Origin of the sequence: Thalassospira sp. MCCC 1A01428, from assembly GCF_002115825.1 — a bacterium.
GTDB lineage: Bacteria > Pseudomonadota > Alphaproteobacteria > Rhodospirillales > Thalassospiraceae > Thalassospira.
Genome location: NZ_JFJZ01000005.1, coordinates 1 through 230,630 on the forward strand (window position 1 = coordinate 1; position 230,630 = coordinate 230,630).

Annotated in this window: 199 protein-coding genes, 2 tRNA genes, 1 pseudogene and 1 riboswitch; of the genes and pseudogenes, 96 read left to right on the plus strand and 106 right to left on the minus strand. The window is 52.5% G+C overall.

The features are described 5' to 3' along the window. Positions 1-77 precede the first annotated feature (77 nt). Positions 78-854, minus strand: coding sequence for a hypothetical protein (locus THS27_RS05770; RefSeq protein WP_085588795.1), 777 nt, complete (start codon positions 852-854; stop codon positions 78-80). Between the two features lie 324 nt (positions 855-1,178). Between THS27_RS05770 and aat the strand changes: the two genes are divergently transcribed. Beyond that, positions 1,179-1,835 carry a leucyl/phenylalanyl-tRNA--protein transferase gene (gene aat / locus THS27_RS05775; protein WP_085588797.1) on the plus strand — a complete coding sequence of 219 codons (657 nt, stop codon included), beginning with the start codon at positions 1,179-1,181 and terminating at the stop codon, positions 1,833-1,835. Between the two features lie 76 nt (positions 1,836-1,911). On the opposite strand, the gene THS27_RS05780 is transcribed toward aat, so the two are convergent. Next, positions 1,912-2,973, minus strand: a complete 1,062-nt coding sequence (locus THS27_RS05780; RefSeq protein WP_085588799.1) for an ElyC/SanA/YdcF family protein — start codon at positions 2,971-2,973, stop codon at positions 1,912-1,914. 227 nt (positions 2,974-3,200) lie between these two features. Then, complete coding sequence (gene serA, locus THS27_RS05785; RefSeq protein WP_371455214.1) at positions 3,201-4,439, minus strand: phosphoglycerate dehydrogenase; 1,239 nt, start codon at positions 4,437-4,439, stop codon at positions 3,201-3,203. Positions 4,440-4,634: 195 nt separating this feature from the next. On the opposite strand from serA, the gene THS27_RS05790 reads away from it, so the two are divergent. After that, on the plus strand, positions 4,635-5,786 hold the full coding sequence (locus THS27_RS05790; RefSeq protein WP_246832856.1) for a GNAT family N-acetyltransferase: 1,152 nt from the start codon (positions 4,635-4,637) through the stop codon (positions 5,784-5,786). A 135-nt stretch (positions 5,787-5,921) separates the two neighbouring features. Here the strand turns inward: THS27_RS05790 and THS27_RS05795 are convergent, their stop codons facing one another. The 6 genes from THS27_RS05795 to THS27_RS05820 all read right to left on the minus strand — a co-directional run bounded on the left by THS27_RS05795 (position 5,922) and on the right by THS27_RS05820 (position 13,328). Then, entirely contained in the window at positions 5,922-7,604 is a 1,683-nt protein-coding gene (locus THS27_RS05795; protein ID WP_085588805.1) for a methyl-accepting chemotaxis protein, read from the minus strand. A gap of 13 nt (positions 7,605-7,617) precedes the next feature. Further along, positions 7,618-8,235, minus strand: a complete 618-nt coding sequence (locus THS27_RS05800; RefSeq protein ID WP_085588807.1) for a hypothetical protein — start codon at positions 8,233-8,235, stop codon at positions 7,618-7,620. Positions 8,236-8,927: 692 nt separating this feature from the next. Then, positions 8,928-9,398, minus strand: coding sequence for a hypothetical protein (locus tag THS27_RS05805; RefSeq protein ID WP_246832857.1), 471 nt, complete (start codon positions 9,396-9,398; stop codon positions 8,928-8,930). 211 nt (positions 9,399-9,609) lie between these two features. Next, positions 9,610-11,928 carry an ATP-dependent Clp protease ATP-binding subunit ClpA gene (gene clpA / locus THS27_RS05810; protein WP_085588811.1) on the minus strand — a complete coding sequence of 773 codons (2,319 nt, stop codon included), beginning with the start codon at positions 11,926-11,928 and terminating at the stop codon, positions 9,610-9,612. Positions 11,929-11,934: 6 nt separating this feature from the next. Next, on the minus strand, positions 11,935-12,261 hold the full coding sequence (clpS, locus tag THS27_RS05815) for an ATP-dependent Clp protease adapter ClpS (protein ID WP_085588813.1): 327 nt from the start codon (positions 12,259-12,261) through the stop codon (positions 11,935-11,937). A gap of 314 nt (positions 12,262-12,575) precedes the next feature. Further along, positions 12,576-13,328, minus strand: coding sequence for a phasin family protein (locus THS27_RS05820; RefSeq protein WP_085588815.1), 753 nt, complete (start codon positions 13,326-13,328; stop codon positions 12,576-12,578). Between the two features lie 190 nt (positions 13,329-13,518). Here THS27_RS05820 and THS27_RS26870 point away from each other — a divergent pair, with 190 nt between their 5' ends. Beyond that, positions 13,519-13,908: a hypothetical protein gene (locus THS27_RS26870; RefSeq protein WP_168184833.1), complete on the plus strand. Its 390-nt coding sequence runs from the start codon at positions 13,519-13,521 to the stop codon at positions 13,906-13,908. Here THS27_RS26870 and THS27_RS05830 read toward each other — a convergent pair. Then, entirely contained in the window at positions 13,902-14,573 is a 672-nt protein-coding gene (locus THS27_RS05830) for a hypothetical protein (RefSeq protein ID WP_246832858.1), read from the minus strand. The two genes, THS27_RS26870 and THS27_RS05830, sit on opposite strands and share 7 nt — an antisense overlap. A gap of 248 nt (positions 14,574-14,821) precedes the next feature. On the opposite strand from THS27_RS05830, the gene THS27_RS05835 reads away from it, so the two are divergent. Next, positions 14,822-16,135 (plus strand): D-alanyl-D-alanine carboxypeptidase, encoded by a 1,314-nt coding sequence (locus THS27_RS05835; RefSeq protein WP_246832859.1) that lies wholly within the window; start codon positions 14,822-14,824, stop codon positions 16,133-16,135. A gap of 417 nt (positions 16,136-16,552) precedes the next feature. Here THS27_RS05835 and pgmG read toward each other — a convergent pair whose 3' ends face one another. The 6 genes from pgmG to THS27_RS05865 form a co-directional block, all read right to left on the minus strand. Further along, the gene (gene pgmG, locus THS27_RS05840) at positions 16,553-17,968 is read right to left on the minus strand and encodes a phosphoglucomutase/phosphomannomutase PgmG (RefSeq protein WP_085588820.1); all 1,416 of its coding nucleotides are present in this window, start codon (positions 17,966-17,968) and stop codon (positions 16,553-16,555) included. 3 nt (positions 17,969-17,971) lie between these two features. After that, on the minus strand, positions 17,972-19,291 hold the full coding sequence (locus tag THS27_RS05845) for a UDP-glucose/GDP-mannose dehydrogenase family protein (protein ID WP_085588822.1): 1,320 nt from the start codon (positions 19,289-19,291) through the stop codon (positions 17,972-17,974). A gap of 64 nt (positions 19,292-19,355) precedes the next feature. Then, positions 19,356-20,243, minus strand: a complete 888-nt coding sequence (galU, locus tag THS27_RS05850; protein WP_085588824.1) for a UTP--glucose-1-phosphate uridylyltransferase GalU — start codon at positions 20,241-20,243, stop codon at positions 19,356-19,358. A gap of 120 nt (positions 20,244-20,363) precedes the next feature. Continuing rightward, positions 20,364-21,176, minus strand: coding sequence for a molecular chaperone DnaJ (locus THS27_RS05855; RefSeq protein ID WP_168184834.1), 813 nt, complete (start codon positions 21,174-21,176; stop codon positions 20,364-20,366). Continuing rightward, complete coding sequence (locus THS27_RS05860; RefSeq protein WP_085588826.1) at positions 21,176-21,910, minus strand: hypothetical protein; 735 nt, start codon at positions 21,908-21,910, stop codon at positions 21,176-21,178. The genes THS27_RS05855 and THS27_RS05860 overlap by 1 nt, the downstream gene beginning before the upstream one ends. Before the next feature lie 44 nt (positions 21,911-21,954). Further along, entirely contained in the window at positions 21,955-22,830 is an 876-nt protein-coding gene (locus tag THS27_RS05865) for a division plane positioning ATPase MipZ (protein WP_210402845.1), read from the minus strand. Positions 22,831-23,086: 256 nt separating this feature from the next. Between THS27_RS05865 and THS27_RS05870 the strand changes: the two genes are divergently transcribed. From THS27_RS05870 to THS27_RS05885, 4 genes are all read left to right on the plus strand, one after another. Continuing rightward, complete coding sequence (locus THS27_RS05870; protein WP_085588830.1) at positions 23,087-24,196, plus strand: hypothetical protein; 1,110 nt, start codon at positions 23,087-23,089, stop codon at positions 24,194-24,196. Positions 24,197-24,201: 5 nt separating this feature from the next. Further along, positions 24,202-25,338 (plus strand): NAD(P)/FAD-dependent oxidoreductase, encoded by a 1,137-nt coding sequence (locus tag THS27_RS05875; RefSeq protein WP_085588832.1) that lies wholly within the window; start codon positions 24,202-24,204, stop codon positions 25,336-25,338. A gap of 2 nt (positions 25,339-25,340) precedes the next feature. Continuing rightward, positions 25,341-26,510, plus strand: a complete 1,170-nt coding sequence (locus THS27_RS05880; protein ID WP_085588834.1) for an endo alpha-1,4 polygalactosaminidase — start codon at positions 25,341-25,343, stop codon at positions 26,508-26,510. Positions 26,511-26,577: 67 nt separating this feature from the next. Next, the gene (locus THS27_RS05885; protein ID WP_085588836.1) at positions 26,578-27,177 is read left to right on the plus strand and encodes a 2-hydroxychromene-2-carboxylate isomerase; all 600 of its coding nucleotides are present in this window, start codon (positions 26,578-26,580) and stop codon (positions 27,175-27,177) included. Between the two features lie 156 nt (positions 27,178-27,333). Here the strand turns inward: THS27_RS05885 and THS27_RS05890 are convergent, their stop codons facing one another. Further along, positions 27,334-27,567: a hypothetical protein gene (locus tag THS27_RS05890; RefSeq protein ID WP_085588838.1), complete on the minus strand. Its 234-nt coding sequence runs from the start codon at positions 27,565-27,567 to the stop codon at positions 27,334-27,336. A 398-nt stretch (positions 27,568-27,965) separates the two neighbouring features. Here THS27_RS05890 and THS27_RS05895 point away from each other — a divergent pair, with 398 nt between their 5' ends. Further along, on the plus strand, positions 27,966-29,015 hold the full coding sequence (locus tag THS27_RS05895; protein ID WP_085588839.1) for a Glu/Leu/Phe/Val dehydrogenase dimerization domain-containing protein: 1,050 nt from the start codon (positions 27,966-27,968) through the stop codon (positions 29,013-29,015). Positions 29,016-29,153: 138 nt separating this feature from the next. Here the strand turns inward: THS27_RS05895 and THS27_RS05900 are convergent, their stop codons facing one another. Then, positions 29,154-29,387, minus strand: coding sequence for a bacterioferritin-associated ferredoxin (locus THS27_RS05900; RefSeq protein ID WP_085588841.1), 234 nt, complete (start codon positions 29,385-29,387; stop codon positions 29,154-29,156). Between the two features lie 162 nt (positions 29,388-29,549). Further along, positions 29,550-30,185, minus strand: a complete 636-nt coding sequence (locus THS27_RS05905; protein ID WP_085588843.1) for a BON domain-containing protein — start codon at positions 30,183-30,185, stop codon at positions 29,550-29,552. A 317-nt stretch (positions 30,186-30,502) separates the two neighbouring features. Between THS27_RS05905 and THS27_RS05910 the strand changes: the two genes are divergently transcribed. Both THS27_RS05910 and THS27_RS05915 read left to right on the plus strand, forming a co-directional pair. Further along, positions 30,503-31,054: a DUF2975 domain-containing protein gene (locus THS27_RS05910; protein WP_085588845.1), complete on the plus strand. Its 552-nt coding sequence runs from the start codon at positions 30,503-30,505 to the stop codon at positions 31,052-31,054. Further along, positions 31,054-31,275, plus strand: coding sequence for a helix-turn-helix transcriptional regulator (locus THS27_RS05915; RefSeq protein WP_085588847.1), 222 nt, complete (start codon positions 31,054-31,056; stop codon positions 31,273-31,275). Before THS27_RS05910 ends, THS27_RS05915 begins: the two co-directional genes overlap by 1 nt. A gap of 73 nt (positions 31,276-31,348) precedes the next feature. Here the strand turns inward: THS27_RS05915 and putA are convergent, their stop codons facing one another. Further along, positions 31,349-35,158, minus strand: coding sequence for a bifunctional proline dehydrogenase/L-glutamate gamma-semialdehyde dehydrogenase PutA (gene putA / locus THS27_RS05920; RefSeq protein WP_085588849.1), 3,810 nt, complete (start codon positions 35,156-35,158; stop codon positions 31,349-31,351). 230 nt (positions 35,159-35,388) lie between these two features. Here putA and THS27_RS05925 point away from each other — a divergent pair, with 230 nt between their 5' ends. The 6 genes from THS27_RS05925 to THS27_RS05950 all read left to right on the plus strand — a co-directional run bounded on the left by THS27_RS05925 (position 35,389) and on the right by THS27_RS05950 (position 42,385). Further along, a complete protein-coding gene (locus THS27_RS05925; RefSeq protein ID WP_085588851.1) occupies positions 35,389-35,862 on the plus strand; it encodes an Lrp/AsnC ligand binding domain-containing protein in 474 nt (157 codons plus the stop codon). 130 nt (positions 35,863-35,992) lie between these two features. Then, positions 35,993-36,589 (plus strand): 2-hydroxychromene-2-carboxylate isomerase, encoded by a 597-nt coding sequence (locus tag THS27_RS05930; protein ID WP_085588853.1) that lies wholly within the window; start codon positions 35,993-35,995, stop codon positions 36,587-36,589. A 435-nt stretch (positions 36,590-37,024) separates the two neighbouring features. After that, the gene (locus THS27_RS05935) at positions 37,025-38,632 is read left to right on the plus strand and encodes a carboxyl transferase domain-containing protein (protein WP_085589169.1); all 1,608 of its coding nucleotides are present in this window, start codon (positions 37,025-37,027) and stop codon (positions 38,630-38,632) included. A gap of 15 nt (positions 38,633-38,647) precedes the next feature. Beyond that, the gene (locus tag THS27_RS05940) at positions 38,648-39,454 is read left to right on the plus strand and encodes an enoyl-CoA hydratase/isomerase family protein (protein WP_085588855.1); all 807 of its coding nucleotides are present in this window, start codon (positions 38,648-38,650) and stop codon (positions 39,452-39,454) included. Positions 39,455-39,458: 4 nt separating this feature from the next. Beyond that, the gene (locus THS27_RS05945; RefSeq protein ID WP_085588856.1) at positions 39,459-41,459 is read left to right on the plus strand and encodes an acetyl/propionyl/methylcrotonyl-CoA carboxylase subunit alpha; all 2,001 of its coding nucleotides are present in this window, start codon (positions 39,459-39,461) and stop codon (positions 41,457-41,459) included. 2 nt (positions 41,460-41,461) lie between these two features. After that, positions 41,462-42,385, plus strand: a complete 924-nt coding sequence (locus tag THS27_RS05950; protein ID WP_085588858.1) for a hydroxymethylglutaryl-CoA lyase — start codon at positions 41,462-41,464, stop codon at positions 42,383-42,385. A 114-nt stretch (positions 42,386-42,499) separates the two neighbouring features. Here THS27_RS05950 and THS27_RS05955 read toward each other — a convergent pair whose 3' ends face one another. Continuing rightward, entirely contained in the window at positions 42,500-44,167 is a 1,668-nt protein-coding gene (locus THS27_RS05955; protein ID WP_246832860.1) for a methyl-accepting chemotaxis protein, read from the minus strand. 586 nt (positions 44,168-44,753) lie between these two features. Here THS27_RS05955 and THS27_RS05960 point away from each other — a divergent pair. Beyond that, entirely contained in the window at positions 44,754-45,188 is a 435-nt protein-coding gene (locus THS27_RS05960; protein WP_085588859.1) for a helix-turn-helix domain-containing protein, read from the plus strand. A 249-nt stretch (positions 45,189-45,437) separates the two neighbouring features. On the opposite strand, the gene THS27_RS05965 is transcribed toward THS27_RS05960, so the two are convergent. Beyond that, positions 45,438-47,114, minus strand: coding sequence for a methyl-accepting chemotaxis protein (locus THS27_RS05965; protein ID WP_085588861.1), 1,677 nt, complete (start codon positions 47,112-47,114; stop codon positions 45,438-45,440). A 234-nt stretch (positions 47,115-47,348) separates the two neighbouring features. After that, positions 47,349-47,571: riboswitch (cobalamin riboswitch) on the plus strand. A 52-nt stretch (positions 47,572-47,623) separates the two neighbouring features. Here THS27_RS05965 and THS27_RS05970 point away from each other — a divergent pair. Next, a complete protein-coding gene (locus tag THS27_RS05970) occupies positions 47,624-47,797 on the plus strand; it encodes a CbtB domain-containing protein (protein ID WP_085584033.1) in 174 nt (57 codons plus the stop codon). Positions 47,798-47,824: 27 nt separating this feature from the next. Next, the gene (locus tag THS27_RS05975) at positions 47,825-48,616 is read left to right on the plus strand and encodes a CbtA family protein (protein WP_085588903.1); all 792 of its coding nucleotides are present in this window, start codon (positions 47,825-47,827) and stop codon (positions 48,614-48,616) included. A 146-nt stretch (positions 48,617-48,762) separates the two neighbouring features. Here THS27_RS05975 and THS27_RS05980 read toward each other — a convergent pair whose 3' ends face one another. The 3 genes from THS27_RS05980 to THS27_RS05990 are packed head-to-tail and all read right to left on the minus strand — an operon-like array spanning position 48,763 to position 51,238. Beyond that, the gene (locus THS27_RS05980) at positions 48,763-49,290 is read right to left on the minus strand and encodes a DUF934 domain-containing protein (protein WP_085588905.1); all 528 of its coding nucleotides are present in this window, start codon (positions 49,288-49,290) and stop codon (positions 48,763-48,765) included. Then, positions 49,277-50,932, minus strand: a complete 1,656-nt coding sequence (locus THS27_RS05985; RefSeq protein ID WP_085588907.1) for a nitrite/sulfite reductase — start codon at positions 50,930-50,932, stop codon at positions 49,277-49,279. Before THS27_RS05985 ends, THS27_RS05980 begins: the two co-directional genes overlap by 14 nt. Before the next feature lie 12 nt (positions 50,933-50,944). Next, entirely contained in the window at positions 50,945-51,238 is a 294-nt protein-coding gene (locus THS27_RS05990; RefSeq protein ID WP_085588909.1) for a DUF2849 domain-containing protein, read from the minus strand. Between the two features lie 206 nt (positions 51,239-51,444). Between THS27_RS05990 and THS27_RS05995 the strand changes: the two genes are divergently transcribed. After that, positions 51,445-51,861: a DUF1489 family protein gene (locus THS27_RS05995; RefSeq protein WP_085588910.1), complete on the plus strand. Its 417-nt coding sequence runs from the start codon at positions 51,445-51,447 to the stop codon at positions 51,859-51,861. 36 nt (positions 51,862-51,897) lie between these two features. On the opposite strand, the gene THS27_RS06000 is transcribed toward THS27_RS05995, so the two are convergent. Beyond that, positions 51,898-52,875, minus strand: a complete 978-nt coding sequence (locus tag THS27_RS06000) for a transcriptional regulator GcvA (protein WP_085588912.1) — start codon at positions 52,873-52,875, stop codon at positions 51,898-51,900. 132 nt (positions 52,876-53,007) lie between these two features. On the opposite strand from THS27_RS06000, the gene THS27_RS06005 reads away from it, so the two are divergent. From THS27_RS06005 to THS27_RS06015, 3 genes are all read left to right on the plus strand, one after another. Then, a complete protein-coding gene (locus THS27_RS06005) occupies positions 53,008-53,361 on the plus strand; it encodes a DUF1127 domain-containing protein (protein WP_139835491.1) in 354 nt (117 codons plus the stop codon). 116 nt (positions 53,362-53,477) lie between these two features. Then, a complete protein-coding gene (gene ppk2, locus THS27_RS06010; RefSeq protein ID WP_246832861.1) occupies positions 53,478-54,644 on the plus strand; it encodes a polyphosphate kinase 2 in 1,167 nt (388 codons plus the stop codon). A 224-nt stretch (positions 54,645-54,868) separates the two neighbouring features. Further along, positions 54,869-55,738, plus strand: a complete 870-nt coding sequence (locus THS27_RS06015) for an NAD(P)-dependent oxidoreductase (protein WP_085588916.1) — start codon at positions 54,869-54,871, stop codon at positions 55,736-55,738. Positions 55,739-55,855: 117 nt separating this feature from the next. Here the strand turns inward: THS27_RS06015 and THS27_RS06020 are convergent, their stop codons facing one another. Then, on the minus strand, positions 55,856-57,412 hold the full coding sequence (locus THS27_RS06020; protein WP_246832862.1) for a S41 family peptidase: 1,557 nt from the start codon (positions 57,410-57,412) through the stop codon (positions 55,856-55,858). 322 nt (positions 57,413-57,734) lie between these two features. On the opposite strand from THS27_RS06020, the gene THS27_RS06025 reads away from it, so the two are divergent. From THS27_RS06025 to rsmA, 7 genes are all read left to right on the plus strand, one after another. Beyond that, a complete protein-coding gene (locus THS27_RS06025; protein WP_085588920.1) occupies positions 57,735-59,549 on the plus strand; it encodes an acyl-CoA dehydrogenase in 1,815 nt (604 codons plus the stop codon). 239 nt (positions 59,550-59,788) lie between these two features. Beyond that, on the plus strand, positions 59,789-60,907 hold the full coding sequence (lptF, locus tag THS27_RS06030; RefSeq protein WP_085589174.1) for an LPS export ABC transporter permease LptF: 1,119 nt from the start codon (positions 59,789-59,791) through the stop codon (positions 60,905-60,907). Further along, positions 60,904-62,007: an LPS export ABC transporter permease LptG gene (lptG, locus tag THS27_RS06035; RefSeq protein WP_085588922.1), complete on the plus strand. Its 1,104-nt coding sequence runs from the start codon at positions 60,904-60,906 to the stop codon at positions 62,005-62,007. Before lptF ends, lptG begins: the two co-directional genes overlap by 4 nt. 4 nt (positions 62,008-62,011) lie before the next feature. Next, complete coding sequence (locus THS27_RS06040; protein ID WP_246832864.1) at positions 62,012-64,246, plus strand: LPS-assembly protein LptD; 2,235 nt, start codon at positions 62,012-62,014, stop codon at positions 64,244-64,246. 45 nt (positions 64,247-64,291) lie between these two features. After that, positions 64,292-65,533, plus strand: coding sequence for a peptidylprolyl isomerase (locus THS27_RS06045; RefSeq protein ID WP_085588924.1), 1,242 nt, complete (start codon positions 64,292-64,294; stop codon positions 65,531-65,533). A 32-nt stretch (positions 65,534-65,565) separates the two neighbouring features. Further along, the gene (gene pdxA / locus THS27_RS06050) at positions 65,566-66,630 is read left to right on the plus strand and encodes a 4-hydroxythreonine-4-phosphate dehydrogenase PdxA (protein ID WP_085588926.1); all 1,065 of its coding nucleotides are present in this window, start codon (positions 65,566-65,568) and stop codon (positions 66,628-66,630) included. Further along, positions 66,623-67,495 (plus strand): 16S rRNA (adenine(1518)-N(6)/adenine(1519)-N(6))-dimethyltransferase RsmA, encoded by an 873-nt coding sequence (gene rsmA, locus THS27_RS06055; protein WP_139835493.1) that lies wholly within the window; start codon positions 66,623-66,625, stop codon positions 67,493-67,495. Before pdxA ends, rsmA begins: the two co-directional genes overlap by 8 nt. A gap of 172 nt (positions 67,496-67,667) precedes the next feature. On the opposite strand, the gene gmk is transcribed toward rsmA, so the two are convergent. Beyond that, positions 67,668-68,300 carry a guanylate kinase gene (gmk, locus tag THS27_RS06060; protein ID WP_085588928.1) on the minus strand — a complete coding sequence of 211 codons (633 nt, stop codon included), beginning with the start codon at positions 68,298-68,300 and terminating at the stop codon, positions 67,668-67,670. A gap of 24 nt (positions 68,301-68,324) precedes the next feature. Beyond that, complete coding sequence (locus tag THS27_RS06065) at positions 68,325-69,206, minus strand: YicC/YloC family endoribonuclease (RefSeq protein ID WP_085588930.1); 882 nt, start codon at positions 69,204-69,206, stop codon at positions 68,325-68,327. A gap of 193 nt (positions 69,207-69,399) precedes the next feature. Between THS27_RS06065 and THS27_RS06070 the strand changes: the two genes are divergently transcribed. After that, positions 69,400-70,191 (plus strand): SDR family oxidoreductase, encoded by a 792-nt coding sequence (locus THS27_RS06070; RefSeq protein WP_085588932.1) that lies wholly within the window; start codon positions 69,400-69,402, stop codon positions 70,189-70,191. Between the two features lie 269 nt (positions 70,192-70,460). Here THS27_RS06070 and mltG read toward each other — a convergent pair whose 3' ends face one another. From mltG to THS27_RS06100, 6 genes are all read right to left on the minus strand, one after another. Continuing rightward, a complete protein-coding gene (gene mltG / locus THS27_RS06075; RefSeq protein ID WP_246832865.1) occupies positions 70,461-71,375 on the minus strand; it encodes an endolytic transglycosylase MltG in 915 nt (304 codons plus the stop codon). A gap of 89 nt (positions 71,376-71,464) precedes the next feature. Further along, positions 71,465-72,724 carry a beta-ketoacyl-ACP synthase II gene (gene fabF / locus THS27_RS06080; protein ID WP_085588936.1) on the minus strand — a complete coding sequence of 420 codons (1,260 nt, stop codon included), beginning with the start codon at positions 72,722-72,724 and terminating at the stop codon, positions 71,465-71,467. Positions 72,725-72,810: 86 nt separating this feature from the next. Beyond that, positions 72,811-73,047: an acyl carrier protein gene (locus THS27_RS06085; protein ID WP_073956513.1), complete on the minus strand. Its 237-nt coding sequence runs from the start codon at positions 73,045-73,047 to the stop codon at positions 72,811-72,813. Between the two features lie 166 nt (positions 73,048-73,213). After that, the gene (fabG, locus tag THS27_RS06090) at positions 73,214-73,954 is read right to left on the minus strand and encodes a 3-oxoacyl-[acyl-carrier-protein] reductase (RefSeq protein ID WP_085588938.1); all 741 of its coding nucleotides are present in this window, start codon (positions 73,952-73,954) and stop codon (positions 73,214-73,216) included. A 39-nt stretch (positions 73,955-73,993) separates the two neighbouring features. Beyond that, the gene (gene fabD, locus THS27_RS06095; protein ID WP_085588939.1) at positions 73,994-74,935 is read right to left on the minus strand and encodes an ACP S-malonyltransferase; all 942 of its coding nucleotides are present in this window, start codon (positions 74,933-74,935) and stop codon (positions 73,994-73,996) included. Positions 74,936-75,209: 274 nt separating this feature from the next. Then, positions 75,210-77,003 carry a chloride channel protein gene (locus THS27_RS06100; RefSeq protein WP_085588941.1) on the minus strand — a complete coding sequence of 598 codons (1,794 nt, stop codon included), beginning with the start codon at positions 77,001-77,003 and terminating at the stop codon, positions 75,210-75,212. Between the two features lie 447 nt (positions 77,004-77,450). Here THS27_RS06100 and rpsF point away from each other — a divergent pair, with 447 nt between their 5' ends. The 12 genes from rpsF to THS27_RS06160 all read left to right on the plus strand — a co-directional run bounded on the left by rpsF (position 77,451) and on the right by THS27_RS06160 (position 88,891). Next, positions 77,451-77,819, plus strand: a complete 369-nt coding sequence (gene rpsF / locus THS27_RS06105; protein WP_085588942.1) for a 30S ribosomal protein S6 — start codon at positions 77,451-77,453, stop codon at positions 77,817-77,819. Positions 77,820-77,842: 23 nt separating this feature from the next. Beyond that, complete coding sequence (gene rpsR, locus THS27_RS06110; RefSeq protein WP_085583988.1) at positions 77,843-78,076, plus strand: 30S ribosomal protein S18; 234 nt, start codon at positions 77,843-77,845, stop codon at positions 78,074-78,076. Positions 78,077-78,126: 50 nt separating this feature from the next. Next, positions 78,127-79,068 (plus strand): DUF2232 domain-containing protein, encoded by a 942-nt coding sequence (locus THS27_RS06115; RefSeq protein WP_085588944.1) that lies wholly within the window; start codon positions 78,127-78,129, stop codon positions 79,066-79,068. Continuing rightward, the gene (gene rplI, locus THS27_RS06120) at positions 79,068-79,658 is read left to right on the plus strand and encodes a 50S ribosomal protein L9 (protein ID WP_085588946.1); all 591 of its coding nucleotides are present in this window, start codon (positions 79,068-79,070) and stop codon (positions 79,656-79,658) included. Before THS27_RS06115 ends, rplI begins: the two co-directional genes overlap by 1 nt. A gap of 209 nt (positions 79,659-79,867) precedes the next feature. After that, positions 79,868-81,409, plus strand: coding sequence for a replicative DNA helicase (locus THS27_RS06125; RefSeq protein WP_085588948.1), 1,542 nt, complete (start codon positions 79,868-79,870; stop codon positions 81,407-81,409). A gap of 29 nt (positions 81,410-81,438) precedes the next feature. Beyond that, entirely contained in the window at positions 81,439-82,560 is a 1,122-nt protein-coding gene (gene alr, locus THS27_RS06130; RefSeq protein ID WP_085588950.1) for an alanine racemase, read from the plus strand. 60 nt (positions 82,561-82,620) lie between these two features. Then, positions 82,621-83,394 (plus strand): ABC transporter permease, encoded by a 774-nt coding sequence (locus THS27_RS06135; RefSeq protein ID WP_085588952.1) that lies wholly within the window; start codon positions 82,621-82,623, stop codon positions 83,392-83,394. Positions 83,395-83,411: 17 nt separating this feature from the next. Further along, the gene (locus THS27_RS06140; protein ID WP_085588953.1) at positions 83,412-84,188 is read left to right on the plus strand and encodes an ABC transporter ATP-binding protein; all 777 of its coding nucleotides are present in this window, start codon (positions 83,412-83,414) and stop codon (positions 84,186-84,188) included. A 92-nt stretch (positions 84,189-84,280) separates the two neighbouring features. Then, positions 84,281-85,693 (plus strand): DNA repair protein RadA, encoded by a 1,413-nt coding sequence (gene radA, locus THS27_RS06145; RefSeq protein ID WP_085588955.1) that lies wholly within the window; start codon positions 84,281-84,283, stop codon positions 85,691-85,693. Positions 85,694-85,805: 112 nt separating this feature from the next. Further along, on the plus strand, positions 85,806-86,492 hold the full coding sequence (locus tag THS27_RS06150) for a CvpA family protein (RefSeq protein WP_085588957.1): 687 nt from the start codon (positions 85,806-85,808) through the stop codon (positions 86,490-86,492). A gap of 228 nt (positions 86,493-86,720) precedes the next feature. Beyond that, complete coding sequence (purF, locus tag THS27_RS06155; protein WP_085588959.1) at positions 86,721-88,181, plus strand: amidophosphoribosyltransferase; 1,461 nt, start codon at positions 86,721-86,723, stop codon at positions 88,179-88,181. Further along, complete coding sequence (locus THS27_RS06160) at positions 88,178-88,891, plus strand: SDR family NAD(P)-dependent oxidoreductase (RefSeq protein WP_085588961.1); 714 nt, start codon at positions 88,178-88,180, stop codon at positions 88,889-88,891. The genes purF and THS27_RS06160 overlap by 4 nt, the downstream gene beginning before the upstream one ends. 55 nt (positions 88,892-88,946) lie before the next feature. On the opposite strand, the gene THS27_RS06165 is transcribed toward THS27_RS06160, so the two are convergent. Further along, positions 88,947-89,861: a LysR family transcriptional regulator gene (locus tag THS27_RS06165; protein WP_085588963.1), complete on the minus strand. Its 915-nt coding sequence runs from the start codon at positions 89,859-89,861 to the stop codon at positions 88,947-88,949. A 101-nt stretch (positions 89,862-89,962) separates the two neighbouring features. Here THS27_RS06165 and THS27_RS06170 point away from each other — a divergent pair, with 101 nt between their 5' ends. Next, positions 89,963-91,000 carry an aldo/keto reductase gene (locus tag THS27_RS06170; protein ID WP_085588965.1) on the plus strand — a complete coding sequence of 346 codons (1,038 nt, stop codon included), beginning with the start codon at positions 89,963-89,965 and terminating at the stop codon, positions 90,998-91,000. 289 nt (positions 91,001-91,289) lie between these two features. Here THS27_RS06170 and der read toward each other — a convergent pair whose 3' ends face one another. The 3 genes from der to THS27_RS06185 form a co-directional block, all read right to left on the minus strand. Then, a complete protein-coding gene (der, locus tag THS27_RS06175) occupies positions 91,290-92,873 on the minus strand; it encodes a ribosome biogenesis GTPase Der (protein WP_085588967.1) in 1,584 nt (527 codons plus the stop codon). 114 nt (positions 92,874-92,987) lie between these two features. After that, positions 92,988-94,337, minus strand: coding sequence for a PQQ-binding-like beta-propeller repeat protein (locus THS27_RS06180; RefSeq protein ID WP_085588968.1), 1,350 nt, complete (start codon positions 94,335-94,337; stop codon positions 92,988-92,990). A 52-nt stretch (positions 94,338-94,389) separates the two neighbouring features. Further along, entirely contained in the window at positions 94,390-95,040 is a 651-nt protein-coding gene (locus tag THS27_RS06185) for a tetratricopeptide repeat protein (RefSeq protein WP_085589180.1), read from the minus strand. A 487-nt stretch (positions 95,041-95,527) separates the two neighbouring features. Between THS27_RS06185 and THS27_RS06190 the strand changes: the two genes are divergently transcribed. The 3 genes from THS27_RS06190 to THS27_RS06200 all read left to right on the plus strand — a co-directional run bounded on the left by THS27_RS06190 (position 95,528) and on the right by THS27_RS06200 (position 97,330). Then, the gene (locus THS27_RS06190) at positions 95,528-95,986 is read left to right on the plus strand and encodes a hypothetical protein (RefSeq protein WP_085588970.1); all 459 of its coding nucleotides are present in this window, start codon (positions 95,528-95,530) and stop codon (positions 95,984-95,986) included. Positions 95,987-96,184: 198 nt separating this feature from the next. Continuing rightward, entirely contained in the window at positions 96,185-96,538 is a 354-nt protein-coding gene (locus THS27_RS06195) for a DUF2794 domain-containing protein (protein ID WP_085588972.1), read from the plus strand. 18 nt (positions 96,539-96,556) lie between these two features. Beyond that, positions 96,557-97,330: a tetratricopeptide repeat protein gene (locus THS27_RS06200; protein WP_085588974.1), complete on the plus strand. Its 774-nt coding sequence runs from the start codon at positions 96,557-96,559 to the stop codon at positions 97,328-97,330. Between the two features lie 157 nt (positions 97,331-97,487). Here THS27_RS06200 and THS27_RS06205 read toward each other — a convergent pair whose 3' ends face one another. From THS27_RS06205 to fliN, 4 genes are all read right to left on the minus strand, one after another. Then, positions 97,488-98,516, minus strand: a complete 1,029-nt coding sequence (locus tag THS27_RS06205) for a ribonucleotide-diphosphate reductase subunit beta (RefSeq protein WP_085588976.1) — start codon at positions 98,514-98,516, stop codon at positions 97,488-97,490. Between the two features lie 24 nt (positions 98,517-98,540). Further along, positions 98,541-100,409, minus strand: coding sequence for a ribonucleoside-diphosphate reductase subunit alpha (locus THS27_RS06210; RefSeq protein ID WP_168184835.1), 1,869 nt, complete (start codon positions 100,407-100,409; stop codon positions 98,541-98,543). Positions 100,410-101,242: 833 nt separating this feature from the next. Beyond that, complete coding sequence (locus THS27_RS06220) at positions 101,243-103,603, minus strand: glucose/quinate/shikimate family membrane-bound PQQ-dependent dehydrogenase (RefSeq protein ID WP_085588982.1); 2,361 nt, start codon at positions 103,601-103,603, stop codon at positions 101,243-101,245. A gap of 566 nt (positions 103,604-104,169) precedes the next feature. Then, positions 104,170-104,472, minus strand: coding sequence for a flagellar motor switch protein FliN (fliN, locus tag THS27_RS06225; protein WP_085589182.1), 303 nt, complete (start codon positions 104,470-104,472; stop codon positions 104,170-104,172). A gap of 189 nt (positions 104,473-104,661) precedes the next feature. On the opposite strand from fliN, the gene THS27_RS06230 reads away from it, so the two are divergent. Next, positions 104,662-105,762 (plus strand): PLP-dependent cysteine synthase family protein, encoded by a 1,101-nt coding sequence (locus THS27_RS06230; protein WP_085588984.1) that lies wholly within the window; start codon positions 104,662-104,664, stop codon positions 105,760-105,762. A 104-nt stretch (positions 105,763-105,866) separates the two neighbouring features. Here THS27_RS06230 and THS27_RS06235 read toward each other — a convergent pair whose 3' ends face one another. Beyond that, complete coding sequence (locus THS27_RS06235; RefSeq protein ID WP_085588986.1) at positions 105,867-106,382, minus strand: Hsp20/alpha crystallin family protein; 516 nt, start codon at positions 106,380-106,382, stop codon at positions 105,867-105,869. 273 nt (positions 106,383-106,655) lie between these two features. Here THS27_RS06235 and THS27_RS06240 point away from each other — a divergent pair, with 273 nt between their 5' ends. After that, positions 106,656-107,750 carry an NADH:flavin oxidoreductase/NADH oxidase gene (locus THS27_RS06240; RefSeq protein WP_085588988.1) on the plus strand — a complete coding sequence of 365 codons (1,095 nt, stop codon included), beginning with the start codon at positions 106,656-106,658 and terminating at the stop codon, positions 107,748-107,750. Between the two features lie 107 nt (positions 107,751-107,857). Here the strand turns inward: THS27_RS06240 and THS27_RS06245 are convergent, their stop codons facing one another. From THS27_RS06245 to THS27_RS06285, 9 genes are all read right to left on the minus strand, one after another. Then, positions 107,858-108,253 carry a CopD family protein gene (locus THS27_RS06245; RefSeq protein WP_085588990.1) on the minus strand — a complete coding sequence of 132 codons (396 nt, stop codon included), beginning with the start codon at positions 108,251-108,253 and terminating at the stop codon, positions 107,858-107,860. Beyond that, the gene (locus tag THS27_RS06250; protein ID WP_085588992.1) at positions 108,253-108,552 is read right to left on the minus strand and encodes a DUF3817 domain-containing protein; all 300 of its coding nucleotides are present in this window, start codon (positions 108,550-108,552) and stop codon (positions 108,253-108,255) included. The genes THS27_RS06245 and THS27_RS06250 overlap by 1 nt, the downstream gene beginning before the upstream one ends. After that, a complete protein-coding gene (locus tag THS27_RS06255; RefSeq protein ID WP_085588994.1) occupies positions 108,552-108,770 on the minus strand; it encodes a hypothetical protein in 219 nt (72 codons plus the stop codon). The genes THS27_RS06250 and THS27_RS06255 overlap by 1 nt, the downstream gene beginning before the upstream one ends. Beyond that, positions 108,763-109,092: a winged helix-turn-helix domain-containing protein gene (locus THS27_RS06260; RefSeq protein ID WP_085588996.1), complete on the minus strand. Its 330-nt coding sequence runs from the start codon at positions 109,090-109,092 to the stop codon at positions 108,763-108,765. The genes THS27_RS06255 and THS27_RS06260 overlap by 8 nt, the downstream gene beginning before the upstream one ends. A 162-nt stretch (positions 109,093-109,254) precedes the next feature. Continuing rightward, positions 109,255-110,910: a chaperonin GroEL gene (gene groL / locus THS27_RS06265; RefSeq protein WP_085588998.1), complete on the minus strand. Its 1,656-nt coding sequence runs from the start codon at positions 110,908-110,910 to the stop codon at positions 109,255-109,257. Between the two features lie 62 nt (positions 110,911-110,972). Next, entirely contained in the window at positions 110,973-111,260 is a 288-nt protein-coding gene (groES, locus tag THS27_RS06270) for a co-chaperone GroES (protein ID WP_085589000.1), read from the minus strand. A gap of 224 nt (positions 111,261-111,484) precedes the next feature. Further along, on the minus strand, positions 111,485-111,886 hold the full coding sequence (locus THS27_RS06275) for a DUF805 domain-containing protein (protein WP_085589002.1): 402 nt from the start codon (positions 111,884-111,886) through the stop codon (positions 111,485-111,487). Between the two features lie 192 nt (positions 111,887-112,078). Further along, positions 112,079-115,159 (minus strand): hypothetical protein, encoded by a 3,081-nt coding sequence (locus THS27_RS06280; protein WP_085589004.1) that lies wholly within the window; start codon positions 115,157-115,159, stop codon positions 112,079-112,081. Positions 115,160-115,377: 218 nt separating this feature from the next. Beyond that, on the minus strand, positions 115,378-116,376 hold the full coding sequence (locus tag THS27_RS06285) for an AraC family transcriptional regulator (protein ID WP_085589006.1): 999 nt from the start codon (positions 116,374-116,376) through the stop codon (positions 115,378-115,380). Between the two features lie 126 nt (positions 116,377-116,502). Here THS27_RS06285 and THS27_RS06290 point away from each other — a divergent pair, with 126 nt between their 5' ends. After that, complete coding sequence (locus tag THS27_RS06290) at positions 116,503-117,039, plus strand: carboxymuconolactone decarboxylase family protein (protein WP_085589008.1); 537 nt, start codon at positions 116,503-116,505, stop codon at positions 117,037-117,039. A gap of 139 nt (positions 117,040-117,178) precedes the next feature. Here THS27_RS06290 and glmS read toward each other — a convergent pair whose 3' ends face one another. Both glmS and glmU read right to left on the minus strand, forming a co-directional pair. Beyond that, positions 117,179-119,002, minus strand: a complete 1,824-nt coding sequence (gene glmS / locus THS27_RS06295) for a glutamine--fructose-6-phosphate transaminase (isomerizing) (RefSeq protein WP_085589010.1) — start codon at positions 119,000-119,002, stop codon at positions 117,179-117,181. Between the two features lie 116 nt (positions 119,003-119,118). Next, positions 119,119-120,465, minus strand: coding sequence for a bifunctional UDP-N-acetylglucosamine diphosphorylase/glucosamine-1-phosphate N-acetyltransferase GlmU (gene glmU / locus THS27_RS06300; protein ID WP_085589012.1), 1,347 nt, complete (start codon positions 120,463-120,465; stop codon positions 119,119-119,121). Between the two features lie 238 nt (positions 120,466-120,703). Here glmU and THS27_RS06305 point away from each other — a divergent pair, with 238 nt between their 5' ends. From THS27_RS06305 to THS27_RS06315, 3 genes are all read left to right on the plus strand, one after another. Next, positions 120,704-121,375 carry an HAD-IA family hydrolase gene (locus tag THS27_RS06305; RefSeq protein WP_085589014.1) on the plus strand — a complete coding sequence of 224 codons (672 nt, stop codon included), beginning with the start codon at positions 120,704-120,706 and terminating at the stop codon, positions 121,373-121,375. Positions 121,376-121,466: 91 nt separating this feature from the next. After that, a tRNA-Val gene (locus tag THS27_RS06310) sits at positions 121,467-121,543 on the plus strand. A gap of 119 nt (positions 121,544-121,662) precedes the next feature. Continuing rightward, positions 121,663-122,922, plus strand: a complete 1,260-nt coding sequence (locus THS27_RS06315; protein WP_085589016.1) for a helix-turn-helix domain-containing protein — start codon at positions 121,663-121,665, stop codon at positions 122,920-122,922. 63 nt (positions 122,923-122,985) lie between these two features. Here THS27_RS06315 and araD read toward each other — a convergent pair whose 3' ends face one another. The 4 genes from araD to chvE all read right to left on the minus strand — a co-directional run bounded on the left by araD (position 122,986) and on the right by chvE (position 128,886). Then, the gene (araD, locus tag THS27_RS06320) at positions 122,986-124,731 is read right to left on the minus strand and encodes an L-arabinonate dehydratase (RefSeq protein WP_085589018.1); all 1,746 of its coding nucleotides are present in this window, start codon (positions 124,729-124,731) and stop codon (positions 122,986-122,988) included. 177 nt (positions 124,732-124,908) lie between these two features. Beyond that, positions 124,909-126,093, minus strand: a complete 1,185-nt coding sequence (gene mmsB / locus THS27_RS06325) for a multiple monosaccharide ABC transporter permease (protein WP_085589020.1) — start codon at positions 126,091-126,093, stop codon at positions 124,909-124,911. 10 nt (positions 126,094-126,103) lie between these two features. After that, positions 126,104-127,624, minus strand: coding sequence for a multiple monosaccharide ABC transporter ATP-binding protein (gene mmsA / locus THS27_RS06330; RefSeq protein ID WP_085589022.1), 1,521 nt, complete (start codon positions 127,622-127,624; stop codon positions 126,104-126,106). Between the two features lie 170 nt (positions 127,625-127,794). Next, positions 127,795-128,886, minus strand: a complete 1,092-nt coding sequence (gene chvE / locus THS27_RS06335; RefSeq protein ID WP_085589024.1) for a multiple monosaccharide ABC transporter substrate-binding protein — start codon at positions 128,884-128,886, stop codon at positions 127,795-127,797. Between the two features lie 243 nt (positions 128,887-129,129). On the opposite strand from chvE, the gene THS27_RS06340 reads away from it, so the two are divergent. Further along, positions 129,130-130,116, plus strand: coding sequence for a LysR family transcriptional regulator (locus THS27_RS06340; protein ID WP_085589026.1), 987 nt, complete (start codon positions 129,130-129,132; stop codon positions 130,114-130,116). A 38-nt stretch (positions 130,117-130,154) separates the two neighbouring features. On the opposite strand, the gene THS27_RS06345 is transcribed toward THS27_RS06340, so the two are convergent. Next, entirely contained in the window at positions 130,155-130,592 is a 438-nt protein-coding gene (locus THS27_RS06345; protein WP_085589028.1) for a GNAT family N-acetyltransferase, read from the minus strand. 147 nt (positions 130,593-130,739) lie between these two features. Here THS27_RS06345 and THS27_RS06350 point away from each other — a divergent pair, with 147 nt between their 5' ends. Together THS27_RS06350 and THS27_RS06355 are read left to right on the plus strand one after the other, a co-directional pair. Next, complete coding sequence (locus THS27_RS06350; RefSeq protein WP_085589030.1) at positions 130,740-131,294, plus strand: AAA family ATPase; 555 nt, start codon at positions 130,740-130,742, stop codon at positions 131,292-131,294. A gap of 33 nt (positions 131,295-131,327) precedes the next feature. After that, positions 131,328-131,780, plus strand: coding sequence for a thermonuclease family protein (locus tag THS27_RS06355; protein ID WP_085589032.1), 453 nt, complete (start codon positions 131,328-131,330; stop codon positions 131,778-131,780). Positions 131,781-131,846: 66 nt separating this feature from the next. Here THS27_RS06355 and THS27_RS06360 read toward each other — a convergent pair whose 3' ends face one another. The 6 genes from THS27_RS06360 to THS27_RS06385 are packed head-to-tail and all read right to left on the minus strand — an operon-like array spanning position 131,847 to position 137,848. Continuing rightward, on the minus strand, positions 131,847-132,341 hold the full coding sequence (locus THS27_RS06360) for a polynucleotide kinase (RefSeq protein ID WP_085589034.1): 495 nt from the start codon (positions 132,339-132,341) through the stop codon (positions 131,847-131,849). Then, a complete protein-coding gene (locus THS27_RS06365; protein ID WP_085589036.1) occupies positions 132,338-132,940 on the minus strand; it encodes a histidine phosphatase family protein in 603 nt (200 codons plus the stop codon). Before THS27_RS06365 ends, THS27_RS06360 begins: the two co-directional genes overlap by 4 nt. 9 nt (positions 132,941-132,949) lie before the next feature. Further along, positions 132,950-134,038: an MBL fold metallo-hydrolase gene (locus THS27_RS06370; protein ID WP_210402841.1), complete on the minus strand. Its 1,089-nt coding sequence runs from the start codon at positions 134,036-134,038 to the stop codon at positions 132,950-132,952. Then, positions 134,038-135,153 (minus strand): ABC transporter ATP-binding protein, encoded by a 1,116-nt coding sequence (locus tag THS27_RS06375; RefSeq protein ID WP_085589038.1) that lies wholly within the window; start codon positions 135,151-135,153, stop codon positions 134,038-134,040. Before THS27_RS06375 ends, THS27_RS06370 begins: the two co-directional genes overlap by 1 nt. Beyond that, positions 135,141-136,868 carry an iron ABC transporter permease gene (locus THS27_RS06380; protein WP_085589040.1) on the minus strand — a complete coding sequence of 576 codons (1,728 nt, stop codon included), beginning with the start codon at positions 136,866-136,868 and terminating at the stop codon, positions 135,141-135,143. Before THS27_RS06380 ends, THS27_RS06375 begins: the two co-directional genes overlap by 13 nt. Then, entirely contained in the window at positions 136,868-137,848 is a 981-nt protein-coding gene (locus THS27_RS06385; protein ID WP_085589185.1) for an ABC transporter substrate-binding protein, read from the minus strand. Before THS27_RS06385 ends, THS27_RS06380 begins: the two co-directional genes overlap by 1 nt. A gap of 215 nt (positions 137,849-138,063) precedes the next feature. Here THS27_RS06385 and THS27_RS06390 point away from each other — a divergent pair, with 215 nt between their 5' ends. Further along, positions 138,064-138,837: a DeoR/GlpR family DNA-binding transcription regulator gene (locus tag THS27_RS06390; protein WP_085589042.1), complete on the plus strand. Its 774-nt coding sequence runs from the start codon at positions 138,064-138,066 to the stop codon at positions 138,835-138,837. A 41-nt stretch (positions 138,838-138,878) separates the two neighbouring features. Here the strand turns inward: THS27_RS06390 and THS27_RS06395 are convergent, their stop codons facing one another. After that, on the minus strand, positions 138,879-139,658 hold the full coding sequence (locus THS27_RS06395; RefSeq protein ID WP_085589044.1) for a class II glutamine amidotransferase: 780 nt from the start codon (positions 139,656-139,658) through the stop codon (positions 138,879-138,881). 188 nt (positions 139,659-139,846) lie between these two features. Next, a complete protein-coding gene (locus THS27_RS06400) occupies positions 139,847-142,036 on the minus strand; it encodes an O-antigen ligase family protein (RefSeq protein WP_139835495.1) in 2,190 nt (729 codons plus the stop codon). 840 nt (positions 142,037-142,876) lie between these two features. Here THS27_RS06400 and THS27_RS06405 point away from each other — a divergent pair. Together THS27_RS06405 and THS27_RS06410 are read left to right on the plus strand one after the other, a co-directional pair. Next, positions 142,877-142,952, plus strand: a tRNA-Thr gene (locus tag THS27_RS06405). Positions 142,953-143,577: 625 nt separating this feature from the next. Then, entirely contained in the window at positions 143,578-144,852 is a 1,275-nt protein-coding gene (locus THS27_RS06410) for an RNA polymerase sigma factor (RefSeq protein WP_139835496.1), read from the plus strand. A 153-nt stretch (positions 144,853-145,005) separates the two neighbouring features. On the opposite strand, the gene THS27_RS06415 is transcribed toward THS27_RS06410, so the two are convergent. The 3 genes and pseudogenes from THS27_RS06415 to THS27_RS06425 all read right to left on the minus strand — a co-directional run bounded on the left by THS27_RS06415 (position 145,006) and on the right by THS27_RS06425 (position 148,859). Next, positions 145,006-146,310: an adenylate/guanylate cyclase domain-containing protein gene (locus tag THS27_RS06415; RefSeq protein ID WP_085589050.1), complete on the minus strand. Its 1,305-nt coding sequence runs from the start codon at positions 146,308-146,310 to the stop codon at positions 145,006-145,008. Between the two features lie 147 nt (positions 146,311-146,457). Continuing rightward, positions 146,458-147,387: pseudogene (locus tag THS27_RS27710) on the minus strand (ATP-binding protein); the annotation flags it as partial. A 746-nt stretch (positions 147,388-148,133) separates the two neighbouring features. After that, positions 148,134-148,859 carry a response regulator gene (locus THS27_RS06425; protein WP_085589052.1) on the minus strand — a complete coding sequence of 242 codons (726 nt, stop codon included), beginning with the start codon at positions 148,857-148,859 and terminating at the stop codon, positions 148,134-148,136. 206 nt (positions 148,860-149,065) lie between these two features. Here THS27_RS06425 and THS27_RS06430 point away from each other — a divergent pair, with 206 nt between their 5' ends. After that, positions 149,066-149,782 carry a hypothetical protein gene (locus THS27_RS06430; RefSeq protein ID WP_085589054.1) on the plus strand — a complete coding sequence of 239 codons (717 nt, stop codon included), beginning with the start codon at positions 149,066-149,068 and terminating at the stop codon, positions 149,780-149,782. A gap of 254 nt (positions 149,783-150,036) precedes the next feature. After that, positions 150,037-150,522 (plus strand): GNAT family acetyltransferase, encoded by a 486-nt coding sequence (locus THS27_RS06435; RefSeq protein WP_085589056.1) that lies wholly within the window; start codon positions 150,037-150,039, stop codon positions 150,520-150,522. Between the two features lie 290 nt (positions 150,523-150,812). Here the strand turns inward: THS27_RS06435 and THS27_RS27570 are convergent, their stop codons facing one another. The 4 genes from THS27_RS27570 to asnB form a co-directional block, all read right to left on the minus strand. Beyond that, positions 150,813-150,941 carry a hypothetical protein gene (locus THS27_RS27570; RefSeq protein ID WP_256376755.1) on the minus strand — a complete coding sequence of 43 codons (129 nt, stop codon included), beginning with the start codon at positions 150,939-150,941 and terminating at the stop codon, positions 150,813-150,815. Continuing rightward, positions 150,938-152,698: a Na/Pi cotransporter family protein gene (locus tag THS27_RS06440; RefSeq protein WP_085589058.1), complete on the minus strand. Its 1,761-nt coding sequence runs from the start codon at positions 152,696-152,698 to the stop codon at positions 150,938-150,940. Before THS27_RS06440 ends, THS27_RS27570 begins: the two co-directional genes overlap by 4 nt. A 147-nt stretch (positions 152,699-152,845) precedes the next feature. Beyond that, complete coding sequence (gene glpD, locus THS27_RS06445) at positions 152,846-154,420, minus strand: glycerol-3-phosphate dehydrogenase (RefSeq protein WP_085589060.1); 1,575 nt, start codon at positions 154,418-154,420, stop codon at positions 152,846-152,848. Between the two features lie 356 nt (positions 154,421-154,776). Continuing rightward, the gene (gene asnB / locus THS27_RS06450; protein WP_085589063.1) at positions 154,777-156,717 is read right to left on the minus strand and encodes an asparagine synthase (glutamine-hydrolyzing); all 1,941 of its coding nucleotides are present in this window, start codon (positions 156,715-156,717) and stop codon (positions 154,777-154,779) included. A 141-nt stretch (positions 156,718-156,858) separates the two neighbouring features. Here asnB and THS27_RS06455 point away from each other — a divergent pair, with 141 nt between their 5' ends. Beyond that, a complete protein-coding gene (locus THS27_RS06455) occupies positions 156,859-157,365 on the plus strand; it encodes an Lrp/AsnC family transcriptional regulator (RefSeq protein ID WP_085589064.1) in 507 nt (168 codons plus the stop codon). 57 nt (positions 157,366-157,422) lie between these two features. On the opposite strand, the gene THS27_RS06460 is transcribed toward THS27_RS06455, so the two are convergent. Both THS27_RS06460 and THS27_RS06465 read right to left on the minus strand, forming a co-directional pair. Next, positions 157,423-157,884 carry a hypothetical protein gene (locus tag THS27_RS06460; protein ID WP_085589065.1) on the minus strand — a complete coding sequence of 154 codons (462 nt, stop codon included), beginning with the start codon at positions 157,882-157,884 and terminating at the stop codon, positions 157,423-157,425. Between the two features lie 53 nt (positions 157,885-157,937). Beyond that, positions 157,938-159,881, minus strand: a complete 1,944-nt coding sequence (locus THS27_RS06465; protein WP_085589189.1) for a sigma-54-dependent Fis family transcriptional regulator — start codon at positions 159,879-159,881, stop codon at positions 157,938-157,940. A gap of 367 nt (positions 159,882-160,248) precedes the next feature. Between THS27_RS06465 and adh the strand changes: the two genes are divergently transcribed. Together adh and THS27_RS06475 are read left to right on the plus strand one after the other, a co-directional pair. Further along, complete coding sequence (adh, locus tag THS27_RS06470; RefSeq protein ID WP_085589066.1) at positions 160,249-161,769, plus strand: aldehyde dehydrogenase; 1,521 nt, start codon at positions 160,249-160,251, stop codon at positions 161,767-161,769. Between the two features lie 72 nt (positions 161,770-161,841). Further along, positions 161,842-162,276, plus strand: coding sequence for a DUF779 domain-containing protein (locus tag THS27_RS06475; RefSeq protein ID WP_085589067.1), 435 nt, complete (start codon positions 161,842-161,844; stop codon positions 162,274-162,276). 365 nt (positions 162,277-162,641) lie between these two features. Here THS27_RS06475 and THS27_RS06480 read toward each other — a convergent pair whose 3' ends face one another. Next, on the minus strand, positions 162,642-163,799 hold the full coding sequence (locus THS27_RS06480) for a YeiH family protein (RefSeq protein WP_085589068.1): 1,158 nt from the start codon (positions 163,797-163,799) through the stop codon (positions 162,642-162,644). Positions 163,800-163,917: 118 nt separating this feature from the next. On the opposite strand from THS27_RS06480, the gene THS27_RS06485 reads away from it, so the two are divergent. Beyond that, positions 163,918-164,805: a LysR family transcriptional regulator gene (locus THS27_RS06485; protein ID WP_085589069.1), complete on the plus strand. Its 888-nt coding sequence runs from the start codon at positions 163,918-163,920 to the stop codon at positions 164,803-164,805. Positions 164,806-164,972: 167 nt separating this feature from the next. Here THS27_RS06485 and THS27_RS06490 read toward each other — a convergent pair whose 3' ends face one another. Next, positions 164,973-165,860: a hypothetical protein gene (locus THS27_RS06490; protein ID WP_085589070.1), complete on the minus strand. Its 888-nt coding sequence runs from the start codon at positions 165,858-165,860 to the stop codon at positions 164,973-164,975. 571 nt (positions 165,861-166,431) lie between these two features. On the opposite strand from THS27_RS06490, the gene THS27_RS06495 reads away from it, so the two are divergent. The 3 genes from THS27_RS06495 to THS27_RS06505 are packed head-to-tail and all read left to right on the plus strand — an operon-like array spanning position 166,432 to position 168,952. Next, the gene (locus THS27_RS06495; RefSeq protein ID WP_085589072.1) at positions 166,432-167,817 is read left to right on the plus strand and encodes a cytochrome ubiquinol oxidase subunit I; all 1,386 of its coding nucleotides are present in this window, start codon (positions 166,432-166,434) and stop codon (positions 167,815-167,817) included. A gap of 17 nt (positions 167,818-167,834) precedes the next feature. Beyond that, positions 167,835-168,827 carry a cytochrome d ubiquinol oxidase subunit II gene (gene cydB / locus THS27_RS06500; RefSeq protein WP_085589073.1) on the plus strand — a complete coding sequence of 331 codons (993 nt, stop codon included), beginning with the start codon at positions 167,835-167,837 and terminating at the stop codon, positions 168,825-168,827. 2 nt (positions 168,828-168,829) lie between these two features. Continuing rightward, entirely contained in the window at positions 168,830-168,952 is a 123-nt protein-coding gene (locus tag THS27_RS06505) for a DUF2474 family protein (protein WP_085589074.1), read from the plus strand. A 230-nt stretch (positions 168,953-169,182) separates the two neighbouring features. Here THS27_RS06505 and THS27_RS06510 read toward each other — a convergent pair whose 3' ends face one another. After that, entirely contained in the window at positions 169,183-170,376 is a 1,194-nt protein-coding gene (locus THS27_RS06510) for an MFS transporter (protein WP_085589075.1), read from the minus strand. Between the two features lie 346 nt (positions 170,377-170,722). Then, the gene (locus THS27_RS06515) at positions 170,723-171,943 is read right to left on the minus strand and encodes a PLP-dependent aminotransferase family protein (RefSeq protein ID WP_085589076.1); all 1,221 of its coding nucleotides are present in this window, start codon (positions 171,941-171,943) and stop codon (positions 170,723-170,725) included. Positions 171,944-172,178: 235 nt separating this feature from the next. Here THS27_RS06515 and THS27_RS27325 point away from each other — a divergent pair, with 235 nt between their 5' ends. The 8 genes from THS27_RS27325 (at position 172,179) to THS27_RS06560 (ending at position 183,567) form a co-directional block, all read left to right on the plus strand. Then, on the plus strand, positions 172,179-174,443 hold the full coding sequence (locus THS27_RS27325) for a hydrolase (protein ID WP_246832867.1): 2,265 nt from the start codon (positions 172,179-172,181) through the stop codon (positions 174,441-174,443). A 54-nt stretch (positions 174,444-174,497) separates the two neighbouring features. After that, positions 174,498-175,976 (plus strand): succinylglutamate-semialdehyde dehydrogenase, encoded by a 1,479-nt coding sequence (gene astD, locus THS27_RS06530; RefSeq protein WP_210402843.1) that lies wholly within the window; start codon positions 174,498-174,500, stop codon positions 175,974-175,976. Then, complete coding sequence (gene astB / locus THS27_RS06535) at positions 175,973-177,346, plus strand: N-succinylarginine dihydrolase (RefSeq protein WP_085589078.1); 1,374 nt, start codon at positions 175,973-175,975, stop codon at positions 177,344-177,346. The genes astD and astB overlap by 4 nt, the downstream gene beginning before the upstream one ends. 115 nt (positions 177,347-177,461) lie before the next feature. Further along, complete coding sequence (locus tag THS27_RS06540; RefSeq protein ID WP_085589079.1) at positions 177,462-178,871, plus strand: aminotransferase; 1,410 nt, start codon at positions 177,462-177,464, stop codon at positions 178,869-178,871. Positions 178,872-178,993: 122 nt separating this feature from the next. Further along, positions 178,994-179,455 (plus strand): Lrp/AsnC family transcriptional regulator, encoded by a 462-nt coding sequence (locus THS27_RS06545; RefSeq protein WP_085589195.1) that lies wholly within the window; start codon positions 178,994-178,996, stop codon positions 179,453-179,455. A gap of 200 nt (positions 179,456-179,655) precedes the next feature. Beyond that, on the plus strand, positions 179,656-180,561 hold the full coding sequence (cysD, locus tag THS27_RS06550; protein WP_085589080.1) for a sulfate adenylyltransferase subunit CysD: 906 nt from the start codon (positions 179,656-179,658) through the stop codon (positions 180,559-180,561). Next, positions 180,561-182,480, plus strand: a complete 1,920-nt coding sequence (gene cysN, locus THS27_RS06555; protein WP_085589082.1) for a sulfate adenylyltransferase subunit CysN — start codon at positions 180,561-180,563, stop codon at positions 182,478-182,480. Before cysD ends, cysN begins: the two co-directional genes overlap by 1 nt. Positions 182,481-182,628: 148 nt before the next feature. Further along, positions 182,629-183,567, plus strand: coding sequence for a GIY-YIG nuclease family protein (locus tag THS27_RS06560; protein WP_139835497.1), 939 nt, complete (start codon positions 182,629-182,631; stop codon positions 183,565-183,567). A 68-nt stretch (positions 183,568-183,635) separates the two neighbouring features. Here THS27_RS06560 and THS27_RS06565 read toward each other — a convergent pair whose 3' ends face one another. Continuing rightward, entirely contained in the window at positions 183,636-184,538 is a 903-nt protein-coding gene (locus THS27_RS06565) for a hypothetical protein (RefSeq protein WP_139835498.1), read from the minus strand. Between the two features lie 516 nt (positions 184,539-185,054). Here THS27_RS06565 and THS27_RS06570 point away from each other — a divergent pair. After that, the gene (locus THS27_RS06570) at positions 185,055-186,233 is read left to right on the plus strand and encodes an acyl-CoA desaturase (RefSeq protein WP_085589086.1); all 1,179 of its coding nucleotides are present in this window, start codon (positions 185,055-185,057) and stop codon (positions 186,231-186,233) included. Positions 186,234-186,382: 149 nt separating this feature from the next. On the opposite strand, the gene THS27_RS06575 is transcribed toward THS27_RS06570, so the two are convergent. Then, complete coding sequence (locus THS27_RS06575) at positions 186,383-187,588, minus strand: pyridoxal phosphate-dependent aminotransferase (RefSeq protein ID WP_085589199.1); 1,206 nt, start codon at positions 187,586-187,588, stop codon at positions 186,383-186,385. 261 nt (positions 187,589-187,849) lie between these two features. Between THS27_RS06575 and THS27_RS06580 the strand changes: the two genes are divergently transcribed. The 11 genes from THS27_RS06580 (at position 187,850) to THS27_RS06630 (ending at position 202,028) form a co-directional block, all read left to right on the plus strand. Next, positions 187,850-189,595, plus strand: coding sequence for a SulP family inorganic anion transporter (locus THS27_RS06580; RefSeq protein WP_085589088.1), 1,746 nt, complete (start codon positions 187,850-187,852; stop codon positions 189,593-189,595). Positions 189,596-189,946: 351 nt separating this feature from the next. Next, positions 189,947-191,038 carry an ABC transporter ATP-binding protein gene (locus tag THS27_RS06585; RefSeq protein ID WP_085589090.1) on the plus strand — a complete coding sequence of 364 codons (1,092 nt, stop codon included), beginning with the start codon at positions 189,947-189,949 and terminating at the stop codon, positions 191,036-191,038. A gap of 3 nt (positions 191,039-191,041) precedes the next feature. Then, entirely contained in the window at positions 191,042-191,932 is an 891-nt protein-coding gene (locus tag THS27_RS06590; RefSeq protein ID WP_085589093.1) for an ABC transporter permease, read from the plus strand. After that, positions 191,929-192,723, plus strand: a complete 795-nt coding sequence (locus THS27_RS06595) for an ABC transporter permease (protein ID WP_085589095.1) — start codon at positions 191,929-191,931, stop codon at positions 192,721-192,723. The genes THS27_RS06590 and THS27_RS06595 overlap by 4 nt, the downstream gene beginning before the upstream one ends. Before the next feature lie 100 nt (positions 192,724-192,823). Further along, on the plus strand, positions 192,824-193,870 hold the full coding sequence (locus THS27_RS06600) for an extracellular solute-binding protein (protein ID WP_085589097.1): 1,047 nt from the start codon (positions 192,824-192,826) through the stop codon (positions 193,868-193,870). A 104-nt stretch (positions 193,871-193,974) separates the two neighbouring features. After that, on the plus strand, positions 193,975-194,895 hold the full coding sequence (locus THS27_RS06605) for a nitrilase-related carbon-nitrogen hydrolase (RefSeq protein ID WP_085589098.1): 921 nt from the start codon (positions 193,975-193,977) through the stop codon (positions 194,893-194,895). Between the two features lie 107 nt (positions 194,896-195,002). Further along, complete coding sequence (locus THS27_RS06610) at positions 195,003-195,725, plus strand: GNAT family N-acetyltransferase (protein ID WP_085589100.1); 723 nt, start codon at positions 195,003-195,005, stop codon at positions 195,723-195,725. A gap of 148 nt (positions 195,726-195,873) precedes the next feature. Continuing rightward, the gene (locus THS27_RS06615; protein ID WP_085589102.1) at positions 195,874-196,509 is read left to right on the plus strand and encodes a CDP-alcohol phosphatidyltransferase family protein; all 636 of its coding nucleotides are present in this window, start codon (positions 195,874-195,876) and stop codon (positions 196,507-196,509) included. A gap of 178 nt (positions 196,510-196,687) precedes the next feature. Continuing rightward, entirely contained in the window at positions 196,688-198,973 is a 2,286-nt protein-coding gene (locus tag THS27_RS06620) for an EAL domain-containing protein (protein WP_085589104.1), read from the plus strand. Further along, positions 198,970-200,079 (plus strand): ABC transporter substrate-binding protein, encoded by a 1,110-nt coding sequence (locus THS27_RS06625; RefSeq protein ID WP_085589105.1) that lies wholly within the window; start codon positions 198,970-198,972, stop codon positions 200,077-200,079. The genes THS27_RS06620 and THS27_RS06625 overlap by 4 nt, the downstream gene beginning before the upstream one ends. Beyond that, a complete protein-coding gene (locus tag THS27_RS06630; RefSeq protein ID WP_085589107.1) occupies positions 200,076-202,028 on the plus strand; it encodes a sensor histidine kinase in 1,953 nt (650 codons plus the stop codon). The genes THS27_RS06625 and THS27_RS06630 overlap by 4 nt, the downstream gene beginning before the upstream one ends. A 140-nt stretch (positions 202,029-202,168) precedes the next feature. Here the strand turns inward: THS27_RS06630 and THS27_RS06635 are convergent, their stop codons facing one another. From THS27_RS06635 to cyoA, 13 genes are all read right to left on the minus strand, one after another. After that, entirely contained in the window at positions 202,169-202,516 is a 348-nt protein-coding gene (locus tag THS27_RS06635) for a hypothetical protein (protein ID WP_085589109.1), read from the minus strand. An 89-nt stretch (positions 202,517-202,605) separates the two neighbouring features. Beyond that, entirely contained in the window at positions 202,606-202,857 is a 252-nt protein-coding gene (locus THS27_RS06640; protein WP_085589112.1) for a GIY-YIG nuclease family protein, read from the minus strand. Positions 202,858-202,864: 7 nt separating this feature from the next. Then, positions 202,865-203,647, minus strand: a complete 783-nt coding sequence (locus THS27_RS06645; RefSeq protein WP_085589114.1) for an SDR family NAD(P)-dependent oxidoreductase — start codon at positions 203,645-203,647, stop codon at positions 202,865-202,867. 73 nt (positions 203,648-203,720) lie between these two features. Further along, positions 203,721-204,332, minus strand: a complete 612-nt coding sequence (locus THS27_RS06650; protein WP_085589116.1) for a 2-dehydro-3-deoxy-6-phosphogalactonate aldolase — start codon at positions 204,330-204,332, stop codon at positions 203,721-203,723. Between the two features lie 48 nt (positions 204,333-204,380). Next, on the minus strand, positions 204,381-205,325 hold the full coding sequence (locus THS27_RS06655) for a 2-dehydro-3-deoxygalactonokinase (protein ID WP_246832868.1): 945 nt from the start codon (positions 205,323-205,325) through the stop codon (positions 204,381-204,383). Positions 205,326-205,440: 115 nt separating this feature from the next. Next, positions 205,441-206,433: an Ldh family oxidoreductase gene (locus THS27_RS06660; protein WP_085589118.1), complete on the minus strand. Its 993-nt coding sequence runs from the start codon at positions 206,431-206,433 to the stop codon at positions 205,441-205,443. A gap of 162 nt (positions 206,434-206,595) precedes the next feature. Next, positions 206,596-207,174: a TetR/AcrR family transcriptional regulator gene (locus tag THS27_RS06665; protein ID WP_085589120.1), complete on the minus strand. Its 579-nt coding sequence runs from the start codon at positions 207,172-207,174 to the stop codon at positions 206,596-206,598. Positions 207,175-207,176: 2 nt separating this feature from the next. Continuing rightward, positions 207,177-207,650, minus strand: a complete 474-nt coding sequence (locus tag THS27_RS06670; RefSeq protein ID WP_246832869.1) for a MaoC family dehydratase — start codon at positions 207,648-207,650, stop codon at positions 207,177-207,179. A 171-nt stretch (positions 207,651-207,821) separates the two neighbouring features. Then, complete coding sequence (locus tag THS27_RS06675) at positions 207,822-208,598, minus strand: SURF1 family protein (RefSeq protein WP_085589124.1); 777 nt, start codon at positions 208,596-208,598, stop codon at positions 207,822-207,824. Positions 208,599-208,688: 90 nt separating this feature from the next. Beyond that, a complete protein-coding gene (gene cyoD / locus THS27_RS06680) occupies positions 208,689-209,090 on the minus strand; it encodes a cytochrome o ubiquinol oxidase subunit IV (protein WP_085589127.1) in 402 nt (133 codons plus the stop codon). Further along, complete coding sequence (cyoC, locus tag THS27_RS06685) at positions 209,087-209,710, minus strand: cytochrome o ubiquinol oxidase subunit III (RefSeq protein WP_085589129.1); 624 nt, start codon at positions 209,708-209,710, stop codon at positions 209,087-209,089. The genes cyoD and cyoC overlap by 4 nt, the downstream gene beginning before the upstream one ends. Before the next feature lie 10 nt (positions 209,711-209,720). Further along, the gene (cyoB, locus tag THS27_RS06690) at positions 209,721-211,724 is read right to left on the minus strand and encodes a cytochrome o ubiquinol oxidase subunit I (protein WP_085589131.1); all 2,004 of its coding nucleotides are present in this window, start codon (positions 211,722-211,724) and stop codon (positions 209,721-209,723) included. A gap of 75 nt (positions 211,725-211,799) precedes the next feature. After that, positions 211,800-212,900, minus strand: coding sequence for a ubiquinol oxidase subunit II (cyoA, locus tag THS27_RS06695; RefSeq protein WP_085589133.1), 1,101 nt, complete (start codon positions 212,898-212,900; stop codon positions 211,800-211,802). Between the two features lie 394 nt (positions 212,901-213,294). Between cyoA and THS27_RS06700 the strand changes: the two genes are divergently transcribed. Then, on the plus strand, positions 213,295-214,635 hold the full coding sequence (locus THS27_RS06700) for an MFS transporter (RefSeq protein WP_085589134.1): 1,341 nt from the start codon (positions 213,295-213,297) through the stop codon (positions 214,633-214,635). 112 nt (positions 214,636-214,747) lie between these two features. On the opposite strand, the gene THS27_RS06705 is transcribed toward THS27_RS06700, so the two are convergent. The 3 genes from THS27_RS06705 to THS27_RS06715 all read right to left on the minus strand — a co-directional run bounded on the left by THS27_RS06705 (position 214,748) and on the right by THS27_RS06715 (position 217,871). Continuing rightward, positions 214,748-216,073 (minus strand): methyl-accepting chemotaxis protein, encoded by a 1,326-nt coding sequence (locus THS27_RS06705; RefSeq protein ID WP_085589136.1) that lies wholly within the window; start codon positions 216,071-216,073, stop codon positions 214,748-214,750. Between the two features lie 201 nt (positions 216,074-216,274). Continuing rightward, on the minus strand, positions 216,275-216,736 hold the full coding sequence (locus tag THS27_RS06710; RefSeq protein ID WP_085589138.1) for an Rrf2 family transcriptional regulator: 462 nt from the start codon (positions 216,734-216,736) through the stop codon (positions 216,275-216,277). Positions 216,737-216,959: 223 nt separating this feature from the next. Further along, on the minus strand, positions 216,960-217,871 hold the full coding sequence (locus THS27_RS06715) for a LysR family transcriptional regulator (RefSeq protein WP_085589140.1): 912 nt from the start codon (positions 217,869-217,871) through the stop codon (positions 216,960-216,962). 141 nt (positions 217,872-218,012) lie between these two features. Here THS27_RS06715 and THS27_RS06720 point away from each other — a divergent pair, with 141 nt between their 5' ends. Further along, positions 218,013-218,867 (plus strand): oxidoreductase, encoded by an 855-nt coding sequence (locus THS27_RS06720; RefSeq protein ID WP_085589142.1) that lies wholly within the window; start codon positions 218,013-218,015, stop codon positions 218,865-218,867. A 181-nt stretch (positions 218,868-219,048) separates the two neighbouring features. Here THS27_RS06720 and THS27_RS06725 read toward each other — a convergent pair whose 3' ends face one another. Beyond that, the gene (locus tag THS27_RS06725) at positions 219,049-219,267 is read right to left on the minus strand and encodes a DUF3126 family protein (protein WP_085589144.1); all 219 of its coding nucleotides are present in this window, start codon (positions 219,265-219,267) and stop codon (positions 219,049-219,051) included. Positions 219,268-219,586: 319 nt separating this feature from the next. Between THS27_RS06725 and THS27_RS06735 the strand changes: the two genes are divergently transcribed. Together THS27_RS06735 and hpt are read left to right on the plus strand one after the other, a co-directional pair. Then, positions 219,587-220,306, plus strand: coding sequence for a glutathione S-transferase (locus tag THS27_RS06735; protein WP_085589148.1), 720 nt, complete (start codon positions 219,587-219,589; stop codon positions 220,304-220,306). 90 nt (positions 220,307-220,396) lie between these two features. Then, positions 220,397-220,933, plus strand: coding sequence for a hypoxanthine phosphoribosyltransferase (gene hpt, locus THS27_RS06740; RefSeq protein ID WP_085589150.1), 537 nt, complete (start codon positions 220,397-220,399; stop codon positions 220,931-220,933). Between the two features lie 133 nt (positions 220,934-221,066). On the opposite strand, the gene THS27_RS06745 is transcribed toward hpt, so the two are convergent. The 4 genes from THS27_RS06745 to THS27_RS06760 form a co-directional block, all read right to left on the minus strand. Next, the gene (locus THS27_RS06745) at positions 221,067-221,663 is read right to left on the minus strand and encodes a phage holin family protein (protein ID WP_085589152.1); all 597 of its coding nucleotides are present in this window, start codon (positions 221,661-221,663) and stop codon (positions 221,067-221,069) included. After that, positions 221,660-221,959, minus strand: coding sequence for a YqjD family protein (locus THS27_RS06750; protein ID WP_085589153.1), 300 nt, complete (start codon positions 221,957-221,959; stop codon positions 221,660-221,662). Before THS27_RS06750 ends, THS27_RS06745 begins: the two co-directional genes overlap by 4 nt. A 214-nt stretch (positions 221,960-222,173) precedes the next feature. Next, entirely contained in the window at positions 222,174-222,398 is a 225-nt protein-coding gene (locus THS27_RS06755; RefSeq protein WP_256376756.1) for an FAD-dependent monooxygenase, read from the minus strand. Positions 222,399-222,565: 167 nt separating this feature from the next. Continuing rightward, positions 222,566-224,194 carry a glucan biosynthesis protein gene (locus THS27_RS06760; RefSeq protein ID WP_085589157.1) on the minus strand — a complete coding sequence of 543 codons (1,629 nt, stop codon included), beginning with the start codon at positions 224,192-224,194 and terminating at the stop codon, positions 222,566-222,568. A 331-nt stretch (positions 224,195-224,525) separates the two neighbouring features. Here THS27_RS06760 and THS27_RS06765 point away from each other — a divergent pair, with 331 nt between their 5' ends. Both THS27_RS06765 and THS27_RS06770 read left to right on the plus strand, forming a co-directional pair. Then, a complete protein-coding gene (locus tag THS27_RS06765; protein WP_139835499.1) occupies positions 224,526-225,353 on the plus strand; it encodes a mannosyl-3-phosphoglycerate phosphatase in 828 nt (275 codons plus the stop codon). A 2-nt stretch (positions 225,354-225,355) separates the two neighbouring features. Further along, positions 225,356-226,594, plus strand: coding sequence for a glycosyl transferase (locus THS27_RS06770; protein WP_085589203.1), 1,239 nt, complete (start codon positions 225,356-225,358; stop codon positions 226,592-226,594). An 85-nt stretch (positions 226,595-226,679) separates the two neighbouring features. Here THS27_RS06770 and THS27_RS06775 read toward each other — a convergent pair whose 3' ends face one another. Continuing rightward, complete coding sequence (locus tag THS27_RS06775; RefSeq protein ID WP_085589159.1) at positions 226,680-227,522, minus strand: SDR family oxidoreductase; 843 nt, start codon at positions 227,520-227,522, stop codon at positions 226,680-226,682. 106 nt (positions 227,523-227,628) lie between these two features. On the opposite strand from THS27_RS06775, the gene THS27_RS06780 reads away from it, so the two are divergent. Next, a complete protein-coding gene (locus THS27_RS06780) occupies positions 227,629-228,573 on the plus strand; it encodes a LysR family transcriptional regulator (protein ID WP_085589161.1) in 945 nt (314 codons plus the stop codon). Here the strand turns inward: THS27_RS06780 and THS27_RS06785 are convergent. Beyond that, positions 228,549-230,363: an alpha-amylase family glycosyl hydrolase gene (locus THS27_RS06785; protein ID WP_085589163.1), complete on the minus strand. Its 1,815-nt coding sequence runs from the start codon at positions 230,361-230,363 to the stop codon at positions 228,549-228,551. The two genes, THS27_RS06780 and THS27_RS06785, sit on opposite strands and share 25 nt — an antisense overlap. Positions 230,364-230,630 lie beyond the last annotated feature (267 nt).

Sequence of the window (230,630 nt, forward strand, 5' to 3'; positions counted from 1 at the left end):
CGGGGACCCATTGGTCCCCGTTTTTTTTACATCAAGCTAAATTAAACCGCCGACTTTCAACAATATGAAACCCATGTTCAAGTCGGCGAGGCATTATTTTGTGCTTCAGACTCGGGTTCAGGCGCTTGACTGTCAGTCGTTCCCTGAAATGGCCCCACAAGATTGCTCCCCAAACCGTTCGTGTTCACTGACAATGTATCATTACGAGCAGCTTCATCTGCCGATAACTGCATCAATTCCGGTGAACTCAACATAATCTCGGTGTTGTTAAACAAATCCTGAACGGACTGACGGACTTCACCCACCTGCGTGGCATTTGTAGATGGCAGCGCCTTTGCCACATCAAGCGACGACTTAACAATTGCGACGCCTGCCGTGCGTGAGGTTGCAAAAACGGAAGGAATGGAAACAATACGCACCATTACCATTGTTGCCGTCGCAACCCCTGACGGGCTGGCGAACTGAACAGCAGGATTAGCCACAATGCGCGAAGACACGGATGCAATGTTCATTGCTTGTTGTGGTGCCGCCGCTTGAACATCGGCACGAGAGGCAACCGACAGGGCAGCTTGCGTTGTCGCAAGTGCAGCCTGGGGGTTGGTTGCAACCATGCTTTCGGCAAAGCTGGCCGTTTGCGCGGCCAGGTTTGCCGCCAAAGTGGGATTACCCGCACTTAAAGTATTTATTGCAGCAACAATGGCATCGCTATTGCCTGACAAAATAGCTGCACGCAACGCAGGCGGAAACTGTGCGTTTACCGGCGCAATCTGTGCCTGCGCCAAGGTTGGTCGATAAACACCAACAAACGCCGAAGCAACCAGAACGGCAACACCGAACGACTGCAAAAGTTTCATATCAACCCCTCAATATATAAATACAATTTAACATTATTGTACGCTTAAATCAGAAAACCAACAATCTGAAATAAAAAAATGGATGCTTACTTTCTACCAAAACTGACAATGGTGGGCAGATGAGGGTTTCAGCTTACCAGCCACGATACCCTGTCACCAACAATCCGTGTTTAAAGTTTGTTTCATCCCGGGTCAGACAATCGACCTATATAGATAGAGATCGGCCTTGCGCTTGTTACGGTAAGCTCGATACACATATGAAAATATGCGACTGGCAGGATCCGCCTGCCCGCGAAATCAGGATATGCGATCATTTCGGCGATCATGTCTAATCATCTGACACCAGAACTTTTGATCCGCGCCTATTCTGTGGGGTTGTTTCCCATGGCTGAAAGCCACGATGACCCAACCCTGTACTGGATTGATCCGGAATGGCGCGGGGTAATTCCGCTAGATGGTTTTCACGTCCCCCGCAGCCTGCGAAAGGTTGTTAGGCGGGGTGATTTTACCATACGTGTTGATGCCAATTTTTCAGGAACCATTGCCGCCTGTGCCGCAACGACAAATACACGCGAAGAAACATGGATCAATGCCAGTATCCGCGAGGCCTATTGCCACCTGCACGAAATGGGATGCGCCCATTCGATTGAAGCCTGGAAAGACGGTGAACTGGTCGGCGGATTATACGGGGTTAGTCTCGGCCAGGCCTTTTTTGGCGAAAGCATGTTTTCGCGCGCAACCAATGCATCCAAGGTGGCACTGGTACATCTGGTCGCCTTGATGCGCCAGGGCGGTTATCAATTGCTTGATACCCAATTTGTGAATGATCACTTAAAACAGTTTGGCGTTGTTGAAATTTCACGGGAAAAATACCGCACCAAACTTGCCAATGCACTGACCGGGCGGTCCAGCCTGCCCTTCCAGGCCGATCAGGAAGCGCTTGAAGCCGTATTGTGCGAAAAACCTTACCCGACGACATAACCCCGGCCATGTCCACAGACATGGCCGGAAAGTTAAAATCCGTTACCGTCACTAATTTATCGGCTGTCACGCAAAATTACTGCTGCAAACCCGGAAATGCCCAAATGCCTGCAACACGCAGCAAATCCCGATAAACAACCAGCTTTTCACTATCGCTAACTTTTGCTGCCTCTTCCATACTATCGAAATCAAGAGCGATAAGCGGATGTACCGGTGCATCGATGTCATATTGCGCCAGGGCATCTTCCAGTACAGTTTGTGCGCGCCGCATATGGCTGGCACTGGTCACCAAAATCACATCATCGGCCGTATGACGATGTAACAGGTTGGCAATATTCAACATATTGCCAACGGTATCCTTGGATTTGTCTTCCAGAATAATCCGGCCACGGGCAACACCCTGGTCCACCAGCCAGCGCATCATCATGTCACCTTCGGTAACTCCGGCCTGCGGTTGACCACCGGTAACCATCACATAAGCATCAGGGTTCCTTTTGGCCGCGGCCAGCCCCATTTCAAGCCGTTGCATCAAAGGCGGACGCATGCTGCCATCCTCGGCCAGTGCATATCCCAAAATCACGATGGTCGTATGATGCGCCAATGCTGGCACATCCTGATTGGGGGCCATAGACATTATGGTATCGGCGCGATCAAAACGTTTGCGAAAAGCATTTGCCTTTTCCCGGTTAATACCCGCCAACGCATCCATGTAATTATGATAGGCAGCATCATCATTGCGAATATGCGCAAGGGCGGCAAGCCACGCATAGGCATTAAAGGCGTTCGGATCGACGCGGGTAATACCGGTATAGGTTTCAATCGCGCCATCGATATTCTTTTGAAGAATACGCGCCGAAGCAACAGCATAGCGAAAGTCAAGCCGCTCGGGTGACAAGGCTGAGGCCTCGGCAAAGGCCTGTTCAACCACATCATAACGGCCATGAAGGGTAATTCCCTTAAACACCTCGGCCTCGGCTTTTTTAACGTCACCGCCTGACCAGTAATAATGCATGCCGGTATCAACCAGCTCGCGAATGCGCGCAGCATCGGTTTGCCCGGCGGCCAGTACCGACGAAAACGGAATGCCCGCCAACATCATCGCGGCAAGCCCAACCCTGATTGCTTTTTTTAGGTTCATTTTTGTACCCTGTTGTTTGACATGTCCAATTCACACATCAAAACAGAAGCACAAAAGAAATACCTTTTGAATACCAAATATTAGATTTTTCTGACCGAACTCCGAATGTGGTATCAACTGGTATTATTCTGAAGCCATTTAACAAGTCCACTGACTTTGCCTGGTTAAAAAGAAAGGGGCGAAACCAAATGGCCCCGCCCCTTATTATCAATTTAATTTCCGGAGTCCTAGATCAGGAAGCGGACACGCAAGGTGCCATTGATGGCTTCAAGTTCCTTGCGAATCCCAAGGCCCGGTTTAATTTCGTCGTCAACTTCGACGACAACATAACCAACCCCGCCTTCAGAGCGCAAATACTGCCCGGAAATGTTCATGCCACGGGTGGCAAACACATCGTTGATTTTCGACAAAACGCCCGGAACGTTACGATGGATATGCATGAAACGGGTATGATTACGGTTTTTAACCGGCAAGGCCACTTCGGGGAAGTTAACCGCACCAAGGGTGGAACCGTTATCGGAATAGGTAATCAGCTTGTCGGCCACTTCGATACCGATATTTTCCTGCGCTTCCTGGGTTGAACCACCGATATGCGGGGTCAGGATCACGTTGGTCATCCCGCGAAGCGGGCTTTCAAACTGTTCATCCTTGCCTGCCGGCTCCACCGGGAAGACATCAATCGCGGCACCGGCCAGATGACCACTTTCAAGGGCAGCGGCCAGATCTTCAATGACAACAACATTCCCGCGTGCAGCATTAATGAAATGGGCCCCAGGCTTCATTTTGCCCAGTTCAACCGACGTAATCATGTTTTTGGTCTGATCGTTTGCCGGAACATGCAGCGAAACAACATCCGAACGTGCCAAAAGATCGTCCATGCTGACACATGAGGTTGCATTGCCCATCGCCAGCTTGTTGATCACGTCATAATAAACAACATTCATCCCCAGCGATTCGGCCAGCACTGAAAGCTGCGATCCAATATGACCATATCCGATGATGCCCAACGTTTTGCCGCGCGCCTCGAACGAGCCTTTGGCATTTTTAAGCCAGCCACCGGCATGAGCCGATGCATTGCGCTGCGGAATACCGCGCATCAGCATAATAATCTGGCCCAGCACCAGTTCCGCGACCGAACGGGTATTGGAATAGGGTGCGTTAAATACCGGAATGCCACGCATGGCGGCGGCCGTCAGATTAACCTGATTGGTACCGATACAAAAACAACCGATCGATGTCAGTTTCGGCGCGGCATCAATAATTTCTTCCGTCAGTTTGGTGCGGGATCGTATACCAAGAAAATGCGCCTCGGAGACGACAGATTTCAGTTCGTCAGCGTCAAGAGCCGCGGGATACAGGTCGACATTTGAATAGCCGGCCTCCCGAAACATTTTAACAGCATTTTCATGGATACCTTCGAGCAGAACAATTTTAATTTTGTCCTTCTCCAACGAAAGCTTGCTGATCACGGCGTACCATCCTTTTCTTCGAAGAATATGCTGGGGTTTTTCCCAAGCCGTTCATGAAATAGGACCAACTTGCCGCGAGGTCAAAGGCTTTCCCTTGCACATATACGCATTGCGCCTATCTTTTGAACGCATATACCGGGTTCTGCGTAGGTTCCATACGGGTCAGCCTGCCGTCTGCCAATGGGGAAAAAATTGCCAATAGAGTTAAAAACCGCCACCGATATCCATCAGATCGGGGCCGAGGCATGGGATGCCTGTGCAGGGTCGGCCAATCCGTTTGTCAGCTTTGCGTTTTTATCTGCCATGGAAGACAGCCAATCGGCCCATGCCGATACCGGGTGGCAGCCGTTTCATATTATCTGCACCGACGATGATGGCACGATTGTCGGGGTCGCCCCCCTTTATGTCAAAGGTCATTCATACGGTGAATATGTGTTTGACTGGGCCTGGGCCGATGCCTTTCAGCGGGCCGGCGGCAAATATTACCCCAAACTGCAATCGGCAGTGCCTTTTTCTCCGGTGCCGGGCCCTCGCCTGCTGGTACGGGCAGACCACCCTGCCCCCAACGACATTCGCAAGGCCCTTGCGCAAGGTCTTGCCGCCCTGCCCGCGCAACTGGGGCTTTCGGGTGTTCATGTTACCTTTTGCAGTGAAGATGAAAGCCGGATCATGGCTGAGAACGGGTTTTTGCCGCGTGTCGGCATTCAATATCACTGGAAAAACCGTGGATATGAAAGTTTTGACGACTTTCTAGGTGCCCTAAACTCGCGCAAGCGCAAAAACATTCGCAAAGAACGCCGCCAGGTTGTCGAAGCGGGATACAGCTTTGCGGCCCTGTCCGGTGACGATTTGAAAACCGTTCACTGGGACCGTTTTTTTGAATTTTACCGTGACACAACAGATCGAAAATGGGGTGAAGCCTATCTAACCCGCGACTTTTTCGACCTGCTACACGACCGGCTACGCGACAATGTCGTACTTGTCACCGCTTCACACGATGGCAACATTGTTGCCGGGGCGTTAAACCTGATCGGCGAGAAAACACTCTATGGACGCAATTGGGGCAGCATTGACCGCACACCCATGCTGCATTTTGAAACCTGTTATTATCAGGCCATCGACCTTGCAATTGAGCGCAAACTTGAAACCGTTGAAGCTGGCGCCCAGGGCGAACATAAAATTCAGCGTGGCTATGAACCGGTACTAACCCATTCTGCCCATTTTTTGCGTCATGAAGGGCTACGCGCAGCCATTGCGCAATTTCTGGATCAGGAACGTGCCGGGATCGAACAGGACAGCCTGTTTATCAAGGACGAACACAGCCCCTACCGGCAAGACAATTAACACAAACGACGGGTACCACACGTAAAAAGGACCAGGGCACTTCACCCCGGTCCTTTATCGTCATGACATCTGTTTCCAAGACCGGATTGACCGGTTTCAATCAAAGAGTCCCGGCATCCTCAACGAACAGCCACACTAGACTTTGCGCACTTCATCAAGAAAGCCCTGAACATGCTCCAGCAACTGATCGTTCGCAGCTGACAAACGCCCCACACAGCCAAGCTGCCCGTTTGAAAGTTCACCGCTTTGGGTAGCAGACCGTGCCACACTGCTTACCGCACTGTTGATTTGCTGGTTACCATTAGCAACGCCATCGACGCTGCGTGAAATTTCGTGAGTTGCAGCACCCTGTTCCTCAACCGCGCTGGCAACCACGGCCATCAACCCCTCGATATTGCGAATGGTCTCGGCAAAGGTACGAACTGCCGCTGCTGCCGCACCGGTTTCAGACTGCATTTCCGTAATCTTGATCGTAATCTGTTCGGTCGCACGTGCAGTTTGTGCCGCCAGATTTTTAACCTCGCCTGCAACCACGGCAAATCCCTTTCCGGCTTCTCCGGCGCGGGCTGACTCAATGGTTGCGTTCAAAGCCAAAAGGTTGGTTTGATTGGCAATATCGCTAATCAGGTTCACCACTTCGCCAACACTTTGCGCAGCTTCGTTAAGCTGTAATACGCGCTGGTTGGTTTGCTCGGTATCACGTACGGCTTTCTGGGCAATACCGGTAACCTGTGAAATCTGATGCGAAATTTCGTTAATCGAGGACGAAAGCTGTGTCGTTGCTGTTGCCACAGTTTCGATATTTGCAGTTGATTCCTCGGCCTGCTCGGCAACACTTTGGGCATGGTCGTTGGCGCGTGCAGAATGATCTGACAACTGCTCGGATGCACCACGTACTTCACCAAGGGCCATTGTTACAGTGTTAAGGACTTCGCTGATCTGGCGATCAAACTGGTCGGAAAGTTCACCCATCTTGCGGCTCCGCTCCAGCTGACGTTGCGCTTCGATACGTTCCTGTTCAGAAAGACGCAGTCGCTCGGCAGCATTTTCACGAAACACCTGCAATGCCCGCGACATATCACCTACCTCATCGGTACGTTTCATTTTTGCAATTTGAACATTAACGTCGCCAGCGGCAAGTTTACCCATGGCAGCTGTCATATCGCGGATCGGCGTTGCAATCATGCGCGACAATATCGTTGCAAACAAAACCGCAATCGTCACCAGGGCAATCACACCAACAACGAGGGTGATCACAAATGCTCTCATGGCGTCGTTCTGGTTTTGCTCCAGCCCATCACGTGACTGGTCGATATAATCTTCCAGTTGATGGGCGGCCTCGGTGGCTTTAAGGGCCAACGCACGGGGTTCACCTGATGCTTCAATTGCGCGGGCATGGTTTACTGTAAGATACTGACGCATCAGTTGCGCCTGACGATTGGCAATTTCTTCCCAGCCATCAATCGCAGCTTCCATTTCGCTGGCCAGCCGGCGAATTTCGGTATCACTGGTGGCGGTTTCCATCAACTGCGCCACACTTTTGTCGGTCAAATCAACTGCTTCGCGATAGGCCGTCAATCCGCTTCTGTCACCTGTGGTCAGAAAATAGGTCATTTCCTGCCGGGCAGTTCGATAATAACGATCAATATCGGTGAAATTTTCTTCGATACTTGTCAGTTGCGCCGTGCCTTTGCTTGCATTCTGCACCAGGCGCATCGCATTTAATCCTGCCCCGCCGACACATAAAATAACGGCAATAATTACCGCAAAACATGCCGCAAGTTTGGTTGGAATAAGCATATTCTTTATGTACATCATAACACTTGATCCCTTAAAGGCCCTTGCGGCGCGCAAGTTCGGTAAGATTGATTTCGATTGTCACAGCCCCCATCGGCACACCGGCACTATCTGCCAGCGTCATATTAAGCTGCGAGCGCCAGTTATCGGCGGCCTCGTTATATTCGGCTTCGTCGATAAAAACCGCCGTCGCCCCCTGCGGATAGGTTTTTTGAAATTTCGCTTCATCACCTTGCCAGAAATCCGACGTGATAGCGCTTTGCCCGACATTAAGACCGTGTGCATCCATAACGAATATTTCGCTATAAAGTCCGCCAGAGCGCGCCTGAATCTGGGTCAGGTATCCCGATAAAGGATTAGTCAAGACCGCCGCAATAATCGGCTGGTCTTCGGCTTCGCGCTCGGTGCGCCATTCCTTGTCGGCGGCATCAATATCGACCTGTGACAGGTTTTGGTTGCGCTTGTTCTGGCCCTTCACCGATATTTCGACCACCGGATTGGTAAGCCACTCGCGTACGGCTGAAATAACAGTTGCATCAATTAGTTGCTCCGGCGCGCCCGGCGAGGCCTGCTTGGCCAAAGCACCATTCGCTATAAGCAACGCTGTCGCGCCTGCCGCCAGCGCCCAATGGGACTTACTAAATCGCTTCATCGCACTTCCTTTGCCATTCTTTGACGCGCCATCTCTTTATAACTTGGGTTCAAGCGCAAAATTAACAGGGCAACTCGCATAAAAATTGCCATTTGGTATAGCAGCAACCTATACGAAAAGAATAATGCCGTAACATCCTAATTTGGGGAGTGCTCTATTATGATGGGGAAAATATCGTGCCGTTGTGTCTGCCCGCCCTAATTTCGGGCAAGAAAAAAGCGGCGATACGAAATCGCCGCTAAGTTTTGGTTGGGACACGAGCAAACTGCAGAAGATTACGTTGTTCCAGGCGCACCGTAGCGCGCCCCTGCACAGAACAACTGTCCGCTATAACCTATGCAGGTGCCGTGCCAGTTTTGGAAAATTAAAATTTCGCTGATTTTAGCGGTATAGAGTAGTAATACCTTCGGAGGATATGGTCCAGATTCGCAATTTGAAAAAAAATCTTTGCAATTTGCGAAATTCACTTCCCCATTTTGCGAAAATTCTCAACGACACTCTTCTAACGCGATGAAAATCCCCACCAAAGCACGCGAAAACAGCAACTCGCTACTGTCTTTGATCTTTCAAATTAAATTCGCATTCTGCGGATATTGCGTTATCACCTAAAAAAACCGCCTATATCTGGTATAGGCTAAGCCATACCCCACCCCACACGATCGGATTGGAATACTTACAAGATAGCGTACAAATTAACGAAACTTCTTCTTTTTAGCCGTCGATGATTTTTTGCCAAAATTCAAAAGTGTCGGCGCGTGCTGGATGATTTCCTCAAGGATATCCTTGGCCATATCCAGATCATCCTGGGCACTTTCATCAAGGTCACTTTTGTAACGCGGATCAGAGAGCATTTTTTCAGCTTCATACAATGTCCGAAGCTCGCTCTGGAACAGCTCACGTGACCCCAAAGGCAAAAACGCCTTGGCGCTCATCACAAAAAAGAACTTAAGGCTGGTTTTAATCACCAGTCGCAACATCAGAACCTGCAATTTATGAAACTGCGATTCCAGTTCATCCTTTCGGGGATGCGCATCAAGGGCCGCCAGCCGTTCAGAAAGAATCAATGACAATGCCTTAAAATTATCGACCTGTTCGCGAAACGGGCGATAACGGGTAACGTCTGTTGCATCGGCCATTACCTCGAGCTCAGCTGCAATCGACACTAAAATGCGCCCGCGCTTTTCCAACTGCGACAGAAAATGCTCGACCTCTTTAGTTTTTTGTTTTTGTGTCGATGAATTCATAAACTGCCGGAACAATCCTTAATTGAAAATGCATCCGGCCCAAACGAAAGACCGGATGCATCCCAAGATACTATGCTATGGCCCGATAGCAAGCCTGAACAGTTAAACCCTTTGAAATCAGGCTCAAATCCTATTCAACCATTTCCGGGTCACGGGTTTCACTTTTACCTGACTGATAATCGGGGAACCGAAAAACAACACCGTCATTCTCGATATCGACCAGAACAGAACCACCCTTTTCAAGTTTGCCAAACAGCAACTCTTCGGCCAGCGGCTTTTTAACATGCTCCTGGATAACCCGACCAAGGGGACGGGCACCAAACGCCGGATCATAGCCACGATCAGCAAGCCAAGTGCGCGCAGCCTCTGTCAGCTCGATAGAGACATTGCGATCCGCCAGCTGAACTTCAAGCTGCAAAATGAACTTATCCACGACCATCTTGACAACGTCTGCTTGCAGATGGGTGAACGGAATAACCGCATCCAGACGGTTGCGGAATTCAGGGCTAAAGGTACGCTTGATCGCCTCTTCATCCTCGCCAATACGCTGGTCCCGCATAAATCCGATGGCGGGTTTCGCCATATCCGATGCACCGGCATTGGTGGTCATCACCAGCACAATATTACGGAAATCAACAGTCTTACCGTTATTATCCGTCAGCTTGCCGTGATCCATTACCTGCAGCAGGATATTGAACAGGTCGGGATGGGCTTTTTCAATTTCATCAAGCAGCACCACCGCATGGGGATGCTGATCGACGGCATCAGTTAAAAGACCACCCTGATCAAAGCCGACATACCCAGGAGGCGCGCCAATCAGACGCGAGACACTATGGCGTTCCATATATTCGGACATGTCGAACCGCACAAACTCGATCCCCATAACATGGGCCAGCTGTTTGGTAACTTCGGTTTTACCAACCCCGGTCGGGCCGGAAAACAGATAAGACCCAATCGGCTTTTCAGGCTCGCGCAAACCGGCACGGGCCAGCTTGATCGCGCTTGAAAGGGCCTCGATGGCTTTATCCTGACCAAACACCACCGTTTTCAGGTCACGTTCAATATTTTGCAATGCCTTGCGGTCATCACTTGATACCGACTTGGCCGGAATACGGGCGATTTTGGCAACAATTTCCTCGACATCACGCTTGCTGATCGTGCGTTTGCGCTTGCTGGGGGCCACCAGCATCCGCGATGCACCAACCTCGTCAATTACATCAATCGCACTATCAGGGCGCTTGCGGTCGTTAATATAGCGTGACGCCAGCTCAACCGCCGACCGAATAGCTTCGTTGGTGTATTTTACGTGATGATGTTCTTCGTAATAAGGCTTCAGACCCTTGAGAATCTTGATGGTATCTTCCAGCGATGGTTCATCAACATCTATTTTCTGAAAACGACGCACAAGGGCGCGGTCTTTTTCAAAATGACCCCGGAATTCCTTGTAAGTCGTCGACCCGATGCACCGCAATGCGCCACTGGCAAGGGCAGGTTTCAAAAGGTTGGACGCATCCATCGCCCCGCCTGATGTGGCACCGGCCCCAATCACAGTATGAATTTCGTCAATGAACAGCACGGCATTATCATGCTCGTCCAGCTCCTTGACGACAGCCTTCAGCCGTTCTTCAAAATCCCCGCGATAGCGCGTACCTGCCAAAAGCGAACCCATATCAAGGGCAAAGATCGTCGCACCCAACAAAACTTCCGGCACATCACCATCAACAATACGTTTGGCAAGCCCTTCAGCAATGGCGGTTTTACCAACCCCCGGGTCACCAACATAAAGCGGATTATTTTTGGTTCTGCGGCACAAAACCTGAATGGTGCGGTCAATTTCGCTCTGCCGGCCAATCAGCGGATCAATTTTGCCTTTTTGCGCCTTAACATTCAAATTAACGCAATAAGCCTTTAGCGCTTCGCCTTCCTTGGCCGCACCTGGCTCGTCGGCATCCTGTGCGCCAGTGGCACCCAGGTCTTCTTCGGCGCCGCGCGGAATACGACGTTCATTAAGCTCAGGCGTTTTGGCAATGCCATGCGAAATATAGTTCACCGCATCCAGCCGCGTCATATCCTGCAATTGCAGGTAATACACCGCATGGGATTCACGTTCGGAAAACAGGGCAACCAGAACATTGGCACCCGTTACCTCTTCGCGGCCCGAAGACTGAACGTGAATGGCAGCACGCTGAATAACACGTTGAAAACCGGCTGTCGGCTTGGGGTCAACCAGACGGGCGCTGATCAGGCCCGAAAGTTCGCTGTCGGCGAAATCACGCAATTCATTGCGCAACCGGTCAACATCAACCCGGCATGCCTTGAACACAGCGATCGCATCCTGATCTTCGGTCAGCGATAGCAGCAAATGTTCCAGCGTTGCATATTCGTGTCGCCGTTCGGATGCATATGCAAGCGCACGGTGCAGGCTTTCTTCCAGATTACGCGAGAGCATGTATGACTACTCCTTCTCTATCGTGCACTGCAACGGGTGCTGGTTCTGGCGTGCCAGGTCCATCACCTGATTGACCTTGGTTTCAGCGATTTCATAGGTAAACACGCCACAAATCCCTACGCCCTTGCGATGAACCTGCAACATGATTGCCGTCGCTTCTTCCCGTCCCTTTCCAAAGAATTGTTCCAGGACGAGAACGACAAATTCCATCGGCGTGTAGTCATCATTGAGCAACAACACCTTGTACATTGCCGGTTTTTTGGTTTTCGGCCGTGTCTTAGTTACCACTCCCGTGGTCGGGAGGCCGTCACCCTGATTGCCCTGATCACTCATAACCTGCTAACCGGAATCCTTTTTGTTGCGCTTTGTAAAACATGATAGGTCAACATGCCTCTGTTTCAAAGCCCCGTAAACTCAGTCCACGAAAACATTACTCATTTACATGTCATGTAAGGTGCGAATGCGGCGACGCAAGATGCAGAAGTGAAACTTGGCCGCCCGAAGCAACACCAAATTGTGAACGCTGCGTTCTGGCCCAAATGCATAAAACGGGCGCGATCATCGACCGCACCCGCCCTGTTAGACATCTTTTCCGCACAGCATGAAACCAGCTGTGCGCGGTATATTATTTCGTGGCAAATGCCGTGTCAGCCGGCAGCTTTGTTTTCCCAGCTTTTCCCGATCAATGACACACCATCATTCCACATACCCAGCCAGATTTCCTGAATACGGGAATGTTCTTCAAGGGCACCATCGACCATCCGCTTGACGATACGGGAATTGACTTCCTGCACATCTTCAATTTTTTCTACTTTGGAAAGAGCCTCGACATCCGACTGCGCGGCATCAAGCTCGCGCTGCATCCAGGCCATCCACTCCTTACTCAGAAGTCCACCGGTTTCCACCATTTTTGACGATGCCTGCATCATGCCGTCCCAGTTGGCGAAATGTGACTGGAACAAGTCTTCATACTGGCTGGTAAAATGTGAACCGGCATCAGAATAAAGGTCGGTCTGGTCTGATACGGCATCAACCAAACTGGCAAATGCTTCGTTTGCGGCTTCTTGTGCCGATGTGATCATTTTAACAACATCATCAGACTGCCAGGCTTCAAAAAGCTGCGACACCGGAACCAAAGGCACAGGAATTTCAGCTTCGACCTTTTGAGTAACCTTTACCGTGTCGTTCGCGGCAGAATCATCAAGACTTACTTCTACCTTGCTCACCGGCGTCACCATTTCGGCGGTTACCGGCGCAATAATTTCAGGGGCCTTGGGCGCCTGTTCGGCAGCCTTGTTTACCGCCGCTGTTGCGGCCTGCGTTGCGCTGGTTGCGGTTGCCTTTGCAACCTCGGCCTGCTTCGCAGTTGCCGACTTCACGGTTTCAGCGGATTTTGCCACGCTATCGGATGCCGCCCCAGTCTCTTTGGCGGCAGTAACATTTGCCGATTTTTCAGCAGGCTTGCTTGCCCCGGCAGCAGCGGCACGTTGCGGTCGCGATGCTGCCTTTGCTGGTGTCTTTGCAGACGAAGCCGGAGTTTTCCTCGCCGCGGAAGCAGCAGGTTTGCTTGCGGTTGCCGCTGGCGCAGTCTTGCTGCCCGAAGCGCTACCGGAAGGCGTTTTTGACGCGGCCTGCACAGAAGCGCCAGACGAGTTCTTCGCAGATGCAGCACCGGCTGTCACTGTTTTCGCAGATGAGTCAGGAGCCGCAGCCGACGCAGTTGCTTTTGCGCTGGATGCTGACGGTTTATCGGATTTAGCAGGCACCTTTTTCGGGGTCGTCACCATTGTGCCGTCCTCCATTTACGAGTTTCAGGATAGCCATATCGATGTTGCAATGCAGCAAAACCTTAGATGGAAACGCGTAAAACGTCAAGGATACTTTCGTGACATTGAATTCACAAAACAACCCGCCCGGGAAATACCGTTGAAAAACAAACGGGCTGGCAAATGCCAACCCGTTTATATTCTGTTTTATTGAAGAGTATTTCCCCGAACAGTCCGATAAAAATTACGATCCTGCTCGTCACGGTCATGTCCGATGGTTGGATCCGGGCTTAATGCCACGTCCGGGTCCGGTGCCGGTGGTAACGGGTCCACCTGTCCCGCAACCTTTTGCAGAACAATCGGGAAATGCAGGTCTCTTAAATCATCATCACCATTGGCCCAGGCTGCCAGGGTTATTTGTTTTTGCGAACAGCCCAACGCTACCCAATAATAGTTTTCCGAATGCAAACGAAGACCGTCCCGATTCTGGGTGCCAAAACCATCTTCCTGCATCGCGTCAGTCAATGTCAGATATTGCTGGCGCGTCAATGTCTGGCGCACAGGTTCACCGCTGAAAGCGCCAAGTGGTGATCGTACAGACACATTCATTTCACTTACATCAAGGGGACCAAACATATGCGAAACCATTGTGAAGTTATCGGTTCCCGTTTGCGGCGTAACATCAAATGTCCGCACATCCTTATAATAATCGGCATTATAAACAATGCGAATCCGCCCTTCGGCCTCGCCCGCTGAACAGGCAGTTCGCAGATCATCGCCATTCAAATATGAAAACCAGCTTGCCTTGCGCACAACCGGATTCGCAATGTCACTGGTCGCGGTATAGCTGCAACCGGCCAAAATTGCGGCTGCAGACACCGCGGAAACAAACTTCAGGAATCCAGCCCGCTTTGACGCTATATCATTGTGCGGTCTATGTATTTCTGTGGGCATTTTTACCTCTGTTTTGACAGACTCGATCACAAGTCATAAACTTACGTGCAATTGGGGCATCGGCAAGGCACATTGACCTGTCAGTATTCTTCATTCCGTTAAGCATTTTTTTAGTCGGAACTGGCATGCTGGCCTCAACCGTCTTGGGGATACTCGTTAACCGGACATTGTTTATGATTTCTCTGTTCCGCGTCGGCCCTGCCATGCCGACCAGACAACCAGACTCCGCTGACTTTTCGCCATCACGCATGACGGGCCGAAGGCTTTTATGCGTGATGGGCATGGTTTTGTTCGCCTTGCTTGCGCTCCCGATGATAAGTGCGCCTGCCGTCGCGAGGACCTATACCGCATTAATCATTGATGCCGAAAGCGGCCAGGTGCTGCATGAATATCGTGCGGATCAAAAGGTTTATCCTGCGTCACTGACCAAAATCATGACGCTTTATATGCTGTTTGACGCACTTGATAGCGGCAAGGTCACGCTGGCAACCCGCATGCCGGTTTCCAAACGGGCGTGGGGCCAGGCACCGTCAAAACTTGGCGTTCAACCCGGTGACACCATCGCGGTCAAGGATGCCATTCTGGCGCTGGTCACCAAATCGGCCAATGATGTTGCCGTTGTGATTGGCGAATATCTGGGGGGCACGGAAACCAAGTTTGCCCAGATGATGACGTCGACCGCGCGCAGAATCGGCATGAAAAGCACAACTTTTCGCAATGCATCGGGCCTGCCCAACCGGGGGCAGATGACCACGGCGCGCGATATGGTTCGTCTCGCCTTGCGCCTGCGCAATGATTTTGGTGACTATTATCACTTCTTTTCAACGCAGAAATTTACTTATGGCAACCGCACTTATGGCAACCATAATAATCTTCTGGCGTCGTACTATGGCACAGATGGCATCAAAACCGGTTTCATCAACGCATCGGGTTTTAACCTGGTCGCATCGGTCAAACGCGATGGCAAACGCCTGATCGGGGCCGTATTTGGTGGCCGCACCGCCCGTTCGCGCGATGACCAAATGAAAAAACTGCTTGATAAAGCCTATGTCGAACTAAAAAAAGATGGTGAAATTATTCCGCCGCGGCCGCGCATCAGCCCGGAAGACAAAATTCTTCCTGCAGACACGCAATTGCTGATCGCCAAGCTGAATAACGCCAACGAGGGGCAAATTCCCGGTCATATCGATACTGACACCATCGTCACCCGCATAAAGCCAACACAAGGCGGCTGGGGCATTCAGGTTGGTGCCTTTAGCGACCAGCGCCGCGCCCAGGAAGCCGTCTTGACCGCTGCGCGCAGTGCCCCTGAAATTTTACGCCTAACCCGTGCTGCCGTTGAGCAACAGGAATCAGACAGTGGCGTTGTCTATCGGGCACGGCTGATTGGGTTTGGTGCCGAGGAAGACGCACGCAGTGCCTGTGCGGCCTTGCAACGCCAGAACATGGCCTGCATTCCTGTCGTCACACCTGACGACGCCGGATAAGCACGACCCGAATATCACAAGCATTTTTGATCAGGGCTGCCAAATTGGCAGCCCTTAATCTTTGGCGTAACCCGCGGAACAAAGAACGGAACTAAAACCTTCCGCCCTCCTTACCACCGTAAGATGGCTGTTACGTCCCAAGCCAAGTTAATAAGCCCGCATCAAACAACGCCCCATTACGGGTTATATCGACCGTACATTATGCAGGCGTAAGTTTGAGGCATCCGGCACGACGTATCTCGTGAGATGCTCGGACTGACAGAAATCATTTCCTTTATCGCAAACCATGACCTACCGGCGACACCATCCTGAACTGGTTATCCTTCTATAAATAACGTTCGGAAAAAAATTGAGCCCGAAGGTAAAATACCTTCGGGCTCAACCGGATCCAGCCAAATTTCAGATCAAAAACTCGCCTTAATGGCCGCCACCCGGGGCAAAGAAATCGGCACTTTCAAGTCCGCTTTTCTGTAATTGAGCAGTTACCTGCCCTTTAAGGCGTTCAAGCCCGGCATCATCAGCAGCCTCGCACCGCGCAACGATCGCAGGTTGGGTATTGGATGCCCGAAGCAGCCACCAACCATCTTCGGTACGCACGCGCACACCATCAATGCCGTTTACTTCGGCATCCGTCCCGGCCAAGCGATCACGAACTTCCTCGATCAATGCGAACTTGCGATCATCAGGGCATTCAATACGGGTTTCCGGCGTGTTAACGGCAACCGGCATTGCATCACGCCAGACATCAAGGCTTTTGCCACTTTGCACCAGAATACGATACAGACGAACGGCAGCATAAGTCGCATCGTCATAGCCGTAATACCGTTCAGCAAAGAAAATATGGCCACTCATTTCACCCGCAATCGGGGCCTTTTCCTCGATCATTTTGGTTTTGATCAGGGAATGACCGGTTTTCCACATAATGGCATTGCCACCAAGTCGGGTCACTTCGTCAAACAGTGTCTGACTGGCTTTGACGTCGGCGATAATTGCACCACCCGGAACGCGCTCCAGAACATCGGCTGCATAAATTTGCAACAGCTGGTCGCCCCACAAAACACGACCCTGACCGTCGACCACGCCGATGCGGTCACCGTCGCCATCAAAAGCAACGCCCCAGTCCGCATTATGTTTGGCAACGGCGGCTTTTAAATCGACCAGGTTGGCTTCAACAGTCGGGTCCGGATGATGATTGGGGAAGGTGCCATCAATGTCATCAAATAATAAATGATGGGTGCCGGGCAATTTTGCCGTCAGCTTACGCACGACATCCCCCGAAGCACCGTTGCCACAGTCCCACACAATGGTCATTGGCTTGGCAACGTCAATGTCGAGTTCATCGACAAGGCGATCAACATAACGATCCTCGATATCGATATCATCAAGGCCGCCGGCACCAACTTCAAAATCACCCTGTTCGGCAATCCGGCCCAATTCCTGAATGGCAGCCCCAAACACCGATTTTCCGGCATTCAGCATTTTAAAGCCATTATAATCCGGCGGATTGTGCGAACCGGTCACCATAATGCCGGCATCAGTTTTCTGATTATATACCGTAAAATACAGCATCGGCGTCGGGCCACGGCCAATACGCAGCACATCGCAACCGGTGGTACGAATACCCTTGATCAGGGCATCAGCCAGATCTGGCGAGCTTAACCGGCCATCGCGGCCAACGGCGACACGGGTGCCGCCGCTGCGGCGAACCATTGTCCCAAACGCACGACCCAACGCATGGGCGTCTTCCTCATGAAGGGTTTTGCCTACAACGCCGCGCACATCATATTCGCGCAGCATCGAGGGATCAAATTTATGGCCATCCGAAGCGGTCATAGGTCAATTGCCTCCAATTGTGCCGCGACCAACACAGCTATATTCAAAGCCATGTTCTTTCATCTCGCGCGGCTCATACACATTTCGCAGATCCACCACCACAGGTGATTTCAAAGCAGCTTTTACGCGTTTCAAATTCAATCCGCGGAATTCATTCCATTCCGTCAGGACCACCATGGCGTCCGCACCTTCGATGGTTTCAAAGGCCGTTTCGCAATAGGTCAGCCCCTCAAGAAGTTTTGCAGCTTCTTCCATTGCCTCGGGGTCATATGCCCGCACATTGGCCCCTGCCGCAATCAGCGCCGGGACAACATCCAGACTGGGAGAATCGCGCATATCGTCGGTATTGGGTTTAAATGCCAAGCCCAGAATACCAATGGTTTTTCCCGCAACAGAACCACCACAAGCCGCAATAACCCGGTCCGCCATTGCTTTTTTGCGGTCGTTATTAACAGCAACCACCGTTTCAATAATGCGCAGCGGCGAATTATGTTCCTGTGCTGTCCGCACAAGCGCCAAAGTATCCTTGGGGAAGCATGACCCGCCATAACCAGGCCCCGGGTGCAAAAACTTTTTGCCAATGCGGCCATCAAGGCCAATGCCGCGGGCAACATCATGCACGTCAGCACCCACTTTTTCGCACAAATCGGCGATTTCGTTGATGAAGGTAATTTTAGCTGCCAAAAATGTATTGGCCGCATATTTGATCATTTCCGACGTTTCACGCGTGGTAAAAACAATTGGCGTTTCGATCAGATAAAGCGGGCGATACAGATCAGACATAACCGTGCGCGCACGTTCATTGCTGGTGCCAATAACCACCCGGTCCGGGCGCATGAAGTCGCCAATTGCCGATCCTTCACGCAGGAATTCGGGGTTGGAAACAACGGCAAATTCCGCATCAGGCCGTTTTTCCCGAATAATCCGTTCCACTTCGCGCCCCGTTCCCACCGGAACGGTCGATTTGGTCACGATTACGGTAAAACCTTCCATTGCTTCGGCAATTTCTTCCGCCGCAGCATAGACATAGCTTAGATCGGCATGGCCATCGCCACGGCGCGTCGGCGTGCCAACCGCAATGAAAACAACATCGGCATCCTTAACACCTTTTTTCAGGTCGGTGGTAAAATGCAACCGGCCCGACTTGACGTTATTCTCAACCAGAACATCAAGGCCCGGCTCGTAAATTGGCATGATGCCTTGCTCAAGGCGTTCGATTTTGCTGACGTCTTTGTCTACACAAATAACGTCCGTACCGAATTCCGAAAAGCAGGCCCCGGAAACCAAACCGACATAGCCGGTGCCAATCATTGCAACATGCATGGATGTTTTACCCCATTAAAACACTGACCGGGGGTCTGTGCCCCCGGACATTCAATAAAATCTGTTATTTCGCGGCTTCAAGTTCGGCGAATTCCTTGATCAGGGTGCGCATATCATCACGCAGATCCGGTCGCTCAAGCGCGAAGGCCAGTGTTGCTTTCAAAAAGCCAACCTTGTTACCGCAATCAAACCGTTGCCCTTCAAACCGATAACCATAGAACGGCACCTTGCCGATCATGGCAGCCAGCGCATCGGTCAGCTGAATTTCATTTCCTGCCCCGCGCGGAATCGATTCCAGCACATCAAAAATACCCGGATCGAGAATATAACGACCAATCGCCGACAGCGTGGACGGCGCGTCTTTCGGGTCCGGTTTTTCGACCATGCCACACGCACTGACAAGGCGGCCATTCGTACCCTCGACTTCCAGAACGCCATAGCGTTTGGTTTCTTCACGCGGCACATCCATAACCGCAACCATATTCCCGCCCGTGCGGCCATAGCTTTCAACCATCTGCTTCATACATGGCGTTTTGGACTGAATAAGGTCATCAGCCAGAAGCACAACAAATGGTTCGTCCCCGACCAGGGATTTCGCACATAAAACAGCATGTCCCAGACCAAGCGGGTTACCCTGCCGGGTATAAGTCACCCGGCCATTTTCGGGGATCATCGCCAATGCCGTTTCAAGGGCATCATGTTTGCCGCGCTCCATCAGGATCGCTTCAAGTTCGGCTGAACGGTCAAAATGGTCTTCGATCGCGGTTTTCCCACGACCGGTAACAAAAATGAATTCTTCAATACCGGCAGCAATTGCTTCTTCCACCGCATACTGGATCAGGGGTTTGTCAACAACAGGCAGCATTTCCTTCGGCATAGCCTTGGTTGCTGGCAAAAACCGCGTCCCCATGCCCGCCACCGGGAAAACCGCCTTTTTAATACGTTTGGTCATCTTTTATTCCTTTGTTTTTGGCGGCGACGGATGCGCTAAATCTCTCAATTTGCAGCAAGTATCTATCGCTTTTGCCACAATTTCAGATCATTGATCAAGCTGCCCTTCCGGGGGATTACATCAATCGCCACAATTTTGTAATAACACGTGCCGTGCTGCATTGACCCGGGATGCCAGATAGTCCGATCCGCCATGATCAGGGTGTACCGCCTTAATTAACGTTTGATAGGCACGATTGATCTCGGCGCGGTCCGGATTTTTTCCCAAACCCAGAATTTTACAGGCTTCCGTGACATCCATCCCTTCTGAGCGAAATCCGCGAGTGCCTCCATTTTGTTCCTGCTGCGACGAACGGTCTTCCGTTCGCTCTGCATCGTCCCACTGTCGCCAGCCCTGACAATCACTGCGACGATCCAGATATGTCTCAAACACTGTCCGGCTTTGATCTTGTGCATCGCAACATTCAACATATAAAAGTTGCAGTTCGTCAAGTCTCAGGCGGTCAAGGTCGCATCCGGCAAATTTCCCGGCAATGACCTGTCCCCCCAGCCGACCCGAGCCATGCTCAAGCTGCATCACCAGAAGCTGTGTCCTGATTTCAGAAAAGCGGCCCGTGCCGGTACCGTCATCATCAGCACCTTGCGGGTTCGCTCCCCGGCCCCAACCATGGGCACCAGCGAACATCTTCTTGAAAAATGGCCACAATAAGCCAATTTTGAGGACACGAAAAAGAAATGGTATGGCGGCAACAAGGGCCGCAACCATGGCTGCCAGTTTGCCAGTCAGCAGCAGCCAAAGCCCCACGAGCACCAGAACAGTTGCAATCAACCCAAAGCCCAATTGCCGGATATCGGCCGGTTTTGCGTTTGCCAACCAGCGCAAAACAAACCCTGTGGCGACAAAAAGACCAATACCAAGCAAAAGCCACTGCATCAGCGTTTCCGTCGCAATTGATCGGTCAGGAAATGAATATCAGACGATGATTTCGTTTTATTATAATCGTTTAGCGCATCAAACCCACCCAGAATAAAGGACGCAACCCCGCCAAGGAAATCGCGCAAAACAGATGCTGCACTGCCGTCAAGACGGGCAAAGGCACCATTCCCCAGACGGGCCATATCACGAAAAACTTTTGTTGCATCGTTGTCACGGCCATCCTGAAAAACAAAGACCCGTGTGCCGGAAATGCCAAGTTGACCAGCCAGATGCGCCAGATCATCCGCCGCTTCCTCAACACAGTCACCAACATAAACCAGGGCATTAACCGGGTGGTCGGGCTGTTTTTTGTTCTGATTAAGAACATGGTGCAAAACCCGGCCGATCTGGGTTTGACCCGCACGACATTGCACCGCATTCATTTTAGCCCGCAACTGGCCCGCGTCCCGGCACCAGCCGCTGGCCTTGCATTCGCCAAAACCGCGAAAAAACACCAATTGAATATCAAGCGCGCCCATCTGCGCCACCGCATCAAACATCTCGGATTGAAGGTGCGCAGCCATATCCCAATGGGGCTGGCGGCTGGCAGTTGCATCCATTGCGAATACAATTCGCCCTTGCGCCGGCCCCGACGCCGGCGCACTACCGGCAACAGACTGCACCTGCCTGACAAAGCTGGCAATATCCTGATCCGTTGACACGGTTGAAACGGCCTTGTCCTTGTCCGCCATTATCCTGCCGATCCGTAATTTCAGAACCTGGATTGCACCCGTTATCAGATTGGCAGTTCTTCGCCATCGCTCGGGGTAAAGCCGATAACTTCAAGTAACTGCCGCACTTCCTGGCGGGCGGCCATATGCGACATACTTAAAGTAATACCAATGCCTTTTTCGCGCAAATCAAGAAGCGTCAATCCGTTAAGGAACAATTCGCGATAGATCACGCGTTCGCCAAAACCCGGCGCCACACGGAAATGAACCCGGGTTGCCAGTTTGTCGAGGATTTCGGCAATATCGCGTTTGTTACGTGCGTCAAGATGCGACAACCGATTCCGCATCACGATCCAGTCGATGGTTCCACCATCGACCGCCGCCCGGCGCTTACGCGCATCCCAAACCATTTCGGCATAAAGGCTGGGGCCTTTCACATCGAGGGTTTCGGGGTCAATACGGGCCAGCATATCAAGGTCGATATAGCTGTCATTAATCGGCGTAATCAGCGTATCGGCACAGGCATGGGCCAAACGCGAAAGATAATTGTCACTGCCCGGGCAATCCATGACGACAAAATCGTGATTAACAACCAATTCGCCAAGAGCACGGGTAAAACGTTCGCGTTCATCGTGCTTGGCGGCCATCGCATCGCCATCTTCGCTGCGATAGATTGGATAATGAACCGGCATTTTTAACGAAAGACTGCGGGCGGTATTAAACGCCTCGCGGTTCTCGACATAGCGGGTCAGAGTTCCCTGCCGTGCGTCGATATCAAGCGAGCCAACAGAAAAATCCATTTTCAACAAGGCAACGATCAAATGCATGGCCGTCGTTGATTTACCCGACCCACCCTTTTCATTGCCAATTACAATAACATGCGCACGTTTGCTGCGGCCGCCTGTTGTACTGGCATCGCCCTGGCCCTTGATTTCGGTCATGGTGGCGGTTGCGTCCCCCGTCATTACGCGCTGCTCCGTCATTTCGTTCTGAAAACCAAAAGTCCCCATCGCTCGTGAATGAACGCCTTTGCCATCAAAAATCAAGCATAAAGACGCAGATGTCACGGGGCAAATCAGCTCTCCCTTACGGTCAATAGCTATTAATAAGCCCTGACCCTAGCCAATTTCCTGTCTTGACGCTAAACATAGAATAATTGATGCAGCAAAGACAGCAGGCTCAACGGGGGAAAAGTTTGTGACCTTTCAGCGAAATTTGATAACGGGCCTTCTGGGCGCAAGTATTGCTGCTATGGCAGGCAGCGGCAGTGCCCATGCCCAAAGTGACGGCGGGTTTCTGAAAGTCTCAGCCGCGGAAAGCCCGGTTCATTATCATCCGCCCTTTAACGCCCAGGCGGTATATCTACGTCAAGTCCGCACCAGCAGCACTGTATCGGTTGCGCGCTGGCTGGATCAAAGCGACGAAGGGCATACGTCCAACCAGATTTATATCGAATCGGTTTTTTCCGAAACCAGCCCCGGCTTTGCCTTTCGCACAGATACCCCACCGGCAAAATTGCTGGGAATGTTTGAAACACTTCAAAACCAAAGCCGTCAAAACGGTGAAAGTTTTAGCTATCAAACCCCCAGTGGCCCCATCATGGTTTTGCCCTTTGCGCGCGACAATGCCCAATGCATCAGTTTTTCAGGCCGTTGGGAACCAACCCGCGCCGATCAGCGCGGCAGCCAGCTTCTGGGATATTTCTGCGAACCGATAGCCGTGCAAACCGCCCCCAAACATCAAGCCCCGGCACAACAAATGGACCCGGCCGCGGCGCGTGATTTTGCCGCCAGCTTCTTTTTACGATTTGAAATTAATTTGCCCGGTGATATCGGCGCACCGGTTACAGATGGCCAGGTGCCTGTTGGCGTTCCCGCCGTCCCGACCAACCCGAATGCAACTGCCCCAACGGCAGCCATCACTGACGACATATCATCACCCGAAACCGCACCGCAAACCACAATCATCACGGGTGATCCAACCAACACAACCATTTCCCCTGACGAGGGAATTGGCATTATGACACGCTGGAACAATATCGAAGGCCGCGGGGCACTGAAATTTGACAAACCGGCAGGTGAAGGCACAATGATCATTGATGATGCCAATCGCCATTGCGAAGGTTACTGGCAGCACAAGGATGGTCGTTACAACTCCGCAACACTTCCCTTTGGCAACTGGGCTATTTTTTGTACTGACGGCACATCAGCGCGGGGAACCTACACCAGCAGCAGCCCGTCGCAGGTCAAAGGGGACGGGCAAGACAACACCGGACAGCCAGTCCTTTTTCGTCAGGCAGGACAATAAACTTTATGACCCATGATATTGAAACAATTGTTGTCGGGGCAGGTGTGGTTGGCCTTGCCTGCGCACGTGCCCTGGCGCTGTCCGGGCGCGAGGTCATGATCATTGAACGTCATGATGCCATCGGAACAGAAACCAGTTCGCGCAACAGCGAAGTGATTCATGCCGGGTTATATTACCCGAAAGGTAGTCTGAAAGCCCGGCTATGCCTTGCCGGAAAAAAAGCCCTGTATGAATATTGTGCGCTTCGCGGGGTTAATCACCGTCGCACCGGAAAACTGATTGTCGCCACAGACGACAGCCAGATTGACGCATTGCGCCAGATCGAACAACACGCCGTGAGCAATGGTGTCACCGATCTGATATGGCGCAATAGCGACGACATCAAAATGCGCGAACCTGCCCTTCGGGGTGTTGCGGCCCTTGAAAGCCCGTCAACGGGTATCATCGATTCCCATGAATTGATGTTGTCATTGCTAGGGGATGCTGAAATTGCCGGAGCGACACTGGCTTTACACACCAATGTTCGATCCGGCAGCCACCGCGATGGCATATATATTCTTGATACCGTTGATACCAGCGGTGAAGAATTGCAAATTTCATGCAAGGAGCTGGTTATTGCCGGGGGCCTGCATACGCAAACACTGGCCCATGCGCTTTCGGGCTTAGAACCTGCGACAATTCCACCACAAAATTACGCAAGGGGCATTTATTTTACCCTAAGCGGCAAAAGCCCGTTTTCCACCCTGATCTACCCGGCGCCGGAACAGGCCGGACTGGGTATTCATCTGACGCTGGATCTGGGTGGGCAAGCCCGTTTCGGGCCGGATGTGACATGGGTCGACCACCCCGACTATAGTGTGGATGAAAACCGGCGTACTGTTTTTGCCAACGCCATTCGCCGATATTACCCGGACCTTGATGAAACAGCCCTGCAGCCCGGCTATGCCGGTATTCGTCCGAAAATCCAGGCACAGGGCGAAGCCGCCCGCGACTTCATGATTGCCGGGCCGGACATCCACGGCCTTAACGGGTTGATCGCCCTTTACGGAATCGAATCGCCGGGCTTAACGGCATCAATGGCTATTGGCGACTATGTTTGTGCGCAATTAACCTCATCTTTGGCAAAAAAAGTAGCATCCTGATTATGGTTCATGCCCGCCCATTCCGGTTTCGCCATCTGACCAATTTTCCGGTTCGCCCGGGACTTGGGATACGTGCATCGGCTTTTGCATTCCTTGCCATGGTTATGACTGCGGGAATAGCCACAATTAGCCTGCCGCAAACCGCAATGGGGCAAAACCTGGAACCGTTTATCCCGCCCGCCAACAGCCTGTCTAACGGGCCGAAACTGGACCAGGAGAGCGAAGACGACGGCAAACCCAAGCGCGATTTCGCCGACGAAATGCGTAAAATGGTTATCTCGCTTAGCCGTTGGGCAAAAAACCAGCGCAGTGATTTTTCCGTCATTGCCATGAACGGGCTGGACCTGACGACATTTATTGAGCCGGGCCTGTTTGTGACCAAATCCGATGCCAAACCGGCGCGTAATTTCATCCGGGCGCTTGATGGAATGCTGATAGAGGCCCCCAATTATGGCCGCGACGGATATAACAAGGAAACAGGCGAAGGCGAGGTAAAATACGACCAGCAATATCTGGAACGCCTGTCAGATACCGGTATGCGGTTTTTCATGCTTGATTACACCGACAAGCTGGAAAACATCCGCAAATCGCGCGCAAAAACCAGTAAAATGGACCCACTTTATTACGCAGCCCCACCACCGGACATGCAATTGGCGGCGTTAGCGAAGGTTCCTTCAACGCCGTTTAACGAAAACCCGTTTGTGATCGATACACTCCAGAAAGCCCGCAATTATGCGATGGTGGTTGATAGTGCGCCATACGGCAACAAGGATGCCTATGTAGATGCCCTTGCCAACACCAATTACGACATTCTGGTCCTGGATGCCTTTCATCGCGGCACAACCCCGCTTTCCTTCGATGACATGCGCAAACTGCGTTACAAAAAAATCGGAACACCGCGTTTGCTGCTCGCTTATATCGATGTCGGCACCGCACAAACCTATCGTTATTACTGGCGCAGTGACTGGCGTGCCGGATCACCCGATTTTATCAGCAGCGCAAGCAATACGGGCCGCTGGGGACAGGAAAACCATGTCTATTACTGGGAACCACAATGGCAGAACATCATTTTTGGCAATGCCAACAGTTATGTTGCCGGGCTGATGCAAATGGGGTTTGACGGCATTGTCATGGATGGCATCGATGACTATCGCTGGTGGGTTGACCAATAGGCGTAAATAGGGCGCTATAACGTCATTAAAAAATGGCGTTTTATCGCCCAGCCTACAGGAGAGGGCCGTGCCCAAGATTATTACCCACTATTTTTTCGTCCAGTCGCCCTGGGCGTTCCTTGGCATTGAACGCGCTATGGAAATTGCCGCCCGCCACAATGCCGAAATTGACCACCGGCCTGTCAAATCCGGCGAAATATTCAAACATGGTGGCGGCGTTCCTCTTAAACAGCGCCCCCTGCCCCGCCAGGAATATCGCATGGTGGAATTAAAGCGCTGGCGCGCCTATCTCGACATTCCGCTTAATGAAAATCCTGATTTTTTCCCGGTAAACGAATCGCTTGCAGCAGGTACCATCATCGCTGCCAAACTTGATGGCCAGGACGTTTCAGGGCTGATCACCACCATTATGCGCGATATCTGGGTCAACCAGCGTGATGCGTCGTCACCCGATGTATTGGCCGAAGCCCTGACCACGAATGGTTTGTCGTCGCAATATCTGGAACTGGCACAGGACGATGCCGTGCTTGATACCTATGACGCCTATACCGAGGATGCCAAAACTGCCAATATTTTTGGCGTGCCAACCTATTTTATCGGCACGGAAATGTTCTGGGGACAAGACAGGCTGGATTTTGTCGACCGCGCGCTGGCATTACAAGACTGACCGCCGGTTACATTACCATAACCAACGACACCCTGTTTCAGCAGGCAGCATCTAAAGAAAAGGGCGGAGGTGGTTTCCGCCCTTTTCCCATGAACTATCTGCGACAGAACTGCGATCAGGTGCCACCCATTTACAGCACACAATCACAGCCAAATATCAATCGTGGCGTTTGACGTGATCGACAACAAACCCGTCACAAGACGGATAATTCTTTTCGATCAGGGCAAGTGCCTTTGTTTTGGTCTGTGCTGCAACTTCGTGGGTCTGAACATCAGCCCAACGATCGTCATACAAGGCGTGAGAACGGTTTTCTTTTACGCATTCACGCACGATTTGATTGTGTAACCCAACTTGATAAACGCGCTTCCGGTGGTCTGTAAAAGCTGACATCCCCCGAAACTCCTTTTGCTGTCAGCGTCCGACCAGACGCTTTGATATGTCCTGATGATATTTCTCATAAAAATGAAATATCAACCACAAGTCTGCGACCAGTAGTTTAACGAGCCGTAAATCATTCAGCCTGATTCGTAATTTAATTGAAACATGTAAAACCACAGCGCGCCGGTTTTGCATGGTCGCCTTGCAATAATTGCACGAAATAAAATTACAAAACCGCTCTGTGCCAGACATTAAATTCCGCACAACCGTGGGCTTTTCTTCGAAACGGTCTTTTTTAATTCACGCGCGATTTTCCATTTGCTCAAAGGCCGATCACAACAAACATTCAAAGGGAGGAAACAATTTTCTTTGCCCCATCATAACAAAACAGCCCGGGAGGCTGCACCAGGATGACTATTTTTTCCGATTCTGCCTTTGACAACCACGAACAGGTTGTTTTCGCCAGCGACCCTGAAACCGGCCTTAAAGCCATCATCGCGGTTCATAATACCAATCTGGGTCCCTCGCTTGGCGGGTGCCGCATGTGGCCCTATGCCAGCGAACAGGAAGCCATTCACGATGTATTGCGCCTGTCGCGTGGCATGACCTATAAATCCGCCCTGGTCAATTTGCCGCTGGGTGGGGGCAAATCGGTTATCATTGGCAACCCGCGCAGCGATAAAAGCCCTGCCCTGTTTCAAGCCGTTGGCCGTGCGGTTGAACGCCTGAACGGCCGTTACATTGTGGCCGAGGATGTCGGCACGACGCCAGCTGATATGCAGGAAATTGCCCGTCAGACCCGCCATGTAGGCGGCATCAATGATGGCAAGGATGCCGAACGCACTGGCGATCCCTCGCCCTTTACTGCCTATGGTGTATTTATCGGTTTGAAAGAAGCCGTCAAATTCAGGCAGGGCAACGACGATTTAACCGGTATGCGCGTTGCCGTACAGGGATTGGGCAATGTCGGCTTTCATTTATGTGCAATGCTGCACAATGCCGGTGCAGAATTAATTGTTGCCGATATCAACCCCGCAGCGGTCGAACGCGCAACCACCGAACTGGGCGCAACGGCTGTGTCGATCGATGAAATCCTGTCAGTTAATGCCGATATTCTTGCGCCGTGTGCGCTGGGCGGGGTCATCAACGATATCTCGATTGGCAAACTGAAAGCGGGGATCATTGCCGGTGCGGCCAACAACCAGCTTGAAGCCGACCGTCACGGCGAAATGTTGCGCGATATGGGGGTACTTTACGCCCCTGATTACGTGATCAATGCAGGCGGCGTGGTCGAAGTCCACTATTGCCGTCAGGGACGCCCGGTGGCCGAAACCAAACGCCATATCGAAAGCATTGGTGAAACCGTGCGTGAAATTTTTACCCGCGCAGCACGTGAAAACAAATCAACCGGTTTTGTCGCCGACCGATTGGCCGAAGAACGGTTTGGCAAGGCCGCTTAACATATTGCAGATCGTGCCTGCACCTGAAAACAACAAAGGCGAGGCCCCGATGGCTTCGCCTTTTTAATTTCTGATATCTGCCAGCATCGAAGGAGTATTCAGTACTCCTCTTATCTTTGTTTGCTTTGCCAAAGCTGCCTATTCTGCCGCAATCGCCTGATCAGCGGCGACATTGGCAACAATACGGTCATTCCCATTGTCACCCGAACAGCAATGCTGGCTCAGCTCTGCCCGCATGTGGCAGGCACATTTGCCACATTGCGGCTGGCAGCCATGAAAACGGAAAACCTCCGCCGGGCGCGTGGCATTGCCCTGCGTTGCTGCACGTTTTACATCGCCCTGATTAAGGGCATTACAAACACAAACAAACATAAATGCAAATGCAATCAGTTATTAGTTACACACGATTTCAATAGTGCAAATGCGAATAGGTTTCAAACGTTTTCGTACGAATTTCATGTTTCATGACAAAAAAAATCCGCAGCCCAAACCAGGCTGCGGATCACTTTCTGGAATTATCGTTTATTTATAAGGTCATCCAATAACCGACACATGGCTGACCACTTTGGTCACGCCTTTAATGCGACGCACGATACTGAGCACCTTGTCATATTCTGTTTTATTGGCAGATTCGCCCATGATGTAGACAATATTGCCGACCGACTGCCACCGGTAATTAACCGAGCGCACGCCCTTTTCGGCCAACAACAAGGCTTTGATCTGGCTTTCGATCCAGGCATCCGAAACCGATTGTTTTGCCGAATCGGCAGGTACGGCATTCTCTTCACCATACTTCGATTCAGCATCACGATATTCAGCCACCGTCTGTGCATCGGCAATCTGAAGATGATCATAAATCTTCTTGATGCGCTTATCCTGGCGAATGATTGACATCACGTCATAATATTTGCCCTTGGAATCAACCATGCCGGTCACCATGACCTGCTGTTTCCAGATATCGACGTTTACATCAATCAGATAACTGTGATCCGTTTCAGCGAATTCACTCAAAATTCCGGTTTTAATTTTGGTATCAAGCCATTGATCATCACCCGCCCGGTTCTCAACCGGCATTTGCAATGGTCCGCAAGCGGCCAGTGGGGCACTAAAGACAATTCCCAGCGCAACGACCTGCAATGTCCGTTTCAAACCGCGAGACATATGTATCATTCGGCTACTCCTAAATCGATTTCGTTATTTCGACCCAAAGGCCTGCGGCACAAAAAGGCACACACTCCCCGGAAACAACAGCACATTTACCTCAAATCCTTACAGGCGGATTGTGACAAAATCGGCACCATAATTATGGCAAAGATAAAAAATCGTTCAAAACACCCACCAAATTAACGCATCACGTGCCCACAAGGCTCGACCTGCATGAAATTTTCTCGCCGCACATGCGCCCATCAAAATTGGCATTGACTCATTTCATTAATTTATTCATGTTTTACGATAATTAATGACCTTAAAACAACAGGAGCGTGGAAATGAGCCCGACTGTCACCAGAATACGCATTGTCAGCCTGATCCTAAGCTGGTTGTGCCTGATCGCGATTATCTGTGAGCTCTGCTTTGTCCCGCTGATCTGGCTCACCCCTGATTTCGCCCGCGATGCCGTTTCCTATTCCGACAGCCTCATTCCCATCCCGCTTAATGATCTTCAATCCCTTGCCGGTGTGCAGCTTGCCGTGGTGTTCATCACGCTGATGGTGCCTTCTCTGGTGCTTGTGTTTGGCCTGTGGCACTTGCGCAAAATGTTTTTATGCTTTGCCCGCAACGCCATTTTTGAACATGGCACAATCCGTCATCTCAAAATCTTCAGCATCGCCCTGTTGTCGCAAACGCTGCTTTCGCCGCTTGCGGGTACGTTAACGTCCTTGTTTGTCACCATCACCCGCCCCGAAGGTGAACGCGCCATATCGATAGGATTAAGCAATATCGAAGCCACCAGCCTTTTCCTCGGCGGGCTGTTCCTGATTATTTCCTGGGTACTGGGTGAAGCCGTCAGTCTGCATGACGAAAACCGGAGCTTCGTCTGATGCCGATTACCGTTCGCCTTGATGTGATGCTGGCCAAACGCAAAATGAAATCCAAGGAGCTTGCAACCCGGATTGGCATTAGCGAACAAAATCTGTCGCTGTTAAAATCGGGCAAGGTCCGGGGCGTAAGGTTTGAAACCCTTGCCGCCATTTGCAAGGCACTGGAATGCCAACCTGGTGACCTTCTGGAATACACAGCCAGCGACGATAGCGAAGACTGATCACAAGACACAAAAAACGGCCAGTCCTGGTGGGGGCTGGCCGTTTTTCGTTAGGTGTTTAAGCTGACGGGGTTTACGCCTCTTCCATCGACATCAGCGAGGCATTGCCGCCCGCTGCCGTGGTATTGATGGTCACGGTTTTTTCGGTCGCAAAACGGTGCATGAACAATTCACCCGGCAACGCACCGTCATCCTCGATCCCGCTATCGGAAATCAGCGACAGGATGGCACCATCACGGCGGGCCAGGACCTGTTTAAACACGGTTACCCGCTGCAACGGGGCGACACAGGAAACACCGGCAACAGCACCGCCATTCATGGTCGCAAGCCCGGCTTCATCATTCACCGCCTTGACCATCGCCTTGGGGAAATCAAGGCTTGCAACCAGTTTTTCCACCCGGGCCAGCCATTTATCATTGCCAGCTAGCAGCACGCTATTGCCCGCCGCCAGGGCCGCGGCAACATGGCGCAAAACCCGGCCGGGTTCCGCCCCGCGGTCCGCCTGTACCAGATAAACACCGCGCCCCAGAAGCTCCAAGTCATTGGTTTCACCCGTCGGCCCCGGCAAACGCACCGGCGCCAAAAAGCCATTTTGCGAAATCGCCGCAAAATCAGCAAAATGCTGCGCACCCTGCGCCAGTTCCTCGCTACCCTCGCTCGCAAGTTCAGCGGCAAGCTTTTCAAGCTGCTTCATGCGCATCTCACCTGGCATATTCTGCCACTCGATCTGCCCTTTGCTTAGCGTGGAGATTTCAGTTGCCGGGACCGGCGTATTTACAAAAATCGTTTCGCGATCATCCGCCAACGAGGCATCGCCAACAGCCACTTTGCCCTGATCGACAACCGGTTTGGCAAAACGGGCAACATAGTGCGGCCCGCCCGCCTTGGGCCCGGTACCGGATTTACCCTGCCCGCCAAAGGGTTGCACACCGACAACCGCGCCAATCATATTACGATTGATATAGCAGTTACCCACCCGCAATTTGCGGGCAATATGCCGTGCAGTCCCATCAATGCGCGAATGCACACCCAACGTTAGGCCATAACCGGCATCGTTGATCTGGTCCAACACCTTGTCCAACTCGCGCGCCTTAAATCGTACGACATGCACAATCGGCCCGAACACTTCGCGTTCCAGCACATCCAGGCTGGAAATTTCCACACAATGCGGGGCAAAGAAAGTACCCTTGTCGGTTTCTGGCAACACCTCGCAGGCATATAACAATTTTGCCTCGCGTTTCATGCGATCGGCATGTTTTTGCAACATTGCCTGCGCCTTGTCGTCAATCACCGGCCCGACATCAATATCAAGATAGGCCGGGTCGCCGACGCGCAATTCCTTCATCGCACCAACCAGCATGTGGCATAATTTGTCGGCAATATCTTCCTGCACAAACAACACCCGCAAGGCCGAACAACGCTGCCCGGCAGACTGGAAACCCGACATCACCACATCCTGAACCACCTGTTCGGGAAGGGCGGTTGAATCGACAATCATGGCGTTCTGACCACCGGTTTCCGCAATCAGCGGAATCGGTACACCGGGGCGTTTGGCAAGGTTACGGTTGATCACCTGGGCGGTTTCGGTTGACCCGGTAAAGGCGACACCGGCCACCCGACGATCATTAATCAGAATATCGCCAAGTTTACGGCCCGACCCCGGCAGCAACTGAAACGCACTGCCCGGCACACCGGCAGCCAAAATCAATTCTGCGGCCTTTGCCGCAATCAGCGATGTTTGTTCGGCGGGTTTGGCAATAACCGCATTTCCGGCGGCAAGGGCCGCAGTAACCTGACCAAGGAAAATAGCCAGCGGGAAGTTCCACGGGCTGATGCAAACAAACACCCCGCGCCCTTCCATCATGCTGCCTTCGCGATACAATTCTTCGCACCGATTGGCGTAATACCGGCAAAAATCCACCGCCTCGCGTACTTCGGCAACCCCGTCGGAATACAATTTTCCGGCTTCGCGCTGGCACAGCAAAATAAACGCATCCAGGTTGTCTTCCAGCAAATCGCCAAGGCGACGCAGGCAGGCTGCCCGTTCGCCAGCTGGTGTGGCATTCCAGGCGGGATACCCGGCACTGGCCGCAACAAGGGCGGCTTCAACCTGTTCCGCCCCGGCCATAATCACAGTACCAACCTTTTCACTGCGATCCACCGGGCTCATCACGTCGTGGCTTTCGCCATCCTGCCAATCACCATCAATCAGCGGGGCAGCGCGCCAGTCGTTTTTCGCCAAATCTTTCATATGATCGGCAAGCGGCACCAGTTTGGTCGGATCGGTTAAATCCATCCCGCGTGAATTGATGCGCCCCGCCCCGTACAAATCAATCGGAGCCGGAATTTTCGGATGTGCCTTGCGCGGCAAGGCGGCCATTTTTTCAACCGGATCGGTAATCATTTCCTCGATCGGCAGTTGATCGTCCTGAATACGGTTTACAAAGCTGGTATTGGCGCCGTTTTCAAGCAGGCGGCGCACCAGATAAGCCAGCAGATCTTCATGGGTGCCGACCGGGGCATAAACACGACAGGGAATGTTTTCGCCGTTTTTACCCACAATCTGCTCATACAGGGCCTCGCCCATGCCATGCAGGCGCTGAAATTCAAAACTGCGGTCATTGCCCGCCATCGCCAGAATGGCGGCAACGGTGTGGGCATTATGGCTGGCAAACTGGCAATAAAACGCATCACGGCGCGATAACATCAAGCGCGCACACGCCATATAGGAAACATCGGTCGCCGCCTTGCGGGTAAAGACCGGGTACCCTTCAAAGCCGTTTTCCTGGCTGTTTTTAATTTCGGTATCCCAATACGCGCCCTTCACCAGCCGCACCATCATCTTGCGACCCACCCGGGTTGACAATTCGGCCAGCCATTCCAGCACATGATAGGCGCGTTTCTGATAGGCCTGCACCGCCAGGCCAAAGCCTTCCCAACCATCAAGATCGGGATCGGCAAAAACGGCTTCGATCACATCAAGCGACAGGTCCAACCGGTTGGCTTCCTCGGCATCGACGGTAAAGCCGATATCGTGTTTTTTCGCCATCATCACCAGCGCCTTCAGGCGCGGGACAAGTTCATCCATCACCCGGTCGCGATTGGCAAAATCATAGCGCGGGTGAATGGCCGACAGTTTTACCGAAATACCCGGGCTATCAATGGGGCCGCGCCCTTTGGCAACCTTGCCAATTTCAGCAATGGCATCTTCATAGGATTTAAAATAACGATCCGCATCTTCCATGGTGCGGGCGGCTTCGCCCAGCATGTCATAGGAATAACGATAGCCTTTTTCTTCGTTGGCGCGGGCGCGTTCGGCGGCCTCGGCAATGGTACGCCCCATCACAAACTGCCGCCCCATCACGCGCATCGCCTGATTAAAGGCCCGCCTGATAACCGGTTCGCCCGAACGGGCAATCATGCGTTTGATCAAGGCACCGGGATTAGCACGTTCTTCGCGGCCAAAACGGATCACCCGCCCGGTCAGCATCAGGCCCCAGGTCGATGCATTGACAAAAAAGCTGCCGCTATGGCCCAGATGGCTGTTCCAGTCGGCATCAAACAATTTGTCCTGGATAAGCTTGTCGGCGGTAACCGCGTCTGGCACGCGAAGCAAAGCTTCGGCCAGGCACATCAGAATAACGCCTTCCTTGCTGGTCAGTTCGTATTCATGCAGCAACGCGTCAATGCCGGTTTTGCCCGTATCGGCGGCGCGCACATTGGCAACCAGCTGATAGGCCTTTTCCTGCACCCTTGCCTTGTCATCCGACGATAATGTCGCCTGCGCGATCAGATTATTAACAACGGCTTCTTCATCACACCGGTATGTGGCGCGGATCTGGTCGCGCAATTTGTCAGTTGCTGGCAAGGGGGAACGAAACATCACGCAAAAAACTCCCTGTTTACTGTGGTGCAGCCCGCAATCAGGCGCATCAATCAAACGGGGCGGTTATCATCCGCATTTTCCCGACAAGGTTGAAACGCACGGGCCTCTATAATGGCTCCAGAATAATGTTGGTTTAGAAAAATGTGCTGCCAATTTTACTCAAATTGCGATATATCATCCACATTAACTTCTAAATTGCAGTTTTAAACACTGGCTGGACGCAATAAATGCAGAAGAATGTCAAGAACCTGGATAAGATCGACAAGCAAATCCTGCGCGAACTGCAACATGATGGCAGAATGTCTAATGTCGAACTGTCACGGCGCGTCAATCTAAGCCCTACCCCCTGCCTTGAACGTGTCCGCCGGCTTGAACAACAGGGCTTTATCATCGGCTATATGGCGCGACTGGACCCGCGAAAGCTCGACCAGTCACTGGTGGTTTTTGTCGAAATCACGCTGGACCGCACCACCCCCGATGTATTCGATAAATTTTCCTCTGCAGTGCGCAAACTCTCTGAAGTCGAAGAATGTCATATGGTGGCCGGTGGTTTCGATTATTTAATGAAATCGCGGGTATCTGACATGTATGCCTATCGCGAATTTCTTGAACGCCTTTCATCCATCGAAGGGGTCAGCCAGACCCACACATATGTGGTGATGGAAGAAGTAAAGGTCCGTCCGGGAATTACAATTCTATAACCGGCATTCCCGACGATGCCAGCCAGACTGACACCGGTCAAATTATTTGCTTGTGATTTTAAGCTAGCATATTTGCCCGCAAATCCGTAACGATCAGGGAAAACAAACGGATCAACAGGGACGGTAACCAATGTCAGAATTGGATTTTTACTTTGATTTTTCATCTCCCTATGGCTATCTCGCCAGCGAACGCATCGACGATTTTGCAGCGCGTTGTGGCGTTACAGTGCACTGGCGACCGTTTCTGATCGGCGCGGCATTCAAACAAACCGGGCAAAGCCCCCTTATCAGCCAGCCGATTCGCGGCGATTATTTCCGTCATGACATGGAACGCTGCGCACGGCTGCAAGGGACCCCCTTTAAACTACCGGCCAAATTCCCCTACGCCGCAGTGGCTCCAAGCCGGGCCTTCTATTGGATCGACAGTTTTGATACCAAATTGGCACAAAAATTTGCCCACGACATTTACCGTGGCTATTTCGCCGACGGCCTGGATATGAGCAACCCCGAAACCGTGATTGCCACCGCCACCCGCCACGAAATTGACGCCGGCGCACTTCGCAATGCCATCTCCGATCAAAAATGGAAACAGCACTTGCGCGAGGTAATCGATCAAGCCATCGCCCGTGGCGCCTTTGGCTCGCCGTTCTTTTTTTACAGGGACGAACCTTTTTTCGGCAATGACCGCATGGATCAGCTTGAACAGTGGATCAAAAGCCAGGCCTGACGACACCAAACGGGCAGCACACAACGCTGCCCGTTCTTTTGCCCGTGCAAAGAACCGCATAAACCCCATAGCAAAATAACGACCATAACAACGGTAAAGCCCCGTGGTTATATGACCACAGAATTACCTTCCACACCCGCCTGCGCCACATAAGAACAGCCCGACCAAGCCCTTGATGCGAGGTGACCCTGCCAAAATTTATGATCAAAAACAGTCCACTACAGAATAACACCCGCCAACGGTGAATAAAAACGTCCCTCCGCCAAGGCATATACGTATATTCGGTACTGAAATACCAATTTATGCTTGCCGTTTACGTAAACTTCCGCCATAACAGGCACAGGGCCAGTCGGCCAAAACAACATTTACGTGGGCCGCGCCGCCTGCCGCTTGGCTGGCCCGGAACGGTTTGGTTTCGACCCAGCAGGACGGGACATGCAGATAAAATCCACCATCAATATCCGCGCCGAAGACTTTCGCAGCAATGCCGACCAGATGGAAAAACTGGTTGCCGATTTGCGCGATCAGATCAGCAAAATCAAACTGGGTGGCGGCGAACGTGCACGTGACCGTCATACTGGCCGGGGCAAATTGTTACCCCGCGAACGCATTCGCCAATTGTTAGATGTAGGATCTCCCTTTTTAGAGCTATCGCAACTGGCCGCGTGGGGTATGTATGATGACGAAGACGTGCCAGCGGCGGGCATCATTACCGGTATTGGTCGCATTTCGGGCGTTGAATGCGTCATTGTCGCCAACGATGCCACGGTCAAGGGTGGGTCCTATTATCCGATGACGGTTAAAAAGCATTTGCGCGCCCAGGAAATTGCCCTCGAAAACCACCTGCCCTGTGTTTATCTGGTTGATAGCGGCGGGGCCAACCTGCCCCGACAGGACGATGTTTTTCCCGACCGCGATCATTTTGGCCGCATCTTTTTTAACCAGGCCAATTTATCGGCCAAGGGCATTCCGCAAATTGCCGTGGTTATGGGGTCTTGCACCGCTGGCGGGGCCTATGTGCCCGCCATGTCGGATGAAAGCATTATTGTCCGCAATCAGGGCACGATCTTTTTAGGCGGGCCGCCTTTGGTGAAGGCCGCAACCGGCGAAGTTGTCTCCGCCGAGGATTTGGGCGGGGCGGATGTGCATTGCAAAACATCTGGCGTGACCGACCATTATGCCCAGGACGATGCCCATGCCCTGTCGATTGCGCGTACCATTGTTAAAAACCTGAACTGGACCAAAAACCCCGGCATCACGCTGCATGAACCCGCAGCACCAGCCTATGACCCGCGCGAGATTTACGGCGTCATCCCGGCAGATGCCAAAAAACCCTATGACGTGCGCGAAATCATCGCCCGCATTGTAGATGGTTCCGACTTTGACGAATTTAAAGCCCTGTATGGCACCACATTGGTCACCGGCTTTGCGCGAATTTTTGGCTATCCGGTGGGCATTATTGCCAATAACGGCATTTTGTTTTCTGAAAGTGCACTTAAAGGCGCGCATTTTATTGAACTATGTGCCCAACGCGGCATTCCGTTGGTGTTTTTGCAAAACATTACCGGTTTTATGATTGGCCAAAAATACGAAAGCGGCGGCATAGCCAAGGACGGTGCGAAACTTGTCACCGCTGTTGCCACCGCCAAGGTACCCAAATTTACCGTCCTTATTGGCGGATCATTTGGGGCGGGCAATTATGGCATGTGTGGCCGCGCCTATAGCCCGCGCTTTTTATGGATGTGGCCGAATGCCCGCATTTCGGTGATGGGCGGGGAACAGGCCGCCAATGTGCTAACCCAGATTAAGGCCGACGCGCTTGAAAAACGCGGCGAAACCTGGCCGCAAACCGAACAGGATGCCTTTAAGGCCCCCATTCGCGATCAATACGAAGAACAGGGCCACCCCTATTATGCCTCTGCCCGGTTGTGGGATGATGGCGTGATTGATCCGGCCGATACCCGCATGGTGCTGGGCCTTGGCCTGTCGGCGGCATTAAACAAACCGGCGGAAGATACCCGGTTTGGCGTTTTCCGCATGTGATGCAGGGGAAATAACATGTCAAAAGTTAACGACGATAACAATGCCCTGATCTGCACCATTGATCAAAACGGTATTGCCCGGGTCACGCTGAACCGCCCCGATATTCACAATGCCTTTGACGATGCCCTGATCCGCGATTTAACCGCCACGCTGACCACCCTGAATGCCGATACCGCCGTGCGTGTGGTGCAGCTTACCGGGGCGGGAAAAAGTTTTTCAGCCGGGGCCGACCTTAACTGGATGAAACGCATGGCAGACTATAGCCATGCCGAAAACCTGGCAGATTCACGCCATTTGGCAACGCTGATGAAAACCCTTAATTTCATGGGCAAGCCCACCATTGCCATGGTTAACGGGACCGCATTTGGCGGCGGTGTTGGCCTGGCGGCCTGCTGCGACATTGTGATTGCATCGGACCGGGCAAAATTTTGCCTGTCAGAAACCCGTTTGGGGCTGATCCCCGCCGTCATTTCGCCCTACGTGATCGAGGCCATCGGTACCGCACAGGCCCGGCGATATTTTATCAGCGCCGAACGGTTTGACGCCGCAACCGCACAAAAGATTGGCCTGGTCCATGAAATCACCGATGCCGATGGTCTAATCGCCAAAGGTGACGAAATGGCACAGTTGTTATTGCAAAACAGCCCTGGCGCCATGGCTGCCGCCAAGGACCTGATTTACGCCATCGCCGACCATCCGATTGATGACGCCATCATAGAAGAAACGGCCGTCCGCATCGCCGATCAACGCGCCAGTCGTGAAGGCCGCGAAGGGGTTAGCGCCTTTCTTGAAAAACGATCCGCCTTCTGGATTAAGGAATAAACACATGCTGCGTAAACTCCTGATCGCCAATCGCGGTGAAATTGCCTGCCGGGTCATTGCCACCGCCAAACGCATAGGCATAACCACCATTGCCGTTTATTCCGACGCCGATGCCAATGCCCTGCATGTGCAACAGGCCGACGAGGCTTGGCACATTGGCGGCCCCGCCCCGGCAGACAGCTATTTGCGCAGCGACCGCTTGCTTGACGTTGTAGTAAAATCCGGTGCCGATGCCGTGCATCCCGGATATGGATTTTTATCCGAAAATGCTGAATTTGCAGATGCCGTTGCCGCCTCCGGTGCGGTTTTTGTTGGCCCACCTGCCAATGCCATCCGGGCGATGGGATCAAAATCCGAAGCAAAAAAGATCATGGCAAAGGCGGGTGTACCGCTGGTGCCGGGCTATCATGGTGCCGATCAGGATGTTGCACTGCTGGCCACCGAGGCCGACAAAATCGGTTATCCGGTGCTGATCAAGGCCTCTGCCGGGGGTGGCGGCAAAGGGATGCGCGCTGTTGAAAGCGCCGCCGATTTTGCCGATGCGTTGATCAGTTGCAAACGCGAAGCCCGGTCCAGCTTTGGCGACGATCATTGCCTGATTGAAAAGCTCATCTTGCATCCCCGCCATGTGGAAATTCAGGTTTTCGCCGATGCCCATGGCAATGCCGTTTACCTTTTTGAACGCGATTGTTCGTTGCAACGTCGCCACCAAAAAGTGATCGAAGAAGCCCCCGCCCCGAATATGCCCGAGGACCTTCGTACCCGCATGGGCAAGGCCGCCGTCGATGCCGCACGTGCCATTGGCTATCAGGGGGCGGGCACGGTGGAATTTTTGCTTGATGCGTCGGGCGACTTTTATTTCATGGAAATGAACACCCGCCTGCAAGTCGAACATCCGGTGACCGAAATGATCACGGGTGAAGATTTGGTGGAATGGCAATTGCGCGTGGCAGATGGCGAAACCCTGCCTAAAACGCAGGACCAGTTAAAAATCAACGGTCATGCCTTTGAAGTCCGTCTGTATGCCGAAGACCCGCACAATGATTTCCTGCCCGCCACCGGCAAACTGGTTCATATGCACATGCCTGCTGCCAGCCCGCATGTCCGCATTGACACCGGGGTTTATCAGGGCGGTGTGGTTTCAATCCATTACGACCCCATGATCGCCAAACTGATTGTCTGGGATCAGGACCGGACATCGGCCTTGCGGCGTTTGTCGCGCGCACTGGATGATGTACAAATTGTGGGCGTCACCACCAATACCGGCTTTCTGGCAAATATCGCCCGCCACCCTGCCTTTGAACGTGCCGAGGTTGAAACCGGGTTTATTCCGACATATCTGACCGACCTGATCCCGACCGCAACCCAACCCGATAATGAAGCATTGTGCTTTGCCGCGCTTGAAATTTTGTACCAACGTGATTGCGAATCACGCCTCTATGCCAACACCAGCACCGACCCGTGGTCGCCGTGGCACAGCACCAATGGCTGGCGCATGAATGATGACAACCACCACAATATTATTCTGCGTCACAATGAGGATGATCTGACCGTCAAGGTTCACTATCGCGATTTTGGCTATATTTGCGACCTGCCAGACGGCGGCACCGTGCGCATTGAACAAGCCGTGCATGAAGATGGTAAAATCAGCGCAACACTGGATGGCATTCGCAAACGCGCCGATGTGCGCCGGGTTGCCAACAGTCTGACAATTTTTCGCACCGGCAAGATGGACCGGCTGGAAATTTTTGATCCGGCCGAAAATGCCGGTGCCAATGCCGGCGGTGGCGGCAACCTTAATGCCCCGATGCCCGGCAAGATCATTGCAGTGATGGCAAAAACCGGCGATGCTGTCACAGCTGGTGACAAACTGGTGATTATGGAGGCCATGAAGATGGAACATACCATTTCGGCCCCCGTTTCAGGAACCGTCCGGGAGGTGTATTTTGCCGTCGGCGACCAGGTGGGCGACGGTGATGAATTGATCGCAATCGAGGAGGCCTGACCATGCCACGACGCACGCTGGGACATTTGCCCAAGCAGGTAAAGATTGTCGAAGTCGGCCCGCGTGACGGTCTGCAGAACGAAAAGGCGATGGTTTCCACCGCCACCAAAATCGAGTTGATCCATCAATTGGGCGAAGCCGGACTTTCCGTTATCGAGGCTACCGCCTTTGTCAGCCCCAAATGGGTGCCACAAATGGGCGATGCTCATGATGTGATGACCCAGATTAACCGCAAAGACGGCGTGATCTATCCGGTTTTGGTCCCCAATCTGAAAGGGTTGGAAGCCGCCCTTGCAGCAGGTGTGACCGAAATCGCCATTTTCGGATCAGCATCGGAAAGTTTTTCACAAAAAAACATCAATTGTTCGATCAAAGACAGCCTGAAACGATTTCGTCCGGTGATTGACAAGGCCCGCAAAAACAATATTGCCGTACGGGGATATGTTTCGTGCGTGCTGGGTTGCCCCTATGAAGGCGATGTTGCCCCGGAAAAAGTCGCCGAAGTGGCACAGGAACTTTACACTATGGGCTGCTACGAAGTCAGCCTCGGTGACACTATTGGCACGGGCACCCCCGCAAAGGTGCAAGATATGATTGCCGCCGTATCACAAAATATCCCGATTGAAAAACTGGCCGCCCATTTCCACGATACCTATGGGCAGGCGCTGGCTAATTTGCTGGCAGCCCTGCAAATGGGCATAGCCACCATCGACAGTTCGGTGGCCGGACTGGGCGGATGCCCCTATGCCCAGGGGGCCAGCGGCAATGTTGCCACCGAAGATGTTGTTTATATGCTTAACGGACTTGGCATTAAAAACGGTGTTGATCTGGAAAAACTGGTCGCCACCGGCCACTGGATTTGCAGCCGCGCGGGCCGCCCGTCGGCCTCAAAGGCACAACTGGCGATATCTGCCCACTGGATGTAACGTTCATGACGTTCGTCAATGGGTTCTTATGTGCAAGCATCACATAAAACAACGCCGCAGCATAGTCCCATGCTGCGGCGTTTTCTCTGTCGTCATACCTGCGCAATGTAATGATCAGGCAGACCTTACTGCGCGCAGGAATTCCTCAACCCGGCCCCGCAAGACTTCGGATTCCTTTGAAAGTTCGCCAGACGCCGCCAATACCTGCTCGGCAGCAGCACCTGTTGTTGCGGCTGCCTCTGTTACCCCAAAAATATTGTGGGAAACATCGCTGGTACCGTCTGATGCCTGCTGGATATTGCGCGTAATTTCGCCTGTTGCCGCCCCTTGCTGTTCAACAGCACTGGCAATGTTCGCCGCAATTTCGTTGATTTCGTCAATCGTTGCCCCAATCCCCTGAATGGCAGAAACCGCACCGCGGGTTTCATTCTGGATTGCACTGATCTGGTTGGTAATTTCGTCCGTTGCACGCGCGGTAGCAGATGCCAGATTTTTAACCTCTGCCGCCACAACGGCGAAACCCTTGCCTGCTTCTCCGGCGCGTGCCGCTTCGATCGTTGCATTAAGTGCCAGAAGATTGGTCTGATTGGCGACATCATTAATCATGTTAACGACGTCTCCGATTTTCTGCGCTGCATCGGCCAGTCCCTGTACCTGTTTATTGGTAAGGAGGGCATCCTCCGCTGCCTTGGACGCAATTTTGGCCGAATGACTAACCTGATTGCTAATTTCACCAATTGACGAACTAAGCTCTTCGGTGGCACTGGCAACTGTCTGCACATTTGCCGAGGCTTCATCCGCTGCCGCGGCAACCGCCGTTGACTGCCGACTGGTTTGTTCGGCCGTTGCTGTCATTGACTGCGCTGTCACTTGCATTTCAGTTGCAGCCGAGGCAAGACCATCCAAAACATCCGCCACATCCTGGTCAAACCCCCTGGTCAAACGCTCGATCAAATCGGTACGGTGTTGTCGTAACCGGGCTTGCTCTTTTTCATGTTCGGCCATTTCATCTGCCTTGATCATATTTTCCTTAAAAACAAGTACAGCCTGCGCCATATCGCCGATTTCATCACGATAATCCTGCCCGGGGATATCAACCGATTTATCCCCGCCAGCAAGAACCCTCATTGCATCTGTAATAAATAAAATAGGCCTGGAAATCCCGATACCTATAATCGATGCAGCCGAAATACCGGCCACCAGCGCGGCAACCGCAATAATCGAAACCCAGATAACTGCATTGCCTATCGCCTTCTCGGCATGCGGACCGAGCGCATCCTGCTCGGATTTGATATCAAGCTTCAGTTGCTCCATATCCGCAGCAATCTTTGATCCGGTGGCACTCATTTTTTCCGCAAAAAGCCGATCCCGATCAATAGCATCTGATGTTCCGATCAGCTTGGCAAAATTCTCGGTATACATCCTGATTGCATCACTGCTCTCCTTTGCAACAGCTTGCCTCGCAGGCTTGATCAAAAGCCCTGCTAACTCGACACTATATTCGTGTGTCGATTTTAACCGCTCGCGCACATGCTCCGCAGCTTCAGGCGAACCATTTTTCACATATTCAAACACGGCGAGACGCGCCTCAAGCAAATTAGCCTGCACCCGACCAGCCTGAAGTGACTGCAATGCAATTTGACGATATCTGGTGAAATTTTCATCTGCCGATCGCAGCGAAAACACACCCACAAAGGCAACCATCAACAACAAAACCAGCACAATTCCAAAGCCGCCGAACACTTTTTGCCGGACCGTAATTTTTTTTAGAAAATTCATCATTTGATACTCCCCCTGATTAACGCACGTGATGACGCATGTTCCTTTTCCCCAGGCACAAAACTCCATACATCGCCATCGCTCGCTATGCGTAACTGGCAAAAAAACGAGACAAACCAAAAGGATAATGATCAGGCACGAAGAAACTCTTCCAGCTAAACCACTGGAAAAGACGCGTTCTCGAACGTGACTCAAGATCAATCAGGAGGTATCATTAAGTTTGGAATGTGTATCTTCGGTGAAGTAGGTACAAATACCGAGCACCCTGGAACAAAGTGCTACCTGCAACCTTGAATCAAATGAACGACCCCTCACTTAAATGACATGGCGTGAATTGATCGTTCGCACCATGAAGAGCACATACATTTTCGTGAAGACCAGTTAACCGAGATTTTGTAACCCCTGAATATTTCTGCCGATTGCAAATCCTAGCTCTTTTACGAACCCCCATAGCCGGAAAGACATCCAAATTTTGGACACCCCAAACAATGGAACATAAAGTACCCTTTTTCAAGCGGAAAAAGAAACTCATTGGTCAAAAATGGTATAAAAATATACCATATTTTGATGAAGGCCGGGTGAATTCCCTATGAACAGTCGCCTTAGCGACCGCATCCGGGCCGCGAGAAAATACTTGGGATTAAGCGCATCACAGGCAGCAGACCTTACAGGGCTGACGCGAAAATCCTGGGAACGCTATGAACTGGACAAAAATGAACCACGCGCAATATCTTTGGCCATGTTGGTAGAACATGGAATTGATGGCAATTGGCTGCTGACGGGAAAAGGCGACATGACAACACCAACCCCCCAAAATACGCAGCCTGTCCTAGACCATGACTTACTAAAACTTACCGTCAATGAATTGGAAAAATTTCGCGCACAAAACTGCCCAGCCTGGAGCAACGAGCAAATCGCCCGCATCATCGCGCTAGGTTATCAAATGCTGGCAACCGAAAAGCAAAAAGGAAACACGCCCGAAACCGCCAATCTTTTGTTCCTTATGCAAGCCGCACTTTTATAAAGCTGGTATAAAGTCATGGAGACCACAACAGCCCCTAAAACCTTTTGGTACAACGCGAAGAATGCCAGGCAGAAAAGCCATGCGTTATCTGCTTTCCCGGGAAGGGCGGTTTCTCCACCAGTAACCCAATGTCAAAGCAACATGTACCTGGCAAACAAGGTACGTCGTCACCGCCCAAACACAGAAAGCCCCGCAGCAAGCTCCATCTGCGGGGCATAAATTTTCAACAGTTGATTTAGCCGCCTGTCATCAGGCCGCTTTTACCGCAAGCAGGAACTGTTCAACCCGACTGCGCAAGACCTCCGATTGTTCTGAAAGCTCGCCAGACGCCGCCAGTACCTGTTCCGCAGCAGCACCGGTCGAGGATGCGGCCTCGGTGACACCGGAAATATTCTGTGAAACTTCGCTGGTCCCCGACGATGCCTGCTGAACATTTCGGGTGATTTCCTGTGTCGCTGCCCCTTGTTGCTCAACCGCGCTGGCAATATTTGACGCTATTTCATTGATTTGGGCAATTGTGCCCCCAATCGATTGAATAGCCGTCACAGCATCACGGGTTTCATTTTGAATACCGGTAATCTGGCTGGTGATTTCATCTGTGGCGCGCGCCGTTGCCGAAGCCAGGTTTTTCACCTCGGCGGCAACAACGGCAAACCCTTTGCCTGCTTCGCCAGCACGGGCGGCCTCAATCGTGGCATTTAACGCCAAAAGGTTGGTTTGATTGGCAATATCGTTAATCAGATTAACGACTTCGCCAATTTTGTGTGCGGCCTGCGCAAGGCCCTGTACCTGGGCATTTGTATGTTCAGCATCGTTAACCGCCTTGGTTGAAATCCGGGCTGATTGGCTAACCTGATGGCTGATTTCATTAATCGACGCGCTTAATTCCTCGGCTGCACTGGCGACGGTTTGCACATTATTGGACGCCTGATCCGATGCCGCCGCCACGGCAGTCGACTGACGGCTGGTTTCCTCGGCTGTCGCGGTCATCGATTGCGCGGTTGCCTGCATTTCCGTCGCGGCCGACGCAACTGTTTTCAATACAGCGCTAACATCGGCATCAAAATCGGTTGTCAGCTTATCAATCATCTCGGTACGTCGTTGCCGGCGTTTCTGGGCTTGCTGTTCATTTTCGGCAAGCTCCGCCGCCTTGATCATGTTTTCCTTAAAAATCAGTACCGCATCAGCCATATTGCCGATCTCGTCCTTATGATCCTGACCGGGAATTTCCACCGATTTATCGCCTTCGGCCAATGTTCGCATGGCGTCGGTAATTGCCAGAATCGGAGAGGAAATTCCCCGTCCAACGACAATCGCCGCCCCTATGCCCAAAATCAGCGCAACCACCGAAACCACAACCGACGTTATAACAGCCATTTCGGTCGCATTGCTTGCGCGCGGGCCAAGTTCGTCCTGTTCGGCTTTCAACTTGAGTTTCAATTGTTCCATTGCCGCAGCAACCTTCGGCCCAATGACATCAAGTGTATTACGCACCAAATCATCCCGACGTGTTAGTGACACCGGGTCATCCTCTCGGCTCAGCACAATAACTTCGTCAAATGTACTAATGTAGGTTTTAAGTTCCTCATCAACCGTCAAAAGCATAGCGCGGACGTCTTCATTCTTATTTGAAGCCGCAAGTTGCTGATTTAATTCCAGCGTCTTTGAAGCACGCGTTTTTGCTGTATTTCCGGAATTTTCCGATTTGGTCAGAAGAAAATCCTTCACCCCCAAACGTGCTTCCAAAAGATTGGCCTGCACCCGCCCTGCAAGGTTGGTCTGCAATGCCAGGTGGCGATAACTTTTAAAATTATCATCCGCTGCCCGCAACGAAACCCCCGAAACAACGGCAATCACCAGCAGAAGTGCTATGATAATGCCGAACCCGCCAAATATTTTTGTTGGAATATTGATATTTTTAAGCATATCGCCCCCGGCAAAACACAGGCCGCAAATGTCACCTGAATCTATATCATTGTATAGAACTGTCCCTGATTTTGCCTTGAACAACAGTGATTTAGGTCACACCATAGAATTTTCATCATCCATAAGTATGGGTTATTTTTTATTTGCCAAATAAATCCACACTTTGGGAACTGTTCTTTTGAGCAAGCACCATCAGCCCCGGTTTTAACTTTCCCCTGAAGCGATAGTTTGGCATAGTCGACTCCTGTGTCGGGTTTGGCCGGTTTGGCCAAGGGAACACGGGAGAAGACGCAATTCACAACTTTTAATTGCGTTCTTTGCGCCCGGGCTGCCCCCGCAACTGTGAGTGACGAGTTGGAAACGGGAATGGTCACTGATCCGGACAAACAGGATCGGGAAGGCTGTTTTCAGCGACGACGTACGAGCCAGGAAACCTGCCCGCACGGACGATGGCGTGAAATTGTTTAGCCATTCGGGACATACAAAAACTCGGAGGGAGTTTTCTGAAAATGACGACAGCAACCAAAACAGTATCTTTGGGAATAAGCCAGCGTATTGCCGCTGCCGCCGTGGCAATGGTACTGGGCGGGGTTTTGTTGTATGGGGCCGGTTTTGCCAGTGCCAATACCTTGCATAATGCCGCCCACGACGGGCGCCATGCTTTTGCGTTTCCCTGCCACTAAGGCACACCTTCCCAAAAGGTCTTTGACATGATCCAACGTATCCTGTTCGCTGCGATTTTCGCGGGCGTGCTTGGTGGTGTGTTTATTTCCGCTGCCCAGCATTTAAAAGTCACCCCTCTTATCCTTGAGGCTGAAACCTACGAGGAAATGGACGCCGGCGCAGCAACACCGGAACCGGCATCTGCCCCCCATGATATATCCATCGCAGGTCATGACCATACTCATGACCATGCTGGCACCACAGACAATACCGACCATGATCACGCCGCAACAACAGCGAGCGAGCATCATCACGATGAAAATGCCTGGGCACCACAAGACGGGTTTGAACGGGTTTCCTATACTTTGCTCGCCAATATCGTAATTGGTGTCGGTTATGCCCTGTTGTTATGTGCCGGTATTGTATTGCGCGGTAAAGACATCACCATTCGCCAGGGCATGATATGGGGAATGGGCGGTTTTATGGCTTTTTCACTTTTTCCAGCTCTGGGTCTTCCGCCCGAATTGCCCGGTTCGGTGGCGGCCCCGCTTGAAGCACGTCAGATATGGTGGTTAAGTGCTGCCATTGGCGGTGCAGCAGGATTGGCCCTGATCGCGTTTGGCAAAGGCTGGGTTTATAAGCTGATTGGCCTGGTCGCCATTATCACCCCCCATATATATGGGGCACCACATGTCGAGGAAGCCCTTGGCGGTGCCCTGCCCGCTGAACTCGCCGCCGAATTTGCCATAGCGTCAATTATAACCAGCGCGGCTTTCTGGCTGGTTCTGGGCGGTTTGTCCTGCGCGTTTCTGGCCCGCAGGCCTTTATCGCAGACATAATATCGGGCAGACGACCACGCATTTCTCATCCCAAATCCACGAAAAAATGCATCCTTGAAGGGTGCATTTTTATTTGGGGGTATATAAAAAAATGGACACCAAAAGGTGCCCATTCAAGGTTCAGTCGGCAGTTTATATCGAATATCTTACGACGTCGCATCGTCAAGAACAGCCCGACGACGATCACGCAAAGACCCTGCCGTCGCGCGACCATCACCGGTCGGCTGGTAATAAACCGTCATATCCCGCAGGGCTGCACGCACTTTTTCAAGGGCAGTTTCATCGTCGTCAGACAGTTCATAGGCATCAAAACCACAACGATGCATATACAAAATCTGATCGCGCAGCACATCACCAACGGCCCGCATTTCCCCGGCATAGCCATAACGCTCACGCAAAACGCGGCCATAGGAATATCCGCGCCCATCGGTATAGGCCGGGAATTTAACTGCAATCAGCGAAAAACGATCAATATCCTCGGCCAGATCTTCCGGTGCGTCACCGGGTACCAGCAACACACCCAGTCCGCCATTGCGCGCAATCAGGCTGTCACGTTCGGCCTTAAAGCGGCCCAGACTAACCAGAACATTGGTGCCACTTTCGGGAATGGAACTTTCATCATCCAGCGTGACCCATTCATTTTCGATCACGCTGTCATTTTTAACGATCGCCATAAAGCACCTCCTTGAACGGGTCCATGCCAACACGGCGATAGGTATCGATGAAACGTTCGCCAACCGTGCGAATGTCAATGTAACGGGTAATTAGCGCTTCAATCGCGTCAACAACTTCGGCCTCGGAAAAACCGGCACCGGCAATCTTGCCAATAGAGGCATCCTGGCTGGCATCACCGCCCAGTGTGATCTGGTAAAATTCCTTGCCGCGTTTATCGAGACCCAAAATACCGATATGCCCAACGTGATGATGCCCACAGGCATTAATGCAGCCCGAAATTTTGATTTTCAACTCGCCAATATCATATTGACGTTCCAGGTCGCCAAACCGTTCGGAAATACGCTGCGACAACGGAATCGACCGTGCGGTTGCCAGGGCGCAATAATCGAGCCCCGGGCAGGCAATAATATCGGTGACAAAACCCAGATTGGCCGTTGCCAATAAGGCACTATTCAATTCAGCCCACAGGGCAAATAGATCGGCCTTTTTAACGTGCGGCAAAACAAGGTTTTGTTCATGGGTCACACGCACGTCGCCAAAGCTGTATTGATCGGCAAGATCGCCCACCAGTTCCATCTGGTCGGCCGTGGCATCACCGGGAATACCGCCAATCGGTTTAAGCGAAATATTGGCAATCGCGTAACCGGGCTGTTTGTGCGCAATCACATTGGACCGCACCCAGGCAGCAAAATCGGGGTGGGCTTGTTTGCGGCGTTCAAATTCGGGATCGTTGGCTTGCAATTCCTCAAACGCGGGCGGTGCGAACTGGGCAATATATTGCGCAATTTCGTCGTCGCTTACACGCAAGGAACCGTCCCTGATTTTTGACCATTCTTCTTCAACAAGACGGCGAATTTCATCAACGCCAACTTCATGAACCAAAATTTTGATACGTGCCTTGTATTTGTTATCGCGGCGGCCAAAACGGTTATAAACCCGCAAAATGGCTTCCAGATACGAAAACAAATCGTTCTTGCCGATAAAATCGCGAACGGTTTTACCAACAAATGGTGTCCGGCCCAATCCGCCGCCCACGATTACTTCAAACCCGGTTTCACCAGCATCGTTTTTGTGCATCCGCAGGCCAATGTCATGCACGCGCACCGCGGCACGATCATTTGGCGAGCCGGTAACCGCAATTTTAAACTTGCGCGGCAAATAGGTAAATTCCGGGTGGAAGGTCGACCATTGACGGATCAGTTCGCAATAAGGGCGCGGATCTTCAATCTCGTCGGCGGCGGCACCGGCATATTGATCGGTCGTTGTGTTGCGAATGCAGTTGCCCGACGTTTGAATGGCATGCATTTCAACCGTTGCCAGATCGGCCAGCGCATCGGGAATTTCGTTTAGTTTTGGCCAGTTATACTGGATATTCTGCCGGGTGGTGAAATGGCCATAACCCTTGTCATATGTGCGCGCAATATAGCCCAGCTTGCGCATCTGTTCGCCGTTCATGGTGCCATAAGGCACGGCAACACGCAGCATATAGGCATGCAACTGCAAATAAACACCATTCATCAGGCGCAAGGGTTTGAACTGATCTTCGGTCAGTTCGCCTGAAATACGCCGGGCAACCTGGTCGCGAAACTGCGCAGTGCGTTCCGCAAGAAGCTGGCGGTCAAAATCGTCATAACGATACATAATGTACCCTCCTTATCCCGCCTGATAACCAAGATCGGTCCGAACACTTGGCCCTAATGTGCGCAACACTTCACGATATTTGGTGGGCACCAACACACCATCTTCCTGCGCAACATCAATTAGATACGGGCCAACAACCGTTACTTGCTGCTTTTCGGTATCGGCGCGCGCCATCAAGGCTTCCGCTTGCGGGGCATCTTCTGCGCAAACAGCATCACGGAGGTCGGTGCTCCATCCGTCATCAGCGGTCATAAAGACCGCCAGGCCATCATCAAGCCGGTTTGCCGTAACAACTTGCAAGGACATTGGGTTCTCTCAGACAGTAAATCTCTCATGGGTGCCCGCATTGAACCGGGCTTTTGTTATGTGGAATTTGGCTGATCGGGCGTTATTGGTCAAGTTTTTTTGTTAAATACCTTAAATAACATTTATTATTTGTTATTTTTCGAGAAACTTGACGATCACCCCGCCCTCCGCTAGGTCAACAGCTGCAAATAACAGCAGATCGAACCATGCCCCAGAACCTTATCAAGCTAAGTGTTGGCACTGAAAGCCCGGAAACCCTGCGCCAATGGCAGGAATATATGCGCCAAACCTATGGGCGCATTTATCATACCACCCGCATGACGCCCAAGCGCCGCGACGATGTTCTAGACGGAGGGTCCATTTATTGGGTTATCAAAGGGGCCATCCGGTGCCGTCAACGCGTCATTGATCTCGAAGAATTTACCGATGAAGCCGGCATTAAACATTGCCGCATTGTTCTGGACGACAACCTGATCGAAACCGCGGCCTATCCGCATCGGGCTTTTCAGGGCTGGCGTTATCTGGCCGAAGATAAAACCCCGCCCGATGCCAAAGCCGGTGGCAATACAGACGCCCTGCCCGAAGATATGGCAATGGAATTGCGCGATCTGGGCCTGATTTGACACGGAAACGCTATGGTGCAACGGGCCTGATAAAAGCTAATCCTGCGAAATCACTCCGGGGACCAGCTTTTGTCCGGCCGACAAGCCCGGCTGGTTTTCCTCAATATCTTTCAGGGTGGCTTCAACTTCCTTTTTAAGCCAACGAATAAACGCCATCACACGAGGACGGTTCAGGTTTTCTTCCGGGCAGGTCACATAATAGGCATAACTTGATACCACTTTTTGTGGAAATGGCCGCACCAGCAACCCCGCCTTCAAATCCTGTGCGGCCAAAGATGTGCGCGCAACCCCAACCCCCTGCCCCATCAAGGCAGCCTGAATCACCATATCGCCGCTGTTAAACCGCAACCCGCGACGTAAATCAATGCCGGTCACCCCAACCCCATCCAGCCAAAACTGCCAGTCGGCAGCACGCGGCAGGCTCGGATCCGAGGTTGCATCATGCAGCAACTGGTGCCCTGCAATATCTTGCGGTACATGCAATATCGGGCTATTGGCCAGATAATCGGGACTGCAAACGGGGAAAACCTCGTCGCGCATTAAACGTTCTGTATGCAGATTGGGATAATGCCCCCGGCCAAAGCGCACGGCCAAATCAATCCCTTCAGTGCGAAAATCAACCAACCGGTCATCGGCGTGAATACGCACATCAATATCGGGATGTTCCGCGCGAAAATGCCCCAGACGCGGGATCAGCCATTTCACAGCAAAGGATTGCAGCACACTTACCGTCACCACCCCGGCTTCTTCCACTGCCAGAAGGCTTTCAATTTCGCCAGCAATGCGGGTAAAACCTTCGCTGGTGGCACGTGCCAGCCGCTCCCCTTCATCGGTTAACTGCAAGCGGCGCGGCAAGCGAAAAAACAGCCGAAATCCCAAATATTCTTCCAACTGGCGAATTTGCTGGCTGACCGCACCCTGGGTCACAAAAAGCTCCTCGGCGGCGCGGGTAAAGTTTAAATGCCGGGCGGCGGCATCAAACGCACGCAGGGCCTGCAACGGGGGCAATCTCATGGTCGGGCTCTCACTTTAACAAAACAGGCATGAACATGTCCAAACACCGCCACGTTCACTAGACATCTAAAATTCATCATTAGCCAAACTAATACTTAGGCTGAGAATGTATGATTTGTCACCTGCTGTTTTTTGGTCGAAAAATTAAATCACACCAATTTCAACGCCAACAATTGGCGACCAAAGGAACAGGAGGTTTTCGCCATGATGCGAAGATCACTCATTAGCCATGCTACCGCCCACAACGCCAAACCCAACGACAAAACAACCCTGGGAAATCATAATAACGCTGATTTTCTTGACAGTGTGAACCGCTTTTTCCACCGCCTGTCACTGTATCTTGCACAAAAGTGGCCCGATAAACGACAACCGCTGCAGCCCGAATATATGACCGATTATCAGTTGGCCGATATCGGTTTGCATCAATCGGATATCAACAATGAATATGAAAAATCATATCATTGGCACATTCATTTGAAGAATTGATCTGTCTCCTTGCGGTTACGTGGAAACAATACGTATCCTGTAACAAGACATTCACATCAGGCGGGCAACACCACCTTCTTGCCCGCCTGTCCTGTGCCCCGGGAAAAGGATTGAACATGGCGAAAAAGCAAAAGCCGACGCCGGAAAAAACGCCAAAGGCCAAAGACCATGGCGCCCCCCAGCTGGAACGCGCGCTTCACAAAACACAGCATAGCCGTAGCCATGCGAACCTGAACCCGGATTTACGCGACCTTGATAGCGAAACCCGCGATCACATGTTGCTGGATGCCGAAAGCCTGACCATGGAACAGCTTGATGATGGCAAACCCGATCACCATCATGCCCAAAAACCAAAGACCAAATCCGCCCGGGATGCCGAAAACCAAAGAAAGAATGACGTAGAAATGGCCCGTAAAGACACCAAGAAACATGAAAAAGAAGTCTCTACGGTGGAAAAGCGTGCGGTACATATTGTTCATAAAAACGTGAGTGTGCCCCCTGACCTGCCAGCTTCTCCGGATGAACCTTTGGAAAAAATCAAAACCAAACAATATCTGGAACTGATCGCGCCGCTACATATAGAGCTTCTGAAATTTCAAAACTGGGTCAAAAGTGAAAAGGTCAAGGCACTGATCATTTTTGAAGGCCGCGACGCCGCCGGAAAAGGTGGCACCATCAAACGCTTTACCGAACATCTGAACCCGCGTGGTGCCCGTGTTGTTGCGCTGGACAAACCCAATGATCGCGAAGTGACGCAATGGTATTTTCAGCGATATATGCAACATTTACCTTCAGGCGGTGAAATCGTGCTGTTTGATCGGTCGTGGTATAACCGGGCAATGGTCGAACGGGTAATGGGCTTTTGCACCCGCTTTGAAGTTAGCGAATTTTTGCAGTCCGTTCCCGAACTGGAGCGCATGTTGCTGCGCTCGCACACCTCGATGACCAAATTCTATTTTTCGGTTAGCAAGGATGAACAGGCACGCCGTTTTGCCCAGCGCCAGGAAGACCCGCTAAAACAATGGAAACTCAGCCCGGTTGATCTGGCTTCGCAAAACCTGTGGGATGAATATACCCAGGCCAAGGAGGAAATGTTTTACGCCACATCAACCCAGGCCTGCCCATGGGTAATCATTAAATCGGACGATAAAAAGCGCGCCCGCATTAATGCCATTCGCTATTTCCTGTCCCAATTCGATTATCAGGGAAAACTGCCCGACATTTTGCACTATGATCCGCGCATTGTTCGCAATGTTGACCAGGAACTGGGCATCGACGACTGAACAATATAATTTTTTGACGGTCAGGGGTTGTGTCAAACTGCCCCTGACCCGGCGAACCATTTCTACACATGATATCCTGACCCCTGTTGAGTTGACGCTTTGCTGCCGGAAACTTGCTTATCTCTGTCAACCAAACAGCGGGTACAAACAGCCACCGATTGACAAGGCCCCGCCCCCCGGCCTTTATAAGGCACAGGAAAAACCTTAAAACGGGAGGCTGTATCATGGCCAAATGTGCATTTATCGGCTTGGGTGTTATGGGATACCCAATGGCCGGGCATCTTCAGAAATCGGGCCACAGCGTAACGGTCTATAACCGCACCACCGCCAAGGCCGAAAAATGGGCTGCAGAATTTGGCGGCACGCTTGCCGCAACCCCGGCCAAAGCTGCGAAAGATGCAGAATTTGTATTTTGCTGCGTTGGCAATGACGACGATTTGCGCAGCGTTATTACCGGTCCCGATGGCGCACTGGCAGGTATGTCTGCCGGAACGATATTGGTGGATCACACCACGGCATCGGCCAATGTTGCGCGCGAACTTTACCAACTGGCTGCCCGGCAGGATGTTTCAATGATCGACGCGCCTGTTTCCGGTGGACAGGCCGGTGCCGAAAACGGTGTTTTGACCGTAATGTGCGGCGGCGACCAGACTGCGTTTGACAAGGCCGCCCCCGTCATTGATGCCTTTGCCCGGTCCTGTAAACTGATGGGCGAAACCGGCAGCGGACAATTGACTAAAATGGTCAATCAGATCTGTATTGCCGGCCTGGTGCAGGGCTTGTCCGAAGCCATGAATTTTGGCAACAAGGCCGGCCTTGATATGACCAGGGTAATTGATGTGATTTCCAAAGGGGCCGCCGGAAGCTGGCAAATGGAAAATCGCGGCCAGACGATGGTAGATGGCAAATTTGATTTTGGTTTCGCTGTAGACTGGATGCGCAAGGATCTGGGAATTTGCCTGGATGAAGCCGGTCGCAATGGTGCCCGTTTGCCCGTCACGGCCCTTGTCGACCAGTTTTACGCCCAGGTCCAGGGGCGTGGCGGCAACCGCTGGGATACCTCCAGCCTGATCGACCTTCTGGCAAAACCCTGATCACGGCCGGTCTCCCCGGCGGCCTCACCCGTTAAATGCAATCTGACCACAAAAATGGCGGCATCCGAAAATGCCGCCATTTTTCATGACATTACCGATTTCTTTCCGGCAAATCTTTTACAGGCCAGCGCGTAACAGGGGTTCCACCTGGGCACGATACTGGGCCAACATACCATTATTGAAATAGCCAACGGCACATTCAAGAACCTCGTCATGCGGCGTTTCAGCCTTGTCTGCTTCGGCGTTATCTGTCGTTTTATCGCCATCTTGTGGTTCGATTTCGTCGGTTTGCGGGTTCGGGGCCTGGTCTTCCGGGTGGAAACCGGCATTACCCAACCGTTCGATTTCGATATTGGCAGCACATTTATCGGCCTGCACCGTGGTAATTGTTTTACGCGGGTCCCGACGACGCGGCGGCAGGGCATGGGCAAGGTCAATTTCGCGGTCAAATTCTTCAGCGTCTTTTAACTGCACTTCAATATCTGGCACCACGCCATTGCCTTGCACAATGTGATCTTCCGGGGTGGTATAGTATCCGGTGGTGATTTTAACACCACCGCCCCCCGAAAGCGGCATAATCCGCTGCATCGACCCTTTCCCAAACGACCGTTCGCCAATAATTATACCGCGCCCGTTTTCACGCAGGGCAGCCGCCATCAGTTCCGCACCGGATGCCGAACCGCGGTCGAGCAAAATCACCATCGGCGTACCGTCAAAATAACTGCTGCGGTCCGCTTCGTAGGTGCGCATTTTGCGCTCACCACGGCCTTCTGTCGCAACAATCAGGCCCTTGGTCAAAAACTGGTCGGCCAGGTCGGCAGCAGAATCCAGCAAGCCACCAGGATTACGGCGCAAATCAACAATGATGCCGCGCGGATTACGGACTTTATCTTTTAATTCCTGCAAATAATCCTGGGTTTGCTCGAGCGTATTGGCATCAAACCGCGACACCCGCACATAGGGAATGTCATTATCGATAATAGATGCAGTGACAGAGGGCACCTCGATTTTGGCACGCCTGATCGTGACATCAAACGTCTTTTCCTTGCGCAAAATGCCCAGTTTTACCGGCTCGCCAACCCGGCCCCGCATAAGCCGAACGGCCTCGGCAATCGGTTGGCCTTTCATGTCATGGTCGTCAATCCGGGTAATGCGATCATTTGGCTGCAATCCTGCACGTGCGGCAGGCGTATCATCAATTGGCGAAACAATGCGGATCTGTTTGTCTTCATCCTGGGCAATAACAATGCCGACACCGGCAAAGCTGCCTTCCGTGCTTTCCTGCAAACGCTTGAACATATCTTCCGACATATAGGCGCTATGCGGGTCAAGGTCATGCAGGCTTTGATCAAGGGCTTCACCCACAATATTATCTGGCGAGTGGTCCTTGGTTTCCAGTTTGGGCAGAGATGCTATCGCGTCATCAACAAATTTGGCCGTATCGACATCAAAAACATATGTTTCACGCAACACCTGTACCGTTTCGATAAACAGGCTATCTGCCCGATCCAGCTGATCTTCTGTTGCGTTCTCGTCAACATAGTCACGATAGGCATCAAGGAAGCGTTGCTCATCCTGATTGGCCCAAACCGGACCGGCACAGGCCACCAATCGCGTTCCGGCAAATGCAATGATAATCCCGAAAACGATTGGTAAAATTCCCTTTCGCAGCACCGCCTGCTCCTTGTACTTAAATTCAAACTTAATCAGACATTATATCCTTCATCGCATAAACGCGACCCGGAACCTGATATTTTAAAGACAAATATATCCTAATTGCGGCATGGCAATATATCGATGGCCTTATATGGGCACTTAATTGCACGGACACAGTATCAGGCTGGTACTTTTCATCGTGCAGGCGTACCAAACTACAATATGGACTCGAAATCCTGTTCGGGCTTTATTATGCTGTAAATAACAATTGATGCTGGGGCACAAAAGACCACAGCACATCCGAGCGGGCGGCTCACATTTTCAGGAGACGTCATTTTTCATGACTGACTATTCGCCGCCAATAGACGATATCCGTTTCATTCTTCATCATGTTATCGGTCTTGAAGAAATTTCGGCCTTGCCCGCCTTTGCCGAGGCCACAGCCGATACAATTGATGCCATTCTTGACGAGGCAGGCAAACTTGCCGCCAGTCACCTGGCCCCGCTTAATCGTGTTGGCGATTTGCAGGGCGCCCAAATTTTGGCCGATGGCACGGTAAAAACGGCCGATGGCTGGAAAGATGCCTATCGCCTGTTTCAGGAAGGCGGCTGGCAAGGTATTGCAGCAAACCCGAAGCATGGTGGCATGGGGCTGCCCTTGGTGGTGGGGGCCAGCGTTGCCGAATTCTGGCATTCCGCGAATATGGCGTTCGCCCTGTGCCCGATGTTAACCGCTGGTGCGATCGAACTGCTCACCACCCATGGGTCCGGGGGCCAAAAGGACTTATATCTTACCCGCCTTATATCAGGGGAATGGACTGGCACCATGAACCTGACCGAACCCCAGGCAGGGTCCGACCTTGCCCAGGTGCGAACCCGTGCTGTTCCTGATGATGACGGTAACTGGCGCATTCATGGACAAAAAATATTCATCACATATGGCGACCACGACCTGACGGAAAATATCGTTCATCTGGTTCTGGCGCGCACCCCCGACGCACCCGAAGGTGTGCGCGGCATTTCCCTGTTCATTGTGCCCAAATTTCTAACCGACGATCAGGGGGCTATTGGCGCGCGTAACGATATCCATACTGTCTCGCTTGAACACAAGCTGGGGATTCATGCCAGCCCGACAGCGGTATTGTCTTTTGGTGACACCGACGGCGCGATTGGCCAGATGGTAGGCGCAGAAGGCAAGGGCCTTGCTGCCATGTTCACCATGATGAACAATGCGCGCCTTGCCGTCGGGCAACAGGGCATTGCCATTGGCGAGCGCGCCTATCAGCAAGCACTTGATTACGCACGAACCCGAATTCAGGGACGTGATACCAACACCGGAACCCCTTGCCCTATCCTTCATCATCCTGATGTTTCAAGGATGCTTCTACGGATGCGTGCCAGTACCGAAGCCGCACGAATACTGGCCCTGTATACAGCAAGCCAGATGGACATCGCCCATCATCACCCGGACCCTGAACACCAGAAAAATGCCCAGAATCGTGCCGATCTGCTAATTCCGATGGTTAAGGCATGGTCCACCGACCTCGGTGTTGAAAACGCCTCGCTTGGTATTCAGGTCCACGGCGGCATGGGTTTTATTGAGGAAACCGGCGCGGCCCAACATTTACGCGACGCCCGGATCGCGCCAATTTATGAAGGTACCAACGGCATTCAGGCCCTCGACCTGATTGGCAGGAAACTCCTGCGTGACCAGGGCCAAACCGCCACGCAACTGATTAACGACATAAAAAATGACTGCGAAAATATTGCTGCCGCAACACCGGATATGGCATTTGCCCTTTCAGGGTTTCAACAGGCGATTAAACAACTTGAAGCCTGCACCAGAAACATTCTGAACCAATGTGCAAATGCACCCGACATGGCTCAAGCCGTCGCCAGTCCCTATTTGCGACTTTTTGCCACTATTTGTGGTGGCTGGTTAATGTGCAAATCGCACGCAACGGCCCTGAGCCAACCACAAGGTTTCTCATCTGCCTTTCTGACACAAAAAACGGCATCAACCGGTTTTTACCTGACCCAGATCATGCCCGAATGCGCGATGCTGGCCGCCCAGGTTGAGAACTGCCTTGATCCCGCATTTACCTCAGTCTTTCGCGCCAGCATGGTCGATCCTGAAGTCAGCTTTGCCAACTAGCACCCAAACAATCCCCCGCCACGAAATTGCCCGATCCCCGGATCATGGCATCTTCGTGGCGGAGAACAATAACCTTGCCCTCAAAATCACATTGTAACGCCCGGCAAAACAGCCCGAAACCGGCAAGCAAGCCTTCAATTGCGTAAAACCAAAAAAATACGGAAATTTTCGGCCAATTTCCTGTTTCTGTTTTTATCGGCTTCTCTATAATCCGCCCGATGAATCGCTTAACCCGATATATGCTCAAACAGCAGCTTATCATGATGGTTTTTGTGACACTGGGTTTGCTCTGTGTCATCTGGCTGTCGCAAAGCCTGCGTTTTGTTGAAATGATTGTAAACCGGGGTCTGTCGATTTCGGTCTTTTTGCATTTAACCTCGCTTTTGCTGCCCAGCTTCCTGACGATCATTTTACCGATCGCCCTGTTTTTTGTTGTGGTTTTTACCTACAACAAACTTATTCAGGATCGTGAGCTGATCGTCATGCGTTCGGCCGGGCTTAGCCAGTGGGCGCTGGCAAAACCTGCTATTTTTCTGGCGATTGGCGTGGCAGCAGTAGGTTATTTTTTAACGCTCTATTATCTTCCCTACAGTTATCGTCAATTCAAGGAACTGCAATATACCATCCGAAATGACTATTCCTCGGTGCTGTTGCAGGAAGGTAGCTTTACCGATATTGACGGGTTAACGATTTATGTGCGCGAAGTCGGGCAGGATAACGAATTGATGGGCATTCTTGTTCATGATGCCCGTAATCCCAACGCGCAAAGCACCATGATGGCCAAAAATGGTGCGCTGGTTCGCACCGATAAAGGCCCGCGCATTGTGCTGCTGGATGGCAACCGTCAGGAAGTCAACACCACGGACGGCACGATGTCCATCCTGTATTTTGACCGTTATGCCGTTGATATTGCCGAAAATATTGATGATCCGTCTCTGCGATATCTTGAGGCACGCGAGCGCAGTGTTGGCAACTTGCTGACCGCCGACCCGCCCGATATCCAGCCCCAGGACATCAGAAAATACCGCGCAGAAGGGCATGAACGGCTTATTTCGCCGCTTTACGCCCTGGGCTTTGCATCACTGGCACTTGCTGTTCTGGTATCGGGGAGTTTTTCCCGCCGCACGCAACATTCGCGCTTGCTCATTGCCATTGCCATGATGGTTGGCTGCGAAGCCATGTCGATTGCGCTTAAGAACATTGCCGCTAAGAACCCGGCCTTCATTGTGTTGATGTATATAAACGTGCTGCTACCTATTGTCGGCGGCCTGTACTGGACCTTCAGGGGGCCTAAAATTACATTGGCACGCAAAGATAACAAAGGACCGGAAGACCACGAAGAAGGATCCCGCGCATGAGGGTCTCTCCCATTCTAACGTGGTATTTCGGTCGCCATGTGCTATTTTCCATTCTTGCCATTCTGGTTTTGCTGGTCGGTTTGATTTTTATTGGCGATGTGATCGAACTTTTGCGCCGTGCCAGCAGTCGTCCCGATGCCACCATGACCATCATTTTGCAAATGGCCACGGCCCGCATTCCATTCATGACCGAAAAGGTTTTGCCGTTTGGCGTGCTCTTCGGGTCGATGTATTCATTCTGGAAACTGACCGGCAATCAGGAACTGGTTGTAACCCGGGCCGCCGGGGTTTCGGCATGGCAGTTTTTGCTCCCGCCCCTTATGTGTGCTTTCTTGCTCGGCACCATCCAGATGACCGCACTGAACCCGCTTTCATCCATTCTGCTCCAAAAATACGAAAAACTCGATGCCCGCTATCTCAAAGGTGTGACGAGTGTGATGAACCTGTCATCTAGCGGGTTGTGGCTACGCCAGGGCACACAAAAAGGCCAGGCTGTTATTTTTGCCCGGACGGTTCAGTCCCAGGAAGAAGAGCGCATCGATTTACGCGAAGTAACTGTCTTCCGGTTTGAAAATCTGGATGATTTCACATCACGCATTGATGCAGCCCGGGCCGTTCTGGAACCCGGCTTGTGGCATTTCTATGATGCCTGGAGCTTTGTGCCGGGACAAAAAAGCACTTTTACCAAAGACATGGAACTGCCGACCAATCTGACCGCGCGTAAAATCCAGGACAGTTTTGCCTCGCCCGATACCATGTCGTTCTGGGACCTAAAGCCGTTCATCAATTTGCTTGAACGCGCCGGTTTCAATGCCAAACGGCATCGCATCCACTTCAACAGCCTGCTATCCCGACCGCTTTTATTATGCGCCATGGTTTTGATCGCGGCAGCATTTTGTCTTAAATTTTCTCGACGGCGCAGGGTCTCTCTTGTTATCGGTGGTGGTGTTACCACGGGATTTCTGTTGTATTTCTTTACCGACGTTGCTTCTGCACTGGGTGTTTCGGGTGGCTTGCCTCCGGCCCTGGCAGCTTGGGCACCAGCTGGTATTTCTGCATTGCTGGGAATATCAACATTGTTACATCTGGAGGATGGCTAACTAGATGGCGGACTTGTCAGGGGGAAGTCTGAAAGCACTGGCTGTATGGGGCATGATCGGGGGCATTATTACAATGACCACGCCTGTTATCACATACGCTCAGGGCACAGACGCAGCGAAGCCAACCGTAAAAACCAGCACCCGGGATAGTAGCACGGGTGACAAAACAGATGCGGCGGCAGAAAAAGAAAACCAGTTGCTTTTTTCGGCCGACGAGGTTGATTACAGCGACGATTTAAAAACGGTTACGGCGCGCGGCAATGTTGAAATCTCGCGCGACAACCGGGTTTTAATGGCCGACACGGTCAGCTATGACATGACCAATGACGTGGTTTCAGCCAGTGGGAATGTCAAACTGCTTGAACCAACCGGCGAGGTTATGTTTGCCAATTATGTTGAACTGACCGGCGATTTCAAGGAAGGCATCATCAAGGATATTTATATCCTGATCGATGACCATACCCGTTTGGCTGGTGTAGGTGCGCGCCGTAGTGAAGGCAATTTCACCGAACTGGCAAAAGCCGTTTATTCGCCGTGCAATGTCTGTGCTGATGATCCCGAAAAGCCGCCTTTATGGCGCATTCGCGCTGCCCGTGTCATTCATGACCAACAGGGGCAAAATATCGAATATCAGGATGCCCGTCTCGAATTTGAAGGCATACCTATTTTATACAGCCCCTATTTCAGCCATCCTGACCCGACCGTTAAACGCCGGTCCGGTATATTGGCCCCCACATTTGGCAGCACCAGTTATGTCGGCAGCCGTTTTGAACTGCCCTATTACTGGGCGATTGATAAATCCAGCGATCTGACATTGCGTCCCATTATCACAACAGATAAGGGCCCCGTGCTTGCATCCCAGTATCGCCGCAAGTTCGATACCGGCAATCTGGACATTCTCGACAGTATCACCGAAGGTGGTGACGATGGCTGGCAAGGGCATATTGATGCCAGGGGTCGTTTTGATATCGACAATAACTGGCGCTGGGGTTTTGATGCTGAACAGGCATCAAGCAAAACATATATGTCACGCTACGGCTTTGGCTCACCGTCGGTTCTAACCTCGAATTTGTTTGGCGAACGTTTTTCAGGTCAGAACTATGGACGTATCGACGGATATTATTTCCAGGGCTTAAAAGAAGAAGACAATCGTGCCACCAGCCCGCTTGTCTTGCCTCATGCCCAGTATCATGGTCGTGGTGATACCAACCCCAATGGTTCCTATACCACTTTTGATCTGGATGCCCTGTCCCTATCACGGCGAACCGGGGCCGATTCCAATCGTCTGTCGGGCAAAGTTGGCTGGGAACTTCCACATATTGGCACGTATGGCGATGTTACCAAACTAACCCTGTCCATGCGGGGTGACAGCTACATGGTAAACAACGTCACCCGCGACGGCCAATCCGATTACACCGGCTATGTCGGGCGGACCGTTCCCCTCGCCGCGATTGACTGGAATATGCCCTTTGTCCGCGACGAAGGTGGCTACCATCAGGTCATCAAACCGATTGCAATGGTTGCATGGTCACCCAATGGTGGCAACCCGGACGAAATTCCCAACGAAGATTCCCAGTCGTTTGAATTTGACGACATTAATCTGTTTTCCCATGACCGTTATGGTGGACTGGATAAAACCGAAGACGGGCTACGTGCAAGTTATGGGCTGGAATGGGGGGTGTATGGCGCAAATGGTGGCTATACCAATGCCCTGTTCGGTCAAAGCTATCGTCTGGCTGATAATGGTACCTTTGCGGAAGGTTCCGGCCTTGATAAACATCTTTCAGACTATGTCGGTCGCATCACGGTCGCGCCGAACCAGTATGTAGACCTGACCTATCGCTTTCGGCTCGACAATAATGACTTTTCACCGCGCCGCAATCAGTTGGCTGCCGGGGTGGGTGAAGAACGCATTCTTCGCCTTGACCTTAGTTATTTGCAGTTATCTGAAAATGCCGGATCCGACGAATTTAACGACCGTGAAGAGCTGTATTTCAACGCACAGCATCGCTTTGACGACCATTGGTCAGGCAATGCTTATGGGCGTTTCGACATGGATCAGGATGCCGACCCCCTTGAATACGGCATCGGCTTTGAGTACGAAGACGAGTGCTTTCTCTTTGACGGACGTGTCCGCCGGACATTTTACCAGGATCAGGATCTTGGACAATCCGACGAAATCATCTTCCGTCTCGTCTTTAAGACATTGGGCGAATTTGCCTCGCAAGCAGGACTTTAACAGAATATGAGACCTTACATTTCCAGACCGTTTCGGCTTTGCGTCATGCTTGTTGGCATTGTTCTGTTGACCTTGTCGAGCGGCACCGCCCGCGCCCAATCAACAACCATTGGTCTTGCTGCGGTCGTTAACGACCAGCCAATTTCTGTGGTTGACGTGATTGACCGCCTTAATCTTGTGGCTGCCACATCCAACATCCAGTTAACGGATGACCGGCGCCGTGAAATGATCCCGCAAATTCTGCGGCAGCTCATTGACGAAACCCTGCAAATGCAGGAAGCCAAACGTCGTGGCTTTACCGTGTCTGATAATGACATGGCGCGGGCCACCGCCGCCGTTGAGCAAAATTCCGGTATGCCACCAGGTGGCCTTGAACGGTATTTGCAACAAAGCCACATTCCGATTGAAACCCTTCAGGACCAGCTTCGTCCGCAAATTGCATGGCAAAAAATCCTTGGTTCCATGCGTCGTGATATCGAAATTTCCGAAAGCGAAATTGACGATGTTCTCGAACGCATCAAGCGCAACCAGGACAAGCCCCGCACGAAGGCCCAGGAAATTTTTCTTCCCATCGATAATCCCCAGGAAGAAAACAAGGTTCTTGACGATGCCCGCAAAATTGTTGGGGCCCTGCGTAATGGTGCAAGTTTCGAAGGGCTCGCTCGCCAGTTTTCCGCCAATGCCAGTGCTGCCAATGGCGGCGACCTTGGCTGGATGTCGTCAGGCGAAATGGATAAACCCCTGGAAGATGCCCTTAGCAACATGTCTCCGGGGCAAATCAGCTCCCCCATCCGAACCATCCGCGGGTTCTATATTTTGAAATTGCTGGATCGTGCGCAGGGTGACGCCAATGCCGAACGCGATATAAAGCTGGACCTGTACCAGCTTTATATTCCGATTGCCGAAAACGCCAGTCAGGACGAAATCAAAACCAAAGTCGGCATTTTGCAAAATGCGCGGGCAACGGCAAAAAGCTGTCAGGATATGGCCAACATCGCGGTTGACCTGGGATCGGACCTGAGCGGACGCACCAAAGGTGTGTCACCGCAAGAACTGTCGCCCACCGTTGCGAACGCAGTTAGCCAGATACAGGAAGGCCAGACCACCAATGTCATCAAGGTTGATGGCGGCGCACTGGTCGTCATGTTGTGCGGTCAAACCGTACAAAGCACCCTTCCTGACCGTGAAACCATTCGGAACCGCCTGACAATGGACCGGTTGGAAATTACCGCCCGTCGCAAATTGCGCGAACTGCGCCGCGAAGCCTTTATCGATATTCGTATCTGATCAATCGCTGCCAACAACATGTGAGATTGCCGATGGCAAACCAACAGCCACACCCACTGGCAATGACCATCGGCGACCCCGGCGGCATTGGCCCGGAACTGGCCCTGAAAGCCTGGCTGGCACAAACAGCATCCGCAACCGGCACCAGAAAACAGGGCAGCAACATGCTGCCCTTTTGCCTGATCGGACCTTCGCGTATTATGGCACAATATGCCACGCAACTGGGCCTGCCAGTCCCCATTGTCCAGGTTGAGAACGCGGCAATGGCCAGTTCTGTTTTTGCCCGTGCTTTGCCTGTTTTCGAAATTGCCGATAATGACGCACCAGTCATTCCTGGCGTCGCCGCCGCAGCAACCGCGCCCATGGTTATCAACAGTATCGAAACTGCCGTTCAATTAACACGACAGGGCATTACCTCGGCTGTTGTTACCAACCCGATCCAGAAAAGTGCGCTTTATCAGGCTGGTTTCCCTCATCCGGGCCATACCGAATTTCTGGCAGAACTTGCAGGTCCGGGAACAACCCCCGTCATGATGCTGGCAAACAGCAAATTACGCGTGGTGCCGTTGACCATCCATATTGCGCTGTCACGCGTCGAAAGCGAACTGACACCGGATCTAATTGTTACCCTTTGCAAAATCACAGCCGCAGCCCTGACCCGCGATTTTGGCCTGCTTCGCCCCCGCCTTGCCATTGCCGGCCTAAACCCCCACGCGGGCGAAGATGGCACCATGGGAAGCGAGGAACAGACCATTATTGCCCCCGCCATTGCCCGGTTAAAGGCCGAAGGCTACGACGTTACAGGCCCGTTGCCCGCTGACACCATGTTTCACGAAGAAGCCCGCGCAGCTTATGATGTTGCCTTATGCCCCTATCATGACCAGGCTTTGATTCCGGTCAAAACACTGGATTTTCACGGTGGCGTTAATGTAACGCTGGGCTTGCCCTTCATTCGCACATCACCGGACCATGGCACTGCCTTAAACATTGCCGGCCAAGGTGTTGCACGCGTGGATAGCTTGCTTGCCGCCCTGAAAATGGCGGGTCAAATGGCCTATAACCGACTTTCACCGGAAGAAACTCCATCACATGAGTGAAGCATCCCCCTCCGCCGAAAATGAAACTGGCAAAATGGCCAATGATGGCCTGCCGCCCCTTCGCGAGGTCATTGCGCAGCACGACCTTTCGGCAAAAAAGAAATTTGGTCAGAACTTTCTGTTTGACCTGAACCTGACGGGCCGTATTGCCCGGGCGGCGGCCCCGCTTGATAATGCAACCGTGATCGAAATCGGCCCCGGTCCCGGCGGCCTGACCCGTGCATTGCTGTTTAATGGTGCAAAAAATCTGACGGTGATTGAACGCGACCCGCGATGCCAACCTGTCCTTGCCCAAATAAGCGCACATTATCCCGGCTGCCTTCACGTCATAGACGGTGATGCCCTTGAGGTCGATGTAACAACTTTGGGTGCAGCCCCGCGCAAAATCGTTGCCAATCTTCCTTATAATATCGGAACGTTATTATTGATCGGCTGGCTGGAGAAAATCGACGATTTCGCCAGTTTGACATTGATGTTTCAAAAAGAGGTTGCTGAACGGGTCGTGGCAAAACCAAAAACCAAGGCCTATGGCCGGTTATCTGTGCTGTGCCAGTATCTATGTGATTGCGATATTCTGTTTGATGTCCATCGCAGCGCATTTACCCCGCCGCCAAAGGTAACATCGGCTGTCGTTCAGCTTGTTCCCAAAGCTGACCGTGGTACCGAAATCAGCCTGCAAAGCCTGGCAAAGGTGACACAGGCAGCCTTTGGTCAACGCCGCAAAATGTTGCGTGCCAGTTTAAAAAGCCTGAATGTCAATGTACTGGAATTGCTGGAAAAAGCAGGCATTGCCGAAACATCACGGGCTGAAGAGCTTGATGTTAACGCATTTGTACGCCTGACACAGCTTTACGACGCAAGATAAACCCTGCCAGTCCCGGCCCACCCCTGAATTTCCTGGTTGGCGAGGTTCTTCAACATTGGCTCCGCTGCTACGAAAATTACATAACCCGTTGTGCGAACCAGTTCTCCATATAAACCTTATAGAGAACTGGTTTGATCCCCACAAATCCCCTTTGATCGTCGGGGATTTCCAATCAATCGGTCAGCAGTTTTTTTACAAACGCATTTAATTCCATCTGGCGCTCACGCTTCACGCGCTCCGCCCCGATAATATGCTGCACAGAGGCCAAACACTGTTCCAGGTCATCATTGACCAAAACATAGTCGAACTCCTCCCAGTGGCTAATTTCAGCCCCTGCCTTGGCCATGCGTTTCATAATCACATCATCGGCATCCTGCCCGCGATCACGCAAACGGCGTTCAAGTTCAGCTGAAGATGGCGGCAACACAAAAATTGAAACCACATCATCGCCGCCTTTTTCGCGTAGCTGGCGTGCGCCCTGCCAATCAATATCAAACAACACATCGCGCCCTTCGGACAATGCCTGTTCAACAGGCTGGCGCGGGGTGCCGTAATAATTGCCAAAAACCTCGGCCCATTCGAGCAGTTCGTCATCGGCGATCATGTGTTTAAAACCGTCCACCGATTTGAAAAAATAGTGAATGGCTTCTTCTTCACCCGGCCGGGCGTCGCGTGTCGTGGCCGAAACAGACAGCGAAATCTGGTTATCCGTTGCCAGCAATTGCCGCGTGATAGTTGTTTTTCCCGCCCCGGAAGGCGCACAAAACACCAGCATTACACCACGACGTTTATGAGAATCAATCATGGGTCCGTCCTTTATAACACGCAGTTATTCAACATTTTGAACCTGTTCGCGCAGCTGATCGATGATCACTTTCAAGTCCATGCCGCAACTGGTCAGGTCTATGTCATTCGCTTTAGAACACAATGTATTGGCCTCGCGGTTGAATTCCTGACACAGGAAATCCAGCTTACGGCCAATCGCGCCACCCTTGGCAATCATGCTGCGTGCTGCTGCGATATGAGCTTTCAAACGGTCGATTTCTTCACGCACGTCAACTTTGGTCGCCAGCAAGGCTGCTTCCTGATGCAAACGGTCGGCATCAAATTGACCGGCATCCATCAAATCACCAATCTGGCGCTGTAACCTGGCCCGAATAGCTTCCGCACGGGCACCGGCACAGTTTTCTGCCTGCGCAACCGTCTGTTCGATCCGGTCAATATGGCCAACCATCATTTCATGCAGCTTGACACCTTCCGCATCACGATTTTCTGCCAATTGGGCAATCGCGTTACTCAAGGTCGCCATCATACTGTTTTCGCGGGCCTCACGTGCCGCATCATCTTCAGTATGTTCAACAGTTTCCAAAACCCCGCGCACATTCAACAAATCGGCAATACTGCCAACATCAAGCTGACTGATCCCGTGAAATTCTTCTGCCAACCCGATCAGATCAGCCAGCAATTCACGATTGATACGATAACTGGATTCTTCACCCGGCCGCGTCACGGTTAAGGTAATGCCGATATTGCCGCGCTTGAAGGTTTTGGAAACAGCGTCGCGTACCGGGGCTTCAAGGCGTTCTGCCCCGTTAAGGCGCGCCCGCACGTCAAGCCCCTTACCATTCACACTGCGAAGTTCCCAGACCCAGCCAAATCCATTACCCGCCCCTTCGGCGCGGCCAAACCCGGTCATGCTTGAAACGGTCATGTTGCTGTCCATCCTGTTATAATATGTGAGGTTTTATAACGTCGCCCGGCGATCCCGCCAAGGAATACTCGCGGTATTTTCAAAATTGCGAATATAAAGGTCATCCATATTGATGCCCCAATCATCCGTCATGGTCGCGGCAAGGTAAAAAAGCCTGATAAAGCCATCCAAACAAAATGGAATACGTCCACGTATGTCTTTGCAATATAACGCAATTCTAATCACTGGTGCCAGTTCGGGTATTGGTGCAGCTTTGGCACGATATTATGCCTGCGCCGGTGTTACGCTGTTCATTAGCGGACGCAACCAGGCGCGCCTGAAGCTGGTTGAAAATGACTGCCGGGACGCCGGCGCCAATGTTTTTGCCGATATTCTGGATGTCACCGACAAGAACATGATGGCCGATTATGTTAGCAAATGCCACAGCATCATGCCCTTAAGCCTGGTCATCGCAAATGCCGGTATTTCCGCGGGAAGCGGCGATGACGGCGAAACGCCAGATCAGGTCCGCCATATCATGGCGACAAATGTTGACGGTGTATTAAATACCATTGATCCGGCTGTCGCCGTTATGAAACAACAACAACGTGGTCAAATTGCCATCATGTCGTCGCAGGCATCATGGCGCGGCCTGCCCACAGCGCCGGCTTACTGCGCCAGCAAGGCTGCTGTTCGCATTTACGGCGAGGCCCTGCGAGGCAGCCTTGTACGCGACAGAATACGGGTAAATGTTATCTGCCCCGGCTTTGTAAAAAGCCGGATCACCGATGCCAATAATTTTCGCATGCCATTTTTGATGAAAGCATCAAAAGCCGCCAGGATCATTGATCGTGGCCTCACCCGTAACAAAGCGACGATTGCCTTTCCCTGGCAAATGAACATGCTAACCAGCATGTTAAAACATTTGCCATCCGCCATATTTGACCGCGTCGTTGCCCGGCTACCCAATAAACCTGCCCGTCGGCAAAATTCGCAAGCCAAATAAACATATTACCCCCCAAACGCCTGATAAGCAGATGCGTTTGGGGTGAGACCTGGTCGCCCAAACTGGCATGGAAAGCGGACCACAGAGCCGCGCTGCCGCCCACCCGGCACCGTCTCGCGTTAGTTTAACAAAGAAAGACCGTAAGCACCGGCACCGGAATTTGGCACGGCCCAGGCGGGCATCCGCCACTGGGCAAAAAACCGGATAATCCCAAACCGGTAAATTACCCTTGCGACACATAACTGGTCGCTTGTAACCGCGCATAACGCCTAATTATCGTTATTATCGGCGCGCAATTTACGCCAGCGCGCAACATTGCGGTTATGTTCATCCAGCGTCCTGGCAAAAGCATGCCCGCCGGTGCCATCGGCAACAAAATAAACTTCGTCGGTTGCCGCAGGATGCAGCACAGCATAAATGGCTTCGCGACCGGGATTCGTAATCGGTGCAGGCGGAAGCCCGGTTACAACGTATGTGTTATACGGGCTTTCAAACTTAAGGTCAGCACGGCTTAAGGCCCGGTCAAGTGGCAAGTCAGGGCTTACCGCGTAGGCCACTGTCGGGTCCGACTGCAATCGCATATTTTGACGCAGGCGGTTAACAAAAACCCCAGCAACGCGGGCGCGCTCCGCAGCAACACCGGTTTCACGCTCTACAATGGACGCCAGGGTTAATGCCTGCAACCGGGTATCAAACGGTAAATCGGCGGCACGTTTGGGCCAAAGTTTTTCAACAAGGTCAGTTTGTGCCTGGGTCATCCGGTCAAGAATACCCTGTTTACTGTCCCCATAGGAAAACTGATAGGTTTCGGGCAAAAGGGTGCCGTCATCAGGCACGGTGTCAATGGTGCCAACCAGGCCGTCAACACGTGCCAGCCGCTTTACAATCTCGACGCTGCGTAAACCTTCGGGAATGGTCACAAACCGTTTAACGGTTTCCCCGGATGCCAGAATTTCGGCAGCCTGCCGCGGACTAACCCGGGCGGGGAAATGATATTCGCCAGCCTGCAAGGAATGATCCAGCTGCGACGCCCGCACACCCGCCAGAAAAATAAGCGGATCAGCCACAATTTTTTGCCGGGTCAGAATAGTCCCGATCTGGCGCACGCCGGTCCCTTGCGGAATAACAAGGTCAATCCCCTGTGCAAGGCGGCTGGGTGATGTATAGGCAACATACACATACACCGCCGCGCCCCCAAAAACGAACGCAGCGGTGATGCATAAAGTACCAAGTAAGAGCAGAAAACGCCGCAATGCGTTCCCCTACTGACTTGTTAGACCGATTTGAACACCAGCGATGCGTTGGTGCCCCCGAAGCCGAACGAATTCGACAATGCGTAATTGACCTTGCGCTGTTTGGCTTCCAGCGGCACCAGATCAATACCAAGGCAAGCCTCGGACGGATTGTGCAAGTTCAGGGTCGGCGGCACCACACTTTCGTGGATCGCCAGAACCGAGAACACAGCTTCAATCGCGCCGGCAGCCCCTAACAGGTGCCCGGTTGCCGATTTGGTCGACGACATCGACACATTGTTGATGGCGTCCCCAAACAGGCGTTTAACCGCGCCCAGTTCAATTTCGTCACCCAGCGGCGTCGATGTCCCGTGCGCGTTGACATAATCAACCTGCTCGGGCGTGACACCGGCATTGCGCAAGGCATTGCGCATCGAGCGGAAACCACCATTACCATCCGAAGCCGGAGCCGTAATGTGATAGGCATCACCCGACATGCCATAACCGACAACTTCCGCATAAATGCGTGCGCCGCGTGCCTTGGCATGTTCATATTCTTCCAGCACGACACAGCCGGCACCTTCACCCATAACAAAGCCGTCACGGCCCTGATCCCACGGGCGGGATGCTTCGGTCGGTGTATCGTTATAACCGGTCGACAGCGCACGGGCAGCGGCAAAACCGGCCATGCCCAAACGGCAAACAGCAGCTTCGGCACCGCCAGCGACCATAACATCGGCATCACCCAGCATGATCATGCGCGATGCATCACCAATGGCGTGCGCGCCGGTCGAACATGCGGTAACAACAGCATGGTTCGGGCCTTTAAGCCCGTGCTTGATTGAAACCTGGCCAGAAACCAGGTTGATCAGGCAGGAAGGAATAAAGAAAGGACTGACACGGCGAATTTTGCCATCGGCAATCAGCTGTGCAGATTCGGCAATACGCGGCAACCCGCCAATCCCCGAACCAATCATCACCCCGGTCGCTTCCTGGTCTTCTTCCGTTTCCGGAACCCAGCCGGAATCAGCCAGCGCCTGATCAGCAGCAGCGATACCAAAGATGATAAACTCGTCCATCTTTTTCATGTCTTTGACAGAAACATGGTCTTCGGCATTAAACAGGCCAGCGCCCGTTCCACGCGGAACCATACCCGCAATCTTTGCGGGGATATCAGTAACATCAAAATTATCGATGGTTCTGATACCTGATTTTCCGTCCAGCAGCCCCTGCCATGTGGCCTGGGCACCGTTTGCGACAGGCGTGACTGCGCCAATACCGGTTACAACTACGCGTCTCATCCCGCTTTACGCCTTTATTTTATGAAAATTGCAAAGACGAAAAGGGCGCCCGAGGATGCCTCTGGCGCCCGCGTCAAACAGCAAAATTAGCCGTTTGCCTTTTCGATGAAGTCAATCGCGTCTTTGACGGTCAGAATTTTTTCAGCGGCATCGTCAGGAATTTCAACGCCGAATTCTTCTTCAAACGCCATAACCAGCTCGACGGTGTCCAGGCTGTCGGCGCCCAGATCGTCGATGAAGCTGGCGTTTTCCGTGACCTTGTCTTCTTCAACACCGAGGTGTTCGACAACGATCTTCTTCACGCGATCTGCGACATCACTCATAGCTTAAATCCTTCAATAGGTTCTTTGTCAGTTAGTTTATCTTGTCCCGAAATCCGCCCTTTCAAGGTACGAACGGGGACCGTGAAACCGGCGACCGCAATTGCCGGTTCCGGTGATTTGGTATAGCGGCCTCTTTTAAACAGAAAAGCAAGCAACCCGCAACGGGTTAAATCATCGCCATTCCGCCATTTACATGCAAGGTCTGACCTGTGACATATCCAGCCTCGCTACTGGCAAGGTACAAAACCGCTGCTGCGATTTCTGCACTTTCCCCCATACGACCGGCAGGAATAGCGCCTAACAGCTTTTCTTTCTGCGTATCGCCAAGCTCGTCGGTCATTGCCGTGGTGATAAAACCAGGGGCAACACAGTTTACAGTAATACCTCGCACAGCAACTTCCTGCGCCAGTGATTTGGACCAGCCAATCATACCTGCTTTGGCTGCCGCATAGTTGGTTTGCCCCGGATTCCCCGTTACACCAACGATCGAGGTAATATTAATAATACGGCCAAAACGACGCTTCATCATGCCACGCAAGGAATTACGTGCCAGTTTGAATGCTGCTGTCAGGTTCACATCAAGCACGGCCTGCCAGTCTTCATCCTTCAGGCGCATTGCAAGCTGGTCACGCGTGATACCGGCATTATTAACCAGAATATCAAGCTGCCCGCCAAGGGCTTCTTCCGCCTGCTTGATCAAACCGTCAACCGATGCTGCATCCGAAAGATTACCCGGAACAACCACAGCATTTTCGCCAATTTCGGCAGCAACAGCTTCAAGCCGTTCAGCACGGGTGCCCGAAAGTGCAACCTTTGCCCCGGCCTGCGCCAGAACCCTGGCAATTTCACCGCCAATGCCGCCGGTTGCACCCGTAACCAGTGCTGTTTTACCTGTCAGATCAAACATATATGTTTCTTCCCTGTCGCAATTTAAACCGGTGCAGCGTTACAACGCGCCCAGAAAGGCTTCAATATCGGCCGGACCATTAATTGCGGTCCCTGTCATATCGCGGTCAATACGGCGCACCATTCCGCTCAGAACTTTTCCCGCACCAATTTCAACCAGCGTGTCGATACCCTGTTCTTTCATATAAAGAACTGATTCGCGCCAGCGCACTGTGCCGCAAACCTGTTTGACAAGCAAATCACGGATCGCATCGGCATCCTGAACCTTTTGCGCCGTTACATTGGCAACCAGCGGCACACGCGGCACATTCATTGTAACATCGCCCAGGGCTTCGGCCATGCGGTCCGCCGCAGGTTGCATCAGGGCACAATGGAACGGGGCAGATACCGGCAACAACAACGCGCGCTTGGCACCTTTTTCCTTGGCAATTTCAATGGCGCGTTCCACTGCGGCCTTATGGCCCGATACAACGACCTGACCATTGGCATTGTCATTGGCAGCGGTGCAAACATCACCCTGTGCTGCCAATTCGGCAACGGCGGCTGCATCGGCGTAATCCAGGCCCAAAAGGGCCGCCATGGCACCAACACCCACCGGCACAGCGGCCTGCATGGCCTGCCCGCGAATTTTAAGCAAACGTGCCGCATCGGAAATACTAAATGTGCCTGCCGCCGCCAGGGCCGAATATTCGCCCAGTGAATGACCGGCAACCAGGTCACACTTATCCGTCAGGGTAAAACCGCCCTGATTTTCCAGAACACGGGTAACAGCCAGGCTTACGGCCATCAGGGCAGGCTGCGCATTTTCCGTCAGCGTCAAATCGCCTTCCGGGCCTTCAAACATCAATGTGCTGAGCTTTTGTGAAAGCGCATCATCGACTTCCTGAAACACTTCACGAGCCAACGGAAAGGCCTCGGCCAGTTCCTTGCCCATACCAACGGCCTGCGATCCCTGACCGGGAAATACAAATGCGCGTGTCATTATTGATATAGCACCCTTGTCTGCGTTTATGCCGTTCGGGCAGCCCGACCCGGCTTTTATAAAGGCCCCCTTGATAACGCGCCCGCCCGTCCTGTCAAGACCGGACACCACCGCGCTGGTCAGGAAAAAACCTGCTTTGCCCTCAAAGGTGGCGTAGAATTACACGATTGCAAGAAAAAAGGCAGCAGGTATCATGATTTACCCACTGCCTTCTTATCTTTCCAGGGTTTCAGCCAATCAAGTACCAAAACGGTCCTGCGGCCCCAACCCGTGCCTATTCAAGATAGTTCTGCATGCTTGAAACAACACTGTCCGAAATATGCGATTTGGTAATGACGCCGCGCACATCGGACTGACGCGGCAAACCGCGACAAGGCTGCACAACCACGGCGGCCCGTGCATTACGGCGATGCATACGCTTGATCACATCAAACAATGTGGTTTTATCAACAACAACCACAAAATCCTCGTCAACCAGGTCACTTAATGTTGCATTCGCCTTTTCATTGGCAACGGCATAGAGGTGGTCCACATCGGGAACAACCCCGACAATCCGGTCACCGGCAACCACCACAATCGATGCAACTTTCGGCTTTGCACCAATTTTTTCAACCGCTTCGCTAACCCGCATTGCGGCATCAAGGAAAATCGGGACACGGTCCATTACCTCGTGGGCCGGATGAACCATGAACATATTGCTGTGGCGTTCCTTGGGAATGTGCAACCCGCGCAACACCAGTTTCGATGTATAGATGGTTTCGCTGATCAACATGCGACGTACACCCAGCGCAATTGCCACGGCCACCACCAGTGGCACGACAATGTTATAATCGCGGGTCATTTCAAAAATCATGATGATCGCGGTCATCGCCGCGCCGGTACCGGCCGCAACCACGCCGCCCATACCAACAAGCGCAAATTCAGCCGGATTAATGCCTGCATTGGGGAAAATCATGGTGCCAATAACACCAACAGCGCCGCCCATGGTCGCCCCGACAAACAGTGACGGCGAAAATACGCCCCCCGATGCGCCGGAACCGATACTGACCGACGTTGCATACATTTTGGCAAAAAACAGGATCACCAGCAACGGCAACGATGTCATCCCGCCACGCAGGATGGCCTGAATGGTGCCGTAACCAACGCCATCAACATAATAATTGCCTGCCGTCAGGAACAGGACATACATCAAAATGCCGACCGACAGCATACCGACCGCATGGCGGGTATAATCATTACCGGGCATCTTTTTGAAAAACTTGTCCGTGATCAGCATCGAACGGATCAGCATCCAGGCTGCAACGCCGCTCAGAACACCCAGCACGACATAAATGATAAGGGCTTCAATATCGATTGCTGAAACCTGTGGGATGGCGGCCAGCGGCACTTCAAATGCCGGTGCCAGACCAAAGGAAATACGCCCGATATAGGTTGCAGCACCCGTCGCAATGACCACCGGCAAAAACGTGCGCGTCGACACTTCAGGCATCATCAGTTCAATCGCGAACAACACAGCCCCCAGCGGGGTGTTAAACGTTGCCGCAATACCAGCCCCGGCCCCGGCCGCCAGCAACGTAATACGCTGTCCGGTCGGAAGGTTGCGAAGCTGCGCAATACTGGAACCCAGCGACGAGCCGATCTGAATGATTGGTCCTTCACGGCCAACTGCGGCCCCGGTACCAATTGACAGGGCCGATGCAACGGACTTGATCACTGCCACCAGCGGCCGAATACGACCCTGATTAAAATAGATGGCATTCATCACTTCCGGCACACCGTGACCTTTGGCTTCGGGTGCGAAATTATTAACCAGAAAAACAACCAGCATCCCGCCAAGAACGGGAACAAGAATAATAAGAGGCCCCCATGACGACGGCTCGGTCAGCATATTGGCATCATATTCCAGCGTAAAAGTGCCATAAAACGCCAGATTATGAATAATCGCGACCAAGGCGCGAAACGCGACTGCGCCATAACCGGTAATGATACCGACGACTAGGGAAAAGAAACATAAAGTAAGCAGTGTCGCGCGCCGGGGAGACGCGCCTTCAACCTGGGATTCAACCATCACCAAACCATGTACATTCTGAGTATAGCCCGGTCTAGCGCCCGATAACATAAATCCCCAGCCCCGCTATTTTTGTTGTCAGTGGGGGGTGGCCGGGAAAATGTGCAATGAAGAGAGGTCGACCGGTTCGACGAATGGCATTAAGAACTACCTGCACACCCTTTGCAAATCAAGGGAATATCGGGCTTTGCATAGCGGCTCTTAGAAAAGTGCAACGCTTTTATGACAAAATTTCCCGCCTGGCGTACCGTTGAAGAATTGTGCAAACCAGCATTGCAAAAACGGGCAGGTCGAATCGTTTGAACAAGCCGGTATTTGCCGTTGCACCTGATGGCGAAAAGTGTATATTGCCCGGCTCACGGCTCCTTGCCGGGAATGCCCGGCTATGCCTGCTCGACATGAGGTCGTTCAGGAAGAGACAAGCCACAAGGGGTGATTAGGAGAATTATGAGCAAGTACGAAAGCGTGTATATTGCACGTCAGGACTTCTCGACTGCACAGGTCGAAGCCCTGAACGAAAAACTGAACGAAACCCTCGTAGGCCTCGGCGCAACTGTTGCCAAGACCGAATACTGGGGCCTGCGTTCCCTGACCTACCGGGTCAAGAAAAACCGCAAGGGTCATTATACCCTCTTTCAGATCGAAGCCGACAAGGACGCGATTGCGGAATATGAACGTCAGATGCGCTTCAATGAAGACGTGCTGCGTCAGATGACCGTAAAAGTTGACGAGTTCGAAGAAGAACAGTCAGCCATTCTGCGTAACCGCGAAGAACGTGGCAGCCGTGGCCCGCGCCGCAGCGGCCCGCGCCAGTAATCGATTAACGAGGAGGATATACCATGGCTGGACGTCGTCTGTTTTTCCGTCGCCGCAAAACCTGCCCGTTCTCGGGTGCGGATGCGCCGAAGATCGACTATAAAGATGTCAAACTGTTGCAGCGTTTCGTTTCCGAACGCGGCAAGATCGTTCCGAGCCGTATCACGGCCGTTTCGGCCAAGAAACAGCGTGAGCTTTCAAAAGCCATCAAACGCGCTCGTTTCCTGGCGCTGCTGCCCTACTCAGACCAGGTCTGAGGCAGTCGGCAAGAGACTTTGTTTTGCGGTCTCGGCCAACGGAGTAGCTGATGTCTTCGCGTGATACCCTATCGTCAATCGGTGCAGGACTGGGCAGTGCGCTCTTGTTTTTGCTGGTATTGACCGGAAATCCGCTAGCGCTGCTGCTTTCCTATTTCGGGCACCTGCCACTTTTCGTTATCGGATTGTGGCGCGGACCCAAAAGCCTGCTGGTTGCGGCAATTGCGGCATGTGCGGCCCTGCTTCTTTTGGGTGGCCCATTGCCGTTCACGGTCTTTCTGGTCGTGATCGCCGGACCAGCGACGATGTTGACCCGCGTGGCGCTGATAATGCGGGCTGACGACTCCGGGAAACCGGCGTTTATTCAGCCCGGTATCATTTTAGCCGCCATGGCCCTGGCCGTTGCCGTGATGATGATTGTCATCCTTGCAACTGTCGCGGCGGATGGTCTGGATATTCAGGGAGTGATCGCTCACTTCCTCTCGACAATGTATTCTGAAATGGGTGTTCCGCTAACGCCGGATGTTCAACAGATCATTGTGATGTTCCAGACATATTTCCCGGCGATTGCGGCATTGTCCTGGTACCTGATGGTGCTGGTCAATGTCATGATTGCACAGGCAATTCTGGTGCGCGCAGGCAAAAACCTGCGCCCGACGCCATCGCTGGCGTCGCTGGCTTTGCCCGGTTGGTCACTTTTTGCGTTTGCCCTGGCCGGGGCATCCATCGCGTTTAGCGATGGCAACCTGGCCTATATAGCGCGCAACGTCGCGGTTGTACTGGCAGTGCCGTTCCTGTTTCAGGGATTGGCGCTGGTACACGGGCAGGCAGCCCGATGGCCGCAAAAGCGTATGATATTGACGGTGTTTTATATCGTCACGGTTCTGTCCAGCTGGTCGTTCATCGCGATCTGCGGACTTGGAATTGTTGAGCATTTAATCAGGCTGCGGGGGAACCAACCGATGACCCGTAGCAATGAGGAGGATCGGTGATGGAAGTTATTCTGCTCCAGCGGGTAGAAAAACTCGGCCAGATGGGTGACGTTGTCACCGTAAAGCCGGGCCACGCCCGCAACCGCCTGCTGCCCCAGGGTATGGCCCTGCGTGCAAACAAGGCAAATCTTGCTGTTTTCGAAGCACAGAAAGCACAGCTCGAAGCTGACAATCTGGAACGCCGTTCGGAAGCCCAGAAAGTCGCTGAAAGCCTTGGCGATCTGGCAGTGACCCTGGTTCGCCAGGCATCTGACGTCGGGCATCTGTATGGCTCGGTTACCGCACGCGACATCGCCGCTGCTGTTACCGATGCAGGTTGCACCATTTCGCGTGGTCAGGTTCGCCTGGAAGCCCCGATCAAGTCCCTGGGTCTGCATGACGTTGTCGTCGCGCTGCACCCGGAAGTCCTGATCACGGTTACCGCCAACGTCGCCCGTACCGAAGAAGATGCCGCCGAGCAGCTTCGTAAAGGTGCGGCTGTTCTTGGCACCATCGACGAGATGGAAGAAGAAGAAGCACTTGCCGAAGAAGCATCCGAAGAAGAACTGGAAGCTGAAGGCGAAGAAGAAGCAGCAGAAGCCAACGCCTGATCTGGTGTTGCCTGACGTTTTTTCAAAAAACGGCGTATCCTTCGCGGGTACGCCGTTTTCTTTTTACCCAAACACCTGTTTGAACGGAAAATATTCCGCCCTGTGAAAAAACACCATGTATCCTGACCATTGCGGTTACGGTATACCCGCTATGACCACGTTGGTTTTCCACTTTCAGCTCAACAGGATGACTGGTAGGCTCCGCCATCATGAATGATCCCCAGCTTGATGCCCTGTTTGCGCCCATGGATGCAGACGACGGTGCTAACCACCATCTTCCGCTTGAGCGTATGCCGCCTCACAACTTTGAGGCGGAGGCCGCGCTTTTGGGTGCGATCCTGAACAACAACGCTGCCTATGAGCGCGTTTCGGATATTTTACGCCCCGAACATTTTGCCGATGCCCGCCACGGCCGCATTTACGAAGCCTGCGGCAAACTGATCGAACGCGGCCAGTTGGCCAACCCGGTTACCCTTTCAGCCTTTTTTCGCCAGGATGAACATCTGGCCGAAATTGGTGGCGCGCAATATCTGGCCGAATTATCCAATAACATGGTTTCGGTCATTAATGCGGGTGACTATGGAAAGCTGGTTTACGACCTGTATTTGCGCCGCGAATTAATCGAAATTGGCGAATCTGTTGTCAACGAAGCCTATCAATACGAACTGGACGCCGACGCGGCCAACCAGATTGAAAATGCCGAACAACGCCTGTTTTCCCTGGCGACTGCCGGGGCAGCGGAATCGGGTTTTGTCGCCTTTGGCCCGGCCCTGACGCGTGCGGTTGAAAACGTTGAACATGCCTATAAAAATGCGGGCAAGGTTGTTGGTGTTACCACCGGCCTTCGCGATATCGACCGCAAACTGGGCGGCCTGCACCCTTCCGACCTTTTGATTTTGGCCGGGCGCCCGTCAATGGGTAAAACAGCCCTGGCCATGAACGTGGCGTTTAACGCCGCCATTTCTTCGCACAAAACCCGTGCCAGCGGCGAAGACCAGTTTGACGAATTGCGCACCGGTGCCATTGCCGTTTTCTCGCTTGAAATGGCGGCCGAACAGCTTGCCGGGCGTCTTTTGTCGCAGGCTGCCGAGGTTTCGGGCGATAACATGCGCCGTGGTGATTTGAACGAGGACGATTTTGAACGTCTGGTCATTGCGTCGCGCGAATTAAATACGGTTCCGCTGTATATCGACGATACACCGGCCCTGCCGGTGTCAACCTTGCGCACCCGTTGCCGCAGGCTAAAACGCCAGCACGGCCTTGCCATGATTGTCGTCGATTACCTTCAGCTTCTGGCCCCGCCAACCAACTTTCGCGGCGACGGACGTGTGCAGGAAGTCTCGGAAATTACCCGCTCGCTCAAAGCAATTGCCAAGGAACTGGGCTGCCCGGTTCTGGCCCTGTCCCAGCTTTCACGTGCGGTTGAACAGCGCGACGACAAACGCCCGCAATTGTCGGATTTGCGTGAATCCGGCTCGATCGAGCAGGACGCCGACGTGGTGATGTTTATTTACCGCGAACAATATTATCTGGAACGGGCTGAACCTGCACAAAAGCCCGAAGAATCAACAGATAAATTCGGCGAGCGTTATTCCCAATGGCAGGAACGCCTAAACCAGGTTTACAACACCGCCGAAGTCATTGTGGCCAAGCAGCGACATGGCCCGGTTGGCAACGTCCGGCTGTTTTTCGACGGCAACTTTACCAAATTTGGCGATCTTGATCATGTCGCCGAAGAATTCGACGAATAACCCACTATGCATATAACGGGGTTTAGCCAATGAGCGTCCTACCCGCCCCTGGCCGTGCAGCCGATTGCGCACAGCTGGAAATTAACCTGAGAGCAATTGCTGAAAACTATCAGCGTCTGCAAAAAACCTATACCGGCCGTACCATGGGTGCCGTTGTAAAGGCAGACGCGTACGGGCTGGGTGCCAAGGCGATTGTACCGGTTTTGAAAAAACAGGGCTGCCGCCTGTTTTTCGTCGCCCATGCCAATGAAGCCGCCGATCTTTTTCCGCTTTTGCGGGGCGGCGGGCGCATTGCCGTTTTTAACGGACTGATGCCCGGCGATGAAGAATTTTTCATCGAAAACGACGTTATCCCGGTTCTTAATGACCTGGGCCAGATTGAACGCTGGTCCAATTTGTGCCGCGAATATGAACGCCCGGCACCGGCTTTCATTCACCTTGACACCGGCATGAACCGCACCGGCCTGTCGCCGCGTGATATGCAGGAATTAATCGAACGGCATTCGCAATTGCTGTATGGCTTTGAAAAGGCTGGCTATATGACCCACCCGGTCGCCGCCGACGAAGCCGAAAACCCGATCACCCGCGAACAATATAATCTGTTCATGAAATGGTATCGGCGTTTACCGCCCGCACCGCGCGGATTTTGCAATTCATCGGCCATTTTCCGCCATAAGGACTACCACCTGGAATTTTGCCGCCCGGGTTATGCCCTGTGGGGTGGCAACCCGACGCCGGAAAAAGCCAACCCGATGCGATCTGTGGTCACGTTAACAGCCAAGGTCTTGCAATTGCGTCAGATTGACACCGGAGAGTCGGTCGGATACGGTGCGTCCTGGCGGGCTGAACGGCCCTCCAGAATTGCAACCATTGCCGCAGGTTATGCCGATGGCTGGTTGCGCCACCTTTCCAACGCCGGGAAACTGAAAATCGGCGGCATTCAGACGCCAATGGTTGGTCGTGTTTCAATGGATGCCTTTGGCATTGATGTTACGGACCTGCCTGAAGGAAAGCTGAAAGCTGGCGACGATGTAACCCTGCTTGGCAAAGACTGCACAGTTGATGATATCGGCACGATGTCCGGTACTATTGGCTATGAAATCCTGACCTCGCTTGGTCATCGTTATCAGCGGGTTTACACCGAAGGCTGATCTGTTTGTGGCGATTTTGCCCAAGACAGACATTGCCAAAACAAGGGAATAACGCCCCAGATGCCGATCTTAGCGCCGGTAGGCCGGATATTTCTTGCATTTCTGGCTGTTGTCGGCCGGGTTACGGTTTTTGCCGCCAAAACACTTTTGCATTGTGTGACGCCGCGTTTCTATTTCCGGCTGATCTTTAAGCAAATGTGCGAAATCGGCTATTTTTCGCTGCCGGTTGTCGCCATGACCACGCTGTTTGCCGGCATGGTTCTGGCCCTGCAAAGTTATTCGGGGTTTTCGCGGTTTTCAGCCGAAAGTGCGGTTGCCACGGTGGTTGTCATTTCCATGACCCGCGAACTGGGCCCGGTTCTGGCCGGGTTGATGGTGGCGGGACGTGTAGGTGCCGCCATTGCCGCCGAAATTGGTACCATGCGTGTCACCGAACAAATCGACGCACTGGTAACCCTTTCAACCAATCCGTTCAAATATCTGGTGGTTCCGCGGGTTATCGCGGGCCTGGTCACCTTGCCAATACTGGTTTTTGTTGGCGACATCATCGGGGTGATGGGCGGTTATATGGTCGGCGTGAACAAACTGTCGTTCAATTCCGGTTCCTATATCCAGAACACCTTTCAGTATCTTGAAACACTTGATGTGGTTTCAGGGCTGGTCAAGGCAGCAGCGTTTGGTTTCATCATCACATTGATGGGCTGCTATCAGGGTTATTATTCGCGCGGCGGTGCCCAAGGCGTTGGCCAGGCAACGACCAATGCCGTGGTTTCCAGTTCCATCCTGATCCTGATTGCCAATTACATCGTGACCGAACTGTTTTTTGTTCGCTAATTCAGGGCCGCAAATTTATGTCAAACAGCCCGAAAATCAGTCTGACCGACCTTCACAAAGGGTTTGGTGCCAAAAAAGTCCTGCAAGGTATTAATCTTGATGTGGCAGCCGGGGAATCGGTTGCCATCATTGGCGGATCGGGCACCGGTAAATCGGTAACCCTGAAATGTGTATTGGGGTTGCTTACCCCCGATAGCGGGTCGATCAAAATTGACGGCGTTGAAATGGTTGGCGCGGACCGGAAAGCCCAGGACGCCATGCTGGCAAAAACCGGCATGCTGTTTCAGGGGGCAGCCCTGTTTGACTCATTGCCGGTATGGGAAAATGTTGCCTTTGGCCTGATCGAAGGCCAGGGCATTGACCGCAAAAAAGCCTATGACATTGCCATCGCCCGCCTTGCCGATGTTGGTTTGGGGGCCGAAATGGCAGATTTGTCGCCTGCATCACTTTCTGGCGGCATGCAAAAGCGCGTTGGTCTTGCACGTGCCATCGCCACCCGACCCGAAATTCTGTTTTTTGATGAACCCACCACCGGCATTGACCCGATCATGGGCGATGTGATTAACGACCTGATCGTCAAATGTACGCGTGAACTTGGTGCCTGTGCCCTGACCATCACCCATGATATGGCCAGTGCGCGCAAAATTGCCGACCGCATTGCTTTTCTCTATCAGGGAAAAATCATCTGGGATGGCCCGGTTGCCGATGTTGAACACAGCGACAACCCCTATCTGGCGCAATTCATATCGGGCAACACCGAAGGTCCGCTTGATCTGGATTTAAAGCATCTTTAATCCGGCCAACCCTTTGATTTATGATCAGGCTTATGGTCCTGATACCGGGCTCGAAACCAGCCCGCCCCGGTCCTTTTCCAACGGAGCTTTTTGTGGCAAAAACCCAAAGCCGATTTATCTGCCAGAATTGCGGAGCCGAATACCGGAAATGGACCGGGCATTGTGATGCCTGTGATTCCTGGAACACCATCGAGGAAGAACGCATTGAAGCCGGCCCCAAAGCCACCGGCGGCATCACCACCGGCCCCCGCGGCAAACCGCTGGATTTTGTGGCCCTTGAAGGCCAAAGTGCGCGCCCGCCCCGCATTATAACCGGCATAGCCGAACTTGACCGTGCCTGTGGCGGCGGCCTGGTTCCCGGGTCCGCCCTGCTGGTTGGCGGCGACCCCGGCATTGGCAAATCCACTATTTTGTTACAGGCGGTTGGCGTTCTCGCCGCCCGGCATAAATGCGCCTATATCTCGGGCGAGGAAGCGGTTGATCAGGTACGGATGCGTGCGGCACGGCTGGGGCTGGAAAAATCAAAGGTCGATTTCGCCGCCGCCACCAGCCTGCGCGATATCATCGCCACCCTGGATCAAAGCAACCACGAAGTTGTGGTCATCGATTCTATTCAGACGATGTATGCCGACACCCTTGATAGTGCGCCAGGAACGGTTTCCCAGGTGCGCGCCTGTGCGCTGGAGCTGATCCGCCTTGCCAAACGCAAGGGATTTGCCGTCATCCTGGTGGGGCACGTTACCAAAGAAGGCCAGATCGCCGGTCCCCGCGTGCTGGAACATATGGTCGATACCGTCCTTTATTTTGAAGGCGAACGTGGCCACCAGTTCCGCATTCTGCGTGCGGTAAAAAACCGCTTTGGCGCGACCGACGAAATTGGCGTGTTTGAAATGGGCGATGCCGGGCTGGTCGAAGTCCCCAATCCGTCTGCCCTGTTTCTGGCTGACCGTGATGCCCCGGTTAGCGGCACCGCCGTTTTCGCCGGGCTGGAGGGAACCCGCCCGATGCTGGTGGAAATTCAGGCTCTCGTCGCACAATCGGCCCTGGCAACCCCGCGCCGCGCCGTGGTCGGCTGGGATTCTGCCCGCATGAACATGATTTTAGCCGTGCTTGATGCCCGTTGTGGCCTGCCCCTTAGCCAGTTTGACGTTTACCTGAACGTCGCAGGTGGCCTGCGTGTGGGCGAGCCGGCCGCCGACCTTGCGGTTGCCGCGGCCCTTATTTCCGCAGTTGCAGACAGTCCTGTACCTGCTGAAACCGTTATTGTTGGTGAAATTGGCCTGTCGGGCGAAGTTCGCCCGGTCGGCCAGACCGAGGCCCGCCTGAAAGAAGCGGCCAAACTCGGCTTCGTTAATGGTTATGTCCCCAAACAGGGACAAACAGCCAAAAAGAAGCTGACCATCAAGGGTTTGAAACAGATCGAAATTAGCCATCTTCAGGATTTGGTAAATTTATTCGGTCAGGATGTGCGGGAAAAAGTACGTCCCCGCGAAGGCATGTATTAATTCCCGCTTCCGCATACACCCATATCAGGCTTGCCTTACACGACAACAAGCCCTATTCCGATTCTTCGGCGCTGGTATATTCCGCGCAAAGCCATAACAGGACCGACACAGAATGGATTTTTCCTTCCTTTCCGAATTGGGGGCCAGAGACATTTTTGATCTGGTGGTGGTTGCCATTGTGCTGCTGTCCGGCCTGTTCGCATTTTTTCGCGGCTTTGTTCATGAAAGCCTGTCAATGCTGGGCTGGGTGGGTGCTGGTGTTACAGCCCTTTATGGCTATCCCGTTGCGCGCCCCTATGTCCGCGAATTGATCCCTTCGCAACTGATCGCCGATCTTGCAACGGGTATAGGCCTGTTTCTGATCGCGTTTCTGATTTTTTCGTTCATTAGCGGACGCATTGCCAAAGCGGTGCAAAATTCCGGCCTCGACAGCCTGGATAGCACACTGGGGTTTGTTTTTGGTCTGGTTCGGGGCGGGCTGGTCGTTTGCATCGCCTATATCGCCCTGTCGTGGTTAATGCCGCCAAGCCAGCAACCGATGTGGGTGCAAACCGCCCGCACCCGCCCCGTTCTGCAAGAGGGTGCCTATTTGCTCAAGGCTGCCATGCCCGATGCGCTGTTTGACAACACCGCCGAAGAAATTGCCCGCACCCAGCGCGAAGCCGATGCGCGTGACCAAACCTATCGCAAATTGTTAGGCCCTACGCCAAAACGTAAGGAATCCACGCAGATAGAAGGTTATACCCAGGAAGAAATCGACGCGAAAAACCGTCTGATTGATGCTGTTACCCAGCAATGATGGAAGACCACACCCGGTCTGTGCTACATATAAAATTATTTTAAACGTCATCGTGATGCCGCAGAACCACAAAAGGTTCTGGACCAAAACCTCAAAAGCGTTATAAAACGCCCACGCGCGAAGATATGGATTGCCCCTGGTGGCGATCCCCAACGAGTGAGGCGTCGGGATTTCGTTAACGCGTGCGGCATCCAACAGGCGCCACCGGCGAGAGAGCGGAACCCACTCATGCTGACCACCAATCCATTCGATGACGACAAGCTACGCGAAGAGTGTGGCGTTTTTGGCGTTTTTGGTTCGCCCGATGCGGCAGCCTTAACCGCCCTTGGCTTGCATGCTCTTCAGCATCGCGGGCAGGAAGCAGCGGGTATCGTTGCTTACGACGGGTCTGATTTTCCCGCCCACCGGGCTTCAGGCCAGGTTGGTGACATTTTCGGATCACAGGATGTTATCCAGAGCCTGCCGGGCCACCGGGCCGTCGGCCATGTGCGCTATTCCACTGCAGGGGGCAAAGGCCTTCGCAATGTTCAGCCGCTATTTGCCGATTTTGAATTTGGCGGCCTGGCCATTGCCCATAACGGCAACCTGACCAACGCCCTTGCCGTGCGTGACCGTCTGGTCCGTCGTGGCTCTATTTTTCAGTCCACCGCCGATACCGAGGTGTTTATTCACCTGATCGCTACCAGCCTGTATGAAAAGATCGTCGATCGCCTGGTTGATGCCCTGCGTCAGGTTGAAGGCGCATATAGCCTGGTCGTCATGACCCAGAAAAAACTGATCGGCGTGCGTGACCCGCTAGGCGTACGTCCACTGGTGCTGGGAAAACTCAACGACTCGTACATCTTTTCGTCTGAAACAGTTGGTCTTGATATTGTCGGGGCCGAGTTCATTCGTGATGTTGAACCGGGCGAAATTGTTGAAATCACCGATTCCGGTATTCGCTCGACCAAACCGTTCAAGCCGGTCAAATCGCGCTTTTGTATTTTTGAACATGTCTATTTCGCCCGCCCCGACAGCATTGTCGAAGGTTCCAGCGTGTATGACGTACGTAAAAATATTGGCCGCGAACTGGCACGCGAAAGTTCGGTCGAGGCCGATGTGGTTGTGCCCATTCCCGACTCGGGCGTGCCACCGGCACTGGGCTATGCCGAAGAATCCGGTATTCCGTTTGAACTGGGCATTATCCGCAACCATTATGTGGGCCGGACCTTTATTGAGCCGACCGATCAGATCCGCCACCTTGGCGTAAAGCTGAAACATAACGCCAACCCCGGCAAGCTAAAGGGCAAACGCGTTATTCTGGTTGATGATTCAATTGTACGTGGCACCACATCGACCAAAATCGTCGAACTGGTTCGCCAGGCAGGTGCTGCCGAAGTGCATATGCGCATCACCAGCCCGCCCACGGCAAACCCGTGTTTTTACGGTGTTGATACCCCGTCAAAAGAAAAGCTGATGGCTGCCAATTACGACATTGAAACAATGGCGAAAATGATTGGCGTCGACAGTCTGGCCTTTGTCAGCATCGATGGTTTGTATCGTGCCACCGGCCTGCCCGGCCGCGATGCCGAAAGCCCGGCATTTTGTGATGCCTGCTTTACCGGCGACTATCCCATCCGTCTGGTTGACCACCAGGCTGAAAACAAGGATCGGAAATTATCGCAGTTGGTCGAAAGGCAGTCCGCATGAGTGTGCAAAAACGCCTTGAGGGCAAAGTTGCACTGGTAACCGGGGCATCGCACGGCATTGGCCGTGCGATTGCCAAACGGTTTGCCGCCGAAGGGGCCGAAGTCATCGCCCTTGGTCGCAATGTTGGTGCCCTTGAAGAACTTGACGATGAAATCCGGGCCGAAGGCGGCAAGGCCGTTTTGTTGCCGCTGGATTTAACCATGTATGAAAAAATCGATGCCATGGGCGCGTCGATTTATGAACGGTTCGGCAAACTTGATATCGTCGTTGGTAATGCCGCCGTTTTGGGTGAACTGGCCCCGGTCGGCCATATTGACACGCAAATGTTTGAAAATACCCTTGCGGTTAATGTTACGGCCAATTTCCGCCTGATCCGCAGTGTCGATAAATTACTGCGCCTGGCTGATGCCGGACGCGCCATTTTCGTCACATCGGGTGTATCGGCCAAGGGCCGCGCCTATTGGGGCCTTTATGCTGCCACCAAGGCCGCCCTTGAAGCAATGGTTCTGTCCTATGCCCAGGAAATGGATGACAGCACCGTAAAGGTCAACCTGGTTAACCCCGGCCCCATCCGCACCACTATGCGCGCTGCGGCTTTTCCCGGTGAAGACCCGGAAACACTGCGCACCCCCGAAAGCATCATGGATGTTTTCGTGGATCTGGCTGCAGAAGACTGTGCCAAACACGGTGAAATCGTCACCGCAAGCTGACAACGCCGCACCTTAAAACATCAAGGCCGGACCCCGATTGTGAGGTCCGGCTTTTTCATTTCAGATGCAGGTTTTCGCCACAGAAATCCAGAAAGGCCCGCACACGCGCGGGTAAATGTCCCCCACCACCAATATATACGGCATTGATTTCCACGCCGCCCCTACCATTTCCGGGGTAATAAGCGTCCAGAATTTCGATCAACCGGCCCGCTTTGACATCCTGTTCAATATGAAACTTGCCAAGGCGAACAATACCGCCCCCCGCAATTGCCAAATGACGGGCACTTTCGGCATCACCAACATCAATCGTCCCGCCTGGCAGAACCGTTACAATTTCACCATCTACCTTGAACGGCCATTCAGCTTTCGCCCGAACAAAATTGTATCCGATCAGGACATGATCCCGCAGGTCTGCCACCGTTTGTGGCGTTCCATATCGGGCCAGATAATCCGGCGAGGCCGCAATCGCCATTCGGCATACACCCAGCTTACGGGCAATAAGGCCCGAGGATTGTAGTGGACCGCTGCGAATGGCAATGTCAGCCCGCTCTTCATACAAATCTACCATCTTCTCGCTAACCGTAACATCCAGGGTAATTTGCGGATAAGCCCGACGAAATGCCGGCACCAGCGGCAACAATCGATGCAGTCCAACCGGCATATTAATGCTAATTCGCAAATGCCCACGCGGACATAAGGCAACGGCGGCCTCCTGTTCGGCATCATCAAGATCGGCAATGACGGATACAGCACGTTGATAAAACCGCTGCCCTTCCGGCGTAAGCTGCAATTTCCGGGTTGAACGGTTAAACAGCCGCACCCTTAACCTGTCTTCCAGCCGGCCAACCAGTTTACTGATCGCCGATGGCGTCATATTAAAATCCCGGGCGGCTGCGGAAAAACCATCCCTTTCCACCACCCGGATGAAAACTTCCATTTCACCGGATCGGTTGGTATCAAGTCGCGACATGTGAATTCAACTCACAAATAATTTTCCTATTTTCCCAATAGTTGAAAATTCAGTTGCTGTCCATATTCCCGTCAATCACATTTTTATGACAGGAGACTTCAATGGAATACAGGCAACTGGGCCAATCCGGCCTGCGTATCCCCGCTCTCAGCTTTGGTACCGGCACCTTTGGCGGGCAAGGACCGCTTTTTTCCGCCTGGGGCTCCTCGGATGTTCGCGAAGCGACCCGTTTGATCGATATCTGCCTGGATGCCGGTCTGAACATGTTTGATAGTGCCGATGTTTATTCAAACGGGGCCGCCGAACAAATACTGGGCGAGGCGATCAAAGGACGCCGGGATAAAACAATTATATCAACCAAGCTGGCGCTGCCTATGGGCGACGGCCCCAATGACTATGGCACGTCACGCCATCGCCTGATTGGTGCGACCGAGGCCGCGTTAAAGCGGCTGAACACAGACTATATCGATCTTTTGCAACTTCATGCATTTGATGCCTACACACCGGTAGATGAAGTCATGGAAACACTTGATACCCTTAGGCAGGCAGGGAAAATCCGCTATAGCGGCGTTTCAAACTTCGCCAGTTGGCAAATAATGAAATCACAGGCAGTTGCGCAGGCGCAGGGCTATGGCCGGCATGTCGCCCTTCAGGTTTATTATTCGCTGGTAGGCCGGGATTACGAATGGGATTTAATGCCAATGGCACAGGATCAAGGGATTGGCGCCATCGTCTGGAGCCCGCTTGGCTGGGGGCGACTAACCGGTAAAATCCGGCGTAGCACGCCCGTTCCAGCCGGCAGCCGTTTGCATGAAACCGCACAATATGGCCCGCCGGTTGACGAGAATGTCCTTTATGACATTGTCGACGTACTGGACCAAATCGCGGCAGAAACCGGAAAATCTGTGCCGCAAATTGCCCTTAACTGGTTATTGCAACGTCCAACCGTATCATCGGTCATCATCGGCGCACGCAATGAACAACAGTTGCGTGACAACCTTGGCGCGGTAGGATGGGCATTAAGCGCAAATCACATCGAACAACTAGATGCTGTCAGTAAATGCCAACCACCCTATCCGCATTATCCCTATCATATTCAGGAAGGTTTCGCGCGACTGAACCCGCCATTATTTCCATAAACAGAAACGGCAACGATAATCTCCTGCACCCTGCCACCAGCAAACATAACAGCTGATGGTTGCGCCGCCATTTTGATTGCTGCTTTCTTTAAATAACGTATGGCGCCTATATCTGGCGAACGGGTGTGGTTAAATGCCGTTTACAATCAAGGCGGTGGTGGGGGTTGCTTCAGTCCTCTGTATCGATGCGTGTCATGCGTCCACCCTCCGGATGACAACATATTTCAGGACAAGACACACAAATAAAAAAGGGTCGTTCATGAAACGACCCTTTTTTCACATGTAACGATTACCGCTTTTTCTTTTTGGCAAACGGGTTGTCGCTGCTCCGCAAATAAATGCGGATCGGAACGCCCGGCATGTCAAAATCATCGCGCAAGCCGTTAATCAGGTAACGGGTATAGCTTTCCGGTAATTCTGCGGCCTTGGAACAGTTAATAAAGAAACTTGGCGGACGCGATTTCGCCTGGGTCATATAACGCAGACGAATACGACGGCCGCTGATCACCGGCGGCAAATGACGCTCGGTTGTTTCTTCAAGCCAGCGGTTCAGTTGGGATGTCGGAATACGGCGGCTCCAGATATCATAAATATCAAGAACAGTTGGCATGATCCGTTCGGAACCACGCCCAGTAAGGGCTGAAAGCGTTACGACAGGAATACCGCGTGCCTGTGCAAACGAGCTTTCAAGCGTATCACTGAGATGCTTCATATAGGCCGATTTATCATCGACCAGATCCCATTTATTCACCCCGATGATCAACGCACGGCCTTCTTCAAGCACCATACGTGCAATCGTCAGGTCCTGTTTATCGATGGTGTTGGTCGCATCAATCATTAAAACCGCGACTTGTGCATAGCGAATAACGCGCAACGTGTCGCTGACCGACAGTTTCTCGACCCGATCATCGATTTTCTTTTTACGGCGCATCCCGGCGGTATCAACCAGCCTGATCTCGCGACCGTTAAAGTTCCAGTCAACCGCAATCGCATCGCGGGTCAGGCCTGCCTGCGGCCCGGTCATGACACGGTTTTCATTCAAAAGCTGGTTCATCAGGGTTGATTTACCAACATTGGGACGACCAATAATCGCCAACTGAATTTTGCCTTTGTCCCGCGGCAAATCATCAGCATCTTCTTCGTCGTCTTCTTCGTCAAATTCGCCGTTTTCTTCAACCGACTTCAGGGTTCCCCCCAAACCGTTCGGAAAATCGTCGCTATCCAGGTCGATATCAATGTCGTCATCGCCGTCAAAATCAGGGCCGAAATCGGCGTCCGCATCGTTTTCGATATCGTCGTTGCTATCGTCGTCGGTCGGGGTGCTGCGCACCAGATCAGCGCGGGCAGCCTTGCGGGCGTCGCGTTCTTTCTGGCGGTCATCTTCCCAATACGGCAAAAGAATATCGATCAGCAATTCCATGCCCTGGCCGTGTTCCGACGAAATCGGTGCCACATCGCCCAGACCAAGGCCATAGGCTTCGTACAAGCCCGGGTCCTGCGCCCTGCCTTCATGCTTGTTGGCAATAACGTGAACCGGCTTTTTGCGTTTACGCAACCAGTCGGCAAAATGGTTATCGAGCGGTGACAGACCGGCGCGCGCATCAATTAAAAACAGGGCAACATCGCAATCTTCAAATGCGATCTCGCTTTGCTGGCGCATCTTGCCTTCGATCGAGCCGTCAAAGGCTTCTTCAAGACCGGCAGTGTCGATAACGGTAAAGGTCAAATGGCCAAGCCGTGCCTTGCCATATCGACGATCACGCGTAACGCCGGGCTGGTCATCGACAAGCGCTAGCTTCTTGCCCACCAGGCGATTAAACAGGGTCGATTTCCCGACATTCGGGCGACCGATAATGGCAACTTTCAAGGTCATCTGACTTCAGACTCTTTATAAAAACGGCGATGTGCGCCACGATACATATATCGGTGGCGCACTCGCAAAAAACAGGGAAAGGCAAAGCCCTTCAAAACTTATTCTGATCGACGTTTAACGATAGGCGACCAGCGACGCATTTGCCGTAAGGAAATACAATGTATCTCCGGCAACGATTGGCGGCAATGTTAACGGCCCTGGCAACGTATCGGTCCCGATGACTGTTCCATCATAAGGCGAAATCGTTTCAACGTCACCTTGCTCGTTCCCGACGATCAAACGGTCACCCGCCAAAACCGGCCCGGTCCATACCATGGCTTCGCTTTGATCTTCCGGATCAACATAACGCGGTAATGCTGACACCCATTTAACCCGTCCCGAGCGCCGCTGCAAGGCAATCAGGTCGTTAGTATTCGATAGCAGGAATACATAATTGCCGGCCACCCACGGAGACTGGATACCACCTTCTTCCACTTCCCACAAACGAACACCGGTCCGAAGGTCAATCGCGACCGTCAAACCGGAATTACTGGTCGCAATGACAAGGTCATTATCAATCACCGGCAAGCCCCGAATATCGGCAATAGCCGAAACAGCATCTGTCCGACCGGCCGACGCCAGGGTATCGGACCAGATAACCTGGCCGTTTTCAACACGAAGGGCGTAAAGTTCGCCGGTGCTATAGGCTGAAATCACCACACCCTGGTCAACTGCCGGGCTGGCACCACCAATAAAGGTGGCACCTTCGCTAGCACCACGATGGCTCCACAAAACTTCGCCACTATAGGCATTCAGGGCAACAGTCTGGTTATCGACCGTTATCACAAACACCCGGCCACCACGAACGGTAGGGGCGGCACGCATTGGAGCGGTCAAGGTGGTGCGCCACTTTACTTCCGCACTTGCGGCATCAATGGCAACCACTTCAGCAAAACCGGTGGTGGCATAAACCATGCCATCGGCATATGCCAGACCAGACCCCAGAAGGGTACTGTCATCTTCCTGATCCGGGGCAATATCCACATCCCAAATCTGCTTGCCGGTTTTTGCACTAAAGGCACGCACTTCGGCATCGGCATCAATGGTAAACACAACACCCTTGGCAATGACAGGCTGGTTTAGCAACAAGTCTTCGTCCAGTGACCCGGTGCCAATGCTGCTGGACCACTGTTTTGTCATCGTTTCGTTGTCAAACGCCAGGTGCTGCAATGAATGGCTGGGGACACCGCCATTCTGGGTCCAGTCTTCCTGTACCTGCGGCTGTGGCAAAACAACTTTCTGATCGGTCAGGCCGGGATCAGGTACCAGCGTGCTTTGCAGCGACAAAACCGCCAGCCGTTCGCCAGGCAAGGGCGGATCTTCAGATTCCCCCATCCAGCTTGAGCAACCCGAAACCAGAACGGCGAAGCCCAATACGCATAAAACGGATTTTAAACGGTCCAGACGGTGTAATTGCAAAACCATATCCTTTAATCCTGTCCCGACGGCATCCTGAAAGGACACCCCTTATCGACAATCAGGCCTTGATCGCCTTCAAAAGCTCGCTCGCACGGCCGCGCATGTCAGACGGTGCTGTTTTGTCATCGGCCAGTTCAGTCAAAAGCGATTTGGCTTCATCGGTTTTACCAGCAGCAATGTTTAAAACAGCCATCATTTCACGTGCCGAGTGATACCACGGGTTTTCCGGCACCGCGATCGGCTTCAGGCGGGCGATCAAGGCATCGGCATTGTCGGCACTGCCGGTATTCATGGCAATCTGCACAACGGCCAAATCACGATAAACCTTGTCAACATCACTATCTGCCGCAATGGCTTCCAGTTCCTTGACGGCGTTTTCAGTGTCATTCTGGCTTAGGTAAATCCGGGCTTTCTGGAAATGGCCCAGCGCAACAAAACCGTCATTGCCCTTGGCAATAATCGTGTCAAACGCATCAAGGGCGGCCTGGCTTTTATCCGGGCCGGCATTCACCAGTTCCAGCGCGTTGGCAAAACGCGTACCGTTTTCAAGACGGGTGGAATGTTCATAACTTTTCCAGCCTTCACGGCCTGCCACGCCAAGAACAACAACGGCAGCCACTGCGATGACGACCTTACCATATTTGCGCCACAGGCGCTCAGTGCGCTCGCGCTTAAGGTCTTCTTCGACTTCCTGGAAAATATCGACCACGAAACCCGCTCCAATTCGATCAAAATAAAGCGGGCCACATGCCCGCCCGTCAGAATAAAATAACGGCAAGGATTTAACGCGCCACGACCCAAGGGGTCAAGGGTGCTGCGTGATTCGGGTGCATTTTAAACGCACCACACGCCAATTTCGGCTTATTCATCCGATTTGGCCGGTAAAACACACCCATCCCGGCAAAATTTTCACCCTGCATCCGCAATATCGCGCCTGCCCCCCATCAAAGCAAAGCACCCCGTCGCAAGCAGGACTCCTGACACCGATATAAGATACATAATATATCGCCCGTCCTTCGAAACCACAGGTACAAAGCAGTCACAAGACGGGCAAGCGGCTGCCACAATAAAGGCCTTGCTGGATATAACGGTTTAACCGGCATAAAACTTGCTTTATCGAAATAGAAGATCTTGGGGATCAGACCATAACAACCGTAACCCGGCAAATTTGGCCGGTTTGCAAAGGGATAAACCGCATGACCGGCATATATACCCCCTCTGCCCGGCCACAAACCCGGCAAAAAAGTGCGTTAAGCTCGGTGACGCGTTATTGTCGCCCCATCGTCGCTGCATGCGGGTTAGTTACCCTTTTTGCCGGGCTTGGCGGTTGCTCGAGCCTGGATAATACGGTTGCAAGCGCCACCGGCACAGAACTTTTGACAGCAACCCAGTGGTATATCGCCCTTGATGTCGTCTCGATCATTAATACCGATAAAACCATCGTTGATCACATTGTATCAATGTCGACCGGTCGCGATTGTTCAACCGTACGATCAAGCATGGGTGAACCCTATTGCAAGACAGACCCGATCCCCGAACCCCCACTTTATTGTTACCGCACACTTGCCGCTGTAACCTGCTATGCGACCCCCGACCCCTATAGCACAGGCAAACGCACCATCGACTGGCCGCCAACCCGTGGCCGAAGCCTGTAGCCCATAGCCCCTGCACAATTTTGCAGTGCGCCTTTCTGGAATGATCCCAAAGTCACATCTGACTCTATCAGGTGGCTGGCAGAAATTTGCCTGAAAACCTGCCATTGCGACTTGAGAGGCTGCCAGATCCGCGCTACCGTATTGGTCGATTGTAAATGTTAGATGACAATCAGCCATTTCCACAGCCCGGAGCCCGGCATGGGAACACTTCTTAATCTGGTGCAATATCGTAAAAGCAAAACATTTGTTCACTTCAATCGGGCTGAACTACAAAAATTGATGAATATCTATTCCAGACAAGTCGCCGGTGGGGCTTGGCGCGACTACGCGATAGACCAGCTTGACGGCATGGCAATGTTTTCCATGTTTCGCGCCACCCATGAAAATCCATTATTTGCTGTCATCAAACTTCCGCCAGACCAGAAAAATGCCGGTCAATATCTTGCCCTTCATAGCGGCGTGAAAATCAAACAAAGTTCGCAACTTGAAACCGTCCTTGAGGCCATCGAAAAACGTGCCCGCAAGGTTGTTCCGCTGTTTAAAAACCGCTAACTCCAACCGGTCTGATCAATGTTGCAAAATTGCCTGTTTCCCCTTACCCGCCCGTCCCGCCTTTCGGGTAAAACCCGCAGCACCATAGTGTTGGCAGCGCCGTTGCTCGTGGTGTTATGCCTTGGCTTTTCCCAAAATGCCCATGCCGATTACAAGGCAGGATATCTCGCCTACAAAGCCGGGAATTTCCGTAATGCCCAACAGGAATGGCAGGATGCCGCATCAACCGACCCACGGGCGGCCTATGCGCTTGGCCTGCTTTATTACCGCGGCAAACTGGGTGGCGAGGATTACGAGAATGCGGCAAAATGGTTTTCGGTTGCGGCACGTGCCAACCACCCCAATGCCCTTTATTACATGGGTCTGCTATATTTAAACGGTTGGGGGGTAAACTATGACCAGTTCAAAGCCACCGATTTTTTAAAACGGGCCTTTATTGCCAATGGCAAAAACGCCGATGCCGCCTTTTTACTGGGTGAACAATATATGCATGGCCGGGGCGCCATGCAAAACTATGTCGATGCTGCACACTATTACCTAAAGGCGGCGCAAGCAGGCCTGCCCGCCGGGCAATATATGATCGGGGCCATGTATGAACGTGGCTGGGGCGTGGACCCGGACCTGGCAGAGGCCTATTACTGGCTGCGCCTGTCAGCCCTAAAGCCGATCAATACCCCGCCTGGCACCGAGCTGGAGGCCGACCCTGGCAAAGCCATTGCCCAGCTTGAACAAAAATTGCGCCCCGAAGAAATACGCCATGTCGAGGACCGGCTGGGTACGGCAATTCGCTAGTCACGTTCAAAACATTTTAGCCTGCGATATCTTCAAGGCCCTATGCCATACGTAGCGATACGACATTCAACCCCGAATAATACTACATAAAATAAAAGGCCGCCCCAAACCGGGCGGCCTTCATCATATTACGGCGAACAGGTGGACATCGACCAAATCAGTCAAATGCCTCGCCCCAGGTGCCACGGGTTGCAGCCTTTGAATATTCGGTGGCCCGGTTTTCAAAGAAATTGGTATGCTCGACCGCGTTTAACATCGCATCCATCCACGGCAGCGGATTGTTTTCAATGTGATAAATCGGGTCCAGCCCCAACTGGGTCAAACGGCGATCAGCAATATAGCGGATATACAGCTTGATATCCTTCGGCGTTAAGCCCTCGACCGCGCCTGCCTCGAACGCAAGATCGATAAAGGCATCTTCATGCACCACAATGGTTTCGCAGGCTTCCAGCAAATCGGCCCGCATTGCATCGTCCCAGATTTGCGGGTTTTCGCGGGTAAAGGTTTTAAACAGGCGAATAACGCTTTCGCAATGCAGGCTTTCATCGCGCACCGACCATGTCACGATCTGCCCCATGCCCTTCATTTTGTTAAAGCGCGGGAAGTTCATTAACATCGCGAAAGACGCAAACAGCTGCAAACCTTCGGTGAAAGCACCAAATACCGCCAGGGTTTTTGCCATTTTGCGCATCCCGTCTTCGGTCAGGCGCAAATCCCCGCGTTCATCGATATATTCATCTTCGGCGTCAATACCCCAAATCTGCATATAATCGTATTTGTCCTTCATTTCCTTATACTGAAAGAAGGCCTCATATTCGGTTTCGGGCATGCCGATGGTATCAAGCAAATGCGAATAGGCCGCGACATGGATGGTTTCCATGTTGGAAAAGGCCGCCAGCATCATCTGCACTTCGGTGGGTTTAAACACCCGGGTGTAGTGACGCATATAGCAGTTATTCACCTCGATATCGGACTGGGTGAAAAAACGGAAAATCTGGGTTAACAGGTTCCGTTCTGCATCGGTAATCGTATGATTCCAGTCTTTCACATCGTCGGCCAACGGCACTTCTTCAGGCAACCAGTGAATTTGCTGCTGGGTTAACCATGCTTCATAAGCCCAGGGGTAGCGAAACGGCTTGTAAACCGGGTTTTCGGTTAAAAGGTCCATGGTTTTTTCGTCGGTCATATCAATCTCTTTCCCGCCCGGGCCTTATTGGCACGCCAGGCATTCTTCATATTCGGTCTGGGTGCTGTCCTGTGAGGCGACAGCGTTGCCTGCGGCACGGGCAGCGGCCAGTACGGCTTCGATATCAAGATCGGCTACTTTTTCCTTGCGCGGCACATTCGCGACGACTTCAGCCCGCTGGATCGATTTCGACCGGCAGTAATAAAGGCTTTTGACACCTTTCTTCCATGCCTGAAAATGGATCTGGTGCAAATCGCGCTTATGCACGTTCGAGGGCAGGAAGATGTTAAGCGACTGGGCCTGATCAATTTTCGGCGCACGGTCACCTGCCAGTTCGATCAACCAGCGCTGATCAATTTCAAAAGCAGTTTTAAACACATCCTTTTCCAGATCAGACAGGAAGTCCAGATGCTGAACCGAGCCTTCATTCACCGTGATCGAGGTCCAGACCTGTTCGTTATTCTGGCCTTTTTCCTCGAGCAACTGCGCAAGGTATTTGTTGCGCACGTTAAAAGACCCCGACAGGGTTTTATGGGTATAGGAATTGGCTGCTGTCGGCTCGATCCCTGGCGAAGCGCCGCCGCAAATGATGGAAATTGATGCTGTCGGTGCAATGGCGGTTTTATTGGAAAAACGCGCCTTCATGCCATATTCGGCCGCATCCGGGCACGAACCACGTTCATCGGCCAGCTTTTCCGATGCCGCATCAGCATGCTTTTGCACATGATCAAAAATCTGGTTGTTCCAAACCTTGCTCATCACACCTTCAAGCGGAATGCCCATTGATTGCAGGAAGGAATGGAACCCCATAACCCCCAGGCCAACAGAACGTTCGCGCATGGCCGAATATTTGGCGCGCGCCATGCTGTCCGGGGCGTTTTTAATAAAGTCTTCCAGAACGTTATCAAGGAAGCGCAAAATGTCTTCGATAAATTGCGGTTCTTCCTTCCAGGTCTGGTAATGCTCCAGATTAAGCGAGGACAGGCAGCAAACTGCAGTGCGGTCGCCGCCGTGCTGGTCACGCCCGGTCGGCAGGGTAATTTCCGCACACAGATTGGATGTCTTGACACTCAGGCCCGCCATTTTGTGATGCTGCGGCACCGCCCGGTTTACCGTATCGATAAACAGCATATAGGGTTCGCCGGTTTCGACCCGCGACGTCAGAAGACGGATCCACAGGGACCGCGCACTAACCTTGCGTACCACATGACCGTCCTTGGGCGACGTTAATGCCCATTCTTCGTCATTTTCCACCGCGCGCATAAAGGCATCCGATACCGACACCCCCTGATGCAGGTTGGGCGTTTTACGGTTGGGGTCGCCACCGGTCGGGCGGCGCATTTCGGAAAATTCTTCAATTTCCGGGTGGCTGACGGGCAAATAAACCGCAGCAGACCCGCGCCGCAGCGACCCCTGGCTAATTGCCAGCGTCAGGCTGTCCATCACGCGGATAAACGGCACGACCCCGGATGTTTTGCCGTTTTTACCGACTTTTTCACCAATCGAGCGCAAATTACCCCAATAAGACCCAATGCCACCGCCGCGCGCTGCCAGCCAGACATTTTCGGTCCACAAATCAACAATGCCAGACAGGTTATCGTCAGCTTCGTTCAAAAAGCACGAAATAGGCAAACCACGCGTGGTGCCCCCGTTTGACAGGATCGGCGTTGCCGGCATAAACCAGTGTTTGGACATATAGTCGTAAATGCGCTGGGCGTGATCGGCATTGTCGCCATAATAGCTGGCAACCCGGGCAAACAGGTCCTGATAGCTTTCACCGGGCATCAAGTAACGGTCGGTAAGAACCGCTTTGCCAAAATCAGTCAGCAAGTCATCACGGGTACGGTCAACAATAACCCGCGCGCCTTTTTCATGCTGCACGACATCTAGCATTTTCATGCTGCTATCCTTCAAACTGGACGTTCACCGGCCCATCGCCGATACGTCGCTAAAACCAATCGCGACGGGCCACACCGCACTGCCTTGAACTGCGCACAAAACAAGCCTGTATCCGCCAGCCAATGCCGCAGATGCCATGTTCCGATATCAGATCTGGTTGTGTCTTACGGGTGTGTTCCCGTGTCCCATTTTCTTTATGAGGGAAGTTTATGCCTGTTCTAGACAGGTTTGAAAACACTATATCTGGTGTTTGGCGATAAAATTTTATCCATTGATTGTATCAGAACCGTTACAAGCCCGGATAACCAGTGATTCGCAGATGATTGGTTCCCTGCCGTTTGAACGGTCAAGAAAAACATCAAAAAATCGACGGCCCTGTTTCGTACACGTAGCTCAACGAAAAAGGCCAAAGCTCGCAACCAAAGGGATAAAGCCGGACCAAACCTGTCAATCGTTGTTGCAAAAAACATCTTCGATTCGACAATCAAAAATACGGCCCATTTTAAAAGCCAGCGGCAAACCAGGATCATAACACTGCTTTTCGCTCGCATTTACAGTTTGGCGTAACACATCAATCAATGCGGCCAACTCGGCCCGCGACCGCCCCCGTCGGCGTCGGCGTCGCAGTTCTGCCAACGTGCAAAAATTTAACCCGATATTATTTTTTTGCAGTCAGATCCATCACCATAACGTAAAGAAAACTTTACACCCACCTTCCAAAAAAAGCCCCCGTAAAGGGAGCTTTTTAAAAAATCTGCCAACAGGCAACGCCATATAATAGACCCTTTAAAACAGGTCATCATATGGCGCCTTACCCTTTTGCCGGTTTACCGGCTTTGATCTGGCAGTTTATAGGCCATTACATAATCGCCCGGTTTGGTGCCAACGGAACCATGACCACCGGCAACAATCACAACATATTGCGTGCCATCATCGGTAGTATAGGTCATCGGGGTGGACTGGCCACCTGCAGGCAACCGTGCCTCCCAAATCTGCTTGCCCGTTGTCAGGTCATAGGCGCGGAAATAGTCATCCACGGCGGCCCCAAGGAAAGCAACGCCACCAGCGGTGATAATCGGCCCGCCAATACCGGGAACCCCCAGTTTAATTGGCAACGGCAGCGGTGTCATATCGTAGACCGTACCATTTTTATGCTTATAGGCGATATCACCGGTGCGTAAATCGGCCCCGGCGACATAGCCCCAGGGCGGCGCCTGACACGGCACCTTAATCGGCGACAGGAACGGCCCCATGCTTACGGCATAAGGAGCGCCGGTATTCTGATTAATGCCCATTTCACTGGCTTTTTTGGAACCCTGCGGCGGCACTTCGTCGCGCGGGATCAGTTTGGATGTAAATGCCAGATAAGTCGGCATCCCAAACATCACCTGGCGTTTCGGATCAACCGCAACACTACCCCAGTTAAAAGTGCCAAAATTACCAGGGTAAATCAGCGATCCCTGCAAGGATGGCGGGGTATAGCGACCTTCATATTTCAACTGATGAAATTCAATGCGGCAGGCCAGCTGATCAAACAGCGTTATGCCCCACATATCCTTGCCCGTCAGCTTTTCGGGCATAAAGGTTAAATCCGATACCGGCTGGGTCGGCGCACTATGATCTTCGGGAATGGTGCCGCCCGGTGCGGCAACTTCGCGGACATTGATCAGGGGTTCGCCGGTGCGACGATCGAGCACATAGATATCACCCTGTTTGGTTGCACCGACCAAGGCCGGCGTTTCATTGCCCATTTCATCGGAAATATTGGTCAAAACAGGCTGCGCAGGAACATCCATATCCCACAAATCATGGTGAACCGTCTGACGGACCCATTGAACCTTGCCGGTCTCGATATTTAGCGCAACGATGGAAGACGAATATTTCTCGACATTCTCGCTGCGGTTCATTCCCAACTGATCAGGCACCTGGTTTCCCAGCGGGATATAAACCATGCCCAGCTTTTCATCGACCGAAAAAACCGACCAGCTATTAGGGGAATTGGTGGTGTAGGTTTCACCTTCCGCCAACGGCTCGGTTTCGGTCGGATTGCCGGAATCCCAATTCCACAACAATTCACCACTATGAATGTCAAAGGCACGAATAACGCCCGACTGTTCCTGTGTTGAATAGTTATCGTTTACCGCCCCCCCAATAATAATTTTGCCGTCAACGGCAACCGGGGGCGATGTCGAATAATAATAACCCGACGGATTATGCGGCATTTTCTGTTCAAGGTGCAGCGTACCATTTTCGGCAAAGCTGTCGCACACACTGCCGTCTTTGGCATCAAGTGCAATCAGGCGAGCGTCAGATGTCGGCAGGTAAACCCGCTCGGCACAATGGTCACCTGTTTTGGCTTGCGGGTCAGCATAATAGGTTACACCCCGGCAGGTTTGATGCTGACGGTCGGTATTTGCCCCCACCTTGGGGTCAAACTTCCATTTTTCCTTACCGGTTTTCGCATCAATGGCAATGGCCCAACTGTGCGGCGTGCATAAATACAGGGAATCGCCAACTTTTAACGGGGTTACCTGATAGGTGGTTTCCGGCACATCGCTGGACTGACGAACATCACCGGTTTCGTAACGCCATGCTTCCGTCAGTTGATCAACATTTTTTGCCGTAATCTGGCTTAATGGCGAATAACGTTGCCCATACTGGGTTCGGCCATATTGGTGCCAGTCCCCATCAGGGATGGAATTGCCCATATCCGGGTTCTGCGTCACGACCTTGTCGTTTAAACGGCCGGTAACGGCATTGGGATCATTGACCATGGAACCAACGGCAACAACAACGGTAATCACCACTGCCATGCTTAAACCAATACCGCCGGGATACTGTGTTTTTCCGTCACGACCGGTGCTGTGACTGCCATGACCAAGGCCACGCCGCACCCATGGCGTTAATAACCACAAGCCCAACAACACGGGAATACCCCCGCGCGGTGCAAGCTGCCACCAGTCGAAGCCAACTTCCCACAAAGCCCAGGCAAGACTTGCAATCAGAAAGGCTGCGTAAAACCATAGGACAACCGGTTTACGACGGTGCAACAGCCATGCGGCGATCAAAAAGACAGCGCCAGCAATGGCATAATACCAGCTGCCGCCCAACGCCATTAGCCACACACCGCCAGCAGCAAGTGCAAGACCAATCAGCGCAAAGACGACAACGCTCAGCAGATTAACCATCTATCTGTTCCATTTCGTTTTGCGAACACACGGCATATTGTTTATCCGTCCATGAAGACAGACCGTCAGACAGCACCTTTAAGATCAAACAAGATCAGAAAAAACGCATCCGAAGGCCAATATACCGCGCAAATCGAGGTTTCCGGCCATGATCAGCCACTGCAAAATCATATCCGGCCACACCGTCTGTTACGCTTTCATGCCCTGACCGGAACGTTTCGGGCCTGTTATCCCTTCGGCCGAAAGCCAGCACAATCACGCCAGCACCCAACCCAAAAGGCCGAACACCACCCGTAACAGATGAAATGTGGAATTCATTTAATGTAAAACGCGAACCCGGGCATCAGGTTCCACAAAGAACACATCATTTTCACATCCGCCCCTTAATGCCACCACAGACACGACACAGTGCCGCAAAGCGGATCAGTAAACGCAATATAGGCGCCACCTCAAAGCAACAACCCGCGACACAGAGACATTAACCCTGACCAAACGGGATGAAACATAAGGGAGGGTGAAAAACCGCAGGCAAAACATCCCGCCAGAAGCAGGCCAGATCAGGGCGTTTAATGGTGAGTTTCAATAACCATGCCCGATTTGATCACTTCGGTAATGGTTACACCAAGCCGGTCGTCAACAACCACAAGCTCGCCACGGGCGACCAGCCGGTTATTAACATAAATATCCACCGGCTCGCCAACCTTGCGGTCAAGTTCCAATACAGCACCGCGTGTCAGCCGCATCAATTGCGCAACCTGAATCTGGCTTTTCCCGATCACGGTCGAAACCCGCACCGGAATATCATATGCCGCGCCAATTTCGCTTTCGCCGTGGCGTTTTTCGTAATGGTCTTTGTCGTTATCGGCCATGTCTGAAAACCATTCCTGAAAATCTGGGCGCGTAAAGAATACCGATTGCATTAATATTATACCCTAGCGCTGAAGATTTGGTTAGCAAACAGTTTTCAAAACTACGGTGGATTTTTGTATAATTTTGCACTAAACGGAACCCCATACAGTTGCCAGCACACAGCCCTTTATAAAAGATACAGGATAACCATGCCGCAGGATCGCCAATGGGTGGCCGATGCCATCGCCCGGATCGAAGCCGACTTCACCCGCTCCGCCGACACGCACCTGATCCAGCTGGATCTGCCGCAACTGGGCGATATTGGGCTGTATCTGAAAGATGAAAGCACCCATCCCAGCGGCAGCCTGAAGCACCGCCTCGCCCGTTCGTTGTTTCTATATGGCCTGTGTAATGGCTGGATCACAAAAAACACCCCGATTATCGAGGCATCCAGCGGCTCTACCGCCGTTTCCGAGGCTTATTTTGCCCGCCTGCTCGGCCTGCGCTTTATCGCTGTCATGCCTAAAACCACGTCGCCGCAAAAAATTGCAAAAATCACCTTTTATGGTGGTGAATGCCATCTCGTTGATAATGGCAGCATGATTTACGACGAATCCCACCGTCTGGCGCGCGAACTAAACGGCCATTACATGGACCAGTTCACCTATGCCGAACGCGCGACCGACTGGCGCGGCAACAACAATATTGCCGAAAGCATTTTTGAACAGTTGGGCCGCGAACCCCACCCCACCCCACGCTGGATCGTTGTCGGGGCAGGTACGGGTGGAACATCGTCAACCATTGGCCGCTTTATTCGTTATGGCAAGGTTCTGGCTAACGGTTGCGAACTATGCGTGGCCGACCCTGAAAATTCGGTATTTTACGATGCCTATGCCACAGGCGATTACAGCATTACCGGCACATGTGGTTCCCGGGTCGAGGGCATTGGTCGCCCCCGTGTTGAACCCAGCTTTAACCCTACCGTTGTTGATCACATGATGCGCATTCCCGATGCAGGCAGCTTTGCAGCACTGCATTATCTGGAAAAACATCTCGGGCGTCGCTGCGGGGGGTCAACCGGCACCAATCTGATCGCAACACTGGCTTTGATCAGTGAAATGAAACAGGCTGGCGAAAGTGGATCGGTTGTAACATTGCTGTGCGACAGCGGTGATCGCTATAGCGACACCTATTATAATCCGCAATGGATTGCCGATCAGGGCATTGATCTTGCCCCTTGGCACGCGGCCCTGGAAAAGTTCGACCAGACTGGCATTTTTGATGTGAAACTGGACCGGCACAGCGCATAAAACCGGCCACCTGCATTTCCAAAGCGATCAGCCGACAATACCACACAAACAAAAACGGGCGGGGAAAACCCCGCCCGTTTCGTTATGATGCCATCATCAATTTTCTATTGTGCGCCCGCGACCGAAATCTTGCGTGGCTCCGGCTTTTGCTCCACAACTTTTGGCAGTGAAAGCGTCAGAACGCCATTCTTGAATGTGGCCGAAATATTATCGGCATCAACATTTTCAGGCAGGCGGAACGACCGGGTAAAGCTGCCATAGCTGCGCTCGACAACACGGGCACCTTCATTACTTTCGCGGGTCGACTTCTTTTCGCCCTTGACGGTTAAAACACCTTCAAGAACGGAAACATCCACATCATCCTGTTCAACACCGGGAAGCTCGGCGCTTAATTCAATTGCGTCGTCACTTTCATGAACATCGATGCGGGGATTAAGGGTTTTGGTAGTATCGGTTGCTTCTGCATCCCCTTGCGCCTGTGTCGGGCGTAACGCACCGCGGCCAAGGAACGACCCTAAAACACGGTCAATATCGCGCGAAAACACACCAAAGGGATCACCAAATGCCGGAACATTGGCAATACGACGGGAAGCACCGTTTACATGTGAAAAACCGGTCATAATAACTCTCCATACAAGACGAGCATTCTTGCGCTTTTTGGTCCAGCGAGGCTGCAACCTTTGCGCGATCAAGGCCACCATGGCCCTTTCAAACCAGAAGATAATACGCCTTTAGACAGCCGCAAGGGCGTGACACATTTTTTTTGAATTTTTTGGCATCTGTTCCGCGTTGCACAATTCACATTGGCAATTGGCGCGCCCCAACGCTAGGATCATACCATATGCAGGCACGCCACATGTCGTGCCCCCACCTTTGAACTGGACCAAAATCCCATGAGTCAACTTTTCACCCCGCTTGCCCTGGGCAAGCTGGCGCTTAATAACCGTATCATCATCGCGCCAATGTGCCAGTATTCTGCCGACAATGGCAAAGCGACCGATTGGCATACCATCCATCTGGGCAACCTTTCCCTGTCGGGAGCAAGCCTGCTGATCCTTGAGGCAACAGCCGTTGAACCCGAAGGCCGCATCACCTATGCCGACCTTGGCCTGTGGAACGACGAAACGGAACAGGCCCTGGCGCGCACCTTAAAAGCCGTCCGTGCCAATTCTGACATGCCAATTGGCATTCAACTAGGCCATGCCGGGCGCAAGGCCAGCACGGCCAAACCCTGGGATGGCGGCCATGCCATTGCCCCGAATGATGAAAATGGCTGGCAGGTTTCAGCCCCCTCTGCCATTCCGTTTCTTGATGGCAACCCCGTGCCCGAAGCCCTGAGCAAGGAGCGTATTGCCGAAATCATTACACGCTTTGCCGATGGGGCAAAACGGGCGGATCGGCTGGGTATTGACGCAATCGAACTGCACGGCGCACATGGCTATCTGATCCACCAGTTCCTGTCGCCGTTGTCAAATCAGCGTACCGACGAATATGGTGGCAGCCTCGAAAATCGCATGCGCTTTGCGCTGGAAATTTACGATGCCGTCCGTGCCGAATTTAGCGCCGATAAACCGGTTGGCATTCGCATTTCCGCCAGCGACTGGGTAGAAGGCGGCTGGGACCTTGAACAAAGTCTGGTTCTGGCACAGGCTTTTAAGGAACGTGGTTGCGACTTTATCCATGTTTCATCTGGCGGGCTTCATGCTGCACAGCAAATTCCGGTTGGCCCGAATTATCAGGTTCCCTTTGCCGACCGCATCAAGGCCCAAACCGGACTTACCACCATCGCCGTTGGCCTGATAACCGAAGCAGAACAAGCCGAAGCCATCATTGGCACCGGCCAGGCTGACGCCATCGCCCTCGCCCGCGGCATTCTTTATGACCCGCGCTGGCCGTGGCATGCGGCAGCCACCCTTGGTGCCTCGGTCAAGGCACCAAACCAGTATTTGCGCTGCCAGCCGCGCGCATATAAAAAACTGTTTGTCTAAATTAAAGCCCGGGGGAAACGGATTCCACCGGGCTTTATTCTTTGTTGAGCGATCAACGATCGGTAAAATTCAAAAAGGCATGGAATTTTGCCGGCAGAAACAATCCGTTAGAACGGTTTGGCCATTACCAGAAAAATGACCCCGGCAAGCGCACAAAACATCAGCCCCAGCCAGCGATATGACTCATGGCGGGGCAAAGCCCGCGTCGCACTTACCCGCCGCAAGCGGCCCGCCAGCGCACCATGCATCCCCGAAAGAACAACCACCAGCACCAGTTTGGCCCACAGCCACGCATCCCCAAACCAGCCCCCCATATAGGCAAGCGTTAGCCCCAAAACCCACGCCACCAGCATTGCTGGCGCGGTTACGTATTGGTCCCATTGTCGAAAGGCACTTATGGCAGCCGGGCTTGGCCGGATCAAAAACAGCGCCACCGCGACCATTCCGGAAATCCACGTCATTACCGCCAACAAATGGGCAGATTTTATCACCAGATAAAGCATCAAGATGCCCTTCGTCCAATCAGGCGGGACCGCAACCAGCGTTCATTCACAAAACCACCGAAAGGTACCACCGCCCCAAGCATCAATCGCGCAATATTGCGCTGGTCAATCAGCCCCTCGAAATAAGCTCGTATCACCAACCAGGTAAAAAACAAAAAGGCGACGCCATGTACGGGACCCATGATGCGGGTGGCATTATCCAGCCCCAAACCATATTTTAACGGCACGGCAATCAACACAAGCACCAGCAATGTGGTGGCCTCGGCCATAGCCCCAAATCGCAACATCCGCCCCGGCATTATTCCACCTCGCGCAACAGGGATTCAATCCGGGTTAAACGCCCGTCCATCGCCTTTAACTCATCGCGTATCGCAATCAGCTCTGCACTGGCTTGCGCTGCCTGCGCGGCATCACTGCGCGCACGCATGGCCTGTGCTGCGTATTTCATCGCAAAAATCAGCAAAACAGTCACAAGCATTAAAATGGTTAGCATCACAAAGGGTGGCGCTTCAGACATTACTGTCTCCCCTGACGGACAAGGTTTCGGGCAGCGGCCCGACCTGTGCAATTGTTTCCGGCGACAATGCCAAATTAAAGGACGTTACCCGGTAAAAATTCGCCATCTTGCCGTTGTCCGCCTGCCCGGTTGCACTGGCAACCAGGCCCGCATTTTCCAGCTTGCGCAAATGCATTTTCATCAAGGGGCGGCTGATCCCGGCCTCCCGCGCAAGATGGCTTACATATAAGGCCCTCTCACGCGTCAAGGCTGCCACAATCCACAACCGCACCGGATGGGAAAGTGCTTGTAGTTGCAGCAGCATTTTTTCGGCATCATTCATTCGGTATCGTCCTTTTACGTAACCAAAAATTTACATGTAATTTTTTTCTTACGCAATATCGAATTTTCAATCCGACGCTCGTTTTGCCTCACACAACGAAAAAGGGCCCCGCATTGCTGCGAGGCCCCCTTCCTAACTGTAAGGTCGCTTGGTTGGTTTGGCTTAGAAGCCCATACCGCCCATGCCACCCATACCGCCCATGCCACCCATGTCGGGTGCGCCGCCGCCTGAAGACTTGTCTTCCGGCTTTTCAGCGATCATGCATTCGGTGGTGATCAGCAGACCAGCAACCGATGCGGCATCCTGAAGGGCGGTACGAACAACCTTGGCCGGATCGATGATGCCAGCTTTAACGAGGTTGGTGTATTCGCCTTTCTGGGCGTCGAAACCAAATTCGACGTCATCCTGTTCGAGCAGCTTGCCAGCAACAACAGCACCGTCAACACCGGCATTCTGCGCGATCTGACGAACCGGAGCCTGAAGCGCACGACGAACGATGTCGACACCGATGGTCTGGTCGTGGTTTGCACCTTCAAGACCTTCAAGCGCGCGGGTTGCGTACAGCAGAGCCGTACCACCACCAGCAACAATGCCTTCTTCAACAGCTGCACGGGTTGCATGCAGGGCATCGTCAACGCGGTCTTTACGTTCTTTAACTTCGATTTCCGAAGCCCCACCGATCTTGATCACAGCAACACCGCCAGCGAGTTTCGCCAGACGTTCCTGCAGTTTTTCGCGATCGTAATCAGAGGTGGTTTCTTCGATCTGCGCACGGATCTGGCCAACGCGGGCTTCGATCTGTGCTTTCTCACCGGCACCATCAACGATGGTGGTTTCTTCTTTGGTGATGGTGATCGATTTCGCGGTGCCAAGCATGTCAAGCGTAACGCTTTCAAGCTTGATACCGAGATCTTCGGAAACAACCTGGCCACCGGTCAGGATGGCGATGTCTTCAAGCATGGCTTTACGACGATCACCAAAGCCCGGAGCTTTAACAGCAGCAATTTTCAGGCCGCCACGCAGCTTGTTGACAACCAGGGTTGCCAGGGCTTCGCCTTCAACGTCTTCTGCAATGATCAGAAGCGGCTTGCCGGACTGAACAACAGCTTCGAGAAGCGGCAGCATCGGCTGGAGCGAGGAAACCTTTTTGTCGAACAGCAGGACGTAAGGTGCGTCCAGTTCAGCAACCATCTTTTCAGGGTTGGTTACGAAATAGGGCGACAGGTAACCACGGTCAAACTGCATGCCTTCGACAACGTCGAGTTCAGTGTGCAGGCCTTTGGCTTCTTCGACGGTGATAACACCTTCGTTGCCAACTTTTTCCATGGCTTCAGCGATCATATCGCCAACTTCACGGTCACCGTTAGCCGAAATGTTACCAACCTGTGCGATTTCGTCTTTACCCGAAACCTTGCGTGCACGGGCCTGGATGGCTTCGATCACTTTGGCCGACGCCAGATCGATACCGCGCTTAAGGTCCATCGGGTTCATGCCGGCAGCAACAGATTTGTTGCCTTCACGAACGATGGCCTGTGCCAGAACGGTTGCAGTCGTGGTGCCATCGCCTGCCATGTCGGCAGTTTTCGAGGCAACTTCACGCAGCATCTGTGCGCCCATGTTTTCGAACTTGTCTGAAAGTTCGATTTCCTTGGCAACAGAAACGCCGTCCTTGGTGACGCGCGGTGCGCCAAAGGATTTTTCGATAACAACGTTACGGCCTTTCGGGCCGAGGGTCACTTTGACAGCATCAGCAAGGATGTCTACGCCGCGCAGCATTTTTGCACGTGCTTCTGTCGAAAATTTTACTTCTTTAGCCATTCTATTCTTTCCTCTCTATGAGACGGATGAACATCAAACCAAAATCACCCAAATGGGCTGATTTAGGCCAGAATACCCATAATGTCGGATTCTTTCATGATCAGCAGCTCTTCGCCATCAACCTTGACTTCGGTGCCCGACCATTTGCCGAACAGAACCTTGTCGCCAGCTTTAACGTCAAGCGCGACGAGCGAGCCGTCGTCTTTGCGGATACCGGTGCCAACAGCGATAACTTCGCCTTCCTGCGGCTTTTCTTTTGCGGTATCGGGAATAATGATGCCACCAGCAGTCTTCTGGTCGGATTCGACACGACGTACCAGTACACGATCATGTAACGGACGGAACTTCATTTTCGACAACTCCGTGTAAAAATCTAGGGCTCGATTGTTTAAAACACTAACCGGGATGAGCCCACGTTAGCACTCACCCCAAGTGAGTGCTAACAGCAAGTAAGGTAACGGTCGAAAATTGTCAATAGCCCAATGGAGCAAGTCGCAAAAAAGTCATATTTTCCGCCGGTTTCCAAAAGCACCGTAACGGCCCCTGAAACCTCTCCGCCCCCGGCGCGCTGCCCTTAAAAAACAACATCCCCGTCATTGTCCTGACGAAAATAATCATAGGGCATTGGCCCAAACCGGTTTGGGCCCAACTGGGTTGGCTTGCACCACCAAACAATCAGGATAATAAGTCCAATCAATGGCACAAGACTGATCAGCACCCACCAGCCGGAACGATCAGTATCATGCAGGCGGCGCACAGATACCGCCAAACCGGGGAAAAACGTGATCAGGTTAAAAATACCCTCGAGAAAACCGATATCGCGGTGATTGCCAAAAAATTGCCCATCGATAATCGACAACACAATAGAAACCGACAGAACAAATAGTTGCCACCACCAAAAAGCAGACCGCGAGGCACGATCTCGAAAATTGAAGTAATTGTGAAATCCTGAGCGGATTGCTTCGCCAAATTTCATTTCACCTGCCCTGTCCAGCTTCCAAACCTAACCATCCAGCCCCTGTTTTAGGCCACCACCCACAGATTGAAAACCGCTTTCGCGGCCTATATGCATGATTTAAATAATTTTTATCTTGCACCTTTCATAAACAGCAGGGAACCGATGCTGTAAATGCAGCACCGGTTCCCTGTCATGCTTTTCACATCCGGTTTACTGGCGGGCAATCTCCACCTTGCCGGTATCCACCAGTTTCAAGGCCCAGTTTTCTGCAGCCGTATCATCAAGGTTCAGATACTGCGCCAGATAGGCCAGCCGATCAGTATCGTCACCCTTGGCCGTACAAAAACGGTCTTGCAGGTAAAATGGCGGCGTTGCCTGATAATAAAGCCGGGCCTGCACCTTGGCCGGTTTGCCGTGAATATCGGCCAGCTTCACTTCATAACGCAAGCTATCGCCCCCGCTTTGGGTTGGTCCCAAATAATCCGGGTCGGTCCCAACCGCAGTAAAGCCAGCATCCTCGGCAAGTTCGCTTCCAGCACCCAGCACCTTTGAAATCGCTTCGCGCTGTTCCAGCGCCAGATAACCCGGTGGTGGCAGGCGGTTATCTTTTACCTCAGCACAGATTGACAGAAAACTGGTGGTCAATTCCCCTTGCGGGCGCACATTATGACCACAGGAAAACTGCGAGCCATCCAAAGGAGGCGTGCTGACCAGTTCCTGATAAATCTGGGTTTGGTCCTGCGACGTGATCACCTCGAAATGGGGCTGATGCAGGCGTTTTTCCGGCTCGATCCGGTGGGTACATTTATCATCCCACCACAGCTCGCCTTTTAGCGGTTTGTCATGTTGATCGACCAGAACACCGGCTTTGTTCACCCGGCCTGATGCCCACAATACCTTGTCTTTGGCATCCAGCACTTCAAACTGAACAAACGCACGCCGAAACCCGACCCCGGATGGAAATTTATGCCCGGTATGGCTGGCGATTTTAACCGATGCGCTAAGTTTGCCATCGGCAATCACCGGGTCATCAGCAAGGCTGATGGTAACGGTGTCATTTTCCGCCTGTTCGGTAATGGCACGTGCCGTAAATTCCAGCGGATCAATCGCCTTTTTTGAATTCATCATCGGATCGGCGGTTGGAACCCCCATAATATCTGGGAACTGCTGGAACATTTTGACCAAAAACAGGTTCAACCCCACCAGCGTATGGCGGGCAAAACCTTCGCGGGGTTCAAGGTCGATGTCTTTGGGGTCAAAGGTATTGGCCGCCGCCGGAAAGTTTGAATATTCCTGAATGCTGGCGATTTTGCTTTTGAACTCGCCGCCGGCATCGCGTGATGGCATGTGGCAATCCTGGCAGGTTTGCGGCATATCCCCTGCCCCGCCGGGCAATGGCCCGTCAATTGTGGTGCCAGTACGATACGAACTGAATGCCCATTCGGCATAGGTCGTTTGTTCATAAACATGGGCAATGGTTTTGCCTTCATGCAATACCGGCAAATGTACGGTGTGGCAGGTGCCACACATTTCCGATGTGGAAATGACATCACCTTTTTCAGGTTTTATCCCCAATGTATAATCCATCGGGTGGGTTTTGGGTTTGTCAAATGGCCCAAACAACTTGCCCGCAGGCCCCACCAGAAAACTGCCGGTAAAGGTTTTGCCAAAACCGGTATTTTGCGCGTTTAGCTGTTTCTGACGTTTCAACACACAGGCATTTTGCGGGTCATCGGCATATTTTTCGGTGGCGTCCTTGCCCAGTACCATCTGGTGGCAGGACATGCACGAAATACCGTCACGCGCCAGCGCCCCATAGGATGCATGGGAAGCCGTCGGATTGCCCGGCGGATAAGGCACCGCATTAACAATATCGCGCTCAAATACACCGCAATCGCCGTCATTCACGGCCGCATGATCAATCTGGAACTGCCGCTGGCCCAAAATACCATGGCAACCAAGACAGGTGGTTTGCACCAGATCAGCCTGATCATGATGAAAGGTCTGGGTTTCACTGGCCATCTGGGCAAAGAAAATCGGGTCCCGCCCGGCAAGGCCCATTGGCGAGGACCGCCATGTTGCATAAGGCGACAGGTTTAGCAGCTTGTCGCTTTGCGGGTCGGGCATTGTCATATCAAACTGCAACCCGGTACTGCCCGCATCGTGGCAGCCTGTGCATTGATCGCTGGTTAAATACTGGCTTTCGGGCGACGGCCCGGCCGCAGGCATCCACACATTGTCATAGGTTTGCGATGGCATGATAAAGCCATGCTCGGGCACGGCGCCAAACCGGTCGGCCCTGGCGACAAAGGCCAGCAAATCTTCCAGCGGCTTGATACGTGGCTGCCCATGGGGCACCGGCTTTTTTTCCATATGTGCGCGCAACGCATGAATATCATCGCCCAAATCGTCGGGGGCGGTTGCCGCCATCTGGGTGGTGCCGGTCGCCATTGTTGTCCGGGCCGTGGTTGCGGTTAGCGATGCCGCCCCACCAAGATACTGATTGGCAAAAAAGTCCTGCGATAAAAATACTTCGGGCTGGCCAGGATGGCCTTGTAAATTGCGTTCTTCAGCGAAAGTCAGATCATGGGCGGACCCATGGCAATTTACGCAATATTGCCCAAACCCCATATTGGGAGGACCATTGCTGGCACTTGCGGGCCAATCAGGTACCCAGCCTTCACCGGGCCAGCCATACCAGCCCCAAAACCAGCCATCTTTGGACCCTTGGGCATCACGCACCATAATTGCGGCACCGCTGGTTGGAAACAGATGGTCCGGGTCATATTTCGCACAGGCCGATGCTGGTTCAGGATACATTTCCTTCACCATAATCGCACCATCGGGAATGGCTTGTTGCGGATCAGGGTGGGGTTTGCCAGTGGGCCGGTTTTTCTCCAGCCACGACACCATATCGGGCGAATACCAGATCACGACCGGCGAATGCGTACCGTGATAGGTGCCGTCCCACGGGGCACCTTTTTGCCCGGCGACACGCGCCGCCGTATAAGGGCCGGTATCGCGCACATATTTGTCACGCACCCAGCCCGATTGGGTATCACGATGACACCAGTTATTAAAAAATTGCGATAATGCCGCTTCATATTCGTTTAACGGCAACGCACCGGGATGGCGCACCGTATCACTTAATGACTGGCACAGTGCCAGATCCGTTGGCACCATTGGTGTATCGCGCAATGCTGTTTCACATGTTTGTGCGATGGCAACTGTGGCAACACAACTTGCCATCCCCGCAAGCACAATGGCCCGCAGCCTTCCCCAATATGACATGGCCCTCTCTCTCCCTGTCCCCGGCGGCACCCCTGCCAGCCAGCTCCATTAAAAAGTGTAAGGGCCGGTAAAATTACCATCAACCTATAATTGATAAATTTGAAATAAATTTAATCTTTCGCTAAAATTGGTTCACAAACATTGCCGTTCTGCGTCATGCAGCCTGATTTGTATGACGGTGACACCCCGCCTTATGCAGCCATCGTGCCGTTGAATAATCAGGTCAGGGAAACCCTGTCTTTACGGCGCCATTGCGCTGGCGTCATTCCCATATGTTTTTTAAAGGCACGTTGAAATGCGGCCTCGGACTGATAGCCAACAAGATCGGCAACCGCCCCTGTCGACATATCATTATGGGCAAGGTTATTCGCCGCCAGCATCATTCTGATTTCCAGCAACAGATCCGTTGCCGAATATCCCAGTAATTCCTGAAAATGGCGCACCAGCGTTGCCCGTGACATATTGCAAAGCCGGGCCAGCCGCGGCAATGTCCAGTCATCTCCGGGATTATCCAGCATGGCATTTAATGCCGGTGCCAAACGCGGATGCCCCGCCAGCGCCAAAATCCCGACAGGCGCATCTGCAGTTTCACTGGCCAACCGCAATGCCAGGGTAAACAATGCAGCAGAATAGGCATTTAACATCGCCCGGCCGCCCAGGGCATCGTTATCCGCTTCGGCCCGCATCAAATTAATCAGGGTGGTCATACGGTTTTCTGTTCCGGTTCCGCACGGCATATCAAATGCACCGCCACCCGCCACACCCGCCCGGGATGAATGTGCCGACGCGATAGGCATATTTGCCGTTCGCACAATAAGCCTGTCAGGCAGATACCGTGCTAAAACCCTTGCATGAAATGATGCCATCTTAAATCGCCCGCACAGCATATCCAAACGATCGCCAGCGCCGCTGTTTTCATTGAGCACAAGATTCATGCCATGACGAACCGTCATTATCGACGGTGGCTTGCCGCTGCCGTCATGAAGGAAATGCGCCGCCCCACCGGGCAGTAACAAAATATCTCCCGCCGATAATCGAACAACTTCACGCCCCGCCGGGTCATCGAGCGTCGCCTTGCCCTGCACGATGATATGATAGGGAATTTCGCCTTTGGCCGCCTGCCCTTCAACCACATTCCACGGGGCGCCAAATGAACAGCGAATATCAAGGCTGCCGCGCACCGGCATCAAATCAAACAGCTGACTAAGCCAATCCATCACCATAAACCCCGAAATTGAGATTAATTAGCATGTTTTAGAAACTTAATGACATTAACAAACTCAATCCTGGCCCGTAAAGTGCAGACATAGACACCACACACCCTTCATCAAGGAGACGACATTATGTCACGCATTTCCGTACCTGCCGTTGAATCTGCCACCGGTGCCACCGCCGATCTTTTTGCCGGGATCAAAAAATCTGTTGGCACTGTTCCCAACGCTTACGCGGCAATCGGCTCGCTGAATCCACAGGCGTTACAATCCGTTTTGGCCGCCGATGCCGTTTTGGCAAAAAGCACGCTAAGCAAACAGGACCAGGAAATTATCAAATTGCAAATCAGCACAGTTGCCGGTTGCGATTATTGTGTTGCCGCACACAGCCTGGTTGGAAAGTTAAGCGGCATCGACCAGGGAACCCTGAAAAGCATCCGCCAGGGTGAAGCAACAAACGACCCGAAACGGGATGCGCTGATCCGTTTTGTTCGCACCCTGCAAGACACCCCCGGCACCATCATCCAGGCCGAATTCGATGCAATCAAGGCAGCAGGGTACAGCGATGTGCAATTGGTTGATATCAGCCTGACCATCGCCATCATTACTTTCACCAATGTGTTTAACCGCATCAACGACACTGTGGTTGACTTCCCCGCTGTTAACTAAAACATCGGTGTCGTGGCATTTCATCTTGCCCGAATAAAACGCCCTGTCACAAGCGCAGCGCCCCGCAACCAAACCGGCTGCGGGGCGCTATAACGCGATCAAACTTTTAGAATTAATAAAACAGGTTGGGGCGAAACACCTATTCCACTGTCACCGATTTTGCCAGGTTACGGGGCTGGTCCACATCCGTGCCCTTATGTACCGCCACGTGATAGGCCAACATTTGCACCGGAATGGTATAGAGGATGGGTGCGACAAAATCGGCGACCTTGGGCAGTTCCACCGTGGCCGATGCCATATCGCCTACCATTGCCAACCCTTGCGCGTCAGACAGGAAAATCACCCGGCCACCGCGTGCGGCAGCTTCCTGCATATTCGATGCGGTTTTTTCAAACAACTCGTCCGACGGCGCAATCACGATAATCGGCACCGACTGGTCAATCAGGGCAATCGGCCCGTGTTTCATTTCACCCGCGGCATAGCCTTCGGCATGGATATAGGAAATTTCCTTAAGCTTTAACGCCCCTTCCATCGCAATCGGATAACCAAGGCCGCGCCCCAGATACAAAACATCCCGGGCATCCGCGATGTTAAGCGCGAGTTGGCGAATTTCTTCGTCATGATGCAGCACTTCGGCCGCCTGCTTGGGCAGTTCAGTCAGGGCATTGACGATGGCGGCTTCAGCATCCTTGCCGAGCGTGCCGTTTTCACGACCGATGGTCACCGCAAGGCAGGCCAGAACGGTAAGCTGGGTTGTGAAAGCCTTGGTTGATGCCACGCCAATTTCCGGCCCGGCATAAGTTTGCAACACAACGTCGCTTTCGCGCGCAATCGTGCTTTCGGCGACGTTAACAATGGATAAAATCTTTTGCCCTTTCGACTTCGCATACCGAAGGGCTGCCAACGTATCCAGCGTTTCACCGGATTGTGAAATAAACAACGCTATGCCGCCCTTGGGAAGCGGCGGGCAGCGATAGCGAAATTCCGATGCAACATCTACATCCACGCCAAGGCCCGCATAGCGTTCGATCCAGTGTTTTGCCACCAAGCCCGCATAAAACGAGGTCCCACAGGCAACAATCGTTAAGCGGGTGGCCTCGCCAATGTTAAACGGCATATCGGGCAGCTTGATGGTGCGGGTTGCCGGGTTGATAAAGGAATGCAGCGTATCGCCGATCACGGCAGGCTGTTCAAAAATTTCCTTTTGCATGAAATGGTTATAGTTGCCCTTGCCCATCATGGCACCGGAAACCGCCGAAAGCTTGATCTCGCGGGTGACATCATTGTCATGCTCATCACGAACCTGAACATGATCGCGGGTCATTTCCACCCAGTCGCCTTCTTCCAGGTAGATCAATCGATTGGTCAGGTGCGACAGGGCCATCGCGTCGGACCCCAGATACATCTCGCCCTCGCCAAGGCCCACCGCCAGCGGTGTGCCGCGCCGCGCGCCAAAAATCACATCGTGATGACCGGCAACAACGATCACAAGGGCAAAGGCCCCTTCAATCCGGTGCAAGGTTGCCTGTACCGCGTCACGCGGGGATTTACCCTGATCGAGAAAGTCCGACACCAAATGTACAATCACCTCGGTATCGGTATCGGATTCAAAAACACGGCCTCTGGCGGTCAGCTCGGCTTTAAGGTCGCGGAAATTTTCGATAATGCCATTGTGAACAACGGCAACCTTGCCGTCGGTGTGCGGATGCGCGTTATTTTCGGTGGGTACGCCATGCGTTGCCCAGCGGGTGTGACCAATGCCAACATCCCCGCCCAATGGCTGTTCCTTAAGACGTTGGCTTAAATTCACCAGTTTGCCTTCGGCGCGGCGTCGTTCGATATTGCCATTAATCAGGGTCGCAATACCGGCGGAATCATACCCGCGATATTCCAGGCGTTTTAACCCTTCCAGAATGCGTTCACTTACACTGTCTTTGCCGATAATGCCGATAATGCCGCACATATGCTGTGTCTTTCCCCAAATTTACCCTTGCCGCCGGCCATCATCGGGCCAGACTGCACAAAATATCAAACGCCAAAACCGGCATTGTAATGGAACCTGCAAACAGGCCGTCTGCCTTAATCCTTGCCCGTCAAAGCACGCATTTTTTCACGAAACCGCGCAGCCCAGCCCGCCCTTTCGGTTCGTTCCGCACGCACCAGCACCAGCGTGTCGGCGGCAACATCGCCGCTTAACGTGCTGCCCGCGCCAACAAATGCGCCATCGCCCACGGTTACCGGCGCAACCAATGCCGTGTTGGAGCCGATAAATGCCCCAACACCAATGTCGGTTTTATATTTCTGGAAACCGTCGTAATTGCACGTAATGGTGCCGGCCCCGATATTGGCCTTTGCCCCAATGCGCGCATCACCGATATAGGACAAATGATTAACCTTCGCGCCGGTTTCCAGGGTGGCTTTTTTTATTTCAACAAAATTGCCAACCCGTGCGCCCGCGCCAATGTCGGCACCGGGCCGCAACCGGGCATAGGGGCCAATATCGGCGTTATTGGCAATAATGCAGCCTTCAAGGTGGCTAAATGCCTTAACCGTTACGTTGTCACCAATTTTAACCCCCGGCCCAAACACCACATTGGGTTCAATCACCACATCCCTGCCAATTTCAGTATCGGCACATAAAAACACCGATGCCGGGTCCACCAGCGTTGCGCCATTATCCATGGCGGCATTGCGCAGGCGGCTTTGCATCAGTTGTTCGGCAATCGCCAACTGGGCACGCGAATTAACGCCAAGGGTTTCTTCTTCCGCTACTTCCACGGCAACACAGGTCCGGCCCTGATCACGGGCCACAGCGACCGCATCGGTCAGGTAATATTCGCCTTTGGCATTGTTGTTGTTAATTGCATCAAGCAAATCAACCATACCCTCGGCAGCAAAGCACATCACACCGGAATTGCAAAACCCGATCCGGCGTTCGGCATCGGTGCATTCCTTATCTTCAATAATTGCCTGCAATTCGCCGGTGAACGGGTCTGTCGCCAGTCGACCATACCCGGCCGGGTCATCGGGGGTAAAGCCCAGCACCGCCACCGCATGCGGGCCTTCCTTGCGCGCCGCAATCAGGCGTTCCAGCGTGGCGGAGGTAAAAAGCGGGCTATCGCCATATAACACCAGCACATCACCCCTGGCGTTTTCCAGGGCGTTACGCGCCGCCAAAACGGCATGGGCCGTGCCAAGCCGATCTGTTTGCTCGAATGTCGGATGCGGGGCCACGGCCTGCTCAAGGGCTGCCATATCCGGGCCAACCACAATCAGGGTTTGCTCTGCGTGCAGGAACCGGGCGGCGTCGATCACGTGGTTGACCATTGGTTTGCCTGCGACCTTGTGCAAAACCTTGGGCTGCGCGCTTTTCATTCGCGTTCCCATACCGGCCGCCAGAACAACAACACTTAATGATCTAGACATTTAAAATCCTTTATTCCCGAACGCATCGTGACATCAAAGCGCGGCCCGCCAAACCGAAACCACATTAACATCCGCACTCCTACCGTAAATCGGTACGATGCAAAAGCCCTGCTGAATCACGTTTTGTAACCTGATGTTAGCAGATGTTACAGATTGTGAATGCGCTTGTTATTGGCATCCATACTGATAAGTTCAACTGATACATTTCTGTGTTCTTATCATGACAAAAGGCAGCCCCATGACCAACTTCATCCTGTTTGATCTTGACGGTACATTGATTGACGGGGTTGAGGACCTTGTGGTGGCGATGAATCACCTGCTGGCCGAACATACCCTTCCCCCGCTGACCCGGCACGAACTTGAACCCATGCTGGGCGATGGCGCGCGCATGTTAACCAAACGTGCCTTTGCCGCCCGAAATTCCGGTTTGGACGAAAATGCCCTGTCTGCGGCCTATGACAAATTTGTATCGCTGTACGAGGCAACAGGCTATCGCGATACATATTTGTATCAGGATGCCGAAACCACATTGCGCTGCCTGCATGAAAAGGGCTGGAAAATTGGTCTGGCTTCAAACAAACCCACCCGGCCCTGCCGCGAAATCCTGTCATTGCTGGGGATCGACGATTTGTTTACGACCATTGCCGGCGGTGACGCAACCGATGTACGTAAACCCGATGGCGGGCATTTGGCCTTTGCCCTGGAAGGCATGGGGTATAAGCGCGATGCGGACGATACCGCCGTTATGGTTGGTGATCACGCCAATGACATAAACGCGGCACGCGCCATTGGCATTGCTGCCATCGCCGTTGCCTTTGAAGTGGATGATGCCAAGACCCGGACACTGGGTGCGGATGCCGTTTTAACCCGCTTTGCCCAACTGCCTGACGCATTGGAAAAAATTGCCTGAAAACGCGGCTTGACACCCCCGGCGCAGGCCCTTATAACCCGCGCCACCGACGGAATACGAAACAGTTATCTAAGCACTGTTTCCCCGTTTCGGGCGTATAGCTCAGTTGGTTAGAGCGTTCCCTTCACACGGGAGAGGTCACAAGTTCGAATCTTGTTACGCCCACCATTTTCCAAATCAAAATCAACTAAGGCAAGTCCAAAGAAGTACGTCACGTACTTACCAGTACACTTGCTGAAATTAGTTCTGAAGCTATAATTTCATCCCACCTTCAGGGAGTTGAAAGCATGGCAAAAAGAAACACCTTAACTGATTTTGAAGTTGGAATAATTAAAAGTCTACTGATAAACCACGACTTCTCCAATCAGAAAATATCTGGACTAATAAACCGAAGCCGAGGGGACGCATCAAAAGACATAAGCACTGGCCGGATATCAAATATCAAAAACAACCAAATTGCAAAATATGTTCCGATACCTGCCGCATCGCTTCAAACAACTGAAGAATTTCTGAGAAACACAATTCATTTAAACAACGAGCCCGACCCTTTGAGTGAATTGAAACTTGCCACCTTGATACCGACAAAAAAAGAAAATCCTGAGCAACTCGATATCAAAGAAACAAACATCATTGAATGCAAAGAGGGATTCAATCTTCCAATGAAGACTATTGCCGCCTTTGCAAACAACAAAGGGGGCTACATTTTACTTGGAGTCAAAGACAAAACATGGGAAATCAAAGGAATTTCGGACAGGAAACTATCTGACTTTGATTACAACAAATGGAATCAACGTGTAATATCCACACTGGGAATCGAAATTGAGTTTTCCCACAAAGTCCTTCAATATGCCGACAAAAAAATTGCAATTTTTCATATTTCTGAAGCGCATACAAAACCTGTTATTTTTAGCAAAAACATTGATGACGCGCATGAAGGCCATATTTATTATCGATATGCGGGCGAAGACAGGCTTATTACTCCGCTTGATCTGCAAAATATCATTGATGAAAGAGTTCGAAAAAGCTCTCAAACAACTCTCTCAAAACACTTAGCAAATATACTTCGAATTGGTATAGAAAACTCAGCAATTATGGACCTTAAAACAGGAACAGTTGAAGGAAAGTCCGGCAATTTTTATCTTGATGAAAAACTGCTTCCGCAAATATCATTTATAAAAGAAGGTGAATTCAAGGAGACCTCGGGTAAACCTACACTAAAATTGATTGGAGAAGTAAAAAACATGGAAACAATCGAAAAAAAGATCACCGAAGACACACTAAAAATGTACCCATTTTCATGGACTGACCTATCAAATGAAGTTCACAAAAAATTTCCTGAAATCAAAAACAAAGATTTAAATAAAAAAATATCCGAAACAAGAATAAAACACGACAAGAGATATTCAACTTATATTTTTATAAATAAAAAATCAGAACAAAAATACAAAGAAACTGGAATACTACCAAAATCAATCACTTCCGTATACAACAACGACGCACTGGAACTCCTCATTAAAGAATTTGAACTCGAAAAAAAAGACCCCTGAGCAAAAAGATCAGAGGTCTAATATCAATTTAAAATGCTGCAAAATAGCATTTGGACACAGGCTTTAATGACTATCCTTGGGAATTTCCTTACCACGACCACCTAACAGGAAGTCGAAATCGGCCCCTTTATCCGCGCCAATGACATGGCTGTAATAAAGCGACGCATAACCACTGGCAGGAACCGGAACAATGGTTTCCCAGGCGGCAAGGCGGCTGGCGATTTCATCGTCGGGTACGTCAAGATGCAAGCGACGGTTGGGCACATCAAGTTCGATCATATCGCCATTTTGCACAATCGCCAGCGGGCCACCGGCGGCGGCTTCGGGGGATGTGTGCAAAACAACGGTGCCATATGCCGTGCCGCTCATGCGGGCGTCGGAAATACGCACCATGTCGGTAATACCTTTGCGCAAAACCTTGGGCGGCAGGCCCATATTGCCAACCTCGGCCATGCCGGGATAGCCCTTGGGACCGCAGTTTTTCAAAACCATGATGCAGTTTTCGTCAATATCAAGGCTTTCGTCGTTAATCTTGGCCTTGTAATCGTCGATATCTTCAAACACCACGGCGCGGCCACGGTGGGTCATCAAATGTTCTGACGCCGCAGATGGCTTCAGCACCGCGCCATTGGGGGCAAGGTTGCCCTTGACCACGGCGATGCCGCCATGCTGGGTCAGGGCTTTTTCGAATGGCAAAATAACATCGTCGTTCCAGTTGCGCACCTCGGCAACCTGGTCCCACATGGTTTCGCCCGAAACCGTGATGGCGTCTTTATGGATCTGCCCGCTTTCAGCCAGCGCCTTAATCACCACCGGCAAGCCACCGGCATAGAAGAATTCCTCCATCAGGTATTTGCCCGATGGCTGCAAATTAACGATGGTCGGAATATCGCGTCCCAGACGGTCCCAGTCATCCAGCGTCAGATCAACGCCCAAGCGCCCGGCAATCGCCAGAAGGTGAATAACCGCATTGGTCGAGCCGCCAATCGCGCCATTAACACGAATGGCGTTTTCAAAGGCATCCTTGGTCATCACATCAGACGGTTTAAGGTCGTCCTTAACCATCTGCACAATGCGACGCCCGGTCAAATGGGCCATCACCCGGCGGCGACTATCAACAGCGGGAATGGCGGCATTGCCCGACAGCGCCATACCCAGCGCCTCGGCCATGCTGGCCATACTTGATGCCGTGCCCATGGTGTTGCATGACCCCGGCGAACGCGACATCGCCATTTCGGCATCCAGGAAATCCTCGGTGCTGATTTTGCCTGCCTTGCGGTCTTCGGACAATTGCCACAGCGAAGTGCCCGAACCAATATCCTGCCCGCGCCATTTGCCATTCAGCATCGGCCCGCCGGTTACAACAATGGCAGGAATATCAACACTGGATGCCCCCATCAGCAACGCCGGGGTGGTTTTATCGCAGCCCACCATCAGCACCACACCATCCAGCGGGGTTCCACGCAGGGCTTCTTCCACATCCATCGCGCACAGGTTACGGAACATCATGGCTGTGGGGCGCAACGTGCTTTCGCCAGGTGAAAACACCGGAAATTCCAGCGGCAGGCCGCCAGCTTCGTAAATGCCGTGTTTGACCCGCTCGGCAAGGTCGCGCAAATGCGCGTTGCACGGGGTTAATTGCGACCAGGTATTACAAATACCAATCACCGGGCGGCCGTCGAACAGGTCGGCAGGCAGGCCCTGGTTTTTCATCCAGCTGCGGTGATAGATATTATCCTTGCTCGTACCACCAAACCATCCTTGCGAGCGCAACGTGCGCGGCCAGGCTGCGGGTTTAAAGCTGCTCATGCCCGGTCTCCTGAGTTTATGTTAAACGCGCTGTTTTCATCGCGCGCGCCCCGGGCGCAAAACGCGCCCGGATAGATATTCAAACGGTGCAAAGACACAGGGCTGCAAAAACGAAATGTGCTTTCACATATCGACATCGCCCCGGTTTCCGGTCCGTTTTGTTGTTTGGTCAATTCTTTAGGCCTTGTTTTTGTTATAGACATCGAAAATCACGGCGGCGAGCAACACCAGGCCTTTAATCACCTGTTGCCAGTCAATCCCGACACCAACAATCGACATCCCGTTATTCATAACGCCCATGATCAGGGCGCCAACGACAGCGCCGATAATTTTACCAACGCCACCAGACATGGACGCGCCACCGATAAAGACGGCTGCGATCACGTCAAGTTCAAAGGCAATCCCGGCTTTCGGGGTTGCGGTATTCAAACGGGCGGCAAAAACCAGCCCGGCCAATGCGGCCAGCATACCCATATTGGCAAAGGTCAAAAATGCCAGTTTGCGGGTATTGATGCCCGAAAGCAGGGCGGCCTTTTCATTGCCCCCCATCGCATAAATGCGACGACCAATTGTTGTGCTATTGGTAACAAAGGTAAAAATCGCAATCAGCAAGGCCATGACGATTAGCACATTAGGCAGGCCACGATAGGTCGAAAGCAGATAGGCGATATACAAAATCGCAAAACCGGCAAGCGCATGTTTGGCGGCAAAAAAGGCCATTGGCTCTTCTACAACGGCAAACCGCGCCTGTTTTGCCCGCGACCGCAAACCAAGGGCCGGCAGCAAAAGCGCAACGAGAACACCCAGCGTCATGGAAAAAACGTTAAACCGGCCGTCGATCAACCCGCCCATAAGGTCGGGAATGAAACCCGATGACATTAACTGAAAGTTTGACGGAAATGGCCCCACAGATGCGCCGCCCAGCAGGGCCAGCGTCAAACCGCGAAAAACCAGCATCCCGGCCAGGGTCACGATAAAGGATGGAATGCGCCAATAGGCCACCCAATAGCCCTGGGCACAGCCAATCAAACCGCCAACAACCAGACAAACCGGAATGACCACAAATGTCGGCAAATCCCACTGAACGGCCATAACTGCCGCCAATGCGCCAATAAAGCCAACAACAGAGCCCACCGAAAGATCGATATTACCGCCCACAATAACAAGCAACATGCCGACAGCCATGATGATGACATAGCTGTTTTGCAGGAAAAGGTTGGTCAGATTGACCGGCTTCATCAACACGCCATCGGTCAAATACTGAAAAAACGCCATGATCGCAATCAGGGCCAGAACCATGCCATATTCACGCATATGGGTGCGCAGGTAGTAGCTGATATTTTTGCTTGAAGTATCACTCATTGGTCTGTCCTCACCCCTTCAGGATCATGTGCATGATCTTTTCCTGGCTGGCATCGCTTGCGGCCAGCTGCCCTTTGATTTCGCCCTCATTCATCACATAAATGCGGTCGCACATTCCCAGAAGTTCCGGCATCTCCGACGAGATCATAATGACCCCTTTGCCATCGGCTGCCAGCTGATTGATAATTGAATAAATCTCGTATTTGGCACCCACATCAATGCCGCGGGTTGGCTCGTCCAGGATCAATACTTCCGGCCCGGCAAACAGCCATTTGGACAACACAACCTTTTGCTGGTTACCACCCGAAAGGTTAACCACCTTCTGGCCGACATTGGGTGTGCGAATATTGATCTTCTGGCGGTATTCCTCGGCGACACCCCGTTCGGCCCCGTCGTTTAAGACCCCGCGTTCCGAAACACCGGGCAGGTTGGCCAGCGTAATGTTGGTGGTAATACTTTCGTCAAGGATCAGCCCCATTTCCTTGCGATCCTCGGTCACATAGGCAAGTCCCGAGGCAATGGCACGCTGCACGGTGGAAACATCCACCGGTTTGCCATGCATCAAAACCTCGCCGCTGATATTATGGCCATATGACTTGCCAAAAATGCTCATGGCAAGTTCGGTGCGTCCGGCTCCCATCAAACCGGCAATACCAACCACCTCGCCGGCGGCCACATCAATATTAACATCCTTGATCAGCTTTTGGGTGGGATGCAGCGGGTGATAACAGGTCCAGTTGCGCACTTCCATCATGGTTGCGCCAATATTGGGGATCCGTTCAGGATAGCGATGCGCCATATCACGCCCGACCATATCCTTGACAATATCATCCTCGCTGATCTGCCCATCAAGACAATCCAGCGTCGAAACGGCCCTGCCATCCCGAATAACCGTAATCCGGTCGGCAACACGGCTGATTTCATTTAACTTGTGCGAAATCAGGATCGAGGTAATGCCCTGATTGCGAAACTCGATCAGCAGATCCAGCAATTTCTGGCTATCATTTTCCTGCAAACTTGACGTTGGTTCGTCCAGAATAAGAAGTTTGACTTCCTTGGACAGAGCCTTGGCTATTTCCACCAGTTGCTGTTTGCCGACCCCAATATTGGTCACCAGCGTATTGGGGGCCTCGCGCAGGCCAACCTTGCCCAAAAGCTCGGTTGTGCGGGCAAAGGTCTTGGGCCAGTTAATCACCCCGTTTTCAGAAAGCTCGTTGCCCAGAAAAATATTTTCGGCAATCGATAGTAACGGCACCAGGGCCAGCTCCTGATGGATGATGATAATGCCGCGCGCTTCGCTATCGCGAATATCCCTGAATGACTGAATGTTGTCATCAAACAGAATGTCGCCTTCATAGGTTCCATGCGGATAAACCCCGCTAAGAACCTTCATCAATGTTGATTTTCCAGCGCCATTTTCGCCGCACAGGGCATGAATTTCGCCCCGTCGTACTTTAAGGTTAACATCATCAAGCGCCTTCACACCGGGGAAAGTCTTGGTGATATTGCGCATCTCCAGGATGGTATCCATCCGGTCCTCCCGAATTCCGGCAGTTCTGCCGGCTCCCTTTTGCAAAACGGCCCGTCTGCCTTTCAACACCGGACCGACCGCCACCTGGTTTGATCCGGCGGCTTTCGGCTTGGCACAAAAACGGGCGGCGATGGTTCACCGCCCGTTTCGATTTTCATGCAAAACCGTGCTTATTTAACCTGATCAGCGGTATAATAACCCGACCCAATGATAATGCCTTCCCAGTTGGATTTATCGACCAGAACCGGTTCCAGCAAATAGGACGGAACAACCTTGACGCCATTGTCATAGGTTTTGGTGTCGTTCACTGTCGGTTCCTTACCGGCCAGCACATCGTTCACCATGCTAACCGTCACACGGGCCAGTTCGCGGGTGTCTTTGAAAACGGTTGAATACTGTTCACCGGCAAGGATCGATTTGATCGACGGCAATTCGGCGTCCTGCCCGGTAACGATCGGCATTTTCATGTCGCCCGAACCATAACCAACGCCCTTAAGCGAGGACAGAATACCAATTGACAACCCGTCATAGGGCGACAGCACACCATCGACCTTTTCGTCGGTGTAATAAGCCGACAACAGGTTATCCATACGGGCCTGGGCAACCGCACCATCCCAACGCAGGGTACCAACCTTGTCCATGCCCATCTGGCCGGATTTAATAACAACAGTGCCATTATCAATCAGCGGCTGCAAAACCGACATCGCGCCATTATAGAAGAAATAGGCATTGTTATCGTCCGGCGAACCACCAAACAATTCAACATTGTACGGGCCATCGCCGCGTGACGCGAGGCCATCCATCAATGAAGATGCCTGAAGAACGCCAACCTTGAAATTATCAAACGTCGAATAATAATCGACATCGCCGCTATCGCGGATCAGGCGGTCATAGGCGAAAACCTTGATCCCGGCGGCCTTGGCATTTGCCAGGGCATTGGAAAGGGTTGATCCGTCAATGGCGGCAATCACCAGCACATCAACGCCCTTCACAATCATGTTTTCAATCTGGGAAAGCTGATTGGGAATATCGTCTTCGGCATATTGAAGGTCGGTTTTATAACCGGCTTCTTCAAACTGCTTGACCATCGAATCGCCATCCGAAATCCAGCGTGCAGAAGATTTGGTCGGCATGGCGATCCCGACATAGCCCTTGTCAGCAGCGTGGGCGGCACTCATCCCGAAGCCACCCGGCATGGAGGGGGCAAAGGTCGCGGCCGCGCCAAAGGCAATGCCGGCCAATACAGCACTCAGACGTTTCATTATATTTTCTCCCTAATGACACAACAATTTCCGGCATTTGCCTGTTTGGTTAAGGCACCGGGTGCCCGTCCTTGCTGTGTGGCGTTATTTTACGTAGCGACTGCCATTTTTTAATGACGCCGACGGCGCAATATTCCGTTGCTTCGCCATAACATTCAAATAATGAAAACTGAACATTGCATATCAAAAACGATATGCTATTAAAATCAATATCCGAAACGCGTTAACAGTAGCAGCTGCTTTATGGTTCAGACTTCCCCGCCCAGCATTATGACACCGGCACAAACCCTGTTAACAGGGTCGGGAAACCTGTTTAAGCGCGGGTTAAAAATCAGCCATTTACGCATGATTGTTGCCATGGAAGAAACCGGCCAGATCAGCCTGGCCGCCACCATGTTAAAAACATCGCAACCTGCCGCGTCGCGGTTATTATCGGAAATGGAAGATATGCTGGGAACCCGCCTGTGCGAACGTGGCGCACGCGGAGTAGAAATGAGCAATGCTGGCCGGGCACTGGCCCAGCGCGCACGCACCATGCTTATTGAAATGCGCGAAGCCGAACGCGAAATTGAAGATATTAAAAACGGTGGCGGCACGGTATTTATCGGCGCGGTTACCGCCGCCGCCGTTGACCTGGTGGTGCCTGTAGTTCGCGATATTCAGTCGCACAATGCAAGGTTCGAGGCGCAGGTTGCAATTGGCCCGTCCCACGTCCTGATCAAAAGCCTGCTGGCGGGGGAATATGACTTTATCATTGGCCGGGTGCCACAGGATGTGGACCCGCGCCTGTTTCATATTCGCCAGATCCGCAGCGAAAAAATCCGCCTTCTGGTGCGTAACGGGCATCCGCTATTGGCGCATAACCCGGTTACAATGGCCCAACTGGCGCAATATGAATGGATATTGCCACCACCGGGAAACCTGATGCGGCGTACAATCGAGGATGTTTTTATCGCCCAAAACCTGCCGTTACCGCGCTCAGGGTTAAACACTGCATCTTTGCTGGTAACCCTTGCATCCATCAGCGACAGCGACGCCGTTGCCCCGATGGCCGAAGAAGTAACCACATTGCTCACACGGGGGGGCGCAATTGCCGAATTACCCCTGACCGAAGCAATCGAAATCAAACCCTATAGCCTGCTAACCGCAGCCGGGCATCGCCTGTCGCCATCAGCACAGTTGATATCGGATCATATTCTGGCGCGAATTGACGGTCCCGACGGCGTGTAAACCACCCGCCCGTGCAACACGCCCTGTCAAAAGGGTCATTAGCGCCCCAGTCGCATATGTAAAATCGGAAACGGGTTACCTTCACCGTCATTTTCGGAACGGGCAAAGTCAACGAACCCCAGGTGACGATAAAAACCGGCGGCATCGGGGTTTTGTTCGTTCACATCGACATCGGTAATATTATGCCGTGATATGGCATATTCGACCAAAGCCCGGCCAATGCCCTGCCCCATCCATTGCGGGTCCACAAAAAGCATTTCAATGCGCCCTTCCGCAATGCCGATAAATCCGGTAATATTACCATTCTCATCCTCCGCACAATACAGGTCAACCGCGTCAAAATACTGATCGTGGATCATCACGCGCAGGCGGACGATATCGTCTTCGTCCAAAAATCCGTGCGTGGCCCGCACCGAACTTTCCCATAACCTGATCAGGCGGCTTGGGTCCGCCAAACCGGGTTTTGCAATCAGCATATTGACAGCCTTTGTCCTTGCGATTAATGCCCGGCCTCTCTTTACATGCCGGGTTTCGCCTTCTCAATAAAATCCTTTGTTTACGCCATCAGCTTGCCGCAAAGCGCCGCCATATGGTGCCGCCTTGAGCAGGGAATACGAATATCAATGCAGTTGCCTTATCCATCGAACCTTATTGTCATCACAGGTGGCCCCGGTGCGGGCAAAACCACACTGATCAATCACTTAAATGACCTTGGCTATGAAACCAGCCGGGAGGTAGCCCGAAACGTTATCGAAAACCAGCAGGAACGCGGCGGCAATGCCCTGCCGTGGGAAGACAATGAAGCCTATAGCGGCCTTATGATGCGCGGATCTATCCGCGCATGGCAGGACGGCATGGAGCAAGACCCGCTAAGCGTGTTTTTTGACCGTGGCCTGCCCGATACATTGGCCCATCGCCGTTTATCCAAACTGCCCGATGACCCGACCCTGATGCGGGCGATTGAAACCTATCGCTACCGGCGCACGGTTTTCATCCTGCCGCCCTGGGCTGAAATTTATCAAACCGACACTGCACGCACACAAAACTTCAGCGAAGCCGTCAGAACCTATGTGGTTCTGTATCGCACCTATCTTGAATGCGGCTACGACCCCATCGAAATACGCAAAGGCCCGGTCGAACAACGGGCCGCGCAAATACTATCGCGGTTAAAACTGTGATTAAAAAACAACAAAACAGAATACGAGCAAACAATGCCTGCATCTTTCTATCGTCCTGCCGTTACGGCGGCCCTTGTGGCGGGCTGCCTGATACCCGCGACGACACATGCCACCTGTTACGATTGGCCCTTGCGTGAACGCGGCGGCGAATATGCCTATGACGGCGATACAATTTATGTGCTAATCCCCGGTTTACCGCACGAAATTGCCAAAATGTCGGTGCGCGTACGCGGGGTGGATACCCCCGAAATTCGCGGTAAATGCCCAATGGAAAAAGAACTGGCCAACAAGGCACGCGATTATGCACGGCACAGCCTGAAACAGGCGCAAAAGGTCGAATTTTGCGAACCTGAATGGGGCCGCTATGGCGGGCGTGTCGTGGCATCGGTGCGCATTGATGGCCGCGCGCTGGATCAGGAATTAATCAATAATGGCCTTGCACGCGCCTATGATGGCAAAACAAAACGTGCACCATGGTGTGGTTAATTGCCCCCATAACAAAACCGGCGGCATTCCCTGCCGCCGGTTTTGCATCATGCTTAAAATATCAAGTCAGAAATTACCCGGCGCGCATTGCAAACAGGTCAGCCCGAGATCGCGCCATTTATCGACTACGGATTGCCGGTCATCCACCACCAGCCACGGGGCAAAGCCATCGGCACGGATTTGCTGCAACAAATCTTCCTTAACATCCTCGTCACTGCGATGATCAGCGTCGACCGGACGCAAATAAACCCCGTCAAACGGAATTTCATGCGCCTTTAGCCACGCTTCGGTTCGATCCCGCCAGCCTTCGGGGCGGCCAGTACAAATGACAATCGCCTGTCCGGTGCCATGCAAAATGCGCAACAGCCGTTCAATATCGGCCACCGGCGCGGTCACATCCATCGCGTCAAAAAATGCGTCCCAATATTTAACCGGGCCATGCACCAGATGGCCAAGGGCATCGGCATCGAATTCGGCCAGTGTGCCGTCTACATCAAAAACCACCGCCGGGCGTGGCTGACTGGCAGTTCCTGGCATCAGCGCATCGTTTTCAAAGGTCATTCCATATCCTGTCTGGCGGCATTTGCCTGTTCTGATAAAATCTTATAGGTCCAGCGACCATCTTGCGGCGTGAACAAAACCGGCGTCGCATTCATGATACGCGGGCCATCGGCATCAAACCCGGTTAAATGTAAAATACAGCGCATCACCCCGGAATGACCGACAATTACGGTTAAGCCTTGCGCATCATCATGCCCGGCAAGGGCAATTTTCAACGCCTCACACACCCGTTTACACATATCGTTAAACGGCTCGCCATTTGGAGGGGTTTCAAAACGCGGGCATATTTCAGTAACCGGCCGTCCCTCCAGGTCGCCCCAATGGCGTTCACGCAAGCCACTCAGGATTTCCGCCTGATGGCCGGGCACGGCAAGGGCGGCAGTACGCTGCGCCCGTGACTGGGTGCTGGCATATACGGCCCGCCATTTATGCTGCGCCATCACGGGGGCCACGGAACGTGCCTGTTCCTCGCCTGTAGCATTTAACGGCACGTCGGTCGATCCGGCAATAATGCCGGTGCGATTGGCTTCGGTTTCGCCGTGGCGCATAAAAACAAACGGCACTGTGGGCATGTCATAGTGCCAATAAGGAAAAATCATGTGAAAACCTTACAGATAAAACCGGTCCGATAGCTGTAACCGGCCTTCAAATCCTTCGACAAGGCCGAATTCCTCGGGACGGGTGCAAAATAATGGAACGATCTGTAAGGCATGGCAGTTTTGGGCCAGTTCAACCACATCACGCAAACGCGGATGAACATTCCAGCGGTGAAACTCGCCCTTGCCTTCTGCGACAATCCTGCGGGCCGTTTCTGACATGTGGCCAGTATAAATCACCTTGGCATCCTGCCCCAAACGCCCCTGTTCCTGCCATTTGCGGGTAATGTCGCCCGATGCCCCCCTGGTGCCACACGGCGAATGGCACAATAACAGTTTGGCCTGGGGGTTAAATTCGCGGGCCTTAAGGCTAAGGCGGCGTAAATCGGCAATAGCTTCGGAACTTACAAAATCCTGCCCGCCCGGCGTTAAAACCTGCTGAACCCGGCCATAACAGCGCATGTCCATCGTCCAGTCCGCCAGCCCGTGACGTTCAAACAACAGGGCCATTTCAGCAGCCCGGCCACTGGGTGGAACCGGAAACAGAATTTGCCCGTCAAACCCGGCAACGGCACCTAACAAACCATCAATACGATCACGCTGCGATACATTATCCATGCCATAAGATGCATCACACAAAATCGTCGCTGCATCGGGGGCCTGATCATACAAAAAATAGTCGGATTCCGTGCAAATATCGCCCGTATAAAGCACGCCGCCGCCCACATCAAAATGCAGCCACACCCCGCCAAATGCATGGCCGGTACGCCCGGTGGTAACGGTAACGCCATCGACCTGAATTTCACCAAAAGCAGGCAAAATGTTCACATCGGCCCCCACAGGCAAGGCTTTGGCGGTCACAGCAGTACAATAAATTGGTAAACCGGCCTCGATGGCATAATGCGCAGCGCCGATATGGTCCACATGATCATGTGAAATGAAAACGGCGTTAACTTTGGTCAGCCATGCCGGATCAAACCCCGGTTCATTTTCCAGCCCGTCGCCACAATCAAGCAGCCAGCGCCGGTTTAAAAAATCCAGCCTGATACAGGCCGGAGCTTTTTCGCCCAAGCCCGATAACACACGAATACCCGCCGCCATTATGCAGCCTCCTGGCGTGAAAAGACCCAACCATCGCGGATCGACAATGAAATTTGTTCGCCAATGCGCGCCCGTTGATCGGCATAAACCGGCACGGAATGCTGCCCGTCCAGCCGGACCATCAGGCGAAACCGCCCGCCCAGGTAAACGCAGTCATCCACCATGCCGGCAAGCGTACCCTGTGTATCAACACTGACATCTTCCGGGCGCAAACACAGGCCTAAAACCGGCTCCAAACCATCATTCGACGGCCTGTCGATATTGCCTTGGCCCAAACAGTGATGACTTGCCGCATGACTGATCCGAGCCATTACATCGGCATTCCCGATACGCACGGCACATCGGCCCTCGCCCTGCATCTTTAACTCACCCACCGGCAAAACTGCCCCGGCCCCAACAAAACCGGCAACCATATGATCATTCGGTTCACGGTACAGGGTTTCAGGGGCGGCCATCTGGCGGATATGCCCGCGATCCATCACGGCAATCCGGTCTGCCATCGCCATGGCTTCGGCCTGATCATGGGTTACGTAAATCATGGTGGCGCCAGTCCGGCGATGAAAATCCAGAAAGGCCTGCTGCATGGTTTCGCGCAAATGCACATCCAGGTTCGCCAGCGGTTCATCTAACAACACCGCACGCGGTTCCATCACCAGGCAACGAGCCAGGGCCACACGCTGGCGTTGCCCGCCGCTCAGTTCGGTGGGGGAACGATCCGCATAATCGCCCAGCGACACAATCGCCAACGCCTCGCGAATGCGCTTTTCACGATCCGCGCGCGATAATTTACGCACCTCAAGCGGATACCCCACATTACGTGCCACCGACATATGCGGCCAAAGCGCATAGGACTGAAACACAATGCCCAGGTTACGATCTTCAGGCGCGACCATAATATTTGCTGCGGGGTTGGCGACCGCCTGCCCGGCCAGCGAAATGACACCACCATCGGGTTCTTCGAACCCGGCCAACAGGCGCAACAATGTGGTTTTGCCACAGCCCGATGGCCCCAACAGGGCCACAAATTCACCGTCGGCAATGTTTAGCGACACATTATTAACGGCATGATAGTCACCAAATGTTTTGGTCACATTGCTTAAATTTATGTCTGCCACGGTATAACTCCCTTGGGCAGATGACGCGATGCCAGTTGAAACCCGGTCATCAGGGCAACAACAACGCTCACGACCAGCACAGCCACGGCCGATGCCATGACGCTGTCGCCACTATCATCAAGATTGAAAATCAGAACACCCAGCGTTTCATTGCCTGCCGACCATAAAAGGGCCGAAACAGTCAGTTCGTTAAACGCGGTTAAAAATACCAACAATGCACCTGCGGCAGCCGCAGGTGCGGCAAGGGGCAACAAAATATCGCGTAACCGCCGCCCCACCCCGGCCCCACAAGCCTGGGCGGCTTCTTCCAGTGCGGGGTCCAACTGTAAAAAGCTGTTCATAACCGGGCGCAAGGCAATTACCAAAAACCGCGCCAAATAGGCGACAAAGATAATTGCCAGCGTGCCATACAAACTGACATTCAAAACCGGAATGCGGATAAACAGCAAAATGCACGCGATGGCCAGCACCACGCCAGGCAAGGCATAGGGGATTTCGACCAGCAAATTAATCACGCGGGTTAACGGTGTCGGGCGGCGGACAATAATATAGGCCAGTGGCAAACACACCCCAACCAGCACAATCGCCGCCCCCACCGATAACATCAGACTGTTTTGAAAGGCGCGCATGGTAGCGGGTTGCACAAACAGCACCTGATAAAAGGCATCGAAACTGAAATTATCCAGACCAAGGCGCACGCCAAAAGCAGGCACCAGCGATGTTGCCACCAGCGCCATCAGTGGCACCACCAAAATGGCAACCAGAACGCTCCACAATACAATTTCAATCACAATGCGGCGGCGACCCAGCTTGATGTCTAATGGCCTGCCGACCACGCCCATCAAACGATAATCGCGTTTGCTCAGCAAGCGATGGTGCAAAATCACACCGGCGACCGCAATCACACCAATCAGCATGGCCAGCACCGATACCTCGCCCAGCGCCGAGGGGCCAAAACTGGAAAGTTTACGATAAATAAGGGTGGGCAAGGTAATGTAATTGCCCGGAATGCCCAGCATGGCCTGAATGCCGAAATTACCCAGTGCCGTCACAAAGGCCATGGCCGTGCCCGCAATCAGGCCGGGGCTGGTCAGCGGCAAAATCACCTGCCACCACAGCCGCCCGCCCCGCGCCCCGGCCAGCCGTGCGGCTTCGACCTGTTCGCGCGGTAACAGGCGCAAATTGGCCCGCAGGGTTAAAAATACAATTGAAGCATGCTGAATGCCCAACAACAGGGCAATCCCCTCGGCCGAATAAAGCGGCTGGGCCGACCCCATTGCAGGGGCCATACCAATGGCATTTAAAAGTGCACTGCTTGGCCCGGTTAATTGCACCCAGGCCAGGGCGGTAATTTGCGGCGGGATCATCATCGGGATCATGAAACAAAAAACCAGAGCCGCCTTGGCGCGGATATCTGTCAAGGCCACCAAAAAGGCAAACGCCCCGCCAATCAGCAAGGATATAAGAGTTCCCAATGCCGCCGTGTAAAGACTATGCGCCGTTGCCTGCCATGTCTGGCTGCTTTGCGCCACATCGCGCAAATAATCCAGGCTGGGCGTTCCTTGCACAAACAGGCCTTCGGTCGCCAGGCGAACCATGGGTAAAACCGAAATAATAATTACCGGCACAAACAACAAAGGCAGCAACCGGCCCGAAAACCGGTTGCTTCCCATTTGCAGGCCGGATGCTGCTTTCGCGCGTCCGACAGCCGACATTATTCTGCCCCGAACATCTCTGCGAATTTCTTCTTGTTCGCATCGGCATTTTTAAGGGCCACAGCCGGATCAAATGCCATCAGTTTGATATCCTTGCGCGCCGGGAAACCGGCAGGCAAATCCATGTCGTTACGCGCCGGGATATACCCCATATCCTGCACCAGTTTCTGGCCTTTGCCCGACAGAACAAAGTCGACAAACTTGTGTGCGGTTTCAACATTTTTGGCGGTTTTCAAAATCGCCACCGGTTCGGTCACATAGGTAACGCCTTCGCTGGGGAACACAAAATCAACCGGCGAGCCAGCGGCCTTGCCGCGCAGGGCAAGGAAGTCCACCACAACACCATAAGGCTTTTCACCCGATGCCACAGCCTTGAACGTGCCGCCATTGCCACCTTGCGCCCGGGCATTGTTATCGGCCAGGGCCTGATAATAATCCCAACCCAGATCGGGGTTCTCGGTCAGTGTGGAAAGATGGATCAGGGCCGCACCTGAATAAAGCGGGCTGGGCATGGCAATCTGGTTTTTAAGGGCCGGATCCGCTAGGTCTTTCCACGAAGTCGGCTTTTTGGACACACCGGTATTATAGACAATCCCGGTCGTGATCAGCTTGGTCGAATAATAATAGCCGTCGGCATCATACAGGGCCGGGTCATAGGCATCCGCTTGCGGCGATTTATACGCCTGAAGCTGACCTTGCTGTTTCATGCCTTCGAGCGTGACGGTATCGGCAATCAGCAAAACGTCGGGGCGTGGGTCACCCGCGGCAATTTCGGCCCCCAGTTTTGCCATCAATTTTGTGGTGCCATCGCGCACCCAGTCTACTTCAATATCAGGATACGCCGCCTTAAAGGCATCGACAGTGGTTTGGGCATCCTGGTTGGGCTGGCTGGTATAAAGAACCAGCTTTTCAGCAGCCTGCCCCACGATTGGCAACATCATTGTGGCCGACGCCACGGCAGCAAGAAGAACTTTACGCATGATCAACATCCCCTGGACCAGTTGAAACTTTTGAAGGTTTCGTACGAAAACAACGTGAGGGGGACGCTACCGATATTTTCATAACAGTTGTGTGACAAAGCAAAGAATTAAATGTTTCAACGGCAATTACGGGGTTCTCAGCCGAATTTTTGCGCCGCTATAATCGGGAGCAAACGAAATGGAAACTTTCGTGTGAAAATAGAAAAGGTTTTTAAATGCCCCGTCCCGTGCCGATAGAAAACCGCCGCGATCGCATCGTGTCGCTGGTTAAATCCTGTGGCTTCATGGCAGTCGAGGAACTGGCACGCCGGTTTGACGTTTCTGTTCAAACCATCCGCACCGACCTTCGCGACTTGCAGGAACAGGGCCGCATTTTTCGCCGCCACGGCAAGGCCGGGCCCGCCCCGGTGCCCGATAATACCAGCTATGAAAAACGCGAGGTCTGGAACCGCGATGGCAAACGCGCCCTTGCCGCCAAACTGACCAGCATGATCCCCGAAGGCTGCACCATTGCGATTGGAACAGGCACCACCGCGGAACTGGCGGCATCAAGCCTTGCCCGGCACCGCAACTTAACGGTGTTAACCAACAATCTGCATGTCGTGCTGACCCTGCAAAATGCGCCCGGCGTCACCTTGCGGTTATCGGGGGGGACCATCCGTACGCGCGACCTTGATGTGATCGGTGCTGACAGTGCCGAGTTTTTTGGCTGCTATCGCGCCGATTTTGGCATTGTCAGTGTCGGCGGCATGAGCCCGGATGGCGATTTAATGGATTTCAACATGGACGAAGTACGCGCCAGGCGGGCACTGGTACAGTGTTGCGACCATGCGATTTTGCTGGTTGATGACCGCAAAATGGGCCGCAAGGCCCTGTGCCGCGATGGCCATGCCAGCGATTTTGACACGGTTATTTTAAATGCCGCCCCGTCAGATATATTACAAACAAGGCTGGTGCAAAACCGCACCAGCCTGATTGTTGCGTCCTGATGGGAAATATCGATTACACCGGACCTAAAACCGGGCCTGGATCAGGCACACGCTCCCAACATCATATCCTTGGAAATGGTCAGATCACGTGTAACATGCAGACTTTGGTTACGATCCAGGGCAATCCAGCTGGCGCTTTCGGCATCTAGCGGCTCGGATACCACAATCACCTGATTACCCCGTTTACGGTAATAAAGCGATGGAGGTTTATCATCGCTGGCATAGCGAACTGCACACAGGCTTTCGCCATCACTTAAACAGGCGGTAAAGCGAAACGGGGCTTCGATATCATGCCGGCGCATTGCGCTTTCCACCATTTCAATTGCCTTGCGAACAGCGCGGTGGGCATCAAGCTCCAACCCGAAACTCAGCATCAAATAAAAAATCAGTTCGCTATCGGTCGTGCCCTGGCGCGAACAATAATATTTATCGTCAATCAGGGCTTCGAGCTCGCGACGAACCAGTTTGTAATCGCCAATCTGCCCATTATGCATGAACAGGTATTTGTCATAGGCAAACGGATGACAATTGGACCGGCTGGTGCCTGTCCCCGTCGACGCGCGCACATGCGCAAAGAACAGGCCCGATTCAATATTATGCGCCAGTGATTGCAAATTCGCGTCGTTCCAGGCGGGTAAAATTTCACGATACAAGCCAGGTGTTTGACGGTCTCCGTACCAGCCAATACCAAAACCATCACCGTTGGTTGGCGTCTTGGCTTCCTCCGCATGCAGGCTTTGCGCCACAAGGGAATGTTTGGGTTCAAAAACCAGACTGTCGAGGTAAACAGGTTCCCCGATATAGCTCAGCCAGCGGCACATATAGTTATTCTCCCCGATTTTTACCCGGTATTATCAGGATAAGGTGCCTATCTATGCCGTCAAACTACAGCGCGGTCAATGTTCTATAACCCTTCAAAACAATGGTGCTATGCATGGCAGCCATGTGAAGACAGAAAGAAGTTGCCGGCGAGATACAAACCAGTTCCCACCGCCTGTGCGATCCATAATTAGGAATGCGATAATTGATTAACTTTTTTACGCATCACAAACGGACGCGCGAGAAAAATTCCCAACATCAACCAAAATACCCGTTGATACATTAGCTCATGCGCCATCCCCATAATGGACGCATTTGCCAACACCAACAAAAATCCGCAAAGGTATGGATCAGTACGCCATTTCATCGCTATGAATGTGCGCGTACCCCACATAATCGGTGGAACAAATATAATGATAAACCCAAATAGTCCTGCTTCTGCTAAAATCCATAGAAAGGAATTATGAATTATAAGCGCCCGCTCCGCCAGCGGCAGTGCCAAATCAGACTGACTTTTATAAAACGCACCCAACCCCGCGCCGAAAAACGGATGAGCAAGAAACATCTTCCAGCCCTCAACCACGCTTAAAATGCGGTCACTTTGCACGACGACAAAGTCATTTGAACGCGCGATAGACATAAGGCTTCCATCGCCGATCAAAGATAAAAACTGAGTAATGCCATACAAGAAAAAGACGCAGAAAACGCCAAACAGAAGGGAGCGAACAGTTTTATTTCTATCTATGACCAAAAAAGCTAAAATGAAAACCATAGCCGCGCCAAAAGCTGCTCGGGAAGACGTCAAATAAATGACAGCAAAAATCACACCGGAAGGTATCGCATCTTTCCAGGCTTTATAACCGTCAGACCCCTTATTTCCAAGAAACAAAAACGGCAATGGCAGCACAGAAAGCAAGAAAAATGCATAACTATTAGGATTAGCTAGAAACCCGGACCAACGAGGTCCACTCCAATTCAAAGCTTCCAAAACAGAGCCATCAAAGTATAGTCTTAAAAAATATTCAAGAACAAAAAGAAAGCTAACCGCCGACACTAAAGACTTAGCCGCTGTTCTGATCCCAAATTCACCCCATAATGCAGTCATAAAAGCGCCGACCACAATATAGGAGAATAAAATACCTATCCCGAGAAGACGATTATACAGCGCCCATGCCAAATATCCGAAATGAAAATACCCGATGAAATAGCTTATAACTATCGCAAGGGCCGACGCCAGAAGCCACCAGTTTACTCTTGGATCAAACCAGATATCACGCCATGCTCCACGTTGTATAATAACAAAAACAAACGTCATACCTGCAACAATTGCCAATGGGTCTGCAAGATTAACAGTAAGTTTCCCTGCAGATATTGGAACAGGCAACTGAACCATCATCAAAACAAGAACAACCGGCGTGACGACCCATCCAAGAAATAAAATCAATCTCCGGCTATAACCACTAGCGGAGCGCCCCTTAGATAATCCTTCATTTTTTTCGGGAATTATAAGTTTTAAAATCCAAACAATGAAAAAATTCAATGCCAGAGAAACAATAGTCAGCAAGCCCACGCCTATACCGGCACCGACCCCAAGTGCAGAAGAAATGTTGGCCGCACGAAATGCAAACCCGGCCGAAACTTCCCTGACTCCCCATCCCCCAAAACTGATCGGAAAAGAAGCCCCAAGCATCGTCAAAAGAGCCGCAAAAACGACCTTGGCCGTTAAAATATCCAAGCCTGCCATACCAATTATTAATGCAAGGTATGCCCCCAACATAAAACTATGCATCAGCATAATAATTAATATTATCTTAAGAAATCCACGGCCAAATCCACTCGAAAAGACCAACCTTAGTTCATTTTTCTGACGTTTTGTCAGAAAAAAAACATATACTCCACCGAGGCTGACAACAACGAACAAAAGCATCGATAAAAGCATGACACCAGGAGCATAATCAAAACTGATGCTACCCAAAACAAAGAACGCCGCTGATATTGATGCAATAACCAATACGGCCAGCGAAAAAACCCGCTCCAGTGCAGTTACAAGAACAGATGACTCTGCATCAGCAATGCCTTTTACAAGAACAGTTCTCGACACACTCTGACCAAAAAAATTAAAAAACGCCATTCCAGCCAATATAGAATAGACATTCACTGCATGTGCATGTCGTAAATCTATATTTTGGCCAAACATACCTAAAAATACTTTAAATCTTACACTACTCAAAAATTGATTCAAGAAGACAAAAATTAAAGAAATAAAAAGCCATAAAAGATTAATTTTAGCCATATATGTCAGAGATTTTTCAACGTCTACAAACATAAATATTATTGCAGCAGCGAAAAATACAACTGAAATCTTTAAAAACTTACCCAAAATTCCACCAGAAAATATTTAAAATGAAATTAAATTCAAAACAATTAGCGTCAAAAAATTTTCTTGCTGAAAACGTTTTCCTCATACAATAGAATCTCATTTTCAACAACTTCAATCTTCCCCCGAATCTCGCCTCCCGGCCCCTAAACGAAACCAATATACAATTTGTGCATCGTCAATCCACGACAGATCAAACAGGTCTACTATTTCAAGGGAATTACCAATGTCATTTAATGGCGGGAATTCTCTCTGGAACCAGATCATCATCACGATAACGCTGATAATTCAATTAACATGACATGTTATCATATCGCGACGTGGATATCACTGAGACGCGAATTCATAAAACATCACCGAAACGTAAACGGTTACACTGGTTTTCCAGATCGCAACAACACTTACACCGCAACCAAACCTTTCAGACTACTCCGTCATTGCATCAATACCACCGACAACTAAGCGGAACCGGGAACGTCAACGCGCCAATTTGACTGTCAATATCTAGCAGGTTTTTCTCTGAAAAAACAACAGAATGCGCCAACACTCCCATCATCAGTTTTGCACGTTAAGCACCCCCGAAATATTTGAGAACTCGTTGTTATTCTTACAAATTCTATTGCAATGATTATAGCGATGCTCAATTTCAAATTTTTGGCAAAATCGGAATTTTCGCCTGAATATGACTGCTCCGCACAAGGTTATTGACGTAGCGTCTAACAATGTGCGGGAAGCCCAATTGTGTATCGCACCAACAATTGCGCCTTTGACGAAGAAAACACAAATAAAGCACTTGCCATGTACCCATATTATCCGTATTTTCCGCGCCACAAAGTGAGTCGTGCTGGTGTAGCTCAGCTGGTAGAGCGGCGCATTCGTAATGCGTAGGTCGTAGGTTCAAATCCTATCACCAGCACCACTTTGAACAAAAGACCCGCCCTTACGCAGTAGTCCTGCGTTTTGGCGGGTTTCTTTTTGTCTGATTGGCAAAAATGGTGCGCAATCGACATTCTTTATCCGGCAAGCGAATGAAGCACGAACACCCTGGCCCGCGAAAATGCAGCAACCTCATTAAATAAAAATAATGCTCAGGGACATAGCTGCCCCCCCAATGTAAAGGGCGTTTAACGCATAATGGCCCCCTGTACGGCCATGTCACAAATTGGCGCGATCAGCGTCAATAATGGAAACTTTTTCGCAGCTCTTTCTGGGTCGACTGGCACGACATAAATAGCAGCATCCAACGAACACGGACACAGCCGTAGCTGCGGCGTTGTACCATTCCCTATGTAGCCACTTTGATCCGTGTGGGGCTGATCACCTCAAAATAGATTCGCCCTCAAAAACATCTGACAGGAAACACTTAGCAACCTAAGCCACAATTTGTTGGTCAAACGCCGAAAAGACACCGGAAAACCAGCCAAAAAACAACCTATACGAGTAAAATATAAAAAATATCACAATTAAGATTGTAGCCCGTCATACTTGAGAACAAATACAGCGAGCAACTTTTAGTTGTATTTCAGATCAGGGGAGATTTCGTGGTGGGTGACCTTAACCGTAACAAGTTTCTTGTACCCTTAACCGAGAACGAAACCGCCTTTGCCGAGGCGCTGCAAGATGCACTGGCAAAAGCACTGGGGCACGGCGAACACAAAATAACATCAATCTGGGCCCATCTTGCGCCACCGGTTCGCAAACGATTAGCATGCGATTTTGTCGCAGGTGTCAGCACACATGCCAACAATCATTTCAAAAAAGCACCCGGCACAGCACATTCGACGCAAGGCATAGTGACGCAACCGGTTACAATTGAAGCAATCCCCCCTTGCGCGCCGGTAACAGCCGTTGACGACCTTGATCGGCCTCCTTTTTTCCCCCGTATGCAACCGGACACAACACCGCTCATTCCGCCTCAAAATGGGACTGAAGGCCCATATGTTCGTGGCAATCGTTACGCCGAGCATTTAGCAGAGCGGGCATATGGTCTTGCAACGCCGGTTGAGGTGATACCGGTTGATTTCACGTCTCACCCCGGTTCCGATATTGCGGCAGTGCCAGACCGCCCACATGCCACACGCCCGACATCAATTGAGCCCCGAAAATCAGCTGGTTACGGCAAGGACCAGGCCGCGCAAATTAATGTCACCCGCACCGAAACAGCAATTACAATTGCAGTTAAACCAACAATATCGAAATTAGTGGAAACACCGGCCACACCCGGAATATCAGACGATATTCAGCCATCCGCACCATCCACGCAATCTTTGCACACGGCACATCCCGGCCTGCCGCCAACGGCACCTAATTTCTGGCCCCTGTGGATTGACCAAAAGGACGGCCTGTTGCGCCAATGCCTGAAGCTGATGTCGGGGAATATGGACGATGCCCAGGACGCCCTGTCGGAAGCCATGGTCAAGGCATCGGTTAAATTTGAAGAATCGATGGATGAAATTCGCAATCATCGGGCGTGGCTGTCGCGCATTGTTCATAATGCCTGCATCGATTTGCACCGCCAAAACAAACGCAAGGCCGAATATCATGAAGACGCGCATAGCACCGCTAACGATGCCATGCCGGTCATTTCCCATCGCAATATGACCACACCGGAACAAAACGCCCTGACCGGCGAAATGTTTGCCAATCTGGACAAGGCATTATCCGAACTACCGGAAAAATTGCGTCGTCCGCTTTTGATGCGATGTGTGCAGGATCAAAGTTATGATGAAATCGCTAATCATTTGGGCCTAAGCAACTGCGCCGTTCGCAAACGGGTACAACTTGCCCGGGATCAGTTGCGGGAATGTGAAATTCGCTAAAGCACTTTTCTGATATTAATATTATCGCGCCTCTGCCGGCACATGCGCGAGCAAACGACATCTCCTAAAACAGGCCTAAAACGCCATATGGCGATGGAGCAATCCATCGCCATATCTTTTTGTCATTTATCCGAAGACATAAAGCACGTGGAATTATCCAGCGCGCAACAGTTCCAAACGCTGACAGGCTTCTTTAAAATCAGGAGCAAACAACGTTAATTTCGTTCCCGTTCCCTGCAATTCATATTCGCCAATATTTTCGGTCGGGCAGGAAATGTATTTGGCAACAGGTGCACTTACCAATACCCGCTTACCAAGCTGTTTCGTCAGTTTTTCAATCCGGGATGCTTCATTCGCCGCACGCCCGACAACGGTAAAATCAACCCGTTCCTTAACCCCGACATTGCCATATACGACATCCCCGACATGCATACCCAAACCATAATCAAATTCCGGCAGGCCCTGATCTTCACGGCCAACATTGAGGTTGTCGATATTCATCTGGGCTTCAGCCGCAGCATAAAGGGCGGCATGACAAGCCTGTTCAAGGTCGCCTTCATCATCACGGATCGGGAAAATCGCCAATGTCGCATCGCCGATATAACGTAAAACCTGTCCGCCATGCGCTAAAACTGCACCCGCCGTTGCGGCAAAAAAGCTGTTCATTTGCTCTAAAAACGCGTCATCGCCAACATGGGCGGCCATCGCTGTTGAATTGCGCATATCGGAAAACCAGATCACAGCGCGGGTTTTGGTGCTGTCACCCAGTTTGATTTGCCCGTCCCGAACACGATGACCGGCATCAGACCCCAAATAGGTTTCAAGAATGGTTTTGGTTTCATCATGCATGATACGCATTTTGCAGGTCACAGCGAACCGGCGCTGTATGGCCGACAGGATCGCCAGATCTTCGTCCGTAAACCCGCTTGGGCGGCTAGTAAGGTAGGTCATAAAGATGCGGTTTTCGCCCAGTTCGCTGTCGCGATCGGTGGTAAAAGGCGTTACCAGCGCCAGATAGTCGGTACCGCTAAGTTCACGAAAAGATTTTAAAACCGGAAAATCCAGAATGGCACCAGGACCGATCAAATGACGGCGTAAAAACGTAACACCATTATCGATCATCCATTTCATAGGGCTTTCAACCCAGTCCGGGTTATTTTCACGAACACCAAGATGAAACGAGCGCTCAACCTGACCTGTGGGTTTTGACCAGATATAACTGACCCCTTCATATAGGGGGTGCAAGGTTTTAAAGCCCACCATAACCCGGTCTATCGGCAACCCGGCAGCAACAAGACGCGACACCATACCGGAAATCACTTCGTCGATATCGGTATCCTGTAATGCACTTTCCATCAGCCAATCATTGACAGACCGCACAAACCCGCCGCCCGAAAGAGCCGAATTTGTTCCCGGCAACGATGTCACATTGCCAAAATGCTTGCTCTGCTGCGCCATCGGCACGCTCCGTCCTACATGTTTTCATTTTTGTTACACCGCTTAAATGGTCGAAACACCAAAAAGCGCAATCACAAATCCACAAAAGAATGGCAGCCATGCATAACCGGAACGGCCTGATCACATCAAACTGATGCAACAACCCGATCAGGCCTGCGCCCCTACCGGAGCAGGCAAATAAATACGGGCGCGCAAACCACCCTGACTGGAATCTTCAAGATATATCTCACCACCATGCGCCCGAACGGCCGTTCTTGCAATTGCCAATCCCAGGCCAATCCCGCCGGTTTCCTGATTGCGCGATTCCTCCAACCGAAAAAACGGCTCGAAGACACGTTCACGTTGATCCGCCGGAATACCGGGGCCATCATCACATACATTAATCCACAGGCCGCCGTCTTGCGCACCAACTACAGAGACAAAAACATTGGTCCCATAAGCCAACCCGTTTGCCAGCAAATTACCCAGGGCCCGCTTGATCGACAATGGACGGCAGGCATAGGAAAAATGCTCAATCCCGGTTTCAAATGTCACCGCATGGCCGGTTTCTTCAAGATCAGCACAACATGCCTCGACCAACGCCACCAGATCGATCTTACGGGTTTTTTCATCGGCAGTTTCTTCACGGGCAAATGTCATGGCAGCAGCAACCATTTGCTCCATCTCGTTTAGGGTTTCAATAATTTTGCGCCGGTTTTCCAGGTCTTCGACAAATTCGGCACGTAAACGCAAACTGGTAATCGGCGTACGCAAATCATGCGAAATCGCGGCCAACATCCGGGTGCGATCTTCGACAAAACGCTTAAGGCGTGCCGTCATCTGGTTAAAGGCACGCGCAGCATGACGAATTTCCAGTGGTCCCTTTTCGGCAACCGGTTCGGGGAAATCACCGCGCCCCACCCGATCGGCTGCAACGGCAAGCGCCTTCCAGGGCCGGGTGATGCGCCGGGCAACAAAAAACGCAATAATCCCAATTAAAACAGCCGATAAAGCAACCCGCACAATACTTTGAAACACAACCCACGGCGGGGCCGAAAAATTATTGATCCGGGCGTCAAGCCAAATGGTCGGGCTGACAATGGTGGTTTGAGAAACAATATCATCATCATCGGTATGAACATTGACATCGGGTTTATTACCAGGAAAACCACCTTGTACTGCGGAGCGTCCGGTACTGGCCGGTGCCAGATCCAATGCCGCATCCTCCCCGCCGTCAGAACCGGAATTGTCATTTCCCATGCCTGTCGCATCGCCGTCAAGCAGGCCAAAAATCGGGACGGCAACCCCCATCACCGGTGGGCCATCGCAGGAAATATTACTAAAAAAGCGCCGAAATTTCAGTTTTTTGTGTTCGTGTTTGTCTTTTTCGCTTTTGTCGGACTTTTCATAACGTTCTTCATCTTCACGCAGGCGTTGATGTTCGCGATGACGTTCCTGGCGACAATCGCTTTCCGACAAAAAACTGACATGGGCAGCAATGGGCGGGTTACCAAGGGCCGCATTCACCCGCTCGGACAACAGCCGGGTCACATCTGTTTTTTCGCTATAGATTACCGGCTTGCTTAGCAAACGCAGCTGGAATTGCGGGCTTTGCGCCACGCGCAACACATCGCGCCAGTTTTCGCGCGGGGTGGTTGCCAGGATACGCGAAATCGCGGCCACCCGCGACAATGCCCCGCCGCGCCGTTCCGACAACAGGGCATCATGGCGTTCTTCAGCCAGTAACACTGCCAGAACAACATGGGTCAAAATAACCGCGCCTAACAACAGGGCAATTAACTGTGCCGCCAATGTGCGCGGCCACAACCGAAACAAAACCCGTTTCATTGTGATACGGCATCCACTGTCAGCATATATCCCCCACCCCATACAGTTTTAATAATCACCGGGTTTTTGGGGTCCGGTTCAATCTTTTTGCGCAAACGACTTACCTGATTGTCAATACTGCGATCAAAGGGCGCAGCTTCGCGGCCCTTGGTAATATCCAGCAACTGATCACGGGTTAACACCATGCGTGGATGTTCAACAAAGGCATTAAGCAGGGCGAATTCTCCGGCACTAAGGGGCATTACCATGTCATCGTCATTGCGCAATTCATGGCGGTTGCGGTCCAGCACCCAGCGATCAAAGCACACCTCGCCCCCAGCCAGCGGGCGTTTGCGCCCCGTCGGCAGGCTTTGCGCCCGGCGCAACACCGCCTTGATCCGGGCCAACAATTCACGCGGATTAAACGGCTTGGCCAAATAATCATCCGCGCCCATTTCAAGGCCGATGATACGGTCGGTTTCCTCGCCAAGGGCGGTTAACATAACAACTGGCATGTCGTGGCTTTCGCGCAGCCATCGGCACAGGCTCAACCCGTCTTCGCCCGGCATCATCAAATCAAGCACCACCAGATCGGGCATAATTTCATCGGCCAGTAATTTGCGCATTTCCTTGCCATCGGCAGCCAACGTCACCCGATAACCATGCTGGCGCAAATAACGACCAATCAGATCACGAATATCGCGGTGATCATCAACGACCAGAATATGTGCTGTCTCCGACATCCGCTTTGTCCTGCTGTGAAGTATCATTACATGCAAACTTAACGCAGTAATCCCGCCGGGGATAACGATCAATTTGTATCAGACTGTCGCAAAACCGGGCATTGCGACAGTCTGCGACCATTTTACCCGTTTACCGGGATCATTTCGCGACATTTGTCAGGTTAGATGGCTTCGTCAAACGGTTCCCCCAACGTGACGAGGATAAAATGAACACAACCCGTAAACTGATGATGACTGCCACCGTTCTTGCTTTCACCCTGGGTGTAATCCCAACGGCATCGGCGCTGGCGCAAAACCGCCCCGATGATATGCGCAGCGAAATGCACGAAGGCATGCGCGGTGATTGTCAGGGCGGTAAATTTCATCATGGCGATTTTGACCAGAAAAAAGGCGGGTTCCCTGGCCATCACGGCATGATGAAAGCCATGAAGCGCGACACCCCGCTTTCAGTGGACGAAGCCCGTTTGTTAATCGACGCCATGTTATTGCGCCACGCCAATACCGACCTTAAAACCGGCAAGGTAGACGCCAGCAAAGACGGCAAGCAAATTACGCTGGGACTGGTGAATGCCAAAGGCGACATTGTGAAAAACATTACGCTGGATGCCTTTACCGGCCGTCCGGAACGGGGCGAGTTTCGGGAATTGCGTCACATGATGGGCAAACCTGACCGCAAGGACCGCTTTAACACCCAATATAGCACCGAGCAGATGGAAACCCTGACCAAAGCCATGATCCTGATGCGCGGCAAGAGCGACCTTGTGCTGGGCAAATTGACCGAAACTGACCGTGGCACCTATATCGCAACCATTACCAACAAAGGCGGCGACATTGTGCGCGAAGTTGAGCTTAGCCGCGTTACTGCTCGCCCGATCGACGGTCACCCGGCATTTGGCTCTGAGGGCGCTCTGAAAAAGATGTAATCCTGCAGTTTGATTTTCATAAAAAAGAACCGCGACAACACCTTGCCAATCTTCACCCGGACCTCCCCCTCCGCTTTGCCCGTAAGGTGTGCATGGCTCTTTTTCGTCCGGTGTATCAACCCCAACCGATATGTCAAACCGGACAAACTGATGGCCCTGCTTTATGCAGGGCCATTCTTTTTACCCCTCATGCACAAGAATAATTGACGCCTTCGGTATTTCGGATAATTCTTTCTTTTTAGAAGGATCGCCCCATGACTGTTTCCGAAATTTCTGCCCACCCCAGAACCGCCCTGCTAGACGACATTCCCGCAATTACAACGCTTTGGCAGGAAACAAACCTGTATCGCCCCTATAATCCGCCCGCGTGGGATATTTCCTTTGCAATTAGTTCCGATAACGCAACCCTGCTGGTATGGGAAAATGTAAATGGCGTTATCATTGGCACCGTCATGATGGGCCATGATGGCCATCGCGGCTGGATTTATTACCTTTCGGTGGCCCCCGATTATCAAAAAACCGGGCTGGGGCGCCGTTTGATGCGTCAGGGCGAAAACTGGCTACGTGAACATGGCGTATGGCGGATGCAACTTATGGTGCGGTCCGAAAACGGCAAAGTTCAGGATTTTTACCGCCATCTTGGCTATCGGGCGCTGGATGTTACCGTAATGCAAAAAGACATCGACACGGCCCCGGCCGATCGCGGTGCACCGTTTGAACCGCCCATCAACGAAAACTGATTTATAATCACTGGCCTGGCGCAATTATCACGTTACCTTACGGATTATGCCCTAACGCATAATCCGGCCAGGCAACAAAGCCGCATCACCTGTCACCACGACGCTTCCATACGGCTATTTTATGTTGCCAGGCTCAGGCAACATGCAAAACCCTCCTGAAGGCAGGTTTCGGCATTGCGCCACACATAGCCTGTACCCTCGAACTGGCGCACCACAATTACCAGGTGCCCACCACGGCACTCGGTCAGCCTTTGCCTTACATCTTTTGCGACACTTTTTGTCAGCCTGTTTTATTTGGCGGCCTCGGCACTGCTGGTGGATGCAGGTTCCGATAGGTTGTTTTTATTTTCGGCCAAATGCAGGGTGTTGCGCGCAATGCGTCGGGTACGGGTAAACAGCCGATGAATGCGTTCAATCACCGAAATTTCAACCGGTACAGCTTCACATCTTCCTCGCTATTGCCGACCTTTTGCGCAATTAATAACTGCATATGGTCCAGCCGGGCGCTAAAAGCGGCCTTGCTGGCAATCAGGGCTTCGGCACGGGGGCCATCTTCATCGGCCAGCGCATGAAGGGCTGATTGCAATGCGGTTTCAGCATCGCGAAACAAAGTTATAAGGCCATCGGCGGTTTCACCATCAGGTTCGCGCCCCAGCCGGCTTAACCGGGTTAAAAGGTCTGCCAGTTCCTCGCTAACGATATCGCCGATGGCTTCAAGGTTGTTGGCAACCGCAACCAGTTCTTCCAGTCGGGCGCGGTCGGCCGGGGCGGCATCTTCGTGACGCAGGCGCACGGCATAGGCCACGATTGCCTCCTGCAAGGCATCAACGCCGTCGTCCTGCTCGGCAATGCCTTGCAAATGGCGGGGATCGCGATGCAACAGGCAATGCCGGCCCTGTTGTGCCATGTCGCGCACAATATCGCCCATATGCAAAACTTCCTGCTTCATCACCGCCAACGCCGCCGCCGGGGTGTGGATCATATCATTATTCAGGTATTTTGGTTTTGCATCCAGGCTACGGCCAGATGCCGCATTATCTGGAACAATTTGCTTGATTAATCGCGCCATCATGGGCACGGCACCAATCATAAGCACAACATTCAAAATATTGAAAATGCTATGTGCATTGGCAATTTGCCGGGCGATGTCTTCGTGCCCGGCCCCACTGGCAATGGCCCCGCCATGGCTTGGTGTAATATCGCGCACAATATCGGCCAGCAGCGGAGTAAGCGGCAACCAGATTAAAACACCAACCACGTTAAAAGCAACATGGGCGATGGCCGTGCGCAATGCCTCGCGGTTTTTGCCAATAGTACCTAATAAGGCCGTCACGCAGGTGCCAATGTTTGCGCCAAATATCAATGCGATGCCAGTATCAAGCGATAACAACCCTTGCCCGGCCAGCACAATCACAATACCGGTAGTTGCGGCACTGGACTGCACCAGGGCGGTAAACAGGGCGGCAATGGCAATGCCCAATACCGGGTTGGTCATTTGCGCCATAACGGTAATAAAGGGCTGATAATGGCGCAATGGCTCCATTGCTTCGCCCATCATGCCCATCCCGAAAAACAACAGGCCAAGGCCCAAAATGGCGCGCCCCAGCTGCGCCCATCGTTCAATGCGAATAAAAAACATCGCCGCAAAACCAACTGCAATCAGAACCGGTGCAATTTCATTAATTTGAAAGGCAATAATTTGCGCCGTCAGGGTACTGCCAACATTGGCCCCCATAATAACCGCGATGGATTGTTGCAGGGTCATTAACCCGGCAGATACAAATCCCACCACCAGCACCGTCGTTACCGATGATGATTGCAAAAGTGCCGTGATGACCGCCCCCGACACCACGGCAACAAACCTGTTGCGGGTCATTTTACCCAAAAACAATCGCAGCTTAGAACCCGCCAGGACACGCAACGCCCCGGCCAAATGGTCCATGCCATATAAAAACAGGGCCAGCCCCCCCAAAAGCTGAACCACCATCCAGCCCTTGCGTAAGGTTTCGCCCCCCGTATTGGCGGTGCCCCCGGCGTTTTCCGCCACACCTGCACCTGGCCCCATTTGCGCCCATGCGCCAGCAACAAACGATGGCACCAGGATAAAGGCGCACAGCAAAAATAACGCCGCACAAGTCAAATGGCGGGCAGACGACGTGGCTGGCTTGAAACGCATTTGGAACACCCGCAAAACAAAATCTGATCCTCAATCTATAGATCAGGTTTGCCGTTCCGTTTGGAATAGATCAAATGCAACAGGAAATATATTTACCACCCCGCATTCTTGCGGGGTGGCGTTAGCTTGCGGGTCATAGATTACCGGTTATTGGGCGGCCCGAACAAACTTACCATCCTGCGCCAGTCGTGCGCGCAGCCGGGAAATTTCGTTTTCGCTTAACCGCAAACCAAGTTTGGACCGCCGCCAGATCACATCTTCCACATCATGCGCCCATTCCTGACCGATCAGGTACTGTAATTCGGCTTCGTATAAACCCTGCCCATAATGCTGGCCCAAATCATCCAGGCTTCCGGCATCCGCCAAGATAACTGTTATTTTACTGCCATAAGCCCGCAACAAACGATGCAACATGGTTTTTGGCAACCAGGGATAACGCTGGCCGTAATGATCAAGGGCAACATCAAAACCACCGGGTAAATCACCACCCGGCAACACGGCATTTTCCGTCCACGAAACATCATCGCGGTTAAGTTTTTTGCAAATGATCTGCAAGGCGTGCTCGGCCAGCTTTCGATAGGTGGTAATTTTGCCGCCAAAAATGTTCAAAAGCGGCGCATGGCCCGGCCCGTCATCCAGCTTCAGGGTATAATCACGCGATACCTTCGATGCGTTTTCGCTTTCACCACCATACAGCGGCCGCACCCCGGAATAGGCCCAGACAACCGTGTCCGGTGTAACCGGTTTTTTAAAATAGCTGGTTGCCAGTTCGCACAAATAGGCTGTTTCATCTTCGGTGATTTTCACCCTGGATGGATCGCCTTTATAGTCAATATCGGTGGTGCCGATCAGGGTAAAATCGCCCTGATAGGGGATGGCAAAAACAATGCGACCATCGGGGTTTTGAAAAATATAGCATTTGTCATGATCAAACAGTTTGGGCACCACAATGTGGCTGCCTTTAACCAAACGAATTGATGCTGTTTTTTGCGCATCCACCACACCATTTTGCGGATCAATCAGCGACGCACACCACGGCCCCGCAGCATTCACCAGCATTTTACCGCGCACAACACGGGCATCGCCGCCATCCTTGCCGCGCAAGGTAACGTCCCAGCCATCTGCATGGCGCACCGCGCCAACACATTCTGTCCGGGTTAAAATTTCGGCCCCGCGATCACGCGCATCCATGGCATTCAGCACGACCAGACGCGCATCATCAACCCAACAATCAGAATAAACAAACCCCTTGCGCAATTCCCCCTTTAAAGGTTGCCCGGCAGCATGGGTTGCCAGATTAATGCCTTCGCTGCCCGGCAGTTTTTTACGCCCGCCCAAATGATCATATAAAAACAGCCCCAACCGGATCATCCATGTGGGGCGCAATCCCGGCACATGGGGCAACACAAAGCGCAAAGGCCAAATAATATGTGGCGCATTGCCCCACAAAACTTCGCGTTCCTTCAATGCTTCGCGCACCAGGCGAAATTCATAATGCTCCAGGTACCGCAACCCGCCATGGATAAGTTTGGTACTGGCCGAAGATGTCGCACTGGCAAGGTCGTTCATTTCGCACAGTAAAACACGTAAACCACGCCCGGCGGCATCACGCGCAATGCCGGTGCCGTTAATACCACCACCAATAACCACAAGGTCATAATCCCCGCCAGGGACGGGCCGGGTTTTAAGTGCTGAACCGGATTGCTGCGACGCGCTTGACATTGCCTTGACCTTGATAATTTTTCTGAATGAACGTTATTTATTTCATTTACGAACATTTTTCAAGATGGAGATTATGACATTTTGAAAGTCAGCACCGAATATCGCCCTGTGGGATCGTCGCCATACAGCTTCGCAACACAACATTTTGGACGCATAAAACACTGAAATCAGGAAATTATCTTCTTGCACGCAGGGCAAACTGCAAGCCACCGATTACCAAAACGCAACCAAAATGTAATATTTCGAAAATATTTTCGAGAGATGCAAACCATCACACGCAAAGGACATCTGCGCGCATATACGGCATCAAACAGGCAGGAAAATATCAATCCGGCAGGGTAGAACCACCCTGCCCGCTATTGCCAGCGTTGCTGCCAGGCCGACAACATCAGGATCGACCATAAACGATGGGCATTATTGGTGGCCCCGCTTTGATGATCTTTCATTGCCCGGTCGATTATTTTGCGATCAAGACCAAAATCGTCATACAGGGCGGGCCGGGCCAGTAAATCATTGGCCCAATCGCGCAATGGCCCGCGCAACCACGCGGCTAATGGCACACCAAAACCGGTTTTGGGCCGGTTAATCAGCTCGTCGGGTACGTATTTGTGCAATATTCGGCGCAGGGCGATTTTCCCTACCCCGTCATCAATCTTTAAATGTACTGGCAAACGCCAGCCAAATTCAATCACGCGATGATCAATCAGGGGCACGCGCACCTCAAGCGAGGCCGCCATTGATGCCCGGTCAACCTTGGTCAGCACATCGTCGACCATATACATCATCGTATCCATAACCTGCATCGACGACACATAATCAAGGTTACGATTGCGCGAAAATTTCTCGCCCGGCACATGAAAAGGTGCCGGCTTTTCTCCATCATGGCCACCCGGACGCAAGGTCGCCGGGTCCCACAATTCCAGCAGGGCAACATAACGGTCAATATCGTTGCCAATCGCCAGAAGCGGCGCGACCTTATGAATTTTATCACCAATCGTGCCCGCTTTACCGCCAATCGGCAAAACCGAACACACACGGTCCCACTGGCGCGGCGATAGCAGGGTCAAGGCACTGGCGATCTGCCGTGCGCCAAACGGAATGGACTTTGCCGTTTTTGCCAGGTTTTTGGCCCATAAATAGCGATTATATCCGCCAAATGTTTCATCCCCGCCATCGCCCGACAGGGCCACGGTGACTTCCTTGCGCGTCAAAGTCGACATTAATGCCGTGGGGATGCCCGAACTGTCAAAAAACGGTTCATCATACATATCGGCCAGTTTGGGCACGATATTCAGGGCGTCATCGGCGGTTACATAAAGCTCGGTATGGTCCGTGCCCAAGTGTTTTGCCACCGCACCGGCAAAGGCGGCTTCGTTAAAGGCCTCGTCTTCGAACCCGATGGAATAGGTTTTGACAGGGCGGTCCGATACCGACTGCATCAGGGCAACGATGGTCGATGAATCAATTCCGCCCGACAAAAACGCACCAAGGGGCACATCGGCCACCATTCGGCGTTGCACGGCATCACGCAGCAAATCTTCCAGGGCTTCAATCGCGCTATCGTCATCCCCGGCCCAGCGGTTGTTGCGGCCATTTAAAACCACATCTTCCATTGACCAGTAAACGGAATCACGAATTTGCCCGTCGCTATCAATTTCAATCATATGACCGGGGCGCAATTGCCGTGTTTTGCGATATATCGATTGGCCCGACGGCACATAACCAAAGCGCAAATAAGCGTCAAGCGCCCCGCTATCCACATCACGCGGGCATATGCCACCCGCAACCAGTGCCTTTAATTCCGATGCAAAGCCAAATTTGCCGTCATGATGCGTCCAATATAACGGCTTGATACCCAGCCGGTCGCGGATCATGGTCAATTTACGATTTTGCCGGTCCCACAACACAATGGCGAACATGCCAATCAGCAATTTCAGGGTTTCGGCAATGCCCCAATGGGCAAAACCTTCCAATATCACTTCGCTGTCGGAATGGCCGCGCCAGGCAATATTGTTGCGGGCCAGTTTGGCGCGCAAATCCTCGGCATTATAAACTTCGCCATTATAGACCATTACATAACGGCCATCGGCGGAATGCATGGGCTGTTTGCCGGCATCGCTCAAATCAATAATTGCCAAACGCCGTTGCCCCAGGGCAATTGCAGCGGCATCATCTATCCATACATCACCGCTATCGGGGCCGCGATGCAGCAAGGCAGTGTTCATGGCAGCAACCGTGTCGCCAAGGCTGCCGTGTTCTGATTGCTTTGGTATCCACAGGCCGGTAATACCGCACATAAAATGCCCCTGCTGCCCTGATCAATTCGCCCGCGATAAATGCCGCTTTCCGGATCTGCTCCGGTAATAGCGAACGCCGGCGCGCGCGACAATGGAAATCAGTAACTTTTCTTTCATGCCGGGTTAAGGCATAAGCATGGAATGCTGAAACTTGACCGTATTTTCATTCGCATCTTGCAAATCTTGCAAACCAATGGCCGGATATCGAACCTCGATTTATCCGAGGCGGTAAACCTGTCACCATCACCATGCCTGGAACGGGTGCGCAAACTCGAAGAAAACGGCATGATTTCGCAATATATTGCCGATATCGACCTCGATAAGATCGGTGCAAATTTGCATGTAATGGCCGAAGTCACCCTGGGCAGCCACCTGGTGGAGGATTTCAAACAGTTTGAAGCCGCCATTGCCGAAGTCGACGAAGTTATTTCATGTTACAAAATCGCCGGGCCATTCGATTACAGCCTTGATATGATCTGCCGCGATATTCCGCATTTTAACAGCATCAAGGAAAAGCTGATCAAAGACAGCATCGGCATCGAAACCTTTCGCGGCCATATCGTTATGGAACGCACCAAAAGTTTCGCGGGCTACCCGCTCGACAGCCTGACTGCCCCCACCCCGTTGCGCGGTGTGCTGTCCGATTAAACCAGCCGCAACAAACAGCCCAAAAGCCATTTGTTCAGGTTTCGGATTCATCCGAATTTAGAAATCCACCTTCCCACTAAGTACCTCATTAAACGCCTCAAAGATCGGATTAGACAGGTTGTTCGATCCGTTCGGTGTGTCAGAAGCCTTATCCAAAATGGCCTTAAGGTCGCTGAACGATAACTGGCTGCACAGCATCGACAATATAAACCAAAAGTAGATAGGCCGTGGCGTATCCCGGCCAATCATAGCTGCTATTGTTATCCCCCGGTCATTTGCCAACGGTACGAATGCCGTCCCCACACGGAACCTGTTGGCACCAGAAACGGCATTTTCAAAATCACAGGTCACATAAAGCACCCCGATAGGGCGCACTATGTTTGGCAGTCGTTTGCCTTGATAATCCGGGGTTTTCATAACGCGGCTATCGATAAACCCATAGCTGACCATCACATCCAGATACGCGCTCGGCACCTGGTCAGGACAACCTTTAACCCGCGCACGCACACCCAGTTGCATTATCGGCCCCGGTGCTGGAACCGGCCCTGCTTATAGCCCCTCGTTTTCATGTTCTAAAACCAGGCGATACCGTTGCGGCCGGTACGCTCGATGCCGTATTTTTCCATTTTGCGATAAAGGGTATTCCGGCTGATCCCCAGCATTTTTGCGGTTTTGCTCACATGCCAGCACTGATCGTTCAGGGCTTGGCCAAGGGCATCGCGCTCGGCCTGCCACAGGGGGTTATGGCCGTTGGTCTGCTTCGGCGCCGGTGCATCGGCGGTTTTGATCAATCCCTGCAAATCATCGGGCAGGTGCGACACCTTGATGACGCCGTTTTCGGCAAAAACACAGGCATATTGCAACACATTAACCAGTTCGCGCACATTGCCAGGCCAGTTATGGCGCTGCAACAGATCCATCACACTATCGTCGCAGCGCACCGGGCCATTTCTGGCAAACCCCGCCAACAACCGCGCCACCAGATCGGCCATATCTGCCCGTTCGCGCAGCGGCGGCAAAGCCAGGCGCGCGCCCTTGATGCGATATAACAGGTCTTCGCGGAACTTGCCGTTGGCAACCGCATGGGCCAAATCAACATTGGATGCACAAATCAGCCGAAAATTTACCGGCACCGACTTGGTACTGCCCAACGGCTCGACACAACGTTGTTCCAGCACCCGCAATAACCGCCCCTGAATACCCACCGGCATATCGCCAATTTCATCCAGAAACAGTGTACCTCCGTCGGCCTGTTTAATGCGCCCGCCAAACCCGTCGCGCGCGGCCCCGGTAAAGGCTCCGCTGGCATGACCAAACAATTCACTTTCAATCAGGCTTTCGGGCAAGGCCGCACAGTTAATGGCAACAAACGGTTTACCCGCCCCCATGGCACTATTGTGAATGGCGCGCGCCAAATGTTCCTTGCCGCTGCCGGTTTCACCCGACATCAGCAGGTGAATATCATTGGCCAGCAATTTGCTGCCCATCTGAAACAAGCGACGAAGGACGCCGTCCTGATCGGGAATATCATGGCTGTCATTGGCCGGATGCTTTGCCGGCTGTGGTTTTGCGGTATAAAAACGGCGACGCTGTTTTTCGGGCAGGGTTAACTGGCCAAACATCACCCCGCCACCGCCAATTGGCACGGCCTGCGTGCCGGTATTGCTCGTGGCAACCGGGTTTACAGGCATCATCCGCGCCATTAAGCTGTCCAGGTCCGCGCCCAGCAGGGACTGAATATTTTGCGCTCCGCCCAACGCCGAAAGCAACCTGCGTGCAAGGGCCGTGCTGCCGGTAATCGCCCCGTCCGGGCGCACCGCGATCAGGGCGTCGCGCGCGGTGCCAACATGTTCGGCATCGGGGTGCAAATGCACGATAATATCGTTAGCGCATTCATCAAAAAACAAAATGCGTTCCAGCGCGTCGGCATAATCGGCCACCAGGCTGCGTACCCGCAGGCAATCTTCACGGCGAATGTCATTGCGCACGGCGGAAACATCAAGCACCGAACACACTTTGCCATCCGGATCAAACACCGGTGCCGCAGTGCAGGTCAGCCCGGCATGCTGGGTTAAAAAATGTTCGTCCTTGTGAATGGTGATAGGCCGCCCTTCAACCAGACAGGTACCAATACCATTGGTCCCTTCGCGTTCCTCGCTCCAGATCGCCCCTGGCAAAAGGCCGTTGGTACGAAAAGAAGGCAGCATGGAATGGGCGGCGACGCTATCAAGAATAACCCCGTCGCGGTCGGTTAGAAAAACCGCATACCCCGCCGTATCGATCTTGCGATACAGGGTGCGCACCATTTCATGGGCATGGTGAAACAACCGGCCACTACGATCCCGGCGCTGGCGGGTCTGGCTTTCAGATATAATTTCGGGGCGTCGGGCTGTTTCGTGAACAAGACCGAACTGGTCGTGGCATCGCTGCCACGAATCAAGGACAGCACGGTTCTGGGCAACACCGCTCAGTTGCAAGGCAGCCTCGATCCGTCCACCGGCATGGCTTCCAGACATCAGACGTTCCTTTTTCCTGTGCCGGTTGTTTTCATGGCCTGTTTTCTGGCCTGCACTGCGTAGGAACAGCAACCCGGTCACCGCCAAATCCTAACAAAGCCCGCGACAAGCACCAACCTGTTTCGTCACCCTGCGACCAAAGCATAAAAGATGTGTCAAAAACGAAACATTTTGTCCCAACTGTCACGGTCCTCCCGCCAGAACGGGACACAACATCCTCAGCATAAAAATCCTGCAACCCTTTGAAAGTTATAAAATTTTACCTGTCTCGTATCATTCGCCACAACTTGGCACAGCCTTTGCCAGACTGAAGATGGAGAAATTAAAAAAGTGGCAAAACGCCATTCATCACGGAGGTTAAGTTCAAATGATCTACAAAAACCCTGGCGATTCCGACAGCCTTGTTTCTTTCAAATCACGTTATGAAAACTTTATCGGTGGCGAATGGGTCGCCCCGGCAAAGGGCCGCTATTTTGAAAATGTGTCGCCGGTAAATGGCAAGGTTTTCTGTGAAATTGCCCGTTCCAGCGAAGAAGACGTTAACAAGGCGATTGATGCTGCCCAGGCTGTTGCCGAAAAATGGGGCAAAACATCGGTTACGGACCGCGCCAATATCCTCAATAAAATCGCCGACCGCATGGAACAGAACCTGGAAATGCTGGCGGTAGCCGAAACCTGGGACAATGGCAAGGCCGTGCGCGAAACACTGGCAGCCGACATTCCGCTGGCGATTGACCATTTCCGTTATTTTGCCGGTGCCATCCGCGCACAGGAAGGCTCCCTTGGCGAAATTGATGACAACACCGTTGCCTATCATTTCCATGAACCGCTGGGCGTTGTTGGCCAGATCATTCCCTGGAACTTCCCGATCCTGATGGCGGTTTGGAAGCTGGCTCCGGCACTGGCCGCTGGCAACTGCGTTGTTTTAAAACCGGCCGAACAAACCCCGGCATCCATCTGTGTGTTACTGGACCTGATTGGTGACTTGCTACCTGCCGGTGTATTGAACGTTGTACAGGGCTTTGGCGTCGAAGCTGGCAAGCCGCTGGCACAAAGCAACCGCATCGCCAAAATCGCCTTTACCGGCGAAACCACCACTGGCCGTCTGATCATGCAATATGCCAGTGAAAACATCATTCCGGTCACCCTGGAACTCGGCGGCAAATCACCCAACATTTTCTTTGCCGACGTCATGGCACAGGACGATGACTTCCGCCAGAAAGCCGCCGAAGGACTAACCATGTTTGCCTTGAATCAGGGCGAAGTTTGCACCTGCCCGTCGCGTGCGCTGGTCCAGGAAAGCATCTATGACAAATTCATGGATAACGTTCTCTCGCGCGTTGCCAAAATCAAACAGGGCAACCCGCTTGATACCGACACCATGATCGGCGCACAGGCATCCACCGAACAGATGGAAAAGATCCTGTCCTATCTTGATATTGGCAAACAGGAAAAAGCCGAAGTTTTGTGTGGTGGCAACAGGGCCGAACTTGAAGGCGACCTGGCGGGCGGATTTTATATCCAGCCGACCATTTTCAAGGGCCACAACAAGATGCGCATCTTCCAGGAAGAAATCTTTGGCCCGGTGGTCTCTGTCACCACCTTCAAGGACGAAGCCGAAGCCATGCACCTTGCCAATGACACCCTTTATGGTCTGGGTGCCGGTGTCTGGACCCGCGATGCCAACCGTGCTTACCGCTTTGGGCGCGGCATCAAGGCTGGCCGTGTCTGGACCAACTGTTACCACCTCTATCCGGCCCATGCTGCCTTTGGCGGTTACAAGCAGTCGGGTATCGGTCGTGAAAACCACAAGATGATGCTGAACCATTATCAGCAAACTAAAAATCTGCTGGTCAGCTACGATCCGAAACCGATGGGCTTCTTCTGATTTCTTCCTGAGCGTTGCCGGGCCGTCTCCCTCCCGGGTGGCCCGGCAACATTCCCGGAACAGGAGCCAGAAATGACCAATGATAAAGCGCCTTCTTCCAGCGAAACAACAAACGACAAAACTGCAAACGATATTCCGCCCCGCGTCACCGCAACCGATGCCGCAATCGCCCTGATACGGACCTTGAAAGACATTCACGGTCCGGTGATGTTTCATCAATCAGGTGGATGTTGTGACGGCAGCGCGCCAATGTGCTTCGCCCTGGGCGATTTCAAAACCGGCGCGCAGGATGTATTGCTGGGCGAAATTGAAGAAAGCCCTTTTTATATCGGGGCTGCACAATTTGAATATTGGCGACATACCCAGCTGATCATTGATGTGGTTGATGGCCGTGGCGGCATGTTCTCGCTTGAAGGCCCCGAAGGAAAACGCTTTTTAACCCGATCACGCGTATTTAGCGACGATGAATGGGCAAAACTAAAGGACACAGAGCAAACAAAAACCTGAAAACCCGGCTGACTAGCGACCAGCCCAAAACCACATTGTACACAGCGAGATAAAACGGAGCCGGTCTTTACCCCGATCTGGTTTATGTGGCGCAAACACCTTGCCTCCCGTCCCATGCGAGTTGTCCACCCCGCCCCGGACGGTCCCGGTTGCGCCAACGCTTTATCTTGCAAACTTGTCCGCCACCCGCAACGGGATGGCGGACTTTTTTTGCCGTGTAGCAGTAACGACGAGGACGAAGCAGTTCACTCCTCCTTCCTCACCTGAAACCAACATATGGCGTATATATTCAATTAAATTTTGTCAATATTATCGGCATCATGTCTCGAGCAGTGCATAAATTCCGATACGAACTTCGTGATCAATCAGGCGATCTGCAATACTGCCAGCAACCCAAACGCAGCCAACGACAAGCAGATAAGAGATAATTTGGCAGCAAACACAACCCGCCCGCCGGCATTCATGACACTGCGCACATCAACACTTAGCCCCAATGCGGCCATGGCCATCACCGTTAAGATCGACGAGACATGCTGCATCGGAATAACCGCTGCGTCAGGAAGCAGCCCCATTGATCGCAATGTCATCATGGCAAGAAAACCAACAATAAACCATGGCAACAATTTGCTGATCGGCAGACCCACACCGCGTCCCGCCTTTACGGCCTGCATACCATCATTCTGCCGATCATCTGCCGTCGCGCTATCGCCGTCATTTACCATCGTCATCGCGCTTGCACCTGCGCCGGCGGGCAAAACAGAAACGGTTTCAGCCCGCGCCACATTATTGCGCGCCATCTGGCGGCGCGCCCCCAGCCCTAACGCACAAATCACAGGCCCAAGCATTAAAACCCGCACCAGTTTAACCAAAGTGCCAATTTGCGTTGCCACCAGCCCTGCCGGGGCCGTTGCCGCAAGCACCTGGGGCACGGCATAAACCGTTAACCCGGCGAAAACCCCGTATTGCGTTGCCGACATTCCCAATGCATGCTGCAAAAAAGGCAAAACCAGCACAAAAACCACCCCTAAAACGGCGGTAAAGGCAATTGACGCCGCCACATCTTCGGCGTCAGCTTCGATCACCGGGGCGGTAGCGGCAATTGCCGAATTGCCACAAATCGAATTACCACAGGCTACCAGTATCGCCAGCCGCACTGGCAACCCCAATGCCCGGCCAATGATATAGCTAACGGCCAGGCTCAGGCACACCACCAGCACAATACCACCCACCAGGTAAAATCCGGCTCCTGCCAAGGCTTCAATGCTGATCGACGCCCCCAACAGCACAATCGCCACTTCCAGGATGGTTTTGGCACTAAAGTTAACACCGGCATCAAATTTATCCGGTAAGCCAAAAATACTGCGCCATGCCGTACCCAGCAAAATCGCCAGTACCAGCCCCTCAATCCACGGATGCCCAAACAAACTTAATTCAACCTTCTCGCCAATCTGCGCCACCAGTGAAATTACTGCTGTCAATGCAAGGCCGGGCAAAAGCAATTTGATACGATCAAAAATTAACATCGCGACACCTGTAGAATTGATACAGGCGGAATTTCACATTTTACACAGTTCGTTTCCATCGAATAAAATGATATAAATCATTCGATTTTACTGCACGATTAAACAAGGCCATCGCACCATGACATTCGAACAATTGCGCATTTTTGTTGCCGTGGCCCAGCGCGAACATCTGACACGGGCAGCCGAAATCATCAATCTCACACCATCTGCCGTTAGTGCCGCAATCAAAAACCTGGAAACTTTTTATGGGGTGGAGCTGTTTCACCGCGTCGGACGGCGGATCGAACTGACCGATACCGGGCGGATTTTTCTGGTCGAGGCCCGCGCCACCCTTGCCCGCGCCCGTGCCGCCGAATTAACCCTTACCGAACTGGGCGGATTACAGCGCGGCACGTTAAATGTATCGGCCAGCCAGACCATCGCCAGTTACTGGCTACCGCCAGTGTTAATGTGCTTTCACGACCAATACCCGCGTATCGAAATTAACCTTGTGATTGGCAATACCAAAAATGTCAGCGACGCTATTGTCGAAGGCGCTGCCGATTTAGGCTTTATCGAAGGCAAAATAAACGAACCCGCCCTGATGATGCGCGAAATTGCCAAAGACGCATTGATGGTGGTAGTTGGCCCCGATCATATCTGGGCCAAATCAGCAGCACCTTTAACCTTCGATGATTTGGTCACACACACCAGCTGGGTTTTGCGTGAAACCGGGTCAGGTACGCGATCCGAATTTGAAAATGCCCTGAAACGTGCCGGGCAAAACGCCGATGACCTTAATGTCGTGCTGACATTACCTTCAAATGAATCGGTAATTTCGGCCGCAGCCGCCGGCAACGCTGCCACCGTCGTTTCCAGCAGCGTCGCCCTGCCTTTCATCGAACAGGGCCGATTATTTGCCGCAAACATCACCCTGCCCGAACGGTCTTTCATGATGCTGCATCACAAGGAACGTCATCATAGCCGCGCGGCCAGCGTGCTCGCCGATATTGCGCTGAACAATTAAACTCTAAGTCCACCCCGATCAAACATTCATAGACCAAGTATCAAAAACAGTCCCTTTACCGATCCATTTTTCTTTAAAGTTGTCCTATTGCCGGGGCAAAGACTTAACGCACCCAAAACTGAATATCACATTTTAACGGGTTCCCGTACTGCATCGGCAGCATAAAACTATTCGTACGTTTCTACAGCGGGCAATCGTGCTTCGCCTATGAGCAAAGCACGAGAAATAATTACGGTCTGCGCGACTATCCAAAAAATAAACACCACACCGCCGAATAGACTAAAAAGGAAGCTCCCCCACAAACGAACTCCCAAAGTAAGTTCAACAGGCACCCCGCCATTTCCAACCTTGGAAATTAAAATTGGCAGCACGACAGCAAACAAAATACCTGCCATCACCAAAAAAACCGGCAAAATAAAAAAATGGCGACTTACGAGATACCAAAAGCTCTTTCTTCCACGAAGAAGAGCACGGTTCCAAGTTTTATCCTCACACCAAACAGCCGAAGCTGGCCAGGTCACCGACAACGCAACGACAACACATACAACCAGAGAACATATCGCCCCCAAAGTAATCATGAGTTTAATGGCCGGCGGCTTTGAACCCAAAGCAAAAATCATGAGAAGAACGACAATTTGAATGAGCATCGTTAAGCCAAAGACGGCAAGAAACATTAGCAGAAATCGCTTTGAGAATTTTTTTACGTTTTTCTTCTTCTCCGATAAAAGTGCATCCCAGGACGACTTTCCACCCAGAATAGTAGAGTGCACAACATACATCAAAATCGAAATCATAAAAACACTCAGAACTGCCAAAGGGATGTCATACAAATATGATATTAAAGTGGTCGACCAAGAAAGATCCATTCCTCTGCCTGAGATAAGAGACGAATCAAAATACGTACTCAAAACTGTAACAATAATAAGCCCCACATAAACAACACTTATTATCGGCAGATTCGCCAAAAATGCAGACCAACTATCGGCAAGAACCCAACGATCGAATTTTGGACACAATGATTTTTGCTCAAATTCCTTATGTTCAATTTCAGTCATTTCCCCCGCCCTGATTAAAAAGAAACCCCAATTACCTATCTAATCCACTAGAAAAATATCTCGCCTGACAACGAGGATGCTAATATCAAAATATATAGTATATTAAACATCGCAGAGATCTAGGAATTTCAAGCATTTGACAACAAGTAAACGGATGCAAATTTAGGAAACTTGAGTTTCTTCGTACTACTCCTTGAACATGCAGAATGGCTCTTCATGCAACTTCAAAACAAAAAATTGCTCCAGTTTTACACGCGATGATTATCACGGATCGCCCCAGTCCCCCCATACGAAAGCTCCTGTAGTTTTTGGCACATGTAGTTTTTTGTAATTATTTCAATGAAAATTGCGCGTTCGCAATGCAGCATTCAAGCAAGTGCTTTACCAAAAGATCGGTGCCGGTAAAGATGACCTTCAGATCCCGAGGTTGCGTAGGCTGGCGCCCAAGAACACCCCATCGAGATGGGTGTCGCCTTTACCTGATCACTAGCCCAATGGCTGCAAAACAGTCTTTGCGCAGGCAGAGGCATCAAATACAGGGAGCTTCGCTTAACATAAGGACAACCAGGCAATGCTTGATCCTGACATACTGGCGCGTGTGCAATTTGCCTTTACCATGGCATTTCACATTATCTTCCCGTCCCTGACCATCGGGCTGGCCAGTTTTCTTCTGGTGCTTGAAGCGATGTGGCTGCGCACCGGCAATGATACATATCTGTCGCTTTATAAATTCTGGATAAAAATCTTTGCCCTGGCCTTTGGCATGGGGGTGGTTTCGGGCATTGTTATGTCCTACCAGTTTGGCACCAACTGGGGGCCGTTTTCCAAACTTTCCGGCCCGGTTATTGGCCCGCTTATGGCCTATGAAGTGCTAACCGCATTTTTCCTTGAGGCCGGTTTTCTCGGCGTCATGCTGTTTGGACTTAACAAGGTTGGCCCAAAACTGCACATTACCGCTACCGCCATGGTCGCCATCGGCACGCTGTTTTCGGCATTCTGGATTTTATCTGCCAACAGCTGGATGCAAACCCCGGCTGGCTACGCCATTGAAACCGGGCGCATTGTTGTTGAAAACTGGTTTGATGTTATTTTTAATCCCAGTTTTCCCTATCGTCTGGTCCATATGGTGCTGGCGGCCTATCTGACCACCGCCTTTGTTGTGGCGGGCGTGGGCGCGTGGCACTTGCTGCGCAACCGCGAAAACAATGCGGCACGCATCATGTTTTCCATGGCCCTGTGGCTGATCACGATTTTTGCCCCCTTGCAAATCATTGCGGGCGACATGCATGGCCTTAATACACTTGAACACCAGCCCGCCAAAGTCGCCGCCATGGAAGGCCATTTTGAAACCACCAAGGGTGGCACCCCGCTAATCCTGTTTGGCTGGCCCGATATGGCGGCGGGTGAAACCAAATATGCCGTTGAAATTCCCTATCTTGGCTCCATCATTTTAACCCATACGCTGGATGGTGAAATTCGCGGATTAAACGAATTTGCCCCCGAAGATCGGCCCAACGCCCCCATTCTGTTCTGGTCCTTCCGCATCATGGTCGGCCTTGGCACCCTGATGTTGCTGGTCGCGGCTGGCAGCCTGTGGGCGCGCTATCGCAAAACATTGTTTGACTGCAAATGGCTGCATCGTTTTGCCCTGATCATGGGGCCAAGCGGCTTTATTGCCATTCTGGCGGGATGGATCACCACCGAAGTGGGCCGACAGCCCTGGGTGATATACGGCATCATGCGCACCGCCGATGCCGGATCGCCCATATCGCCGGTGGCCATTGCCGGGTCGCTTGCCGCGTTCTTTGTTGCCTATACCATCGTCTTTGGTGTTGGTACCGCCTATATCCTGCGCGCCATGCGCCAGGACCCGCGCCACGCCCATATTGATCCGCACGAAATCTATCGCGCCGATCATGCCAATGTTGTCGATCATATCGACACATCGAAACATTAACCGGCAGGAGAAAGATTATGGATTATCAACTTATCTGGGTCCTGCTGATTGCTTTTTCCGTCTTTGCCTATGTCACGCTTGATGGCTTTGATCTGGGTATCGGCATTCTGTTTCCGTTTGAAAGGAAATCGGAAAACCGGGGCAAAATGATGAATTCCATCGCCCCGATCTGGGATGGCAATGAAACATGGCTGGTACTGGGCGGCGGTGGTCTTTATGCAACCTTTCCGGCAGCCTATTCCTTGCTAATGACGGCTTTTTACATTCCCGTCATTATTATGTTGCTGGCATTGGTGTTTCGCGGGGTGGCGTTTGAATTTCGCTTTAAAAGCCGCAACCATACCAACCACTGGGATGTTGCCTTTGCCACGGGCTCCATTCTTGCCGCAGCTATGCAAGGGGCGATGCTCGGCGCCTTTATCGAAGGCATTAACATCAAGGACGGACATTTTATTGGCGGCGCGTTTGACTGGATCAGCCCGTTTTCAGTGTTCTGTGCCACGGCCGTTGTTGTCGGCTATGCCCTGCTTGGCGCAGGTTGGCTGATTATGAAATGCGACGGCCCCTTGCAAGGCAAATTACGCGCCATTGCCAAACCCGCGGTGATCTGGATGGCGGCCAATCTTGGCGTTGTTTCGCTAATGACGACCTATTTAAACCCGGCCTATGGCGAACGCTGGTTTTCAACACCGAACATTTATTACCTCGCCCCGATCCCGATTGTGACGGTAGGGTTGATGTTCTGGCTATGGCATGCGGTGAAACGGCGGGAAAAGACCGTTTTTGGCATTACACTTTCGGTGTTTTTCCTAAGCTATCTGGGCTTTGGCATCACGCTGTTTCCCCATATCGTGCCGCCGGTTATCAGCTTTCGCGATGCGGCATCGCCAGACAACAGCCTGTCTTTCATGCTGGTGGGGGCGGCCATCTTGCTGCCAATCATTCTGGGTTATACCGCCTATGCCTATTACGTGTTTCGCGGCAAAATTGACGATGCAGGGTATCATTAATCATGGCGCAGGTTCAAAACAGCAAAACACAACGTCTTTTATGGTTTGTCGGGCTTTATCTGGCCGGGCTTGGCACACTGACCATCGTTGCCTATGGCCTGCGTGCCCTGATGGGGCTTAACTAATACAAGTTTTCTATAAGTGAAACTCATTGAGAACTTGTTAGGCGCGACAGCGCCGCGCGGCCCAAGAGCGATTGGCAAGGGCTTCAGAGAAGCCCGCCCGCCGATTGACGGCTGCACTGATCGGTTTCGATCAGCGCAAACTTGGTATAAGTCAAACAACAAACGGGCCACCCAACATTCAGGGTGGCCCGTTTTCATTTCGGCTAAAGTAAAACAGCAAACCCTGCCCGTCAGGCGGTCGCAACAGGTTTGCGTGCCCAAATACCAACTGTCACGGCCAAACCGGCAACAATCATTAACGCGCTTAACCCTAAAATTACCCAGCCGGTTTGTGCCGGGCTTGCCGCCAAACCCACAATTAACCCGGAAAGCGGCAGGCTAAGATTATTAAACAAAATCACCACCCCGGTGGTTTTACCAAGGTCGCGGGCAGGAATAATGCGCTGGCGGGCCGTACGAATGTAAACCGCATACATGCCGTCAAACCCCAAAATAAAGACAAAACCCAACGCATAAACCCAGTAATTGGGGCTGAACGCGGTAATGATACCTCCTACAATAACCATGACATAACCAATGGCACCAATACGCCCGATACCCATATTCGTTGCCGCAATAATCAACAGCACAGCAACCGTTGCCAGGGCTCCCAGCGTTTGCAAAAGCGCATAATAATTGCCGGGCAAGTCAAACAGGCCGGTTACCATTGCCGCCGAGGTTGCCAGTGTCGCCCCGAAAACAAGGTTGATCGCAGCGGTTAAAATCACCAGCCGCTTTAGGCCCGGTAAATACATCACATGATGAAACGCGACCCGCAACGGGGCCATAAACGGCGTTGTGGTGACTTCGGGTTCAATCAGCTCTACGGTATTGATCCGCCGCCAAACCATCATTGCGGCTTCGCCCAGCAAAAACAAAACCACAGCCCCGCCCACAACCACCTGCCAGTTGGTCACCCCAAACAGGGTAGCCGCCGCCAGCGGGCCAATAATGATGCAGCATTGATCCACTGTTTGCGCCAGAGACTGCACCCGGTCAAACCGGGCAGTGGCAAAAATTTGCGGCAGCATCACTTCGCGCGCCATAAAACCCTGGCTTGCCAGCACCCCGCACAAGGCCGAAATCATCACCACCCAGACCGGATTGGGGTAAAAGGCAAAACAAACCAGCCCCGCTGTGGCAATAACGGCCCGGCCCAGCTGGGTCATCCGAATTAGGCGAATGGGGGAAACGCGATCCGACAAAATACCGCAAAAGGGAAAACACAGCGTACGCGGCAGGGTTTCCACCGCATAGGCCAGCCCGGAAAGGGCAACACTTTGGGTCGTCTGGTAAACGACCAAAGGCACAATAAACAGCAAAAACTGATCGCCCAAACGGGCAGAAAACATCGAGGCAAAAAACAGCCTGGCGTTAAGGGTCATCGGGTGGGGCTTTCGGCAAAACGGCGTGGTGGCGCCAAAAATGATCTTTTGACGATATACCCGCTCTGCGCGCAGTCAATTAAATCAGCAGCGCGAAAAAAGCCGCCCTGCCATGCATTTAGCGCAGATATTCAAACGGATATACTCCCCCTCCTAACGCACCTGCACCCTGTTAAAGCACAAAACTGGCTCTTGAATATTGCCCCTGCTCCACAAGCTCACACGTTAAGGCATCCTGACTATTGCGCAGGGATAGAAAGAATTTAACCATCATCCGAATGTTCCCGCCGGTCAAGCCACCCGCGACACCGATACCGCAAACACATCAACCACCGTACGAAACAGGTTAATACTGATTATGCACACGCCGGATCAACGCAGCCAACCGTTCGATCCCGGCACGAATGCGCTGCGGTTTTTCGGTCGCGAAACTAAGCCTTGCGGTATTACACCCGCCGTGATCACAGAAAAAAGCCTGACCAGGAACGAAGGCAACCTTTGCTTCCTCCAATGCCAGCTCCAGCAACTGGCGACTATCGATATTTTCTGGCAAGGTCAGCCAGATAAACATGCCCCCTTCCGGGCGGGTATAGGTCACACCTTCGGGCATAAAGTCATCAAGCGCGGCCAGCATGGTGTCGCGTTTATGGCGATAGGCATCGCGCAGGGTGTCAATATGGGCCGGGAACAATTTGTGCGCTGCCCGCAAGGCGACTTCCTGATTGATGGTTGAAACATGCAAATCCCCGGCCTGTTTCATCAATACCAGCCGTTCAATCGCCGGGCGCGGCGCACAAACCCAACCAATGCGAAGGGCCGGTGCCAGCGTTTTTGAAAATGTACCCAACTGAATGACCGTGCCGGCATTCTGATCGCCATGCGTTTCATCAAGCGCCAACAACGACGGGGCGACATCGCCGTCATAAGACAGCTTGGAATATGCTGCGTCCTCCAGAATAACCGCGCCGTATTTGCGCGCAACCTCTAGCACCGCCAAACGGCGTTCCAGACTATAGGATCGCCCGGTCGGATTTTGAAAATCCGGTGCTAAATAGGCAATCCGCGCGCCCGCCGCAAAGGCAGCGTCAAGGTCGGCAACCACCGGGCCATCTGCATCCATAGCCACACCGACATAGGTCGGACGGCGCATGGAAAACGCCTGCATCGCCCCCAGATAGGTCGGCTTTTCAACAACAATTTCCCGTCCCGGCTCCAGCAGCAGCCGGGCCAGCATATCCAGCCCCTGCTGTGCGCCACAGGTGATCAGGATGTTATCAATACCGCGCACAGCCCCGCTTGATGCCAGATCATCGACAATCCACTGGCGCAAAGCTGGCAATCCTTCGCTGATCGAATATTGCAAGCTGCGGCGGCCCGCCACATCATCGTCCATCAAATCGCGGTAAACACCGTTAAAATCACCCAACGGAAAAAGTGACGGGTCCGGCACGCCCCCGGCAAAGGATGTAATTTCCGGGCGCTCTGCCACCTTCAGCAAATCGCGAATTTCAGATGCGGTCAGGGCGCGGGCATCACGAACGATCAGGTCATTCCATTGGATGGTCATGGGCGACTCTCTATATTTAGGTCAGCTTTACTGACGTTATCAAGCGAGCAACCCGGCATTAAATCAAGTTTATTTTTCAACAGATCCAATTTTTGAAATAAAATTACGCAAGTGGCTTGTCGCGACCCGCAGGTAATACTGTTTCCAACCTCGCATCCCGCACCACCTGCCGGGCAGATTTTGGCACTCTATTGTCAACAAACCCCATAAACGCCAAACCGTCCCACAGGATATCATGACCGAACATGCAAAATTTCAGCCGTGGCTGGACTGGCTTGATCCGCGTTACGTCCAAACGCTGGATCGCCTGAAAACCTGGTCTGCCATTAATTCCGGCACCGGCAATATCGACGGCCTGGCACAAATGGTCGATGCCATCCTGCCCGCCTTTGCCGAGCTGGACGCGGAAACCAACATCATCGACCTCCCCGATGGCGAAGCTGTGTCGCCCGGTGGCGATATTTTGCCGGTGCGCTATGGCAAGGTTTTGCATTTTTCCAAACGCCCGCAGGCCCCGGTGCGTGCGCTTTTGTGCATTCATTATGACACGGTATTTGGCACCGATAGCCCCTTTCAATCCCCGCGATTGATAAATGACACCACGCTGAACGGCCCCGGTGTGGCCGATGCCAAAGGCGGCATTCTAACCATCCTTAATGCGCTGGCAGCGTTGGAACGCAGCCCCTTTGCCAACGGCATAGGCTGGGATGTGGTCCTCAACCCCGATGAAGAAACCGGTTCGGCAGGGTCATCGCCGATATTGGCGGAGCGCGCGCGTGCTGCCGATTTTGGCATGATATTCGAACCCGCTCTGGCCGATGGCACCCTTGCCGGGGCGCGCAAGGGATCGGGCAATTTTTCGATCCGCATCAAAGGCAAAGCCGCGCATGCCGGGCGCGAATTTTACGCCGGGCGCAGTGCCATGGTGGCCGCCGCACACTGTGTTACCGCCCTTGATGCCCTGAACGGCAAAACCGGCGATGCCACCTTTAACATCGGCAAAATTGATGGCGGCGGGCCAGTTAATATTGTGCCCGATACCGCCATTGTGCGCTTTAATGTTCGTGTCGCCACCCATGATGAACGCCACAGTGCCGAAACCGGCATGAGCGCCATTATCGACCAGCTAAATGCCATGGACGGCATAACCGCCGACCTGCATGGCCGCTTTGGCCGTGCGCCCAAGGAAATGGCAGGCAAAACCAAAGCCCTGTTTGAATGGGTCCGCGATCTTGGAAACAATCTTGATCTCGACATTAGCTGGAAAGCCACTGGCGGCTGTTGTGATGGCAATAATCTGGCCGAAGCCGGATTGCCCAATATCGATACCCTTGGTGTGCGCGGCGGCCTTATCCATTCCGATCAGGAATTTGTGAAACTCGACAGCCTGATCGAACGCGCCAAATTATCCGCCCTGATTTTAATGAAGGCCGGCGCCGGCGAATTGCCTGCCAGTTTTGTAAAACGGAGATTTAAGCACATGATGCGCGTGCGCCCCGCAATAATGGCCGATCTGGACCGGCTGGTTGATTTGGCATCTGGTGCGTCAAAGGGGCTAACCACCCTGCCCGCCAATCGTGGCATCCTTGAAACCCGCATTGCCGATTCCATTATCGCCTTTGAAAGCGATGTCGATGGCCCGGGTGGCGAAAGCTATTTCATGGTGCTGGAAGATACCGAAAATGGCAAGGTCGCGGGTACCTGTGCCATCTATGCCGGGGTCGGGTTATCCAAGGCGTTTTATAACTATAAAATCCTGAAAATCACCCAATATTCGCACGAACTTAACGTTACCTCGACATCGCACCTTTTGAACCTTGCCAACGATTATCAGGGTGCGACCGAGGTTGGCACGCTGTATCTGGACCCGGAATACCGCAAGGATGGCAATGGGCAGCTTCTGGCACGCTCACGCTATTTGCTGATGGGATGTTTTGCATCGCGCTTTTCCGAAATTGTCATGGCCGAAATGCGCGGCTGGCAGGACAAGGACGGTAAATCCCCGTTATGGGAGGCCCTGGGCTCGCACTTCTTCCAGTTGCCCTTCCCCGATGCCGATTATATTTCGGGCGTAGGCAACAACCAGTTCATCGCCGATCTGATGCCGAAATTCCCGATCTATATCGAACTGCTGCCCAAGGCGGCACAGGACGTGATTGGCAAAACCCATGACGAAACCCGCCCGGCCCTGAATCTGCTCAAGAAGGAAGGCTTTCGCTTTTCCAACGCCGTTGATGTGTTTGACGGCGGGCCGTGTGTTGATGTGCGCCTGGAAGATATTCGCACCATTCGCCATTCACGCCTGGCAACGGTGCGCAACCTTGTAGATCGCAACACATCCACGCGCCGCCATCTCGCCTGCACCATCGCGCTAAAAGGTTTTCAGTCAAGCTGGCTGCACATGCAACCGATTAATCGGGACACCGTCGATCTTGACCACAGCGAAGCCGCAAAACTGGGCATCTCGGCAGGCGATCAAATTCGCTACGTCACCGATTAAAACATACCAAAACGGCCCTGTCTTGTCGGGCACCAGCATAAGGGAGGGCGCATTATGTCCACCATGTCTTCCGGTCTTTACATTAACGGCACATGGGCCAATGCCGCCGGGGCGGAGTTTGCATCGCTTAACCCGGCAACCGGCGAAACTGTCTGGCGCGGCAATGCCGCCAATGCAAGTGACATTGACAACGCAATTAGTGCCGCCCGTGCCGCCCTTGGCGACTGGTCTGCCCGTCCGTTATCCGAACGCATTGACATACTGGAACGCTTCGCCCAATTGCTGGACGATCATAAAGATACACTTGCGCGCACCATCAGCACGGAAACCGGCAAACCGCATTGGGAAGCCTTGACCGAGGCGGGCGCGATGACGGGTAAAATTGCCATTTCGATCCGCGCCTATCATGAACGCACCGGCACTAAAAACACCGATGTTCCCGGCGGCGGGCGCGCCGTTTTGCGCCATAAACCGCACGGGGTTGTGGCCGTATTTGGCCCCTATAATTTCCCCGGCCATTTGCCCAATGGCCACATCGTTCCGGCCCTTTTGGCGGGCAATTGCGTGGTGTTTAAACCCTCCGAACTGACCCCGCTCGTGGCCGAGGAAACGGTGAAGCTCTGGCACAGTGCCGGGTTGCCCAAAGGCGTTTTAAACCTGACCCAGGGCGAACGCGATACCGGCATCACCCTTGCCAATCATGCGCAAATTGACGGGCTGTTTTTTACCGGCAGTGCAGCAACCGGGCGCCATCTTGCCCGCACCTTTGTCGACCAACCGCAAAAAATCCTTGCTCTTGAACTGGGTGGCAACAACCCGCTGGTGATTTGGGATGCCAGCGATTTGAATGCCGTTGCCCACCATACGGTCATGTCCGCCTTTATCACCGCCGGGCAACGGTGCACCTGTGCAAGACGACTGATTGTGCCAAAGGGGGCTGCGGGTGATGCCATCCTTGAGGCCATTCTGGCCCTGACAGACCGATTAATCGTCGCCGCCCCCGGCCATAATCCCGAACCGTTCATGGGGCCGGTTATTTCAAATACTGCGGCTGATGGCTTAATGGCGGCACAGGATAACCTGATCGAAAATGGCGGCATTGCCCTGCGCACCATGACCCGCCCCGATCCGGCCTTACCCTTTGTTACCCCGGCCATCATCGATGTTACCAATGTTAACAACCGCGGCGATGACGAATTTTTCGGCCCGCTTTTACAGGTCATCCGGGTCGATGATTTTGATGCTGCAATGGTTGAGGCCAACAACACCCGCTTTGGCCTCGCGGCTGGTTTACTATCCGATGATGCCAAGCTGTGGCAGCGCTTTTTGCACGAAAGCCGGGCGGGCATTGTCAATTGGAACAAACAGCTTACCGGGGCGTCCAGTGCCGCCCCCTTTGGTGGCATTGGCGACAGCGGCAATCATCGCCCCTCGGCCTATTACGCGGCAGATTATTGTGCCTGGCCGGTGGCCTCGCTTGAAAGCGAAACTCTTATTGCCCCGGCCAACTTGCCCAACGGAGTTCGCCCATGACCCGCGATTTTGCCTTTTCCACCAGTGTCGAGGCCAATTTTGACGGGCTGGTCGGCCCGACCCATAATTATGCCGGGCTAAGTTTTGGCAATGTCGCCTCGACGCGCAACGCCACCGCCATCTCCAACCCAAAAGCAGCCGCGTTGCAGGGGCTGACCAAAATGAAGGCCCTGCACGATATGGGCTTTGTGCAAGGGGTTCTTCCGCCCCACGAACGCCCGCATATCAAGACGCTTCGCGATGTTTTTGGCTTTACCGGCACCGATGGCGACATTCTTGCCAAGGCATGGCAGACCAACCCCAATTATGTGCTTGCCAGTGCATCGGCCTCACCGATGTGGACGGCCAATGCCGCCACCATATCGCCCAGTGGCGACACTGCCGATGGCAAGGTGCATTTCACCCCGGCCAATCTCTGCGCCATGTTTCATCGATCGATCGAACATAACGTTACCGGTCGCGCCCTTGCCGCAACCTTCCCCGATCCTGACCATTTCACCCACCACCCGGCCCTGCCCGCCGTCAGCCATTTTGGCGACGAAGGGGCCGCCAACCACACCCGTTTTTGTGATGATTACGGCACAGCAGGCATCGAATTTTTCGTTTTTGGCCGCTATGCCTTTCAGGGTAGCCATACTCAGCCCGGCAGGTATCCGGCCCGGCAAACATTTGAAGCAGGCAGCGCCATCGCCCGCCATCATGGCCTGTCGGATGCCCGCACTGTCCATGCCCAGCAAAACCCGCACCTGATTGATGCCGGGGTTTTTCATAACGATGTGATTGCGGTCGGCAATGCCAATACCCTGTTTCATTATCAGGATGCCTTTGTCGATACCCCGGCGGTGCTAGATGAAATCCGCCGCAAGCTAACCGGCATCGCCGATTTCACCAGCATCGAAGTCCTACGGGATCGTGTTCCGCTGGAGGATGTGATCAAAAGCTACCTGTTTAATTCACAGCTTTTGCGCCTGCCCGAAAATGGCGACATGATGCTGGTTCTGCCCACCGAAGCAGAAGACACCATTTCCGTCCGCGATTATGTTTACGACCTGATCGGCAAGGGCAACACGCCCATCAAGCAGGTCAAATTCTTTGACCTGCGCCAAAGCATGCAAAATGGCGGCGGCCCGGCCTGCCTGCGCCTGCGCGTCGCGCTGACCGAAGCCGAACTGGCCGCCACCAACCCTAAAACGCTTCTGGACGATAACGGTTTCACCCAACTTACCAACTGGGTCAACCGCCATTACCGCGACCACCTCACCGCCGATGATTTCCGCGATCCACAATTGCTGACCGAGGTTCGCACGGCACTGGATGAGTTGACCCAATTGTTAAGTCTGGGGCCGATTTACGATTTTCAGCGGGACTAAACCCTAAAGCCGCATTCCCTGCGGTGCCGGGATATGGCTTCAAAATTTAATGCCGCACCGGGCGTGGCACTATGGCGTTGAAGAATAAAACGCCACCCCATCCGGGAGACCCGCCATGCCCACCTCTTACGATAGCGACCGCCTGAAAAAGGCGGATTCCGCCAATATTTTGCATCCTGCCAGCGTTGTTGCCGATGTTGCGGCCAAAGGGCCGCGCATCATTGCCGAAGGCAAGGGATGCGTCATTACCGATACCGATGGCAAAAGCCAGCTTGATGCCGTTGGCGGGCTTTGGTGCATGAATATCGGTTATGGCCGCCCCGAAATTGGCGATGCCATGAAAAAGGCATCCGATCAGCTGGGCTATTTCCACACTTTTGCCGGGCATTCCAACCCCGCCCAAATCGATCTGGCCGAACGGCTGGTAGCGAAAATGCCCGACCATATCAACAAGGTGTTTTTTGGCAGTTCCGGGTCGGATGCCAATGACAGCCTGATGAAAATCGTATGGTATTATAACGGCCTGCGCGGCAAACCGGAAAAACGCAAAATCATTTCGCGCAAGCAGGCCTATCACGGTACCACCATTGCCTCGGCCAGCTTAACCGGCCTTGCATCCTTTCATCGCAATTTCGGCCTACCACTGGCGGAAGTCAAACACACCTCTCTGCCCCATTATTACCGCGAGGCCAAAACGAGCGAAAGCGAACTGGAATTTTCCAACCGCCTTGCGTGCGAGCTTGAAGAAATGATCATCGCCGAAGGGCCGGAAACTGTCGGCGCCTTCATCGCCGAACCGGTTATGGGTGCTGGCGGCGTGATTACCCCGCCCGAGGGTTATTTTGCTGCAGTTCAAAAGGTCCTTAAGAAACACGACATCCTGTTTATTTGCGACGAGGTGGTTTGTGGGTTTGGCCGCCTTGGTGACTGGTTTGGTCACCGGGTATACGACATTCGCCCAGACATGATCGCCACCGCCAAAGGCATTACCAGCGGCTATTTTCCGCTATCAGCAGCGTTCATCAGCGATGATATCTGGAATGTTTTGCGCGACGGGTCGGCGACACTGGGCGCATTTGCCCATGGCTTTACCTATTCCGGCCATCCGGTTGGATGTGCGGCCGCCCTGGCAAACCTTGATATTCTTGAAAACGAAAACCTGATTGGCAATGCCGCCGAGGTGGGCGCCTATTTGCATAGATCACTGGCACAGGCCCTGGGCGATCACGCCCATATTGGCGAAATTCGCGGGCGCGGCCTGATCGGCGCAATCCAGCTTATGGCAGACCGCGACACAAAAATCGGGTTTGATCTGAAACACAAAATCGCTGCGCGTTGCGTTGCTGCGATTGGTGAACTGGGTGTGATTTACCGCCCGCTTCCCACCGCCGACAGCCTGGCGTTCTCGCCGCCCCTGTGCCTGACCCGGAACGAGGCCGACCAGATGGTTGATGCCCTGCGCAAGGGGCTTGATCAGGTGATTGGGGGGCTTAGCAGCGACGAACGCAAGGGCCTTGCCGCCTAGGCCGACAAAATACAAGTGCTATTCACAGCCACACATCGCCCCGGTTTGCTTTTTGCAACCGGGGTTCTTTTGTTCCCTGTCGTTCCCCGCTACAATGCGCGCGCAACACGAGATTGGGCAAAATGATAAAAATAGACGCGATTAACCATAAAATCCTGCGCGCCTTGCAGGCCAATGCCAAGCTAACCAACCTTGCCCTGTCAAAGCTGGTCGGTTTAAGCCCCAGCCCCTGCCTTGACCGGGTTAAGAAGCTGGAAAAGGAAAAGGTGATCAAGCGGTATCGCGCCGTCATCAATATTGAAAAGCTATGCCCGCATGTGCGCGTTTTTGCCGAAGTAACGCTGGAAGGCAAAGGGGTGGATGATTATAAAAAATTTGCCAATGCCATTCACGACATTCCCGAAGTTGTCGCCGGATACCGCATTTCCGGCCCGTATGACTATATGCTGTGTCTGGTGTGTCGCGATGTGCAGCACTACCATTCCCTGTCCGAAGAGATGATTTACGGCAACCTCGGCATTACCAAATTCATCGGCCATGTTGCCCTGGCCCAGACCAAGGAATTTAAAGGTTTTCCGGTTTAATATCCCGAAACAATAATCACCTACCGCATTCAAGCCCTTTAATTGCACAAATTAAAACTGGAATTCGCCACAGAGACAACAAATTTACTGTGAATTGTCAAATGGCGCTTGCATCGGGACGCAATCCGTATTACCCGGTTTGTAGTTGTGAAATTAATTCAATAACACTTTAAATGTGTTATTTACCGTCAGGAAAGACAATGCAGCCTAATCTGACCCATCTCCGCCAGCTAGAGGCAGAGAGCATTCATATCATTCGCGAAGTGGCGGCATCCTTTGAGCGCCCGGTGATGCTTTATTCCATCGGCAAGGATTCATCGGTTTTGCTGCATTTGGCGCGCAAGGCCTTTTATCCGGCTCCGCCGCCGTTTCCCCTGATGCATGTCGATACGACATGGAAGTTTCGCGAAATGATCGAATTTCGCGACAAAGTTGCCAGGGAATATGGCTTCGAGCTGATTGTGCATATCAATGAAGAAGGCGTGAAACAGGGTGTTGGCCCATTCACCCATGGTTCAAGTGTGCATACAGACGTTATGAAAACCCAGTCGCTTAAACAGGCGCTCAACAAATACAAGTTCGATGCAGCCTTTGGCGGTGCACGCCGCGACGAGGAAAAAGCCCGTGCGAAGGAACGCGTATTTTCCTTCCGCACCGAAACCCATCGCTGGGACCCGAAAAACCAGCGCCCTGAATTGTGGAACATTTATAATTCCCGCATTAACAAGGGCGAAAGCATCCGTGCCTTTCCAATCTCGAACTGGACGGAACTTGATATCTGGCAATATATCTATCTTGAACAAATTCCCATCGTTCCGCTGTATTACGCCGCCAAGCGCCCGATTGTTGAACGTGACGGCACGTTGATCATGGTTGATGATGACCGGATGCCGCTACGCGATGGTGAAGTGCCGGAAATGAAATCCGTCCGGTTCCGTACCCTTGGTTGCTATCCGTTAACCGGAGCCGTTGAATCCGAGGCCGCAACCCTGCCCGAGATCATTCAGGAAATGCTGCTGACCCGGTCCAGCGAACGCCAGGGCCGCATGATTGACCATGACGAAGCCGGTTCAATGGAAAAGAAAAAGCAGGAAGGCTACTTCTGATGGCACATAAATCCGACCTGATTGCCGATGATATTCTTGGCTATCTTAAAGCCCAGGAAGAAAAAAGCCTGTTGCGTTTCATCACCTGCGGCAGCGTTGATGATGGCAAAAGCACCCTGATTGGCCGCCTGTTATGGGATTCAAAACTGATTTTTGAAGACCAGTTGGCAGCGTTAGAAGTAGATTCCCGCAAGGTTGGCACCCAGAACGGCGAAATTGATTTTGCCTTGCTGCTCGACGGGCTTCAGGCCGAACGCGAACAGGGCATCACGATTGACGTTGCCTATCGTTTCTTTTCGACCGACAAGCGAAAATTCATCGTCGCCGACACCCCGGGCCACGAACAATATACCCGCAACATGGCAACCGGTGCGTCGTCCGCCGATGTCGCTGTGATTTTGATTGATGCGCGCAAAGGCATTTTAACCCAGACCCGCCGCCACAGCTTTATTACCTCTCTTTTGGGTATTCGCAATGTGGTACTGGCGGTCAATAAAATGGACCTGGTCGATTATGACCAGGCCACCTTTGACCGTATCGTTGGCGAATATCGGGAATTTGCCCAGCAACTGAATTACAAGTCGATCCAGGCTATTCCAATGTCGGCCCTTCGCGGCGATAACATTATCGAACCCAGCCCCAACACCGGCTGGTACGATGGCCCCAGCCTGCTTGGCCATCTTGAAACGGTTCAGGTTGAACAGGAAGCGATTGAAAAACCGTTCCGCCTGCCCGTTCAATGGGTCAACCGCCCCAACCTCGATTTCCGCGGTTTCTCGGGCACGGTATCGTCGGGTGTTGTCAAACCGGGTGATAAAATTGTTGTTTCGTCATCGGGCCAAACCAGTACGGTCAAGGAAATCGTGACATTTGATGGCAATCTTGACCAAGCCGTTGCCGGGCAAGCCATTACCCTGACGCTGGAAGACGAAATTGACATTTCACGCGGCGATGTTTTGGCATCCAGCGAAGCCCGCACCGATTATGCCGACCAGTTTGAAGCCAAAATCATCTGGATGCACGAAGACGAAATGCTGCCGGGCCGCCCCTATCTGATCAAGATGGGCGGGCAACTTTCGGGGGCGCAAATCAGCACCCTGAAATACAAGGTCAATGTTAATACGCTCGAACATGTGGCCGGTAAAACGCTGGAACTAAACGAAGTCGGTATTGCCAATATTGCGGCTGACCGTGCGCTGGCGTTTGACCCCTATGACGATAACCGCCATACCGGGCGTTTCATCATCATCGACCGCTATACCAACGCCACCGTTGGCGCCGGGATGGTCAACCATTCATTACGCCGCGCGACCAATATCAAGTGGCAGGAAATGGATGTTAACAAACAGGCGCGCGCCACCCAGAAAGGCCAGAAATCGGCTGTGCTGTGGTTTACCGGTCTGTCGGGTGCGGGCAAATCCACCATCGCCAATCTGGTGGAAAAGAAGCTCAATGCCCTTGGTAAACATACCTACAGCCTTGATGGCGACAATGTGCGTCATGGCTTAAACAAGGACCTTGGCTTTACCGATGCCGACCGGGTGGAAAATATCCGTCGTGTCGGCGAAACCGCCAAGCTGTTTGTCGATGCCGGGTTGATCACGCTGGTTTCCTTCATTTCACCGTTCAAAAGCGAACGGCAAATGGCGCGCAGCCTGCTTGAAAATGGCGAATTTATCGAGGTGTTTATCAATACCCCGCTTGAAGTCTGTGAAGAACGCGATGTAAAGGGCCTTTATAAAAAGGCCCGTGAAGGCAAAATCGCCAATTTCACCGGCATTGACAGCCCCTACGAGGCCCCGGAGAACCCGGAAATTACGGTAAACACGTCGGATCAAAGTGCTGAGGACGCCGCCGAAATGGTTGTGAACCAGCTTGAAGATCTTGGCATTCTTGCCGCATGGTTCCCGGAAATCTGACAATACACACCACCAGACACATCCCGACGCAATCACACCCGGCACATTGTTGCCGGGTGTTTTTTATACATAAGGTCTCAATTGTAATATTTGTGGTTGCACGATAATCTAAGTTCGCCGCAAGCATTTGAAACAAGGAGACAAACAGGTGGTAACAGGTCGCAGTATCCGTCTCTTCCTTGTTGATGGAACGCCGAACGGCATACTAACCGCCGAAATCATGAACTGGACAGGACATGTATTATCTGCCCCCAGAACACGATTGCCTGATTTCGTAAAACGCGCTGAAACAGGACGAACAGGCATTTATTTTCTCACGGGTCCGGATGAAATATCCCCAAATAAAAACCGCGTCTATGTTGGGGAAAGTGACAATGTCGCAAACCGCCTGATCACTCATAACAACGATCCTCGCAAAGCATTTTGGGACAAAGCCTGTGTGATTTCCAGCAAAGACCAAAACCTGACCAAAGCTCACGTACGCTATCTGGAAAGCAGACTGATTAACATCATACAAAATGCCGGACGCGCAATACTCGACAACAATACCGCCCCCGAATACGGGTATCTTCCCGAATCTGATTTGGCCGACATGGAATTCTTCATCGAACAAATCCGAATTGTTCTGCCTGTATTAGGCCTCGATTTTCTGCGTGACAAAACCAAAAGCGAAGCACCAAAGCCAGAATCATCTTCTGACACTTTAATGACCTATGTGAACGATGCTGTGCCAACTTTTGTCCTTCGCAGCAAAAAACACGATCTTGAAGCAACAGCACAACAAATCAACGGCGATTTTGTTGTGCTGGCAGGCTCAGATGCGAGGTTTACATGGGAAGGCGTTAAAGGAGGATACGAAGCCCTGCACGATCAACTCGTCGCCGATAAAATCCTTGTCAACAACGGAGAGAACCGCCGCATTTTTGCCGAGGATTATAGTTTCAGCAGCCCCAGTGCCGCTTCCAATGTTATTTTAGGGCGCTCAGACAATGGGCGAATTTCCTGGCGAATAAAGCCGACAGGAGAAACCTATGCCGACTGGCAAAATTCTCAAATCGAGCATTCCATGATTAATGCCGAAACTTAACGGATGGCACAGAAGAAGGTCATGCATATTAACAGAACAGGCATGTCACCAAAGTGGCCTGCTGCCGATTAAACCTGTGCTTTAGATTTTTTACCAATCTCAAGTGCGATATCGAGCAAGGGCTGACAGCGCGAAATATCAAAGCGCAGGTTGGTATCACGGGCATTGGCAAAAATCGCCCGCAAATCGTTATCGCCAACCGGTTCAACAAGGGCGCCAAAATTTTCCTGTAAAAACACCTGATATTTTTCGGGTAACAGCTGCTGCCGGTTTTTACGATTAAGCAGATAGAGTTCTGACAGCTTAAAGTTCTGTTCCATATTGCGATATAAAAGGGTTTGATAATTGGCGTGCATTTCAAGCTCGCCGTACCGGTTTACAAACAGAATCGGAAACATCACCGACAGTTCCGGCAGGCAACGATTGGCATAAACCTGCCCGCCCCAGTATTTTTCCGCCAGTTTGCCATACATGTTATAATCGCGGATGCCATAAAACCCCGATTTCGCCCAAGGCAAAATCTCGATCTGGGGCTTGCTGGGATTAACCGTATCATTGGCAACATCAACATACAGGTTACCCATCTGAAAGGCATTCTGGAAATAGTTGTTGCGCAAATTGCCCCACACTCGTTTGGCAATGCCGCCATTGGCGCAAAAATCATGCAGGGCTTTCATCGCCGGTGTAGTCGGGTTTTGCATCTGATTTTGCAACATGTCGCGCACACCTTTGGTAATCTCAAGACAATATCCCTTGGGATAAGTGCGGCGCGGATTATTGCGGACTTCAGCCGAATTTTTATAACTATTATCAAAAGCCGTGCGCATTTGCTGAAGATCGGCCCTTAATGCGTCGATATGTGGTGCCAGATAGGTTTTGGAAAGCTTGTTCTGGCGAAAATTGATCTCCACCGGGGCTTCCTCGCCCGCACGGGCCGCAATTTGTTCAAGGGTCAGTTCCTGCGCGCCCATCAAGCCTACCTTTTTTCTGTTTGCCGTTTCTGCACGCACCATACACAGCATTTAACGTGTCGGCATGCCTAAAAATACAGCAGGCCAGTTTGACCGATTTTGAATGCGGGATATCACAACAGAACCAAAGGTTTCATTGCCAAACCAGTTCACGCGCAGACGATACAGCATGACGCAAAAAATTCATCAAGCCTGAAAATCGCGGTTTCCCGCGTGAAATGGGTCATAGTAACGCATCTGCCCAATGTTGTTTTATCAGGTTTTCCATTGCATCAACCCGCCATAAGCCCCATGTTCTATCCAAGCCTTTTGGACAGGGTCCATAACTGCAAATTCAGGATCGCGAACAGAAAATTTTAAATATAGCTGTTTGCCTTATACGGGCGTTTCGTCGCCCACTCACCGTTGCAATGTATGTTGCATTAACCGGTGCTGATGAATTGCAAAGGCCGGTATCAGAACCGGGGTTTACCATTACCCCAAACCTTCCCTGAACGGTAAAACTGGAACGCAAATATGCCTGTGACGACCACCGCCCCGGCACCCGACGCACCAAACCATCATGATGATATTATTTACCCGTCATTGATCCCCTTTACACTGGTGCATCTGGCGTGTTTTGCCGCCATCTGGACGGGCATTACCTGGCAGGCCGCCATTTTGGGGCTGGTCTTATATGTCGTTCGCATGTTTGGCGTTACGGGTGGGTATCATCGCTATTTTTCACACCGCGCCTTTTCAACCAATCGGGTGTTTCAGTTTGTTCTGGCCGTTCTGGCACAAAGCAGTGCGCAAAAAAGCGTTTTGTGGTGGGCGGCAAAACACCGCCATCACCACAAATATTCCGATACCGTCGATGATGTGCATTCCCCGCGCCATCGCGGCTTTATCTATAGTCATGTTGGCTGGATCTTTGCCCGCAAACACGACAATGCAGATCTTTCGGCGGTAGGCGATTTAACCCGTTATCGCGAATTGATGTGGCTGCATAAATTTGAAACGGCCCCGGCGATTATTCTGGCGGTTGCCTGTTTCCTGATTGCTGGCTGGTCCGGTCTTGTGGTTGGTTTTTTCTGGAGCACGGTTGCCTGTTACCATGGCACATTCGGCATTAATTCGCTGGCCCATGTAAGCGGGCGCAAACGTTATGTGACGGGCGATGATTCCCGCAATAACTGGATTTTGGCGATTTTCACCCTGGGCGAAGGCTGGCACAATAACCATCACGCCTATCAAAGCAGTGCGCGCCAGGGTTTTCGCTGGTGGGAATATGATCCGACCTATTATGCGCTGTGTGTTTTGTCGTGGGTTGGGCTGGTTTACGATTTAAAACAACCGCCCAAACAGGTTTTGCGCAATGAACAGCGTCTTGGCACCAAGGTCATTAACCGTGCCGCCGAACAGCTGGCCGCACATTTTGATTCGGACCGCATCGCCAAGGCGATTAGCGCCACCTTGCACGGGCCCGAACTGCAAAACCTGCAACAGGCGCTGGCCAATGCCCGCAACCGTACCAGTGATGCACTGGACGGGTTCCATTTGCCGCACCTGCCCAGCCGCGATGAATTTATGGCAACCGCCCGGCAAATGTTTGCCAAAACCAAATCGCTGGACGACATTATTGACCGTGCCTACGATTATTTTCTGGCATCAGTCGGTAACCGCCTGGCTGTGGCTCCTGTCCCGGCGACATAACCCGACACATAGCCTGCTGCAGCGGCAATATCGGGTAACACCCTCACAAACAATCCCCGGCGCAATACCGTGCCGGGGATTGTTTGTTTGCCCACTCTAAACCCGATACGCAGCGCACCGCGCGCATAGATATATGAGGCGCGACAAAATCAGCTTCGCACCAAAAATCGTTCCAACCCATCCATTGCCCGATGAATCCGTTCTTCCGACACGGCATAGCAGGCGCGAATATAACCAGCCCCTTCCGGGCCAAATGCCTCGCCCGGGGCCAACCCAATGCCTTCGTCAAGCAACAGGTTTTTGGCAAATACCAAAGTATCAGAAACACCATCGACCTTAAAAAAGGCGTAAAACGCCGCCTCTGCCTCGGGCAGTATAATACGCGGCATGCTGGATAATCGTTCGACCAGCACATCGCGCGACCGGGCATAACGATTACGCGATGACACCACAAAATCCTCGCCATCGCGCAGCGCAACAATACCCGCCTGCTGAATAAACCCGGCCGGGCACGACACATTAAATTCCATCAGCTTTTCAAGCTCGCCGGTAATGGCAGCGGGGGCTGTAATCCAGCCCAGCCGCCAGCCCGTCATCGCCCAGGCCTTGGAAAAACTGTTAATCACCATGATGCGGCTGTTTTCCGTCATAAACGGTACAAAGGATGGCGCATGGTTTTGCCCGTTATACACCAGCCGGGCATATACCTCGTCGGCGATAATCCATATGCCGTGTTTGTCGGCAAATTCCACCAGCCGCGCCTGATCATCGGCGGGCATCATCCAGCCGGTCGGGTTGTTGGGCGTATTAAGCAAGATCACCTTTGTATTCGCCCCACACGCAGCAAACAATGCATCCAGATCAAGCTGCCACCCACCCTTTTCACCATCGGCCCGTAAGGGCACCGTTCTAACATCAGCCCCCAAAACCCGGGGAATGGCAACAATGTTGGGCCAAATCGGGGCCGTGGTCACCAGATGGTCACCCGCCCCCAAAACTGCCTGCAATGTCACCATAATGGCGTTCAGGCCCGATACGGTGACAATCACGTTATCCGGGCCTAACATGGTTTGATACAGGCCGTTCATATAGCCCGCCAGGGCGTCGCGCAGCGGCGCAATTCCGGCATTGGGCTGATAAAATGTGTCGCCCGCCGCCAGCGCATCCATTGCAGCCTGGCGAATAAACTCAGGTGTTGGCTGATCGGGTTCACCAAACCATAACGGCACCACATTTTCCCGGCCCATACCCAAATGCGCAACTTCGCGAATTTGCGATGGGGTAATATCACGCACCACCTGGCGAATGCCTTGATGAACGAAAGGGTTACGGGTGGCAAAGTTGGCGTTGCTCATGTCGGTATATCCATTCGTCAAAACAATCTTCCAGGCAATTTCAGCGCGAAAAAATGCCACACGTCAACAACCGTCCTTATGAAATTAATAAAAATGCATAAGCGAGAATTTTCATCAAAAGCAACATCTGGCCACATCCATGCCAATTGCACATGGGTTCTTTGTTACACCGATGATTGACATTTTAAATGCGGTAGAACGATAATCTACCACACTATTTTTAGTGGACAAACCCACCCCTGCAAGATCGGACCTTTTCCCATGCATCACGCGCCTGCTTCTGCGAATAAAAACTCGGGCTGGACTTTATTTCTACCCAAACTGGTCACGGTTTTTCGCGAAGGCTATGGACTGGCAAATTTACGCCAGGATGCAATTTCGGGCCTGACCGTTGCCGTCGTTGCCCTGCCTTTGTCCATGGCGCTGGCCATTGCCAGTGGGGCGAGCCCGGATAAAGGCCTGATCACGGCTATTATTGCCGGTTTTTTCATTTCAGCATTTGGCGGCAGCCGCTTTCAAATTGGCGGGCCAACAGGTGCCTTTGTGGTGGTGGTGTTTAATGTCATTGCCCAATACGGTTATGACGGCTTGATCATTGCCACCCTGATGGCAGGCGTCATGCTGATTATTGCCGGGTTGGCGCGGTTTGGCACCTGGATCAAATATATCCCCGAACCGGTGGTCACCGGGTTTACTTCGGGTATTGCCGTTATCATTTTTACCAGCCAGATCAAGGATCTGTTCGGGCTGAAAATGGCTGAAATGCCTGCCGAGTTCATTGCCAAAATCGAAGCCATGTGGCAGGCACGCGACACCCTGGACCCGGTTAATCTGGCGATTGCCGTTGGCGCACTGGCCATAATCATCCTTGCCCGGCGAACTGCCCCCAAACTGCCCAGCTTTTTAATCGCGGTAAGCATTGCCTCGCTTATCGTTGCTGTGGGTAACCTGCCGGTTGACACCATTGGTTCGCGTTTTGGCGGCATTTCAGCCGAAATCGGCCTGCCTCACCTGCCCACCGTCACCACGGCACGCATCATGGAGCTAATGCCCAGCGCCTTCACCATTGCCTTTCTCGCCGGAATCGAAAGCCTGCTTTCGGCCATGGTCGCCGATGGCATGACCGGGCGGCGTCATCGGTCAAACTGCGAACTGGTGGCACAGGGTTTGGCAAATCTGGCATCAGGTGTGTTTGGCGGCCTACCTGCGACCGGGGCCATTGCACGTACGGCAACCAATATTCGCTCAGGGGCGAAATCGCCTGTTTCGGGTATGCTGCATGCCGTGTTTTTGCTGATCTTCATGCTGTTACTGGCCCCTTTGGCCAATTACATTCCGCTAGCTGCCCTTGCTGCTGTTTTAATGGTTGTCGCCTGGAATATGAGCGAGATTGACCGCTTCGCCCGCCTGCTGCGTGGTCCAATAGGCGACCGGCTGGTGTTGATTGTTACCTTTGGCTTAACCGTGATGGTCGACTTAACCGTTGCCATTCAGGCCGGTGTGGTGCTGGCAGCCATCCTGTTCATGCATCGCATGTCTGAAAGCGTGATCATTTCACAAACTTCGGCCGGCAATGCCATCGGCGATGACGGTTCCCGTGCGGGATCATCAGGTGTGCTCATTCGCCAGGACCAGCCCGACACATCGTCGGACCGTCCAATTTCCCGCGATGGCATCCCCGATAATCTGGAAATTTACCGTCTGTCCGGCCCATTATTTTTTGGTGTCGCCAACCGTTTAACCGACGTGATCGACAGTGTGGCAGGTTACCCGCGTGACTTTATTCTATGCATGGATGATGTACCCATGATCGATGCCAGCGGCGCATCCCGCATCGAACATTTCATTTCAACCTGCAACCGGCACGGCACAAGGCTGTTTCTGGTTGGGCTTCGCCAGCAACCGCAAAAGGTGCTGGCAGGCATGGGCATTCTGGAACGCTCAGGTCTTTATGTTGAAACCGACATCACCGCCGCACTCCATAAAATAACGCCATCTGCCGCCTAAACCATAAAGCCCCGAACATGAAAACATGTTTCGGGGCTTTTGCGATATACCGCGCGGACAGACCATCGCATCATTTTGTGCTCACAGCATCACATCCCGTCCCGCTGTTTCCATCGCCCCATCCACATCTGTATCGCAAAGACAGATTTCATAGGCAGCAATAAAACTTTGCTATAGCGTATGTTTTTTGGAAACCAATTCCGAATTACGGCGTTTCTATTAACGTATTGCTTTGCCCGACCGTGGTCGCAAGAACCCTGCATACATTCCTGACTGACCAGACAGACAGGAATAAGTGCAAGATGGCGGGAATTTCATACACCCAACAATCGACAAATCAGGGAAATATTTATGTCAGAAGTGGTGATTTCGGCCCGCTCGGTCAGCAAGCGATTTGGCAGTGGCACGCACGCCGTCCACGCACTTGACGATGTTTCAGTTGATATCTTTCAAAACGAATTTTTCACCATGCTCGGCCCTTCGGGCTGCGGCAAAACCACATTGCTGCGCCTGATTGGCGGGTTTGAACAGGCAACGGCCGGTGAAATTGCCCTGGAAGGCCAGGTTTTAAACGATTTGCCACCGTTCAAACGGCCGATTAACACCGTTTTTCAATCCTATGCCCTGTTTCCGCATTTAACCGTGCGCCAAAACATTACCTTTGGCCTGGAAATGCAAAATATCTCGCGCCCGGATGCCGCCAAACGGGCCGATGAAATGCTGGAACTGGTGCGCCTGTCACAATTTGGCGATCGACAACCCAGCCAGCTTTCCGGGGGGCAGCAACAACGCATCGCCTTGGCCCGCGCATTGGCCCCCGCGCCCAAGGTATTATTGCTGGACGAACCGTTATCCGCCCTTGATTTGAAATTGCGCAAGGAAATGCAGATCGAACTTAAACGTCTGCAAACCGAAACCGGCATTACCTTTGTTTTTGTCACCCATGACCAGGAAGAAGCCCTGGCGATGTCGGACCGGATCGCGGTGATGAAAGCGGGCAAAATCCTGCAAATTGGTACTCCACGCGACATTTACGAAACCCCGACCCATCGCTTTGTTGCCGACTTCATTGGCGATAGCAACTTTTTGCAAGGCGACATCAAACAAAATGGTAGCCATGCTGTGCTGACCCTGCCCGGTGGGCAAAATGTCAGCCTTGCCAACGTAGACACCGGTACCCGGCTTTCGCAAACGGCCACCATCGGCATTCGGCCCGAACGCCTGATGCTTCATCCCGCCGGCACCAGCGACAGCGCCTTGCGCGGCAAAATTGCCGATGTGGTTTATTTTGGCACCGACACCACCTATCACATCGCCATTGACGACCAGACAGCCCTGCTCGCCCGGGTGCAAAACCGCGACGGCAGCACAATGGCCTATGCCAAAGGTAACGATGTTGACATCAGCCTGCCTGCGGGTGCCATTCGTGTGCTGGTGGATTAAGCAATGGAAATATTCACACGTCACAAACGCTTTTGGCTGGTTGCCCCTGCCGTAATTTATATCGGCTTTTTCATGGGGTTGCCGCTGGTGCAAATGGCCTATGTCTCAATCCTTGAACGCGGGGCCAATGGCGGGGTTAATTGGGGAAGTTTCTCGTTTGATTCCTATATTTCGTTCATTTTTGAACGCGATCTGATGGACAATCTGATGGTCAATACCGACTATCTGCAAATTTTCCTCCGATCCTTTGGTTTATCCGCCCTTACCACGGTGCTGGCCCTGATTTTGGGCTTTCCAACCGCCTTCTACATTGCCATGCAGCCGCAAAAACGGCGCAACATGTTTATCTTTCTGGTCACCATCCCGTTCTGGACCAACATTTTGGTCCGCAACTATGCCTGGATGCTGCTTTTGCGCAATGGCGGGTTGATTGACCATTTTCTTGCATCTGTTGGTATTCAAACCGGCGGGCTTGATATTCTCTATACGCCCTATGCCGTCTCTATCGGGCTGACCTACACCTATTTGCCTTTCATGGTGCTGCCAATTTATGCCAGCCTGGAAAAGCTTGACCACCGCCTGATCGAGGCAGCCTTTGATCTGGGTGCAAACAAGCGTAAAGCGATGACGCGCATCATTTTACCGCTCGCCACCCCTGGTATTGTCGCAGGGGCCATTCTTGTTTTCATTCCCTGCCTTGGGGCCTATGTCACGCCCGAACTATTGGGCGGCGGTAAATTCATGATGATTTCCAATCTGATCGGCAGCCAGTTTGGGGCGGCGCGCAATTGGCCGTTTGGCTCGGCACTTGGTTTTGTTCTTCTCGCCATGGTGCTACTCGCCATGCTGGTTTATTCGCTAAAATTCAAAAAACTGCCCGAGGACGCATCATGAAAATAGATCGCGCCAATCCGCTCTGGCGGTTTCACGGAATTACACCGATGGCGATTTTCTTTTTCGCCTATCTGTATTTGCCCATCATTGTTTTGCTGGTTCTGTCCTTTAACGAAAACCGCCTTGCTACCATCTGGACCGGTTTTTCCACCAAATGGTACAGCGTCGTTCTGGGCAATGACGACATGCTACGCTCAGCCAAAAACTCACTGATTATTGCATTATCGTCCACCATTATTGCCACCATTGCCGCCACTCTTGCCGCGATGGGCATGGCACGGGGCCGGTTTCGTGGTGAAGGTGGCGTGGCGGCAATGCTAACCCTGCCATTGCTGGTGCCCGAAATTGTCACCGCCATTGCGACCTTGCTGTTTTTTATCGTCATTGGCGTCAAACTGGGGCTGCTCAGCATTATCATCGCCCACACAGTTTTTTGCATCCCGTTTGCCTATCTGCCCATTCGTGCACGGCTGGACGGCATGGACCCGGCATTAATCGAGGCCGCCAACGACCTTTATGCCAATGAATGGCAGGCCTTCAAACGCATCACATTTCCGTTGCTATGGCCGGGAATATTATCTGGCGCGATGTTGTCTTTCATCATTTCGCTAGATGATTTTGTGATTTCGTATTTTGTTGGCGGGGCTGGATCCACCACCTTGCCAATTTACATTTTCGGCATGATCCGCATTGGCATCACGCCCGAGGTCAACGCCATTTCAGCACTAATGCTGATCATCTCCATCGTCTTTGTCAGCATTTCGTTTTTGATCGACCGGGTGCGCTATTAACGATCTGCCCCGGCAATTTACCCGAATTAAATCGCGTGTGGTTGGGGGACGGGCCGCATGCCAGAACATAAATCATACCGTCCAATCAGGGAGTTTTAAGATGAAACTACGTTCTATCCTTTTAGGGGCATCCGCCTTTGCCATGCTTGGCATGGGCGCCACCGCGGCCAAAGCCGACGGCGAACTGTTTTTCTATAACTGGTCAAACTATTTCCCGCCCGAACTGTTTGAAAAGTTTGAAAAGGAAACCGGCATCAAGGTGACGCTGGATGTGTACGATTCCAATGAAACCATGCTGGCAAAACTCCAGGCCGGGGCATCGGGCTATGATATTGTCGTGGCGTCGGACTATATGGTCGATGTCATGATCAAGGAAAAGCTGGCAACCGAATTTGATGCCAAAAGCCTTGAAAACTTCAAGAATGTCGCCAAACCGCACGACACCATGAAATACGACCCGGAACGGAAATATTCCGTTACCTATTTGTGGGGCACTACCGGTTTTACCTATGATTCAGACGTGGCCAAAGAAAAGCTTGATGACAGCTGGAAAGAGTTTTTTGAACCGCGCGAGGAATTTCAGGGTAAAATCGGCGCGCTGAATGACGAAGTCGAAATGTATGCCGCTGCGTCCTATTATGCCGGGGTGGATAAATGCACCGAAGACCCGGCCGAAGCGCAAAAGATCCTTGATGTTTTGCAAAAACAGAAACCCTATATCGCGGTTTACAGTTCAGAAGGCACGATTGACCGCATGGCGGCCAAGGAAGTTTCGATGCACATGCAATGGAACGGCGCTTCGCACCGCACCAGGGAAAGTCTACCCAGTGCTGTTTTTGTTTACCCCAAAGAAGGGCTTACCTTCTGGTCGGATCATTTTGTTATTCCGTCCGGTGCGCCCGACCTTGAGAATGCCAAAACTTTTATTAACTGGATGATGCAGCCCGAAAATGCTGCCGCCGCCTCGAACTATGCCGGCTATATGAACGGCATCAAGGGGTCGGATGCGTTTCTTGACGATGCGCTAAAAGCCGACCCGGCCGTGAACATGCCCGAGGAATATGCCGACCGGCTGGTTCCGGGCAAAAACTGTTCGCCCAAGGCGCGTGATTTGCGCAACCGCGTCTGGACCAAGTTGAAAACCTGACCCGTTGCCGTCGCCGCCCCTGCGGCACCAGATCCAAACCGGCAGCCGGAACATATCTGTTCCGGCTGCCATCTGTGCCCCGCCTTCAAATAGCGGACGTCCCCATGCCCCATGATTTGACCGACACTTTAAACATCGCCCTGTGGGCCACCAATCTGGGTGTGCCCCTGACCGGGATTGACGACTGGATCAGCCATATTGACCGCAAAATGAAACAGGCCCGTGCCGATGGTGCCGATATTTTTATGCTGCCGGAATATGCCAGCGAACAATGGATGGCCTTTAAACCCGATGGTCTGCGCCCGGAAGATGAAATTGCCTGGATGGCTGATCAGGCCCCGACCGCGCAAGATGCCGCCACCAACCTTGCCACCCGTCACGATATGATGCTGGTTGCCGGTAGCATGCCCTGGCACATTGGCGATGACCCGCGGCGCGGGCAAACCAACCGCGCCCTGGCCTTTTTGCCCAATGGCAAAATCATCGCGCAGGATAAACTAAGCCTGACGCCGGGCGAACAGGAACCCGACACCTGGAACCTGACGCCGGGCAAAAAACTGTCGATCATTAAATGGCGCGGCTTGCGCATTGCCATTCTTATTTGCCTTGATATTGAAATGCCCGCGCTTTCCTGCCTGCTGGCCAAACAAAATGTCGACCTTGTTCTGGTCCCGTCCATGACCGGCAAGGCCTCAGGGTATCATCGGGTGTTTAGCTGTGCCAAGGCCCGTGCAGTGGAACTAATGTGTGTTGTGGCGGCGTGCGGCACCACTGGCACGGCAGTGAACACCACGCAAAACCCCACCAATTACAGTGGCTGTGCTGTTTACATCCCGTGCGAACCCGATTTGGGCCATACCGGCATTTTCGCCATCACCACGCCGGATGGCGGCGACGGTGCCGATGGCCCGGTTTTGCTGGCCCATAATGTGCCGGTTGGCAAAATTCGCCAGTTGCGCGCAGGTGATGCCGAGGTATGGCCCGGCAACTGGTCCGCCAGGCAGGTGGAAATAACAGAAGCCTAACCACGTACCGTTGAAATGGTCCCACCGTTATTTTGGAACTGGCCCTTCGCATGGGGCCAGTTTTGTCGCAAATTGTGGTCCATTATTTTATCAACAGGATCCACGCCATGACGACACCACCGCATAATAAATTTGACCAACCCATTGGCGTTACCGTTGAAAACTGGCAGGCCTGCGCCCTGCCCCCGGCAACCGCAATGACCGGGCAGCATTGCCAGGTGGAACCGATCGATCCACAAAAACACGCTGCCGACCTGTTTTCAGGTAACCGCGTTGCTGCCGATGGCGAACGGTTCACTTATTTGGGAACCGAAGCGTTTGACGATGTTGAAAGCTATCTCAAATGGCTGGAAACCATGCGCGGACCAGACCCGATGTTGCATGCCATTATCGACCTTGCATCGGGCAAGGCCGTGGGTGTTGCTGCTTTCATGCGGATCGACACCGCGCACGGCCTCATTGAAGTCGGCAATATCAACTATACCCCGGCACTGTCGCAAACCATTGCCGGCACCGAGGCCATGTATCTGATGATGAAACGGGCCTTTGACGAGCTGGGATATCGCCGCTACGAATGGAAATGCGACGATAAGAACCTGCCATCGCGTGCCGCGGCGGCCCGTTATGGCTTTGTTTACGAAGGCACCTTTCGCCAGCACATGGTTTATAAAGGCCGCAACCGCGATACAGCATGGTTTTCCATCACCGATCAGGAATGGCCAATTGTACGCGCCGCGTTCGAAGCCTGGCTTGACCCGCAAAATTTTGATGCCAACGGCAAACAAATTAACAGCCTGCAAAAATTGCGGCAATCTCTTGCCAATCATTAAATCTGGCCCATGCCGCGCCACCGTAAACGCCGCCTTCATCCGGGCGGCGTTTTTTATGACAGGCATTGTGACGTTCTGGTGATTATGCAACGAATTAAAGGCAGGGTATAAGGGCGGCTAATAATCGTTTTACAAACCGGAGTACCCGATGTTTGATGCCCGACTGCGCCCCCTGATCGACCCGCCGTTAAATGCGCTGGCCCGCCGCCTGTCGGGCAGTGGCATTACCCCCAACATGGTCACGGCACTTGGGTTTCTGATCGGCTTGATGGCAGCCTTTGCACTGGTCATTGAACAATATTATGCCGCCGCAACCCTGATCATCCTTAGCCGCCTTGCCGATGGCATGGACGGGGCCATTGCCCGCCATGCCGCCCCGCGCAGCCGCCACCCCAATGCAAAAACCCAGGAAAGCGACCTTGGCGGTTATTACGATATTGTTGCCGACTTTCTGTTTTATTCGGGCATGGTGCTGGCCTTTGCCGTCGGCCGCCCCGAACATGCATTAATGGCAGCGTTCCTGATTTTCTGTTTTGTCGGCACCGGCAGCAGTTTTTTGGCCTATGCCATTGTTGCGGCCAAACGCGGCGATAACCACGACAAACAGGGTAAAAAAAGCTTCTATTACCTGACTGGTATTACCGAAGGCAGCGAGACGATTGGTGTTCTGCTGGCATTTTGCATTTTCCCCGCCTATTTCGCCCCGATTGCTGCAGTTTTTGGCGCACTATGCCTGATCACTACCTTTGGTCGCGTATTACAAGCCACACGGGATTTCGGCTAAAAGCACAACAGGAACCCAAAACGCCAAAATTTTAAATTTATTCCTCTGCTTGAAATCTGATTGCCCAACCTTGACGTAATCATCACGAGACACCTAATACATTTGTATATAATTAGCGTTTTATGATGAAAAAAACTACCCGTTTGGTTAATGGGATAAAGCAGAAGGGTTTCCGTCCTTGGGCAACGACGAATTTATTTTTCTCGACGACGACAACAATGCACCTTTGCCATGCGAGCAAAATACACAGCACGGTACATTGTCGCCGTGGCGGATCCTGATTGTCGATGATGATATTGATGTTCATGAAATTACCGAACTGGCCCTGTATGATCTGACCTTTCTGGGTCGTCCGGCAACACTTTTGCATGCCTACAGTGCGCACGAAGCGGCACATATTCTTGCATCTGAAACCGACATCGCCATTATTTTGCTCGACGTTGTAATGGAGACAAGCGACGCGGGTTTAAAACTGGTTGGTCATATCCGCCAGAATATGGGGTTACGAAATGTGCGCATTATTCTGCGCACCGGCCAGCCAGGCCTGGCCCCGGAAATGGACGCAATTACCAAATACGATATTGACGATTACAAGACCAAAACCGAACTTACCCGAAACAAGCTGTTTACCTCTATTACCACGGCGTTGCGCTCGTTCGAGCGCATGCAAAAACTTGATGCCAACCGTGCCGGTCTGGAAAAAATCATAGCTTCCAGCAATGAATTTCTGTCACGACGCGGCTTACGTAACTTTGCCGAAGGCGTCATTACACAATTATCCGGCCTGATGGATGTACAACCCGAGGGCCTGGTGTGCGCCATTGGCGGCGGCGAACACCTTGACCTTCTTGATCATCAGCAACCTTCCCGTACCGACCAGATCCAGATCATCGCTGCCGCCGGGCGCTATAGCGACATGATTGGCCTTGATCTTGAAGAACTGCATTCCAACGACATTGTGACAGCCCTGCGCGACTGCATGGCACAGAAAAAAACCCTTATTCTACCTGGGTGTATCGTCCTGTATCTTTATGTCCGCGAAGGTTATGCGCTGGCTGCCTATATTGGCGCGCCAGAACCCATCAACAGCCTGGACCAGCACCTGTTATCGGTGTTTTGTGGCAATTTGACCCTGTGCGCGGAAAACATACAACTGGTCGAAAAACTCAAACGCCGTGCCTATGTTGACGAACTGACCAATCTTGCCAACCGCACGGCCATCCTTGACGCCATGTCGTCAGTTCTAAACGACCCAAACCCGCAGCCCAATTCGCTGATCCTGATCGATTTGCAGTTATTTGCCGAAATCAACGACGTGTTAGGCCATTCCTATGGCGACCGTCTGTTGTGTGCCGTGGGAAAACGCCTATCAACTGTTCTTCCTGATTGCATCGTCGGGCGGATTGCAGCCGACCTGTTTGCCGTTATTGGCCGCAGTGAAATGTTAACCCAGATTTCAATGTCCGCCATTTTCACCGCACCGTTTAACATCGAACATTTTGAATTACCCATTCGGGTTGCCGCCGGGTCAACCGAACTGACAGCCGACGGGCAAAAAACCGCACTGGACTGCATGAAGCAGGCCTATATCGCCCTGAAGCGGGCAAAATCCAGCGGATTTGGGCAAGTAACCAAATATGATCCGCAACTGGCCGAGATTACCCGTAACCGCGCCAAACGGCTGGGCGGTTTGCAGATGGCTATCGAACGGAACCAGTTGGAGGCCCATTATCAACCCCTGATCGATTTCAAAACCGGCAAACCTTGCGGAATGGAAGCACTGCTACGCTGGCGCCGTGAAGATGGCAACCTTGTTCCCCCGTGCGATTTTATCCCCCTTGCGGAATATTCGGGCCTTATCCGCCCCATTGGGGACTGGGTTATGCGCGAAGCAATGGACATGATTGGTAAAGTACATGCCGCCGGTTTCACCGACATGCGCGTATCCATCAATGTTTCCAAGGTTCAGATGGTTGCCGACGATTTCATCGAGAAACTTGAACGCCAGTTAAACCAGTCCACAATTGCCCCGCAATTTGTGGAAATTGAAATTACCGAAAGCGCCTGCGACCTTGGCATTAACGACCTTGAAACGTTGCTGGGTCGTATTCGTGCCCTGGGTGTTTCCATTGCCATCGACGATTTTGGCACCGGCTTTTCGTCCCTGTCCTATCTTGACCGCCTGCCCGTTGACAAACTTAAAATCGACCGCTGTTTTGTTACCCCGCTTGATATCGAAAACGACGGCAGCCGAATTGCCGAACTGATCATTCCGCTAGGCCATCGTTTGGGCATGAAAGTGGTCGCAGAAGGCATTGAAACCGAAAAGCAGGCGCAAAAACTGCGCGATATGTCGTGCGATATTGCTCAGGGCTTTCTTTATGGTCGTCCCATGCCAGAAGCCGACATAATGGTTTGGCTTCAAAATTTCGCCCCCCTCGCAACATCAGGGGCAAATTCATGAGCCGTTTTACATATTTAAAAATCATAGTTCTGCTTGCTGTCCTGATGTTAACCGGCTGCGGCGACCCGGAACCGGTCAAAATAGGGTTTATTGCAGGGTTATCAGGTGCGGGTGCAGATACCGGGCTGGCGGCGCGCAATGCCCTTATAATGGCGATTGACGATGTAAACGAGCACGGCGGCATCAATGGCCACCCGGTTGAACTAATTATTCGCGACGACGAAAAAAGCGGCACGGTCGGGTACCAGCGCGTGAAGGAATTTCACGAACTTGGTGTTAGTGCCATCATTGGCCCTATCATAAGTTCGGTCGGATCGGGCATGTTACCGGCAATCAACGAACATAAAATTGTCACCATATCGCCAACCGTTTCAGCGATGGAACTGTCGAACAAGGATGACTATTTGTTTCGGATGAGTTCGACGGACCGTGATAACGCACGCGCCTATGCACAACATCAGCACGATTTGGGGCGCCGCAAAATTGCCCTTGCCCTGGATCGTTCAAACGCAGCCTTCACCGAAAGCTGGGCCAACGAATTTGAACAGTTTTTTGCACAGGATGGAGGCATTGTTGTTAACCGCGTGTCGTTCAATGACGACGAAAAAACAGGATTTTCCAATCCTGCACGTCAGCTTCTGACGTCCGGGGCGGATGCCTTGTTGTTGGTTGCCAATGGCTTTGACAGCGCACAACTGGCCCTGCAAATTCGTAAATCCGGTTCAAAGCTACCCATCATTGCCGCAGAATGGGCCGCTTCGGAAGAACTGATTGCGATGGGGGGAAAGTCGGTCGAAGGCATGGAAGTTTTAGAAAGCTATGACCGCAACCATCAGGCTCCGCATTTTCGCAATTTTGTGACCACCTATCAGCAACGGTTTAATGTCCATCCGGGATACGCCAGCATTGCCACCCATGACGCTGCCACCATGTTATTTGCCGGGTTAAAACATCAGGCACAAGATGGAACGCCACTTAAGGAAGCATTATTGCGCCTGCGCGAAATTCAGGGATTACAACATTTACTGACTTTCAATGAATACGGCGATTCAGAAGGCCAAAGCGTTCACGTTATCATCCAAAATGGCCAGTTTGTTATCCAATGAACATCATCAGGCCTTATCATTTTCGGACATGGTTAATCCTGTTGCTGTTTACGACGTCGTTAGTCACTTTTCTGGTGGTTGGCGGCGTCATTTTGCTGGTAAAAATTCCGCAAATTCGCAGCAGCCATCAGGCAGCCATCAGTCAGGCCGCGACGGAAATTACCAACCGCATCGAAACCGTGCTGAATTTTGTGGAATCCGATCTTGATCTGGTTAGTCATGCCCTGTCGCAATTGCCACATGATGCCGTTCAGAAAGCCATTTCCCATCCCCGCAAGGGCAGGTTTGATGCGTTTTACATTATCCATCAAAATGGTGAACTTTCAGCGGCCTATATTCGCAGTGCCGATCAGGACCGCTGGCGCGAACTTTCCGGTCTGGATCTGTCGCATAATATTCTGTTTCAACAAGCATCGGTTTCCAGCCACCCTGTCTGGAGCGACCGTTACCTGTCCGTTATTACGGGCCGCATGACCGAGGCCGTCGCCATCAAGGCCTCGGAAACCGGCGATGTTATTATTGGCGAGCTATCCATTCGGCAGCAAATAAACCTTGATCACAGCTTCGCCAGCAACCGTTCCATCAGTTTTTCCATCATGGACAGTAATGGTGAAATTATCGCCGATAGCGACCTTGACGCCCAGCGCCAAACTTTTATGCCACAGGTTTCAGGCATTATTCAGCAGGGTAAAGGTACACCATCCAAACTGGGGCATGTGCTGATAAACGACATTAATTATGATGTCGCCTCTAAATATTCCAACGTCCTTGGCTGGTATTTTACCGCCCGTGTCACCACCGGCCTCGACAATCCGGAAATTCGCAGCCTGACCGAAATTGTCGTTGCCTGTTTTGGTGGTTCATTGATCATTGGCCTGATTATGGTGCCTTTATGGGCCCGTATCATGGTGTCGCCGTTAAATGGCATCGTTGACCATGCCTCGCGCACGGCACGCGGGGCAACACTGCCGCCGCGTAAAAAAGGCGGTGTTTACGAATTTAACCGCCTGTCATCCGATCTGGACCGGCTGGCAACGGCGGTGCGCATCCGCCAGCAGGAACTGGGCCGATTAAATGACGGATTGGAACTGCGCGTTCTTGAACGAACCGCCGAACTTGAACATATCAACAACGAACTATCATCAACCCTAAAGGCGCTTGGGCTAACCCAGGATGAACTGATACAATCGGAAAAAATGGCTGCACTTGGCCGGCTGGTTGCGGGCATTGCCCACGAGCTAAACACCCCCTTAGGCAATAGTCGCATGGCCGTTACCACCCTGGCCGACCAGAACATTGCCTTTGGTAAAACCTTGCAAAACGGTTTGCGAAAATCCGACCTCGACGATTATCTGGCCCAGGTGCAAACCCTGACCACCATGATCGAACGCAATATCATGCGTGCGGGCGATTTGGTGAGCAGCTTCAAACAGGTTGCAGTTGACCGCACATCATCACATCGGCGCCGGTTTTCTGCCCGCGAGGTCATTGATGAAACGATCCTGACGCTGACGCCATCTTTAAAAAACCAGCCCGTGACGATTGAAAAACACATTGAAACCGACGTCACATTAAACAGCTTTCCCGGCGAATTTGGCCAGATCATAACCAACCTGATCGACAATGCGCTAATCCACGCCTTTGAACCGGGTCAAACGGGCACCGTCACGGTTCACATGGCCGACGCGCCTGATCGCGAAGATGCTATTTTGCTGGAAATAATTGATAACGGCAAAGGAATGCCACAGGACGTGCTGGATCGTATCTTTGATCCGTTTTTCACTACCCGCATGGGAACCGGCGGAACCGGCCTTGGCTTATCAATCGTCGCAAACGCCGTTACCTCGCTATTGGGCGGCTGTATTACCGCCACCAGCACACCGGGCGAAGGCACGTGCTTTCGGGTGATTTGCCCCTATACGGCACCTGACAATACCGAAAAGGCCTAAAGCATACGGCGTGTTCACCCCGGCGAACCGATAAAACAAAACCCTGCCCGCGTACATAACGGGGCAGGGTTTTGTCATTTTAAATACGGCCCAAGCCCGACCGGCATTTCGTAAAACGCCAATCATGCTGCATATCCGGTTTAATGATCGGACGTATTCACAAAATGTTCGGCAAGGCCGGTATCGTATGTCATGCCTTCCGCCGTCAGAACCACGGTTTGCGGATACCCTTCATGGACCAGCCCCTTGCGTGCCAGCGCCACCCAGACCGACGGGTTGCTAAACCCGCTGGCGTCGCGGGCTGCGACAACAAATTCGCCCACATGCACATGGTCACCATGGCCATGCGGCGCACGGGTGATCGTCCCTTCGCCTGTTTCGGCGTCAATAACGCCCGAATTGGGGTCTTTGGCCAAAATCTGTGCCAGTGCAAGGGTGCGGGCCTGCAAGGCATTCAGTTTTTTGGGGTTGGCTTTTTGTACCGGCATTGCTGTGTCCCTGGCAAAAAGGTTGAACGGGTTTTATCGCCTGACTTAGCCGCAAACACGCCTTGGCATCAAGCCCGTATTTGCAATTATCACGGTGTCGCAAGCTGTTTGCGCAGCTTGCGATCCCGCTTTAAATGCCATTCGCGGCTCATGGCCTGCCCAAAGGTGCGAAAGCGTTCAATATAAACCACTTCCCATTGCCGCCCCCGGGTGGTTTTGGCCCCCTTGCCGCCGTTATGGGCGGCAAGGCGGGCCTCAACATCGGTGGACCAGCCCACATAGGTGCGCGGGCGGGCAACCCCCAATTCGCGCAACACATAGACAAAGGTCCGGTCAGCCATCGGGCCTTCAGCCCATGGTGGAATTAAAGGCCCCACCATCCAGAAGAACATTCTGGCCGATCATGAAGCGCACATGTTCGCTGCACATAAACGCACAGGTCGCGCCAAAATCCAGCGGGTCGCCAAACTTACCGGTTGGCAAAGCCGCCTGCGCACGGGTGCGGGCTTCATCAAGCGTAATATTTTCGGTTTTGGCCCGGTTGCCCATCAGGGCACCAATGCGGTCTGTATCATGCTGGCCAGGTAACAGGTTGTTCATCACAACACCGTCTTTCGCCACCTGGCGTGCCGTGCCGGCCACAAACCCGGTTAAACCCGCACGCGCGGCATTGGACAGCCCCAACTGCGCAATCGGCGACTTTACCGACCCCGATGTAATATTAACAATACGGCCCCATTTGCGCGAAATCATGCCGGGTAAAACCGCTGTTGCCAACAAAATTGGCGTCAGCATATTGGACTGGATGGCAGCCTGCCATTCATCCTGGCCCCAGTCTGACCAGACACCAGGGGGCGGCCCACCGGCGTTATTGACCAGAATATCGGCATCCGGGCACGCTTCAAGCACCTTGTTGCGGCCTTCTTCGGTGGTGATATCGACGGCAACGGTCTGTACATTCACCCCAAATGTGTCGCGAATATATTGTGCTGTTTCTTCCAGCGGGCCTGCACTGCGCGCATTAAGCGTCAAATCGACGCCAGCTTCGGCCAGTTTAATGGCGCAGCCGCGCCCCAGTCCCTTTGACGAGGCACAGACAATGGCCTTACGGCCCTTAATTCCAAGATCCAATGGATCCTCCCATGACTTGATCAGTTTGATCGATAACGCGAAGATAGCCCGTCTCCCCGCTCATCGTCAAAGATCAATGGCGATAAACCGCGTCATAGGTATAAACATACTCAATTGCCCGCTTGCCAACCTCGTCGGCACTCATTCCCGGTTTATAAATACCCGATCCCAACCCGAAACCGTTGCATCCGGCCTTGGCAAAATTGGAAAAATCAATTGGCTCTACCCCGCCCACGGCAAAAACCGGCATATCCTTTGGCAAAACGGCACGCATCGCCCCAATACCCTGTGCGCCGACCTGGCTTGCGGGGAAAATCTTAAGCCCATCGGCACCGGCCTTGATCGCGGCAAAACATTCCGTCGGGGTCATCACCCCGGGCCACGACCCCATTCCGCATTCCTTGGTGCGTTTAATCACTTCGATGTCGCAATTGGGCGAAACCACAAATTGCGAATTAATTTTCTGCAAGCGGTCAACATCCTCGACCGTTAAAACCGTTCCGGCACCAATTTTGGCGGCATCCCCCACGGCCGCCTTCATGGCAGGAATAGCCTCGAACGGGTCGGGCGAGTTTAACGGAATTTCGATCAGGGTAATTCCGGCATCGACCAGTGCACGGGCAATGTCGCCCGCCTCGGAGGAATGAACCCCGCGCAAAATGGCAATCAGATTACGATGTGACATCACATGATCCTTTCCGATCAGAACGTTTTCCCATTCGGGCGTGCCTTTTTATTTAACCAGAACGGCATAAGCCCGGCGTAACCCGCCAAGGGTTGCGGCTTCCGCATCAATTATCGCAGCATCAAAATCATGGGTGGATAATGCCTGGCGATATCGCGCGGCCAGTTTTCCATCGCCGATCAGGGCAATGCTATCCCCTTTGGTAAGTCTTGCAACAATGTCGGCAATTTCACTGCCAATAATATACCCCGACAATTGCGCCGCCCCACTGGCACCATCTGTGGCCCCCACAAGCCCGCCTGCACGAATGGTAAACAAGCGGTGCAACAAGTCGCCCGATGCCCCGGCAACGTCTTTTACCGCTTTATCAAAGACCTGGGCATCCTCGTCGCCCTGCATCGAATGGCGCAAAATCGACTGTTGCGACAACAGGGCAAAAACCTCGCCGCTCATATAGGTACGAAATGCAGTGATGCTGCCGCTGGTTATATGCGCCCATTTACTATGCGTACCAGGCAAACAGACCCAGCCGGTAAAATCGGGATTGTCAGCCATAAACCCCACCAACTGGGTTTCCTCGCCGCGCATCACATCGGGGTCATCCACCTGTTTCAATCCCGGCAAAATATAAACAGCCAGCCCGGTTTTACTTAACGCCGGCTGCACCGCCCCCCCCGCCAACGAGGATGGCCGGGCAGGCAGGCTGGCATAAGGGGCCTCGCACCAACCCTGTTTGGCCCCGGCCATGCCGCATATCACCACCGGAATGCCCGCTGTGGTGCCGTCATTGGCATCCGCTATCCACGGCGCAACCAAATCCCGCAACACCGCTTCAAAGCCACCATCGGTTATTTTGTTCAGGCCAAGATCAGAGTCACGTCGCGCCAAAATTGCCCCGGCCCCGTCCATTGCCCACAGGCGCAAATTGGATGTACCCCAGTCAACAGCAATCCATTCAAGCTGGTCGGATATCGTATTGTGCGACGGTGCCACGTTTACCTGCCCATTGTGTTTTGGAAATTTTATTTATTTCCTCATACGATTAAACCCGATTTAGCCCGATGTACATACCGCAAATAGAAAACTGTACATGCGGATATTGCCATCTTTACAAGGTCTTGATCAGCGCAATCACATCATCTTCAACGTCAATGCCGTCTTGTGCAGCCTGCGCACGCGCGCCCTGCCCCCGGCGACCAGGCAGGCGAACGGCAGGGTCGCTGGCAATTTCGCTGGCCAAATAACCAATACGTTCCAGTGGATTAAATCCAGGTGCGGTTGCCTTGGGGTCTATGGCAATAATCATGTGTCCCAACGCAGGCGGTTCGCCCTTGTCATCAAACAGCGACGATGCCTCGTGGGAAAAATGTGCCCCGGTCAACCCGGCTGACAATATTTCAACCATCAACGCCAAAGCCGCCCCTTTGGCATCCCCTGCGGGCACCATTGTACCGGCAAGGGCGTCATTGGCATCGGTGGTGGGGTTGCCATCACGGTCCAGCGCCCAGCCTTCGGGAATATCCGATCCCTTTTGTTTGGCAGCCATAATTTTACCGCGTGCGACCTTGGATAAGGCAAGGTCAACCACAATCGGGTCGCCACCTGGAACCGGGGTGGCAAAAGCCAGCGGGTTGGTGCCATACATCGGGCGCAAGCCACCCCATGGGGCCATTGCCGCCGGGGCATTGGCAACCATAATCGCCACCAGCCCCTGCTGGGCAAAACGTTCAACCGTCAACCCCATCACCCCGGCATGGTGCGACCGGCGAATGGACGCCAGGGCAATGCCTTGCGTACGCACCATTTCGGGTAACTCGGCTACGGCCAGGTCAAGTGCCGGATAGGCAAATCCAAAAGCGGCATCTATCGCCAGAATGCCCGGTGCCGGGCGTGAAAAAGTCGGGGTAACCTGCCCGTCGGTTTTACCGGCACGGGCCTGTTTGCTATATGCTTCAACCCGGCGCAGGCCATGCCCACCCTGCCCTGCGGCCTCGGCAGCGACCAGCGCGGTTGCCACCGACGCAGCATTAGACGGGGAAACATTATTGCGAACAAGCGTATCAATTACCAACTGGCGGGCATCAGACAGGGACAAAAGCATGTGGGGCTACCTTGGCATGTGGGACAGGCCGCCAATGCCCCCGTAAGCCGGCAACATCTGGCAAACCAAATTCAGTTTCCCCACATTAACCAGTCACACGGATGCCGACCAGCAATGTTTGACAATAAATTCAACAGCTAACCCGTCAACACGCCCGGCCATTCACGGCGCACACCGATCACGCAATTTCAGCTTCGATGCTTCCAGAATGTCATCCGACAGGTCGCCATCCCTTACCATACGGGCCAAAATTTGCGCGCCGATCATCTCAGAAATGGCCGATAATGCTTCGGTCCGGCGGGTTGCCTCGTCCGCTTCGGGCATGACCTTTGCAATCATATCAATCAACTGCTCCAACCCTTCGGAAAAGACGCTTTGCACCCCTTCTCCGTGGCGTGTTGCATCGGGGGCAAGGGCAGCAAAGGCACAACCGGCACCGGGGTTATCGCGCTGGGATGCGGTCAAATAACGGTCAACCAGGGTGCCAAACGGATCATCCGGGTTATTATCAAGCTGCTTTTGCCAGTAAAGCCGGGTTTTATCCAGCGCGGCCCGGCTGGCTTCGGCTTCAAGATCCAGTTTCGATTTGAAATGGCCGTAAAACCCGCCATGCGTCAGCCCGGCAGCTTTCATGATGTCAACCAAACCAATCCCGTCAAAGCCCTTCTCGCGAAACAGGCGCGATGCGACCTCCAAAATCCGGACCCTGTTTTCAGCGGCCTGTTCCCGGCTTACGCGCATGATCAGCCCTCCATTAACGGTTTGCGCGGCACAACAATCGTGGCTTCAAGTTCCTGCAACACGTCGCCCTTTGCGTTCAGGGTCAGGCTTTTCATCACCACCCGTCCGCGTTCCGGGCGGCTTTTCGACGGTGTAAGCGACATAATTTCACTTTCGACATGCAGCACATCGTCAGGCCGGGTGGGGCGTGGCCATTTCACCACAGCATTGCTGCCTATGACGCCACTGGAAAACGGCGTTGATTGCACAATCAGCTTCATTGTCAACGCCGCGGTATGCCAGCCACTGGCGGCCAGGCCACCAAACAGGGTACCTTTGGCAGCATCGTCATCAAGGTGAAAAGGTTGCGGATCAAACTGGCGAGCAAATGATATAATCTGATCGGCATCCAAGGTATGAGTGCCGCTTGAAAATCGCTGTCCCACGGTCAAATCTTCCAGATAAAAACCCGGAGCGCTTTGATCTTTTTTGGCCAAAATGGGATCCTCCGGCAAATATGCGCGTCGCATTATTCATGACGATCATCATTTTATAGCAAGTCAGCACCACATTTGCACGTTCAAAACATGCATACAGGCTACAATCCCGATGTAGCAAACCCTGGAAAACCCGATTGCAATCGACAGGTACCGCCGCCAATGCCGAAATCAGTGATCGTTACTGTTTTTTTTGCCCCCGCGCAGGGCAAAAACAGCCCCCGCAGCCACCATCAATGCCAGAACAGTCCAGGTGATGGCATAAATCAGATGACTGTTATGAAACGTAATTTGCGTCAAACCGCCCAATGGTAATCCGCCGGGGTTTTTGCTGTTATCGGCATCAATGAAATACGGGGCAACGTTGGCCGGGTCCAGACCATGAAACTGCGCCATGGCCTTCACATCGCGCGAATACCAGCGATTATCTTGTGGCACGTTATCGCGCAGCGCGGTTCCACCGGCCTCGTTCATTCGCAACAGGCCGGTTACGGTAACAACACCGTCCGGTTGGCCTTGCTGGCGTGTTGCGGCATCCTTACGGTCTGTTGGCACAAAACCCCGGTTAACCATAACAATGGTGCCGCTGTCATCGCGCACCATTGGTGTCATCACCCAATATCCCGCACCATAATCGGTCGCTGCGTAAACAACTGTTTCCTGATCATTCAGGAAATGACCGGTTACGCGAACATGACGATATTCGTCGTCTTCAGCATTAATTTCGGCCCACTGTGCCCGACCGGGGGCCGTTTGTGCCGGGGCGGCCACCCGTGTTGTCACCCGGTCAATCAGGTCCAGCTTCCAGGCCCGTCTTTCAACCTGCCACACCGCCAGGGCAACAAAACCGCAAAACAGAATCAGGGCAATAACCCCAATCACGATCCGCGCGGTTAAGGACCGCTGCGTCGACGGCCCGGAAGACACGGAAGATGATGGTTGTGACATCAGACAACACTTTCAATTGGCAACCGATAACGTAACAAAAAAGGCGCGCCAGGTTCCCCCGCCGCGCCTTGAATTTCAAAACCGTGCCGATTAAGGCATGGTTTTCATCATGCCTTCGGTCATGGCGGGCATCATGTTGGTATTCAAATGATACATCACCCACAAGGAACCGCTAATGGCAATCGCCACAATCACGATGGTAAAGATCAGGGCCAACATGGTCCAGCCACCTTCGGATTTGCTGTTCATATGCAGGAAGTAAACCATGTGAACCACAATCTGCACCACGGCCAGCAACATCACCGCAAGGGCGGTTGCCGTCGGGCTTGACAGGACATCGGCCATCACCAGCCAGAACGGAATCGCCGTCAGGATAACCGACAGGATAAACCCTGTCATATACCCCTTGAACGAACCATGTCCTTCGGTTTCGCCGTGGCCATGATCATGTCCGTCATGCCCGTGGGAATGTTCAGTTGCGTGCGAGGTCATCCCAGAACTCCCATCAGATAGACGAATGAAAACACCCCGATCCAGATCACATCCAGGAAGTGCCAGAACAGGCTAAGGCACATCAGGCGGCGTTTGTTTTCCGCACCCAGGCCATATTTGCCAACCTGAACCATCAGCGTAATCAACCAGATAATACCGACCGTTACGTGAGTTCCGTGGGTGCCAACCAGGGTAAAGAAAGACGACAGGAACGCGCTGCGCTGCGGGCCGGCCCCTTCCATAATCATGTGCGAAAACTCGTACAGTTCGAGCCCGACGAAAGCCGCACCAAACAGCCCGGTAATACCAAGCCAGACCAGTGTTGCCTGCTTTTTGTCCTTTTCCATCGCCAGCATGGCAAAGCCATAGGTGATGGACGAAAACAGAAGCATCGAGGTGTTGATCGCGACCAGCGGCAAATCAAATAGCTGCTGCGGGCCGGGCCCGGCCGCATAATTGCGACCAAGCACCCCGTGGGTTGCGAACAGGACCGCAAAGATGAGGCAATCGCTCATCAGATAGATCCAGAATCCAAGCATCGTGCTGCTTGGCGCGTGCGGTTCTTCCTTGGCAAGGAAGACCGGCGTTTGCGTTTCATGAACGGCGGTTTGCGTAGCCATTATCGAGTTCTCACGCCTGTTTTGCCAGAAGCTTGGTACGTGCTTCTTCGGTCTCGATCACTTCTTCCGCAGGAATGTGGAAGTCACGGTCGTAATTGAACGAATGCCCGATGGCGACAGCGATCATGCCGACAAATGCCAGGATGGCAAGCCACCACATATGCCAGACCATGCCAAAGCCAAGTGCCACAGCCAGGGCGGCAATAATGGCCCCCGTCCCCGTGCCTTTCGGCATGTGGATGGATTTAAAGCCTTCGGTCGGACGGACAAAGCCACGCTGTTTCATATCCCACCACGCATCATGGTCATAAACCACAGGCGTGAAAGCATAGTTATATTCAGGCGGCGGCGAGGAAGTTGACCATTCAAGGGTCCGGCCATGCCAGGGGTCACCGGTTTCATCGCGCAACTTGTCGCGGCGCATGACACTGACAACCAGCTGAATAACGAAAGACCCAATGCCACAGGCGATCAACACAGCACCAAAGGCCGCAATAACAAACCAGATCTGCAATGACGGATCATCGAAATGGTTCAGGCGGCGGGTAACGCCCATCAGGCCCAGAACATAAAGCGGCATGAACGCGAAATAGAAGCCGATGAACCAGAACCAGAACGACATTTTGCCCCAGAACGGATCAAGTTTGAAACCGAACGCTTTCGGGAACCAGTAGGTGATACCGGCGAAAACACCGAACACCACGCCACCAATGATCACGTTATGGAAATGCGCAATCAGGAACAGGCTGTTGTGCAACACAAAGTCAGCCGGCGGAACAGCCAGAAGAACACCGGTCATGCCACCGATCACAAAGGTAAGCATGAAGCCGATGGTCCACAGCATTGGTACTTCAAACCGGATGCGGCCCTTATACATGGTAAACAGCCAGTTGAACATTTTCGCGCCCGTCGGGATCGAAATGATCATGGTGGTGATACCAAAGAACGAGTTCACGCTCGCCCCGGAACCCATGGTGAAGAAGTGATGCAGCCAAACCAGATAGGACAGGATCGTGATCACCACGGTCGCATAGACCATCGAGCTATAGCCAAACAGACGCTTGCCGCAGAAAGTTGCAACGATTTCTGAAAATACACCAAAGCAGGGCAGGATCAGAATGTACACCTCGGGGTGACCCCAGATCCAGATCAGGTTGATATACATCATCACGTTGCCGCCCATATCATTGGTAAAGAAATGGGTGCCGACATAACGGTCAAGGGAAAGCAGAACCAGAACAGCGGTCAAAACCGGGAACGCGGCCACGATCAGAACGTTGGTGCAAAGTGCGGTCCAGGTGAAAACCGGCATTTTCATCATCGACATGCCAGGCGCGCGCATTTTAACAATCGTCGCGATCAGGTTAACCCCGGAAAGCAGGGTCCCCAGACCGGCGATTTGCAAGCCCCAGATGTAATAATCAACGCCAACGCCGGGGCTATGCGAAATATCGGATAGCGGCGGATAAGCCAGCCAGCCGGTTTTTGCAAATTCACCAACAAACAGCGAAATCATGATGATGATCGCGCCAGCAGCCGTCATCCAGAAGCTGAAATTGTTCAGATACGGGAAGGAAACGTCGCGGGCACCAATTTGCAGCGGCACAACAAAGTTCATCAAACCGGTGACGAACGGCATCGCGGCAAAGAAAATCATAATCACGCCATGTGCGGTAAACACCTGGTCATAATGGTGCGGCGGCAAAAACCCTTGCGAGTCGCCAAACGCCATGGCTTGCTGCGCACGCATCATCAGTGCGTCGGAAAAACCGCGCAACAGCATGATCAGGCCCAGAATGATATACATCACGCCGATCTTTTTATGATCAACGCTGGTAATCCATTCCTGCCACAAATAGGTCCATTTACCGAAATACGTGATCGCGCCCAGAACAGCCAGGCCGCCAAGCACGACACCAATAAATGTCACGACCAGAATTGGTTCGTGATAGGGGAATGAATCAAGGGAAAGCCGACCAAAGATCAACTTTAACAGATCCGGATTTGAAGGCATCGGTTTACTCTTCTTTTCAATTCGGCTGTGCCAGGCACAGCCGACAAGGTCCGATAAACTAGGATCGCGGTTCGATCAGGGCTTCGCAGCGTCACTGCCATTTTCAGGCATATCCGCCATCGGCTCGCCCGGGGCAGCATGACCGTCATGGTTCATTCCGGCCATCGGTTCGCTTTCGGCAGCGTGGTCCCCGTGCGACATCGCATCGTGGGACATGCCCTCCATCGGCGCTTCCATGCCCGAATGTTCACCATGGGACATATGGCCGCCCTTGGCATCGATCATCATCATCTCGTTCATGCACATCTTGGACGTATCAACGCACATGTTAACCACAGCATTAAACAATTCCGGGTCGACGTGACTATAATAATGTACCGGCTCCGCCGTGGTCGGCTTAGCCAGGTCCAGATATTGCGCACGACCAAGGTCGCCTTCCCCGTCTGACTTTACCTTGGCAACCCAGTTGTCAAAGTCAGCCTGCTTCATGCCATGAAACTTGAAATGCATGTCCGAAAAGCCAGCCCCGCTATAGTTTGCAGAGAAGCCCTTATAGACGCCTTCCTTGTTGATCACGGCGTGCAGCTTGGTTTCCATGCCCGCCATCGAATAAATCTGACCGGCAAGGGCAGGAATATAGAACGAGTTCATAATCGACGAGGACGTGATTTTGAAGTTGATCGGAACGTCAATCGGCGCTGCCAGCTCGTTAACTGTCGCAATGCCCAGTTCCGGATAGATGAACAGCCATTTCCAGTTCATCGAAACGACTTCAACGGTCAGCGGCTTCATTTCCTGTGTAACAGGCCGCGCCTCATCAAGCCGGGCAAGAGGACGATACGGATCAAGCGCATGCGTGCTAACCCAGGTGATCGCGCCCAACGCAATAATAATAAGCAACGGCGCGGACCAAATAATCACTTCAAGACGGGTGGAATGGTGCCAATCGGGTTCGTATTCCGCGTCTTTGTTTGACTGACGGTATTTCCAGGCAAAAAACACAGTCAATGCCATCACCGGAATGATGATGATGAGCATGAGAATGCTGGAGACAATAATCAGGTCGCGTTGCTGCACCGCAACGTCGCCCGAGGGGTGCATCACAACCAGATTGCATCCGTTTAACAGAAGCAAAAGAGGTGCAATCAGCAGGCCGCGTGAAAGTTTTGATGACATACGCTTGATCTTTTGACCAGTCTCAGGACGAGACCATTTGCAAACAAAACAGCAATATCCGCATTGCGCCCCAAGAGCCCCAATCACGTCAATTGCCTGTCGTTCCCGGATTCAGTTTCAAAAACAAGACGGTAAAATACCGCCATGTCTGACGAAAATTAAGCTGGTCAAATTCCAACCAGTGCCCGGATTGCTACATCCGACCGCCAATTTTGTCAACCCCGACACCCCAGCTTTTCCGCCACATTTGCCATGCCTCTGCGTCATAAGTCACATTCCCAATCAAGAGGCGATTTGACACCAATGCTTTACAGGCTCATAGTTGTTCTAAGACCAATTCCAAATCTGGCTTTGACCCAACCATAAAGGTCATAAAACACAAAGGGAGGGGTATATGAGTTATCCCAGTCAGTCTTACGCAGCGGCGTCCTCCTCACAACTCGAGCGTGATGTTCGCCAGCTTTCAACGCGTACCCAGGTCGACCCCGGCAAGATAGCTTTGGGTGTCATTATTGGTCGCACGTCGGAATTTTTCGACTTTTTCACATATTGCATTGCAGCAGTAATTGTATTTCCCCGCCTACTGTTCCCGGCATACGATCCGGTTACCGCGACGCTTTATTCCTTCGCTATTTTTTCGCTCGCCTTTATTGCCCGTCCGGCAGGCTCGCTTTTGTTTATGGCGGTTGACCGGCGCTATGGCCGGGGTGCGAAACTCACAGTTGCAATGTTCCTGCTTGGTGGTTCCACCGTCGCCATTGCCTTTATTCCCAGTTATGAAAGCGCTGGCGTATTGGGTATTTACCTGCTTTGCGCGTTCCGTTTTGCCCAGGGTCTTGCCCTTGGCGGCGCATGGGATGGCCTGGCATCTCTTCTGGCACTCAACGCACCACAAAACCGCAAGGGCTGGTACGCGATGATGCCTCAACTGGGCGCGCCACTGGGCTTTATTGTGGCAGCCGGGCTGTTTGCCTACTTCCTGATGACGTTAAGTGATGCCGATTTTATCGACTGGGGCTGGCGTTATGCCTTCTTTGTCGCCTTTGCGATTAATGTTGTCGCTTTGTTTGCCCGCCTGCGCCTGGTGGCAACCACCGAATTTGGTCATCTGCTTGATCAAAACGAACTTCAGGCCGTACGCGTCACCGACACGTTCAAGGTTCATGGCCGCACCATTTTGCTCGGCGCCTTCCTGCCACTGGCAAGCTATGCCCTGTTCCATCTGGTCACCGTGTTTCCGCTAAGCTGGGTCAGCCTTTATACCGACCATTCCGTTGGGCGGTTTCTGATTGTTCAGCTTGTTGGCGCGGTTATCGGTATGGGCACCATTGCCGCATCGGGTATTATTGCCGACCGTATTGGCCGCCGCAAGCTGCTGGGCATTTGTGCCGTTGTTATTGGCCTTGGCAGTTTTGCCGCTCCGTTCCTTTACGAAGCGGGCGCAATTGGCGAAGACATCATTGTGCTGGGCGGTTTTGCCATTCTCGGCCTGTCCTTTGGTCAGGCAGCGGGGGCGCTGGCATCAAACTTCCGCCAGCAATATCGCTATACCGGGTCGGCCATCACCTCTGACCTTGCCTGGTTGATCGGGGCTGGTTTTGCGCCGCTGGTTGCCCTGTTCCTGTGTGATCGCTTTGGTCTGATCATGGTCGGTGCCTATTTGCTGTCTGGTGCGATCTGCACGTTGATTGCGCTTTATTTCAACAAACAGATGGTTGAAACCCAGGCTGACTAGCCACACAATGCCAACCGGCATATATTGATAAATAAAGGGCGGCATCACATTGATGCTGCCCTTTGTTATATGGCAAATTCGCATAGGCCAGCCTCAAACAGCAAACCACTAGCTATTGCTGCTGCGCCCGAATCATGCGGCGCAGGCGCTGCATCACCTCGCGATTACTGTTTTCCATCGCACTTAATGCTGCCAGTGCCGGTTCGATGTTTCCAGCGCGATACTGCCCAACGGCAATACGGGCATTTTCATGCACTTGCCGGTGCGGTTCTTCCATGGCGGCAAAGTCGGGCAAGCTGGCAAATTGTCCCTGCCCTGATCCCCCATAATACCATTGCCCCAGCCGACAATCGGTTTCAGGCGGAAAATCGGCTTCGGTCGCGTTTGAAAGGCCCATAAACACCCGATAAACTTCCAGCTTCAATTCAAGTTCTTCAAGGTTGGCCAACTCAACCTCGCTTAACATTGCCGCCATTGTCAGCGCACTGGCTGACTGATCCGATATTTCAACAATTCGGCCTGTTCGCGCCAAAATCTCCCCCGCCTCATCCTTTAAATGGCTGGTAGCCTGGGAATTGGCCCGCATATTGTCATCTGTTGTGCTGGCGGTCTTTTTAATCTCGCGCACCAGCGAACCAATATCATCGGTCGCTGTTGCTGCCTGCCCCGCCAGCGTACGCACTTCGGTTGCCACCACGGCAAAACCCGCCCCGGCCTCGCCCGCGCGGGCCGCTTCAATACTGGCATTAAAGGCCAGCAACCGGGTCTGGCGTGATACATTGTCAATCAGCGACAAAATAGTGCTGATCCGGTTGGCATCGACGTTCAATTCTGAAATTTTCTGCGATGCTTGGTCAACCTTGGTACTGATGGCGACAATTTCAGCAACCATCTCTTTCAATCCGGCCTGGCTGGCCTCTGTTTCACGCCGGGAATCTCCGTTGGCACGGCTATGATCAATCAGCAGCGATGATAACTCGCCAAACGATTCTCTGACCGATACCAGCGAATTGCCAAATCCATCCAGATTGCGAAACACCACCTGATAAACGTCGCGCTGATGTTCAAGTTCGCGAATGCGGGCCAAAAGCCCGGCCTCGCACGGCGTTACGGCGCCCTCTTGCGAAACGCTGCCCGCCCTTCCTTCGGTATCACCACCTGGCAGTGGCAAACCCGGTGACGAGCCCTGCAAAACTGCGTCAAAACCGCAGTCATCATCTAATGTCAAAGCAGCTCCATGCATCGCTTGCGCCACCGCATCAGGCTTTCCCAATACAGGCGATGTTGCCAAATTTACGTTGGCTGCCGACTTTACCGAAGTTCGCGCCACGCCGTTTACGTCACCATCCGGTCGTTCCTGCAATGCGTACATGTTGTCCTCCGCACTTTGCATCCATTCCCCCGTCACCCCCACCACTACGGCACCGGCTTTGGGCATCAAAAGTATCTTCTTTTAACATATATATAAAATACATGTTAATCCGCAAAATGCATGGCTGGTCTGACAACATGCTTGCCAACCAACAGATTGTCGGCGTTTCCGTTCATAATATACCTTACACCAAAGCTTGTTGATCAGGCGGGCGGGCTCGCCGGAGCCGTTGCCTTTCGCGACACTGGCCACGCGGCACAGTTGCACCTATTCACGGCAACTATCGCCCGCCGGTGCCAGTCCCAACAGATCGGCAAGGGCTGTGCGAGGGCCGATCAAATCAGCCAAAACATAACCGTCGAGAACAGCATAAAATGCTTCGCCTGCCTTATACAGGGCGCCGCGCAACAGACAGGCTGGCTCGATTTTGCAGATCCCCGCATGGGCCGGATCGAAACATTCAACAATATGGCTGTCTTTTTCAGTTTCGCGCACCACCACCCCGATATTGATGTCACTCGCCGGACGGGCCAGCATCATTCCGCCGCCCTTACCACGCACAGTGGTAATTATATTTTGCCGCGCCAGATGATGCACCACCTTCATCAGGTGGTTACGCGAAATATCATAAGCCGTGGCAATTTCATCAATCGTTGCCAAACCCTGGCCGTGCAAACCCAAATAAATCAGGGTGCGCAATGTGTAGTCACTAAAAACCGTCAACCGCATTATTCATTCCTGACACGGCAATTGCCGCTACTACATGCCCGCCCGTCCACGGGTCGCTTTTCCGGCTTCATTATCTTTTCGCACATAACGCACCTAACACATCAAAACAAATATTTTTAATGCACCTTATGAAGTCGAATAATCCCGCAAAATCTGCGCCCGGCATACGCAATAAAGCCATCCCCGCCCCTAACGACAAGGGTCGAACTTTTATCAGTAATCATTACCCGTCATCCCGGTTAGCCATGCGCAAAAAATCAATCACGGCACGCACAGCTGGCGGTGTGTGTTGCTGGCGGGCATAATACAAATACCAGCCGGGAAAATCGGGCGAATAACTTTCAAGCAGTGGCACAAGTTTTCCGGCATTGATCAAGGGTTGCATCCACTGCGATGACCAATAGGCAAACGCCACCCCCACACCCTGGGCTGCGGCCATCAGGGCCGTGTCACGGTGCGATACAATCAGGGTGCCGTTAACGGCCACGTTAAACCAGCGACCATCTTCGTTAAATTCCCAATTATAGATTTTATTGCTGCCCGGTTTCCGCCAGTTAATGCAGTTATGCCCCAGCAAATCAGCCGGTATATGCGGCCTGCCGTATTGTGCCAGGTAATCAGGCGATGCAACCGCCACCTGGCGCAAATCCGGCCCCAGTTTGACAGCGATCATATCTTTTTCCAAAAGCTCGCCCAGGGTAATGCCAATATCAAAGCCATCGCCCACAATATCGATCATGGCATCGTTAATGCCCAGCTCCAGGGTGATATCAGGATATTTCTTGTAAAAATCACCCAGATACGGCTCGACCAATGAGGCCAGCGCCAAACGTGGCAATACCAGCCGCACGGTTCCCGTAGGCGCGCCTTGCAAATTGCGCACCTCGCCAAGGGCTGCCTCCATTTCGCCAAGCGCCGGTTTAAAACGGTCAAACAGGCGCTTGCCTGCTTCGGTCGGGGCGGTACTCCGCGTGGTCCGGTTTAATAATTGCACCCCGATCCGTGCCTCAAGCTGGCGAATGGTCTGGCTCAATGTCGATGGCGAAATCCGCAATCGGGCCGCCGCACGGGAAAAATTGCCTTCTTCAATGATGGCGACAAACGCCCGCAGGTCGGCAAACTCGCTGCCTCTCATTATGTTACTCCAGCCACATAGTCTGTTCTGTTTTTATATTATAGTCCAAACAATCATGTGCCACTAGCCTGCCCTTCCACTTTTCGGGGCGCCTTAAATGCCCCGTCAACGACGTACTGCAATACCGAAAGGGTTCTAAAAATGGCAAGTTCACCCCAAAAGACATTTCTGGTTACGGGTGTCAGTTCCGGTTTTGGCAAAGCCTTTGCCACTGCGGCCTTGCAGGCAGGCAATCGTGTTATCGGCACCGTTCGCAACGATGCCGCCAAACAGGATTTTGAAAAACTGGGCAGCAACGCCACCGCAATCCTTCTTGATGTAACCGATTTTGAAAAAATCGAACCGGCCATCACCGCCGTGCAACAAACGGTTGGCCCAATTGATGTTCTGATCAACAATGCCGGATATGGCCACGAGGGCATCCTGGAAGAAAGCCCGCTTGATGAAATGATCGCCCAGTTCAACGTTAATGTGTTTGGCGCCGTCGCCATGATCAAGGCCGTATTACCCACCATGCGCCAACGCAAAAGCGGCCATATCATCAACATCACATCAATGGGCGGCTTTATTACCATGCCGGGTATTTCATATTATTGCGGGTCAAAATTTGCCCTGGAAGGCATTTCCGAAACCCTTGCCAGCGAAGTCGCCCACCTTGGCATTCACGTAACGGCCATTGCGCCGGGGTCGTTTCGTACCGACTGGGCCGGGCGTTCAATGGTCCGCACCGATCGCAGCATTGACGATTACAACACCCTGTTTGACCCGATCCGCGAGGCCCGCACCGCCAAAAGCGGCCAACAGGCCGGCGACCCGGCAAAGGCCGCACAGGTAATGCTGGATCTGGTCAATCACGACACACCCCCAACCCATTTGCTGCTTGGGGCCGATGCAATGTCGCTGGTGCGCAACAAACTGACTTCATTGGCCGATGAAATTACGCGCTGGGAAGATATCAGCCGATCCACCGCGTTTGATGCCACCCCCACAGCATAATCCCGACCAGACGGAAGACGGATGGCGAACCACATAACGCCATCCATCCGCAGCGGCACCGATGTCTTACCCGGTTAATTACCGGCAACACATCGGACATAAAAAAACGCCCCTTCATGCGGGGGCGTTTTTTATGGTTCGCCCGTATAAGGCGCGAACAAACCAATAACCTTGCGCTGACTTAATCGAGCGGCGGCAGGTCTTCTTCAAGGATCATGATCTGCAAGGAATAGCTGACTTCACCCTCGTCTTCGTCACGGTGCAAAACACCCAAAAATTCCTCGCCGACACGCATTTCAATCGGATGATCCTTGGCCCGCGGCGGATCAATGGCAATACGGTTATTGTCAAAGGTGCGACGCAAATACTTGGTTACCCGCGCGATCTCGGTCGGTGTCATGGTCTGTTTCCTTGTTTCCATCTGTGGTCGTCGGTTCACCGTCCCCAAAACAACGGCACCTGGTGCGTTTTCGTTCCGGTTCGGTGAAAGGCGATAAATTCCGTGCTTTTCCTTTCACAAACCGGACCGGTAAATCAAGCCCGCCGATTGTAAAACGATCAATTTTTTGCCTTGTTCCGGCAAAATATACTGCACGCACCTGTCTATCCACATATTTGGTGCCACATAACTATACTGAAATTGGCCGCGTCACGATACCCGCAGCGTATGCCCTGCAAAGTTGGTTGCAAAGATTGCCCCTTATGTTTAATCCGGAAGAATGACCGATCAAAGTAACGTTCCCCCATCATCCCCGATAAATGCACCGCTGGCACAAGCCGGCATTCCGGTATTATACAGCTTTCGCCGCTGCCCCTATGCAATGCGGGCACGCATGGCGCTGCTTGCGGCAGGCATTGATGTTGAACTGCGCGAAGTTGTCCTGCGCGATAAACCGGCGGCAATGATTATCGCATCCCCAAAGGCCACCGTGCCGGTGCTGATCCTGCCTGATGGCACCGTGATTGATGAAAGCCTTGAAATTATGGTTTGGGCGCTGGCCGAGGCCGACCCGCACCAGTGGCTTAGCCCCGAAAGCGGCGAGCTTGGTGATATGCTGGTTTTAATTGCGCAAAATGACGGGCCGTTTAAAAATCACCTGGATCGCTATAAATATGCCAGCCGTTACGAAGGTGCCGATCCCGCATTTCACCGCGAACAGGCAGAAAAAATTCTGAACCGGCTTGATGGCAGGCTTGCCGTCGGTCGTTTTCTGTTTGGCGGTCACCCGGCGCTGGCTGATTTTGCCATCGCCCCGTTCATTCGCCAGTTTGCCCGTGCTGATCAGGTAAAATTTGATGCCCTGCCGTTTGTACATTTGCAACGCTGGCTAAACGACATGCTGCAAACGTCGTTTTTTACCAATGCCATGGCCAAATATGAACAATGGCACGACGGAGATAAACCGGTATTGTTACAAGCTCAAACAATAACAACATAGCATATTCAACCTCAAGCAGGCTGGTAAAGGCCCATTGCCTGTGGTAGCAACGCCTGCATTGAACCATTCCACCTTCGGGGACCCGGACTGATGGCCGATTATGATGTCAAGCCGTTGATCACTGCTGAGGAAATTGCCGCGAAAATCGATACGCTGGCAGCCCAGATCAACGAAAATTTCAAAGATACCCAAAAACTGATCGTGGTCGGCTTGTTGCGCGGCTCGTTCGTGTTTATCGCCGATCTGGTGCGTAAACTGACTGTGCCGGTCGAAGTCGATTTCATGGTGGCGTCAAGCTATGGTGACTCGACCGAAAGTTCGCGCAATGTCCGCATCATCAAGGATCTTGACGGGCAAATTCGCGGCAAGGATGTGCTTCTCGTCGAAGACATTATTGATACGGGCTATACCCTGTCCGAAGTGGTACGCCTGTTAAACACACGCGACCCCAACAAACTTGAAATCTGCACCCTGCTTAACAAACCATCACGCCGCGATATCGATATTGCCATTGATTATTGCGGCTTTGATATTCCTGACGAATTTGTGGTTGGTTACGGCATCGATTACGCCCAGAACAACCGCAACCTGCCCTATATCGGCACGGTACATTTTCACGGCGAATAATCACCGTCTTTGAGCCATTGGGCCTATGGGCCTTTGCACCAAACATGCAAAACCGGCGTTCGGGTCTGCCCCGCACGCCGGTTTTGTTTTAATACTGCAATAAATTTACAGCGCACAAATCACATTGCGACTGTTACTTCTGGTCCAAGCCCGGATCACGGGGAAATGGCGCGCTATCTGGCGCTTTCAACCCATTATCGTCTGGCACGCCCGGATTATCTGCCGCCCCACCTGCGGCACGGGCGGCACGCTCCATTGCCTCCGCATGTGCTGCTTCGGCTTTTGCAACTGCATTCTCGGCGGCGCGCTGGCGTTCAAATGCACCAAGCCCGTCAAAATCCTGCAAAATGCGTTCAAAACCCTGATTCATACCCTGTTTATCGCCCTGTCCGGTGGCAAAACCGGCCCGGGCGGCATCAATCAGCAAATCAAGAATAACATCATCTTCGGTTCGGTTTGCCTTATGCGGATGGGTCGGCTTTTCGGTTTCAAATGTCGGACTTTTGCCAAACCATATCGCGGCAGCAACAAGCCCCAGCACAATTAAAACGACACCAATCGACAGCGCCGCCGTGACCGCCCCCACATGGGCAGCAAGTGCCATATAAATCGCAGCCAGAACAAACCCGGCCCCAACCAGAATAACCAGCCCGATCGCGGCGATGGCCGCAAGCCTTGCGGCTGCGGCCTGCGCCATATCACCAATCGCGGCGATCAGCTGATCGATCATCGTTGCAGCAGACGACCAATTAACAGGCCAACACCAAAGGTGGCTGCAACCGTTATCAGCGGACGTTCGCGCACCTGATCGACAGCCACGTCACGGGCATGGTCGAACTGTTCGCGTGCCTGACCAGAAACTTCACGAACCCGCTGGGCGGCCTGTGCTGCACGGGTTTCGCCAGTTTCACGGGCAATTGTTTTAAGGGTTTTGGTCACTTCCGCCAGATCCTGACGAAGAATTTCGACCTCGGCCTGCAGCTTTGAGGTGTCGGCGCTCGTATCGGCTTCATTCTTGGCCACCATTGGGACCTCCTTGTATGTTTTAAACCGTTGCCTCACACAACACACCTCTAACGCACAACAATGCCTGCCGGTTCCATATCAATTGTGATGATTTAGAGGCAGCTGATATTAATCCGGCAAACCAACATGGTTTTCTGCCCGCATCATCTTGCCCGCATCCAATGACAGGACATAATTCAGCCCGGCCTGCAATACCTGGCCCTCAAAACGGTTTTCATCCCCAAAACGATGCAGCACTGATGTCATCGCCCGGCAAAAACCTTTGGCCATCCACACCCGCTGCACACATCTGATCAACGGTTCCCATTTCCGGCATACCGGCCCGAATGCGCCCTTCTGCATTGGCACGGCTTTTACGTGCCAAAATGACCAACGAAATGCCGAGCGCATGCAACAAGCGCGACAACAACAGCCCCACCAGCCGCCACCCTATGATCACAGGATAAAAAGTCGGCGGTTTGAGCAGAATGGACAAACCGGAAAAGAAACTGCACAAAACCAACGTCTATAACCAGCTGGCTATAGACAATATTTTAATGCCTATAAATACAAAACGGGCCGGAAATACCGGCCCGTTATCTGCTCTGCACTGATATCAACAGATATCTAGAAATTATGCTCGCGATGCTCAAACACCCAGCTTTCGGTCAATAATCTGTCTCCGGTTTTAAGGGCGGCACGCAAATTAACCGGCCCATTGCCATCGGGGAAAATATCAAACACCAGTCGCCAATAATCCTGCCCCACCACACGCAGGCAATATGCATTTTGAATGGCGGCATTACTGGCCGTTACATCGGGCACCACTGCTTTTTGTTCGGTGGTGTAATTTGCCAACGCGCCCCCGGCAAAATCAATGGCATATTTCAACCCTTTATCCGGGCGCTTTTGGCCTGGCACCCCGGCCCGGCCGGTACGCGTCGCAATGGCATGGCCAACTTTTACATCCCCATACAGGCCATCCACCATCCAGTGCATCCGATACTGAAAGGCGCGTTCTTCCCCGGCGGGCACTTCTTCATCTGTTGTCCAATAGGCAACAATATTGTCGTGAATTTCATCGTCGGTTGGAATTTCCAGCAACTGAACCATGCCTTTTTGCCAATCACCCTTTGGTTCAATCCACAGCGACGGGCGACGGTCATAAAACACACCATCATCTTCGTAATTGGCAAAGCTGCGGTCGCGCTGCATTAACCCGAACCCCTTGGGCGCTTGGTCAACAAAGCTGCTGGTGCGGGTCTGTTTGGGGTTATCAAGCGGTCGCCACAGACGTTCACCCGAGCCTGTCCAAATCGCCAGCCCGTCATTGTCATGAATTTCCGGCCGCCAATCCACCGCTTCATCACGGTTGGTTTCCGAAAACCAGAACATGCTGGTTAAGGGCGCGACCCCCAAACGACGCACGGCCTGACGGGTAAAAAACCGCACCGTAACATCCATTGTGATGTCCTGGTCATTTGGTTTCTGACACTGAATTTGCACAGCCCCGGTCAGGCTTGGGCTATCGAGCAACGCATAAATATGCATTCCGCCATCGTGGGTCGGCTCCAGCCAAAATTCAGTAAAACGCGGAAATTCTTCGGGGGTATCATGCAAGGCAGTATTGACCGACACGGCCCGGGCCGACAGCCCGTATTGGTCCAACGGCCCGGCAGAGCGAAAATACGACGCCCCCATAAAGGCCAGCCAATCGCGCGAATGGTCCTGATCATAAAGCAGGCGAAACCCGCCCCATCCGGCATCATCTGGCATATCGGCTGCTTTGATGTCGCCCTTATAGTCAAACGCTGACGGGTCATATTGCACCTCCTGTGCCTGCCCGTCCGTTACGGTATAAATGCGAACCTTTTCCATGGTCCCGCGATTTTGATGAAACGGGGCAACCGGCGGCACACCATCCGTATTCCACCACAACGACTTTTCGGTATCAAATTTGATTTGCTGATAGGCATCATAATCAATACGCGACAGAACATTTTTCAACGCATCGGAAACTTGCGGTGCCTGAAAGGGTTGTTTGGCCTGCTCACGTGCCCAGCCAATAACCCCTTCAAACGAAAACGGCTTTTTCTCGCCCATCGGCAACGTACCATCTTCGGCTGCCAACGCACGGGGCAAGGCCCCCGGCACAAGCCCTGCTGCGGCTGCCGCCCCGACAAGTCCGATAAAATTCCGCCGTCCCATTTTCACGCCCATCAAGCGACTTTCACCTTTAAAATCATGTTTCGACATTCGTTTTTCTTAAATCACAAAGACTTGCAACCAAATTTTGCAATTTCCGCTGCCGATATGCCGACTAAAAATGGCATCGTCAGGGCCAGCATTTTTTACATCAAAGCCATTCTACAAACGAAAATCACCCCGCACTGTTCCCAATAGGCAACAGTGCGCAGGCAATGATGACATCGGCAAAACTTAAGTGATGATTTTCCACACACTTTTATAATCATATAAAAATGTGCATAAAATTTAATCTTTGCACTGTCGCCCAATCGGGGGCGCTGTGCTAGACTTCAATTGTTACTTCTGCAACACACTGTTTTAACTACGTTTTGCGAGATACATGCAACATCTGACCGGACTTGTCGTTTTTACCGACCTGGATGGCACCCTGCTGGATCACGATGACTATTCCTGGGAGGCGGCGCGCCCCGCCCTTACACGGCTGCGCAAAAACGACATTCCCCTGCTGGCAATTTCTTCCAAGACACTGGCTGAATTACGGGCAATCAATTCACAGCATCATCTGTTTGCCGGCCTGATCGGTGAAAATGGCGGCGTTATCGATATCAACGGCGATATCCGCCAGCCCGGTCCGCCAACAGCCACCATTGATGCTGCCCGCACCGCCATTGCCAAGGCCATATCTGTTCCGGTTGCAGGGTTTCGCACCAGCACAGCGGCCGAAATTGCCACGGCAACCGGCTTGCCCCCCAACGTGGCGGCCCTTGCCGGGCAACGCAACTGTTCGGACCCGTTAATATGGGCGCCCACCGCCAAGGACATTGCCCTCGCCGGGAACATCGCCCGCGAATATGGGTTAAAACTGGTAAAAGGGGGCCGCTTTTACACATTATGCGGCGAAACAGACAAAGGGGCCGCCATGCAAACGGCGCTGAAAATGCTGCAAAAAGCCGGAAAACTGCCAACAGGGCGGGCCGATATAACCACCATTGCCCTTGGTGATTCCCCCAATGACGCCGGGATGCTGGCCCATGCCGACATTGCCGTTCAAATTCCGGTCAAGCACGGCGCTGTTCCCACCCTTGATCTTGGCGGGAAAACAGCGCGCATCGCCCCGGCCCCCGGCCCTGATGGCTGGAACAGCACCATAAATTCAATACTCGACAATTTATCGCAAACGCCAACATCAATAACAAAAGCGAGGTAGAAATGGCCGATTTTCATCAGGGTGGCCCGATCACAACCCTTCATTCGATTATTGATCGTGACCCCGAAGAACTCGCTTATGAAATGACCGCCTTTGCCCGGTCGCGCCGCCAGACCCTTATTTTGCCGTGCCTGTATTCCGAACTGGAAACACCGGCCATGACCACCATTTTGGAAGGTTTGAAAAAAGCCACCTATATTGATCAGATCGTGGTGGGACTGGACCGGGCCAACGAAACCCAATACGCCTATGCACGCGAGTTTTTCAAAGACCTGCCACAACGCACCCGCATTCTATGGAATGACGGCCCGCGCCTGCGTGCCGTACATGACCGGCTGGAAAATTACGACCTGGCGCGTTACGAACCGGGCAAAGGCCGTAATGTGTGGTATTGCATGGGCTATACGCTGGCAACCGGGCGCAGTTCGGTTATTGGCATTCATGATTGCGACATTGCCACCTACACGCCCGACCTGCCTGCGCGTTTGATGTATCCCATTGCCAACCCGGCCTTTAATTTTGCCTTTGCCAAGGGCTATTACGCGCGCGTTGCGGGCGGCACGCTTAAGGGCCGTGTCTGTCGCCTGTTTGTCACGCCGCTTATTCGCGCGCTTAAGCAGGTCGTCGGCAAAACCGATTTCCTCAATTACCTCGATTGTTTCCGCTATGCGCTGTCAGGCGAAATTGCCATTCGCACCGATGTGGCCTATGGCCTGCGGGTGGCATCCGACTGGGGGCTGGAAGTTTCGATGCTTTCGGAAATGTATCGTAACCACACCGTCCATCGCCTGGCCCAGGTCGATATTGCCGATATTTACGACCACAAACACCGCGAATTTGACCCGGCAGAAAAGGACGACGGCCTGTCGCGCATGGCCAGCGACATTGCAAAATCGCTGTTTCGTAAACTGGCCACCCAGGGCACGGTTTTCTCGCACGAGACCTTCCGTACCCTGAAGGCGACCTATTACCGCACGGCACTTGACCTGATTGAGCAATACCGTGCCGATGCCCTGTTTAACGGCCTTAAAATCAATCGCGACGAAGAAGAAAAATGTGTCGAGGTTCTGGCCGAGGTGATCATTAGTGCTGGTCAGCATTACCTTGAAAACCCGCTGGAAAGCCCGTTCATCCCCAGTTGGCAGCGGGTTGAAAGTGCGATGGACGATATTTTCGAACAGCTTTCCGCCGCCGTTGACGATGACTTGAATGATAGTGAGATTGGCAAAGTTGCCCGATAGCAAACATCAGCAGCTCCGCTAAAAACAGGCCGGGATGGCCATATATCCCGGCCTGTTTGCATATCAGACGTCTGTATCAGCCATATTATTTTGCGGTCCCCGTATCAAAATAACTGTGCATATGCGCCATATAGGCATCTTCGCCCTTATGCAGGCGCGCATCAATAAAGCCACGCGCATCATCGCCAACATAATAACGCAGCCGGTTACTGCCATCCGTCACGGCCTGCTCGACAAACCCCGCGACATAATCAGAATCCATCAAACGTCCCCCGGCCATTTTAGCAAAAGCGGCGTTCGTTTTTTCTACAAAATCCTGATAATCGCCCAGGATTTCGGCTTTGGAAAATTCCTGTGCGCTGCGGGAATGAAATTCGGTGGCACTAACCCCGCCGTGCGGAATAACCAGTTTTACTGTAATACCCTGTGACGCCAGTTCATAGGAAACGGCTTCGCTAAAACCTTCAAGGGCAAATTTACTGGCACAATAAAGCGAAACCATCGGCAAACCAAAAACACCCGCCCCTGAGCTGATATTCACAATTGTTCCGCCTTGATATTTGCGAAAATGCGGCAAAATTGCCCGCATGACATCCATCACCCCAAACACATTCACCTGAAACTGCTGGTCGATCCGGCTTTGGCTTAGCCCCTCAAACAGGCCATATTGACCATAACCGGCGTTGTTGACGACCGCGTCAATACGGCCAAACCGGGCAATACCGGCTTCTATCGCCGCATCAATGCTGGCACGGTCCTGCACATCCAGCCGGGTGACCAGCACATGGGGCAATTCGCGTAATTCGGTGTCTCTTTCCGGGGTGCGCTGTGTGGCAACCACGTTCCATCCCAATGCGGCAAACCGCTGCGCTGTCGCTTTGCCAATTCCCGACGAGGTTCCGGTTATCAAAATTGTTTTCTGGTCCATTTCAGGCTCCACCGCTCTGTATCATTGACGATGGCGCACCATAGAAAGGTTTTATTGTTCGAATAAGTGACATATTATTGCACAAAGTAATGCAGGAAATCGAACAATGAACAAAGGTGGCCTATTGGAACTACATGGTGTGGTCGCAGTTGCCACCCATCGCAATTTTCGCGCAGCGGCAGCCGAACTCGGCCTGTCCCCATCCGCCCTTAGCCACGCGATTTCCAGCCTTGAACAGCGCCTTGGTGTGCGTCTGTTTAACCGGACCACACGCAGCGTTTCACTTACCGAGGCAGGCCGGGAATTTGTTGATCGCGTCCGCCCGGCCCTGTCCGACCTTTCCGATGCCATGGAAATCACCAACAAGTTCCGGCAAAAACCGCGCGGGACCCTGCGCCTGAATACATCCGAAGGGTCGGCACGGCTGTTTTTAATGCCGGTTGTGGCCCGCTTTATCGCGGCCTATCCCGACATGCATGTCGATATTATTACCGATGGCAAGCTGGTTGATATTGTCGCGGGTGGCTTTGATGCGGGCATTCGCCTGTTTGAAACCGTCCCGCAAGACATGATCGCCATTCCTTGCGGCCCGCCAGAACAATTCGTTATCGTTGCATCCCCCGAATATCTGGAAAAGTGCGGCAATCCAATCCCCAAAAACCCCGCCGATCTGGCAGCACATGCCTGCCTGCGCCTGCGTTTACCCAGTGGCAAAATCTATCGTTGGGAATTTGAAAAACGCGACCAGCAAATTGAAATCGACGTCACTGGCCCCATTACCCTTGATAGTTCCAATATGATTGTCGAAGCCGCAATTGCGGGATGCGGCATTGCCTATGTCACCCGTCATCAGGCCGCACCATATTTGCAATCCGGCGAACTGACACAAATGATGCATGACTGGACACCGCCCTTTCCCGGACTGTGCCTGTATTATCCCGGTCATCGCCATGTTCCGGCAGGTCTGCGGGCCTTTATAGACGTCCTGAAAGCATCGGTTTCAACAGAACCGGAAACACCAGCCCCTTATACCGGCATTGCATCACGGTAACGCTGCAACAACCGGCTTTCGGTCCGATGACGGCCATCCAGATTGGAAATCCATAAAATCTGATACGGGGCCAGGGTCATAATGCCGTCGTAATCGGGAATCACCTTGCCGGTAATCAGGTCCTGCCAGCCTTCATTCATGATCAGGTTAATGCGTGACAAATCCAGGTCCTGGTCCTGCCCCGTCAGGTTAAACACGCAGAAAATACTTTGATCATTCAAATGGCTTTGCCGCCAGATACCCAACAATTCCGACCCCAGATTAAGGGTATATTGGGTGGCATTGGGATGAAAGGCCGGTTGCCCCTGGCGAATGGACATCAAGGCGCGCAACTGCTCGAACACCTGCCGGGCCGGGCCGGGCGCTTCCAAAACGGCCTCCGCATCGCCCAGTTGCCAGATTTTACGATTTAACCGCCGTGGAATACCGGTTTGCTGATAACCGTGCTGGTCATTTTCCGATGCAAAAATCGACTGCACATAAATTGCCGGAATACCTTCCAACGACATGGCAATCGCCTGCGACATTACAAACCGTTCCAGCCCAAAGGTACGCTCACCCGCAAAACTTTCGGCCAGCATGCTAAACAATGTCACGTTCAGTTCGTAGGGGCGCTGCCCGCCCCCGGCAACCGACCGATAACTTACCTCGCCGCCCATTTTACGGGCATGTTCGGTCATTTGGGTAATGTCATCATCGGGTACAATATTTTCGGCTGGCCGCAAACCAATGCCATCATGGCTGGCGGTAAAATTAAAAAATGTGCAACCTGCCGGGGCGGGTGGCATCGCCATGATGCATTTGCGAATATAATCTGACCGCCCGCTCAGCAGCGCGTGCAAAATAACCGGTGGCAGGGAAAAGTTATAAATCAGATGGGCTTCGTCCTGCTGACCGAAATAAGACAGGTTTTCTACCATCGGCAGGTTGGTTTCGGTAATAAACACCAGGTCAGGTGCCACCGCATTGGCCGCAAGCCGTAATGCCTTAATAATCTTGTGGGTTTGCTCGGCATTGATCGAGGGTGTACCGGATTCTTTCCAGATAAAGCCAATCGCATCAAGCCGGATCACGCTGACCCCGTGGCTGATATAATCCAGCACGATTTTCAGAATTTCAAAAAATACATCGGGGTTGCTGTAATCCAGATCAACCTGATCATAACTAAATGTACACCAGACATGCTTTGGCCCCAGTGCGGTTTCCACCAGATTTAGCAATGGATGGCTACGCGGGCGCACTACCAGTGAAATATCGTCATCCGGGCTGGCAGTTTTAATGTAATTAACACCCGGTTCCTGTCCGGCCAGAAATTGCCCAAACCATTCATGAGACGCCGAAATATGGTTTGCCACCAGATCGGCCATCACTTTGGCATGCTTGGACAAATCCTCGACATCCTCCCACGTCCCCAGTTCCGGGCGCAGGGTGGTAAAATCGGAAACTGAAAAACCATCGTCGGATGTAAAAGGATGAAACGGTAAAATATGAATCCCCGGTAACCAGTCTTTCAGCCATTTCTGATGAAAGTCGCGCAGGGATTTAAGGCCCTGATAGCCATTGCGCGAAATGCTGTCGCCATAGGTAATTAAAAAAGCGTCGCGCTGGTCCCATTTTCGCAGGGATTCTTCCGCCGGTTCGGGGCCGTCGCCTTCTATTGGCAAGTCCAAAACCTCGAATACGCGCCTTACCAGCAAAGCCGGGTCATGTTGTGGATAAACATCGCTCAACAGATTTCGCATTGCACTAGCAAAAGCAATCCGTCCAGACGTGCCAACAACCCGGTCCATTCGACCTCCTTAAAACAGGCAATTCAATTGATTGAATACAATCAAATAATTTTTCTGCCTATGATGCAAGCAGCGATTTATCATTGCCTGGCAAACAGGCACGACATCCCCTTGCATTGCAGCATGGTGGCTTGTGTCGGTTGCCTAATCATACCGGCAACACCGCACATCTTAAAATAACCACCTAGGGTGCAATCGTAACGCTCGCTAGCGTATCGGTGCTGGAAACCTCAATATCGGCCGATGGGGTAATCCCCCCATTTTTAA

What these genes read in the sequence shown, in the direction of transcription:
- THS27_RS05770 (WP_085588795.1), bottom strand. Translation starts at nt 854, where the DNA reads ATGAAACTTTTGCAGTCGTTCGGTGTTGCCGTTCTGGTTGCTTCGGCG.
- aat (WP_085588797.1), top strand. Translation starts at nt 1,179, where the DNA reads ATGTCTAATCATCTGACACCAGAACTTTTGATCCGCGCCTATTCTGTG.
- THS27_RS05780 (WP_085588799.1), bottom strand. Translation starts at nt 2,973, where the DNA reads ATGAACCTAAAAAAAGCAATCAGGGTTGGGCTTGCCGCGATGATGTTG.
- THS27_RS05795 (WP_085588805.1), bottom strand. Translation starts at nt 7,604, where the DNA reads ATGATGTACATAAAGAATATGCTTATTCCAACCAAACTTGCGGCATGT.
- THS27_RS05800 (WP_085588807.1), bottom strand. Translation starts at nt 8,235, where the DNA reads ATGAAGCGATTTAGTAAGTCCCATTGGGCGCTGGCGGCAGGCGCGACA.
- clpA (WP_085588811.1), bottom strand. Translation starts at nt 11,928, where the DNA reads ATGCTCTCGCGTAATCTGGAAGAAAGCCTGCACCGTGCGCTTGCATAT.
- clpS (WP_085588813.1), bottom strand. Translation starts at nt 12,261, where the DNA reads ATGAGTGATCAGGGCAATCAGGGTGACGGCCTCCCGACCACGGGAGTG.
- THS27_RS05835 (WP_246832859.1), top strand. Translation starts at nt 14,822, where the DNA reads ATGATTTCTCTGTTCCGCGTCGGCCCTGCCATGCCGACCAGACAACCA.
- pgmG (WP_085588820.1), bottom strand. Translation starts at nt 17,968, where the DNA reads ATGACCGCTTCGGATGGCCATAAATTTGATCCCTCGATGCTGCGCGAA.
- THS27_RS05845 (WP_085588822.1), bottom strand. Translation starts at nt 19,291, where the DNA reads ATGCATGTTGCAATGATTGGCACCGGCTATGTCGGTTTGGTTTCCGGG.
- galU (WP_085588824.1), bottom strand. Translation starts at nt 20,243, where the DNA reads ATGACCAAACGTATTAAAAAGGCGGTTTTCCCGGTGGCGGGCATGGGG.
- THS27_RS05855 (WP_168184834.1), bottom strand. Translation starts at nt 21,176, where the DNA reads ATGCAGTGGCTTTTGCTTGGTATTGGTCTTTTTGTCGCCACAGGGTTT.
- THS27_RS05860 (WP_085588826.1), bottom strand. Translation starts at nt 21,910, where the DNA reads ATGGCGGACAAGGACAAGGCCGTTTCAACCGTGTCAACGGATCAGGAT.
- THS27_RS05865 (WP_210402845.1), bottom strand. Translation starts at nt 22,830, where the DNA reads ATGACCGAAATCAAGGGCCAGGGCGATGCCAGTACAACAGGCGGCCGC.
- THS27_RS05875 (WP_085588832.1), top strand. Translation starts at nt 24,202, where the DNA reads ATGACCCATGATATTGAAACAATTGTTGTCGGGGCAGGTGTGGTTGGC.
- THS27_RS05880 (WP_085588834.1), top strand. Translation starts at nt 25,341, where the DNA reads ATGGTTCATGCCCGCCCATTCCGGTTTCGCCATCTGACCAATTTTCCG.
- THS27_RS05890 (WP_085588838.1), bottom strand. Translation starts at nt 27,567, where the DNA reads ATGTCAGCTTTTACAGACCACCGGAAGCGCGTTTATCAAGTTGGGTTA.
- THS27_RS05895 (WP_085588839.1), top strand. Translation starts at nt 27,966, where the DNA reads ATGACTATTTTTTCCGATTCTGCCTTTGACAACCACGAACAGGTTGTT.
- THS27_RS05900 (WP_085588841.1), bottom strand. Translation starts at nt 29,387, where the DNA reads ATGTTTGTTTGTGTTTGTAATGCCCTTAATCAGGGCGATGTAAAACGT.
- THS27_RS05905 (WP_085588843.1), bottom strand. Translation starts at nt 30,185, where the DNA reads ATGATACATATGTCTCGCGGTTTGAAACGGACATTGCAGGTCGTTGCG.
- THS27_RS05910 (WP_085588845.1), top strand. Translation starts at nt 30,503, where the DNA reads ATGAGCCCGACTGTCACCAGAATACGCATTGTCAGCCTGATCCTAAGC.
- THS27_RS05915 (WP_085588847.1), top strand. Translation starts at nt 31,054, where the DNA reads ATGCCGATTACCGTTCGCCTTGATGTGATGCTGGCCAAACGCAAAATG.
- putA (WP_085588849.1), bottom strand. Translation starts at nt 35,158, where the DNA reads ATGTTTCGTTCCCCCTTGCCAGCAACTGACAAATTGCGCGACCAGATC.
- THS27_RS05925 (WP_085588851.1), top strand. Translation starts at nt 35,389, where the DNA reads ATGCAGAAGAATGTCAAGAACCTGGATAAGATCGACAAGCAAATCCTG.
- THS27_RS05930 (WP_085588853.1), top strand. Translation starts at nt 35,993, where the DNA reads ATGTCAGAATTGGATTTTTACTTTGATTTTTCATCTCCCTATGGCTAT.
- THS27_RS05935 (WP_085589169.1), top strand. Translation starts at nt 37,025, where the DNA reads ATGCAGATAAAATCCACCATCAATATCCGCGCCGAAGACTTTCGCAGC.
- THS27_RS05940 (WP_085588855.1), top strand. Translation starts at nt 38,648, where the DNA reads ATGTCAAAAGTTAACGACGATAACAATGCCCTGATCTGCACCATTGAT.
- THS27_RS05945 (WP_085588856.1), top strand. Translation starts at nt 39,459, where the DNA reads ATGCTGCGTAAACTCCTGATCGCCAATCGCGGTGAAATTGCCTGCCGG.
- THS27_RS05950 (WP_085588858.1), top strand. Translation starts at nt 41,462, where the DNA reads ATGCCACGACGCACGCTGGGACATTTGCCCAAGCAGGTAAAGATTGTC.
- THS27_RS05955 (WP_246832860.1), bottom strand. Translation starts at nt 44,167, where the DNA reads ATGATGAATTTTCTAAAAAAAATTACGGTCCGGCAAAAAGTGTTCGGC.
- THS27_RS05960 (WP_085588859.1), top strand. Translation starts at nt 44,754, where the DNA reads ATGAACAGTCGCCTTAGCGACCGCATCCGGGCCGCGAGAAAATACTTG.
- THS27_RS05965 (WP_085588861.1), bottom strand. Translation starts at nt 47,114, where the DNA reads ATGCTTAAAAATATCAATATTCCAACAAAAATATTTGGCGGGTTCGGC.
- THS27_RS05970 (WP_085584033.1), top strand. Translation starts at nt 47,624, where the DNA reads ATGACGACAGCAACCAAAACAGTATCTTTGGGAATAAGCCAGCGTATT.
- THS27_RS05975 (WP_085588903.1), top strand. Translation starts at nt 47,825, where the DNA reads ATGATCCAACGTATCCTGTTCGCTGCGATTTTCGCGGGCGTGCTTGGT.
- THS27_RS05980 (WP_085588905.1), bottom strand. Translation starts at nt 49,290, where the DNA reads ATGGCGATCGTTAAAAATGACAGCGTGATCGAAAATGAATGGGTCACG.
- THS27_RS05985 (WP_085588907.1), bottom strand. Translation starts at nt 50,932, where the DNA reads ATGTATCGTTATGACGATTTTGACCGCCAGCTTCTTGCGGAACGCACT.
- THS27_RS05990 (WP_085588909.1), bottom strand. Translation starts at nt 51,238, where the DNA reads ATGTCCTTGCAAGTTGTTACGGCAAACCGGCTTGATGATGGCCTGGCG.
- THS27_RS05995 (WP_085588910.1), top strand. Translation starts at nt 51,445, where the DNA reads ATGCCCCAGAACCTTATCAAGCTAAGTGTTGGCACTGAAAGCCCGGAA.
- THS27_RS06000 (WP_085588912.1), bottom strand. Translation starts at nt 52,875, where the DNA reads ATGAGATTGCCCCCGTTGCAGGCCCTGCGTGCGTTTGATGCCGCCGCC.
- ppk2 (WP_246832861.1), top strand. Translation starts at nt 53,478, where the DNA reads ATGGCGAAAAAGCAAAAGCCGACGCCGGAAAAAACGCCAAAGGCCAAA.
- THS27_RS06015 (WP_085588916.1), top strand. Translation starts at nt 54,869, where the DNA reads ATGGCCAAATGTGCATTTATCGGCTTGGGTGTTATGGGATACCCAATG.
- THS27_RS06025 (WP_085588920.1), top strand. Translation starts at nt 57,735, where the DNA reads ATGACTGACTATTCGCCGCCAATAGACGATATCCGTTTCATTCTTCAT.
- lptF (WP_085589174.1), top strand. Translation starts at nt 59,789, where the DNA reads ATGCTCAAACAGCAGCTTATCATGATGGTTTTTGTGACACTGGGTTTG.
- lptG (WP_085588922.1), top strand. Translation starts at nt 60,904, where the DNA reads ATGAGGGTCTCTCCCATTCTAACGTGGTATTTCGGTCGCCATGTGCTA.
- THS27_RS06040 (WP_246832864.1), top strand. Translation starts at nt 62,012, where the DNA reads ATGGCGGACTTGTCAGGGGGAAGTCTGAAAGCACTGGCTGTATGGGGC.
- THS27_RS06045 (WP_085588924.1), top strand. Translation starts at nt 64,292, where the DNA reads ATGCTTGTTGGCATTGTTCTGTTGACCTTGTCGAGCGGCACCGCCCGC.
- pdxA (WP_085588926.1), top strand. Translation starts at nt 65,566, where the DNA reads ATGGCAAACCAACAGCCACACCCACTGGCAATGACCATCGGCGACCCC.
- rsmA (WP_139835493.1), top strand. Translation starts at nt 66,623, where the DNA reads ATGAGTGAAGCATCCCCCTCCGCCGAAAATGAAACTGGCAAAATGGCC.
- gmk (WP_085588928.1), bottom strand. Translation starts at nt 68,300, where the DNA reads ATGATTGATTCTCATAAACGTCGTGGTGTAATGCTGGTGTTTTGTGCG.
- THS27_RS06065 (WP_085588930.1), bottom strand. Translation starts at nt 69,206, where the DNA reads ATGACCGTTTCAAGCATGACCGGGTTTGGCCGCGCCGAAGGGGCGGGT.
- THS27_RS06070 (WP_085588932.1), top strand. Translation starts at nt 69,400, where the DNA reads ATGTCTTTGCAATATAACGCAATTCTAATCACTGGTGCCAGTTCGGGT.
- fabF (WP_085588936.1), bottom strand. Translation starts at nt 72,724, where the DNA reads ATGAGACGCGTAGTTGTAACCGGTATTGGCGCAGTCACGCCTGTCGCA.
- THS27_RS06085 (WP_073956513.1), bottom strand. Translation starts at nt 73,047, where the DNA reads ATGAGTGATGTCGCAGATCGCGTGAAGAAGATCGTTGTCGAACACCTC.
- fabG (WP_085588938.1), bottom strand. Translation starts at nt 73,954, where the DNA reads ATGTTTGATCTGACAGGTAAAACAGCACTGGTTACGGGTGCAACCGGC.
- fabD (WP_085588939.1), bottom strand. Translation starts at nt 74,935, where the DNA reads ATGACACGCGCATTTGTATTTCCCGGTCAGGGATCGCAGGCCGTTGGT.
- THS27_RS06100 (WP_085588941.1), bottom strand. Translation starts at nt 77,003, where the DNA reads ATGGTTGAATCCCAGGTTGAAGGCGCGTCTCCCCGGCGCGCGACACTG.
- rpsF (WP_085588942.1), top strand. Translation starts at nt 77,451, where the DNA reads ATGAGCAAGTACGAAAGCGTGTATATTGCACGTCAGGACTTCTCGACT.
- rpsR (WP_085583988.1), top strand. Translation starts at nt 77,843, where the DNA reads ATGGCTGGACGTCGTCTGTTTTTCCGTCGCCGCAAAACCTGCCCGTTC.
- THS27_RS06115 (WP_085588944.1), top strand. Translation starts at nt 78,127, where the DNA reads ATGTCTTCGCGTGATACCCTATCGTCAATCGGTGCAGGACTGGGCAGT.
- rplI (WP_085588946.1), top strand. Translation starts at nt 79,068, where the DNA reads ATGGAAGTTATTCTGCTCCAGCGGGTAGAAAAACTCGGCCAGATGGGT.
- THS27_RS06125 (WP_085588948.1), top strand. Translation starts at nt 79,868, where the DNA reads ATGAATGATCCCCAGCTTGATGCCCTGTTTGCGCCCATGGATGCAGAC.
- alr (WP_085588950.1), top strand. Translation starts at nt 81,439, where the DNA reads ATGAGCGTCCTACCCGCCCCTGGCCGTGCAGCCGATTGCGCACAGCTG.
- THS27_RS06135 (WP_085588952.1), top strand. Translation starts at nt 82,621, where the DNA reads ATGCCGATCTTAGCGCCGGTAGGCCGGATATTTCTTGCATTTCTGGCT.
- THS27_RS06140 (WP_085588953.1), top strand. Translation starts at nt 83,412, where the DNA reads ATGTCAAACAGCCCGAAAATCAGTCTGACCGACCTTCACAAAGGGTTT.
- THS27_RS06150 (WP_085588957.1), top strand. Translation starts at nt 85,806, where the DNA reads ATGGATTTTTCCTTCCTTTCCGAATTGGGGGCCAGAGACATTTTTGAT.
- purF (WP_085588959.1), top strand. Translation starts at nt 86,721, where the DNA reads ATGCTGACCACCAATCCATTCGATGACGACAAGCTACGCGAAGAGTGT.
- THS27_RS06160 (WP_085588961.1), top strand. Translation starts at nt 88,178, where the DNA reads ATGAGTGTGCAAAAACGCCTTGAGGGCAAAGTTGCACTGGTAACCGGG.
- THS27_RS06165 (WP_085588963.1), bottom strand. Translation starts at nt 89,861, where the DNA reads ATGTCGCGACTTGATACCAACCGATCCGGTGAAATGGAAGTTTTCATC.
- THS27_RS06170 (WP_085588965.1), top strand. Translation starts at nt 89,963, where the DNA reads ATGGAATACAGGCAACTGGGCCAATCCGGCCTGCGTATCCCCGCTCTC.
- der (WP_085588967.1), bottom strand. Translation starts at nt 92,873, where the DNA reads ATGACCTTGAAAGTTGCCATTATCGGTCGCCCGAATGTCGGGAAATCG.
- THS27_RS06180 (WP_085588968.1), bottom strand. Translation starts at nt 94,337, where the DNA reads ATGGTTTTGCAATTACACCGTCTGGACCGTTTAAAATCCGTTTTATGC.
- THS27_RS06190 (WP_085588970.1), top strand. Translation starts at nt 95,528, where the DNA reads ATGACCGGCATATATACCCCCTCTGCCCGGCCACAAACCCGGCAAAAA.
- THS27_RS06195 (WP_085588972.1), top strand. Translation starts at nt 96,185, where the DNA reads ATGGGAACACTTCTTAATCTGGTGCAATATCGTAAAAGCAAAACATTT.
- THS27_RS06200 (WP_085588974.1), top strand. Translation starts at nt 96,557, where the DNA reads ATGTTGCAAAATTGCCTGTTTCCCCTTACCCGCCCGTCCCGCCTTTCG.
- THS27_RS06205 (WP_085588976.1), bottom strand. Translation starts at nt 98,516, where the DNA reads ATGACCGACGAAAAAACCATGGACCTTTTAACCGAAAACCCGGTTTAC.
- THS27_RS06210 (WP_168184835.1), bottom strand. Translation starts at nt 100,409, where the DNA reads ATGCTAGATGTCGTGCAGCATGAAAAAGGCGCGCGGGTTATTGTTGAC.
- THS27_RS06220 (WP_085588982.1), bottom strand. Translation starts at nt 103,603, where the DNA reads ATGGTTAATCTGCTGAGCGTTGTCGTCTTTGCGCTGATTGGTCTTGCA.
- fliN (WP_085589182.1), bottom strand. Translation starts at nt 104,472, where the DNA reads ATGGCCGATAACGACAAAGACCATTACGAAAAACGCCACGGCGAAAGC.
- THS27_RS06230 (WP_085588984.1), top strand. Translation starts at nt 104,662, where the DNA reads ATGCCGCAGGATCGCCAATGGGTGGCCGATGCCATCGCCCGGATCGAA.
- THS27_RS06235 (WP_085588986.1), bottom strand. Translation starts at nt 106,382, where the DNA reads ATGACCGGTTTTTCACATGTAAACGGTGCTTCCCGTCGTATTGCCAAT.
- THS27_RS06240 (WP_085588988.1), top strand. Translation starts at nt 106,656, where the DNA reads ATGAGTCAACTTTTCACCCCGCTTGCCCTGGGCAAGCTGGCGCTTAAT.
- THS27_RS06245 (WP_085588990.1), bottom strand. Translation starts at nt 108,253, where the DNA reads ATGCTTTATCTGGTGATAAAATCTGCCCATTTGTTGGCGGTAATGACG.
- THS27_RS06250 (WP_085588992.1), bottom strand. Translation starts at nt 108,552, where the DNA reads ATGCCGGGGCGGATGTTGCGATTTGGGGCTATGGCCGAGGCCACCACA.
- THS27_RS06255 (WP_085588994.1), bottom strand. Translation starts at nt 108,770, where the DNA reads ATGTCTGAAGCGCCACCCTTTGTGATGCTAACCATTTTAATGCTTGTG.
- THS27_RS06260 (WP_085588996.1), bottom strand. Translation starts at nt 109,092, where the DNA reads ATGAATGATGCCGAAAAAATGCTGCTGCAACTACAAGCACTTTCCCAT.
- groL (WP_085588998.1), bottom strand. Translation starts at nt 110,910, where the DNA reads ATGGCTAAAGAAGTAAAATTTTCGACAGAAGCACGTGCAAAAATGCTG.
- groES (WP_085589000.1), bottom strand. Translation starts at nt 111,260, where the DNA reads ATGAAGTTCCGTCCGTTACATGATCGTGTACTGGTACGTCGTGTCGAA.
- THS27_RS06275 (WP_085589002.1), bottom strand. Translation starts at nt 111,886, where the DNA reads ATGAAATTTGGCGAAGCAATCCGCTCAGGATTTCACAATTACTTCAAT.
- THS27_RS06280 (WP_085589004.1), bottom strand. Translation starts at nt 115,159, where the DNA reads ATGTCATATTGGGGAAGGCTGCGGGCCATTGTGCTTGCGGGGATGGCA.
- THS27_RS06285 (WP_085589006.1), bottom strand. Translation starts at nt 116,376, where the DNA reads ATGGATTGGCTTAGTCAGCTGTTTGATTTGATGCCGGTGCGCGGCAGC.
- THS27_RS06290 (WP_085589008.1), top strand. Translation starts at nt 116,503, where the DNA reads ATGTCACGCATTTCCGTACCTGCCGTTGAATCTGCCACCGGTGCCACC.
- glmS (WP_085589010.1), bottom strand. Translation starts at nt 119,002, where the DNA reads ATGTGCGGCATTATCGGCATTATCGGCAAAGACAGTGTAAGTGAACGC.
- glmU (WP_085589012.1), bottom strand. Translation starts at nt 120,465, where the DNA reads ATGTCTAGATCATTAAGTGTTGTTGTTCTGGCGGCCGGTATGGGAACG.
- THS27_RS06305 (WP_085589014.1), top strand. Translation starts at nt 120,704, where the DNA reads ATGACCAACTTCATCCTGTTTGATCTTGACGGTACATTGATTGACGGG.
- THS27_RS06315 (WP_085589016.1), top strand. Translation starts at nt 121,663, where the DNA reads ATGGCAAAAAGAAACACCTTAACTGATTTTGAAGTTGGAATAATTAAA.
- araD (WP_085589018.1), bottom strand. Translation starts at nt 124,731, where the DNA reads ATGAGCAGCTTTAAACCCGCAGCCTGGCCGCGCACGTTGCGCTCGCAA.
- mmsB (WP_085589020.1), bottom strand. Translation starts at nt 126,093, where the DNA reads ATGAGTGATACTTCAAGCAAAAATATCAGCTACTACCTGCGCACCCAT.
- mmsA (WP_085589022.1), bottom strand. Translation starts at nt 127,624, where the DNA reads ATGGATACCATCCTGGAGATGCGCAATATCACCAAGACTTTCCCCGGT.
- chvE (WP_085589024.1), bottom strand. Translation starts at nt 128,886, where the DNA reads ATGAAACGTCTGAGTGCTGTATTGGCCGGCATTGCCTTTGGCGCGGCC.
- THS27_RS06340 (WP_085589026.1), top strand. Translation starts at nt 129,130, where the DNA reads ATGGTTCAGACTTCCCCGCCCAGCATTATGACACCGGCACAAACCCTG.
- THS27_RS06345 (WP_085589028.1), bottom strand. Translation starts at nt 130,592, where the DNA reads ATGCTGATTGCAAAACCCGGTTTGGCGGACCCAAGCCGCCTGATCAGG.
- THS27_RS06350 (WP_085589030.1), top strand. Translation starts at nt 130,740, where the DNA reads ATGCAGTTGCCTTATCCATCGAACCTTATTGTCATCACAGGTGGCCCC.
- THS27_RS06355 (WP_085589032.1), top strand. Translation starts at nt 131,328, where the DNA reads ATGCCTGCATCTTTCTATCGTCCTGCCGTTACGGCGGCCCTTGTGGCG.
- THS27_RS06360 (WP_085589034.1), bottom strand. Translation starts at nt 132,341, where the DNA reads ATGACCTTTGAAAACGATGCGCTGATGCCAGGAACTGCCAGTCAGCCA.
- THS27_RS06365 (WP_085589036.1), bottom strand. Translation starts at nt 132,940, where the DNA reads ATGATTTTTCCTTATTGGCACTATGACATGCCCACAGTGCCGTTTGTT.
- THS27_RS06370 (WP_210402841.1), bottom strand. Translation starts at nt 134,038, where the DNA reads ATGGCGGCGGGTATTCGTGTGTTATCGGGCTTGGGCGAAAAAGCTCCG.
- THS27_RS06380 (WP_085589040.1), bottom strand. Translation starts at nt 136,868, where the DNA reads ATGTCGGCTGTCGGACGCGCGAAAGCAGCATCCGGCCTGCAAATGGGA.
- THS27_RS06385 (WP_085589185.1), bottom strand. Translation starts at nt 137,848, where the DNA reads ATGCGTAAAGTTCTTCTTGCTGCCGTGGCGTCGGCCACAATGATGTTG.
- THS27_RS06390 (WP_085589042.1), top strand. Translation starts at nt 138,064, where the DNA reads ATGCCCCGTCCCGTGCCGATAGAAAACCGCCGCGATCGCATCGTGTCG.
- THS27_RS06395 (WP_085589044.1), bottom strand. Translation starts at nt 139,658, where the DNA reads ATGTGCCGCTGGCTGAGCTATATCGGGGAACCTGTTTACCTCGACAGT.
- THS27_RS06415 (WP_085589050.1), bottom strand. Translation starts at nt 146,310, where the DNA reads ATGGCGCAGCAGAGCAAGCATTTTGGCAATGTGACATCGTTGCCGGGA.
- THS27_RS06425 (WP_085589052.1), bottom strand. Translation starts at nt 148,859, where the DNA reads ATGTCGGAGACAGCACATATTCTGGTCGTTGATGATCACCGCGATATT.
- THS27_RS06430 (WP_085589054.1), top strand. Translation starts at nt 149,066, where the DNA reads ATGAACACAACCCGTAAACTGATGATGACTGCCACCGTTCTTGCTTTC.
- THS27_RS06435 (WP_085589056.1), top strand. Translation starts at nt 150,037, where the DNA reads ATGACTGTTTCCGAAATTTCTGCCCACCCCAGAACCGCCCTGCTAGAC.
- THS27_RS06440 (WP_085589058.1), bottom strand. Translation starts at nt 152,698, where the DNA reads ATGCGTTTCAAGCCAGCCACGTCGTCTGCCCGCCATTTGACTTGTGCG.
- glpD (WP_085589060.1), bottom strand. Translation starts at nt 154,420, where the DNA reads ATGTCAAGCGCGTCGCAGCAATCCGGTTCAGCACTTAAAACCCGGCCC.
- asnB (WP_085589063.1), bottom strand. Translation starts at nt 156,717, where the DNA reads ATGTGCGGTATTACCGGCCTGTGGATACCAAAGCAATCAGAACACGGC.
- THS27_RS06455 (WP_085589064.1), top strand. Translation starts at nt 156,859, where the DNA reads ATGCTGAAACTTGACCGTATTTTCATTCGCATCTTGCAAATCTTGCAA.
- THS27_RS06460 (WP_085589065.1), bottom strand. Translation starts at nt 157,884, where the DNA reads ATGCAACTGGGTGTGCGTGCGCGGGTTAAAGGTTGTCCTGACCAGGTG.
- THS27_RS06465 (WP_085589189.1), bottom strand. Translation starts at nt 159,881, where the DNA reads ATGTCTGGAAGCCATGCCGGTGGACGGATCGAGGCTGCCTTGCAACTG.
- adh (WP_085589066.1), top strand. Translation starts at nt 160,249, where the DNA reads ATGATCTACAAAAACCCTGGCGATTCCGACAGCCTTGTTTCTTTCAAA.
- THS27_RS06475 (WP_085589067.1), top strand. Translation starts at nt 161,842, where the DNA reads ATGACCAATGATAAAGCGCCTTCTTCCAGCGAAACAACAAACGACAAA.
- THS27_RS06480 (WP_085589068.1), bottom strand. Translation starts at nt 163,799, where the DNA reads ATGTTAATTTTTGATCGTATCAAATTGCTTTTGCCCGGCCTTGCATTG.
- THS27_RS06485 (WP_085589069.1), top strand. Translation starts at nt 163,918, where the DNA reads ATGACATTCGAACAATTGCGCATTTTTGTTGCCGTGGCCCAGCGCGAA.
- THS27_RS06490 (WP_085589070.1), bottom strand. Translation starts at nt 165,860, where the DNA reads ATGACTGAAATTGAACATAAGGAATTTGAGCAAAAATCATTGTGTCCA.
- THS27_RS06495 (WP_085589072.1), top strand. Translation starts at nt 166,432, where the DNA reads ATGCTTGATCCTGACATACTGGCGCGTGTGCAATTTGCCTTTACCATG.
- cydB (WP_085589073.1), top strand. Translation starts at nt 167,835, where the DNA reads ATGGATTATCAACTTATCTGGGTCCTGCTGATTGCTTTTTCCGTCTTT.
- THS27_RS06505 (WP_085589074.1), top strand. Translation starts at nt 168,830, where the DNA reads ATGGCGCAGGTTCAAAACAGCAAAACACAACGTCTTTTATGGTTTGTC.
- THS27_RS06510 (WP_085589075.1), bottom strand. Translation starts at nt 170,376, where the DNA reads ATGACCCTTAACGCCAGGCTGTTTTTTGCCTCGATGTTTTCTGCCCGT.
- THS27_RS06515 (WP_085589076.1), bottom strand. Translation starts at nt 171,943, where the DNA reads ATGACCATCCAATGGAATGACCTGATCGTTCGTGATGCCCGCGCCCTG.
- THS27_RS27325 (WP_246832867.1), top strand. Translation starts at nt 172,179, where the DNA reads ATGACCGAACATGCAAAATTTCAGCCGTGGCTGGACTGGCTTGATCCG.
- astD (WP_210402843.1), top strand. Translation starts at nt 174,498, where the DNA reads ATGTCCACCATGTCTTCCGGTCTTTACATTAACGGCACATGGGCCAAT.
- astB (WP_085589078.1), top strand. Translation starts at nt 175,973, where the DNA reads ATGACCCGCGATTTTGCCTTTTCCACCAGTGTCGAGGCCAATTTTGAC.
- THS27_RS06540 (WP_085589079.1), top strand. Translation starts at nt 177,462, where the DNA reads ATGCCCACCTCTTACGATAGCGACCGCCTGAAAAAGGCGGATTCCGCC.
- THS27_RS06545 (WP_085589195.1), top strand. Translation starts at nt 178,994, where the DNA reads ATGATAAAAATAGACGCGATTAACCATAAAATCCTGCGCGCCTTGCAG.
- cysD (WP_085589080.1), top strand. Translation starts at nt 179,656, where the DNA reads ATGCAGCCTAATCTGACCCATCTCCGCCAGCTAGAGGCAGAGAGCATT.
- cysN (WP_085589082.1), top strand. Translation starts at nt 180,561, where the DNA reads ATGGCACATAAATCCGACCTGATTGCCGATGATATTCTTGGCTATCTT.
- THS27_RS06565 (WP_139835498.1), bottom strand. Translation starts at nt 184,538, where the DNA reads ATGGGCGCGCAGGAACTGACCCTTGAACAAATTGCGGCCCGTGCGGGC.
- THS27_RS06570 (WP_085589086.1), top strand. Translation starts at nt 185,055, where the DNA reads ATGCCTGTGACGACCACCGCCCCGGCACCCGACGCACCAAACCATCAT.
- THS27_RS06575 (WP_085589199.1), bottom strand. Translation starts at nt 187,588, where the DNA reads ATGAGCAACGCCAACTTTGCCACCCGTAACCCTTTCGTTCATCAAGGC.
- THS27_RS06580 (WP_085589088.1), top strand. Translation starts at nt 187,850, where the DNA reads ATGCATCACGCGCCTGCTTCTGCGAATAAAAACTCGGGCTGGACTTTA.
- THS27_RS06585 (WP_085589090.1), top strand. Translation starts at nt 189,947, where the DNA reads ATGTCAGAAGTGGTGATTTCGGCCCGCTCGGTCAGCAAGCGATTTGGC.
- THS27_RS06590 (WP_085589093.1), top strand. Translation starts at nt 191,042, where the DNA reads ATGGAAATATTCACACGTCACAAACGCTTTTGGCTGGTTGCCCCTGCC.
- THS27_RS06595 (WP_085589095.1), top strand. Translation starts at nt 191,929, where the DNA reads ATGAAAATAGATCGCGCCAATCCGCTCTGGCGGTTTCACGGAATTACA.
- THS27_RS06600 (WP_085589097.1), top strand. Translation starts at nt 192,824, where the DNA reads ATGAAACTACGTTCTATCCTTTTAGGGGCATCCGCCTTTGCCATGCTT.
- THS27_RS06605 (WP_085589098.1), top strand. Translation starts at nt 193,975, where the DNA reads ATGCCCCATGATTTGACCGACACTTTAAACATCGCCCTGTGGGCCACC.
- THS27_RS06610 (WP_085589100.1), top strand. Translation starts at nt 195,003, where the DNA reads ATGACGACACCACCGCATAATAAATTTGACCAACCCATTGGCGTTACC.
- THS27_RS06615 (WP_085589102.1), top strand. Translation starts at nt 195,874, where the DNA reads ATGTTTGATGCCCGACTGCGCCCCCTGATCGACCCGCCGTTAAATGCG.
- THS27_RS06625 (WP_085589105.1), top strand. Translation starts at nt 198,970, where the DNA reads ATGAGCCGTTTTACATATTTAAAAATCATAGTTCTGCTTGCTGTCCTG.
- THS27_RS06630 (WP_085589107.1), top strand. Translation starts at nt 200,076, where the DNA reads ATGAACATCATCAGGCCTTATCATTTTCGGACATGGTTAATCCTGTTG.
- THS27_RS06635 (WP_085589109.1), bottom strand. Translation starts at nt 202,516, where the DNA reads ATGCCGGTACAAAAAGCCAACCCCAAAAAACTGAATGCCTTGCAGGCC.
- THS27_RS06640 (WP_085589112.1), bottom strand. Translation starts at nt 202,857, where the DNA reads ATGGCTGACCGGACCTTTGTCTATGTGTTGCGCGAATTGGGGGTTGCC.
- THS27_RS06650 (WP_085589116.1), bottom strand. Translation starts at nt 204,332, where the DNA reads ATGTCACATCGTAATCTGATTGCCATTTTGCGCGGGGTTCATTCCTCC.
- THS27_RS06660 (WP_085589118.1), bottom strand. Translation starts at nt 206,433, where the DNA reads ATGCTTTTGTCCCTGTCTGATGCCCGCCAGTTGGTAATTGATACGCTT.
- THS27_RS06665 (WP_085589120.1), bottom strand. Translation starts at nt 207,174, where the DNA reads ATGCGCGTAAGCCGGGAACAGGCCGCTGAAAACAGGGTCCGGATTTTG.
- THS27_RS06675 (WP_085589124.1), bottom strand. Translation starts at nt 208,598, where the DNA reads ATGTCACAACCATCATCTTCCGTGTCTTCCGGGCCGTCGACGCAGCGG.
- cyoD (WP_085589127.1), bottom strand. Translation starts at nt 209,090, where the DNA reads ATGACCTCGCACGCAACTGAACATTCCCACGGGCATGACGGACATGAT.
- cyoC (WP_085589129.1), bottom strand. Translation starts at nt 209,710, where the DNA reads ATGGCTACGCAAACCGCCGTTCATGAAACGCAAACGCCGGTCTTCCTT.
- cyoB (WP_085589131.1), bottom strand. Translation starts at nt 211,724, where the DNA reads ATGCCTTCAAATCCGGATCTGTTAAAGTTGATCTTTGGTCGGCTTTCC.
- cyoA (WP_085589133.1), bottom strand. Translation starts at nt 212,900, where the DNA reads ATGTCATCAAAACTTTCACGCGGCCTGCTGATTGCACCTCTTTTGCTT.
- THS27_RS06700 (WP_085589134.1), top strand. Translation starts at nt 213,295, where the DNA reads ATGAGTTATCCCAGTCAGTCTTACGCAGCGGCGTCCTCCTCACAACTC.
- THS27_RS06705 (WP_085589136.1), bottom strand. Translation starts at nt 216,073, where the DNA reads ATGCCCAAAGCCGGTGCCGTAGTGGTGGGGGTGACGGGGGAATGGATG.
- THS27_RS06710 (WP_085589138.1), bottom strand. Translation starts at nt 216,736, where the DNA reads ATGCGGTTGACGGTTTTTAGTGACTACACATTGCGCACCCTGATTTAT.
- THS27_RS06715 (WP_085589140.1), bottom strand. Translation starts at nt 217,871, where the DNA reads ATGAGAGGCAGCGAGTTTGCCGACCTGCGGGCGTTTGTCGCCATCATT.
- THS27_RS06720 (WP_085589142.1), top strand. Translation starts at nt 218,013, where the DNA reads ATGGCAAGTTCACCCCAAAAGACATTTCTGGTTACGGGTGTCAGTTCC.
- THS27_RS06725 (WP_085589144.1), bottom strand. Translation starts at nt 219,267, where the DNA reads ATGACACCGACCGAGATCGCGCGGGTAACCAAGTATTTGCGTCGCACC.
- THS27_RS06735 (WP_085589148.1), top strand. Translation starts at nt 219,587, where the DNA reads ATGACCGATCAAAGTAACGTTCCCCCATCATCCCCGATAAATGCACCG.
- hpt (WP_085589150.1), top strand. Translation starts at nt 220,397, where the DNA reads ATGGCCGATTATGATGTCAAGCCGTTGATCACTGCTGAGGAAATTGCC.
- THS27_RS06745 (WP_085589152.1), bottom strand. Translation starts at nt 221,663, where the DNA reads ATGATCGATCAGCTGATCGCCGCGATTGGTGATATGGCGCAGGCCGCA.
- THS27_RS06750 (WP_085589153.1), bottom strand. Translation starts at nt 221,959, where the DNA reads ATGGTGGCCAAGAATGAAGCCGATACGAGCGCCGACACCTCAAAGCTG.
- THS27_RS06760 (WP_085589157.1), bottom strand. Translation starts at nt 224,194, where the DNA reads ATGTCGAAACATGATTTTAAAGGTGAAAGTCGCTTGATGGGCGTGAAA.
- THS27_RS06765 (WP_139835499.1), top strand. Translation starts at nt 224,526, where the DNA reads ATGCAACATCTGACCGGACTTGTCGTTTTTACCGACCTGGATGGCACC.
- THS27_RS06770 (WP_085589203.1), top strand. Translation starts at nt 225,356, where the DNA reads ATGGCCGATTTTCATCAGGGTGGCCCGATCACAACCCTTCATTCGATT.
- THS27_RS06775 (WP_085589159.1), bottom strand. Translation starts at nt 227,522, where the DNA reads ATGGACCAGAAAACAATTTTGATAACCGGAACCTCGTCGGGAATTGGC.
- THS27_RS06780 (WP_085589161.1), top strand. Translation starts at nt 227,629, where the DNA reads ATGAACAAAGGTGGCCTATTGGAACTACATGGTGTGGTCGCAGTTGCC.
- THS27_RS06785 (WP_085589163.1), bottom strand. Translation starts at nt 230,363, where the DNA reads ATGGACCGGGTTGTTGGCACGTCTGGACGGATTGCTTTTGCTAGTGCA.